This window comes from Methylobacterium sp. A49B (genome assembly GCF_053346215.1).
The window spans coordinates 111712-284199 of record NZ_JBKFBO010000008.1 but is presented as its reverse complement, the minus strand read 5'-3'; the positions used below and the strand labels follow the sequence as shown (position 1 = coordinate 284199).

The window sequence follows — 172488 nt, the reverse complement described above, 5'->3', positions numbered from 1 at the left end:
CTCTCCCGCTACCGGCGAGCTACACCACCTCCAGGGACACGACCGTCCGCGGCGGCTGGCCCACGTTCGAGACCAGTGGGCGAAGGAGATCCTGCCGTGACCGATGCCATCATCAGAGGCGTTCACGGACGCCGCGTCTGGGACTCCCGCGGTCGCCCGACCGTCGAGGTCGAGGTCACCCTGCACGAGGGGATCGTCGGTCGTGCGATCGCGCCGGCAGGAGCATCCACCGGCTCGGGCGAGGCAGTCGATTTGCGAGACGCCGGCGCGGCTTTCGGCGGTCTCGACGTCCGCCGCGCGATCGGCAACGTGAACGGTCCCATCGCCCAAACTCTGGTCGGGATGGACGCAGGCGATCTCGCGGCGGTCGACGCCGCGATGATCGCGCTCGACGGCACCCCCGACAAGTCGCGGCTTGGCGGCAATGCCCTCGTCGCGGCCTCGATGGCTGCGCTGCAAGCCCATGCACGCGCCGCCGGCCTTCCCGTCTGGAAGCTTCTGGCCGGGTCGCAACGGGTGCGCATCCCCCTCCCTGAGATCCAGATCTTCGGGGGCGGAGCCCATGCCGAGCGACGCGTCGACGTTCAGGATTTCATGGTGATGTGCCCCGGCGCTGGCTCCTTCGCCGAGGCCCTCGACTGGACGGCCGAGATCTATCGCGCGGCCGGCGGCCTGATGCGCAAGGCCGGCAAGCTCCAGGGCGTGGCGGACGAGGGCGGGTACTGGCCCGTCTTCGCCTCCAATGAGGAGGCGCTGGACACGCTCGTGCTGGCGATCGAGGCCGCAGGCTTCAAGCCCGGCGTTGACGTGGCCATCTCTCTGGATGTCGCGGCCTCTGAGTTCGGGGAAGCCGGCATCTACGCCCTGGCGCTTGACGGACGGAGGCTCGATACGGGCCAGCTGATCGACATGCTCGCAGGCTGGCTCCGGACGTATCCCATCGTGTCGGTCGAAGATCCCGTGGCCGAAGACGACACCGACGGTTTCCGGGCCTTCGTGGCGCGCTTCGGCCCGCGGTGCCAGATCATCGGGGATGATTTTCTGGTGACGAACGCGGCGCGGGTGAAGCGGGCCGCCCGTGACCGTTCAGCCAATGCGGTGTTGATCAAGCCGAACCAGGCCGGCACGGTTACGGAGACATATGCGGCCCTGCGCGCCGGTCGCGAAGCCGGCTTTGGCACCATCGTGTCGGCGCGCTCAGGCGAGACGGAGGACACCACCATCGTGGATCTAGCGGTCGGCTGGGATGCCGGGCAGTTCAAGGTTGGATCTTTTTCCCGCTCGGAGCGCATGGCCAAGTGGAACGCGATGTTGCGCATCGAGGAGAGCATGGGCAGCGATGCGGTGTTCGCGGGCTGGTCGGCCCTGCCGTTCAGGAGGAGTGGCCCGCATCCTGAAGGCGACATGCCGTTGTCGAACTGACGGTTGGCGGTGGCCACGCGGGGAGCCAGATTCGGGCGCGAACCGACAGGGCGGACCTTGTCCAAGGCCACTGGACCGCTCCGGGATGTGTGTACCGCGAGACCAGACGCAGCCGTTCGCGCTGCGCGACAAGCGCCGATCATCCGTTCGACAAAAGCATCACGCTGCCTGAGCAGTGGGGCGTCTAACTCACGGGCCGCACGGCTAAGGTCGACAACAGGGCGCAGAACGTCTCGACAGCCTTCGGCATCGTCCGGCCCGCCTTTTTGATCAGGCAGATCGGACGCTCGAATTGCGGATCGTCGATCGGGCGCGATCGCAGACCGGGCTCAGCCTGGATCTCGCGCGCCGAACCCGGAAGTATCGTCAAACCAAGCCCGGCCCGAACCATGCCGATCGCCGTCATCATGTAGGTCGCCTCGCAGGCTATCATCGGCAGACGTCCCGCGCCGATGAAGGCGAGATCGACCACGGCCCGCACGCTCGTGGCGGGATCCATCAAGACCAGAGGAAATTCAGCCAGCGTGTCGATCGTGACTTTCGGGAGCGTGCCGACCGGGTGGCCTTGGGGATAGACGACGTGCAGGGCGTCGCTCGTCCGATGGAGGACGGTGAGGTCCGGATCGCGGACGTCGCCGCCGACGATGCCCACATCGACGTCCTCGGCGCGCACGAGATCGAGGACGCGCTGCGCGATCACGTCCTTGATGACAAATGTCACTCCCGGATGGTCCTGGCGATAGAGCGCGATCGCCTCGGCCAGCGCGGCCGCCGCGAAGGACGGCAGGGTCGCGACGCGCACGACGCCGTGACGGTGGGCTGCGAGGTCGCGGGCATCGAGCACCACCTTGTCGAGATCGCGCAGAACCCGCTGAAAAACCGGCAGGAGATCGCGTCCGAGGCGGGTCGGCGCCACGGTGCGACTCGTGCGGTCGAGGAGTCGCGCGTCGAGACTCTCTTCCAGACGCTGGATCTGCACGGTGAGCGCCGGCTGCGACAGGTTCAGCAGGGCAGCGGCGCGGGTGAAGCTGCCCGCCTGAACGACGGAAACGAAAGCGCGTACCTGCTGCAATTTGAGATCCATAATCTCCGGCTATCGCTGCAATCCAACCTTTTCAATTGTCTTATGTAGCCATTCGCGGTTTCCTTTCGGCTGAGAGCGCGAAACAAGGCGCCTCGTCTCACCGGGAGGATTGCATGCTGGCTCTGCTCGGCCTGTGCACGATCGTGCTGCTGCTCGCCGTCATCCTGACCAAGCGCATGTCCCCGCTGGTGGCGCTGATCGTGATCCCGGTAGCGGCCGCGCTGGTGGGTGGCTTCGGCCTCGACACCGGCAAGTTCGTCCTCACGGGCCTGCAGAGCCTGGCCGGCGTCGTCGGCATGTTCGTGTTCGCGATCCTGTTCTTCGGCATCGTCAGCGATGCCGGGATGCTCGATCCGATCATCGACCGAATCCTCGCCACGGTCGGCACCCGTCCAACCCGGATCGTGCCCGGTACGACGCTGCTGGCGCTGCTGATCCACCTCGACGGGTCAGGCGCGGTGACGTTCCTGATCACGATCCCCGCGATGCTGCCCCTCTACGACCGTGTCGGCATCGACCGGCGCGTCCTGGCCTGCGCGGCCTCGATGGCGGCGGGCGTGAATTTCCTGCCCTGGACCGGGCCGATGATCCGCGCCTCCGCCGCGCTCAAGCTGCCGATCCCGGAGATCTTCTCGCCGCTCGTTCCGGTGCAGGCGGTCGGTCTCGTGTTCATCTTCGCCGTCTCGTACTGGCTCGGCCTCCGGGAGGAGCGGCGTCTCGCACGCATGCCGCAACCCGCCACCGCCGGAACGGACGCAGCGCCGATCATGGCCACGCGCAGATTGAGCGACGCGGAGCAAGCCCTGCGACGGCCGGACCGGTTCTGGATCAACATCGGCCTCACGGCCCTCGTGCTCGGAACGATGGTGTTCATGGCCGAGAAGGTGCCCCCGGCGCTGATGTTCATGCTTGGGACGTCCCTGGCGTTGCTTATCAACTACCCGCAGGTGGACGCCCAGCGTCAGCGCATCGACGCCCACGCCAAAGCGGCGATCCTGATGGCCTCGATCCTCCTGGCGGCCGGCGTGTTCACCGGGATCATGCAGGGCACCGGGATGCTCAAGGCCATGGCACAGGCCGCCGTGACCTTCGTGCCGCCGGAGATGGGACGACACATTCCCTTCGCGCTCGGCCTCGTCTCGATGCCTCTGTCAATGCTGTTCGACCCGGACTCGTTCTACTTCGGCGTCCTGCCCGTCGTGTCCGAGGTCGCCCACCAACTCGGCGTACCGCCGGTACAGATCGCCCAGGGCGCGCTGCTCGGCCAGATGACCACGGGCTTTCCGGTAAGCCCGCTGACACCCGCGACGTTCCTGGTGTGTGGGCTGACCGGCATCGATCTGGCTGACCACCAGAAGTTCACCTTCCCGTTCCTGCTGGCAGCCTCGGTGGTGATGACCTTCGCCTGCGTCGCCCTCGGCCTGTTCCCCCTTTGAGAGTCTTTCTGACAGCCTCTCTGACAGCGGAGATCGATCCATGAGAACCGTCCGCTTGGGCGCCGGTGCAGGCTACGCTGGCGATCGCATCGAGCCCGCTGTCGAACTCGCCGAGAAAGGTGAGATCGACTACCTCGTCTTCGAGTGTCTCGCCGAGCGCACCATTGCCCTCGCGCAGCAGGCTAAGCTGCAGGACCCTCAAGGCGGCTACGATCCGCTCCTCGAGGCGCGCATGCGTGCGGTCCTCGCGCATTGCCGGGCCCGCGGCATCCGCATCGTGACCAACATGGGCGCGGCCAATCCGCGTGCCGCGGCACAGAAGATCGGAGGCTTGGCGCGGGAACTCGGTCTCGCCGGTCTGAGGATCGCTGCGGTCACCGGTGACGACGTGCTCGACGCGGTGCGCGGCGGCGATTTCACCCTGGAAGAGAGCGGCGAGCCGGTGGCCAGTCTCGGCAACCGCATCATCTCGGCCAATGCCTATCTCGGCGCGGCACCGATCGTTGCCGCGCTCGCGGATGGCGCCGACGTGGTCATCACCGGCCGCGTCGGCGATCCGGCCCTGTTCCTCGCCCCGCTGGTTCACGAGTTCGGCTGGGCGATGGACGATTGGGAACGGCTTGGCCGAGGCACCCTGGTCGGACACCTGCTCGAATGCGCCGGTCAGATCACCGGGGGCTACTTCGCCGATCCGGGCTGCAAGGACGTGCCGCATCTCGCGCGTCTCGGTTTTCCCATCGGTATCGTGTCGGAGGACGGCACGGTCGAGATCACGAAGGTCGAGGGCTCGGGCGGCCGCATCAGCCTCGCCACCTGCAAGGAGCAGATGCTCTACGAGGTGCACGATCCGGCCCGGTACCTTCAGCCGGACCTGGTCGGCGACTTCTCCAGCGTGGAGATGGAGCAGGTTGGTCCCGATCGTGTCCGGGCAACCGGCGCGACGGGTTCGCCGGCGACGGGCCTGCTCAAGGTCTCGGTCGGGTATCTGGATTCCTACATCGGCGAGGGGCAGATCTCCTACGCCGGACCGAGCGCCCTGGCTCGCGGCCGTCTGGCCCGGGACGTGGTGCTTGAGCGCCTTGCGCTCATCGGTGTGGCGACCAGCGAGCTGCGTTGTGACCTCATCGGCCTCGATGCACTCCACGGGGAGGCCCTCTCAGGTGGACGGGAGCCCTATGAAGTCCGGCTCCGCATCGCAGGTCGGACAGAGACCCATGCTGAGGCTGTCCGGATCGGAAACGAGGTGGAGACGCTCTACACCAACGGGCCCGCGGGCGGTGGCGGTGCCTGGAAGTCAGCGCGCGAGGTGGTGGCGGTGCAGTCGGTCCTCGTTCCGGCCGCGCTCGCTCAGCCGCGCGTACAGTTCGTGGAAGCCTGAGAACTGGGAATCGGACCATGAAGCTGCGCGCGCTCGCCCACTCCCGCACCGGCGACAAGGGCAACACGTCGAACATCTCGCTGATTGCCTATGACGTGGCGGACTATGATCATTTGGCGACGCACGTCACGGCGGAGCGGGTGAAACAGCATTTTCAGGGGATCGTGACTGGGGAGGTCGTCCGCTATGCGTTGCCGAAGATCGGGGCGCTCAATTTCGTCCTGAAGGGTGCTCTCGGCGGCGGCGTGACCCGCTCGCTGGCACTCGACGCGCACGGGAAGGGACTGGGCTCAGCCCTCCTCGATCTCGACATTCCGGAGCGAACCTGAACCGACATCGCGCGTGCCGGGTGAAATCAGCGGCCCATCCAGTCCGAGCCATTTGGCGAGGGGGCACGGTGGCGCGGAGGATAAGAAGCAACCACGTCGCTTCCGCGTCGGACGCAGGCCCAAGCGATCGATCCGGGCGCGACGCGACCGCCCGGCCTTGGCAGAAGTCGGCTGATTTCCTTGGACGGCGAATGCCGGAATAGTCGAGCGACTTCGATCGCGTGTCGGTTCATTCTGGAGCCGTACGGGACGGTTCCATCGCTGGCTCAACACAGCAGCATGGGATCCAAAGTTCGGCGGGTCGACGGAGAAAGTCCGCACACCGGATCGAAGTCAATCGGCTTTTGAAATTGTAATGGCCGTGCGACTCCGATCCGGCAAAACACCTTCTCAACAGCTTGGTTCGGCACTTGTGAACGTTGTGCGAGCGTGAAGAAATCCATTGGACTGACGGAGTACGATCTGCGCCGGAATGGCTGAAGACGGGATCGCTGATCCTGGTCGCTTCTGGTGTCGGCTCGCCGTGGCGACGGCGCTCGGCACGGCTGGAGACGTCTGCAAGCAGTCGATCGTCGTCGTGCTGCGCGCGGTTCGCGGATCGTATTGGGGATCGTTCCCCCGCTTATCCTTGGCGTCGTCTGTCTGGCCCTCGGCTCTGGGCTCAGCGCGTTTCGACCAGTCTCTGGCAGCTCGCCATCGTGCGCGGTCTGCTCGTCGGAGCGCTCGACAGCTCGGTCGCTGCCGGACCCCTCACGGCCGATGTCTTCCCCTGGTTCTGGCGCCGCTGCGGCTTGGCCGTCGCGCTGTGCGCATCCGGCAACCATCTGGCGGGCACACTCTGGCCGCCGGTGGTCGAGCATGGGGTTCACGCGTACGGCTGGCGCGCGACGCAGGCCGGCATGGGCCTGTTCCGCCTCGTCGCCATGCTGCGACTCGCGCTGCCGATGCGCGGCCGGCCCGCAAGCTGTGACGACGCGCTCGCCCGGATTCCTCCGAAGTCTCCTCGCCGTGGCCGGCATCGCGTCTGGCGTGGCGATGGCGATGCGGCAGTCACGCGTCTCGCGGATCCAAGGGTTACGATCGCGGATGCTGTCCCGTGCCCGTTCGGCAACCCCAGACCTTCGCGGTCGCGTTCATTGAGGAGCACCCTTGCCGAAGGATGACGCTCCGGTTCATGCGTCGCAGCGATACTGGGTTCGAGGAAGAGCGGCATGCTGTTGTGGGCTTGGTTCGACTCCCTGTCGCTGTTTGATCAGATCGTCATCGTGGCATGCATCGCCGCGGTCCTGTCCGGCATCTACAAGGCCGGCTACAAGCACGGGTTCGCGGCCGGTGCGGCCTCCACCAGGGCCCGATGGAAAATCCCGTGGCCCTGATGCACTGTCGTGTCGTTGGTGTGCCGGGCGTGTCTGACGGTGAAGCGAAGCCGTCTCGAAGGCCGGCGAGAGAGCGGTCTCGCCCTTCTTCTATCGAGCACGAGTGGTGTTGTGAGATGCTCTCAAGGCGGCGAGCCGCCTTGCCGTCAGCGAAGGAAGTTCGGGGGCACAGGCGGGCTCGCATTGAGCAGGGTGATCGTCACCCGTCGGTTCGGCGCGATGTAGGGATTGTCTGGGAAGACTGGCTCCGTGTCGGCGCGTCCAACAACGGAAGCGAAATTGTCGTTGGGAACCCCGGCGCCCGCCAGGATCTCTCGTACGGCGAGCGCACGGCCGGCGGTGAGATTCCACGGTTCGCCCGCCCGCGCCGAGCCCGGGCGCGCGGCCGCCGTGTAGCCGGTGATGGACAGGCGATTGGGCAGCCGGCGCAGAGCGGGCGCGATCGCCTCCAGCACGCGGCGGGTGCGCTCGTAGGGATCGACAGATCCCTCGCGGAACATGGACCGACCGTCCTGGTCCACGAGGGACACGTTGACCCCCTCCTTCGTTTGCTCGATCACGATGTTGCGCGACAGTTCGGCGATGTCAGGCATGTCCTGGAGCGCCTGCCGGAGGCTGGCTATGGCACTGTAGTCAGCCTGCACGGTGGAGGGCGGCTTGCTGGCGTCGAGCTCGTTGGCGCGACCGGGACCGGTCACGCGCGCCCCATCCGCCTGCTGCGCGGAGCCCCGCGCCGCGTCGCGGGGGGTGGACGCCTTGTTGCCTGTCGTGTCCAGGGCGGTGCCGTACATCATTCCGCCCGCGCCGCTGGTTGCAGGGCTCAAGGCCCCCGGCGCGAAATACTCCGCCAAACCGATCTTCTGCTCCTGCGTCGTCATGCTGATCAGCCACATCAGCAGGAAGAACGCCATCATGGCAGTCACGAAGTCCGCGTAGGCGATCTTCCAGGCCCCGCCGTGGTGGGCATGGGCGGCCTTCTTGACCTTCTTGATGATGATCGGCTGGATGGGCGTGGTCATCGTGTCCCTGCCGGAGATCAGGTCAGCTCTGGGCGGGCAGAGCGGCGGTTGCCGCTTCCACTTCGCTGAAGGTCGGACGGACGTCGCTCATCAGGGACTTGCGGGCGAATTCGATCGCCATCACCGGCGGCTGACCGCCGATGTGCGCGAGAAGCCCCGTCTTGAGGGAAAGATAGTATTTGGACTCGGCCTCGAAGAGACTCTTCAGCGACTGCGCCATGGGCCCGAAGAACCCATAGGCGATGAAGACGCCGAAGAAGGTGCCGACCAGCGCACCGCCGATCAGATGTCCCAGCACCTCCGGCGGCTCCTTGATCGCCCCCATCGTCTTGATCACGCCGAGCACGGCGGCGACGATGCCGAGCGCGGGTGTTCCGTCGGCAAGCGACTGCATGGCCGAAACGATGCGCTCCTGCTCCTGGTGGTGCGTCTCCAGTTCCTCATCCATGAGCGCGTCGATCTCGTGGACATTATTGGCGCCGAGCGTCACCATACGCATGTAATCGCAGACGAACTCGACCGCGTGATGATTCGCTGCGAAAGACGGGAAGGCGTTGAAAAGCGCAGAATCTTCCGGGTTCTCGATGTGAGGCTCGATCGCCATCGCACCCTTGGATTTCGCGAGCTTGAACAACGAGTACTGCATCCCCAGCAATTCTACGTAGCTTTGCTGCGTGTATTTGGGGCCCTTCACCAGGGTGCCCAGCATGGCCGGCACGGCCTTGAGCACCGGTCCGGTGTTACCGATGATGAAGGCACCGATCGCCGCACCGAGGATGATCACGAACTCGAACGGCTGCCACAGGACGACCAGATGGCCACCCATCGCCGCGTAGCTGCCGAAGACGCAGGCGAAGACGATCATCGTGCCGACGATCAGCCGCATAATATGCCATCCTTGCGCGGCGCTAGGTTGAGCCCGCGCGAAACCCCCGATGATCTGGCACATCACCGATTATGATTAACGGCGCGTTAGGGCCGCGGTCGGAGCATGTGGAAAGCGCCCCTCCACCGGCCTGAGGCGCGCTGCAACCGCTTCGCGGCACGGGTAGGGACGTATGCAAGCGGACGGCTGGGCGAACCAGGGGCCTGCGGGACGGCCGATCGCGCCGCTGAAGACCTGAACGGTGAATCGGGTCGATGTGCGGAGGGCGCTGAGAGAAAGAGCGCGGCGCTGAACTACCCCGGCTGTCTTGATCGCTCGGTCCCGAAAAACGTTGTCAGAGCCGGGTTCGGCTTCGCGAGTACCGCCGGCGACCAACTATCCCGGATGCGACATAGACGGCTGACCGGTGCAGGAAGCCGTGCGGTAGCCGTCCTGCACCTCTATCGTTCTTCCGAGTCGCGCTCAGCTTGCGTCGGCCGTCCCGTCTCAATCGGTCTTTGTTGATCGACGAAGCATCTGGCCGTTCAGGACGTGCGACGCCTTCGCCCGACGCTGAAGGACAACTGCCCGATCCGTGCGATAGCTCCGGACCGAACGCGAAGGGTGATGCGATCCAAATTCAATCGTTCAAGATGCCCATCGACGGACGAGGACACACGACAGTATCCCGTCAGGCAGCGCTCAGGCGAATCCAACCTGCTACCGCAACCCGAAGTGACCGTATCAGCAAGCCTCGAAGGAGCGCTCCTTCCAGGCCTGCGCCGAGTCTGACTTTTCGGATTGTGGTACGAGAGCGGATCCACTTTGCTTTGAGCAAGACGGGACAGTTTCTGGCGGACAAACCGGTTGGTCAGTCAGCGCTCAGGCCGCAGCCTGCCACTGATCCGCCCGTTGGCGCCGAATCGGTCCGCAGCGCCCCAGGTCGATTCGCTGCGCCGACGCGAAGCTCATCGACGATCAGATGCCCTTCTCTGAGATCTGGTGATCGCGGCATCTGGCACGGCGCGCCTTGCTGCGCGCCTCACCGAGCCTGAGCCTCGCGAAGCACCGCCCGGACCTGCCCCGCCGCTAAGGCCAGTGCCGAATCCTCGACGCGACCATCGTCGTGGTCCGCGGCGAGAGAACCCAGCCTATAGGCGATCCGGTGTTCGACGGCTTGCAACAACTCGCGGGCGGGGTCCGCATCGATCCGCAGCAGCGTCTGCGCGAGATCAAGATACGCACTCCGCAGGAGGCTGAATGCAAAGCGTGTCGCGGCTTCATCCGCGATCGGCGTCATATCGGTCATTGCGTGTTCCTCACTCAAAACACGCTCCCCAGACCGCGGGGCTTATATCGGGTTCCGCGAAGATTGTAAAACCTTTATTTTCTGACACCTGAGGCCAGTTTTTAGCCCAGAAATGCCGGGGAGATTTAACATAAGGCAAGGACCTGGCACCGATCCACTTCGGCACAGCTGAGGGCGTTCGCGCCAGGGCCCGGGTGGCGGCTTCAGCTCCCGCGAGCCCGACCGTCAGACTCAGGGTCGCGCCCTCGATGCGCCGAGAAGCGCGCGCTTGACCAGCGACAGGCGCAATTTTTTCTGACCGTGCATCGAAGAGTTTTTCAGGAGCAGAGTAGTCCGAAGTTGGAGTAGTGTGACACGTCAGGCATGTGCATTCGTGCAATGCCGCAGATATTGGTGCGGTGCAATAAGAACTGCATTCAGATTTACGCCATTCCTGAGCCCCCCTGCTCCGGACGGCGCGTGGACGGCGAACGAGAGTGCGGAAGACGGCGGCTGTGCGGTTCGTCGACGTTCAGGACCTCGGAGAGGATCACGATTTCCATGAGGAAGAACAAGGTCATCTCGGCAGACGAGGCCATCGCGCTGATCCGAGAGAACGACGTCGTGACCACTACGGGCTTCGTCCAGAGCTGCATCCCGGAGTCGCTGCACGCGGCGCTGGAGAAGCGTTTCGTCGACACGGGCTCGCCGCGCGGTCTCACGCTGATCATGACCGCGGGCGCGGGCGACAGCAAAGGCCTCGGGACGGGACGCCTGCACCATGACGGCCTGCTCTCGCGCGTGATAGCCGCCAATTTCGGCCGCATGCCGAAGGTCGCGAAGGCCGCGCAGGAGAACTTGATTCGCGGCTACAACCTGCCCCAGGGCGTCATTTCGCAGCTGTACCGCGCCTGTGCGGCGGGCCAGCCGGGCCTGTTCTCCAAGGTCGGCCTGCAGACCTACGTCGATCCCCGCCACGGCGGCGGCAAGGTCAACGAGCTGACGAGCGAGGATATCGTCAAGCTCGTGGAGGTCGATGGTGAGGAGTGGCTGTTCTACACGGCCACCAAGATCGACGTCGCCTTCATCCGCGCGACCTCGGCGGACCCATCGGGCAACCTGTCCTACGAGAAGGAGGCGCTGACCCTCGACTGCCTCGCCCAGGCGATGGCGGCGCGCAACAATGGCGGGATCGTCATCGCCCAGGTCGAGCGCATCGTGGACGACGGTTACCTGCTGCCGAAGGACGTGCGGGTGCCGGGCATTCTGGTGGATTGCGTGGTTGTCGCCGAGCCCGAGATGCACCGGATGAACTACGGCGTGATGCATGATGCGGCGCTGGCGGGCGAGATCCGCGTGCCGGTCACCGGCATCAAGCGGATGGCCTTGAACGAGCGCAAGATCATCGCCCGGCGCGCCGCCTTCGAGCTGCCGCCGAACGGCGTGGTCAATCTCGGCGTCGGGGCGCCCGAGGGCATCTCGTCGGTGGCCAACGAGGAGAAGATCACCCCCTACATCACGCTCACCACCGAGGCCGGGGCTGTCGGCGGCGTGCTGGCGTCGGGTTCGAGCTTCGGCGCGGCCACCAACGCCGACTGCATCATCGACCAGAACCAGATGTTCGACTTCTACGACGGCGGCGGCCTCGACATGACCTGCCTGGGCATGGCCGAGTGCGACCGGGCGGGGAACGTCAACACGTCGAAATTCGGCGGCAAGCTGAACGGCTGCGGCGGCTTCATCAACATCTCGCAGAACGCCCGCACGGTGGTCTTCGCCGGCACCTTCACGGCCGGCGGCCTGGAGATCGCGGTGCATGACGGTCAGGTCCGCATCGTCAGCGAGGGCAAGGCGCGCAAGTTCGTGACCCAGGTGCAGCAGAACACCTTCTCGGGTCCCTACGCGGTCGAGCGTTCCCAACCGGTCCTCTACGTGACCGAACGCTGCGTGTTCCAGCTCACGGCCGAGGGGCTGGAACTGATCGAGGTCGCGCCCGGCATCGACATCGAGCGCGACATCCTCGCCCACATGGATTTCGCGCCCGTGGTGCGCAACCCGGTGCCGATGGATCCGCGCATTTTCCGCGAAGAGCCGATGGAGCTGATCTCCGACCTGCTCAACCTCGATCTGAAGTCGCGCGTCAGCTACGACGGGGAGCGCAACATCCTCTTCATCAACCTGGAAGGCTGGTACTGCCGGGTGAAGGGCGACATGGATGAGCTGCGCATGACCATCGTGGAGGCCTGCCGCAAGGCCGGCCAGCGGGTCAACGCGGTGATCAACCACGATGGATTCCGGCTCAACGAGAACCTGTTCGATGATTACGCCGGGATGATCCAGTATCTTCAGGCGAACTACTACGCCACGACCACCCGCTACGCGACGAGCGCCTTCCTGCGCCTCAAAATGGAGGAAGCGCTGAACAAGCGCGGCGTCGCGCCCCACGTCTTCGAGCGGAAGGAGGATGCGCACGCCTTCGTCAGCAGCACGGAGGACCGGAAGGCGCGCAAGCGGATCTCCCCTGCCGTGGCATCGGCGGCCTGACCAGGGGTCGGATGCGCGGATCGCGTCGGGCAGATCCTCTGATATAGGCGGTTGACGCCGTCCTCGTCCGAGGCCCCGCCGACGTGCGTCGCGAGGAGCCCCAACCCTGGACCTGCATCCGAGCCCAGAACCGTCGCGCGTTGATCGGCCAGGTGTCCCCCACGTCGACAGGCCCGAGTGGATTGCGCATCACGCGCACGACGCGTTGATCGCCGAGCTGGAGACCTGGCCGAAGCCTGGGCTCGTGAGCCCGGTGGATTCCGGTAGCCACGACGACATGGACGCCGCAACTCTGCGGGCTAGTGCGGCGGCGATCCGCCCGTTCTTCGCGGACCTCGTCGTGGCCGGGGCGCGCGGCGCCGCCATGCCGGAACTCCGGGCGATCGGCCTGCGCGCCGAGGCGGCCATGATGGCCGCGACCGGGGGCGTCAATGCCCACCGCGGCGCCATCTTCTCGCTGGGCTTGGTCTGTGCTGCGGCCGGCGCGAACAGCGGAGGCGTCCGGTCGGCCGAGGCGTACGCGCTCGCCGTCGGCCAACTCTGGGGCGACGCCATTGCCCGTGCGCCGGCCTCGCCGACAAGCCACGGCGGCCGCGCGGCGCGCCGCTACGGGGTGGGCGGCGCCAGCGCGGAGGCGGCGGCCGGATTTCCCACGATCCGCGCCACCGGTCTGCCGGCCCTGCGCCTCGGCCGCGCCCGCGCACCTGCCGATCCGACGGCGGCCCGGGTCGACTGCTTCTTCGCGCTTCTGGCCGTCGTCGATGACACCAACCTCCTGCATCGCGGCGGGGCCGACGGGCTGAGCGCAGCGCGCGCGGCCGCCGCGGCCTTCGTGACGGCGGGAGGGATTGCGGCCGCCGGCTGGCGTGACCGCGCGCTCGACGTTCACCGCGCCTTCGTGGCGGCCCGACTCAGTCCGGGCGGCTGCGCCGATCTCCTGGCGACGACACTATTCCTCGACACCTTTGAGACCGGATCCTGAGCACTGGCCGGATCCCTCAACCTGTCCGGCGGGCCGTTCCGCCGCATGGTTCCGAGCGTCACCGCTCCCCACATGCGCCCTGCCCCTCCCCGATCCCGGTTGCCCAGTGACCTTCGTCAGGATCGCGCTCCTCGCGCTCGCTGCCCTCTTCCTCGTGCCTATCGCCATCTCCGCCACGCTCTACTGGCTGAGGGCCAGCGGAGACTGGCGGCTCGCCGACCGATCGAGCGCGGGCCTGCTCCCACAGGCCCGGGCGAATCCGGAGGCCGTGGTGCGGATCCTGTCGGCCCGCACGGTCAGCTGGCGCGGGATCGTCGCGACACACAGCTGGATCGTCATCAAGGATCGCGACGCGCCGGCCTATCAGCGCTTCGACTACACCGCGTGGGGGCAGCCGATCTGGATCGATCGCTTCGTGCCCGATGGCCGCTGGTTCGGGAATGCCCCCACCGTGATCTTCGCCGCGGACGGGCCGGGCGCTGAGGCGATGCTCCCGCGGATCCGCAAGGCGGTGGCTGAGTACCGCTATGCTCAACCGGGCGACTACGTGGTCTGGCCGGGACCGAATTCGAACACTTTCGTGGCGGCCATCATGGCGGCGGTGCCGGAGATCCGCGCCAGCTTGCCGACGACCGCGATAGGCAAGGATTTTCCCTATGACGGCCGCTGGTTCGGCTCGACCCCGTCGGGCACCGGCATCCGGATCAATCTGGGCGGCTATGCCGGCCTCACGGTCGGCTGGGTTGAGGGGCTCGAACTGAACCTGCTCGGCGGCGTCGCCGGCATCGACCTGCGGCGGCCGGGGATCAAGTTGCCCGCGCTCGGACGGTTCGGGATGTAAGACGGTTTCGCCGACGCCTTCGCCCCGCGCCTCAGTGAACGGCACCGCCTTGCAGCAGCTCGATCGGGGACCCTACCCGTCCTTGTTCTTCCGCGATGACCGCCTAGGGGTTCTCGAAGGCGGAACAGGAGTTATCGGTGCCGCTGCTTGAGGTCTTCACCGAGGCCTCGACGACGGTCCGACACCACAGATGACGGGGTTCGGGTTTGAGCACCGCCTCCTGCCGTTCCGGTTGCGGGTCGGGCGATCCATAAGGCTGGGCACGGACATGTGCGACTGGGCATGATCGGCGGTCGGATTGTGTTTGACGCCGACGTCAGTGACCGGTTGATTCGACTGAGCGGAGCGCCGGGGTCGTGCTGAAGGCCAGCTCAACCGGTGACGAGCGAGATGGCGCGCCGCATCCAGCGCATCTGGGCCTCGACCAAGGAGGGGCTGCGATGCTTGAGGATTGCAGATTTGAGGAGGCTCTTAGGCACCTCCCAGAGCTGAACCGATCCTACCGGGAAATGCGCCACGTCCCCGGCTTTCAGATGATGACGTGTCCCGTCCTGCTCGGTGATGTGCACGTCGCCCTCGAGCACCGTGATGATCTCGTCAGACTGATGGGTCCAGCGGAAGGTGCTCGCCGTCGTGCGCCAGAGATAGACGTCCGCGTCGCCGTCATGGGTTCCGGAGACTGTGGCGATCTCGGTGACGGGATCGCCCGAAACGACCCATTCGGCCGGAATCGGAGACGGAATGAAGGCGGCGGCGCCAGGCCGAATCGCGGTGCTTGCGACGGGCCGGCCGTCTTCGTGCAGCCGGATCTCCACATAGGCGCCCGCGGCGGCCAGTAGCAGGGCGGCACCGACGAGAAACTTCTTCAAAGCCAGCTCCGAAACTCAAGACACAGGGCTCGCCTGGAACAGGAGAACAACGCCTGTTCGCCACCTGCTGAGCTCTAACAGTCTCGCTTGCCATATTCCAGTGGTCTTCACGATCCCGCGAGCTTTTTCCTTAACGGAGCTGTGATCCATCCCGGCTTGAACTTTGTGTTCAAAATTCGAGCTGAGTTTCGACATCAGGCTGGGCGTCCTGGCATCGATGCCATCTGCCACGAACGGCCACGGGGAAGCATCCGTGCTGCCGGAATTGGCGAAGACACGTGCCCGTCGCGACGACCGCGGCGTGTCGATCCTTTTTCTAACCGATGACCGTTCCTGCCGCGCCGTTTCACGTGCGGCCTGTCCCAGGTCGCATGCCACGACGCCTGGCATTGACCCGGACGCCAGATCGATGATTCGGAACGATTAGCCTGGAGGGAAAATCAGTTTTTGAAAGAAACCGACAACGATCAAGCGCATCAAAGCAACGAAATTCTAGAATAGTGTTCCAGTAAAAATAGGATCAGACGGCATCGTTGCAAGCACTCAATCATCTGCTAAGTCGTGCTGTCTCTGACGAACTTTCCGGCCGTACCGATGCGTGTCTCCATCAAAGCTCGGTTGATGCTGCTGCTCGCCATGATGGGGCTGCTCCTCCTCGGCTCCGCGGCGTTGGGAAATTTCGCACTGCACAGCAGCAGAAGCAGTCTACGCACCATCTTTGCAGATCGTGTCCTCTGCCTAAGCCAGATCAGCGAGATCAGAGATTCCTATGAAGCCATCCTCAGGGCCATGCGCCGGGTGATCGGCCGGGAAATCGAGCCGCAGGAGGCCGCCAAAGTCTTCGTCCGGGACCTGTCACGGTCGAAGCAGCTCTGGAACGCCTACAACGCCTCTTACATGACACCTGAGGAGAAGACCGTCGCGTCCGATGTCGATGCCCGTCTCAAGCGCGATGCCGTGATCGTCGAGGATATACTCCGGCGTCTTGAGACGCGGGAAGCGGTCGACTTCGCGGCGGAGCGGATCAAACTGCTCGGCGAGATGGGAGCGACCAGCGTCGGCCTGGCCAAGCTGACGGAGATCCAGGTTCGGGAAGCGAGTGCGGAATATGGCCGCGCGGATGTCCTGGCGGGATGGCTACGGGGCTTCCTCCTCGCGGCACTCGGGCTCGCGACGATCGCCGTCGGGTACGGGCTCTTCATCATCATGGCGAAGGTGACGAGGCCCCTCAAGACAATGACCGCGACCATGTCACGTCTGGCGGCGGGCGACCTCGACGCGCCCGTGGCCGGCACACATCGGCACGATGAGATCGGCGCGATGAGCCGGGCCGTCGAAGTGTTCAAAGGCGCGCTCATCGCCAAGCGCGAGGCCGAGCGCGCGGCCGCCGCCGAGCGGACGGTGAAGGCGCGCCGGGCAGACACGCTGGACCATGCCACGGAGGCGTTCCGCGAGCAGGTCAAGCGCATGATGCAGACCCTGTCGGGCGCCGCGAACGAGATGGAAGCGGCAGCCCGCCTCATGAGCCGCAACGCCGACCAGACCGCCGATCAATCCTCCAACGTGTCGTCTGCGGCCGAGCAGACTTCGGCGAACGTGCAGACCGTCGCCGCGGCGAGCGAGGAGCTGGCGACCTCGATCGGGGCCATCAACGCCCAGATCGCCCATTCCTCGGAGATGGCCGAACGGGCCGCCGCCGACGCCTCCGAGACGAACACCCTCGTCATGGGCCTCGCCGACGGCGCGGAGCGAATCGGGACCGTGGTCAGCCTTATCTCCGGCATCGCTGAGCAGACCAACTTGCTGGCGCTGAACGCCACCATCGAGGCGGCGCGGGCCGGCGAGGCGGGCCGCGGCTTCGCCGTGGTGGCCGCCGAGGTGAAGGACTTGGCATCCCAGACTGCGAAAGCCACGGAGACGATCTCCAGTCAGGTCGCCCACATCCAGGGCCAGACCCAGCAGGCGGTGGACGCCATCCAGGCGATCGCGGCCACCGTCCTGGATCTGCGCTCCATCGCGGTGGGCGTGGCGAGCTCTATGGAGCAGCAGGGTGCTGTGACGCAGGAGATCGTCAGGAACGTCACCGAGGCGGCCGGCGGCACGGAGGCCGTCACGGTCAACATCACCGCCGTCACCCAGGCGGCCAGCGAGACCGGCACCGCCGCCGGTCAGGTGCTCGAAGCCGCGACGGCGCTGTCGCGCCAATCCGACGACCTGCGCGGCGCGGTGACCGCGTTCCTGGCGGCCGTGAAGGCGGCCTGAGCGTTCACGCCGGAGGCCGGTCGGAGGTCGGCGGCGCAGGCTCCGGCAGACGCATCAAGGCCTCTCCCATGCGCAGCCGCGTGCCCTCTCTTAGGGCCGGGCACAGCTCGAAGCCGGCAGGCGCCAGAACCACGATGGTCGAGCCGTGCTCGAACCAGCCCATCTCGGCGCCCTTGGCGAGGCGCGCGGTGCTCGGCAAGGTAGCTCCCCCCGTGGCGCGCAGGCTCAGTCCGTCAGGCAGGAAGCCCAGGCGCAGGCCAGCCACGAGAATGGCCGCGACCGGTACCAGCGTGACGGCGTGCCCGACCTCCGCGACGGCCAGGCGGATGACCGCGCGCTCGTTGCGACAGAACAGGGCCTCGACGCGCTTCAGCGCGATGGGATTCACGTTCCAAGTATCCCCCCAGATGTGCCGGACGGATTGGACCTGCAGATCGTGGGGCGCGTGGAACCGGTGATACATGCCGGCGGTCAGCCGCAGGGTGGCATAGCTGCCGCCCTCGTGGGCGCGCGCCAGAGCCTCGTCGTTGCCGAGGAGTTCGGCCAGCCGGTAGGCCAAGCCCTTGACCTGGAACAGGCGCCCGGCCTCGATCCGGCCATGCGCGCCCAGGATCGCGTCGCAGGGACTCACGAGGATCGCGGGATCTGCCTCCACCGGCCGGGTACCCGGGCGAAGGGCCCGCACGAAGGCGGCATGCAGGCTCGGGAAGCGCGCCTCCCGGGCATCGCTGAGATCGACGTCGCAGAACAGGCGCCAGGTCGCGATCGAGATGTCTCGCACCAGCGGTTGCTCGATGCGGCTGAACCAGCCCATGAAGCGGGTGGCGAGGCGGCGCGGCAAGCGGTTGGTCAGCAGGAAGTTGAGATCCTCCTGGGCGCCGACCCGCGCCAGCATCGTTCGCAGCCGGAATGAAGTGACCGTCATCATGCCGTGAACCGCGTCCGATACGGCGCGGAGTCATGTCCGCGCTCCTTGCCGCCCTGTCCGCCACCGCCGCCGCGCTTGCCCTGCCGCGGGCCGCAGAGCGCCTGCAGCTCTCCCGCGCGAAGCATCCTTCGCTCACCGGACACGCGCGGATGGCCCGGCGCGTCGCCGGCCTGATCCCGCGCTACGCCTATTCGCAGCGCGCCTTCTTCCGATCCGACGATCCGGATGAGACCGTGGCGCTGCGACGGGAGGCCGGCTTCGCGCGGCTCTCGGACCTCTACCGGACCCGCTTCGCCCGGACCCGGGCCGAGACCGAGGCCGTCCGCGACGGCCTGTCGGACCTGCAATTCACCGGCCTCTACCGGGTGCCGTTCCAGTACGCCGAGCACGTGCGCGCGCATCTGTCGGCCGGCGCCTTCGCCGCCTCGTCCGAGGGCGTGACGGTGACGGATCTCGACGGCAACGTGTTCTACGATCTTGCCGGATCCTACGGCGTGAATCTCTTCGGCGTGGATTTCTACCGCGCCTGCCTGACCGAGGGCGCGGCGCGGGTCGCGGCCCTCGGCCCGGTGCTCGGTCCGCTCCACCCGGTGGTGACCGCCAACGTGGCGCGCCTGAAGGCGATTTCCGGTCTCGACGAAGTCTCGTTCCACATGTCGGGGACCGAGGCGGTGATGCAGGCGGTGCGGCTCGCCCGTTATCACACGGGGCGGCGCCGGATCGTGCGCCTCTGCGGCGCCTATCACGGATGGTGGGGCGAGGTGCAGCCCGGCATCGGCAATCCCGTCCCGACCCGCGACACGCTCACGCTGGCGGATCTGTCCGCGCGCACGCTGCAGGTCCTGGGGACCCGCCGCGACGTCGCCTGCGTCCTGGTCAACCCGCTCCAGGCCATGCACCCCAACGCGGGCGCGCCGGCCGATTCCGCACTGGTCGACAGCGGGCGCAAATCGGCCTTCGACCGCGCCGCCTACACGGCCTGGCTGCAAGATCTGCGCGCCGTCTGCAGCGCGCGGGGCATCGTGCTGATCCTCGACGAGGTGTTCCTCGGTTTTCGCCTCGCCCGCGGCGGCGCCCAGGCGTATTTCGGCATCCAGGCGGACATGGTCACCTACGGCAAGACGCTCGGCGGCGGATTGCCGGTGGGGGTCCTGTGCGGGCGGGCCGACCTGATGCGGCGCTACCGGGACGACCGGCCCGTCGACATCTGCTTCGCGCGGGGAACCTTCAACGCTCACCCTTACGTCATGGGCGCCATGGCCGCGTTCCTCGACCGGCTCGACACGCCCGAAGTCGCAAAATTGTACCGGGATCTCGACGCGACCTGGGACGGACGCGCCGCGAGTCTCAACGGCCTCCTGGCCGAATCCGGGCTGCCCGTGCGGGTGGCCACCATGTCCACGGTCTGGACGGTCCTCTACACCAAGCCGTCGCGCTACAATTGGATGCTGCAATTCTACCTGCGTGCAGAAGGGCTGGCCCTGTCCTGGGTCGGCACCGGCCGCCTGATCTTCAGCCTCGCCTACGACGACGCGGCCTTCGAAACTGTCGCGTCGCGATTCGTGGCGGCGGCGCAGGCCATGCGGGCGGATGGCTGGTGGGACGGGGGAGCGGCCAGCGACAAGGTGATCCGCCGGTCGATCCTCCGGGAGATCGCGGCGATCCGCCTGGGCCGGCACGGCGCCCGCTTCGGATTGCGGGCGCCGGACCAGGGTTGAACCCGTTCGTTCCCAGTCGCCGCCTCAGTCCTCGCCTCAGACGCCGCGTTCGTGCGGTTCCCGTTCCTCGACGAGCTTGCCGTGCATGAGCGCCATCGGCGCCTTGTGATAGAGCTTGATGTCGTGGAACGGGTCGGTGAGGATCTTCGCCACCCAGACGAGACCAGTCTGCACGTCGCGCTGGAGGAAGAGCTGCACCATCCGGAATAGCAGGCCTGCCAGCGCCAGCCATAGCCAGATCCAGCCGACGTTTCGGATCAGCTCCGCGGTGCCCTGATGCGGAGAGATCAATCCGAACAGGCTGGGATCGAAGTAGAGTGGCAGCGGCGACAGCGCCCAGATCGCGAGCAGCACAACCTTACGCTGCAGATTGTACCCGACCTTGATCTCCTCCTTGTGCTCGTGCGTCGCCTCGTTGATGTGGTCGTAGCCCTTCGGCTCGAAGAACAGGTGGCCGGCCTGCCGGGAGGTCATCGCCACCAGCCAGCCGATCAGCGCCGCCGTCGCCGGATCCTTGAACGCGAGGGCGTAGGCCACCAGGAAGCTGACCGCACTCAGGACGTGCAAGCTCTGGTTGATTCGGTTGTGGTGATAGTAGCGGTGATCGTCCCAGCGCTGCTCGCGCAGCGCTTCCATGAAGCTCGCCATGTTGTGCGTCCCCGATCGGGTGGTTGTGGGCTGTCTTGCCGGCTCGCTCGCCCTCACGCGTCGCGCTTGCGCAGCCGGACGAGGGAGAAGTGGCCGAGCGGCGGCAGCGCCCGGCGTTCAACGAGCTCGACCGGCGCGTCGGATGCCCAGGCGGCGTAGCGGTCCCAGGCGAATTCGGTCCGCCATCCGAGGCGGCTCGTGACCGGGGCCAGCGCGTGCTCGACAGCCCGGCGCAGCCCGCCTTCCGCACCGATCCGCGTCGTGATGACGATCTCGCCGCCGGGCCGGAGAACCCGGGCGAACTCGTCGAGAGCGGCCTCCGGGTTCGGCACGGCCGTCACCACGTACTGCGCGACGACCACGTCGAAGGCTGCGTCAGGATAGTCGAGGTGCTCCGCGTCCATCACGGCCAGCCGCTCGACGTTGCGCAGACCGAGCCGCGCGACGCGGCGGCGCGCCTTCTCCAGCATGGGCGCCGAGATGTCGATGCCGACGATGCTGCGGGCGCGCCGGTAGGCCGGCAGCGAGAGCCCTGTCCCCACGCCGACCTCCAGGATACGTCCGCCGACCCGCTCCGCCGCCGCCGCCGCGAGCGTGCGCCCCTGCGCGAAGACCGGCCCGAAGACGAGATCGTAGACCGGCGCCCACCGCCCGTAGGCTTTGGCCACACCGTCACGGTCCAGACTAGGGCCGAGCGAGACCGCGCGTGACGAGCCGGTGCCGTGCATTCCGAGGGCCATGCGTTCCATCTCACTGTGTGCCGGGGCGAGTCCGCTGCGGCCGGCGTTGATCGCTGGGTGCAGGGTTGAGGGTGATTTTCGGACCGAACGCCACCCGCACGACGCGGGTCGTCGTCCGAACGATCGCGGCACGGCCGACCATGACAGCGCGGGCCTGGAAGAATGCCGAGGGCTGCTCAGGAGAGACGGGGTGGCGGGCGAAATCGCGCCGCTCTGCATCTCGTGAACCGCACGGCATGCCTCCGCTCAAATCTTTCCGCCGGCAAAGCTATGACTGTCGTTTGACAGGGTTGTGACAGTAAAAGCGAAGCATTTTCAGCGCGTATGCTTCGTTGGCAAAGCATACGCGCAAGATGGATGGCTGAATGGAACAGCGTCAACCGCTCCGCCCTGCCGGGGCCGGCGATGGCGGCGAGGGATTATCGCGGCGTCGGGGGCCACCCTGCGGGCACCCACTGTTCACGACGTTCGAACCAACTTGGTCGTATATCCTCGCCGCGACGCCGCGAATGCGCGATGTTTTGATAACCGGATGTCCGGAGGCCGCGTCTTCGACATCATCTCGCCCTGATATCGACGAGATGTGACCCGGTATCGCCATTCAGCACGGGGCGCGTCGGCGCGCCGGAGGAGCATTGCGCGTGAACGACTTCAAGCGGCGTCAAATCTTCGCGGTGGCGGCTATCGCCGGGCTCGCCTTCAGCGCCGGGCAGGTGCAGGCCGCGCAGTGCGGCAACACCGCTGCGGGCTTCGAGACCTGGAAGCGGCAGTTTGCCGAGGAGGCGCGCGGACGCGCCAGCGCGGCGAGTCTGGCCGCGCTCCAGAACACCAGTTACTCCACCGCCACCATCTCGGCGGATCGTGGCCAGCACAGCTTCAAGCTGTCGCTCGAGCAGTTCCTGGCCAAGCGCGGAGGTCCGGCGATCGTCTCGCGTGGGCGGGCGCTCAAACGGCAGAACGCTGCGCTCTTCGACTCGATCGAGCAGCGCTACGGCGTGCCGCCGGGCCCGCTCCTAGCGATCTGGGGCATGGAGACCGGCTTCGGCGCCGTGCGTGGAAACGTGAACACCCTCTCGGCAGTGGCGACGCTCGCCTATGACTGCCGGCGCTCCGAATATTTCACGGACCAGCTCTACGCGGCACTGACCCTGGTCGATCGTGGCCTCCTGACGGCGAATACCCGTGGCGCAGCCCATGGCGAGGTCGGCCACACGCAGTTCCTGCCGAAGAACGTGCTCACGTACGGCACGGGCGATCTCAACAATGTCGGTGCCGCCCTCTCGTCGACCGCCAACTTCCTGAAGGCGCATGGGTGGCGCGCTGGCGCGGGTTACCAGCCCGGCGAGCCGAACTTCGCCGCCATTCAAGGCTGGAACGCGGCGCCGGTCTATGAGAAGGCGATCGCTCTGCTCGGACGCCAGATCGACAACGACTGAAGATCGCTCGCAGCGAATTGCGGCGAGAAAGATCGGGCACGACAGTAATACGCCCAAAAATGGTCTTGATCGATCCAGGATCGACCATCGCGCCGCCCCACAAATGCCTGCCCCGCCCAGCTGTTTAGGCCCGGGCGGGGCCTGTCCGTCCGTCGTGTCGTCTCTGCTTTGTCCGCGGAGATCGCGACGGTCGGGCGAGCGCCCGCTCTGCGACCAGGAGCGTGGGCACTCGCATGACCATCGATTCCGTGCCGCTGGACGGCCGTGGCACCCGGAGCGCGCGGCGCGCCTGCGTAGCACCTTTGGGAGTGCTGACTGGTGCCATCCTCTTGGCTGCCCTGGGAAGCAACCAGTGGCATTTCCATCAGGATACGCTCGTCTCACTGGAGCGGGTGGAGGCCCGTAGTGCCGACGGCGCAGCGGAGACTGCTGGATCGCCCGCCGAGCGTGACGTTGCCACCGCCGGTCACGAGACGACTGCGCCCGACGTGCCGGCCGTCGACGCTTGGCGCGAGGCCACCGGCGGCCCCCTGTCACGATGGGCTTGGGCCCAGACGGTCTTGCCCGCACTCCCGCCTGACCACGCTGTCGAGGACGAAAGCCGAGCCGGGGTCCAGGAAGAGCCAGAAGCCGGTCGTGAGTTCGAAGCGCAACCAGCCGAGCCGCCGCTTTCCGCGATGATGGTCCCGCTACCGATCCCGCGGCCGCCCGAGTTCCGCGGTCCGGGCGCGGCGGCCACGGCCCGCCGAGCCGAGCGGCGGATGTCGCGGCGCGAGCTGCCGCCTGCCCAACCGACTGCGCCCGCGGTCGACGACCGCTCGTTCCTGGAGAAGTTCTTCGGTATCGAGCGCGCCCCCGCGCTCGCTTACACCGCCCTTGAAAGCAAGCCCATCGACGTTGCCCCGCAGCGCCGCATCACGCCGCCGCTTCCAATGGCCCGGGAGCCCGGCGCGACGGCCGGCATCGCCGTCTACAACATCGCCGCCCGAACCGTGACGCTCCCGAACGGCGAGCGTCTCGAAGCGCATTCCGGCCTCGGCGAAGGACTGGATGAGCCGCGCCTCGTCAATGTCCGGATGCGCGGCCCGACGCCGCCCGGGACCTACGATCTCACCGAACGAGAGGCGCTGTTCCACGGCGTTCGCGCCATCCGCCTCACACCGGTCGGCGGCTCTGAGGCCGTCTACGGCCGCGTCGGGCTTCTGGCGCATACCTACATGCTCGGCCCGCGGGGCGATTCGAATGGGTGCGTCTCATTCCGCGACTACAACCGCTTCCTCGAGGCCTTTCTCCGCGGCGAAGTCCAGCGCCTCGTCGTCGTGAGCGGCTCTCAGGATCCACTGCCGGCCCTTGCGGCTGGCACGGTCACGACCCGGATGGCTCGCAACGGTAGCTGAGGCTTCGCGGCCTCGGACCGTTGCCTGCGCAATATCGACCAGACCTCCAGGCGCGACACGGTCCGGAGCGCGAACGCCCCACCGCGACCGCTCCTGCCCGGAACCCGCCAACGTCGGGCAAGCATCTCCCGGTTGGCGCTGTCGTCCGCGCTACACGTCCAGATTCGCGACGCTGAGCGCGTTCTCCTGGATAAACTCCCGCCGCGGCTCGACGACGTCGCCCATCAGCTTGACGAAGAGATCGTCGGCGTCGGTGACGTCCTTGACCTTCACCTGCAGCAGCGAACGCACGTCCCGGTCGAGGGTGGTCTCCCACAACTGCTGGGCGGTCATCTCGCCGAGGCCCTTGTAACGCTGGAGCTGCAGGCCCTTGCGGCCGAAAGCCATGACCGCCTCGAACAGGGCGACCGGGCCGTGCAGCACCGTCTCGTCGGCCTTCCGCATCAGCGTCGCGGGCTCGCCGTAGATCTCCCGGAACGCGTCGGCCCGTTCGGCGAGGCGGCGGGCCTCTTGCGACGTGATGAGCCCGGCATCGAGCGTCGCCACCTGGCGCACGCCACGCAGTGTCCGGCTCAGGCGATAGCCGCCCTCGAAGGCCTCGCCTGACCAGCCCTGTTCGATCTCGTCCGCGATGGCATCGAGCCGGCGGGCTGTCATGTCGGCGAGAACCTCCGCCTCACCTGGGCGGGAGGCGGCTTCGGGATCGAACGCTCCGGCCAGGACCGCCTGCTCGACGACGGTGCGGTCGTAGCGGGTGTGCAGACCCTGCAGGATGCTCCGGAAGGTGCGAGCCTCCTCGACAAGGCTCTTGAGTTGCGGCCCGGTGAACTCGGCGCCCGTTGAGAGGCGCAGAACTGCGCCCTCCGTGCCCTGGTCGATGAGGTAATCCTCGAGGGCGCGCTCGTCCTTGAGGTAGATCGCCCGGCGGCCCCGCTCGGCCTTGTAGAGAGGCGGCTGCGCGATGAAGAGGTGGCCGCGCTCGATCAATTCCGGCATTTGGCGGAAGAAGAAGGTCAGCAGCAACGTCCGGATGTGCGACCCATCCACGTCCGCGTCGGTCATGATGATGATGCGGTGGTACCGCAGCTTCTCGGGATTGAAGCCTTCCCGGTCCGTCGACGAACGACCGATCCCGGCGCCCAGTGCCGTGATCAGCGTGCCGATCTCGGCCGAGGACAGCATCCGGTCTGCGCGCACACGTTCGACGTTGAGGATTTTGCCGCGCAGCGGCAGCACCGCCTGGAACGTCCGGTCGCGGCCCTGCTTGGCCGAGCCGCCGGCGGAATCACCCTCCACCAGAAGGATCTCGCACTTGGTCGGGTCGCGCTCCTGGCAGTCGGCGAGCTTGCCGGGCAGCGAGGCGATGTCGAGCGCGCCCTTGCGGGTCACGGTCTCGCGGGCCTTGCGGGCCGCCTCGCGGGCCGAAGCGGCGAGCACCACTTTGCCCATGACGGAACGGGCCTGCGAGGGATTCTCCTCAAGCCACGTGGAGAGACCCTCGTTCAGGACGTTCTCCACCGCCGGCCGCACCTCGGACGAGACGAGCTTGTCCTTGGTCTGCGAGGAGAATTTCGGGTCCGGCACCTGCACTGAAATCACCGCGGTCAGCCCCTCGCGACAATCCTCGCCCGTGAGCGACACCTTCTCTTTCTTGGAGATGCCCGAGGAGTCGGCGTAGCCGGTGATCTGCCGGGTCAGGGCGGCGCGGAAGCCCGCCATGTGCGTGCCGCCGTCGCGCTGCGGGATGTTGTTGGTGAACGGCAGGACCGTCTCGTTGAACGAATCGTTCCACCAGAAAGCCACCTCGACGCGAATGCCGTCGCGCTCCGACCGGACGACCACCGGGCTCACCATGCCGTCGATCGGCTTGCGCGAGCGATCGAGGTAGCGGACGAAGGCCTCGATCCCTCCCTCGTAGTAGAGTTCCTCGCGCTTCTTCTCGGCGTGGCGCGCGTCGGTCAGGACGATGCGCACACCCGAATTCAGGAAGGCGAGCTCGCGCAGGCGCTTCTCCAGCGTCGCGTAGTCGAACTCGATCATCGTGAAGGTGCCGGTGGAGGGCAGGAAGGTCACTTCCGTGCCGCGCCGGCCGCTGCCGGGCCCGACGATGGTGAGGGGCGCCACGGCGTCGCCGTGGCGGAACTCCATGGCGTGCTCCGTGTCATTGCGCCAGATGCGCAGGCGCAGCCACGACGACAAAGCGTTCACCACCGACACGCCGACGCCGTGGAGGCCGCCGGAGACCTTGTAGGAGTTCTGGTCGAATTTTCCGCCCGCGTGCAGCTGGGTCATGATGACCTCGGCCGCCGAGACGCCCTCCTCTTTGTGGATGTCCACCGGGATGCCGCGGCCGTTGTCGGTGACGGTGCAGGAGCCGTCGGTGTTGAGGGTCACCGTCACGAGATCGGCGTGGCCGGCCAGGGCCTCGTCGATGGCGTTGTCCACGACCTCGTACACCATGTGGTGGAGGCCGGAGCCGTCGTCCGTATCGCCGATATACATGCCGGGCCGCTTCCGGACGGCGTCGAGGCCCTTCAGTACGCGGATCGATTCCGCGCCGTAGTCGGCGTGCTCGCTCTGGGGGGTATCGGACATGAACTTCCTCGGGCAGACGGGTCTGTACGCGACGGAGGGACTCGCGCCGTCGGGCGCCCACGCCTGCGCTCTCGCTTGGTCCGCCTGATATAGGGGTTCCGCGTTGAGAATGCACGATTTTACGGGCTCGCGCCGGGCCCGAGCCTCGCTTTTCTGCAGCGGCCGGCTTAACGCCGCGTTAGTCCTGGATCCCGCCCGCGCTGGCCGCATCCAGCCGAGCGATCGCGTCCGCCGGGAGCATCAGCCGCGCCGCGCCGAGCAGCTCGTCGAGCTGGGCCACCGAGGTGGCGCTGGCGATGGGGGCGGTGATGCCCGGGCGGGCGATGATCCAGGCGAGCGCCACCTGCGCGGGGCTCGCGCCCGCGGCCGCGGCGACAGAATCCAGCACGTCGAGCAGCGCGAGGCCGCGCGGGGTGATGTATTTGGCGACGCGGTTCTCCCTGGGCCGGCCCGCAGCGTCCTGAGTCGACCGGTACTTGCCGGTCAGGAAGCCCGCGGCGAGCGAGAAGTAGCCGATCACGCCGAGCTCCTCGGCCCGGCACAGCGGCGCCAACTCGGTCTCGAAGCCGCGCTCAGCGAGGCTGTAGTCGGGCTGAAGACACGCGTAGCGCGGGAGACCGGCCGAGATTGATACCTCGAGCGCCTCAGCCAGCCGCGCCGCGCTGTAGTTCGACGCGCCGATGAACCGGACCTTCCCGGCAGCAATCAGCCGCTCGTGGGCCCGCAGGGTCTCTTCCAGCGGAACCTCGGGGTCGTCGAGGTGCGACTGGTACAGATCGATCCTGTCGGTCTGCAGCCTCCGCAGCGAAGCCTCGCAGGCCCGCTCGATATGCCGCGCCGACAGGCCCTTTCCAGCCTCGCCCAGGTCCATGCCGACCTTGGTGGCGAGCACGATCTTCTCGCGTGCGCCCGGCCTGGCCGCGAACCAGCGGCCGATGACCGCCTCGGACTCGCCTCCGGCGTGTCCCGGGGCCCAGCGCGAGTACGCGTCGGCGGTGTCAATAAAATCGAAGCCGCGCTCAATGAACCGGTCGAGGATCGCGAAGGAGGTGGCTTCGTCGGCGGTCCAGCCGAAGACGTTGCCGCCGAGGCAGAAGGGCGCGACCGTAAGATCGGAGCGGCCGACGCGGCGCTTGTCCATGGGGCAATCCTTTCGGGGCGTGTGGCGGAACGAAGGGTGCCATCCCCGTTCCGAAGACTTGGTCCTGGATCGCCCGACACGGGGTTCCGGGCTTCCAAGATGCGCGGCATTCCGTGCGTGCGGCACGCACGAGGGTCAGCCTGCGGGGCTCAATCCTGCAGGAAGGGGTTCGACACGCGCTCCTCGCCGAGCGTGCCGGTCGGGCCGTGGCCCGGGATGAAGGCGATGTCGTCGCCGAGCGGCAGGACCTTCTCCTTGATGGCCCGGATCAGCTGATCGTGGTTACCGCCCGGCAGGTCGGTGCGGCCGACCGAACCCTTGAACACCACGTCGCCCACCAGCGCGAACCGCGCGTCACGGCTCACGAAGACCACGCTGCCGGGCGAGTGCCCCGGGCAGTGGAGGATGTCGAAGCCGAGCCCCCCCACCGTTACGGCATCGCCCTCGTCGAGCCAGCGGTCGGGTGTCACCGGACGGGCTTCGCCGAGGCCGTAATTCGCCGCCGTCTCCGGAAGAGAGTCGAGGAGGAACTTGTCGGCCTGGTGCGGGCCCTCGATCGGCACGCCGAGGCGTTCCCGCAATTCGTCGGCGCCCGCGGCGTGGTCGACATGGCCGTGAGTCAGCAGGATCTTCTCCACCTGGACGCCCTGCTCGCGGATCGCGGCCTCGATCCGGTCGAGGTCTCCGCCCGGATCGACCACCGCGCCGACCTTGGTGGCATCGTCCCAGATCAGGGTGCAGTTCTGCTGGAAGGGCGTGACCGGGATGATCCCGGCGCGGGGCGTTCCTGGCATTGCTTACTCGGTGTGGCGGGCGCCCGGCAGGCGCGGATCCCCCTCGTTTAGCGCGATCGGCGGCACTGCACACCCGTGGCGGTGGCGTTCACGCGGGGCGGCGCTTCAGGAGCGCGTCCAGGCCGCCGATGCGGAACCAGTGGTAGCCGTAGCCCTCCACGAACAGGCAGTGTGTCCCGTCGTCCCCGGCCTCGCTGTGCGCGCCGGTGAGGAGATCGACCAGCATATCGCCCTCCGGCGCGGGAAGGCCCGTGTCGAGGGCGACCTCCACCGGCTCGGGCGCCAGGTTGTGAAGGCAAAGCACCGCGTTGCCGCGCCACTCGTAGCGCAGCGCCAGGACCGACGGCCGGCCCGTGTCCAACGCCACGACGTCGCCCCAGCCGATTTCCGGGGCCTCCTTCCGCTGCCGGATCATCCCCTGCATCCAGTTGAGCAGCGAACCCTGGTCGTGGCGCTGCTCGGCGACGTTGACGTGCGCGTAGCCGTAGGGACCGTGATCGATGAGCGGCAGGACGGTCTTGTTCGCCTTCGAGAAGCCGGCCTGGTGCTCGCTGGTCCACTGCATCGGCGTGCGGGCGCAATCGCGCTCCTTGAGCGTCAGGTCGTCGCCCATACCGATCTCGTCGCCGTAGCGCAGAACCGGCGTGCCCGGGAGGGTGAACATCAGCGAGTAGGCGAGCCGGATGCGGCGTGGATCGCCCGCGAGCATCGGGGCGAAGCGGCGCCGGATCCCGCGCTCGTAGAGCTGCATCCCCTTCTCTGGCCCGAACGCGGCGAAGACCGCCTGACGCTGCGTCTCGCTGAGGCGGCCGAGATCCAGTTCGTCGTGATTGCGCAGGAAGATGCCCCACTGGCACGAGAGCGGTCGCGGCTTCGTCCGCTCGATCGCCTTCACGAGGGGTCGGGCGTCGTGGGCCGCCAGCGCGTAGAACGTCGCCTGATTGACCTGGAAGTTGAACATCATGTGCATGCGGTCGGCGTCGTCGCCGAAATAGTCGAGATCCTGCTTGGGCAGGATGTTGGCTTCGGCCAGGATAATGCTGTCGCCCTGGCGCCATTGCAGGAACTCGCGCAGGTCGCGCAGCATCTCGAACTGTTCGCGCGGCTTTCCGCCGACGTCGGCGCCCTTCTCGGCGATCACGAAGGGCACGGCATCCATCCTGAAGCCCGACACACCGAGTTCGATCCAGAACCCCATGATCTTGAGGATCTCGGCGAGCACCTCCGGATTGGCCGTGTTAAGATCCGGCTGGAAGTTGAAGAATCGGTGGAAGTACCAGGCCTTGGCCTTCGTATCGTACGTCCAGGTCGTGTCCTGTACGCCGGGGAAGACCATGCCCTCGTCGGCGGTGGCCGGTCTCTCCTTCGACCAGACGTACCAGTCGCGATAGGGCGAATCCGGGCTGGACCGGGCCGACTGGAACCAGGGATGCTTGTCCGAGGTGTGGTTGACCACGAGGTCGATCAGCACCCGCAGGCCGCGCTGCTTGGCGGCGTGGGTGAAAGCCACGAAGTCGCCGAGCGAGCCGTAATCCGGGTCGACGCCGTAATAGTCGGCGATGTCGTAGCCGCCGTCCTTCTTGGGCGAGGGCTGGAATGGCATCAGCCAGACCGCGGTGGCGCCCAGGCCCTGGATGTAGTCGAGCCGACGCTCCAGTCCGGCGAAGTCGCCGATGCCGTCACCGTTGGCATCCATGTAGGTGCCGACGGACAGGCAGTAGATGATGGCGTTCTTGTACCACAGGTCGGTGATCATGCGGCCCCCCGGCGTCGTCGCGAAGCACGAACGCCGCGTCGGGCAAAAGCGTTGCCGTTGCCCGATGTCCTTAAAACAGCCGCGTTGTGCACGCCCTGTTCAGGCGCGCGCCCGGACTGTCCGCGGCCGCCCTGTCGCGTCCCGCAAATCCGGCCCGCATGAACGCCATCCTGATTAAGCTGTTCGCGACCGCCCTCACCCTGAGCCAGGTCACGACCCGGCCGGACGCGGTCCGCACGCGGTTCGATCCTGTCACGGATGGACCCGAGGTCGTGCGCCTGCTGCGCGACGGCTGCGCCCATATGCGAAAATCGTTCGACATCGAGGACATCAACCTCGACGAGCTGATCTCCACCGCCATGGAGGATCCGTCGAGCGTCGCCGGCCCCGCCGCGCCGAAGATCCTGCACGGGCTCGACATCAACGAATTGAACACGAGTTACAGGCAGTTCTGCAAGGGTGAGGACCCGCCGAACTCCCCCTTCGACGCGAAGGCGGTGATCGAGTTCTACGACAACGCCACCAAGGACCTGCCGAGCGCCGAGGCCCTGCGCGACAAGGCGCTGCCCGGCCTGACCCGCATCCTCGATGGCGCCGGGAAACCCTTCGCGGAGGCGGCCGAGCCGAACGGGCGGCGCATCACCGTGCCCATCACCGCGGTGCCGACGCTGGTGCAGAAGGCCTTCATCGCCGCCGAGGACAAGCGCTTCGAGAGCCATCACGGCATCGACGAGCGCGGTGTGATCCGCGCCTTCATCGGCAACCTCGCCGCGCCGGGCCGGCCCGCGGGCGGCTCGACCATCACGCAGCAGGTGGTGAAGAACCTCTCGGTCGGCGACGACGTCACCTACGAGCGCAAGATCCGCGAGATGATCGTGGCGTCGCGCCTCGAGCGGATCCTCACCAAGCCGCAGATCCTCGGCCTCTATCTGAACGGGATCTATCTCGGCCGCGGCGCCTACGGAATCGAGATGGCGGCGGAGAGCTATTTCGGGAAGCCTGTCGGTCAGCTCACCCTGCCGGAGGCGGCGCTGCTCGCCGGGATGCCGAAGGGGCCGAACTTCTACAGCCCGGACAAATATCCGGACCGGGCGCGGGAGCGCCGCGCCTACGTGCTGGCCCGCCTCAAGGAAGAGGGCACCATCACGGAGGCCGAGATGGCCGCCGCCATCAAGGCCGACCTCGGCCTGAAGCCGATCGAGACCACCCGCCGCGACTCCGGTTTCTACGTGGTGGATTTCCTGAACCGCGAGGCGCGCACCTTCGCGGGCGTGGAGTCGCTGACGTCCGGCTCGCTGACCGTGCGTTCCACGATCAACGCCGGGTTGCAGCGCGCCGTCGAAGAAGCCTTGCAGGATGGCCTTTCGAATTACGAGCGCGCGACGGGCCGGCAGACCTTCACCGGTGCGGAACTCAACCTCGCCGACAGCGTCCGCCGCATCCAGGCCGCGACACCGGCCCCGGAAGGATCCCCGCAGGCTGCGCCGGGCGTGACCGGCGCGCGCGCGGACGCGGTCAAGCCGGACGCAAAGACGCTCAAGGCTGAGAAGGCTGCCGCGGCGACGCCGACGCGGAAGCCGGCTTGGCTGCTCGCCCTGGAAAGCGCCCGTCCCGTTCTCTACGACGTCCGTTGGCCGATGGCCGTGGTGCTGGAGGCCGGCAGGGCCGGCACGAAGGTCGGACTTGCCGACGGCCGGACGGCCAGCCTCGATCCCGGCATCGCCCGGGGCAAGCTGCAGCCCTACGACGTGGTGCGGGTGAAACTCACCGGCGGCAAGGGCGGCCTGCGCGCGCAGATCCGGGTCAAGCCGACCGTCCAGGGCGCGGCGCTTGTGATGGAGAACCAGACCGGGCGCATCCTGGCGATGGCCGGTGGCTTCTCCTACCCGCTGAGCCAGCTCAACCGCGTCACCCAGACCGTGCGCCAGCCGGGCTCGACCCTGAAGCCCCTCACCTATCTCGCGGCGCTCAATGCCGGCCTCCAGCCGAACACCCTGGTGATGGACTCGCCCGTCACCCTTCCGCCGATCAACGGCACCGGTGATTCCTGGTCGCCGAAGAATTACGAGGGTGGCGGTTCCGGGCCGACGACCCTGCGGCGCGGGCTCGAATTCTCCAAGAACCTGGTCACCGCCCGCCTCCTGCAGGGCGGAATCGCCCCGAAGGCCCCCGCGAGCCTCAAGCGCGTCTGCGACATCGCGCTGGAGGCGCAGATCTACGCGGAGTGCGAGCCTTATTACCCCTTCGTCCTCGGCGCCCAGCCGGTTCGGATGCTCGACCTCGCGGGCTTCTACGCGGCGGTGGCCAACGAAGGAGCGCGGCCTGCGCCCTACGCCCTCGAATCGGTGGAGCGGGACGGCAAGCCGCTCTACACGCACGCCGCCCGGGAGCCGACCCGGATCGGATCGGCGGACCGGATCGCGTTTTACCAGCTCAAGACCATGCTGCAGGGGGTGACTCAGCATGGCACCGCGGCCGCCCTGTCAAAGTTCTCGACCTACGTGGCCGGCAAAACCGGAACTTCGGAGAACGAGAACGACGCGTGGTTCGCCGGTCTCACCAACGAGATCACCGTGGTGGTGTGGGTCGGCTACGACAACGCCGACGGCAGCCGGAAGACGCTCGGCCGCGGCCAGACCGGCGGACACGTCTCGGTCCCGATCGCGTCCGCCATCGTCCAGGCGGCCTGGGCGAACGGCGTGGCGAAGACGCCGCTCCGGGGCCCCTCGTCCGAGGCGCGGCCGTTCATCGCCGACCTCGCCATCGATCCGCGCAGCGGCGTGCGCGTTGCGGGCGGCGGCTTCCTCGAGCATTTCCGCACGAGCGGCGACGGGCGCATGGCCGACACGCAGTACCGCCTCGTCCCGCGGGAGACGCTCTACGCCATGCGGCCCGACGCGGAGGATGGCGACCTTGCCGGGACCGACGACGGAGCCAGCGTCGCAGGCGACTTCTACGGAAACATGACCGGCGAGCGTCCGCGGCCCGATCCGCTCGATCCGTTCGGCGAGCGTCCGGCCCCGCGCAGCCGCCGTGCGCAGGGGGACCTGGATCCGAGCGGCCAGGATCCCTACAGCCCCTGGCCGGGCCAAGCCGGCCGTTCGCCCTATGGGGACGACGGCGTGCGCCGGCCGCGGCGCCGCGATCCCGACTACCTGTTCGGCGAAGATCCCGGTTTCTGACCGCTTCACCGACCGCCCTCCCCCCGAAAGCGTGAGACGTCCGTTGCGACCGCAGATTCCTGCCGCCCTCGCCCTCGCCCTGACGGCTGCCAGCCCGCTCTGCGCCCAGACGCCGGCCGCCAACACGGCACCGCCGCCGGGACCGGATCGGATCAAGGAAGTGCCGTCGGTGTCGGCTGTCGATCCGGCGACGATCAAGCCCGGCCAGATCCTGTTCACGGACCACCGCGACAACCCGTCGGCGCCGGAGAACGGCCTGATCCCTTATCTCGACTGGCAGAAGGCGCGGCCCGCCGAGGCCGCGGTGCTGGCGCCCTATCCCGGCTACAAGGAGCCGGATTACACGGTCACGGTGAACGGCGTCACCAAGCCGCGTCACGAGACGCTGAAGATCTACGTGGCCGAGGGCCGCTTCGTGGTACCGCGGCCGGCGGACTCGATCGACCTCGCCTCCTACGCGAACCTCGCCTTCGTCCAGAAGATGGACCCGGCGATCAAGCACCGCGCCGTCTCCGCCGCCGACGTGACCCCCAACAAGGATCCTGCCGCCGCCTTCGCGAAGCGGCCCGACCGCCCCTGGTGCGAGGGCGCGGGCGCCTGCATCGAGTCCCGCTACGATCTCGAGGGGAAGCTCCCCCTGGGCGTGAAGCTCGCCAACAAGCTTGAGGAAGGCTCGGCGAAGAAGATCGCCGAATACGTGTCGTTCCAGAGCGAGCTGCGCATTCTCGGCCCCGACCAGGGCGCGCCGCTGAAGGCGTTGACGAAAATCGACACGCCGGTGACGGGCGGGCTGGAGCAGACGATCTTCTGGGTCAACCAGATCCTGCGCTTCGGCAAGTTCCTGGCGGTGTTCCAGCCGCTGCCGAACGACCCCGGCAAGACGGTCGTGACAACCTACATGGCGCTCGCGATCAAGGGCGACGTCCTCGACCGCAAGGCCGAGTATGCCCGCGTGCCGGTGCTCAAGAACCTGCTCCCCGCGCAGGTCCTGATGGGCAATTCGAGCTTCAACACCGGCAATTCGATCAGCGCCGGCCTGCCCGTCTACGCCCGGAACCGGATCACCACCTTCGCGGACGCGATCGCCAAGCGCTGATCCGGCTCGAACAGAGGCCCGTGAGAGCGGGTCTCACATCCCGCGGTTGCCGATCGTCGGCAGGGTCGGCTGCGTGTAGGCGCGGTTCACGTCGCGGCGGGTCTGCGTGCCGTTCGTGTTGCTGGACGCCCGGTAGTTGTCGAGGTTGAAGGTCTCGGCGAGGCCGCTGCGCGAGTCCGGGCCGTCGGTGGTGCAGGCGCACAGGCCGCCGGCCGCCAGCACGGACAGGGCGAGAAGGGTCACACGCATATCGGATCCTGACAGGTGTCGAATCGATCGGTGAATTGGTATCGACCGATCCGGTAACGGTTGGAGGGGCTCCCGCGGCATGGTCAGCGCCGAGGACGATCCGTCAAGGTCGACGGCAGGGCGTAAATCCGATCTGCCGCCTCCGATGCGCGGCGGCCACGGAAAATCCACCACACCCCCGCTTTGCTCAGGACACGGGCCGCCAATCGTGTTGAGTGAGGCCGCCGACCCCTGGCAAACGCGGGGTCTTTCAGGCGACACTCTCCTCCGATGACCAACGTCCTGCCTTTCCGTCCGCGCCCCACAGTTGCCCGCCTCGCCCGCTGCGAGGTCGTGACCGTGGCGGGCGACCTGCTCGCCCTCCTGGAGCAGCTCGAGGACGTGAGCGCCCGTGCCGCCGCGATGGGGCGCCCCGCCCTCGAAGTGGAGCGCACGGTTCAGCACCTCCTCGATGCCGTTGGCGCCGTGGAGCGGGCCCTGGACTGTATCGGCGAGGGTGAGCAGTCCGCGCCCGGCTGACCGAAGCAATCGCGATCGCTCCAGATCGCTTTTGCACAATCTATTGATCGACTGATTCGTCGAATACCCTCCATACCTTGCGTTGTTCTGAAGTTTGCGCAGCGATCGACCCTGCGCCGGAACCCGTACCCTCGACCTGCAGTTGAAGCATGGATGCTCGCGTCGGGCGTCGTTTCCGGAGGACGACATGAGGCTTCGCACGGGCGGCACGCTGGCGATCATCGCCGGCGCGCTTCTGGCCGGGACCGCGTTCCGCGCCGAGGCGGCGGAGTTGGGCTTCCTCGAGATGCTGTTCGGCGGCAGGCCGGCCCCGCAGCAGGCCGCCCCGGCGCCCACGGCCGCGCCCGACTTGTCATCCTACGCCTACGGTCGCCGCTCGACCCCGCGCCTCGGCGCCGGTCGCAGGCACTTCCAGACGCGTTATGCCGCGCTTCCGATCAAGATCCGCGTGAAGGAGCCGGAGATTAGCCAGCGGCAGGTGGCGATCGACATGAAGGGCGGTGCCGCGGCGGCGTTCATGAAGGACGAGACGCTGCGGCCGGGCGATATCGTCGTATTGAATTCGGGAGCCAAGGTTTTCGCGGGCGATCCCGACAGGCGGCACGCGATGCGCGACTTCGAGCCGGTTCAGAACTCGCGCTTGGTGAGCAAGGGGACGCGGAAGGTACTGGCCGGCTTGTTCACACCGGTCGGCGCGCTGCCGGCTCAGGAGGCTCGCCGCATGGTTGCGCGCGCGGCCAAAACGGAGGCGCCGATCGCCACGCCGATCCCGGAGCAGAAGACGGCGATGCGAGTCATCAATCCCTGGCAGAGCAACCAGTAGGGTGCGCCGCTCTCAGAAGAACCGCTCCTTGATGACGATCGTGTCGCCGGGCCGGACCGAGTAGGTCATCGGCACGATCCCGGATACCAGGGTGCCGCCGGTGTCACGGGTCAGGACGGCGTAGTCGCGCGCGGCCCGAGGGCCGAAGCCTGCGGCGATCGCAACGGCGGTCTCGACCGTCATGCCGTTGACGAACGGGTATTGGCCCGAGGTCGTAACTTCGCCCAGGATGTAGAACGGCCGGTAGGCGTCGACTTCGACCGTCACGTGCGGCTCGCGCACGAAGCCCGAGGCGAGCTTGGCCTCGACCGCCCGGGCCGCCTGCCCGGTGGTCTGGCCGCCCACCTGCACGGTGCCGATCAGCGGCATCGCGATCCGACCCGCCCCGTCGACCGCGTAGATGTTGGACAGGTTGTCCTGACCGAACACGATGACCCGAAGCTTGTCGCCGGCCGCGAGTGTGTACCGCGCGGCGATCGAGCCGGTGCCGGTGGCGTCGAGCTCGCCGGTGCGGAATGTCGGGCGCAGACACCCGCCGAGCGCCAGGGTCGAGCCGAGGGAGAGGAGGAGAGCGCGCCGGTTCATCACCATCGCCGTCATGGATGCGGTTGCGGCGGGTTTAGGCTGTTAAGGTTAACGAAACTTGATCACGCGCCGGGCCGAAGGCGGCTTTGTCGGTCGAGGCCCCCTTTAACTCTTAAGCAACCTTAACATCCACTAATGGCCGCCGGGCGGCACCGTGCGCTGCCCGGTCTGCCTCCGCCGCCAGAGCGTCCGAATGTCCCGAATCCGTCAACGCTCGACCTACGCCGAACCGGGGCTACAGCCGCAGGCGGAAGGTCTCGGCCTCGCTCAAGTCCCGCGTGTGCTCCGTCGCTCGATCGGCTGGATCGTCGGCCCGACACTTGTGGTCGCCCTCGGGGCGAGCGTCTTCGTCAACGTGGTTAGCCCCCGCTACACGGGTGAGTCGAAGCTGATCCTCGAGAGTCGCGACGCCGCCTTCGCGCGCAACGCCCAGGAGCGTGCCGACCAGCAGGTGCCGATCGACGAGCAGGCCGTGGCGAGCCAGGTGCAGGTCGTCATGTCGCGCGACCTCGCCCGGGAGGCGATCCGCCGGCTCAAGCTCGTCGGCAACGCGGAGTTCGATCCCGGCGCCGGCAGCATTGGTCCGGTGCAGCGCGTGCTGATGATGCTCGGCATCGGCGCCAATCCCCTCGATCGCCCGGCCGAGGACCGGGTGCTCGACGCCTATTTCGACCATCTGCTGGTCTATCCCGCAGGCAAGTCCCGCATCCTGACCATCGAGTTCCGCTCGAAGGACGCGAAGCTCGCCGCCGAGGGCGCGAACACCATCGCGCAGCTCTACATCTCGTCGCTCGAAGCCGACAAGGTCGATACGGCGCGCTACGCCTCCACCTGGCTCGGCGGCAACATCGACGGCCTGCGCAAGCGCGTGGCCGAAGCGGAGGCGAAAGTCGAGGCGTTCCGCGCCAAGAACGGACTCGTCGGCAGCGCCGGCGCCGCAGGCCGGCCGCTCACGGCCCAGCAGCTCGGCGAGTTGTCGAGCCAGCTCTCAGCCACCCGGATCCTCAAGGCGGATCTGACCGGTAAGGTGAAGGCCATCAACGACCTGATCAAGGACGGGCGCGCCTTCGAGATCCCGGACGTCGCCAACAACGAGGTGATCCGCCGCATCGTGGAGAACCGGATCGCCGTCCGCGCACAGCTCGCCCTCGAGTCGCGCACGCTGCTGCCGGCCCATCCGCGGATCAAGGAGCTGAACGCGCAGCTTCAGGACCTCGACGCGCAGATCAAGGCCTCGGCCGAGCGCGTCGTGCGGACGATGGAGAACGACGCCAAGATCGCGGGCGCCCGGGTGGAAAGCTTGCAGGCCGCCGTCGACGGCCAGCAGGACGTGGTCGTCAAGGGCAACGCCAGCGAGGTCCAGCTCCGGGCGCTGGAGCGCGAAGCCAAGGTTCAGCGCGAGCAGCTCGAATCCTATCTGTCCCGCTACCGCGAGGCGGCTGCGCGCGACGGCGAGGCCGCGACCCCGGCGGATGCCCGCGTCGTCTCCCGCGCGGTCACGCCGGAGGTACCGTCCTTCCCGAAAAAGCTGCCGATCGTCGGCTTCGCGACGCTGCTCACGCTGATGCTCTCCGCTGGCGCCGTGATCGCCCGTGCCCTCCTGGCCGAAGGCGCCCGGATCGGGGCCGTTCGCGGCGGCCACTTCGATCCGGCGGAGGATCGTGAGCGCCGCGAGCCGGTCCTGGAGCGTCCGGTCTTCGCCTTCCCGGAGGCGATGCCGCCGGCACGATGGTCCGAGTCTGACGAGCCCGCAGAAGCGGCCGCCGTCGACGCGCATCCGGCACCGGCAGCGGACGGCGCGGCGGCGTTCGACCTTGGCCCACTGGTCGAACGGATCACCTCCGCGCCGCGCGGCGAGGCAGCGCGGACCGGACGCTGCGTCCTGATCGTGGAGACCGAGGCTGCGCAGGGCACGCCGTCGCTTTTCGAGGCCCTATCGGGCGCCTTGAGCGGCCGGGGCTCCCTCGTGGCCGTGGAGCTCAACGCGCCTTCCGGGCAGGCCTCAAGCCTCGGCTTCACCGATCTTGTCGCCGGCGAAGCCGCGTTCCTCGATGCGATCCAGGCCGACCGCGACAGCAAACTGCACCGCATCGCCGCCGGAGAACTCGACGAGACGGTCCTGTTCGAAGAGCCGGATGCTCTGGTGCTGACCTTCGAGGCGATGGCGGAGGCCTACGATTGGGTCGTGTGCCGGATCCACGCCGTTCCGGGCGCGGTGGACGTGCTGGATCTCGTCGCCGGCCACATGGACAGCGTCGTGATCGCCTCCAACGCCCCGGCCGAGGATCCGGCGTTGGCCGATCTCTACGCCATCGCGGAGGATGCGGGTGCCGGCCAGATCCTCGTCGCTCAGGACCGCGCCGTCACGGACGCGGACATCAAGGCAGCCGACGGTACCGCGACCGACTTGCGTCTAAACGCCGCGTGATGGCGTTCAGCCCCGGCGCAGCGTCCGCAGCCGCTGGAGGGCGACGTACAAGCGTGGGTCGCGCTTGATCCGCCGCTTCGTGCGCGTGAGGCCCCGCCGCAGGAATCCGTAGGCGCGGCCCTTCGCGGTGACCGGCACGAGGGTCTCCACGAGGCCGATGGTCTCGTCGCAGATGCTGGCCTTGTAACGCGCCTCGCCGACCCCGAGGTCGAAACCCTGACGGCCCCGCGCAGTCTGATCGTGGATGAGGTGCTGCAGCAGGAGATCGCCGGGGCTGAACTTGGCGACTTCCGGATCGGCATCGAAGGCAGTCATCATTCCGCTGAATCGACGATCGCTGACGGCCCCCCCGAAGGTGGCGAGCACGCGCCCGCTCTCGGCGAGGCAGAGGGCGTACAGCTCCACCGCCGGGGCCGGACCTGACGCGGCAGTCTCCAGGAATGCGCGGATCGCCGGGTCGGCATACGGATCGGCGATGCCCATTCCCGCAAAGCGGGCGGCCTTCTGTGTGTAGAAGGCGCCGAGGAAACGCGTGACCTCCTCGGGCGTCTCGGCGCGGCGATAGGTGACGGCCCCCTTCGCCTCAATGAGGCGCTTCTCCTTCGAGCGCAGCTTCTTGCGGGCATCGGCGCTGAAGACGCGCCGCACCGTGGTCTCGGGATCCGGTCCCAGCATCAGGCCGTAGGCGTCGCTGGGCTCAGGCTCGCCAGTCGAGGCCAGAGGATTCGCCGCACCCTCCCACATCAGCGGCTGGTGCTGCAGCGCGTAGAGGTCGATGCCGGCCGATTGCCCGGCCCGGACCAGGGCGGCCCGAATTTCGGCAGCGGGGATCGCGGCCGCATCGCGCGTCGCGAAGAGCGGCATGTGATAGTTCGCGTGCGTGTCGCCCACGGCCCGGGCGATGCAGAGCCCGTACTCACGTCGCACCGTCAGCGGCAGGATCAGACGCACGCGCCCCTCGCCGTCCCGCACGAGCGCGACCCGCGCATCGTCCAGGCTCCCGGTCGACCGGAGATAGGCCATCGACCAGTCGAAACGCTGGTAGGGCGTCTGCAGGCTGGCTGGATCCGCCTCGATCCGACGCCAGCATCCCTCGGCTGCCGCCAAGCCGGACACGATCTCGGCGACCAGCGCACCGTCAGCCCGCGTGCCGACCATGCCCGTTCCCGTGATGTGGACACCGACCGCCATGGCCCCGAACTCCCCCGAACCGCATATGATCCATCAGCCGACCCACAACCTGCGCGGCATCAACTGAACAGCCCATCACTCGAGGTGGAAACCAACCGCCGGCACTGCAGCAATTCCCCGGCAAAGCTCCGTCTTGGCTAATAGACCGTTCGCGAATGACTGGTCTTGCCAGGGGTCTTTCGGTTTTTTTTACCGCGCGATGCGCACGCTGCGCGGATCCGGGCCGTGCGGCTCGATCGGTTCAGGGCCATGCTGTCGTCGCGCACCAAGCACCGGATCTTCGCATCCGGTTTCCGCGCCATCCAGGCGGTCGGCGCGGATCGATGGCTTGCGCCGGCCGCGCGCGGCCTCGGTGTGATCCTCACCTTCCACCATGTCAGCCCCGACCCCGTGCCGGCCTTCGCGCCGAACCGGCTGCTGTCCATCACGCCCGATTTCCTCGACCTGACCCTGCGCGAGCTTGACGCCCGCGGCTTCGAGGTGATCGGGCTCGATGAGGTACCGAGGCGCCTCGCCGCCCCGAATTACGGCCCACCCTTCGCGGCCCTGACCTTCGATGACGGCTATCGCGACAACGTCGTGCACGCGCGGCCCGTCTTGGCCCGCCATGGCGTTCCCTGGACGCTGTTCGTCACCAGCGCCTTCGCAGATCAGCGGGGGCGGCTCTGGTGGCTCGAGCTCGAGCGCGCGATCGTGCGGCTCGACCGAGTGCGGATCACCATCGGGTCGCGCAGCCTCGACCTGCCGGCCCGCAGTCCGCAGGAGAAGGCGATCGCCTTCGATGTCATCTACCGTGATCTGCGCGGCGGCGACGAGGAACTTCTCCTCGCGCGGATCGCGGACCTCTGCCGGCAGGCGGGCTTCACGCCAGGCGCGCTGGCCGCCGACCTGTGCCTGTCCTGGGATGAGATGCGCGCGCTGGCCCGCGACCCCGCGGTGACCTTCGGCGCCCACACGGTCAGCCATCCGATGCTCGCCAAGCACGAAGCCGCTGTGGCGGCCCGCGAGATCGCCGAGGGACGCGACCGGATCGAGGCGGAACTCGGACGTCCGGTCCGCCACCTGTCCTACCCGGTCGGAGATCCCGGTTCGGCGGGACCGCGGGAATTCGCCTTGGCCAGCGCCATGGGCTTCGACACGGCGGTGACCACACGGCCTGGTCATCTCTTCGCCGACCACGCCGGCCACCTCCACGCGTTGCCGCGGGTTTCGGTGAACGGTTGCCACCAGTCGCGCGCGGCGCTGGCGGGCCTGCTCTCGGGGGTGCCGTTCCTGGCCTGGAACCGCGGCCGCCGCCTCAACGTCGCCTGACCCGAGCCCTCGGCCTCAGTGACGCCGCCGGTGGCGATAGCCGGTGGAGAAGGAGGCATATTGCCGGCCGCGGCTCGCGCGGTAGCGGCGCCGGCGGCTCGTGGTGGCTTCGGCAGTCTCCTCGACCTGCGGGATCGGCTCCGCCATGGCCGCCGCCGGTGTCGAGGCGATGTCGGCCGAGGCGTAGCCGCCGGCCACGTTCTTGGCCGCCGGGCCGAACATCGCCAGGCACTGATTGTAGGCGAGATCGTTCTTGAGCCGCTCGCACTCGCCGATGGAGCGCGGCGTCCCCTGCGCCAGAGCCGGCAGCGGGGCCAGCAGCACGACAAGGGCGGCCAGGGGCGTCAAGCGCAGGAAGGAAGAGGACACGGAGGCTTGATCTCAGCGGCGGACGCGAACGCTTGTGGCGCCCGAGTGCGGCGAAATCGAGGGTCCGCGTCAGCGATCCGGGCGCTCCATCCACCGGATCAGCGGCATGAGCGGGAAGATCCAGGCGATCCCGAGGATCGAGTAGAGCACGGCCTGGACCGCCGCGGGCGTTTCGGAGATCCGGCTGTCGGCCAGCGCCATGGCGAGGGGCCCGTAGACGCACACGAAGGCGAGGATCGCCAGGGTACCGATCAGGGTGCGTGTGCGGCGGCGCATGGTGGATTCCGAAGCTCTGCGACCGGCGCGGCGGCGCTGACGGCGACCGCTACCGACCGGCGCCGCGCTTGGCAACGCGCGCAAGGCCGCGGGCAAGGTTGCGGGCCACGCAGCAGGCCAGGCCGCCGGCTGCGGCGCCGCCGACGTTGCTGGCGCGGCCCGCTTCGCCTAACCCGGGCGCCGCGGCCGAGACGTTGCGGCCGGCGCGGAAGGGGTACGGATGGTCATGGACGGCACGGACGACCGGCGATCGGGGGTGCGGGCGTGGCTGTACGTGGTCGCGGCTCTGGTCGTGGCCATGGTGGCGGTCGGTGGCGCGACCCGGCTCACCGGATCGGGCCTGTCGATCACCGAGTGGCGACCGGTCACCGGTGCCCTGCCGCCGCTCTCCGAGGCCGACTGGGCCGCCGAGTTCGCCAAGTACAAGGACACGCCGCAATACAACATCCTGAACCAGGGCATGGGCCTGTCCGCGTTCAAGGTCCTGTACGGTTGGGAATGGGGGCACCGCCTCCTCGGGCGGATCATCGGTCTCGCCTTCTTCCTGCCGCTCATCGTGTTCTGGTGGCAGGGGCGGATCAGCCGCCGCCTCGGGCTCGGGCTGCTCGCCCTGGGCGTGCTCGGCGGCCTGCAGGGCGCCATCGGCTGGATCATGGTCGCGTCCGGGCTTCAACCCGGCATGACCGCGGTGGCGCCAATCAAGCTCGCCCTGCATCTCACCACGGCCAGTCTGATTTTGGCCGGCCTCGTCTGGCTCGCGGCCGGTGAGCGGAGCGGCGTCTCGGCGCCTGCGCCGACGCGCCTGCGCGTCACCGCCACTCTTCTGCCGGCCCTCGTGCTCGTGCAGATCTTCCTCGGCGGCCTGGTCGCCGGATCGCACGCCGGTCTCGTCTACAACACGTGGCCGACCATGGACGGTCACCTCGTGCCGCCGGCGGACACGCTGTTCGCGATCCGCCCGTGGATCGAGAATTTCGTCGACAACCACGCCCTGGTCCAGTTCGACCATCGCGTCACGGCCTACCTGGTGGTGGCGGTGGCAATCCTGCACGCCGCCGACGCGCATCTCCAGGGCCACGCCGGCGCGACCGCACGGGCCCGCGGCGTCGCGGTGCTGGTGCTCCTCCAGGTCGCGCTCGGTATCGCCACCCTCGTTCTCGGCGTGCCGCTCTGGGCCGCGCTGGCGCATCAGATCCTGGCAATGGCCGTGCTGACGATGGCGACCGTCCACGCGCGCCTGAGCCGCGGTACCGGTCGGGTACGGGCCGCCGCCGAGATGCTGCCTCTAGGGTTCGAAGGCTTGGCGGGCCGCGGCGCATAGCTTTTCGGCGCCGCACCAAGGTTGCGGCAGCGCACGGGAGCTATACCAAGCCGTCAGAAACTTTGGGATAACTCCGCTCAGCATTCTTCACATGGAACGACAAAGACTTCCCAAGCTTTAAGCTGCACGCATTGCAGGAGGCTTGAAGATGTCTCTCGCGGAGGATGGTCGTCCTCTCTCCCTGTCCTGGCACTACACGCCGCGGGAGATCATGGCTGACGGCGTGGTTCACGGCCTCGGCGTCGTGCTGGGGTTCGTCGGCGCGCTGGCGCTCGTGGTGACGGCGGTCACGGCCCATCTCGGCTTCGGCGAGCGGGCGGCGGTCGTAGTCTATGCCACCGCGCTGGTCCTGATGCTCGGCGTCTCAGCCCTTTACAACATGCACCCGGTCAGCCCGCGGAAATGGCTGCTGCGGCGAGCCGACCACGCGCTGATCTACCTGATGATCGCCGGGACCTACACGCCGCTCGTCGCTCTCGTCGGCTCCGGCGGCCGGGCCTACGGCCTCCTCACGGTGATCTGGGTGGTGGCCCTCATCGGCATTGCCGTGAAGCTGTTCCTCCCGGGACGCTTCGACCGTCTCTCCATCGTGCTGTATCTGATGCTCGGCTGGAGCGGGCTCTTCGCCTACGAGTCGGTCATCGCGACACTTCAGCCCACGGCCCTCTGGCTGCTGGCCATCGGCGGCGCGCTGTACTCGATCGGGGTGGTGTTCCACATCTGGCGGACGCTGCCGTTCCAGAATGCGATCTGGCACGGCTTCGTCCTGGTAGCCACCGCCTGCCACTACGGCACCATCTGGGCTAGCCTTAACGGATTGACGACGGCGTAGGTCGAATCCGCGCCAGTAGAATTCCGGTTACCCTCTTGACCAAAAGGCCCGATCCGTCCGGCTGTCTTTAAATTCGTTGCGACCACTGGTGCATCAGAACTTCCGGGACTGATCTTCCCGGAGCGATACCGTGATCGCCAAGACGAACGACACACGAAGCGTTCAGCGTTACAGGATCCTGCACGTCTTTCGCGCTCCGGTCGGCGGCCTGTTCCGCCACGTAATGGATCTGGCGCGCCTTCAGGCCGCGGCCGGACATGCGGTTGGCATTGTCTGCGATTCCACGACCGGCGGCGAGCGCGGGGAGCGAGCCCTCGCGGAACTGTTGCCCAGCCTCGAACTCGGCCTCATTCGCGTTCCGATGAAACGCAATCCGCATGTGTCGGACTGGTCATGTCTGCGCACCGTGAGCCGGCGGGCCGCCACGGTGGGTGCCGATGTCCTTCATGGGCACGGGGCAAAGGGTGGGGTCTACGCGCGTCTCGCGGCGGCCGGACCGGCTATCCGGGCCTACACGCCGCACGGTGGCAGCTACAACTATCGTCCCGGCAGCCCGCTCCACCGCCTCTACATGGGCGCGGAAGCCGTGCTCGCCCGCCGGACCAACGCCTTCCTGTTCGAGAGTGAGTATGTCGCCGGCCGGCATCGGTCCTTCGTGGGCGGACCCGAGCGGGTGACGCGGATCGTCCACAACGGCATCGCGGAGGCGGAATTCGCCCCGGTGCAGCGGAGCGAGGACCCGTTCGACCTCCTCTACGTCGGCGAGTTGCGGGAGGCGAAAGGCCTGCCCTACCTGCTCGAAGCCCTGGTCCAGCTTCGCGCCGAGGGCCGGGCGCTGCGGCTCCTGATGGTCGGATCGGGGCCGGACGCCGAGATCCTGCGCCAGACCGTCGAGCGGCTCGGGCTCGCCGATGCGGTGGCCTTCGAGCCGCCGCAGGCGATCCGGTCGGTTCTGGCCCGTGGCCGGATCCTCGTGGTCCCCTCTTTGGCGGAGTCGTTGCCCTACGTGGTTCTGGAGGCGGCGGCCGCCGCCCAGCCTCTGGTTGCAACGCGCGTCGGTGGCATTCCCGAGATCTTCGGTCCGGCCGCGGGCGACCTCGTCCCGGCCCGGGAGCCCGAGGCGCTGGCCTCCGGGATCCGGCGGATCCTGGACGATACGCCAGAGGTGCTCGCCGCCCGGGTGCGCGCCCTCAGCGAATCCATCCGCCAGCGCTTTTCCCTGGACCGCATGGGGAGCGAGGTCATCGCCGGCTACACGGCCGCCTTCCAGGCTCGCGAACTGCCGCGCGCCGTCGAGGCGCCCGGCGTCGCCGGTTCCAGGACGGCGTGAGCGCCGCCACGGGAATGTGAAGGGTAAGCACCCGACGCGGCGGCGCAGATCGCCGCGGCCGGCGTGTCCTTAAGTCTTCCGACAATGCCGCGTGCCACTCTGCGGTCGTTCAGCCGCTAGGTGCCGCGGGAGGGGCCGACCGATGAGCGCGTTCGATATCCGCGATCTCCTGGAAGCGACCGGGCCCTCCGAAGGCCAGCCGGTTGCTGTCCGTCCGGAGCCGGTGCCCCTTGCAGAAACCACGGTCGCGCGGCCGGGTGCGATCTCCCCGGTGGTGGTGGCCGGCTTGGTCCGGGCGCTTGAGGGCGTCTTGATCTTCGGTCTCGGATCGCTCCTTCACCTGCTGATGCTGCACGGTCGGGTTCCGTTCGGCCTCACCTATGTCGGCGCGATCGGAGTCATCACGCTCACGACGATCGCACTGATCCAGGTCTCCGGGGGATACCGGATCGGTGCCTTCCGTGCCTTCTTCAAGACCGCGATCCGGCTGATCGCCGCATGGTCGATGACCTTCCTGATGATCGCCACAGGCCTGGTCCTCGCCAAGGTCGCCGATCATTACTCACGCCTCTGGCTCGGCGTGTTCTTCGCCACGGGTCTCGCAGCGCTCATGGCGGGACGCTTTGTGCTCTACCGGATCATCGACGCGCAGACCCGCGCCGGCCGTTTCGACCGGCGCACGGCGATCGTCGGCGGCGGGAAGCCGGCGGAAGACCTCATCGCGGCGCTGGAGACGCAGAGCGAGAGCGGCATCCGCATCGTCGGCGTGTTCGATGACCGCAACACCGACCGGTCGTCGGACGTCGTGGCCGGCCATCCCAAGCTCGGCAACGTCGACGACCTCGTGGCCTATGCCCGGCATGCGCGCCTCGACCTGATCGTCTTCACCATCCCCATCACCGCCGAGGGACGCATCCTCCAGATGCTCGCCAAGCTCTGGGTGCTGCCGATCGACATCCGCCTGTCGGCCCATGCTGCCAAGCTCCGGCTGCGGCCGCGCAGCTACTCGTATCTCGGTTCGGTGCCGGTCCTCGACGTGTTCGACAAGCCGATCGCCGACTGGGACGTCGTGGTGAAGGCGCTCTTCGACCGCTGCGCCGGGCTGGTGATGCTGGTCGCCCTGTCGCCGGTGATGCTGGCCATCGCCCTGGCGGTGCGGTTCACCTCGCGAGGGCCGATCCTGTTCCGGCAGAAGCGCCACGGCTTCAACAACGAGCTGATCGAGGTCTACAAGTTCCGCTCGATGTACGTCGATCAGTGCGACGCCGGTGCGGCGAAGATGGTCACACGCGGCGATCCGCGCGTCACGCCGGTAGGCCGCTTCATTCGCAAGACCTCGCTCGACGAGCTGCCGCAATTGTTGAACGTCCTGAAGGGAGACCTCTCGCTGGTCGGCCCGCGTCCCCATGCGCTCCAGGCGAAAGCCGCCAACACGCTGTACGATCAGGTGGTGGACGGATACTTCGCCCGCCACAAGGTCAAGCCCGGCATCACCGGCTGGGCGCAGGTGAACGGCTGGCGCGGGGAGACCGACACATCCGAAAAGCTGCAGCGGCGCGTCGAGCACGATCTCTATTACATCGAGAACTGGTCGGTGCTTCTCGACCTGCAGATCTTGCTGACCACGCCCTTCGCACTGCTGAAGACTGAAAACGCGTACTGAGCATCCTTCAAAGCGCGGCCGGCCCATGGCCGGCCGCTGGATGACGGCGATCTACGGCAGCGCGCCGGCCTTCTCCTTGGCCTTCATGATCGTGTCCCGGCAGCCCTGAGCGTCACCGGACTTGTCCTGCTGACGGGCTTGAGCGACCAGCTTCTTCGCCTCTTCGACACCCGAGGCCGTCGGCTTCACGTCGGCGTCCGACTTGGTCAGCGCCGGCGGCTTGTCGAGGGCCTTCGGGGAGTTCGACGAGGTCGGACCGTTGGCGGGGGTTGAGCCCGTGACCGAGGCTGCACCGGCGCTATCGAGACGCCGCTGCAGCGTGTCCACCTCGTCTGAGCACGGGGTCGCCAGTGCTGGCGTCGCTGCGGCGAGGGCCAGGGCTGCGATGGCGAATCGGAACATCATCAAGGGATATCTCCAGGGGGTCCGGTCGCGCGGTCGGCATCTCGGTGAGCCGGATCGCGCGGCTCGAAGCAGAGCGACTACGGTGGAGACGCCGGGCGCTCGGTGCCGTTCCCGAGACAGGAGGCCGCACCGCCGCGGCCTGCAAACGCGACGGGCGCCCGCCACGGTCCGAAGACCGCGGGGGGCGCCCGCATTTCGAGCCTGCCTGGATCAGTACTTCCGGATGATCGGTTCCGGCGCCATCGGCACCGGATCGGCGCCGAAGGCGTAGCGGACGCCGGCGTAGATCGAGAAGGGCTGCGCCAGGGTCGTGGTCCGCGGGTCGCTGATCCGCAAGTTGCCGGCGACCGGACCTGGTTCGGCGAAGGTGCCGAATGTCGCGTAGCGATTGTTGGTCAAGTTCGTGATGAGACCGAAGATTTCGAGGTTCTTCGTCACCTGATACTTCGTCTGCAGGTTCAGCGTGTAGTAGGCTGGCAGTTTGCGGTTCAGGTTCGACTCGTCGCCGCGGAAGTAGGACGATGAGAAGGCCTGGAGATAGAGGCCGAGCTGCCAAGCGGGGGTGATGAAGTAGTCGAAGCCGGCCTTGATCTGGTGCGCCGGCACCAGAGGCACGATGTTGCCCTTGCGGACCTGGATCGCGCCGTCATCGGCGAGCGGGTTGTTGGGCGACGACAAGGTTCCGTTGAACTGGAAGGTCGCGTCGACCAGCGCGTAGTTGGCATAGACCCGCAGATAATCGGCCGCGTACTCGCCGCCGACCTCGATGCCCTGCCGTTGCGTCGACGGCACGTTCACGAAGTAGGCGCGGGCGGTGTTGCCGGGGGTGGCGAGCGACAGGATGTCGTTGGCGAGATCGGTGCGGAAGGCGCCGATCTTGTAGGTGATGATGCCGCCGTCATAGGTGTTCGGCAGTTGGCCGCGGAAGCCGACCTCGTAGGTCCGCCCGGTCACCTGCTTCAGCGGCGGGTCGGCCACAAGGGAGTTCGGCAGCAGGCACGGACGGTCCGGATTGGCACAGGCCAGCTCCAGAGGAGTCGGCGCCCGGTTCGACTCCGAGTAGCTGCCGTAAAGGTTCAGCGCGTCGAAGAAGCGATAGGTCAGGCCCGCCACCGGGTTGATCTTGTTGTAGTAGTGCGTGCCGGTCACGTCCGGCGAGAAGCCGGTGAGATCCGCGCTCTCGATGCGCGCGAAATTCAGTCGCGCGCCGGCCGTCAGCGACAGCCGGTCGGTCACGTCCAGCGTGTCGAGGGTGTAGAGGCCCATATAGAGGTTGGAGCCGTTGACCGAGCTCGGCGCGATGCCCAGTGCTCCGGCGGTTCGCAATTGCGGGGTGCCGAGACCGGGAATGTTCCCGTAGTAGAAATTGTTCGGATTGGTGGTGATCGACAGGTCGGGGTTGATCACGCCGAGGGTGCTGGACGATTTGAACGAGTAGTTCGCCGTGTCGATGCTACCGCCGACCACGAAGGTGTTGGGCAAGCCGAACACGCGGTCGCGGTTCGAGGCCTGCAGCGAGCCGCCGAAGCCTGTCGCCTCGGTCCGCGTCGTATCCAGTGTGCCGTACGGGATACCGGCGCGGAACGGGACGCGCTGGTTCTGCTGGCCGAGGATCAGGAACTGGTTGCGGAAGGCGAGTTGTGACTGGCCCGGAGCGCGGGTGAATCCGTCATCCTCGAAGCAGAGATTGCCGCGGAAACTCGACTGCGTGCTGCAATTCTCGAAGTTGCCGTCGTTGCCGTCGACATAGGTCTGGCTGAAGCGGCGGAAATAGGCGTTGCCGGCGAGATCCCAGGTCGGCGAGATGTCCACCCGGCCGGTGAGCTGCAGCGTGCCCACTTCGGTGGTGGTGGTTTGCGGGAAGGTGAAGATCGCCCGCGGATCGCGATGGGTGAAGTCCACCGGGGTAGCGGCGGCCGCGCCGTAGAAGCTGCGGGCGGCAAGCCCGATCAGGTGGAACTCCGAATCCTGCGAACGGTAGCCGATGTCGCCGTAGAGGCGTCCGATCGTGCTTGGGCTTTCGTATCGCCAGCCGCGGTCGTTCAGCCCGTCGCCTGTGAAGTACACGCTCCAGGGGCCGGAGACCTTGCCGTATTCGAGGTAGCCGGCGGTGCGCGCGTCCGAGCCGCCCCAGGCGGCGATCTCGGTGCCCTGCCAGGTGAAGCCGTTCTTCATCTGGATGTTGACCGCGCCGCCGAGCGCGTTGAGGCCGAAGACCGGATTGCCGGTGACCACGTCGATCCGCTGGATCGCCTGCGGCGGGATCAGGTCGAAGTTGACGATGTCGCCGAAGGCCTCGTTGATGCGCACGCCGTTCTGATAGACGGCCAGGCCCTGCGGCACGCCCTGCACCGGCGAGGCGGTGAAGCCGCGGTAGGTCACGTCGACCCGGTTGTTGTTGCCCTGCGAGTCCGAGATGTTGATGCCGGGCGTGCGCCGCGCCAGCGTCGTGACGAGGTTGTTGCTCGCCTGATCGATGGTGAGGTCGCTCGCCGTGACGGATTCGACCGTGCTGGGAATCTTGTAGAGGGGCTGCTCGCTGCCGCGCAGGCGGGTTAACCCGGTCGGGCCGACCGAGCCGATCGGCGGAACAGGGCCGGGACCGTTGAAGGTCTGAGCTTGGCTCGAGTTGCCGCCGCCTGAACCCACCGGCGTCGTCGAGACCACGCTGATCTCGCCCAGCGTCACCGATTGTTGGGCCTGCGCGGCGCCCGGCAGGACGGTCCCGGCGAGGATCGATGAAGACGCGACCAAAGTGCTCCGCAACGCGCGAAGTGACATTCCTGCCCCCGTACCGTGAGACCCATGCCCGTTAATGACGGGCTTGTGATCACTCTTGGCCGGTGGCGACGGGGCACACAATTGTTCGTGAACCACGTACGCGCTGTTTCCGCCGCATTTCGGGCATCGCGAGCCTCATCGAGGCGCGACGTGACGAAACGGCAACAGTTTTTCCAACGCGTTCAAAGACTTAGGGAGAGTTAGGCAAACGAGCCGGGGAATTTCGGCAATCGTGGCGCCTCTCCTTCGAAGGCCCGCTCAGAGGCGGGCCTGGATCAGCCGTGCGATGTCGCCGAGTCGCTGCTCCAGCAGTTGCGGCACCTCGCAGACATAGGTCAGCGATTGGCTGCGCTCCTGGAAGATCCGCCGGTCCCAGGCGAACTTCGTCTCAAGCTCGGACTGATCCTTGGGCAGCTCGGTGGCGTCAGAGGCGCTGGGTGCATCCTTCACCTGACTGATCTTGTCGGCCTCGTCGCGGATGCGCTCCGCCATCCGGCGCTGTCCCTGCGCGTAGCGGCCGATGCCGGACATCACCTTGTCGCGCTCGCCGTTGAGCACCTCGAAGACGCCCGCGTAGACGCGGGTCAGCGCCTTGTCCTTGGCGTCCTTGTCCGTTCCGAACTTGCCGGCGAAGTCGTCGAGCATGGGGCCGACCTGCGTCAGCTCCGTGCGCCGGGACGCGATCTTTTGTGCGACAACCGCGGCGTCATTGTCGCTGCCCCAATCACCCGCGGCGGCGATGTCGGGCCCCGTCCAGAACTGGCCCGGGCTCAAGGATGCGACCTTGCGCTGGACGCAGGGCCAGTCCGGATCCTGCCGGGGCTGCGCCAGCGCCGGGCCGGCCAAGCCGGTGAGCCCGAACGCCAGGCCGAGGATGCAGTGAGCGGAACGGTTCATCGGACGGACTCCATCAGGTGGTCTCGCCGGCCGGGCCGCCCCGGCGGGCCATGATGCCGCGGCCGGGATCGTAGGCGACCACCGCCATGCCGAAGAAGGCGAGCGTCACGCCCACCACCACGGCACAGGCGACCGGCTCGAACTGGACGTAGAGGGCGTAGCGGACGAGCTGAACCGCGTGGCTGAACGGGTTGAGCTCGCAGATCCAGTACAATGTCTCGGAGGATTCCCGGATCCGCCACAGCGGGTAGAGCGCCGAGGAGGCGAAGAACATCGGGAAGATCACGAAGTTCATCACGCTGGCGAAATTCTCGAGCTGACGCACCAGCGACGAGAGGAACAGGCCGATCGCGCCGAGCATCAGCCCCGTGGCCAAAAAGGCCGGAAGCGCCGTTAGGTAGCCCAGCGGGGGGATATCGGTTTCCCAGAAATAGGCCACAGCCAGGAAGGCGTAGGCCTGGACGACGGAGACCGCGACGCCAGCGATCAGCTTGGCGAGCAGCAGCAGCCAGCGCGGATAGGGCGAGGTCAGCAGCACCTTCATCGAGCCGACCTCGCGGTCGTAGACCATCGACAGGGACGACTGCATGCCGTTGAACAGCTGGATCATCACGGCGAGGCCGGGGACCACGTAGACCTCGTACAGCACGTAGGTCTGGTAGGGCGGCTCGATGGAGACGCCCAGCGTGTTGCGGAAGCCCGCGGCGAAGATGAAAAGCCAGACCAGGGGCCGGACCAGGGCCGAGAAGAACCGCTCCTTCTGATTGAAGAAGCGCAACAGTTCACGGCGTACGATTCCGCCGAGGCATATCAGGTAACCGACGGCATCGAGGCGGCCGATGCGGCCGTGCGGAACTGAACCGGCCCTCATGCCGCCGCCCTCCCCGGCTCGGCCACGATTCGGCGGAACGCCTCCGCCAAGCCTTCTCCGGGCGCGCCGATGTCGCCTGCCCGGCCGCGGGCGACGATCCGGCCGCGGTGGAGCACGACCGCGTCGTCCTCGGGCGCGATCTCCTCGAAGATGTGGGTCGCCCACAGGACCGACAGGCCTTCCTCGCGCACCAGCGCACGCACGATCGCCACGATGTCGGCCCGCGATTCCAGATCGAGACCGACGGTCGGCTCGTCGAGCAGCAGAAGGTCCGGCCGGTGGATCAGCGAGCGGGCGATCTCGATCCGGCGTGACTGGCCGCCGGAGAGCGTCCGCACCTTGTCGTGGCGCCGGTCCGCGAGGCCGACCCGGTCGAGCAGCACGCCGACGCGGGCCTTCCCGGCGCCGCGGGCGATCCCGTGGAGGCTCGCGTGATACAGGAGATTCTGCTCGACGGTGAGGTCGGTGTCGAGCGTCCGGGCCTGGAACACCACGCCGAGGCGTGCGAGCGCGCGGGAGGGTTCGCGGTCCAGGGCGTGCCCGAAGATCGACACCCGCCCGGTCTGGTTGTTGTAGAGGCGGGTGATCACCGAGAACAGCGTTGTCTTGCCCGCGCCGTTCGGCCCGAGAAGCGCCGCGAAGCGCCCGCGCTCAACAGTGAGCGACACGTCGTCGAGGGCGGCGCGGCTGCCGAAGCGGTGGCCGACGTGATCGACTTTGAGCGCCGCCGCGTCCTCGCCGCTCATCGGCCCAGGACCTTCCGGGCATCGGCGACGGCGTCGAGGCACTCGTCGAACTCGCCCTCCTTCTGCTCGCGCTCGGCCACGCGCAGGGCCTTCTTAAGCTTCGGGATCGCGGCCTCGGGCGGGTTCAGAGCCAGAGCGTCACGGATCATCGTGATGCCCTCGGCGCAGGAAGAGGCATCGTCGGCGGCCAGGGCCGGGGTCGCGAGGACGAGGCACGCGGCCAGCAAGATCACGCGCATCACTTCACCGTCAGCGTGCCGGTCATGCCCTTCGCCTCCAAGCCGCGCGCCTCCCACGTGTAGGTGCCGGGCTTGATGGCGACGAACTCGATGGCGATCTCGCCCGGATCATCGAACTCGAGGTGATCGGGCGGTCCGCCGCCGTGAATTTCCTTGTGCTCGATCACGATCTGATTGAACCAGATGTACCGGAAGAACTCCGGCGCGTAGAATTTGTATTCCTGGCGCCCCTTCGCGACGATGCGCAGGCGATAGGCCTTGCCGGACTCGAGCGTGATGTCCTTGTTCTCCACCACGAAATCGTTGCCCTGATCGTCGCCCAGCACGAGATCCGGCAGGTTCTCCCGCTTCTTGGTCAGGTCGAGGGCGCTCGCCGCCCCGGCCGCGAACAGCCCCGCCAGAGCCAGGGCCGCCGTCTGAAACATACGCGTCATGTCGTTCCCTAACCTTCGGTCGCGGCTTCCGCGGCCTGTCCGTTGCGGCGTCCGTGTCAGCCGGGATCAATTCGGCGAGATCGCCACGCCCCAGGGCAGCAGGCCGACCGGGATACTCTTGACCACCTTCTCGGCGGCCACGTCGATCACCGAGACGTCGTTGGAGGTGCCGTTCGTGGTGAACAGCATCTTCTGGTCCGGCGTGAAGGCGAGCTGCCAGACGCGCTGGCCCACCGGCAGGTACTTCTCGACCTCATAGGACTTGGCGTCGATCACCGCGACCCGGTTGGCTGGACCGAGCGCCACGAAGGCCTTGGTTCCGTCCTTGGTGATCCGGATGCCGACCGGCTGGATCGCCTCGTCGTTCACGCTCGGGATCTTGAAGGTGATCTTCTTGACGACCCGGCGCTGGGCCACGTCGATCACGCTCACTGTGCCGCCCACCTCGGCGGACACCCAGAGGAACTTTCCGTCCGCGGTGAACTCGGCGAAGCGCGGCCTGGCATCCACCAGCACGTTGTCGATGACCTGGAAGGTCTTCGTGTCGATGAAGTGGGCCATGTTGGTCGTCTCGGAGGTGTTGACGAGGATCTTCCCGTCCGGCGACAGGCCCATCCCCTCCGGCTCGACGCCCACCGGCACCTCGGCCAGCACCTTGTTCTTCTCGATGTCGATGATGGTGACCTGGCTGTCGTCCTCGTTGGCCACGTAGAGGGGATTGCCCGAGGCATCGAGGATGAACTGCTCCGGATCCGGCCCGGAGCGCAGCGAGCGCACGACCTTGCCGGAACTCGTGTCGAGCACGTCGATACGGTCGTCGTCGCTGGCGCAGACGAACAGCTCCTTACCGTCCTTCGACACGGTCACCCCGCGCGGGCGGCGGCCCACCTTCCAGGTCGCGGTCACGGCCATCGTATTGGTGTCGATGACGCTGACGGAATTGCCCTTCTCGTTGGTGATGTAGGCCGTGTAGGCGGCGGCCGGCCCGCAGAGGGCGAACCACGCACCGAGGGCGAACACGCTCAGACCTGCCTCGACGCGGCGGCTCATGCCATTCCCTTCCCTTGCGACTTCCCGACGTCCTCGCGGGACGTTCTCGTCAGCCAATTGTAGTGCGATTTCCGCGCGTTGCGAGGGTCGGTGCCGCTCGACATCGCCGCAGGCGGGGGTGTCATTTGAATTTGCAGGTCGTCTCCGGGAGGTCCACGCCCAGCGTGTCGAGGGGCGTGCGCTGGTGCAGGAAGCCCTGCTCCGGCGCCACCGAGACCAGCGCTTTCGGCTGCACCACGATGATCGCTTGGCGCAGCTGGTGGTCCCAGGGGCGGAAGCTCAGCGGCACGCCCTTGTAGGCCGGCAGCGTGAAGTCCGGCTCGACGAGGTAGGGCCCGATGACCGCCGGGTCGTTGGTCTTCTTGGCGGTGACGGCCTCGCCGACCGTGCGCACCGCCGCCCAGACCTGATAGTCGAGCGGCCGCATCAGCCGACCGGCGAGCCGGCGGAAGCGATTCTGGGCCTGCGCGGCGCCCCAGGTTTCCAGCACGGGCGACCACGTGGTCGGCGTCAGCGCCTGCGTGCCGCCCACCGGCCGGGGATCGACCGTGCGGTAAGGGACGTAATCGCCCCAGTCGCCCTCTTCATCGGCGACGATCGCCATGTCGTAGTCGAGGCCGCGAGTGAAGACCATGGCCTCCGCGCGGGTGGGCGTGTCGCCCCGCGCCTTGGCCAGGGGACCGAAGGTCCAGGGCTTCTCGGCGGTGATCTTCAGCGCGAATTTCCGCGCCGAATTGCGCACCGCGTCGGCATAGGCCTTGTCGGCCTCCGTCGGACCGACGATCAGGAAAAGCTTCCGCCAGCGCATGACGGTGAGGTACTGCGCCAGGGCGTCGGTCAGCATGGCCCGCGACGGCAGGATGTGGAACACGTTGGCCCGGCAATCGGCCCCGCGCAGGCGGTCGTCGGGCGCGCCGGCATTGAGCACCACGGCGCCCGAATCCTTCACCGCGTCCGCGACGGCCAGGACGGCGTCGGCGGGCAGCGCCAGAACGAGGTAGCGCACGCCCTTGGCAACGAGATCCTTGGCGGCCGCCACCGGATCGGCCTTGTCGTCGGTCAATGCCACGTCGTCGAGGGCGTAGGTCTGCTTGGTGAATCGGCCGGTGGTGTTGTTGTCGTTGATGCCCATCTTGGCGCCGGCGAGCCCCTCGTCCTCCGGCGCCGCCTCGGCATCGTAGGAGGATGGTGCGGGCTGCGGCCGGTAGATCAGGCCGACATGGGTATCGATCGGCTGGGGTGCGGGCTGCTGCGCCCAGGCGGGGATCGGCGCCAGCGCGAGCACGGCGAGCGCTGCGCGCCGCCATGTCGGACGCCGGACGGTGGTCTCGAGTGCAGGATCGTGCATAGGCGCGGCCTCTATCAGCTTCCGCTTCGGCCGCTCAACCGCGGCCGGTGGTCCCCACGTTCACGTTCCCGTCCTGGGTCAGCGAAGGCCCGAAGTACATTGCCAAATTGTCCCTTCGCCCGACCTATGCCGGAATTGATGCCGCCGAACCGGGTGGCAGGACTGTCGAGAGGAAGGCACCGCCCATGCGTCTCCTGACCATGCGTCACCTGACCGTCCGGGTGGCGGCCGCGTGCGGGCTCGTCGCGCTCGGAGCCGCGCTGCCCGGCGCCGCGCAGGCGGCCGACAAGGCGGCCGTCTTCCCCGTGGAGCTCTTCGATCCCGGCGCCTCCTATGGCGCCCGGGCGCGACCGGCCGACACCAAGAAGCTCGCGCTCGTCACCGACGAGCTGCGCAAGGCTCTCCACGATCAGGCCGGCCTGGAGATCGTCGACACGGCGCCCAAGGCCGATGTCGTGGCCAAAGAAGGACCGCTCTACAAGTGCAACGGCTGCGCGACGGATATCGGCAAGAGCCTGGGTGCGGACCTCGTCGTGACGGGTTATGTGGAGAAGGGGTCCGGTCAGATCTTCAACCTGAACGTCTCCATCGCCGAGGCCGGCACCGGCAAGGTGGTGCGGGGCGGACAGGTGACGATCAGGGCCGACACCGACGATACCTGGGCTCACGCCATGCGCTGGGTGGTGAAGAACCGCCTTCTCGCCGAGCCGCTGCCCGGAAGATCGTGAGGCGTTCCGTCACAAGTTGAGTCCACCGTGCCCGCGTCCCCCGTCAAAGTTGATTCCCACCCGCGCCTCCTGGTCAGCGTCCGCGATCCGGCCGAGGCCGAGGTCGCGCGGCTCGCTGGCGCCGACCTGATCGACGCCAAGGATCCCGAACGGGGGGCCCTTGGCGCCCTCGACCCGAAGATCGTCCGCGAGATCGTCGGCCGGGTCGCCGGCGCGAGCGAGACGAGCGCCGTGGCCGACCCGACGCCGCCGGCCGTCGCCGCCATGGCGGCGACCGGGGTCGACTGGGTGAAGGCTGGCCTCGATGCGCCCCGCCGACGGGACAAGTCGGCGTTCGCCGGTTTGGCCGCTGCGGCGCCGGGACGGCTCATTGCCGTGCTCTTCGCGGAGGACGGACCCGCCGCCACGCTGGTGCCCGCCCTGGCGGAAGCGGGCTTCGCGGGTGCCATGATCGACACGGCCGGCAAGGGCGGCGTCCGTCTGCCCGACCTGACCGCGCCGGAGGATCTGGCGGCCTTCACCGCCGCCTGCCGTCGCCACCACTTGATGAGCGGTCTCGCGGGCTCGCTGCGGGCTATCGATATTCCGATCCTGGCGGGTCACGGATCGGACTACCTCGGATTCCGCGGCGGCCTGTGCCGCGATTTCGACCGGCGCAACGGCATCGATCCCCTACGGATCGCCGAGGCTCTGCGTGCCCTGCGGCCCAGCCGGCGGGACGCCGCGTGACGGTGATCGTCAAGGTCGGCGGGAGCCTGGAAGCGGATCCCCACCGCCGGCGCGCGCTGCTGGCTCGGCTCGCGGACGGCACGCATGGGCGCTGCATCATCGTGCCGGGGGGCGGCACATTCGCGGGTGCCGTGCGGGCCGCGCAGATGCGGGAGGGTTTCAGCGACGCCGAAGCCCACCGCCGGGCGCTGGACGCGATGAGTGACGCGGCCGGCATCTTCCGCGGGATCGAGCCGCGACTCGTCCAGACCTTCGAGCCCTGGGCCGAGGCCGGATCGGCCACCGCGCGCGTGTGGAACCCGCGCCGGCTGCGGGCCGGCCATCCCGATATCCCCGAGACCTGGGACGTGACCTCCGACAGCCTCGCGCTCTGGCTCGCGGGCCGGATCGACGCGGAAAGCTGCGTGCTGGTGAAGTCCCGCGACGCGGCACCGGCGCAGGATGCCGCCGCCCTCGCTCAGGATGGGCTGGTGGACGCCGCCTTCCCGAGTTTCGCGGCGCGTTATGCAGGGCGGATCGAGATCTGGGGACCTAGCGGCCCGGTTCCGGTCACCGCGAGGGCCGCGGCGTGAGCGCTTCCGAGCACATCGTCTTCGTCACGGGCCGCCTCGCCCGCGCGCGCCTGGAGAAAGTGGCGGCCGGCCTGCCGGACCGGTTCCGCTGGAGCATCGCGGATGCCGGCGTGAAGGTCGCGGCGCTGATGACCGAGGAGATCATCCGCCGCCGCGTCGCGCTGCCGGAAGGGGCCACCCGGGTCATCCTGCCCGGACGCTGCCGGGCCAACCCGGAGCATCTCGCCGCGCATTTCGGCGTGCCGGTGGAGCGGGGCCCCGACGAGGTGGTCGACCTCCCGGCCTGGCTCGGGCTCACCGCCCGCAAGGTCGACCTCTCCCGCCACGATCTGCGGATCTTCTCCGAGATCGTCGATGCCTCGAAGATGAGCGTCGCGGAGATCCTGGCGAAGGGGCTCGACCTCGCCCGGCGCGGCGCGGACGTCATCGATCTCGGCGGCCTGCCCGACACGCCGTTCCCGCACCTCGAGGAATCCGTCCGTGCACTGAAGAAAGCCGGCCTCAAGGTCAGCGTGGATTCCTTCTCGCGGGACGAACTCGCCCGCGGTGCGGGCGCCGGGGCCGACTATCTGCTGAGCCTGAACGAGGAGACCCTGGATCTCGCCTTCGAGACCGATGCGGTGCCGATCCTCGTTCCCACGCGGCCGGACGACCTTCCCTCCCTCGATCGCGCCATCGCGCGGATGCTGGAGGCCGGTCGGCCGTTCCTGGCGGATCCGATCCTCGAGCCGATCCATCACGGCTTCGTCGATTCCATCGCCCGCTACCGCGAGACTCGCGCCCGCTGGCCCGACATCGCCATGATGATGGGCACCGGCAATCTCACCGAGCTGACCGAGGCGGATTCGCTTGGCGTGACCGCGCTGCTCGTCGGCATGTGCTCGGAGTTGTCGATCGGCAACGTGCTGATCGTCCAGGTCTCCAACCACACCCGCCGCACCATCGAGGAGCACGATGCGGCCCGGCGGGTGATGTACGCGGCGAAGGCGGACTCGGCGCTGCCCAAGGGTTACGGGCGGGCGCTTCTCGCCGTGCACGACAAGCGCCCCTTCGTGCAAACTGCGGAAGAGGTCGTTCAAGCCGCTGCGGAGGTGCGCGACCCGAATTACCGGATCGCGGTCGCGAAAGACGGGATCCACGTCTACAACCGCGACATCCATAGGGTCGGCACCGACGCGATGGCTTTCTTCCCCGATCTCGATGTGGCCAGCGACGGCGCCCATGCATTCTATCTCGGCGCGGAACTCGCCAAGGCCGAGACAGCCTGGCGGCTGGGCAAGCGCTACGTGCAGGACGAGCCCCTCGACTGGGGTTGCGCCGCCGACGCCGAGGTCGAGGATGCCACCGCCTTCAAGAAGGCCGGACACACCCGGCATTCCGGGCCGGACGCGCCGCCGCCCGGGACTCGGGATGCCCGGCTCGTGAAGCCCGAGGCCGACGCCCGGCCGCCCGAGACCGTGACGGAGATCCAAGCGCGCGACGAGACCGGCCCGGATGGTTCCCAGGACCGGCCCGCGAAGCTGGTCTGCGGGCGGCTTGTGCCGGCGGACAGGGCATGAGCCGATGCCGCTGATCTTAGAGACTATCGTCACGACGCTCTCGCCTTCGGGCGAACTGCACCTCGTTCCCTTCGGACTGATCGGTGAGGCGGACGGCTACGTGCTGGCGCCGTTCCGGCCGTCACCGACCATCACCAATCTTGAGGCGAATCCGTGCTTCGCCGCCTCCAGCCCGCGCGACATCCGGGTCATTGCCGGCGCGGTCACCGGGCGACGCGAGTGGCCGACGGAGGCCTGTGACGCCATCCCGGGCCGCCGCGTCGCCGACAGCTTCGGCCACGCCGAGTTCGAGGTTGCGACCGTGGAGGAGCACGAGACCCGGCCGCGCTTCCGCGGACGCATGGTCCACAGCGCCGCGCATGCGCCGTTCATCGGCTATAACCGGGCTCAGGCCGCCGTCCTGGAGGCCGCCATACTTTCGACCCGGCTCCACATGCTGGAGCCCGGGAAGGTGTTGACGGAGATGGCCTATCTCGCCATCGCCATCGGCAAGACCGCGGGACCCCGCGAGCGCGAGGCCTGGGGTTGGATCGAGGACAAGGTCGCGGCGGCGCTCGGCCCCGAGGCGCGCATCCTCGGTCGCGACGACCGCTGAAGGCGGGAGGAGAAGGACAAGATGAAGAAAATTACCCTGGCCCTGGCGGCCACGGCGGCGCTGGTGGCGGCGACCGCGCAGGCCCACGGCCCGACCCGGCGCAAGATCACCGAGTCCATCGAGATCAACGCTCCGGCCGACAAGGTCTGGGCGGTCGTCGGCGACGTGAAGAACGCCGATTGGGTCCAGAACGTCACCAAGACCGAGCTGAATGGCGACCCGGCGGGCAAGTTCAAGCGGACTCTGACGCTCAAGAACGGCGACCAGATCTCGGAGACGAGCAACAAGTACAAGCCGGACGAAAAGATGTACTCTTACTACATCGACAAGGTCGATGTGAAGGACTTGCCGGCCAACGACTACTCGGCCACGATCACGGTCGAGCCGGCCGGCGACGCCAAGTCCAAGGTCGAGTGGAAGGCCGCCTTCTACCGCGGCTACATGAACAACGATCCGCCGCCCGAGCTGAACGACGAGGCCTCCGAGAAGGGCGTCGGCGACTGGATCAAGGCAAGCCTCGCCAACCTGAAGGCGAAGGTCGAGAAGGGCTCGTGAGGCGCGGCCCGGGCCGCGCGGCGCTCGCCGCCGGCCTCGCGCTGATCGCGTCGGGCGCCCTCGCGGCGCCGGCGCGGGAGGCGGTCGTCACGGCCCAGCTCGGCGGCGCGGTCGAGATCGTCGACCTCGTCGCCGGCACGGTGGTGCGTCGGATTCCCGTCGACGGAGCGCCCGCTGGGATCGCGCTGTCGGCGGATCGCAAGCGGGCCTATGTCACGCGGCCCGAAGGCCACGGGGTCGCGGTGGTCGACCTCGACGCGGGTCGCGTCCTCGCGGAGGTTCCGTTGCCGGGCGGTCCCCTGGGCATCGCGGCCGATCCGCGCGGCGGCCGGGTCTACGTGGCCGACTGGTACGGGCACCGCCTGTTCGTCATGGCCGAGCGGGACGGCACTCTGGTTCCGGACGGCGAGATCACCGTGGGCGCCTCGCCCTCGGGAATCGCCGTCACGCCGGACGGCTCGAAGCTCTACGTGGCGAACCGCGAGGCCGACACGGTGTCGGTGGTGGACGTGGCGACGCGCCGCGAGGCGACGGTCATCCCGGTGGGGCAGCATCCGTTCGGCATCACCCTCGATGCCGCCGCGGGGCGTGCCTACACGGCGAACGTCACGGGCGACGACGTTTCGGTGATCGACGTCGCCGCGGGCCGCGAGGTCGGCCGGATCCCAACCGGGCGTCGCCCCTACGTCATCGCCCTCGTCGGCGGACGCGGCTTCGTCACCGATCAGTATGCCGGCAGCGTCACGGCGTTCGACCTCGCGACGCTCAAGCCGATCACCGACATCGACGTGGGCGACCATCCGGAAGGGATCGAAGCCGACGAAACCGGACGGGTCTACATCGCCAACTGGGGTGATAATACCCTCAGCGTTCTCGACGCCCAGACGCTGAAGGTGGTCAGGACCATCCCGACTGGGAACGGGCCTCGATCCTTCGGGACCTTCCTGCGCTGAGAGCCCCCTCGGTCGCTTGCGTCGTCATCGCGAGCGCAGCGCAGCGACCCATGGCTGCGCCACTTCGGCAGGCAAAACGCTGCTTGGCCACATCGCTCCGCTCGCGGCGATAGCGGAGCGGAAGGCATCAACCGAAAGCGGGATTGATGTATCAAGTCGTGGGCGCGTCGTCAGAACGTCCGCCGATGCGGCGCTTGGCGATAGGCCACGCGGGCCATCAACAAGGCGCCACCGATCTGCAGAAAGCCGCTCTCGCCGAGAACGGTCGGGGCGAGGTGCGCCTGGATGAGCAGGCGGGTCAGAGTGTTGAGGGCGAGCAGCGTCAGGCAGAAGGCCGCTGCGGCGAGCAGGCTGGCGACGAACTCGGGCATGGTTGGACCCCGTTTCGGACGGGATCAGCTTAGCAAGCCCTGCGCCAAGACCAAGCTTGAAAAGGCCAAGCTCGAAGCTGTGGCCGATCAGCGCTTGCGGGCTGCCGGTGCCGGCGTTCCGGCCTGTGCGGCCGGCGTGGGTCGCGGTGTCTCGACGGCGAGCCGCTTCACCGGCCAGCCGTCGCTCCAGCGCTCCATGTCGGCGAGCCTCGGATTGTTCTTGAGGACGGTGGCATCTGAGCCGCCGAAGGCCGCCGCCGCCGATAGATCGAAGGTCTTCCAGAAGCCGAGATAATCCAGGGCGTCCACCCGCGCGAGATTGATCTGCGCGACCAAGGTCTGCTGCTCGCCCGTGAGCGCCATGTCGGCGGACCACCGAAAGGGCGGCGGCTTCGGCGCATCCTTGCCGGCGTCTTTGGGCTCCGGACCAGGCTTGATGGCGGCGCCATCGTAGGCCGTGTCGACGCCCGCCGGAGCCGCCAGCGTCGCCGTAAGGGCGGGAAAGCCGTGATCGTCCGAGAGAGCGCGCACGAAGAGCTTGCGCTCCAGAGGCACCGCGGTCGCCTCGCGGAGAAGGCGCTTGGCGGCGAGATCGGCCGCCCGCGTGTCCTTGTCGCCAACCATCGTGACGATGAGCGTTCCTGGATCGATCGTTGAGAGATCGCCGAGGGCAATCCCTCTTGATTTCGGTCCGCTGGCGATCCCGCCGGGCGTCACCGCGAAGATCAGCTTCGGGCTCGGCAGGCCCCGCGTCTTGGCGTCGGCGGCCAGATCCATGGCCAGCGGCGCACCGGCGAGATGGCCAATCATCGCCACCCGGCCGAGATCGGGCTTGGCCGCGCTGTCCGATGCCAGATCGGCGAGTGCCGCCTTGACGAGATTCTCCGCGATCCCGGGCGCATCGGCCGGTCGCGTCCGGTTCACCTCCTGGAACCGCGGGACCAGCACGAGCCAGCCCTGACGCGCGAGGTGGTCGATCCAGCCCCCATAGCTCTGCGGGTTCACCACGCCCCAGCCGTGCAGCAGGATCGCCACCGGCCGGCCCGCCTCAGGGGCATCCCCGGACGCGTAGAATGCGAAGGTCGTCGCGTTGCCGCGGCCCAGCAAGCGCTTCGTCACCGTCGCCTTGCGGTCGCCGGCGCCGCCCGGTCCCTCGGCCGGCTGAGGCGGCGGCGCGGCGGCCTGGGCTGCCGTAAGGCCGGCGAGGGTCAGGATCGCGACCGCGGCGAGCGGTCCGCGAAGGGTTGGGAGACGCATAGAGGGCTCGACTGAGAGACGCGACGCGTCGGCAGATCAGAAACCGGTCAATAGCAGATTCTCAGGTCTTGGCGACCCGTTGCTCCGCCTCTCGCCGCAAGGGCAGACGGTCGAGCTTAGGCGGACACACCTCGGCTCGTCTCAGAACAGTCGATCCGCTGCGCCAGGACGGTCAGTTCCGTTGGCAGGTCGTGATCCGCCTCGCCATAGAACCCTCGCAACTCCTCTCGTACCGTATCCAGCACGGCGATTTCGGGGGTCTCGGGGGTGCCGGGGCGGCGCAAAGTATCTGCGAAATTGGAAGCGACGATTTTCATGACGGCAAGCGGGTTCGACTGTTTTGCAGAGGCGCGGGGACGCTGCGTCCCGGGAGTGGCGTACAACTTCGTCCGCGCGTCAGGTTTCCAGTCCAGGGGTGATTATTTTTCCGCCCGGTCCGATGACGGACGGACCGGCCGCCCCCGAAGGCCGGCCGGCCGCATGCTCCACCCAGGCGAGGATGTCCTCTGCGCGCCAGGGCTTCGGGATGAACGTCGCCGATACGCGCAGGTCGCTCGGCTGATCACCCGCGTCGCCCGAAGTGAGAAGCACCCGCACGCGCGGCCACGTCACGCCGATGATCCGCGCCAGCTCGAAGCCGCCGATGGGACCGGGGGTCCGCACGTCCGAGAAGACGACGCTGACCTCGTCCGCACGATCGTTGAGGATTGCCAGCGCCCGATCGGCGGTCTCGGCCTCGATCACGGTGAAGCCGGTATCTTCCAGTAACGTGGCCGCGAGAAAACGCTCGTCGGGTTGGTCTTCCACGACGAGGATCACAGGCTTCTGGCCGGGCTGTACCGAATCGCTCATGGGCCAGGACACTCTACAGGGGCTGAACGGCGGCCGCCGCGAACGGTTCAACGAACTCATCGCGGCGGAGTGCCGGACCCGCGCAGGCACAGATCCTCCTTGGATCCTTGCATAATCGAGAAGTTGTGGCCGTGTCCCAAGTAACACAGGCCGTCAGGAACGCTCTGGCGATGTCCGAAGCGGACCGATTCAGCCGACGCCGTGAGCCTTAAGAAATGCGAGCGCGCGTTTCCACCCGTCCTCGGCGGCTTCTCGACGGTAGCTGGGTCTGTAATCGGCGTGGAATCCGTGGGGAGCTTCAGGATAGACGACCAGTTCGACGCTCTTGCCTGCGGCCTTCGCCCGATCGCGAGCTTCCTCGACGGCGGCGACCGGAATGCCGGTATCGGCACCGCCATAGAGGCCGAGGAGCGGTGGGTTGATCTCTGCGGCCACGTCGCCGGCCGTGCGTGGCTGGATGTCGGTGCGTTCCCCGCCGACCGGCCCGTACCACGCCACCGCCGCCTTCAGGTCGCGGCGATGCGCCGCGTAGAGCCACGCGTCGCGACCGCCTCGGCACCAGCCCATGACGCCGAGCCGGTTCAGATCGCCCTTCGAGGCTGACGCGGCCCAGGCGGTCGCGGCGTCGAGATCACCGATCCACTGCGCGTCCGGTGTCTTCGAGATGACGTCGCGGATGATCACCTTGGCGTCGGTCATGGTCGAGAGGTCGCCCTGCCGGGCGTAGAGTTCCGGCGCCACGGCGCAGTAGCCGGCCTTCGCCAATCGGCGGCAGATGTCCTTGATGTAATCGTGGACGCCGAAGATCTCCTCGATCACCAGGACGATCGGGAACGGACCTGCGCCCTCCGGCGCGGCCCGATAGGCCGGCATCGGCCCGTCGGCCGCCGGAATCTTCACCTCGCCCGCCTCGATGCCGGCGGCGTCGGTGTGGATCACCTGTGCCTCGACCCGAGTGGTCGCCAGGGTCAGACCGCTCATCAGGCTGGTCATCACGAAGCCTCGGCGCGAGAGCGGTGGCGTGATCAGTCCTTCGAGCCCTGCATGATCGCGATCGGCCATATGATCCCTCTCTGACTTCGACACGGAGGGCTATCCGGCCGCACCCGGCTTGGTCAAATCAGCGGAACGATACCGGTCGATCTCTCGTCACGCCCCGGCGGCGATCAGCGCGCGCGCCGGCTGTCTGGCCGCTGCCCGGACCGCGTCGCGATCCTCGCGAAGCTGCAGCACGTCGCCGAGGGTGACGAACGCCTCCGATGCCGGAGACACCACAGCGCGGATCCCGTAGCCAAGCGCGAAGGAACGGAGCAGATCCGCATCGCGCCCGATCCCGAAGCGATCCAAGGCGGCGAGAAACGCTTCACGGAACAGGCTCGGACGGCACCAGCGCTTTTCAGCCATCTGCAACGGCCAGTCCCACAGGCCCTCGGCGCGCCTAGCCGACAGAACTTCGCGGGCGATGAAGTACCCGGTGCCGCGGTGCTCGATCCCGTCCGCCTGCACGGACCAGTCGTCGTTACCGAACAGTTCGACCTCGGCCGCGTTGCTCATCGGGATCTCCGCCCTGCGCCGGCATTCCGGCGCACCGGAACATTGCCGGAACACTGACGCGGATACCGTGGGTGGTCAAGGCAATTGTTCCCGCTGCGTTCACCGATCGTGCCGCTTCCGTTACCGCACTTTGAACATAGGATGCTCGATCCGGTCACCAGCCTGAATTCCCAGCTTGGCCGCCGTACCGGCGTTGAGTTCCAGGACCGCCAGGACCGGGCTGCCCGACGGGATGATCGCCGTCGAGAGCGGCTCCGTATCGGCAGCGATCCGGCTGATCGTGCCGTCGGACCGGATGAAGACCATGTCGAGCGGCAGGTATGTGTTCTTCATCCACATCGTGACCGGCTCGTCCCGCTCGAAGTCGAACAGCATCCCGTGGTCGGGCGCCATGGTCCTGCGGAACATTAGCCCCCGGGACCGCCCGGCATCGTCGCGCATCACCTCGACTTCGAAGCGCTTCGGACCGGATTTTGTGACGATGGTCAGGGGTTCGCCCTTTACGCTCGCCGCACGCGCGGCTGCCTGGGCGTGAACGCTCGCTACCGGGGCGAGGACGACAAGGCAGGCCAGACCGGCCGCTATCATGACGCGGGACAGGACTCTCACAGGCTCGGGCCTCTCGTGGGACGGTGCCTCGGCTCACCGGCCGGAGGCACAGACATAGACCAGGATACGAACCAGGGAAATGCGGGCCGAGAAAAGGTCAGGCGCAGCAAGGCCTTGGGCAACAGCGCGAAGCTGTAGGGGCCTAATGGGAGGCCGGGAGCGCCCCGTCGATCAGCCGTACCTCGGCCGCCATGACGCCCTTCGAGCCGTCGCCGTATCGCACCAGGACGGCCTCACCGGGTTTCAGCTCGGCGATGCCGTAGCGGCGCAGGGTTTCCATATGGACGAAGATGTCGGGCGTCCCGTCGCCGCGGGTCAGGAAGCCGAAGCCGCGCAGCCGGTTGAACCATTTCACCACGGCGGTCTCAAGCCCGCTGGTCGGCGTCACCGTGACGTGGGTGCGCGGCATCGGCATCTCGGAGGGATGCAGCGCCGTCGCCTGATCGAGGGAGATCACACGAAAGGCCTGCCAGCCCCTCGGCCGTTCCACAGCCTCGACAACGATACGCGCGCCCTCGCTGGCCGCCTGGAAGCCGTCGCGCCGTAGGCAGGTGACGTGGAGCAGGATGTCCGGGGCGCCGTCGTCTGGAACGATGAAGCCGAAGCCCTTGGAGACGTCGAACCATTTGATACGGCCCGCCACCTCGACGAGGTCGAGCGCCTCCTCCTCGTGCGGGCTCGTCTCGCTGGTCCGGAGACCACCGGTCCGGTCTGGGTTTCCGGCCCCGGTTCCCTGTTCGTCAGACATGGCCGAGCAACCTACACCGAATCACGCCGCGCGCTCTCCAGGCAAGATTAACGAAGTCCTGATGGCCGGGAAGCCCATTTGGCCGGCACAACAGCCCGGCCAAGACGCAATCTCGGACCTGGGAGGCGGCGCAGCAACAGTCGATCGTTTGCAGCCTCCGCCGAAAACGGCGGTCAAGCGGCCGGCCTCGTGAGCGGATTTGCCCGTCAGCCCCACGCCGCCCCTCTGCCGCTTTGTGGCTGCACCGGTCTTCACGTTTTCGAGAGCGGCTCTGGTCCGGCCACGCTTGTCGGACTGTCGATCCCGGAGCGCTGGCGTCCTGTGCGTCATCATGCTTGGGATCGCCCCATGTCCACCGACGCCGCTCTCGATCACGCCACTGCCGCGCGGGCGACCGCCGTGCAGGGCCGTCGCCTGCCGATCATCGATGCGGCCCGCGCCGCCGCGCTTGTCGCGATGGCCGCCTATCACACGCTCTGGGATCTCGGACACCTCCGGCTGACTGAGGAGAACTATGCCGGGACGCCTGCGGGTCGGTCGGCAGCCGAGGTGATCGCCGGCAGCTTCCTCATTCTCGTCGGCGTCGGGCTCGTGCTGATGAATGGCCGTGGCGTCCGGATGCGACCCACGCTTCTGCGGCTGGCGCGGATCGGCGCAGCCGCGCTCGCGGTGACCGTCGGTACCTGGTTCACGTTCCCAGACGCTTTCGTGTTCTTCGGTGTCCTGCACTGCATCGCGCTATCGAGCGTGCTCGGCCTGCCGTTCCTGTACCTGCCGATCCCCGTCACCGCCCTGGCGGCGACGGCCGTCCTCGCGGCACCGCATTTCGCGCAGGCCCCGATCTTCGACGCCCCGCCGCTCCTCTTCCTGGGGCTCGGGACTGTGACTCCTCGGACGAACGACTATGTGCCGCTCTTTCCATGGTTCGGGCTCGTGCTCGTCGGGCTCGTGCTCGGTCGGGCGGCGCTGCCGGCCCTAGCCGGCTCGCGGCTCGGCGCTTGGTTGCCGCGTTCGGGCATCGGCCGCGCCGCGACCTTCGCGGGACGTCACAGCCTCGCGATCTATCTCATTCACCAGCCGGTGCTGCTGGCACTGCTCACCGGTTTGGTCACGGTGACGGGTCCCAACCCGCGGGCTGGGCTCCGCGCCTTCCGGGCCGATTACGCGGCGATCTGCACACGCACCGGCGGTGAGCCCCCTCTGTGCCGGATCGCCGCCCGCTGCACGTCCGAGGCGCTGCAGAAGGAGGATCTGTTCCGCGAGGATGGCCGCCCGTTCACCGGCTCTGAGCGCCTGCGGGCTCAGGCGCTCTCGCAGGGCTGCTACGCGGCCGTTGAGAGCGCCGGCCATGGGAAGCCCTGATCGGGCGCTGCAGCATTCGGCGACGGCCCAGAAGCTGGCCTATCAGGGCGCATCACCGGCCTGCCGGCGATCCAGTCGTCAGGAAACAGCGCGCCGACGCGCCCTCAATCCTTCGCGCGCTCCACGTACGAGCCGTCCGCCGTCATGACGACGACGCGGGTGCCGGCGGCGATGTGGGGCGGCACCGTCGTGCGCACACCGTTCGAGAGCGTGGCGGGCTTGTATGAGGACGAGGCCGTCTGGCCCTTCAGGACCGGCTCGGTCTCGGCGACCTCCAGCGTCACGCGCTGCGGCAGTTCGATGGTCAGCGGGACGCCGTTATGGCTCGAGAGCATCACCGCCATGCCCTCCTGAAGATACGGTGCCGAGTCGCCGACCACGTCCTCCGGCACGGCGACCTGCTCGTAGTTCTCGGGGTTCATGAAGTGGAACCCCTCGCCGTCATTGTACAGGAAGGTGTGCTCGCGATCCTCCACGAAGGCGCGCTCGACCTGCTCGGTGGTCCGGTAGCGTTCCGACACCTTCACGCCGTCCGTGATGCGGCGCATGTCGAGCTGGGTGACCGGGGTGCCCTTGCCGGGGTGGATGTTCTCGGCGAACAGGATCACGTAGAGCTTGCCGTCCTTCTCGACGACGTTGCCCTTACGGAGCGTTGAAGCGATCACCTTCACGGAATGGCGTCCTGCATTGACATGGGGGGCGGCACGCGCCAAGCGCGGGCTCTGCATCTCGGACCCCGCCACTATCGCATCTGCGGCCCGGTTGCCAGCGTGCGGGTGCGAAGCTGAGGGCGCGTCGACTTCTGCGATGAGGCCGGCAGCGTCGGCCGACGAGCGGGGCCAAGGATTGAGCGTGCAGTGAGCGCCCCTGGGAACCAGCGATCTGCACGAGGCCGGTCCGGCCCGCGCGGTTATGCATGGGCGGTGCCCGGATCAGGGGACCGGCGATGAATGCGCCGGCTGCGCCTTGGTGGGCGCCAGATCGCCACGCCGACCGGCGCCCGGCGCTGCTCCTGCGCAATCGGATCCTGGCCGCATTCCGAGCCTGGTTCGAGGCCCGCGACTTCGTCGAGGCCGAGGCCGCCTGCCTGCAGGTCTCGCCGGGCAACGAGGCCCACCTCGCGGCGTTCGCGACCGAGGCCCTGGGCGCGAGCGGCGCGCGGACGCCGCTCTACCTGCACACGTCGCCGGAATTCGCCTGCAAGAAGCTGCTGGCGGCGGGCGAGCCGCGGCTGTTCAGCGTGGCGCGGGTATTCCGCAACCGGGAACGCGGGCCGCTGCATCATCCCGAATTCACCATGCTGGAATGGTACAGGTCCGGTGCGCCCTACACGGAGTTGATGGCGGATTGCGCCGCGCTGCTGGGGCTCGCCGCCGAGATCGCCGGCATCCACCGGTTCGTTTTCCGCGGACGCGAGGCGGATCCGCGCGCTGAGCCGGAACGGCTGACCGTGGCGGAGGCCTTCGACCGCCTCGCCGGCATCGACCTGCTGGCGACCGTCGCGGCGACCGGTGAGACGGATCGCGATGCCCTGGCCGCGGCCGTCGCCGGCGCGGATCTGCGGGTCGCGCCCGATGACACATGGGCGGACCTGTTCTCGCGGGTGCTGGTCGCGCGGGTCGAGCCGTGTCTCGGGATCGGCCGCCCGACGATCCTGTGCGAGTATCCGGTGAGCGAGGCAGCCCTGGCGCGGCCGGCAGCGCATGACCCTCGCGTGGCCGAGCGCTTCGAGCTCTACGCCTGCGGGGTGGAACTGGCCAACGCCTTCGGCGAGCTGACCGATGCCGACGAGCAGCGCCGCCGCTTCGAGGCCGAGATGGCGGAGAAATTCCGGGTCTACGGCGAACGATACCCGATTGACGAGGAATTTCTCCAGGCTTTGGCCCGGATGCCCGAGGCCTCGGGGATTGCCCTCGGCTTCGACCGGCTCGCCATGCTGGCCTGCGGCGCCGGCCGCATCGAGGACGTGATCTGGACGCCGGTCGTGGGGACCGCACCGTGAACCGTATCCTGCGCAGCGCCGACGATCTGCTCGCGGCCGGGCTCGTCTCCGACGCGGAGGCCGAGGCCCTCCAGGCGGTGCTCACCCGCTACGCCGTCTCGGTCACGCCCGACATGGCCGAGCTGATCGATCCCGAGGCTCCCGACGACCCGATTGCCCGCCAGTTCCTGCCGAGTCCGCAGGAATGCGTCACGGAACCGGAGGAGCGGGCCGACCCGATCGGCGACGGTGCCCATTCGCCGGTCACCGGGATCGTCCATCGCTATCCCGACCGCGTGCTCCTCAAGCCCCTTCACGTCTGCCCGGTCTATTGCCGTTTCTGCTTCCGCCGGGAAATGGTCGGCCCGAACGGCCTCGGAACATTGAGCGACGCCGACCTCGAGGAGGCCCTGGCCTACATCGCCCGGGATGCGCGGATCTGGGAGGTGGTGCTCACCGGCGGCGATCCGTTCGCCCTCTCCAGCCGGCGGCTTGGCAGCATTGCGGCGCGCCTGGCTTCTATCGAGCATGTTCGGGTGATGCGGATCCACACCCGCGTGCCCGTGGTGAAGCCCGACCTCGTCGGCGCCGACCTCGTGGAGGCGCTGAGACGTTTTCGCGGCGCGGTCTTCGTGGCGCTCCACGCCAACCATCCCCGCGAGTTCACGCCGGACGCCCGGGCGGCCTGCGCCCGACTGGTCGATGCCGGGATCCCCCTCGTCAGCCAATCGGTGCTGCTGCGCGGGATCAACGACGACCCGGCGACCCTCGAGGCGCTGATGCGCGCCTTCGTCGAGAACCGGATCAAGCCCTATTACCTGCACCAGGGCGACCTCGCGCCGGGGACCGGACACCTGCGCACGAGCGTCGCGGACGGGCAGGCGCTGATGCGGTCGCTGCGCGGCCGGCTCTCAGGCCTCGCGCAGCCAACCTACGTGCTCGACATCCCCGGCGGCCATGGCAAGGTCCCGATCGGACCCGGCTACTTGCACGAGGTCGAGGACGGCTTGCGGGTGACCGATCCGAACGGATGCGAGCATCGCTATCCGCCGAAGCGTGACGGAGATCGTTGAGGCCATGCGCAGGCTCTGGGGACGGCTCACCTCGGTGAACGTGCAGAAGGCGGTCTGGGGCCTGGACGAGGCCGGTCTCGCCTACGAGCGGATCGAGGCGGGCGGCGCGCACGGCGTCGTCAACGATCCGGCCTACCGCGCCCTCAACCCGAACGGCCTTGTCCCGACCCTTGAGGAGGACGGCTTCGTACTCTGGGAATCGAACGCGATCCTGCGCCATCTTGCGGCAAACAGCCCGGCCCTGGCGCTGCCCCAGGACCCGCACCGGCGGGCCCATGTCGAGCAATGGGTCGATTGGCAGGCGACGAGCTTCACGCCGGCGATGCGCGACGCCTTCTGGCAGCTCTTCCGGTCGGCGGATCCGGATCGAAACCTGATCGCGGCCTCGCTCACGAAGAGCGAGGCCATGGCGGCGATCCTCGACCGGCATCTCACCGACCGGGACTACGTCGTGGGCGATTGCTTCGGCATCGCCGATATCGCCCTCGGCTGCGCGGCGCATCGCTGGCTCAACCTGCCAGCGGAGCGTGTGGAACGCTCGGCCCTGCGATGCTGGTACGATCGCATCGCCGCCCGCCCCGGCGCCGCGCAGGCCTTGGGCGAGCCGGTCGGCTGAGACCGCCCACGGGCTTGCCTCCGGCCCGACGCGATACACCTTGGCAAGGCGCGCCGCCCCTGCGGACGCCCTTACGGAGCCCCTGATGGCGATCGACCCGACGCTGCGCGACGCGCTCTCCGCCGTGACGCCGGCAAGTCTCACCCGTGCCCTGATGCGGGCCGGCGTGCGCGCGTTCAGTCCGCGCGGGCTCTCCGGTCGGGGCGGCAGCGCGATCGGCGTGGCCTACACGCTGCGGATGATCCCGGCCCGCGACGATGGGGCGGGCGACGTTGCCGCCGCGATCGATGGCGTCCCGGAGGGCGCGATCGTGGTCATCGACGCCGCCGGCTCAGGTCTCCCCCTGCCCTTCGGATCGATCCTGGCGGCGCGGCTTGCGCAGGGCGGCGTCGTCGGGCTCGTCACCGATGCCGCTCTGCCGGACGAAGTCGGCCTGCCGGTCTGGTCCGCACCGGAAGCCACCAGCGGCGCCTTGGCGCTCGTCGCCACGCAGGAACCCGTGACGTGCGGCGGCGCAGCGTTCCATCCGGGCGATATCGTGGTCTGCGCGGAAGGCGGCATCGTCACCCTGCCTGTCAGTCTTGCCGAACGGATCGCGCTGGAGGCGGTGGAGCAGCAGCGGCTCGATCTCTGGATCCAGCGCGAGGTCGAGAAGGGTGAGACGCTCGCGAGCCTTCTGCCGCCGGATGCGGCGGCCCTCGCCCGTTTCGAGGCCGAGACCAAACCGGCCTGACGCCGTGTTCTTCCCGCTCTCGAAGGGGATCTACTTCCTCATCACACCATCGAACTTCCTGATCTTCGCGAGCCTCGCCGGGCTGTCTCTCGCCGCGGTGACACGGCTGCGGCGAATCGGGATCGGACTCGCGTTCCTGGGCGCGCTCGGCCTCGGGCTGGGCGGGCTATCACCGCTGTCGGAGATGGTGCTGCTGCCGCTGGAGCAGCGCTTTCCGCCCTACCCGGCGGACGGGCCTGCGCCGACCGGGATCATCGTGCTCGGCGGCGGGATCGAGGCAGGCCTGTCGGAGGCGCGGGCTCAGGTCGTCGTCAACGATGCCGGCGAACGTCCGATCTATCTTGCCGATCTGGCCCGGCGCTTTCCCGGAACGCGCCTCGTCTTCTCGGGCGGCAGCGGCTTCATTGGCGGCGGTATCGCCGAGGCCGACATCGTGAGCCGTCAGGCGGACGTCATTGGCGTTCCGCGCACGCGCCTCATCCTGGAGAACCGGTCGCGCAACACGCATGAGAACGCCGCGTTCTCGGCCGCCCTGGTCCAGCCGAAGCCGGAGGAACGCTGGCTGCTCGTGACCTCGGCCTGGCACATGCCCCGAGCCGTCGGCTGTTTTCGGCAGGCCGGCTTCACGGTCGACGCCTTTCCGGTGGATTACCGGACCCGTGGGTGGGGGGATATCACCCGCTTCAACGGCTTCGCCTCGGACGGATTGCTCCAGCTCGACCTCGCCGTGAAGGAATGGATCGGCCTCCTGGCCTATCGCTGGTCGGGCTACACGCCGGACTGGCTTCCCGGCCCGGAGGCGCCGGCCGGCCAGCCGAGCCGGTAGATCCCGCGGAAATCGTCCGGGTCGACCCGCTTCCCCTTCCGCAGGATCGCGATCCGACCCGCATGGGCGAGGCGCACGGCCACCCGGCGGACGGGCTGCATCAGCGGACCCCAGCCGTCCGGATGCGGCCCGCCGAGGGCCCGCGCCACCTCGGAGGGGCACACGGTCTTGTCGGCGCCGCGTTCGGCCACCAAGCCGAGCATCGCAGCCTCGATCGCCGCATCGTCCGGCCTGCCGTCGGTCATGACCAAGTCTCCTCCGCCGCCACGGGAAGCGGTCCCTCGTGAGGACCCTCGCCCGCCTCCAGCAGCGCCTTCCGGATCTCGGAAGCGAATTGCCGCCGCCACATGATGATCACCACCGCGGTCGTCGAAACGAAGAGCACGTAGGGGCTCACGAACCAGCCCAGATAGGCCAACGCGAAGAAGAAGGCCCGCTGTCCCCGGGCGAAATGCCGGCCTGCGCTCACGTTCATCGCCGCGAGTCGGCGCACCGCCCGCAGCATTTCGGTCTCGCTCGCCCCAGAACCCTTCGACGGCACGGCTCCGAGCAGGATCGCCGCGTAGTTGAAGAGGCGATAGGCCCAGGCGAACTTGAAGAAGGCGTAGACGAAGACCACAGCCAGCCCGGCGACTTTCAGCTCCCAGGTCAGGCGATTGGCGACCGTGCCGAAGGGCAGTGTCGCGAACAGGTTCAGGACATCGTCGCCGGAGCGCGACAGGGTCAGCACCGATCCGAGGGCGATGAGGGAGGTCGAGGCGAAGAACGCGGTGCCGTTCTGCAGGGAGGCGTTGATCTGGGTATCGACCACCCGGTTCTCGCGACCAATGATCTGCCGCGCCCAGTTGTAGCGATGGCCATTCATGACCTGGCTGAGCGACACCATGCGCCCGCGAAGCCGGCCCACGGAGAGCCCGTACGCCATCCAGGCGAGGATGAAGTAGAGTAGTGCCCCGAGGTCCAGGGGCGAGAAGGCAGTGCTGCCGACGGACAGGTCGTTCATGATCTCCGGACGGCGGTTTCGCGAGGGGCCGCAGTGCCATATCAGCCTGCAGGCCGGTTCAGAACCCGTCCGGCGCGCGCCTCCTGGGACTCAGCCGCGCAGGATCTCAAAGCCCTCCGGCGGTGTGACGTCGCTGCGCTCACGGATCTCGACGTCGGAGACACGCGCCCCGGGCGGGCCGGACCGGCAGAGGTCTTCCATCTGCGCGACGGCGTCTGGGGATCCGCTGAACTGCGCCTCGACCGAACCGTCGTCGCGGTTGCGCACGAAGCCGCGGAGCCCGCGGGCCAGGGCCTCGGACTGGGTCCAGACGCGGTAGGACACGCCCTGAACGCGGCCCCTGATGATGACCGAGACGGTCCGCGTGTCGCTCATCCGGAGCCCCTCCCCTTTCGCATCTGGCCTGCGACGACGGTCGCCCGCGATAGGGGGTTTCGATGCTCTCTCCAACCCGCATCATCGCGAAGGCTTGGCGCGGGAGCGACAGTGCTCAATGGACAGGCCGGAGATCGGCGTGCAGGCGCGCAGCGCGTGTACGCTCGTGAACGCCTACGCCTGGGGTCCGGGCGCGCTTGCCGCGTCCAGCGATGACAACATGGGTAGCACGGAGATGTCGGCGCCGCGCGGTGAGCGGCCCGCGCGGCGCGCGGGCCTTCTCGGAGCTTACTCGGCCGCCATCGGATGGCGCAGGCCCGACGACACCGCCGCCGGACGGCTGGCGCCGGTCCGCACGTGCGTCGAGTAGAGCATCAGCCCGGTGAAGGCGAGGCCGCCGACGATGTTGCCGAGCAGGGTCGGTATCTCGTTCCAGAGCAGGTAGTCCATGACGGTGAGGTGGCCGCCCATGAGGATCGCCGACGGGAACAGGAACATGTTCACGACGGAGTGCTCGAAGGTCATGAAGAAGAACACCGTGATGGGCATCCACATGGCAATCACCTTGCCGGGCACCGAGGTCGACAGCATGGCGCCGATGACGCCGGTGGAGACCATCCAATTGCACATCATGGCACGGACGAAGAGCGTCAGCATGCCGGAGGCGCCGTACTTCTCGTAGCCGAGCGTCCGGGCCTCGCCGATCCCGGCGATCAGCTTGCCGACGGCGTTCGGCTCCGTGGCGAAGCCGAACGTGAAGACGATCGACATCATCACGGCCGTGGTCAGCGCGCCCGCGAAGTTGCCGAAGAACACCAACGTCCAGTTGCGGGCGATGCCGGCCACCGTGACGCCCGGGCGCTTGTCGATCAGCGCGAGGGGCGTCAGCACGCAGACGCCCGTGAAGAGGTCGTAGCCCAGCAGGTACAGCATCGAGAAGCCGACCGGGAACAGCAGGGCGGCGACGAGCGGCTGACCGGTGGTCTGGTTGATGGTGACCGCGAAAGCGGCGGCGAGCGCCAGGATCGCGCCGGCCATGTAGGCCCGGATGAAGGTGTCCTTGGTCGCCATGAAAACCTTCGCCTCACCGGAGTCGACGGCCTTCTTCACGAAATCGGCGGGCGCCAGATACGACATGCACAATGCTCCCTCGCAGGCGCAGGCCGGTCGCCATTGACCGACGGGCGCGCCGCGCATCACGGATCGCTGGGCGGGCGCGGCGCTGCCGCTCGTCCTCCAGCCGATCTGGAGAAGCATGTCGCGTACCAGTTCTCCGCAGCTCAGCCCGGCAGACCCCGCGCCCAACTGCTGAGTTCGCGGATGTAGGCCGGCGGCAGCTGCGCCGCGCGTGCCGCGGCGACGACCGCTTCGAGGTAGCCCGGCCGCGGACGGCCCGGTGCGGTGGAGCAACCCAGATAGATCAGCGCCCGCCTGACGCCGTCGGGCGTCCGGATCGGCAGCGCGGCCTTCGTGTAGAGGCCGCCCGCGACGCCCTCGTAGCGGTCGAGAGCCGGGATGTCCGCGCTGGCGAGTTCCCACAGAACGCCCCAGACGGTGCGCCGGGGATCGCGAACCACCGAGGCGTAGCCCTCCCGCATGATGATGAAGCGATAGCCCGGCCGATGCGCGCCGCCGATCAGCCGCGAAACCGGGCAGCGCAGGGCCATCGCGGCGGCATCCATGTTGGCGCCGTAAGCGAAGTAAAGGGGCATGCGGCCCGGGCTCGGGTTGCTTACTCGCCCGCGGGAGGATCGAGGTGTCTGGCGACGCGATCCTTCCCACGCGCAGCCGGATCGGCGAGCGCCGGAGTGACCGCCGGAATGCCGAACGTGACGAACAGCCAACCGTAGGTCACGGCTTTACACTCCGGCGGGCAGGCCTCAGGCAAATTCCAGGATCACCGCGTCGACCGCGAGGCTGTCGCCCTCCTTGGCGTGGATTTTCTCCACCTTCGCGTCGCGTTCGGCCCGGAGGACGTTCTCCATCTTCATAGCCTCGACGACGGCGATCGGCTCGCCATTCTTCACTTCCTGGCCCTCGGCGACCAGAATCTGCTTGACGAGGCCCGGCATCGGACAGAGCACCTGCTTGCCGGAGCCCGCCTGCTCCTTCACCGGCATGAGCGCGGCCAGCTCGGCCTCACGGCGGGTGTAGACACGCGCTTCGGCGGCGGCGCCCGCATGCTGCAGGAACACGCCGTTCAACAGGGCGCGCACCTGGATGGCGACGCGCTCGGAGCCGATCGTGCCGATCCAGACGGGCTCGCCCGGCCGCCAGGCGCTCGCCACCGTCAGCGCCGTGCCGTCGTCGCGGGTGACCAGGAGATCCTCGCCCTCGGGCTCGACGGTGACCGGATAGGACTGACCGGCCAGGATCACCACCCGATCGCGCTCGAAGGCGAACAGGCCCGGCGCGCGCATCTGCCCGGAGATGCCGCGCTTGCGCTGATTGAGCTTGTGGTCGATCGCCGCCGCCGCAGCCATCATGCGGACGGCGATCTCGCCGGCCGGCTCGGGCGCCGAGAACCCCTCGGGAAATTCCTCGGCGATAAAGCCGGTGGAGAGGCGGCCTTCCTGCCATCGCGGATGCGCCATCAGCGCCGACAGGAACGGGATGTTGTGGCGGATGCCATCGATCGCGAAAGCATCCAGCGCCTCGGCCTGGGCGGCGATCGCCTCGCCGCGCGTCGGCGCCCAGGTGACAAGCTTGGCGATCATCGGATCGTAGTGGATGGCGATCTCGCCGCCCTCCTCCACGCCGGTATCGTTGCGGACGACCGCCTTGCCCTGCTGCCCCTCCTCCGGCGGCCGGTAGGTCGTCAGCCGGCCGATAGACGGCAGGAAGTTGCGGGTCGGATCCTCGGCGTAGACGCGGCTCTCCACCGCCCAGCCATTGAGCTTCACGTCGTCCTGGGTGATCGGCAGCTTCTCGCCGGCCGCGACCCGGATCATCAGCTCGACGAGGTCGAGCCCGGTGATCATCTCGGTCACCGGATGCTCCACCTGCAGCCGGGTGTTCATCTCCAGGAAGTAGAACGACTTGTCCTGGCCGGCGACGAACTCGACGGTACCGGCGGAATCGTAGTTCACCGCCTTCGCCAGCGCGACGGCCTGCTCGCCCATCTTCCGGCGGGTCTTCTTGTCGAGGAGCGGCGACGGCGCCTCCTCGATCACTTTCTGGTTACGGCGCTGAATCGAGCACTCGCGCTCGCCGAGGTACACGACGTTCCCGTGCTTATCGCCGATCAGCTGGATCTCGATGTGGCGCGGGTCGGTGATGAACTTCTCGATGAAGACGCGGTCGTCGCCGAACGACGATGCCGCCTCCGACTTGGCGCGGGCGAAGCCCTCCGCCACCTCGTCGCCCGAGAAGGCGATGCGCATGCCCTTGCCGCCGCCCCCCGCGGAGGCCTTGATCATCACCGGGTAGCCGATCTCGTCGGCGATCGTCTTGGCGTGCTCGGGCGATTCGATCACCCCGAGGAATCCCGGCACGGTCGACACCTCGGCCGAGGCGGCGGCCTTCTTCGACTCGATCTTGTCGCCCATGGCGGCGATGGCGCCGGGATTGGGACCAATGAACACGATGCCGGCGGCCTCAAGCGCCTTCGGGAAGGCTTCGCGCTCGGAGAGGAAGCCGTAGCCAGGATGCACGGCCTGGGCGCCGGTCTTCTTGCAGGCCTCGACGATCTTATCGATCACGAGGTACGATTCGGAGGCTGCGGCCGGTCCGATATGAACCGCCTCGTCGGCCATCGCGACGTGCACCGCGTCGCGGTCGGCATCCGAGTAGACCGCTACGGTCCTGATGCCCATCTTCCGGGCCGTCTTGATCACCCGGCAGGCGATCTCGCCCCGGTTGGCAATCAGGATCTTGTCGAACATCGCTGGCGCACTGCTTTCGAGATCGCCGGATTGCGACCGGCTTGACTGTCCCGATAGATCAGTTGCGCGGCAGACGGAAGCTGCGCCTTTGTCGAAGGCTCAAGCCGCGAGGGCGAAGGCGATGCGCGCGGGCTGGGTCGTATCGCGGACCCAACGATTCGCCTCCATGGCAAACGCGACCAGTGATTCGGCGCTGCCCTGCGCCTCGCGGACGATCTCCATCGCAATGCGGGCGCCGACCGGGCTCGGGCCGTCGCGGCCGGAGAGCGAGGCGGCGAGCCAAGCGGCGACGTCGCGGTCGATGTAGCCGGTCGGACGGGTGCCCCACACGGCGAAATCGACCACCGCGGCCACCAGGTAATCGGCGAAGGCATCGGTGCCGATGACTGCCCGTTCCAGGGCGATCAGCAGGTCGGCGTCTTCGCGGGTCAGGAGGCCGTCCGGCAGCACCTCACGCTTCAGGACCAGCAGGTCCTCGTCGCTGATCGTGCCGGTCGAGACCGCATGGTTGCAGAATTGTTGCACGGAAATCATGGTCATGGTCGCCTGCTCCTCCGGCTATTCTGCGGCCGGTGCTTGTCCCTGTGTGTTTTCAACTTACGGGGCAGCTTCCCTTCCAGAGGTTAATGGCGAGATCTGAACGGAAGTTCAGGTAAACACGCCCCGATCAAGCAGGCTTATTGGGACGTTGATCGGTTGCGTTACCGGACGATGACCGTGGCTCCGACCGGCACCCGGTTGTAGAGATCCACGACGTCGATGTTGCGCATGCGGATGCAGCCCGACGAGACCGCCTGTCCGATCTTCTCCGGCTCATTGGTGCCGTGGATCCGGTAGAGCGTGTCCTTGCCGTGATCCGAGAGATACAGGGCGCGGGCGCCGAGCGGATTCATCGGGCCGCCCTGCATGGCGTGGACGTGTGGCCAGCGCTTGATCATCTCGGCCGGCGGGTTCCAGGCCGGCCATTCGGCCTTCCGGTCGACCTTTGCGGTGCCAGTCCAGCCATAGGCCTCGTCACCGACCGAGACGCCGTAACGGATCGCCTTGCCGTCCGCCTGGACGAGGTAGAGCTGCCGCTCCCGGGTCTCCACCACGATGGTGCCGGGCGGCTCGTGGGTCGGGTCGCTCACCTGATAGCGGGCGAAGTGCGGGTCGAACTCCGCCTCCGGGACCAGAGCCATGAACTCCGCGTCGCGCGCCGACAGAGCGGGGTCGGGGACACCTTTGAAGCTGCAGCCTGCCAGAAGCAGGATGCTGGCGAGCGCCGACACGATGCGCATGATCCCGCCCCCGGAGACCGTTTCAAAGTCCGACCGGCCCGAAATCGCGAGCCCGTCCCACGAAAGAATCGGCTGAGCATAGGGGCGACGGGCACCCGCCCGTAGTCCGCGCGTTGCGCCCGTGTCACATTGGCGGCTCCTGTTGCAGGTGCGCGACAGGATCGCATCCGGGAGCGACCGTCTTGACCACCCTGTACGTGAGCCATCCCGCCAGCTTCGACCACGATGTTCCGGAGGGTCACCCCGAACGGCCGGCCCGGATGCGCGCCGTCGAGCGCGCCCTGGAAGACGAGCGCTTCGCCGGTCTGGTCCGGGCTTCGGCGCCGCGCGCGGACTTAGATACGGCTGCCCTCGCCCATCCCCGGTCGTACGTCGACGCGCTCGCCGCCGCGGTGCCGGAACACGGCATGGTGTCGATCGACTCCGACACCATCCTGTCCCCCGGCAGCCTCGAGGCCACCCTGCGCGCCATCGGCGGGGCCAATCATGCCGTGGATGCCGTCATCGCCGGCGAGTGCCGCAACGCCTTCGTGGCCATGCGCCCGCCGGGCCATCACGCCGAGCGGACCCGCTCGATGGGTTTCTGCCTGTTCAATCACGCCGCCGTCGCCGCGCGGTATGCCCAGAAGCGGCACGGCGCCGAGCGCGTCGCCCTGGTCGACTGGGACGTCCATCACGGCAATGGCAGCCAGGACATCTTCTGGGACGATGCGTCGGTGCTCTACTGCTCGACGCATCAGATGCCGCTCTACCCGGGCACCGGGTCGCCGTCCGAGCGGGGCGAGAAGGACACGATCGTCAACGTGCCGCTTCGGCCGAACGACGACGGCGCGGTGTTTCGCGAGGCCTTCGAGGCCGGCATCCTGACACGCCTGGACGCATTCCGGCCCGATGTCGTCGTGATCTCGGCGGGGTTCGACGCCCATCGGCTCGATCCCTTGGCCAATCTCCGCCTGGAGGCCGAGGACTTCGCCTGGGCGACGCGCAGATTGATGGATCTGGCGGACCGCTGCGCCGGCGGGCGGATCGTTTCGGTCCTCGAGGGCGGCTACAGCCTTGAAGGCCTAGCCAAGTCGGCCGCGGCGCATGTGGACGCATTGATGGGGCGCTAAAGCGTCCCGCTCAGCCGTCGAGCGGCTCGTCGCCCAGGTGCTCGATGCCGAAGCCCGACAGTCCGACATAGGCCCGTGACGTCGTCGCAAGGTTGCGAAACGAGACCACGCCGAGGTCACGCAGGATCTGCGCCCCGAGGCCGACCTCGCGCCACTGCCGGGCGCGAAGGGCTTCCGTGCCCTCATCGGTGACGGCCTGCACCGGCACGCCGGCTGCACCGTCGCGCAGGTAGACCAGCACGCCGCGTCCGGCTGCCGCGAAGCGCTTCAAGACGTCATCGATCTGCTTGCCGCCGCCGATGACGTCCGCCGCGACGTTGGAGCGGTGGAGACGCACCAGAACGTCGCGGCCATCGCCGATCTCGCCCATCACGAAGGCAAATTGCTGGATCGACTCGAACGGCGTCGAGAACACGTAGGCATTCATGTCGCCGTGATTCGACCGGACAGGAAAGTGCCCGATCCGCTCCACAAGCCGGTCGCGCGCCTGCCGGTAGGCGATAAGATCGGCCACCGAGACCTGCTTGAGCCCATGCTTCTCGGCGAAGGCCTCGATCTGCGGTCCCTTCATGACGGTGCCGTCGTCATTGGCGAGTTCGCAGATCACACCGACGGGCGGCAACTCGGCGAGACGGCAGAGATCGACCGCGGCCTCGGTGTGGCCTGAGCGCATGAGCACGCCGCCGTCCCGGGCGATCAGCGGGAAAACGTGGCCGGGTCGCACGAAGTCGCCCGCGCCCATGTTGCCGTTGGCCAGCGCCCGCACCGTGTTGCAGCGCTGCTCGGCCGAGATGCCGGTCGTCAGGCCGTGCTTCACGTCGACCGTGACGGTGAAGGCCGTGCCAAGCGGCGCGTCGTTCGAAGCCACCATCGGCGCGAGATGCAGGCGCCGGGCCTCGTTCTGCGTGATCGGCGCGCAGACGATGCCACAGGTGTTGCGGATGATGAACGCCATCTTCTCCGGCGTGCAGAGCGAGGCCGCGACGACGAGGTCGCCCTCGTTCTCGCGATCGTCGTCGTCTGTCACGACCACGATCTCGCCCTTGGCGAAGGCCGCGATGGCCTCGGTGACGGTGCAGTGGGGCACGGGCAATCTCGAAACGGTTAAGACCGGGGCCGGGATCAGGGCTGTTGCCCGACCTGCCCGCGGTGACGCAGATAGTGATCGGCGAGCACGCAGGCCATCATGGCTTCGGCCACCGGAACGGCGCGGATTCCGACGCAGGGATCGTGGCGGCCCTTGGTGACGAGGTCGACCTCGTCACCGTCGCGGGTCACCGAGCGGCGCGGTGTCAATATCGAGGAGGTGGGCTTCACGGCGAAGCGGACCACGACCGGCTCGCCATTGGAGATCCCGCCGAGGATCCCGCCGGCGTGGTTGGCGAGGAAGCGCGGCCGGCCGCCGTTGCCGGCGCGCATCTCGTCGGCATTGTCCTCGCCGCGCAGGGCGGCCGCCGCGAAGCCGTCCCCGATTTCGACGCCCTTAACGGCGTTGATCGACATCATCGCGGCGGCGAGATCGGCGTCGAGTTTGCCGTAGACCGGGGCGCCGAGGCCGGGCGGCACGCCCTCGGCCACCACCTCGATGACCGCGCCCACCGAGGAGCCATCCTTCCGGATCTCGTCGAGATAGGTCTCGTAGAAGGCCGCCGTCTCGGCGTCGGGACAAAAGAAAGGATTGTTGCCAACCGCCGCCCAGTCCCACCGCGACCGGTCGATCGCGTGGGGTCCCATCTGCACGAGGGCCGCCCGAATGGTCACGCCCGGCAGGACCTTGCGCGCCACTGCCCCGGCCGCGACACGCGCGGCGGTCTCGCGGGCGGAAGAGCGGCCACCGCCGCGATAGTCGCGGATCCCGTACTTCGCGTCGTACGTGTAGTCGGCGTGCCCGGGTCGGTAGCTGTCGCGGATCTCGGAATAATCCTTCGAGCGCTGATCGGTGTTCTCGATCATCAGCGCGATCGGCGTGCCCGTAGTGAGCTGGCGCCCGCCGGTGCGATCGTCCGAGAATACGCCGGACAGGATCCGAACCTGATCCGGCTCCCGGCGCTGCGTCGTGAAGCGCGACTGGCCGGGTTTACGGCGGTCGAGTTCGGCCTGGATCTCCTCGGCCTCGAGGGCGAGTCCGGGCGGACATCCGTCGACCACGCAGCCGAGCGCGACCCCGTGGCTCTCGCCGAAGGTCGTGACGCGGAACAGGTGGCCGAACGTGTTGTGCGACATGGCGCGGCTGCCTTAGCGCGGGAGCGCCGGGGGCACAAACGCGGACCTCACAGAAGGGCCGGGCTTCTGGGGTCGACCGCTGGCCAAGACCGGGCGCAGCGACCGTCAAATTCTACGCGCGAAGACCGTTACCTGGAAGATCGAGGCCGCCCCGTGCCTTCAGCGCCCGGTAGGCCGCCACTGCGATGGCGAGGTCTCGAAGGAGCCAGCGCTCGTTGCCGAGGTCGGCGAGGTCGTAGGTTCGTCCGAGGATGTGCGCGGCTTCATAGCCTTCCGGCAATTCGCCTGCGGTGCCGAGGGAGATCGTCGTGTTCGGCAGCGCGCCGACGAAGTCGGCCAACCGTTCCCGGAGCGATGCGCCGCTCGTGCGCAGATGGTGGCCGGCCGCCGGGCCATGGTTCCGGAGCGCCGCGATGGTGCCCTGCGCCAGCGACAGGTGGACCTCCTCGCGATGCGACGGAAAGAGGTAGACCAAGTAGTAGCCCCTCGTGGCGCTGGTCGTAACGGCCGGGTCGAAGACTGCGAGCCATGGCACGGCCGCCCACTTGCTGCCGCGCCCCGGGCTGCCCTTGACGAGGAACGGCCCGTCAATGCCGACGAGGGCGGCCCGAAGCTCGTCCGGCGCAGATTTCCGAATGACCGCCGCGAGCGGGTGCCCCGCCGGCGGGTCGAGCCGGGCCAGTGGGTATTCCTCGATGATGCGGCGCAGGGCGTAGCCGAGGCTCAAGGTCGGGCGAGGATGCCGCCGGTCATCGACTCGCGAACGCCGGTGGTCGAGGGAAAGGTGATCGGCAGCCCCTGGAGCGAGCGCACGGCGAGGAAAGCGAAAGCTTGCGCCTCCAGATAGGCGGAGGACCAGCCGATCGCGTCGGCGGTCGTGATCTCGGCACGGAGATGATAGTTCAGCAGCCGAACCAACTCGCCGTTGCGCGCGCCGCCCCCGGCTACGATCCAGCGGGTCGGGATCTCGGGGGCGTGATCGAGCGCCCGTGCCACCGCCCGCGCCGTGAACGCGGTGAGGGTCGCCGCGCCGTCTTCGGTCGAGAGCTGTCCCGCGAGCTTGTGCGAGAACCAGTTCCGATCCAGCGACTTCGGCGGCCTCCGAAAGAAGAAGGGGTGCGTCAGCAACCAAGCGAGGAGCTGTTCGTCCGGTCGGCCGCGGGCGGCGGTGCGGCCGCCATCGTCGAGGTTCTTGCCCTCCCGCTCCTGCATCCACTCGTCAATCAGGGCGTTGCCGGGTCCCGTATCGAAGGCGATGACGCCGCCTTTGGAATCGATCAGTGTCGCGTTGGCAACGCCACCGATGTTCAGGATTCCGAAGGGTCCGTCGAAGCCGGACGCCTCGGCCAGCGCCTTGTGGAACACCGGCACGAGCGGCGCGCCCTGCCCGCCTGCTTCGATGTCCGCCCGACGCAGATCGGACACTACCGGTATGCCGAGCCGGGTCGCGAGGGCCTGACCGTCACCGATCTGGATCGAGATGCGCTGGTCGGGCCGGTGGATCACGGTCTGACCGTGGAAGCCGATCACGTCGATCGCATCCGCGGCGAGGCCGTTCTCCTCGAGAAAGCGCTCCACAGCCTGCGCGTGCGCCTGCGTGACGAACGCCTCCGCCTCGGGCAGCCGCCCAGGCCTGTCGGCCGGGTGCTGGACCGCCTCGGCATCCTTGGTGGCGGCGCGCAGCAGCGCCTTCTCGTCATCCGCATAGCCGCGATAGCCGGTGGGGCCGAGCGGCTCCAGGAAGTTGTTGTGGCCCTTGACCACGTGGACATGTTCGCCGTCGGTCTCGATCAGGGCGATGTCGACGCCGTCCAGCGAGGTGCCGCTCATCAACCCGATCGCGCGCATCATCGCCATGCCGCCCTGCCCCGTGCCTTTCGGCCAACGCCCTGCTAAGAGCCCGCCGTATCCTGAACCCAGCGCGAGCTAGCACGCGAGGCCTTGGCCTGTCGCGCGACGCAAGCGGCCCGAGATCGTAATCATGACTGCCGAGAGCTTTGCGCCGAAATCCGACTTCCTGCGGATCCTGACCGAGCGCGGCTATATTCACCAGACCTCCGACCTCGCGGGGATCGATACGGCGGCCGTGGAGGGCCGTCTGACCACCTACGTCGGCTACGACTGCACGGCCCCCTCGCTCCACGTCGGGCATTTGCTGTCGATCATGATGCTGCACTGGCTGCAGGCCACCGGCGGCAAGCCGATCGCCCTGATGGGCGGGGGCACCACCCGCGTCGGCGACCCGTCCGGCCGCGACGAGACCCGCAAGATCCTTACCGTCGAGCAGATCGACGCCAACAAGGCCGAGATCCGCAAGACCTTCGACCGGTTCCTGCGCTTCGGCGCGGGTGCCGGCGATGCCGTGATGGTCGACAACGCCGAGTGGCTGACCAAGCTCAACTACATCGAGATGCTGCGCGACGTGGGTCGCCATTTCTCCGTAAACCGCATGCTGTCGATGGACAGCGTGCGCCTGCGCTTGGAGCGCGACCAGGAACTCTCGTTCCTGGAATTCAACTACATGATCCTCCAATCCTACGACTTCGTGGAGCTGAATCGCCGCTACGGCTGCGTGATGCAGATGGGCGGGTCCGACCAGTGGGGAAACATCGTCAACGGCATCGATCTGGGCCGGCGCATGGGCACGCCACAGCTCTACGCCCTGACCTGCCCGCTCCTGACCACGTCGTCGGGGGCCAAGATGGGTAAGACGGCCGCAGGGGCCGTCTGGCTCAACCCAGACATGCTGAAGCCCTACGATTACTGGCAGTTCTGGCGGAACACCGAGGATGCGGATGTCGCCCGCTTCCTGAAGCTGTTCACGCTGCTGCCCATCGAGGAAGTCGCGCGGCTCTCGGCTCTCGCGGGGTCCGAGATCAACGCCGCCAAAACGGTATTGGCGACCGAAGCCACAGCTCTGATGCACGGCCGCGAGGCTGCTGAGGCGGCCGCAGAGACCGCGCGCAAAACCTTCGTGGAGGGGACACTCGCCGCAGACCTGCCGAGTGTGACCGTCCCGCTGGCGACGTTGGAAGCCGGGCTCGGTGTCCTCACGGCTTTCGGTCCGGAGATTGCCAAGCTCGTGCCCTCGACGAGCGAGGCGCGCCGGCAGATCAAGGGCGGCGGCCTGCGGGTCAACGACGTCCCGGTCGCGGACGAGAAGGCGCTGCTCGGCACGAGTGATCTCACGCAGGACGGCGTGATCAAGCTGTCCTTCGGCAAGAAGCGGCACGTCCTGCTGCGGACGGAATGATCGATCGCACCGGAGCTGACCGAGGGATTGCCGCGTGAGCGCCGCTGCCCGCATTCTGGTCATCGACGACGAGCCGCCGATCCGCCGACTGCTGCGGACCGGCCTCGGCACACAGGCCTACGGCGTCGTCGAGGCGGCCGACGGGTCGGCGGCCCTGGCCGCCCTCGGGGCCGGTGGGGTCGACCTCGTGATCCTCGACCTTGGCCTGCCCGACATGCCGGGCCATGCCCTGCTCGCCCAGATCCGCGAGGGCTGGCCGAACCTGCCGGTGGTGGTCCTCTCCAGCCGGGACGACGAGCGCGGCAAGGTCGAGGCCCTGGATCTCGGGGCCGACGATTACGTCACCAAACCGTTCGGCATGAATGAACTGCTCGCCCGCATCCGCGCTGCCCTTCGACACCGGCTGGCGATGCAGGGCGAGCGTCCGGTGTTCCGGATCGATGACCTGTCGGTCGATCTCGTCCGCCGCGTCGTGCGGGTAGGCGAGCGGGAGGTGAAGCTGTCGCCGCGGGAGTACGATTTCCTGCGGGTGCTGGTTCAGCATGCCGGAAAGGTGCTGACGCACGCGCAGCTCATGCGCCACGCGCCGTCTTCATCGGATCCGCAATACCTGCGCGTCTACATGCGACAGCTTCGCCAGAAGCTGGAGCCGGACCCGGAGCGTCCGCGCTACCTGCTCACCGAGACCGGCGTGGGCTACCGTCTCCGCGCACCGGACTGATCACGGATCCAGCCCGTCCTCGACCCGCCGCGCCGCGCGCAGCTTCTCGACCCGCGCCACCGAAAACACCGAGGCCTCGTAGAGGAGCAGCATCGGCAGGGCCAGGGAGAGCTGTGAGATCACGTCGGGCGGCGTGAGCACGGCGGCGGCGACGAAGACCAGCACGATCGCGTAGCGCCGCTTCTCCCGCAGAAACTTCGCATCGATGATTCCGACCTGACCCAGCAGCGTCAGGATCACCGGGAGCTGGAACGCGATGCCGAAGGCGAAGATCAGCGTCATGATCAGCGAGAGATACTCGTCGACCTTGGGCAGAAGCTTGATCGTCGGCTCTCCGGCCACGCCCACCTGCTGGAGTGAAACCGAGAACTTGATTAACAGCGGCATCGCCAGGAAGAACACCACCAGCGCGCCGAGCACGAAGAAGATCGGCGTCGCCACGAGGTAGGGCAGAAACGCCCTCCGCTCGTTGCGGTAGAGACCTGGCGCCACGAAGGCGTAGATCTGCGTGGCGATCACCGGAAAGGCGAGGAAGGCCGCTCCGAAGACGCTGAGCTTGATGTTGGTGAAGACTTGCTCAAGGAAGTGGGTCGCAATCAGCTCGGCGTTCTGGGTGCCAACCACCGACGTGTAGGGATAAACGAGAATATTGTAGATATCGCGCGAGAAGAAGAAGCACGCGAAGAACATCACCACGAACGCGATGAGCGATTTGATCAACCGCGCGCGCAGCTCGATCAAATGCTCGAGCAACGGCGCTCGGGAGGCCTCGATCTCGGCCTCGTCTGCCTCGGTGATCATCGGACAGCGGCGCCGTTCTTCGGGTCCTCGGGGAGCTGGTGCGTCGCGGAGGGTTCGGGCGGCGGCCCGAAAGGATCATCAACGGATCCGGGAACCGGCAGCGGCACCTCGGGTGCCGCCTGGGGTATCGGATGTGCCGGCTCGGCGGCCGGTTGTTCCGTCGCCTGCACAGGTGCCGCGGCCTCCTGTTCAGCCTTCAGCTGCGCAGTCGCGTCGGCGAGGGACCGAGCCTCCGGCGCGGGCATCTCGGGACCGAGCTTTTCGGGCCCGATCTTGGTCCGCCCCTCCACCGCCCCCTTTAGCTCGTCGCGGATCGTCTGAACGGGATTGAAGGTCGAGCCCGCCGTCCGGACGGTATTGCGAATCCCGTCGACCTCGCGCCGCACCTCGTCGAGCTCTGCCTCGCGGATCGCCTCATTGAATTGCATCTGGAACTCGCCGGCCATGCGGCGCAGCTTCGACGTGATCTGGCCGACGGTGCGGAGCGCCTTCGGCAGATCCTTCGGCCCGATGACGATGAGGGCGACGCCGCCGATCAGCATCACCTCGCCCCAACTCATGTCCAGCATGTCGTCGACGGTCCTGCTGCCTTTCGGTCCGAACCCCCGCTCGGACCCCGTCAGGCTCTACACGAGCACGCGTCCCCTGACAGTCCCCGAGCCCGGGATTAGACCCGTCCGCTGTCAGACCGGCTTGCGCTCGCCGCCAGGGAGATGGCTGGCCGGGATAGCCGTGCCCGGGCTGGTCTCGGTGGCGTGCGGGATCGTGCGCACGGGCTCGCTGGGCGGAGCCACGGTCTGGCTGGCCTGCGGGGTCTCGTCCTCGGCCATACCCTTCTTGAACGCCTTGATGCCCTTGGCCACGTCGCCCATCAGGTCCGAAACCTTGCCGCGTCCGAAGAGCAGCATCACGATGACCGCGACGACGACCCAGTGCCAGATACTCATGCTGCCCATGGCAACCTCCTGCGTGCGCCCCCGGGAAGCGAGAGCGTGACGCCACGTCCGGTTGAGGAATTCCGGGCGAACCTAGGGATCGTGCCGCTCGAACACAAGCAGAGGCGACGCCGGGGGCGGTGGAAGGCCGCGGATTGAACGGTCGATCAGGCGGCCGCGAGAGCGGCCGCGAAGCGCGCCCGGGCCTCCGGAACGTCCAGCGTCTCACCGGCGGGATCGAGGCGACCCAGCGCTGCCGCGGCCCGCTCAGCGGAACGGCCCTCCAGAGCGGGAGCGGCCTCCGCGACGCCCCGCATCTCCTCCATCGAGCCGTTGCAGTGGAGGCCGACGTCGATGCCGGCCGCGAAGGCCCGCTGCGTCCGCTCGCGAAACGTGCCGGTGAGCGCGTGCATCGACAGGTCGTCGGTCATCAGCAGCCCGTCGAACCCGATCGCCGTCCGGATCACGTCCTGGATGACGGTGGCCGACTGGGTCGCGGGTCGGTCGGGGTCGAGCTCCGTGAAAACAACATGGGCGCTCATCGCCATCGGCAGATCGGCCAGCGCGCGGAACGGGCCAAAATCCTGAGCCGCGAGGGCGTCACGTGGGACATCGACGACAGGCAGGCCGTGGTGGCTGTCGCAGGCGGCGCGGCCGTGCCCTGGGATGTGCTTCATCACCGGCAGGACGCCGCCAGCCATGAGGCCCTCTGCGATGGCTCGGCCGATCTCCGCGACGGCCGCCGGGTTGGTCCCGTAAGCTCTGTCACCGATGATGTCGTGCGAGCCGGGTGCGGGGACGTCGAGGACTGGGGCACAATCGACATTGATGCCGACCTCCGCGAGATCGTGCGCCATGAGGCGTGCACCGAGTCGGGCGATCGTGGCGGCGCTGCCGTTCAGGCGACCGTAGCGGCCACCGGCCGGATAGGCCGGCCAGTGCGGCGGACCCATGCGCTGCACCCGGCCGCCCTCCTGATCGATCAGGATCGGCGCCTTGTCGGAGCCGACGCACGCACGAAGCGCGTCGGTCAGGGCCCGCACCTCCGCGGGCGTCCCGATGTTGCGCTTGAAGAGGATGAAACCCCAGGGCCGCACGTCGCGGAAGAAAGCCGCTTCCTCGGCGGAGAGCGACTTGCCGGCGCAGCCGAGGATCAGGGCACGGGATGTCATCGGCACGTCTCGGAAACTCGTCGGGAGCGGCACAGAGTGGAAGCGAATATGCCGGGCGGACCGAATCGGTGACGGTAGAGTCGGGCGGGAACGCGGACGCGACAAGACGAAAGCGCGATTCCGGCATCGTGACCGGTCCGACGGTCGATTCCTGTTGCTCGAGAGACGCGCCTCCTGTCGGAGGCGCATCCCGGCCCTGCCCCGCGCGGGGCACAAGCCCGCAGTGGGACTCGGCCGCCGCGCTCGATTCAGAGCGCGAAGCGCCTCAGTTCTTGGCCACGAAGCACTGCCCGCCGGCACCCTGCAGGGCGCTGCACAGGCTGGACGCCTCGGCCTTGTCGAGTGGCCCGACGCGGACGCGGAAGATGGTCTTGCCGTTCACGTCCGCCTGCCGGATCAGCTCGGGCTTTCCGGCCAGCTGCGCGAACTTGCTTTGCATCTGCCGGAAGGCGGCCTTGGCCTCGGCGGCGGAGTTGCGCACGCCGAGCTGCACCGAGAAGCCACTCACCGGGCCGGAATGGACGGCCGCGTCGTCGGAGGTCGCGGTGCTCGACGTGGTGTCGGGCGCGGCCGCCGAGGCCGGAGCCACGGTCGCGACCCGCTGCGCCGCCTTCGGCGGGGGCTTCACCGCGACGGGCTTCGGTGCGGGCGGCTCAGTCTGGGCCGACGCCGGCGGCGGCGCGACCGAAGCGGGCGTTGCCGTCGCCAGACCCGCCGCAGCCTGCCGGGTCGGCGCCCTAGACGGCGCCGGCTGGGCCGGCTCATCGCCCGGCAGCACCATGGTGGGGATCGGCGCAGGTCCCGCATCCGCCTGGGCCTCGCGGGCCGGCGCCGGGGGCGGAGCATCGGGCTTCACGGCCACGGTGCGTACCCGGCGGGGCTCGCCGAACGCCTCGAAGGGCCCATTGCCCGGGGTCGTGCCGCCCTGCGCGCTGCCGGCGGGCGACGGACCCTGGGCGGCGCGCGCGGCCTCGGCCACGTCGAGGGGCTGCTCCTCGCGGTTGACGATCTTGATCTGACCGTCCTTCTTGCCCTTCGGGTCGTAGATCTGCCGGTTCTGGTCCGGGATCTCGACGCCGTCGGCGACCTTCGGGGCCACCTTGAGCGGTGTGGAATCGGCCTGCACCACGGGCACGCCGCCGTGGCTCGAACCGCTGAGCCCTTTGTAGGTCAGCGCGCCTGTGACCGCGACGGCCACCACGGCGATGCCCGCCCCGACCGAGACGAGCCGGCGGCGCGGATCGACGCGCCGAAGCGGCCGGTCGGCTTCGTAGTCGCCTGCCGGCGGAGCCGGCTCCGCCGCGGGCTCACCGCCATAGGCCACGCTTTCCTGATGCGTGTCGCGCTCCACCGAAGCGAGGTACTGATCGAAGGCGTCGGCCGGGGTCGGCTTGACGGCCTCTTGGGCGAAGCTCGGCTCGACACGCCCCGACCAGCCGGCCTGAGGGGACGCTTCGGAGGCGGCGCGCATCTCGTCGCGGGCCGCCAGAAGGGCGCGGAACGGGTCGTCCTGGCCGACGATGCGGGCGAGTTCCGCCAGGGGATCGGCCTTGGATCCGGATTGCGGCGCGCGGGATCCTTCCGGACGCAGATCGCGCGCGAGGGCGTCGAGATCGACCTGAGCGCGCGAAGCGTTCGTCATGCCTGCATCCTCACATCAGCGCCGGACACCAGCCCGATGCATACGGGCCCTATCGCATCTCGTCCGGCGCGGTCACACCGAGCACCGCGAGGCCAGCGGCGAGCGTGCTCCGAAGAGCTTCGACGAGCGCCAGCCGGGCCCACGTCGACTTTCGATCGGTTGCATTAACAAACCGTAATTGCGGCAAGTCTTTGCCCTTGTTCCAGAAACTATGAAGCGCCGAGGCCAGCTCGTACAGATGGAAGGCGATCCGATGCGGTTCGTGTGCCACGGCGGCTGATTCGAGAACCCGCGGATACTGGGCGATGAGGCGCATCATCTCGATCTCTCCCGCATCCGTCAGGAGCCCGAGATCGGCCTCGCGCAGGAGGGCCGCGGGGGACAGATCCGTATCGGGAAATGCCTCGCGCGCCTGCCGCTGCACCGAACGCACCCGGGCGTGCGCGTACTGGACGTAGAAGACCGGGTTGTCCTTCGACTGCTCGACCACTTTGGCGAGGTCGAAATCCAGGGTCGCGTCGTTCTTGCGATACAGCATCATGAAGCGGATCGCGTCGCGCCCGACCTCGTCGATCACGTCGCGCAAGGTCACGAACTCGCCGGACCGTTTCGACATCTTCACCGGCTCGCCTGCGCGCAACAGCCGCACCAGCTGGCAGAGCTTGACGTCGAGCGTCGCCTTGCCGTCGCTCACAGCCTTCACGGCCGCCTGCATGCGCTTCACGTAGCCGCCGTGGTCGGCACCGAGGACGTCGATCAGCTCGGTGGCGCCCGCCAGGTACTTCGCCCGGTGATACGCGATGTCGGAGGCGAAATACGTGTAGGACCCGTCAGACTTCAAAAGCGGCCGATCGCTATCGTCGCCGAACTCCCGGGTGCGGAACAGCGTCTGCTCGCGATCCTCCCAATCTTCGGGGAGCTGCCCCTTGGGCGGCGGCAGGCGGCCCTCGTAGACGAGCCCCCGCTGGCGCAGTTCTTCGAGCAGCGTCTTCACGGCCCCGCTGTCCTGCAGCGTCCGCTCAGAGAAGAACACGTCGTGCCGGATCCCGATCGCGGCCAGGTCGGCACGGATCATGTCCATCATCATGGCGAGGGCAGTCTCGCGGACCACCGGCAGCCACTCCGCCTCGGACCTGTCGAGAAGCGCCCGTCCGTGCGTCTCCGCCAGCCGGCCACCGACGGGCTTGAGGTAATCCCCCGGATAGAGCCCTTCGGCGATGGCAAAGGGCTCGCCCAAAGCCTCGCGGTATCGCTGGAAGGCGGAGCGGGCGAGCACGTCGACCTGAACGCCCGCATCGTTGATGTAGTACTCGCGCGTCACCTGCCGCCCCGCCGCGACCAGCAGGTTGCACAGGGCGTCGCCGAACACGGCCCCGCGGCCGTGGCCCACATGCATGGGACCGGTCGGATTGGCCGAGACATACTCGACGTTGATCGGTCCGCCGGAAAGGCGCGCGCGTCCGAACGCCTCGGGTTCGGCGAGAGCGCTGCGCAGCACGTCGTGGAGAATCTTCGGGTCGAGCCGGAGGTTGATGAAGCCGGGTCCTGCGACACGCGCCTCGGCGATGCGCGGATCGGTGCCCAGCTCCGCCGCCAGGGCCTCGCCGAGGGCCTTCGGGTTCGTCCGCGCCTCCTTGGCGAGAACGAGGGCCGCGTTGGTGGCGAGGTCGCCGTGCGAGGGGTCGCGCGGCGGCTCGACGACGACGCGGCCGAGGTCGAGGCCCCCGGGCAACTGGCCGGCGCGCGTCAGGGCCTCCACGGCCTCGCGCACACGCGCCTCGAACAGGGCGAAGATGTTCATCGGTCTCGGTCTCGCTCGCGCGGGGGTCTCGTCGCCTGGCCTGTCCGACCTGCGCCCGCCCGGGCCGTCTAGCAAGGCGCCGAAGGGGTGTCACGACGCCGGTGGGACGGCTTCGTCTCCGGACTGGGCGGATCGCGCGCGCCCCGTCATCCAGGGCGGCGAATACCGATTCGGCAGAGCGCGCCTTGCCTCCCGACGGTCAAGACGATGTCCTCGCCCAAGATCGCGGCATTCCCGATCGTGGAGGAGACCGATGAGAGCTTTGACGATGGCCGGCACGGCGCTCTGTGCCCTGATGATCGCGGCTCCGACCGCGGAGGCCCGCGGCTTCCGCGGCGGCGGGTTCCACGGCGGCGGCTTCCACGGCGGCGGCTTCCACGGCGGTTTCCGTGGCGGCGGCTTCGGCTATCGGGGCGGATATTACGGCCGCGGTTTCGGCTACCGTTACGGCTACGGGCGGGGCTTCGGCTATGGACTCGCGGGAGCGGGGATCGGGCTGGGCCTCGGCCTGGCGGCGAGCAGCCTCTACGGCGGATACGGCTACGGCGGCTATGGGTATGGTGGCTACGGCGGCTACGGGTATGGCTACGGCTACCCGGCGGCATACGGCTCCTACGGATACGGCTATCCCGCCTACTACGGTGGCTACACCTACGGCTGCGGCTGCTGATCGCCGCGTCCCCTCGCCGATCCGACATGTGCGGCGAGGGGCTACGGGCAGACGGCACCTCCGTGCTTACGGCTCCGTAAGCGGCAGGCCGCGGCTGGGCAGCTCCCAGTGCAGGTCCGGCGTCGCCGCGTACAGCTTGCGGTGCGCCAGGACCGCGTAGGTGTCGGTCATGCCGGCGATATAGTCGGCGACCCTGCGGGCCAATCGTGCCTGCGAGGCGTCGTCGAGGCCGGCGCTCCACTCCTCCGGCATCCGCGTCGGGTCGGCGGTGAAGGCGGCGAACAGGTCGTTGACGATCGACTCGGCCTTCTTGCGCACGGCCACCACGCCCGGATGCCGGTACATCCGCTTCCACAGGAAGCCCATGATCTCCGCGTCGGCGGCCGCGATGGCCGGCGAGAATGCGATGACCGGCGCCTCCGCGTGGCGAATGTCCTCGACGTTCGCAGGATCGAGAGCCGCGATCCGGCGGCTGCCCTCGCGAATGACGTCCTCGACGAAGCGCGTGATCACACGCCGCGCCAGCTCGTGAACCACGCGGGACGCTTCGAGGCCCGGGTGGAGCCGGTCGATCTCGTCCAGGAGTTCGGCCAAAAACGGCACGGCGCGCAACTCGGGGATGTCGAACAGGCCGGCCCGAAGGCCATCGTCCAGGTCGTGCGCGGCGTACGCGATGTCGTCGGCGAGAGAGGCCGCCTGAGCTTCGGGGCCGGCTTGGCTCCAGAGGTCCAGCGGGTTGAGCGCGTCGTACTCGAGGATCGCGGCCGGGATGCCGCGGGCGGCGTAGCGCGGCGTCGGCTGCCCGCCGGACGTCAGCAGCGGTCCGTTGTGCTTGACCAGCCCTTCCAAGGTCTCCCAGGCGAGATTCAATCCGTCGAAGCCGGCGTAACGCCGCTCCAGACGTGTCACGATCCGCAGGGCCTGCGCGTTGTGGTCGAAGCCGCCGTGGCCCGCCATGCAGGCGTCCAGCGCGTCCTCGCCGGTATGGCCGAAGCAGGTGTGTCCGAGGTCGTGGCTGAGGGCCAGCGCCTCGGCGAGATCCTCATCGAGGCCCAGAGCCCGGGCCAGCGCCCGGCCGATCTGACTGACTTCGAGGGTGTGGGTGAGGCGGGTGCGGTAGTGATCGCCCTCGTGATGCACGAAGACCTGGGTCTTGTGCTTCAGCCTCCGGAACGCCGTCGAGTGGATGATGCGGTCCCGGTCGCGCTGGAAGTCGCTGCGCGTCGGCGAGCCCGCCTCGGCGATCAGCCGCCCGCGAGTGCGGCCCGGATCCGTGGCGTAGGGTGCGCGCCAGCGCTCGCCGTTAGGCCGCACGAGGTCCGACCGTCATCGCCTGCACCCCGTACATGAGTCCTCCTCGCCCGGCGCGTTGCAGCGCGGGCTCGCGCCCCATATCTTGTGGGCCGTAGCGCCCGGGACAACGGCCGGGCTGCGCCGTCCACCGAACACTGCGTGGCCAGAGACCCATGGCTGACATCACCCTCACCGACCGCGCGGCCAAGCGCATCAACGAGATCATGGTGTCCGAGCCGCCGGGCTCGTCCCTGCGCATCAGCGTTAACGGCGGCGGCTGCTCCGGCTTCTCATACGCGTTCGACATCACCCGCAGCCGGGAGGCTCAGGACATCGCGATCGAACGCGACGGCGCGACGGTGATCGTCGATCCCGTCTCGCTGGAATACATGAGCGGCTCGACCATCGATTTCGTGAACGACCTGATCGGGCAGTCCTTCAAGATTGAGAACCCGCTGGCCACGGCCTCCTGCGGCTGCGGCACCTCCTTCTCGCTCTGACGGAAGCGACGGCGCCGGATTCCGGCGCGGCGCCGTTGCCCCCGTACGACACACGATCCCGCTCGGAGGCTCAACCCTCCGCGCGCGATTGCCTCTCCGATGAAAACGCGGCACGCCTACCGGGTTTCCTCGAGAGCCCTGGTCCGGACCCCGCCATGATCCATCCGAAGGCCCGCTTCCGCCTCCGGCCGGCCCTGGCGGCGACGGGTTTGCTCGCGTTGCTCGGCCTCGCCGCGGCCCCGCCCCCCCTCGCCGCGCAGGAGGGCGCCGCCGCCGTCCAGGACGTCACGGTGACGGATGTGGTCGTGCCGCTCGGTGGCACGCTGCTCAAGGCGCCGAAGCTGACCGCGAGCGGCACCCGCCTCTCCAAGGACGATCTCGCCGCGATCCTCCGCCCCGACTCCCCCGTGCCGTGGGAAGCGCGCCTGGCACGGCTCGACGCTGGGAGCCTGACGATCCCGGTCCTCACCTCCGAGAATGTCGGATCCGGCGACAATCGCCAGATCGTCACCTACCGCGACGTGGTCGCCCGCGATGTCCGGGCCGGACGCGTGGGCGAACTCACGGCGGCGGGCGCGACCGTCAGTGCCGTCGCGGGACCGAACCGCGGCTCCGGGACGTACGGTCAGGTGCGGGCGACCGATCTCGACCTCGCGGCGCTGAGCCGCCTCTACACGGTCCCGGGCGACGGGAAGGGCCCGGTCCAGCGGGTCTACGGGACGATCCAGGTCTCGGATGTCACCTACGCGGACGCGCGGGGAACCACCGTGAAGATCGCGCGGCTGAACGGCCGTGACCTCGGCGGCCGTCAGGTGCCCGATGGCTGGAACGGCGCCTTCGAGATCGTCGCCGCAGGCTTCCAGGACGGGACGGACCGGCGGCCCTTCGCCGCGGCCGCCGCCGACCTGATCGAGGCGACCTCGTTGGGAAGCCTGGAGATGCAGGGCTTCAGCGTGAGCGATTCCGATCCGAAGGGCCCCGTGCTGTTCGAGATCGGCCGCGCCGCCTACACGTCGTCGGGATCGGAGGCTGGCACGACGCTGGACGACCTATCGCTGTCGCGCGGAAGTCTGCGCGCCCATATCGGGCGGCTGGCGCTGGTCGGGACGTCGCTGGCTCCTACGGTCGCGGGTTTGCAGGCCATCGCCAGTGAGCCCACTCCGGGTGCTGGCCTCTCCGACGTGGACATGCGCCGGCTCGCGCCGAAGCTCGGCAATTTCACCCTCAGCGACCTGTCGGTCGAGCTACCGCCGGACTCGGAGCCGGCAGCATCCGCGCCCCGGGAGGGACGGACCCCGATCCGCGCTCCGGGGCTGGAAGGAAGCCGGCCCGGTGCGGGGAAGTCGACGGACGGGAAGCCGGCCGAGGTCAAGGCCGGCGATCCCCTCGCCGTCACGGTCGCGCCGCATCAGCCGCGCCGGATCGCCCTGCGCGAGGCCGCGCTCGCCTTCGGTCCGCTCACCGACGGCGTTCCGAGCACGAGCCATCTCAGCCTTTCCGGCCTTCGCATGCCCGCGGATCTGCTGGCCGGCGCACCGATCGTCGGCGCCCTGCCGGCCTACGGCTACAGGGATCTGGACTTCGATGTCGTGGCAGACGCCACGCTGGACGAGAAGGCGCGCGACCTGTCGCTGCGGGAGATCACCGTCACGGGACGTGATATCGGCACGGTCCGGCTGGCGGGCACCCTGGGCGGGATCGGCCCCGAGCTGTTCTCCGGCACGCTCCCGGCGGCGACGATGCTGATGTTCTCGGGCAGCGCCAAGACACTCGACCTGACCGTGGAGAATGCCGGCCTGTTCGAGCGCTTCCTCGCCGCGCAGGCGAAGGATCTCAGCCTCAAGCCGGACGAGCTGCGCAAGGAGTACGTCACCGCGAGCCTGCTCGGCGTTCCGATCATCCTCGGCAACAGCGCCGCCGCCAAGGGGATCGGGGCGGCGATGGGTCAGTTCGTGATGAAACCCGGCAAGCTGATGGTCCACGCCAAGGCCAAGGAGCCCGCCGGTATCGGATTCATCGATCTCGGCGCATCACGCTCGCCAGCCGCCGTGCTCGACCGGCTGGACGTGGAGGCCAAGGCGAACTGAGCGGCGGAACCTTGGGTGCGATGGGTTTGCGGTTTTCGCGGCAGCTCGCGGATGAATTCCAGCCTTCCGACCGGCACCCTCATCCCGGGGTGCCGGAGCGCAGCGCAGGCCTCGAAGGAGGCCTTCAGGGATCGCGCGGCTGGCTGGAGGCCTTCGAGGCCCGCTGACGCGGGCACCTTGGGATGAGGGGATTGGGCGGGATCACCCGATCAGCTCGCCGAGCGGAAATGTCGAATCCGTGTCAACGTTGGGCGCGCTTCGCCGCGCCGAGCTGGTGTCGGTCTCGACGACCCCCGTTTTGGATTGGAGTGCTGCTCCGGTGATCGTCACTCGCCTCTCCAAGATCGTCCTGATCGCCGCCCTGGCGCTGACCTGCACGCTGGTGGTGTTCGGAAACGTCGTCGATCCGGCGACCAATCTCAGCTTCGTGCGCCACGTCCTGTCGATGGACACCGTGCTTCCGGATTCCGGGATCACCGACCGCTCGATCACCAATCCCGAGCTCCAGCAGGCCGCATTTTACCTGATCGTCGCCGGGGAGGCGCTGACCGCCCTGCTCCTGTGGATCGGCGCGGCGCTGATGCTCGCGCGGCTCAAGGCGCCCGTTACGGGCTTCGCGCGGGCGAAGGGCTGGGCCATCGCCGGCCTCAGCGTCGGATTCCTCGTGTGGCAGGCGGGCTTCCTGGGCATCGGCGGCGAGTGGTTCGGCATGTGGATGTCGAAGACGTGGAACGGGCAGGAATCCGCCTTCCGCTTCGCCATGACGGTGCTGGGCGTCCTGATCTACGTCGCCCTGCCTGAGTCCGAGGCGCCTCGCCCGAGATCCGGCCCCTAGGAAGCCGGCTTGCGCTCGTCCGCTCGACTGCACCGCTACAGCGCGATGATCTCGGGATGGCGCGCTGCCAGCATCGTCCGGGTGGCCTCCGCCCAGGCGCGGTCGCGCGCCTTCCGATCCCGCTCCAGGGGCACGTCCGCGACGAGGCGGGCCGGCCGGCGCGAGAGCAGCAGAAGCCTGTCAGCGATCCCGATGGCTTCCGCAACGTTGTGCGTCACCATCAGGACGCTCATGCCGGCCTGATCCACGATGTCGACCACGAGGCCGCGCAATTCGGCGGCGGCAGCGTCGTCGAGGGACACGAACGGCTCGTCGAGGACCAAGACCCGTGGCCCATCGGCGAGCGCCCGCGCCAAAGCGACCCGGCGCTGCATCCCAAGGGACAGCACCTTCGGATAGCTGGTCCGCCACGCCGTCAGCCCGAGGCGCTCGAACAGCTCGTCGAGGTCGCGCCCGCGCCGCGCCCGCGGCAGCCCGAGGCGGACGTTGTGCTCGACGCTGCGCCATGGCAGCAGCCTGGGCTCCTGGAACACCATGCCGGCCTGCTCCGCACCGGACACCCGGCCCTCGAAATCGGGGTCCAGGCCGAGCAATGTCCGCAACGTCGTGGTCTTCCCGGCGCCCGAGGGACCGATCAGGCAGACGATCTCGCCCGCCCCGACCGTGAAGGCGAGGTCGCTGACTGCCTCCACGGGCTCGGCACCGCGGGGGCGATACCATTTCGAGTCGATGGCGACTCGGAGGACGGGCTCAGCGCCAGCGGCGGACATGGGCCTCGAGCCGTTGCAGGAGAAGGACGTCGATGCCGATCATCACGGCCATGAAGACGAGGCTGTAGCCGATGATCGCGGCCACGTCGGTGCTCTGGACGAAGTAGTAGTTGATCGCGAACCCCACGCCGTCGGGGCGGCCGAGCAGCTCCACCACCAGCACGATCTTCCAGGCGAGGGACAGGCCGGAACGCGCGGCCGTCACCACATAGGGCTGGAGCTGCGGGATCAGGACATCGCGAATCCAGGTGCGGCGGTCGAGCCGATAAGCGCGCGCCATCTCGTCGAGCTGCGGATCGAGGTTGCGGGCACCCTCGCGGACGATCACCGCGACGTTGGGAAGCTTGTTGAGCACGACCGCGAGGATCGCCGCCGTCTCTGTGAGGCCGACCCAGACATAGGCCAGCACGGTGATCACCAGGGCCGGCGTGTTGAGGAGGACCAGGAGCGGCGTGTCGAGGGCGAGATCCGCGGCCTTCGAGCGCCCCAATGCGACACCGAGCGCCACGCCCAGCGCCATCGCGATCGCGAAGGAGACGGCCACCCGGAGCAGCGTCACGCCGACATTGTGGGCGAGGTCGCCGCGCTCGGCCTCCTGCGCGATAAAGCGCAGCACCGCCAGGGGCGGCGGCAGCAGGCGCGAGCCGGCCTCCAGCGCGGCAGCCTGCCACGCGGCGATCAGGACCACCAGCGACGCGATGCGGGTCAGCGCGCCCATGCGGTCCGGGCGTTCCACATCACCGTCGCGCCGGGCTGCCGGGCGGCCGCCTCAACCATTGCGGTCGCTGTCATAGTAAAGGTCGGGTGGCAGCCCGTTCCCTTTCCCGACGAGCCGCGTCCCGCCGAGCCGCGCCATCACGGCGTAGAGTTTCTCCGCGTCGGCCCGCTCCTCGGCCACCGGACGGCGCGGAATACCCGCCAGGAAGTCGCGCTTCAGCGCCTCGAAGGTGGCGTCGTCCTCGGCCGCCATCAGGGGGCGCACGATCTGCCAGGTTGTCGGATCCTGCGCCAGCATGTCCTTGGCGGCGCGCGAGGCCCGGGCGAAACCCGCCACCGCGGCCGGCTTCTCTTTCACGGTGGTGTCCTGGAACAGGTAGCCGATCAGTGCGACGTCGCCGGTGACGCCCAGCGCGTGCATGATATCCTCGGCCCCGACGAGGCGGCGGTACTTCTTGGCTTCCAGGCGCGCGCAGTAGGTCCAGTAGGTCAGCGCCGCGTCAAGGGCGCCCTGTTCCAGCTTCAGCGTGATGAGCGGGGGCGCGCCGTAGGCGATCTCGGCGGCGTGCTCGAGATCGATTCCAGCGGCATCCTTGGCCTGGGCTTTGAGGAGCAGCCAGTTCTTGTCGAGGGGGCCCCCGGCCACGCCGAGGCGCTTGCCGTCGAGATCCTTCAGGGACTTCACCGGGCTGTCGGCCGGCACCATCACGGCGCCCTCCGAGGTCGAGTAGGGGATTAACCGCACCGCCTGCCCGTCATTGCCGAGCCGGGCCGCCCAAAGCAGGTCACCCACGATCGTGTCGACCTGATTGCCGATGAAGCTGATCCGCGCGGCATCGTTGCCGGCAAGCTTGACGGCGTCGAGCTGAAACCCGTTGGCCGTATCGAGCCCACGGGCCTTGATGACCGCAGCCTCCCAGGTCGAGGTGCCGAAGGGCAGGCTTCCGAGCCGCACGGTCGGGACGTCGGCGCGCGCCGCCCGCAGCCCGAGGCCGCCGATCACACTTCCGGCGAGCATCGCGCGCCGTGACAGCATCACGCCTTCTCCCATCGTATTGCGCAGTCTTTGAGGACGACAGACTGGGGTTCGAGTCTGTTCCAGCGCCATTGGAAAATGGTCATAGGGCCCGCACCGGCCTCCGTCCATCGTGCGGAACACGCTTGCGCGCAACCTGCGTCAGCGGCACCCTCCACCGGACGCATTTTGACTGAGGCAGGACCATGAGTGAGCGACGCGAGGGCGTTCTGGACGACGCGACCGTGGAGGCGCGGCTCAAAGCCGAGCTGCCCGCGTGGCGCTTGGAGGACGGGTGGATCCGCCGGACCTACAAGACCGCCGGCTGGAAAAGCACACTGATGGTGATCAACACCGTGGGCCACCTCGCCGAGGCAGCGTGGCATCATCCCGACATCAGCGCGTCCTACGCCTGGGTCGAGGTCCGGCTGATGAACCACGCCGCGAAGGGCATCACCGACAAGGATTTCGCCCTCGCCCGGAAGATCGAGGAGGTCGTGTCCTGGCAGCCGGGCCAGGAGGGACAGGGGCTCGAGGGCACGCCGACCGATCCGCGCTTCGCCTACATCAAGTACGACAAGTAGCCCGCGGCATCCGGGCTGGGGCCGTCATTGCGGCGCCTTCACCCGGCGGCATTCGGTCTTGAGGTAGGCGGTCTTGCCGATCTCGTCGCGCCGCTCGGTCCGCGCGATGATCTCTTGCCAGCCGGTGGCGCAGCCGAGCTCGTTGGCGACCCTTACCTTGCGCACTTCCAGGGCCTGATCGTCCGTGCAGGCGTCCTGCGCGAGACCGTTGGCGCAGACCAGCACGACGGCAATGAAGGCGTTCATGGGAGGCGTTCCTCGTTCCAGCCCTGCCTTACGCGCCAGAACGCTCGAGGTTTCCGGAGGCGCATCGCGGCCAGTGCGGAGGATGTCCACGGTCGGCCCGTCCCGAGGGGGGAAAGGACGGGCCGACCGCTTCTCGCGGCGTCCGGGGACGCCGCGATCGCGAAAGCGTGACGCTCACACGCTGTGGGTTGCCGCAACGCCACTGCCCGGCCGGATCCGGTAGCAGCCGACATAGAGGGCGGGCAGGAAAAGCAGCGTCAGGACGGTGGCGGCGAGGATGCCGCCGATCATCGCGAAGGCCATCGGCCCCCAGAACACCTCCCGGGCAATCGGGATCAGACCCAGGCTCGCCGCAGCGGCCGTCAGAAGGATGGGGCGCATCCGATGGTGCGTCGCCTCGAACACGGCGTCCCAGGGTTTCATGCCCTCCGCCCGGAACTCCTCGATCTGGCTCACGAGGATTACCGCGTTGCGGATGATGATCCCGACCAGCGCCAAGATGCCCAGGATCGCGACGAAGCCCATCGGCTTGTCGAACAGGAGCAGGGTCGGCACGACGCCGATCAGGCCGAGCGGAGCGACCGTGAAGACCAGCAGCATCCGCCCGAAGCTCTGGAGCTGCATCATCAGCAGGACCGCCATGGCCAGCAGCATCACCGGGACGACCGCCGCGATCGGGCCCTGACCCTTGGCGGATTCCTCCACGGCCCCGCCGGTCTGCAGGGTATAGCCCTCGGGCAGCGCCTTGACGAAGGCGTCTATGCCGGGCTGCAGGGCCGTCACGATGGTGGCCGGCTGGGTCGCGTCGCGGATCGTCGCCCGTACCGTCACGGTCGGCAGCCGGTCGCGGCGCCAGACGATCGGCTGCTCGAGGTCGTAGCCGATCCGCGCGAAGGCCAGGAGCGGCACCACGGAGCCGTTGGCGAGCCCGACCTGGAGCGACTGGAGCGTGTCCAGCGAGGACCGTTCGGCCGCCCGCGCCCGGCCGACGACGTTCACGAGGTAGATCGAATCGCGCACCTGGGTGATCGCCTGGCCGCCCTCGATCCCGTTGAGGATGCCGGCCACGTCCTGGCTGGTGACGCCGAGCTGGCGAGCCTTGTCCTGCAGGATCTCGACCCTCAGCACCTTGCCGGGCTCGTTCCAGTCGAAGGTCGGGACGTCGAGGCGCTTATCCGCGGCGACCACGTTGGCGAGGTCGAGGGCGAGGCGTCGCACCGTCTCCATGCGGGGTCCGCTGAGCCGGTACTGCACCGGTCGGCCGACGGGCGGACCGAGGCTGAGCGGCTGGACCAGCACATCGGTCCCGACGAACTCGCGCAGGCCGACATGCTGGAGCCGCGCGATCACCCGGTCGCGCACCTCCAGGGACTTGGTGACGATGACGATCTGCCCGAAGAAAGCGTTGGCGAGTTGCTGGTCGAGCGGCAGGTAGAACCGCACCGCCCCCTGGCCGACATAGGACGACCAGCTCGAGACGTCCGGATCATCCTTCAGCCTGGCCTCGAACCGATCCATCTGCGCCCGGGTCTCGGCGATGGTGGCGTTCTGCGGCAGGGTCAGATCGACCAGCACCTCGGACCGGTCCGAGGACGGGAAGAACTGCTGCTGCACGTGGCCCATGCCGATGATCGCCACGCCCATCGCGCCCAGGCACAATGCCACGGTCGTCCACCGCCAGCGCATCGCCACCCGGAGCGCGGCGAGGAACAGGCGCGTGAAGATCCCGCGCTTCTCCGTGTGATGCCTCATGGTCTTCGGGAGCAGCGTCACGCCGATCAGCGGTGCGAACAGGACCGCGACGATCCAGGACACCAGCAGGGCGGCGGCGATCACCACGAACAGCGAGTAGGTATACTCGCCCGCGCCGGACCCGTTGAAGCCGATAGGCAGGAAACCCGCCACGGTCACGAGGGTCCCCGTGAGCATCGGGAAGGCGGTGGACGTGTAGGCGTAGGTCGCGGCCTTCCGCAGCGTGTCGCCGCGTTCCAGCCGCGCGACCATCATCTCGACCGTGATCATGGCATCGTCGACCAGGAGGCCGAGCGCGATGATCAGAGCGCCGAGCGAGATGCGCTGCAGCGTCACGTCCATGACCTGCATGATCACGAAGACGATCGCCAGCACCAGCGGGATCGACACCGAGACCACGAGCCCGGCGCGGACGCCGAGGCTGACGAAGCTGACGGCCAGCACGATGATCACCGCCTCGACCAGCGCCTCAGTGAAGCCGCCGACCGCGTGCTCCACCTGTTTCGGCTGGTCCGACACGAGGTGCACGCCGACGCCCACCGGCAGCGTGGCTTCGATCCGCCGCATGCGCGCCTTCAGGGCCTCCCCGAAATGCAGCAGGTTGGCACCGGGCCGCATCGCGATGGCGAGCCCGATGGCGGGCTTGCCGTCGACCCGGAACAGCGGCGCCGGCGGATCCTCGTAGCCGCGGCTGATCTCGGCGATGTCGGCGAGGCGGAAGAAGCGGTCGTTGACGCGCAGGTTGAAGTCCTGAAGCGAGGCCTCCGACGCGAAGGAGCCGCTGACCCGGAGCGAGACGCGCTCCGGCCCCGCCTGGACGACGCCGGAGGCCGAGACGGCATTCTGCGACTGGAGGGCTTTGATCAGCGCTTGGAAATCGATGCCGTATCCCGCGAGCTTGCGGGTGGAGAAATCCAGGTAGATCGCCTCCGCCTGCGTGCCGATCAGCTGCGTCTTGCCGATGTCCGGCACGCGCAGGACCTCGGTGCGGATCGACTCCACGTAATCGCGCAGCTGCCGGTGCGTGAGGCCGTCCGCCGTGAAGGCGTAGATGTTACCGTAGACGTCACCGAACTCGTCGTTGAAGAACGGACCCTGCACGCCCTCGGGGAACTGCCCCTTGATGTCGCCGAGGCGCTTGCGGACCTGATAGAAGGCCGGTTGCACCTCCGCCTTCTTCAGCGTGTCGCGGAACTGCACGAAGACCGTCGATGATCCCGGCGTGGTGTAGCTGCGGACGTAGTCGAGGCCGTTGAGCTGCTGGAGTTCCTTCTCGACGCGGTCGGTGACCTGATCGAGGGTGTCCTTGATGGTCGCGCCCGGCCACGTCGTCTGCACGACCATGGTCTTGATGGTGAAGGGCGGATCCTCCTCGCGGCCAAGCCGCGTGTAGGCCATCACGCCCGCGACCAGCGAGACGAGCATCAGGAACCAGACGAATGAGCGGTGCTCGAGCGCCCAGTCGGAAAGGTTGAAATCCTTCACGGGAGAACCTCGTCCGGCTGGCTCAGACGGCGTCGTCGGTCAGGCGCACGGCTTGGCCCTCGGTGAGGGCGTGGACGCCGGCGATCACGACCCTGTCGCCGGGTCGAAGCCCGGCCGTGACGGCGATGCGCTCACCCTCGTCGCTTCGGACCGCCGCGAGGGACACGTCGCGGCGCGTCACCGACCGGCCATCGGGGGAGACCACCCAGACCGAGCGGCGCTCACCGTCCTCGAGGAGCGCCGAGGCCGGCAGAAGGATCTGCGCCGGCACCGTCCGGGTCAGCGACACGTTGATGGTCGCACCGAGGCGAAAGGCCGGGTTTGGATCCGCGAGCGTGAGCCGGATCCGCTTCGAGCGCGTTCCGGATTCGGCGAGCGGCGCCACCTCGCGGATTCGGCCGCGCGCCGTCACGTCGGGCGCGCTCTGGAGGGCGACGGTGAAGATCCCGTCCGCCGGCATGGCGCCGACATGGGCTTCGGGGATGTCCACCACGGCCTCGCGGACGTCCGGCCGGGCGACGGTCACGACGCCCTGGCCCGCGCTCAGGACCTGTCCGACTTCGGCGAGGCGCTGCGTCACCACGCCGTCGAACTCGGCCTTCAGCTCGGTGTAACCCATCTGGTCACGGGCCTTCTGCAGGCTGGCGAGGGCCTGATCGACCCGCGCCCGGGCGGTCTCGCGCTTGGCCACGGCCTGGTCGAGGGTCGCCTGGGCGACGCTGTTCCCCGTCATCAATCGTCGCGTTCGCGCCTCGGCGGCCTCCGCGTTCTCGGCCTGGGCACGCGCATCGGCGAGGTCGGCCTCGGCCCGGGTCAGGTCGAAACGGGTGACGATGACGTCGAGGGCGGCGAGGCGCTGGCCCTTCTTGACGATGTCCCCGACCGTCACGTCGCGCGCGATCATCCGGCCGGGGATCTGGAAGCCGAGCTGCGCCTGGTAGCGCGGTTCGACGGTTCCGGCGAACGGGCCGAAGGTGATCGTATCGGTAGCCTCGGCCACGCGGGTGAGGACCGGGCGCACGACGCCGGCGTCCGATTGTTCGGTCTCGTCGCTCCGCTCGTGACAGCCGCCCAGGATCGAGACGAGGACGCCGGCCGTGATTAGGGACCGCACACTCATGGACGGTCTCCCAACTCGGTTGCCGCCACGATCTGCCCGGGCCGGAGGAACTGGATGCCCGCGACGACCACGCGCTCGCCCGGCTCCACGCCCTGCCTGATCGCGATGATGTCGGGGCCGAAGCGATCGATCTCGACGGCGCGGACCGACACGGTCCGCCGCGCCGGATCGTAGATCCAGACCGACGGGCGGCCGTCATAGCGGTACAGGGCGGACCAGGGCAGCTCGACGGCACTGTGAGGTGCGAAACGGCCGCGTCCCACGACGACGGCGCCGAGCCCCATGGCGGCCGGCGTCGAACGGAGGCCGATCTTCACCCGCACCGTACCGCTCGATGCGTCCACCGTCGGCGAGATCTCGCGCACCGTGCCGGTAGTGGCGACCGACGGATCGGCCTGCAGCGCGACCGCGACCGCATCGCCGTCCGGCGGCTGCGTCGTCAGGGATTCGTAGACGTTGAAGACGGCATCCCGCGGTCCGTCCTGGGCCACCACCAGAACCGTCTGGCCGGACTGCACCACCTGGCCGACTTCGAAGCTGCGGCTCGTGACGATCCCCGCGACCCCGGCGCGCAATTCCGTGTAGGAGAATTGTTCCTGCGCCGTGCCGAGTGCGGCTTTGGCCGAGTCGACGGCGGCTTGTGTGGTGCGCAGTTCCTGCTCCGCATTGTCGTAGGTCGAGCGCGTGGTGAACCCGCCGGACAGGAGCTGCTTCTGGCGCTCGAACGACATCTTGGCCTGGGTCAGCAGCGCCTCGGCGGAATTCAGCGCCGCCTTAGCGTTGTCGAGGTTGGCCCGTTGCGTCAGGGGTTCAAGGCTGGCCAGCACCTGATCGGCCTCGACATGGTCGCCGACCTCGACCCAGCGTTCGGCAACCTTGCCGTTCGTCCGGAAAGACACGTTGACCTGAGCCTGAGCCTGGATGTCGCCGGTCAACACCACGTCGAGCGCCATCGGCGAGCGTCTGGCCTCCACCACCCTGACCTGGGCCACGGTCCGGTCGAGGGCCGCTGGCTCGCCACGGGCGCACCCAATGCTGCCGAAGGCCGTTAACGCCAGTGCATACGTTATGGGTCGGAAGGCAAAAATGCGGATCATCCGATCGACCTTTTTGGCCGGGCTCGTGCAGACTGCATGGCTTGGTCCTATCCGATCCTTTACATACCGTCCAGTCGGTATTTAAGGTCGGCCAACGCAGGACAGGCAGGCGATGCGCGCGAAACGACAGCGGCTGGCCGAGCGGCCCGAGATCATCCTCGAAGCGGCGGCCGCAGTCCTCCTGAAGAGCGGGGCGCGGGGACTCACCATCGACGCGGTCGCGGCCGAGGCTAGCCTCAGCAAGGGCGGCGTTCTGCACCACTACGCGTCGAAGGAGGCCCTTGTCATGGCCCTGGTTGCCCGGAAGCTCGCCCAGCTTCGCGAGGAAATCGCCGTCTGCGAGGCGGAGATCCCGCAAGGCCCGTCGCGGCTTCCTCGGGCCATGGTGGCGCATGTCCGCGGCCATTACTGCGACGACGACGAATCTTCGCAGGCGCTTCTCCTCGCCTCGCTGGAATCGCCGGAGGCGCAGAAGGATTACAGGGCCTTCGTGGCCGAGCAGCTCGGCCGCCTCGGCGCCATTGAGGGAGCCTGTCCGGGGGAAGGTTCGGTACTCTTCTTCGCGATCCTGGGCCTGTTCATGGGACGAACCCTGGGCTTCCATCAGCTCGGGGATGCGGAGCTCACGCCGATGCTCGACGCCCTGGAGCGGATCGCCCGCCGGTTCGAAGGCGACTCCACTTGAGACTGCCGTTCGGCCGGTCGAGAGTCTGTTCGGAACAATCGGGACGCTGACAGGGATGCGCCGCCGGTGCGGGCCATGACGATCCCGGTGGGCGGACACAGGCTCGACCAGGCCGCCATCCGGGCAAGGGGACGGCGCCATGAAAAATTTCCGGTTCGTCGCACCGGTTTGGTCTCTTCCAGGGTTCTCAGGCGTTGTAGGCTTCGCCGCTCATCCAGTGCCCGTGCCGGTTCATGAACGAGCCCTCCGCGACATCATCTCCGGATCATCCGCGCACGATCGTTGCGCGCGCTCTGTATGATTCCGATCAGGCCGGAGACACGGACTTGCCCGCGTGGGACGATCTGGCCGTGAATTCGGCGCATGCGGATCTGCGTGAGCGCTATTTACGACGCGCCGACGCCCTCGTGGCGGGGCCGCTGGCGCGCTACTTCACCGATGCGGCGGCGCGATCCGCCGTCGAGGAAGAGTTGCGGGTGCTGCGGCGCCAGAGGATGGCGCCCGAGCGCGAGCGTGAGCTCCTCGCGGCGAACAACCGGATGCTTGCGCGGGCGGAAGCGGCCGAGGCGGCGCAGGGGATCGCCGAGGACGCCCTGGCGACGATGCGGCGCGAGAGGGATGTCGCCCGCGAGGCGGAAGCCTTCTGGCAGCAATTCGCCTTCGACGCCGACGATCTGGCGACGGACCGGCTTCTGGAGCAGACCGAGGCCCGGGCGGCGGCCGAGCGCGTGGCGATTCAGGAGCGGTGCCGCCGGGAGCGGGCTGAGGGCGCGCTTCGCCTTTTCGCCGATCGAGCGGAGGTCATGCCGAAGGAGGGTTGGGCCTCGGAGCTGGCCAAGGCCAACCGCGACATCCCGCTCTGGTGGTTCCATGCGGCCCGCGCCGCTCTAGAGCCGCCGGACTCGTCCAGCAGTACCTAGGCTTGCCGACGGCGCGCGGATCGCTGCCGTCTCCCGCTAGGCGATAGGACTTGTTCGCTCCCGCCGACAGCGGTCACGCAGCCGCGGGCTGCTTGGCGGTCGCGGGCGGATCGCGGAAGAGCGCCGTGCAGCCGGAGCCGCGATGCATGCTGAGGATCGACGCACGGTCGATCTCCGGATGGGTCTTCAGGACCCTCTGCACGCAGGCGAGGACGCGCTCATACTGGGCGGCGTCGTAATTCGGCTCTAGCGGACTTACGGCAATGTAGGTCTCGACCACGAGAACGCGCTCGGCCCGGTCATGGCCGACATCGACCGCGATCCAGGACGACTTGATCAGGCTGGTGCTGGCGAGCATGGACGTTCCTCGTTCAGCGTTGCTTCGCTCGGTCGACCCCGCGGGGCGACCATTTTGACGAAATCATGGACCGCACGGGCCCGAAAGCCAAGGGCCGCCGCGGGTGGTCCCGCGACTGCGCCCAGGCACCGCTGTTGAGTAGACCGGATTGTCAGCCTACGGTCAGGCGTTGAATGAGAACGATGCCACCGCTGGCGGGTACTCGCGTCCGACGAATGGCATGTGGTATACAAACTTCGAGACTCGTAACATCGAGGCCGAATGACGGTGTCGCGACACGACGAGACCGCGCTGTGACAGGGAGTGCAGACATGATCCGTCGGAGGATGGACAGCGCGGACTGTCGCGGAGCGGACCGGCGGTCGCTGCCTGCCGAAGGTGCCCCGCCGTTTCTCAGGGCGGCCTGAGCCGCCCCCCACAATCCCGAACCCCGTCCTCCAACACCGAGACCGATCATGACCAAGGCCCTCGAAGGCGTCCGCATCCTGGACTTCACCCATGTCCAATCCGGCCCGACCTGCACCCAGCTCCTGGCTTGGTTCGGCGCGGACGTGATCAAGGTCGAGCGGCCGGGGGTCGGTGACGCCACGCGTCAGCAGCTTCAGGACATTCCGGAGGTGGACAGCCTCTATTTCACGATGCTGAATCACAACAAGCGCTCGATCACGCTCGATTCCAAGAATGCCAAGGGCAAGGAGGTGCTCTGGCGCCTCATCAAGGAATGCGACGTCCTGGTCGAGAACTTCGCCCCCGGAGCGCTGGCCCGCATGGGTCTGACCTGGGAGAAGATCCACGAGGCCAACCCGCGGATGATCCTGGCCTCCGTGAAGGGCTTCGGTCCCGGCCGCTACGAGGATTGCAAGGTCTACGAGAACGTCGCCCAGTGCGCTGGCGGTTCGGCCTCGACCACCGGCTTCCGGGACGGCATCCCGATGGTGACCGGCGCGCAGATCGGCGATTCCGGAACCGGCCTGCACCTCGCCCTCGGCATCGTCACCGCCCTCTACCACCGCACGCAGTCCGGCCTCGGCCAGAGGGTGGACTGCGCCATGCAGGACGGCGTGCTCAACCTGTGCCGCGTCAAGCTGCGCGACCAGCAGCGCCTCGAGCACGGTCCGCTGAAGGAGTACAGCCAGTTCGGCGAGGGCATCCCGTTCGGTGAGGCAACGCCGCGCGCGGGCAACGATTCCGGCGGCGGCCAGCCGGGGCGCATCCTGCGCTGCAAGGGCTGGGAGCAGGATCCCAACGCCTACATTTACGTCATCACCCAGGCGGCGGTCTGGGAGCCGATCTGCGACATCATCGGCGAGCCCGACTGGAAGAACGACCCGAACTACGCGACTCCGAAGGCCCGCCTGCCGCATCTCAATGAGATCTTCACGCGCATCGAAGCCTGGACGATGAAGGTGTCCAAGTTCGAGGTGATGGACACCCTCAACAAGCACGACATCCCGTGCGGCCCGATCCTGTCGATGAAGGAGATCGCCGAGGACGAGGCCCTGCGGAAGACCGGCACTATCGTCGAGGTCGATCATCCGACCCGCGGCAAGTACCTGACGGTGGGCAACCCCATCAAGCTCTCGGCCAGCCCGAGCGACGTCAAGCGCTCGCCGCTTCTGGGTGAGCACACGGACGAGATCCTCCGCCAGGTCCTGGGTTACTCCGAGGCGGAAGTCGGCGAGATCGCGGAATCCGGCGCCATCGGGGTGGTGCAGAAGATCGCCGCCGAGTGATCTGAACGGACGGGCGCGGTGGGGTCAGCGGACCTCGCCGCGCCTTGACCGCCTTCGGGCGGCCGTCGAAGCATAGAGCCGCCCTCGTTCCGCGGCGACGCGACCGGATTCTCCGAGCGCGCCGCTCCGATCATCGCCGGCATCGCGTCGGCCCACGCCCAGGAGATTGCATGCGCATCGCCTTCATCGGACAGCAGGATTTCGGCAAGGCGGTCCTGGAGGCGTTCCTGAAGCGCGGCGACGAGGTCGCGGGCGTCTTCTGCGCCCCGGAGAAGCCGGGAGCCAAGCCGGACGTCCTTAAGACGGCTGCCGAGGAGAAGGGCCTGCAGGTCTTCCAGTTTCCGAGCCTCAAGAGCCCGGAAGCGGAGAGCGCGATGCGCGGCCTCGAAGCCGATATCGGCATCATGGCCTACGTTCTGCAATTCGCGCCGCAGAGCTTCGTCAACATCCCGAAGCACGGGACGATCCAGTACCACCCGAGCCTGCTGCCGCGCTATCGGGGTCCGTCCTCGATCAACTGGCCCATCGCCAAGGGTGAGTTGCAGACGGGCCTCACGATCTTCCGTCCGACCGACGGCCTGGATGAGGGTCCGGTCATCCTTCAGAAGACCTGCCCGATCGGCGCCGACGCGACGCTCGGCGACATTTATTTCGAGAATCTCTTCCCGATGGGCGTCGACGCGATGCTGGAGGCAGCCGACCTCGTCGTCGCTGGCCAGCATGTCGAGATCGATCAGGATGAGGACGCCGCGACCTACGAGGGCTGGTTCCGCGCGGCCGAAGCCGAGATCCGCTGGTCGGCGCATGCCGAGCAGATCTACAATCTGATCCGCGCCGCCAACCCGGCCCCCGGCGCCTGGACGACGGTGGACGGAAAGAAGCTGCAGATCTTCGACTCCAGCCTGAATCCGGTGCGCCGCCTGTCCGACGTGAAGGGCAAGCCCGGCGAGGTGATCGCGGTCGATGAGGACGGCTTCAGCGTCTGCGCCCAGGGCGGCCAAGTCCTGATCCGAAAGGTCAAGCCGGAGGGCGGCAAGAAGGTATCGGCGGCCGATTATGCGCGCGAGAGCGGCCTCTCGGTCGGTCAGGTGCTCGGTCGTTAGGACGCCGCGTTCAGCCCATATCCGCGGAAGCGCTCCACCGTGGCGGCGATCTCGTGATCGGACAGGACGGTGGGCGCCCCCACTTGGAGCGCCACGGCATATTGCTGACACAGGGTCTCGAGCTCGACGGCGAGCCAGAGAGCCTTCTCCAGGGTGACGCCGGCCGCGATCATCCCGTGGTTGCCCAAGAGGCAAACGTTGCGGTCGGCAAGGGCCGCGAGGGCGACTTCAGATAGCTCGGCTGTCCCGTAGGGCGCGTAGGGCGCGCAGCGCACGGTCGGGCCGCCGAAGGCCGCGATCATGTAGTGCACCGCCGGGATACTCCGTCCGCACATCGCGAAAGCGGTGCAGTAGACCGGGTGCGCATGGACCACGGCGCCGATCTCGGGCCGGTGGGCCAGGATATCACGGTGGAAACGCCATTCCGATGACGGCTTCTGGCCGGGCGGATGCGAGCCGTCGAACCCGAGCGGAACCACATCGGTCGTTTGCATGCGCTGCGTGGGCAAGCCCGACGGCGTGATCAGAAGCCCATCGCGGAAGCGCTGCGAGACGTTACCCGAGGTGCCTCGGTTCAGCCCCTGCGCGTCCAACTCCCGCGCCGCCGCCACGACGCTCTCCCGTGCGCTGCGCTCGTCCGTGTCCATGCCCGCCTCCGGAAGTCAGGGTCCGGGGTTATGCACGAAGCCCGGCGCCGTAAAGGCGGCGCCGGGCTGATCCGCGTCACGCTGCGGCTGTTACTGGGCGAGGGCCGGCGCGAGGCTCACCTCGGGCTTCTTGGTGTAGGCCGCCCGCATCGGCTTCAGCACGAAGAGTGCCAGGAGCGCCGCCACGATGTTGAGGGCGGCGGCCGCCAGGAACACCGCGTGCCAGCTTCCGGTCATCGTGGTGAGCACGCTGGTGTAGGGCACGATCAGCGCAGCCGTTCCTTTGGCCGTGTAGAGCAGGCCGGCATTCGTGGCGGCGTATTTCGACCCGAAGGTATCACCGCAGGTCGCCGGGAACAGCGAGTAGATCTCGCCCCAGGCGAAGAACACGAGGCCTGTCAGCAGCACGAAGGCGATCGGGTTGTCGCCGAACTGGCTGAGCGCGTAGATGCCTACGCCTTCGATCGCGAAGGAGAGGAACATCGTGTTCTCCCGGCCGATATGGTCGGAGACCCAGCCGAAGAACGGACGCGTCACGCCGTTGAGCACCCGGTCGAGCGTCGCCGCGAAGGTCAGCGCCGGCAGGGTGATGCCCAGGAGCGAGACCGGCACGTCGGCGATCTTGAAGTCCTTGGCGATCGGGCCGAGCTGCGCGGTGGCCATCAGACCGCCGGCCGCCATCATCACGAACATGGCGTACATCACCCAGAAGATCGGCGTGCGCACCATTTCACCGGGCTTGTAGTCGCGCTTCGACTGGCTGACGCGGGCGACCTGCGGGACCTGGCCCTTGGCCGGCGCACGCAGGAACAGGGCGAGCAGCATCACGATGACGCCCTGGCCGATGCCGAAGTAGAAGAAGGCCGCCTCGTAGCCCTGCGACTTGATCATCGCCTGGATCGGCACGACCGTCAGCGCCGAGCCGGCGCCGAAGCCCATGGCGGTGATGCCGGCGGCCAGGCCGCGGCGGTCCGGGAACCATTTCAGCGAATTGCCGACACAGGTGCCGTAGACGGCGCCCGCACCCGTGCCGCCGATCGCGGCCGCGATGTACAGGACCGTGAGCGAGTCGGCGTAGGAGTTGATCACCCAGGCGATGGCGCAGAGCAGGCCGCCGAACAGGGTGACGATGCGCGGGCCGTATTTGTCGACGAACCAGCCCTCGATCGGCACCAGCCAGGTTTCGGTGACGACAAAGAGCGTGAACGCCACTTGGATCGCCGCGCGATCCCAGCCGTGCCGCTCCTGCATCGGGTTCACGAAGAAGGTCCAGCCGTACTGCATGTTGGCAATCATGCACATGCAGACGACGCCGAAGGCGAGTTGCAGCCAACGGCCGCGCCCCACCGGTTTGAGGATCTCGGACATACGCTTCCCTCCTAGGACGTGTTCTTTTCGGATCTTGTATTCAGTTACCCTATGCCCTGCCGGGGGCCTTAATGGCAGGACGAACTGGGAGCCGTTCTTGAAAAAATTCTTGGCCGCTAGACAAATTTCGTCTGCAACATTGCGGCATCCGTGAACCGAAGCAGCGTCGGATATTTGATGGTCGACGGTATGCCAGCAGAATGGTGCTGATGCCCGGGTCGGGTGTCAATGGAACCTGCAGAAAAATACATGACCGGCGGTGGGGATTAAGCCCAGTCGCCGTACGTGCCACCTTGCGCCCCCTTTCCGGACGTGCCGTCCGCCGACCTTTTGCGGGATAAGGCCCGGCTCTTGTCACAGGTCTGTGGGGTCCGCCCGCGATTGACTAGGATCTGGCTAAGGTTTGGGTTAGTTCGCTTGAGAGCGCACGACAGAGAATGCGTGCGGGAAATCATACGTGTGAGCCGACTGGACGAGGGATGTCGAACTCCGAACCGTTGAGCGTGAAGCCGATCGTCGCCAGCTCCAGTCTCCGGACATTGGCCTACGAGGCGCTCAAGACGGCCATCACCAACATGGACATCTACGGGCGTCCGGAGGAGGTGCGGCTCGACGAGCGTAAGCTGTCCCAGGATCTGGGCGTCAGCCGCACCCCGGTGCGCGAGGCGCTGACGGTCCTTGAGCAGGAGGGCTTTGTCCGGTCGGAGGCGCGGCGCGGCGTCTTCGTCATCAAGAAAAACAAGCGCGAGATCGTCAGCATGATCCACGCCTGGACGGCGCTGGAAAGCATGGCGGCCCGCCTTGCCTGCACACGCGCCACAGACGGGCAGCTCCGATCCCTGCGCGAGTCATTCCCGGAGTTCTACGAAGGTCAGCCGTCCGAACACATGGACGAGTACTCGGACGCGAACATCCGCTTTCATCAACGGATCATCGCCCTCGGCCACTGCGAGGCGATCGCCGACCTGACCAGCAACCTGCTGATGCATGTCCGCGGGATCCGCAGCACGGCGCTCCGGCAGGGGGACCGGGCGGAGCGGTCGATCCGAGAGCACGTCGCCATCATCGCGGCGCTGGAAGCGCGCGACGCCGACTTGGCGGAACGGCTGGTGCGCGAGCACGGCCTGGGCCTGGCCCGCCACGTCGATACCTACGGGGATTATCTCGACTGATTCCGGAGCGGATCCGGTCATGCCCGAGACCACGCGTGCAGTCGGTCGACACAGACCGTTACGACTCGGATGCGATCTCCCAGTCGACTGAGGGCTGCGTCATGTCCCGCAACTGACGGATCTTACCTCAGGCGCGGACAGGCTGGGTCGGCAGATCCTACTCCGCGCGAGTTCGATGCGCGCGCACTTAAACCGATGTCTTGGCGAGGCCGTTGGCGTCTCTGCTCGTAGGGCATTGACCACTTCGCGGGTCGGCCGGACTGACCGAGGTCCCGGGGCATTATCACGGTTAGCCGGATCTGACGCTGGCCGACCCGAAAAGCCGCTGGCGCTCTCCGATCGCTTACCTCGGACGCTTGCACTGCAATATTACGCAGGCGTCGCGCGAGCGTGCACGATATGTCGTGTAGCGCATGAGAACAGCGCCTTCCCGGTCCCTAACGATCCAGATGTGACGTCACATGCATAGCTCGCATGATCGGTATTCGATATCTGGCATACCAGTTTGCGAAGCAACATGGCATCTGTCGCATCGCAACATACAGAGGCAGCGCGCCTCTCACGGAGTGCCACCGATGTTCGCCAGCTTCCTCGTGATTTTCGTCGCTTTCGCCGTCTGCCAAGCGCTCCTGACGGTCAAGTATGCGGACTTCCTGAGCCCGGCCTCCGACGTCGGCGCGACCACGGTGCAGGCCGCGCGCGGAGTCAGCACCGCCAAGCTCGCTTGATGCGGCTACGCTGCACGGTCACGGCGCGGAATGCGTAGGGTTAACGCTTTCCTCAAAATTCCTGGCTATGGTCAACGTATCGTTGACCATGCGGGCCAGGAGCGACCGTGTTGGCTCTCGGCGCTACATCGCGCTTTTCCGACGGCCCCTACGTTCTGCTGATCTCGGATCGGCCGTCTGAACGCGCGGCCCTTGAACGCGCCATCGCGCTGGTGATGAACTGCCGGGGTCTTGCCGCTGACGGATCTGTACCCAAGGAGCGCCCGCACCTCGTCATCCTGGACCTGCCGCCAACCCAGGCCGCGAAGCTGGAGCCGGTTCTGAGCCAGCGGGGGCCGCCCGTGCCGCGGCTCGTGCTGGTTCGCGGAGAACCTGCACCGGCCGCGCCGCACCTGCGTCAGCTTCCAGCCGCCGCGCCCCGACAGGTCGTTCTGGCGAATGTCTTCGCCATGATCGAGGAGGCGACGCGCTCGGTCGAGCTGCGGCAGCGCCGGCTCGTGGAGCGTGTCACCGGCGCGACCGCCATCGTCGCGGAGCTATTCGACAGCGCGGCCCTCGGTGGCGGCCTCCAGCAGGCCGACGTGGAACGCGGCACCGAGCTCGTGCTCTCCGCTGTGTCGGAGGTCGGCATTCTGACATGGCTCGCGGAAGTCTGGCGCCATGACATCGGCGTGTATCAGCACACCCTTGGCGTCGCCGGCCACGCCGCAACCTTCGGGGCTCAGATCGGCCTGAGCCGCAACGACCTCCGGCTGCTCGTCCGCGCCGCCCTCCTGCACGATATCGGCAAGTCGCGCATCCCCGTCGAGATCCTGAACAAGCCAGGCCCCCTCACCCCCGAGGAGTTCCGGCTGATGCAGCGCCATCCCGAGATCGGCGCCGACCTGCTGCGCGGCCAGGGCGACTTCGAGGATGCGGTGGTCGACGTGGTGCGGCACCACCATGAACGGCTCGACGGCAAGGGCTACCCGGACCGCCTCGCTGGATCAGCGATCAAGGATCTCGTCCGGATCGTGTCGATCTGCGACGTATTCTCGGCGCTGACGGAGCGCCGGACGTACCGGCAACCCGCCACCGCGGCGGAAGCGCTCGCGATCATGACCGACAGCACCGGCCACCTCGACTCCGACCTGCTACGCGTCTTCGCGCCGGCGATGCTCCGGGGCGAAGCTCTGGCGGCCTGACCGCGGGGTGGCGTTGCGGACGCGCCACGCCCTCGCCGGATCGTTCGCGCCGCCTGGGGCTGCCGCGCTTTCGCCACAGCCGGCCCCGACGCAAACCCGCAAGCCCACAGCGCCCAAGCCGGACCGTGCCGAAACTTCAGCTCACCCTCGCCGCCACCCTGACGCTCGCTCTCGCCGGCTGCGGCGGGCTCTCCTTCGGCCCCGAGCCGACGGCAGAGACCGTCACCCACGCCGCGGTCCTCGACGAAGTCGCGGCGGCGGCGGCAATCTCCGCTTACCGCGTCCAGAACGGTCTGAGCCCGGTCGTCGTCGACCCCACCCTGGTCAAGGCAGCCGCCTTCCAGGCTGGAAACAACGCCCGTCAGGGTCAGCTCAGCCACGAGATCGGCGGAAGCTTTACGTCGCGCATGAACGCCATCGGACTGGCGCGATCCTACGCGGCCGAGAACCTCAGTGCCGGCTCCGAAACCCTGGAGCAGGTGCTCGCCCGCTGGAAGGCCAGCCCCGAGCACAACAAGAATATGCTGCTCCCCCAGATCCGGCGGATCGGCATCGCTCGCGTGGACGCGCCGGGCACTCGCTACAAGCGCTTCTGGGCGCTGGTGATGGCCGGGGCCTGACCGGCCTGTCGATCAGCTGTCCGCCGGGGCGACATCCACGATCCGCACCTGCGCGCGCTCGGCCCCCCGCCATCGGTCGCAGGACAGCGTTCCGGCCACATGCATCTCGCGGCCGATGCCGTTGAGCAGGGCTAGACCGAGCGGCCTCGCGGCTGCCCGGAAGCAGATCGCGCCGACCGCCTGACCATCGCGGCTGCGCAGGCGTGCCCGGACGTGCCCTGATCCGACGAGCCCGGCATCCACGAGGCGGTGGCGCCCGAGGGCGAAGATCGGCTCCGGGGCGCCCTGTCCAAACGGACCGGCGCGCCCGAGCAGCCGAACGGTCTCCGCGGTGGCGCCGCCGGCGCTGAGGCTGCCGTCGATGAGCAGGGCGTCGGCCGCCCGCGCGACGGCGACGCTCGCGCCCAGAAGTGTCGACAGGTGAGCCTCGAAGCGTGGGATGTCGTCGGCGCGCACGGTCACGCCGGCCGCCATGGCGTGCCCTCCCCCCTTGCTGGCGAGCCCGGCCTCCACGCAGGCGCGCACGGCCAGACCGAGATCAGCGCCCGGGATCGAGCGTCCGGACCCGGTCGCGGTGCCGTCCGGCCGGATCGCGAAGGCGAAGGCGGGGCGATTGAAGCGCTCTTTCAGCCGAGACGCGATCAGGCCCACGACGCCGGGATGCCATGCGTCGCTCCCGGTCACCAGCACCGACCGGGCGGGATCGCCGGTCAGCGCGCGGTCCATCTCCGCCTCGGCCTCCATCACCGCCTGTGCCTCGATCGCCTGCCGTTCCCGGTTCAGCCGGTCGAGCTCGGCGGCGATCCGCGCCGCTTCGAAAGGATCGGCGGTGGTCAGGAGGCGGGCTCCGAGAGCCGAATCGCCAATGCGCCCTCCCGCGTTGATCCGTGGGCCGAGGACGAAGCCGAGGTGCCACGCCTCGGGCGGCTCACTGAGCGAGGCGGCATCGAGGAGGGCCGCGAGCCCGGTGCGGCCGCGATGGCGCATCACCGTCAGACCCTGTGCGACGAAGGCCCGGTTCAGACCGGACAGCGGCACCACGTCGGCAATGGTCGCCAGCGCAACGAGGTCGAGGGCATTGGTGAGCGCCGGCTCCGGCCGGTCCGGACCGAAAAAGCCCCCGATGCGCAGGGCGCGGTTGAGGGCGACCAGCGTCAGAAACACCACCCCGGCGGCGCAGAGATGGCCGAGGCCCGAGAGGTCGTCGAGCCGATTCGGATTCACGATCGCGCGGGCCGGCGGCAGCACCTCGGTGGCGGCGTGGTGATCGAGGACGATGACCTCGAGGCCAGACCTCTTGGCCTCTTCCAGCGGGGCGTGACCGCTCGTGCCGCAATCGACGCAGACCAGCAGGGTCGCCCCATCGGCCGCCAGCGTGTTGATGGCGGCGCTGTTGGGACCGTAGCCTTCGGTGATCCGATCCGGGATGTGAATGGGCGCTTTGAGGCCCAGGCCGCGGAGGTAGTCCGCCAGCATCGCGGCGCTGGCGGCCCCGTCGACGTCGTAGTCTCCGAACACCGCCACGGTCTCGCCGCGCCGGACCGCGCGCACGAGCCGGTCAACCGCGGCCTCCATGTCGAGGAGGACGAGCGGGTCCGGCATCAGGTCGCGCAGGCGCGGTGCCAGGAATCGATCGACCGCGTCCGGCGCGATACCGCGGCCCGCCAGCACCCGCGCCAGCAATTCAGGCAGCCCGTAAGCCTGTACCATCTTGGCGATGTGGGTCTGGACGAGGCCGCCGACACAGCGCTCCTGCCAGCGCCGCCCCGTTACAGAGGCGGCGACACCCAGATAGGCCGCGGGTTCGGCAAGGGACGGAGCACAGGACACGGACGCCATCCTACACCGGCTCGGTCGCCAAATCCCGCGCAGACCCGCAACAGCGCGCGCTCGACACGTTGGGGCCGAAACGACAAAGGGCGGGCATCGCTGCCCGCCCCGTCAAAGCGCCGGAGACCGGTGTCTCAGAGCGACTTGAGCACGCTGTCGACGACCTTCTTGGCATCCCCGAACAGCATCATGGTGTTGTCGCGGAAGAACACCTCGTTCTCGACGCCCGCGTAGCCGGAACCCATGCCGCGCTTGATGAACAGCACGGTCTTGGCCTTCTCCACGTCGAGGATCGGCATGCCGTAGATCGGCGAGGCCTTGTCGGTCTTGGCCGCCGGGTTGGTAACGTCGTTGGCGCCGATCACGAAGGCCACGTCCGCCTGCGGGAACTCGCCGTTGATGTCCTCCAGCTCGAACACCTCGTCGTAAGGCACATTGGCCTCGGCCAGCAGCACGTTCATGTGACCCGGCATGCGGCCCGCCACCGGGTGGATGGCGTACTTCACGTCGACGCCCTCCTTCTTCAGCATGTCGGCCATCTCGCGGAGCGAGTGCTGCGCCTGGGCGACCGCCATGCCGTAGCCGGGGACGATGATGACCCGCTCGGCGTTCTTCATGATGTAGGCCGCATCGTCCGCCGAGCCCTGCTTCACCGGCCGCGTCTCGACCTGGCCGGAGCCGGCCGCGGCGGTGTCGCCGCCGAAGCCGCCCAGGATGACCGAGATGAACGAGCGGTTCATCGCGTGACACATGATGTAGGACAGGATCGCGCCCGAGGATCCGACCAGCGAGCCGGTGATGATCAGCGCGAGGTTGCCCAGGGTGAAGCCGATGCCGGCCGCCGCCCAGCCCGAGTAGGAATTGAGCATCGACACGACCACCGGCATGTCGGCGCCGCCGATCGGGATGATGATCAGGCCGCCCAGCACCAGCGAGGCGAGGACGATCAGCCAGAACAGCGCCTTCGATTCGGTGCCGATGAACAGGGCGATCAGCAGCACGAGGCCGGCAGCCAGCAGACCGTTGATGAGATGGCGCTGCGGCAGCATGATCGGCTTGCCGGACATCCGTCCGTCGAGCTTGGCGAAGGCGATCACCGAGCCGGTGAAGGTGATGGCGCCGATAGCGACGCCGAGACCCATCTCGAACAGCGACTGCTTGTGGAAGTGGCCGTTCTCGATGATGCCGAAGGCCTGCGGCGCGTAGAGCGCGCCCGCCGCCACGAAGACCGCCGCGAGACCCACCAGCGAGTGGAACGCCGCCACGAGCTGCGGCATGGCTGTCATCGGCACGCGCTTGGCGATCACCGCGCCGGCGCCGCCGCCGATGCCGAGACCGAGCAGCACCAGGATCCAGGCGCCAAAGCCGGCCGGCGGGTGGCCGACCAGCGTTGTCAGGATGGCCAGACCCATACCAACCATGCCGTACAGGTTGCCCTGCCGGGATGTGGTGGGGTGCGAGAGCCCCCGCAGCGCCATGATGAACAGGACGCCGGCGACGATATAGAGAAGGGAGGAGACGTTCTCTGACACCGGCTCAGCCCTTCTTCTTGTACATGCCGAGCATGCGCTGCGTGACGAGGAAGCCCCCGAAGATGTTCACGCTGGCGAGCACGATCCCGATGAAGCCGAAGAACCGGGCAAGCCCGGTGCCCTTCTCGATGAGCGGCACGCCGACGGCGAGGATCGCGCCGACGATGATCACGGACGAGATCGCGTTCGTGACCGACATGAGCGGCGTGTGGAGCGCCGGGGTCACCGACCAGACCACGTAATAGCCGACGAAGATCGCCAGCACGAAGATCGCCAGCCGGAACACTGTCGGATCCACGGCGCCGCCGGTGGCGGCGCTGAGCCCGTGGCCCATGCCGTCGGCGAGAGCCTGGGCCTGGTCGGCGGCGTTGCGCGCCACCGCGGCCGCGGCGCGGGCGGCGTCGGCGAGCACGCGGGCCTGATCGGCCGCCTGATCGGGAGGGACGATGACGTTTGCCATTCTGCTACTCCTCTCGGCCGGGCTTCACTGCGCGCCCGCCGGGGCGGCCGTGCCGGACGCCTTGTTGGCCTCCGACTTGGCAAGCCCCACGGACGCGGCTTCCGAGGCGGCGCCATCGGTCTTGGGCTGGAAGGACGCGTGGACGACCGAACCGTCGCGGGTGAGGTTCGTGGCCTTCACCAGCTCGTCGTCCCAGTTGATGGCCAGCGCCTTCGACTCCTTGTCGATCAGGGTCTCGACGAAGGCGTACAGATTGCGGGCGTAGAGGCTCGAGGCGGTGGCGGCGAGCCGACCCGGGACGTTGACGTGGCCGACGATCTTCACGCCGCGATCCGTGGTGACGATCTCGCCGGGCTTGGCGCCGGCGACGTTGCCGCCGCGCTCCACCGCGAGGTCCACCAGCACCGAGCCGGGCTTCATCGAGGCCACCATCTCCTCGGAGACAAGCTTCGGGGCCGGCCGGCCGGGGATGAGCGCAGTGGTGATGACGATGTCCTGCTTGGCGATGTGGCCCTTCACGAGCTCCGCCTGCTTCTTCTGGTACTCGGCCGACATCTCCTTGGCGTAGCCGCCCGCGGTCTCGGCCTGCTTGAACTCGTCGTCCTCGACGGCGACGAACTTCGCGCCGAGCGATTCGACCTGCTCCTTGGTGGCGGGGCGCACGTCGGTGGCCGTGACGACCGCGCCCAGGCGCCGGGCCGTGGCGATGGCCTGGAGGCCGGCGACGCCGACGCCCATGACGAAGACGCGGGCGGCCGGAACCGTGCCGGCGGCCGTCATCATCATCGGCATGGCCCGGCCGTACTCGGCGGCGCCGTCGACCACCGCGCGGTAGCCGGCGAGGTTCGCCTGCGACGACAGAACGTCCATCACCTGAGCGCGCGTGATGCGCGGCATCAGCTCCATGGCGAAGCCGGCCACGCCCGCCTCGGCCATGGCCTTCAGTGCCGCCTCGTTGCCGTAGGGATCCATGATCGCCACAACCGTGGCACCGCGCTTCAACTGCGGCAGCTCTTCGGCGCCGGGGCGACGAACCTTGAGCACGAGGTCCGCGTCACCCGCGGCATCGGCGGCGCTGCCGGCGATGGTTGCGCCTGCGGCCTCGTACTCCTCGTCGAGGATGCCGGCCTTCTGACCCGCGCCGGACTGCACCACCACGTCGGCGCCCAGCGCCTTGAACTTCTTGACGGTCTCGGGGACCGCGGCCACGCGCGGTTCCGCGGAGTCCGTCTCGGACAGCACAGCAATGCGCATGCGAGGCTTCCCCTGGATAAGCTCGGCCTCTCGAATGCGCGAACCGACACCGCTTTTCGAGAGGCGGACCTAAATTATGTTGGTGGAACCGGGCCGAATGTAACTTGTGCCCAATCGAATTGATCTCAAAACATTATCAACCCCGCTCGGCGTCCGGCCGGCAGGTTCGACAAACGAAGCGGGCGGCTGAAGAGCCGCCCGGATCGGGTCACGCGAAGAACAGGTAGAGGATCAGCAGCACACCGACCACGAGCGGTCCGCGCCAGCCGACCGCAGGGGCCAGCGCGCCGAGTGCGCCGGCGGCGCCCGACACGATCACGCCCAGGATGGCCAGGAGCCACGCCTCGCGAATGCCGCCGATCGCGAGGGCGAGGACCCAGCAGATCACAACGCCGGTGGCGATCTCGACGAAGCGGACAAAGCCGCGATAGGTCTGCTCGTGGGTCTTCGCGTCCATCGCCGGGCTGTAGGCGTGCCCGGCCACCGTGTCACTCTCAGCCATCGTGCGCTCGTATCCCTAAGACGCGACTTCTTGCGGTCACGGTGGGATGTAGCTCAAGCGTTTACCTGCCGCAATCGGACGCACGCAAGTTGATCGCTCTCGCGGTGGATCCGACACCGGTATCAGGCGGGCTTCGGTAGTCCCGCCTCGGCAAGCGCCTTGCCCTGTCGCTCGGCCAGCGTGTCGAGCGAGAAATGCTCGATCTCGGCCTCGAACAACCGGTGGTAGTTAAGCTCCGACCGCAGGTGGAGGAATACCGCGCCGAGGCCGACGGCGGCCCGATCCATGAAGACGAATTCCTGCGGCACCGTCACGGGACCACGTTCCTTCAAGGCCTGATGCACCTCGAAGGCTTGGCGGCGGCCGTATTCGCCAGGCTTGACGCCGTCCGCGACCGTGCGGGTGCGGTCCTCCAAGAGCGGCCCGTAGATGAAGCGCGCCCAGATGTTCAGGATCTCGATCTTCTCGCGATCGAGATTCTTGAAGCCCCAGACCTCGTAGGCGTGGACGATGCGGGCCTCATCGTTCTCAAGCAGCCCACGGTAGAGATCGACGACGCCGCCGACGAATCGCGGATGGAAGATCCGCACGCAGCCATAGTCCAGCAGGTTGATGCCGGCCGCCTCTCCGCCCTCGGAGAAGACGGTGTAGTTCCCGAGATGCGGATCGCCGTGGATCACCGCGGCCCGGCTGAACGGGTGCCACCACGCCTTGAACATCGCCTGCGCGATGCGGTTGCGCACTTCGACCGGCTCCTCGGCAAAGCCCAGGATCTTGTCGCCGTCGAGCCAGCCTAGGGTCAGGAGGCGCTTGGTCGAGAGCTCGGGGTAGACCTCTGGCACGCGCACCGCCGCGATGTCCCGCAACACCGCGCCGTACAGGGCGGCGTGCTTGGCCTCGCGTTCGTAGTCGAGTTCCTCGCGCACGCGCGCCCCGATCTCCTTGGCGATCTCGCGGGTATCGAGCCAAGAGTTCATGCGCCGGTGCAGAGCGAAGGCGAGTTCCAGCTGCTTGAGATCGGCCTCGACGGCGGACTGCATGTCCGGATATTGCAGCTTGCAGGCAAGACGCTCGCCCTCTTTCGAGGTGGCGCGGTGGACCTGGCCCAGCGAGGCCGCGGCCGCCGGCTTCAGGTCGAAGCTGCCGAAGCGGCCCTGCCAGCCGGCGCCCAATTCGGACTGCATCCGCCGCCGGACGAAGGCGGCGCCCATCGGCGGCGCATCCGCCTGAAGCTTCTGGAGTTCGGCCGCGTATTCGGGCGGCAGCAGGTCCGGCACGGTGGCGAGGAGCTGCGCCACCTTCATGATCGGCCCCTTCAGGCCGCCGAGCGCCTGCGCCAGAGCGGCGGCATTCGTGGTGCCCTCCTTGCCGAAGAGCCGCGCCATCGCCATCCGGGCGGCCACGCCGCCCACATTAGCGCCCACGCTGGCGTAACGCCCGGCGCGGGCTGAGAAGCGGTTCGCTTCGCGATCGGTCTCGGCCATCTCTCGATCTGCTTGTGAGGTGTCGCTCTGGACATAAGCCGCGCCCGGCGGCGCACCAGAGGCGTGGGTCTCTCCGCCGCGGGCTCAGGTCGGCCAGTTGTCCCGGATCCAGCGGGTAAGGCCGGCCCCGTCGATCTCGCCGGCCGCGAGGCCGAGGATGGCGACAGTCGCCTGGGCTTGATCCGGGGCGAAGCGCACGTTGTTGAGCCGGAGGAACAGCATCATCGCCACGAAGGCGATCCGCTTGTTTCCGTCCACAAAGGCGTGGTTTCGAGCGAGACCGAAGGCTGCGGCGAGCGAGGCCAAGTCGGCCTCCTCGTAGCGCCACCGGTTGATCGGCAGGGCAAGCGCGGACTCGAGGGCGTTCTCGTCGTGCAGGCCAGCAGGGCCGCCGAAGCGAACCAGCTGACGCTCGTGGGCGACACGGACCTCTGAGGTCAGCCAGCGGGGCTCGCTCATTTGGCAAGCGTCCGAAGCGTGTCGCGGTATTCGTCCATGATCTCATCGACCACGATCATCGCGGCGTGAAAATCCGGATCGTACGGGCTCAGCCGCACCCCGCCATCCGGCAACTCGGACACATGGAGCCATTGTCCCTGCTGGAGGTTCAGGCGATTGACCAATGCCTTCGGCAGGATGAGCCGGTCGAGTTGCCGACGCGTTTGACTTCGAGCTTCATGGATCAAGTCCAGGACGTTATACAGAAAGTATAACATCCTGGCCGGCCCGACGGAAACGGTCCTCAGACCTGCTCCTCCATCCCCTCAAGCTCCACGATCATGCCCTCGATCATGCCGAGGCCGATCTGCCAGAAGCCAGGGTCCCTCGCGTCGAGGCCGAACGGCGCGAGCAACTCACCGTAGGGTTTAGACCCGCCCGCCGACAGCAGCGCGAAATAGCGCTCGACGAATCCCGCCTCCGCCCGGGCATAAACCCCGTAGAGCGAGTTCACGAGACAGTCGCCGAACGCGTAGGCATAGACGTAGAACGGCGAGTGGATGAAGTGCGGGATGTACGCCCAGAACGGCTCGTAGCCCGCATCCAGCGTGATCGCCGGCCCGAGGGATTCCGCCTGCACGGACAGCCACAGCGCGTTGATCTGGTCGGTCGTCAGCTCGCCCTTGGCCCGGGCCAGATGCACCTTCCGCTCGAAGGAGTAGAAGGCGATCTGGCGCACCACCGTGTTGATCATGTCCTCGACCTTGGCGGCGAGCATCGCCCGGCGCTGGGTCGTGTCGGTGGTTGCGGCGAGGAGCTTGCGGAAGGTCAGCATCTCGCCGAACACACTCGCGGTCTCCGCCAGCGTCAGCGGCGTCGGCGCCATCAGGGCGCCGTTCGGGCCGGCGAGCACCTGATGGACGCCATGGCCCAGCTCATGGGCCAGGGTCATCACGTCCCGCGGCTTGCCCTGGTAATTCACCAGCACATAGGGGTGGACGGACGGTACGGTCGGATGCGCAAACGCGCCGGGCGCCTTGCCCGGACGGGTCGGCGCGTCGATCCACCGATCGTCGAAGAAGCGCTTCGCGATCCCCGCCATCTCCGGTGAGAACGCGTCGTAGGCCGACAGCACCGTGTCGCGGGCCTCCGTCCAGGGGATCGTGCGCTGCTCAACCTTGGGCAGGGGCGCGTTGCGGTCCCAGTACGGCAGCGAGTCCTGGCCGAACCACTTGGCTTTCAGCCTGTAATACCGGTGCGACAGGCGAGGATAGGCGGCGCGCACGGCGTCGACGAGGGCCTCGACAACTTCGGGCTCGACCCGGTTGGCGAGGTGGCGCGCCTCGGCCACATCCTTGAAACCCCGCCAGCGGTCGGAGATCTCCTTGTCCTTCGCCAGCGTGTTGGTGATCAGCGTGAACACCCGAAGGTTCGCGCGCAGCACCGTGCTGATCGCCCCGGCGGCCTCCTTGCGGACGGCGCCGTCGGGATCCTGGAGCTTGTTGAGGGTCGGCTCCAGCGGCATCTCCTCGCCCTGGACCGAGAAGCGCAAAGACGCGATCGTCTCGTTGAACAGCCGGTCCCAGGCGGCGTTCGCGGTGACCGACTTCTCCAAGAACAGCTTCTCGGTCCGGTCGTCGAGCTGGTGCGGCTTCTCGCGGCGCAGGTCTTCGATCCAGGGCGCGTAATGGGCCAGCGGCCCGTCGGCCATCGCGGCGTTCATCACCGCATCGTCGACCCGGTTCAGCTCCAGGCCGAAGAACAGGAGGTCGGCCGAGGCATTGGTCAGCCGCTCGCGCGTATCGCCGTAGAACTTGGCGCGCGCCTCGTCGGTGGTGTCCCCCGAATAGACCAGGCCGGCGAAGGACATGAGCTTGCCGAGCAGATCCTCGATCCCCTCGTAGGCGCGCACCGCCTCCGCAAGCTGCCGGGACGCGTCGGGACCGGCCGCGATCTCCGCGATGCGGCCGGCATAGGTCTCGGAAAACCGGCGGCACTCCTCCTCGGCGCGGGTCAGGTCACCGGAGAACTCGGGCGCGTCCAGTCCGGAATACAGATCCGAGAGGTCCCATTCCGGGAGATGGCCGAGGTCGGCGGCCTTCGCGGCGGCGCGCGCGGCGCTCACGCCCTCCGGCAGACGGACGTGCACCGGCGAGGCGGCGTGGCTCGGCATCATGTCGGGCGTTCCTCTCAAAGTTTCGTCAGGCCGTCGGCCAGGGTCTCGGGGCCGTACCCTGATATCGAATGTGGCGACCCGCGTTCAACGTGACGGGCCGACCCGAACGCAATCGGCGCCTGACGAAGCGCCGCAAACGTCGTTAAGCGGCACTTTACGTCTGTCGGTCACCCTACGGCTCGAAACGAAACACGCGCCGAATCGGCGTCTGCGGCCGGGATAACGCCCATGTCGCGCGCCGGGTCCACGTGCGCCGTGCAGGGAGCCCTCATGTCCACCACCGTGCTGATCGTGGACGACGATCCGGTCCAGCGCCGCCTCGCCGAGGCGGCGGTCCGCCGGTTCGGCTTCGAGCCGCGGGTCGCCGAGTCCGGGATGGACGCGCTGACCCTGCTGAGATCCGAGGGGGCCGACGTCGTGCTGCTCGACCTCGTGATGCCGGGGCTCGACGGGCTCGGTGTGCTGGCCGAGATGCGCAAGAGCGGCCTCGCCACGCCGGTCATCGTTCAGACCTCCAACGGCTCCATCGATACCGTGGTCACGGCCATGCGGGCCGGCGCCGTGGACTTCGTTGTCAAGCCCGCCGGGGCCGAGCGCCTGCAGGTCTCGATCAAGAACGCCCTGCGGGTGGACACCCTGGAGGAGGAGGTGCGGCGGATGCGACGCCGGGCGTCCGGCGCGCTGACCTTCAAGGACCTGACCTCCAAGAGCCCGGACATGGAGCGGGTTATCCGCCTCGCCGAGCGGGCGGCGAAGTCCAGTATCCCGGTCCTCATCGAGGGCGAGTCCGGCGTCGGCAAGGAGGTGCTGGCGCGGGCGATCCAGGGGTCCGGCGACCGGCGGGGCAAGCCGTTCGTCACGGTGAATTGCGGGGCGATCCCCGATAACCTCGTCGAATCGACCCTGTTCGGCCACGAGAAGGGCGCCTTCACGGGCGCCACCGAGAAGCACGCCGGCAAGTTCGTGGAAGCCTCGGGCGGCACGCTGTTCCTGGACGAGATCGGCGAACTGCCTCTGGACGCGCAGGTCAAGCTGCTGCGCGCGCTGCAGGAGGGCGAGGTCGATCCGGTGGGCGGCAAGCGCCCGGTGCGGATCGACATCCGGCTGGTGTCGGCGACCAACCGCTCGCTGCTTGACTTGGTCAAGCAGGGCAAGTTCCGCGAGGACCTGTACTATCGCCTCAACGTCTTCCCTATGACCCTGCCGCCGCTGCGGGCGCGCCGCGAGGACATCCCGGACCTCGTGCGCTCGTTCTGCGCCCGCTTCTCCGCCGAGGAGGGCAAACGGGTGCGCGCGATCTCCCCGGAAGCGATGGCCCTCCTGACGCGCTATCCCTGGCCGGGCAACGTCCGGCAGCTCGAGAACGCCGTGTTCCGGGCCGTGGTGCTGGCGGACGGCGACGAGCTGACGGTCGCCGAGTTCCCGCAGATCGCCGCGCAGGTCGAAGGTTTCGACGTCCGCATCCCGGCCGCACCCCAGCAGCAGGTGCTGCCGGCCTACGCTCCGGAGCCGGTGCGCGAGATCGTGCGCGTCGAGGTGCGCGATCCCCACGCCATGTCGCTCGTCGCCGAGGAGACCGGCGAGATGAAGCCGATGGAGGTGCTGGAGGCGGAGATCATCCGGTACGCGCTGCAATTCTACCGGCAGCGGATGTCGGAGGTCTCGCGGCGCCTCGGAATCGGCCGATCGACCCTTTACCGTAAGCTGAAGGACCTCGGCCTCGAAGGCGACGAGAAGTCCGAGGACGCGGCCTGAACGACCATCGCGTGCGGTAGCGCACGGGACGGATCTGACCGACGCGGTCGCGCAGGACATCCGGGGCGGCAGCCACGGACACTCGACGACTTCCATGATCGTAGAATGTGAAGCATTCGCCGTATAGCAACCGACGATGGGCCAATATTCCGCCCACGAAGACTATGGTTGCTGAAAGCCACGCTTGCGCGGATAATCACAATCTGCGCGTGCGGTCCCGCCGCCGCAGCCTGGGAGATCACGATGCGCGTCCCGCGCTCCAGCCTGATGGCGCTGGCCGCCCTGTTGACCGGTACGCTGGCCTCGGCCGGCGCGCTCGGTGCCGAGACGGCCGCGCTCGCCGTCACGCCGGCCGAAGCGCCCGCCGCCGCTCCGGCCGGGCCACAGATATCCCAGCCGGCGCCGCAGCCGCCATCCGAGCCGGCCGCACAGAATGCCTCACAGCCGGCATCGACCGACCCGATCGCGACGACGCTTCCCGATTACAAGCCGGAAGCGCCCGCTGCGGAGCCGGCTCCGGCCGCAGCGGCAGCCCCCGTCGTCCCGGCCGATCCCGTCGGCGCCGCCGTGCTCGCGCGGCTCGGCGACCCTGCACCGCTGCTGCTGCGCCTGACAACGAAGGACCGCGACGCGATCCGGAGCTTCTACGAGGCTCGGGCCTACAAGCCCCTCTGGGTCGCCGACGGCGCGTGGACGGAGGCCGCGAAATCCGTCTCCACACGGCTGGCAGCCGCGGGCGAGGACGGACTCGACGCCCGCGCCTACACGGTCCCGACCCTCGCGGAGAAGCCGGACGAGAAGGCGGTGGCCGATGCCGATCTCCGTCTGTCCGCCGCGGCTGTCCTCTACGCCCGGGACGCCCGGGGTGGACGGGTCAACCTAGCGTCGATCTCGCGGCTGATCACGCCGAAGCTCGATCTCCCGGCCGGCAATGACGTGCTCGCCAGATTGTTCGATACCGGTGCGAAGGCCGGCGACGCCCTCCAGAGCTACAACCCGGCCACACCGGGATATCGGGCGCTGAAGGCGCGCTTGGCCGCTCTGCGCGGGCCCGCACCCGCGGCCGTGAAGCCGCTGCGTCTGCCGTCCGGTCCGGCCCTGCGGGTGGGCATGCGCGATAGCCGGGTGCCGCTGCTGCGCGCGCATTTCGGCCTCGACGCCCGTCCGGCCGGCACGCTCGATCACGGCCCCGGGGAGCCCGAGGCCTACGACGACGCCGTCGCCGAGGCGGTGACGAAATTCCAGCGCGGCCGCGGCCTTCCGGCAAACGGCGTTCTGAACGTCCAGACCGTCCTGGCGCTCGCCGATGCCGGACGGACCGGCCGGCCGTCGGGCGGCGAGGCCGAGCTGATCGTCAACATGGAGCGCTGGCGCTGGCTGCCGGGTGATCTCGGATCGGACTACATCCTGGTCAACGTCCCCGAATATCGCCTCCGGGCCTATCGCGGCGGGAAGCTGCGCGACGAGGCCCGCGTCATCGTGGGCAAGCCGGAATCGCGCACGCCGCTCTTTTCGGGCCTGATGGAATACGCGGTCGTCAATCCGTCCTGGTACGTGCCGCCCTCGATCCTGAAGACCATGGCGCCCAAGCTCGCCGGCTACGGCGGGAAAACCTGGGGCGGCTACGAGGTGGTCCGGCGCGGCGGCCACATCTCGCTGCGCCAGCCTCCGGGCGAGCGCAATGCGCTCGGCTTCATCAAGTTCATGTTCCCGAATCAGCACGCGGTCTACCTGCACGACACGCCGAACCGGTCGCTGTTCTCCGCTTCCAAGCGCGACTTCAGCCACGGCTGCGTCCGCGTGGACGACCCGTTCCGCCTCGCCGACGTGGTCCTTCCGGACTGGTCAGAGGAGCGGTTGAAGAAGCTGATCGGCAAGGGCGAGCGCACCATCCGGCTTCCCGAGAAGCTGCCGGTGCACCTCGCCTACTTCACCGCCTACGTCGACGATGGCGGTGCCTACCGCACGCTGCCGGACCTGTACGGCTATGACGCGCCGATGCGGGCCGCCCTGGGCCTTCCGGGCGGCGGGGGACCCGCCATCGCTCGGCTGCCGGACGAGGCGCCGCGCCGCAAGGCGGAGCGCGCTCCCACGCCCGCGAAGCCGCGGGTTGCGCAGCGGCGCGCGCCGCACAGCCGCGTCGCAGACGATTGGGCGGCCAATCGCTACGAGGACGTGGACGCCCCGCACCGAACCGTGCGCCGCGCCGCCCGCGCCGACAGCGCTCCGGAATATGGCGAGCCGGGTCTCTGGACACCGGCGCCGCAGCAGCCGGTCTCCCGCGGCTGGTGGTGAGCCCCGCAGGCATCGACAACTTTCACGTGCGCGACCGCACAGCCGGGCACGATTTCGCCACGGTCCAGCCTTAGCCGTTTCGTCCGGAACCCAGGCCGTACAGTGCCAGGTGCGGTCACCGGGAGAGGAACAGGACCATCGTGCCGTATCTCCCGCGCACCGTTCGCCGTATCGCCCTCGCGCTGACCGGGATGGCGGTCGGCCTGATCGCCGGGACGGCGGAGACCGAGGACGCGGTCGCCAACGGCGACACCCGCTCCCTGACGATCCTCCACACACACACCCAGGAGAGCGCGACCATCACGTTCAAGCGCGACGGCCGCTACGATCGCGCGGCCCTCGATCAGCTGAACTGGCTCTTGCGCGACTGGCGCATCAACGAGCCGACCAAGATGGATCCGCGCCTGTTCGACACGGTGTGGGAAGCTTACCGGCAGGTCGGTTCGAATCAGGCGATTCACATCGTGTCGGCCTACCGGTCGCCGGGCACAAACGCGATGCTCCGCCGACGCTCCAAGATGGTGGCCGAGTTCAGCCAGCACATGCTCGGCAAGGCGATGGACTTCTATCTGCCGGACGTGCCGATCGACCGGATCCGCGAGGTCGGACTGCAGATGCAGAGGGGCGGCGTCGGCTGGTATCCGCACGCGGGCACGCCCTTCATGCATCTCGACGTCGGCTCGGTGCGGATGTGGCCGCGCATGACGCACGAACAGCTCGCGCGCATCTTCCCCGACGGCAAGACCGTGCACCTCGCGAGCGACAACCGGCCGTTCCCGCGCTACGAGGAGGCCAAGGCGGAGATCCTCGCCCGCGGCGGCACCGTGGCGGGCATCACCACCCAGATGGCCAGCGGCGAGGACGAGGACGGTCCCGGCCTGTTCGGCTTCCTGGCGAGCCTCTTCGGTGGCGGTGCGTCAACGCCGCAGCCGGCGCCGGCGCCTCAGCCGACGACGGCCCAGAAGAAGTCGCGCCGCGCGCCGGTGGTCGCCGTCGCCAGCGCCGATCCGCAGGATCCCGTGGGCGCGCGCGTCGCCCTCGCCTACGCGGCGCCCGCGGCCGACAGCGCGCTGCGCGGCTCGCTCGCGGAGCGCGAGCAGGCAAAGGGCTCCGACCTCAAGCCGGTGGACGCCAAGACGCTGCTCACGGGCGCCGCCCCCGCCTCGGTGCCCGACGATGCCGTGCCCGCCGTTGAAGCACCGTTGCCGCCGCGGCGGCCGTCGGACCTCGCGGCCGTGGCGGCCGCCATCGCCATGCCGCTGCCACCGCCGAGACCGGTCCAATTCGCGTCCCTCGGCGGCGGCATGGCGAGCCTCGCGGCGACCGGCGAGAGCCGAGCCCTCACCAGGGCCGAACCGTCCCGAACGCGCGCTCCGATCGACGCGGAGGCCGACCCGAAGCTTCAACTCCGAGCGCTGTTCGAGGCGGTGTCGGCCGGTTCCGGGACGGCACCGGCCAGCCGGAGCGCACCGGTGCACGTCGCCGCCACGCGTGTCCGGGACGCCGCGCCCCAGGCGTTCGTGGCGGCGGCCCCGGACCGGGTGTCGACACGGTTCAGCCCGCGCAGCCCCGGCGACGAACTCACGGCAGCACGGTTTACGGGCTCATCGACGCGGGCGGTACCGGCCGCGCGCTGACCGCTCGGACGACTGACCACCGGGTCCGACCTTCACGCCGCACGACATCACTGCACATCGCGGACGCTGCGGACGGTTGAGGCCGGTCACCCGTACCGTAGGCCGTCGTGTTCAGCGCTGCGGCTTGGCGAGGTTGACCGCGAGGGCCGACACGAGCGTCGCCGCGTAGCTGTCGTCCTGTGTGGCGGTAATCCGCTCGGCCTCGGCGCCCGTATTGGCCGCCACCGACATCATCAGCATGCCAGCCGTGGTGAGGCCGCCGATGGCAGCCACGAGGGCGAGGTACGCGCGCAGCGCGGCGCGTGGCGCAACCGCCTTGGTCTCATCGAGGCACAGCGAGGAGGGACCGGGAGGCATCATGGCGGGCGAGACCGGCGGGCGAGCCTGGACCAGAGACGGACCGAACAGGCACATGCCCGGTCCGCATTTTCAACTGATCAACGTGCCGCGAAGAGCCGAGTTCTTCGGCCGGATGACCTTTTTCAACCCCTCATGACGGGATTGGTTGACGAGCGGTGAGAGCGCTCCGCAGGGAACGCTCCCGACCGGGCTCAGCCCTCCTTGCCCGACACCTTGCCGAGGGCAGCCTGTGCGGCAGCGAGGCGCGCAATCGGCACGCGGTAGGGCGAGCACGAGACGTAATCGAGGCCCACCTCCTGACAGAAGCCGACCGAGGCCGGGTCGCCGCCGTGCTCGCCGCAGATGCCGAGCTTGATGTCCGGTCGGGTCTTGCGGCCGCGCTCGACGCCGATGCGCACCAGCTCGCCGACCCCCTCCTGATCGATGGTAATGAACGGGTCGGCCGGCAGGATCCCCTTCTGCGTGTAGGGGCCCAGGAAGGTCGCCGCGTCGTCGCGGGAGATGCCCAGCGCCGTCTGGGTCAGGTCGTTGGTGCCGAAGGAGAAGAACTCGGCCGTCTCGGCGATCTCACCCGCCTTCAGGGCAGCCCGTGGCAGCTCGATCATGGTGCCGACCTGATAGTCGAGGCTGGCGCCCTTCTCGTCGGCCACCGCCTTGGCCATGGCGTCGATGCGCGCCTTCACGATGTCGAACTCGGCGCGGGTGAAGACCAGCGGCACCATCACCTCCGGCGTCACCGCCTTGCCGGTATCGGCAGCGGCCTGCACGGCGGCTTCGAAGATGGCGCGCGCCTGCATCTCGGCGATCTCCGGGAAGGCGATCGCGAGGCGGCAGCCGCGGAAGCCGAGCATCGGGTTGTGCTCGGAGAGTTCGCGGGTGCGGTGCCGGATCTTCTCCTCAGAGACGCCGGTCGCCTTCACCACCTCGGCCACTTCGGCGTCCGTGTGCGGCAGGAATTCGTGGAGTGGCGGATCCAGCAGACGGATCGTCACCGGCAGCCCGGACATAATGGTGAACAGCTCCAGGAAGTCCTGCCGCTGGTAGGGCAGAATTTTCGCCAGAGCCGCGCGCCGGCCCTCCGCGTCGTCCGCCAGGATCATCTCGCGCACCGCGATGATGCGGTCGCCCTCGAAGAACATGTGCTCGGTGCGGCAGAGGCCGATGCCCTCAGCGCCGAAATTGCGCGCCGTGCGGGCATCGGTCGGCGTGTCGGCGTTGGCGCGGACCTTCATGCCGCGGATCCCGTCGGCCCACTCCATCAGGGTGGCGAAATCGCCCGACAGCTCGGGCTCCAGCATCTTCACCTCGCCCTGGATCACCTGCCCGGTGGACCCGTCGATGGTAATCCTGTCGCCGGCCTTCAGGGTGATGCCGCCGACCGTCAGGGTCTGCGCCTTGTAGTCGATCCGGATGGATCCGACGCCGGAGACGCAGGGCTTGCCCATGCCGCGGGCGACCACGGCCGCGTGGCTGGTCATGCCGCCGCGGGTGGTGAGGATGCCCTCGGCGGCGTGCATGCCGTGAATGTCCTCCGGCGACGTCTCGATGCGCACCAGGATGCATTTGCGCTCCGCCTTTCGGTGCGCCTCCGCATCCTCGGAATTGAACACGATCTCGCCGGTCGCCGCGCCCGGCGAGGCCGGCAGGCCCGACGCGATGACCTTCCGGTCGGCTTTCGGATCGATGGTCGGGTGAAGGAGCTGGTCGAGCGCTCCGGGCTCCACCCGGCCGATCGCCTCCTCCTTCGAGATCAACCCCTCGCCCGCCAGATCAACGGCGATGCGCAGGGCGGCCTTGGCCGTGCGCTTGCCGTTGCGGGTCTGGAGCATCCAGAGCTTCCCCTTCTCGATGGTGAACTCCATGTCCTGCATGTCGCGGTAATGCGATTCCAGGATCCCGTAGATCCGGGTCAGCTCCGCGAAGCTCTCGGGCATGGCCTTCTCCATGGAAGGCTTGTCGCTCCCGGCCTCGTCCCGGGCCTTCTCGGTGATGTTCTGCGGCGTCCGGATGCCCGCGACCACGTCCTCGCCCTGAGCGTTGATCAGGAACTCGCCGTAGAGCGCCTTCTCGCCGGTGGAGGGATTGCGGGTGAAGGCGACGCCCGTGGCCGAGGTGTCGCCCATGTTGCCGAACACCATCGCCTGCACGTTGACCGCCGTGCCCCAGCTCTCGGGAATATTGTTCAATTCCCGGTACTTCTTGGCGCGCGGGATCATCCATGAATCGAAGACGGCGCCGATCGCACCCCACAGCTGGTCGTCGGCGCCCTGCGGGAAGTCGGAGCCGTGCTCGTCGCGCACGATCTTCTTGTAGGTCTGGATCAGCGTCTTCCAGTCCGCGGCGCCGAGCTCGGTATCGAGGTCGAAGCCTTTGCTCTCCTTGTACTGCTCCAGCGCCTCCTCGAAGGCGTGGTGCTCCACGCCCAGCACCACGTTCGAGTACATGGTGATGAAGCGGCGGTAGGAATCGTAGGCGAAGCGCTCGTCGTCGGCCTCCTTGGCGAGCGCCAGGACGGTCTCGTCGTTGAGGCCGAGGTTGAGCACCGTGTCCATCATGCCCGGCATCGAGGCGCGCGCGCCCGAGCGGACGGAGACGAGGAGCGGGTTCTTGGCGTCGCCGAACTGGCGGCCGGTGAGCGCACCGACCTGGGCGAGTGCCGCCGCGACCTGATCCTTCAGCTCCGGCGGGTAGGACTTGCCGTGGTCGTAATAGTAGGTGCAGACTTCGGTGGTGATGGTGAAGCCGGGCGGGACCGGAAGGCCGAGATTCGACATCTCGGCGAGGTTGGCGCCCTTGCCGCCGAGCAGGTCGCGCATCTGCGACTTGCCCTCCGCCTTGCCGTCGCCGAAAGCGTAGACCCACTTCGCGCTGCCGGTCGCCATGTCGATCCCGTCCGTATCTGGTGCCCGGCGGCGGCCGAGCTGATGGGCGGGGTTGGACCATCCCGCACCGCAACGCAAGATGAACACGCGATGGCGCTGTGTGCACGCGAATGACGGCGGTGGCGGTCTGTCAGCAACCTCCCCACGGAGACCCGACCGCAGAGCTCCGCGGATGGGCATTCCCACCCGCGCCCTCATCCTGAGGTGCCCGCGTCAGCAAGCCTCGAAGGAGCCCACCAGAGATCGCGCGGCTGGCTGGAGGGCTCCTGCGAGGCGGCTCCGCCGCATCTCAGGATGGGGGCAGAGGCGGGATGCCCGTGTCCGACAAATCCTCAGCGCAGAATACCCAGCCCGATCACGCCGACGGCGATCAGGTAGATCGCCACGATGTAGTTGAGCAGTCGCGGCATCACCAGGATCAGGATCCCGGCGAGGATCGCTATGAGCGGCTGAAGGTTCGAGATTGTGATGGTCACGGGCGCCTCCTCTGGCCAAGCCCAGCCGTGGGTCGCCGTCGTCCCTAGGCGTTGGAGGTTCCCTGAAGCTGACCAGGCGTGGGGCGGCCGGCGATGACCGGCCGCCCCACGCCTCTGGATTGGTCAGGGCTTCGTCGGCTTCGGTGTCGGCGTCTGCGTTCCCGGGATCGGATCCTTCGCCTCGCCGACGGGCAGGCTCGCGGAGATGGTCGGGTGCGCCAGCTCCGGATAGGGCTCGATCACGTTGGTGCCGTTGAGCGGCTTGTTGGCGCCGTTGTGACAGGTGGCGCAGTTGATCTTCGGTGCGTCCCCGAGGGCGCCGAGGCGGTTCCGCGGGAAGGTCGAGGTCAGCGGCGTCATGTAGTCCTGGTTGAGTTCGCGCACCATGCGGATGCCGTACCAGGCATGGACGCGGTTCGGCGTGCTGGTATCCCACTGCGCCACCGATCGGGTGTTGTGGCAGAAGGTGCAGTTCACACCCAGCGACTGGGACATGCTGATCATGATCGCGAAGGTCTTCTCCGCGTCCTGGATCGGCTTGCCTTTGGTCTCGGGCAGCGCCGTGGTCGCGTTGACCCGCACCGCGTCCTCCGATGTGTCCTTGTACTGGTAGAAGGCTTGGTAGACGTCGTAGGGCAGCGAGGTATTGCCGACCTCCGCCGAGGCGATGTTCTGGCTGTTGTTGCGCGGGATGAACTTCCCGGCACTCTGGACCGGATGGTCGAACCAGATGTTGGCCGGAACCGGATTGCCGCGGTGGCAGGTATAGCAGGTCACGCCGGCCTGGTGGACGTGGTTCTCCTTCCAGGACGAGTTGATGTACTGGGTCATCTGGAGCATGCGCCGCGCGACGCGCTTCTGGTACAACTCGTCGGAGGCCATGTTCTCGGTGCTGTGGCAATACGTGCAGCCCTGCTGCGGCGCGACCCACTCGGTGATCGATACCATCAGTCGGTTGAACTGCTCGGCCGACAGATCGCCGAGAACCTGCACGTTCTCGTAGACGGCGGAGGCCTTGTCGCCCCCGGCGTCGGCGGGGTCGGCCGGGGCCGGTGCCCGGTTGGCCTCCGCCAGCGCCTCGTTGCCGGCCCGGTTCCGGATCAGATCCATTCCGGTACCGCGGAAGCCGGTCTGCTTGGCCGCCATGGGCGGATGGGTCCAGCCCGCGCCGCCGAACATCGCGATGGTGAGGAACAGCGCCAGCGCCCCGCCGACGACCGCCAGAACTGTCTTCATGACGGCCTCCTTACGGCTTCATGCCAGGTGCGAGATGGGCGGGATCCACGATCGGGCCGTAGACCTGCGGATAGGCGGGGGCCACGTGGTGCTTGACCGCCCAGAGGTACCAGTTGTCGACCACGGTGCCGGTGAGCAGGATGCCGATGCCGCCCGTGAGCGTCGTGAGGACCGCGAACCACCACGCCCAGCGGTGAACCGACTCCATCGTGGCGTTGAAGCCCATGGTCCAGCGCCAGAACAGCGCGGCCCGCTCGGTGGCCGTGCCGCGGTCGACGATCTGGTCGATCTCGCGCTCGGCGCCGTAGCGTGAGCAGGCCAGGATGGTCCCGCCGTGCATCGCGAACAGCAGCGTCGACCCGTAGAGGAACGTGATCGAGAGCATGTGGAAGGGGTTGTAGAACAGGTTGCCGTACCGGAGCGAGAACGCCGCCGTCCAATCGAGGTGCGGGAAGATCCCGAAGGGCACCGCCTCCGACCAGGAGCCCATCAGGACCGGGCGGATGAAGCCCAGGACGAGATAGAGCCAGATCGCCGACGCGAAGGCGTAGGGGACGTGGAGCCCGAGGCCCAGGGCCCGCGCCCGCCGGTAGAGGTGCACCCACCAGAGCAGGATCGAGGTGGTGAGGAAGAAGCCGGCGATCAGCCACCAGCCGCCCTCATTCAGCGGCGGCAGCACCTTCAGGCCGTATTTCGGCAGCGGCGGCTCCAGGGCGAGCCACGGCAATTGCCGCACGAACTGGACCGGATCCCAGTTCACCGAGGCCCACATGTTGAGCCCGATGATCTCGAAGGCGATCACCCCGCAGGTGATCGACAGGGCCGCGACGTAGCCGATGTAGATCGGCCCCACCTGGCTGTTGCCGAAGAGTCCGAACAGGTAACTGTTGAACGGCCGCCCGACCCGGTGCTCCGTCTGGACCGGCACGCCGTAATCCGGGTCCACCGGGCGGACCTGCGCCACCGTGAAGATGTTCTGGTAATAGGCCATGGCCTGCCCTCCCCCGGAGTGCCGCGCCCGCAGGCGGCGGCGACCCGTGTTATTGGTGCCCTCTCGTCCGTGATCCGCCCGTCACCGCCAGACCGGCAGGTTCAGCCACCAGCCCCACCATTGCGGCCAGCCCTGGGTCCAGAACGGTCCGCTGATCACGATGCAGACCGCGCTCCAGAACCCCGCCGACAGCGCCAGGAACAGACCGAGCCGGTGGATGCCGAGCGTACCGATCGAGTAGCCGATGGAGTCGCGGAAGAACGTGTCCTCGTGCTCCGGCGTCTTGACCGTCTCGCCCTTCTTCGGGTTCGTCGCCGAGAGGATGAGGCCGCCGTGCATGGCGAGCGCGAGCGTCGTCGTGAAGAAGAACGTCACGGCCAACATATGCGCCGGATTATAGTGGAAGTGGAGGTACTGATATCCGGTGTTCGACACCCAATCGAGGTGGCTGAGAATACCGTAGGGGAAGCCGTAGCCCCAGGCGCCCATCAGGAACGGCCGGATCACCACCAGAGTGAAGTAGGCGAAGATCGCCATGCCGAAGGCCGCCGGCACGTGGTAGCCGATGCCGAGCTTGCGGCAGATCTCGACCTCGCGCAGTGCCCAGGACACGAACGAGCCCAAGGCGCAGAACGTGATGATCTGCCAGAGCCCGCCCTCCTTGAGGGGCGCAAGCTTGAGCCCGTAGCTGATGTCGGGCGGTGCTATGTTGATCTGCCAGATGTTCCAGGTCGGCCCGATCGCCGCGCCATAGATCACCAGTGCGGTGCCCAGCACCGTGAAGAACATCCCGACGACGCCGAAGAAGCCGACGAAGAACGGCCCGACCCAGAAGTCGAACAGGTCGCCGCCCAGCAGCGTACCGCCGCGGATCCTGTATTTGCGCTCGAAGCTCAGCATCGCCATAGCGGCGGCTCCTCACTCAGGCCGGAGAAGGAAAGGGTGACCGCGGCCCTCGCGCGCCGCGGTCCGGGCCGGCGGTCAGGCCGGCAACTGTGGCAGGGCGAGCGTGATGGCGTTCGCTGCCTTGTTGGTCTTCGGACCTTCCAGCCAGTTGAACCGGTCGGTCGAGAGCAGGATGAAATGGATCAGCAGCGCCAGGATGAAGAGGAAGGTGAACAGAGCCACCAGCGTGCGCCGCGGATCGAACAGCAACCAAACCTTGTGCATCCGATCCTCCTCAGCCGATCATCGTGACGAGGGCGCGGGCCGCATCGGTCACGCCATCAAGCGAAGCGTAGCCCTGCGGTCCGGGAAGCCAGGGGCGCCACAGCCAGACAAGGATGTGAGCGACCACGGCAATCGCCGTGAAGATGAGGAAGCTGGTCAAGAAGATCGCGTGGAACTCCTTGGCTTCCGGTTCCGTCAGCCCGGATAGGCTGCTCGGTCTTTCTGTACTGACGGGTCCACTCGCCATCGTTCAGACCTCCGTGTGTTGGCCGCGCCTCTCGCGAAGCGCGACGGGTTCAGCCGTGATGCCTCGCGGCGCTCACGACCCGACTTCCCCCGCGTCACCGGACGGAAGTGTCTCGTTCAGGGGCGTCAGCCCATGAAGGCGAAGGGGATCGCCTGAACCGCCATCGCGCGCGCCTCGCCGAAGACCGATCGGCGCGCCGGTGCGAGGCCCGGCCGGGCCATCTCACGGGCGGGCTTGAAGCGGTTCAGCGTCGCGGCGGCGAGGAAAAACGGGTAGGTCGCCGTCAGGATCAGCCGGAACTGGAACGCTTCCTGATGCTGGCGGCCGGTCGGGACCATCGTTCGCATCGTCAGGTCTCCTCTGGGTGAAACGGGAAGACGGGTCATGCCGGGATCCCCCCGGCGAGATCGGCCCGGGCCCGCGCCACGTGGGCGGGTGCGACGGCAGCGGATTCGGCATCGCGGGCGGCGCGCTCGGCGGCGTCGCGCAGGCGCTTGGCGGCGGAGATGCGAGCGAGGACCGGCTGCGCCTCGACAAGGGCGTCGAGCGCTTGCCGCGCGGCCTCGTCCCAGGGCAACTCGGCGTGACGCCGCGCTGGGGTTGCCTCGACCTTGTCCATGTCGCGGGCGAGCGGAAGGATATGGAAGAGGGTGTCGAACAGGGCGTTGCAGACCTCCTGCACCAGGTAGGTCGCACCCGCGTAGCCCATGAACGGCGTGCCGGTGTGCCGCCGGATGATCGCGCCGGGGAACGAGGCCGGCACGTAGGTCGCCCGGGCCCCGCATTCGGCGAGGTACATCCGCTCGTTGAACGAGCCGAAGAGCACCAGCGGCGGCTTGGCGGCGATGGCCGCGCGGATCGCCGCGTTGTCGGGCTTCACGCCGGCCGAGCGCCCGAAGGCGAAGTGGCAGGGCAGCCCCATCTCGTCTTCGAGGAAGTGGCGCACGCCCCGCGCGTAGGTCTCGGTGGCGGCGATGCCGAAGCTCGCGGTCCCGAAAAAATCCTGCGTCACCGACCGCCAGAGATCCCAGACCGGCTTGATCGTGGTGTGGCGCTCGCGCTCGATGAACGGCTCGGGATCGAGCCCGAGGATCTCGCCGAGCGAGCGCAGGAACTTGGTGGTAGAGAGGATGCCGATCGGCGCCTGCAGGTAGGGCCGCTCCAGATCCTCGCAGAGCAGGCGGCCGAACTCGCGGTAGAGGCAGATATTGGCGTCGGCGTTGACGAGTTTGGGCACGTCGGCGAGGTGCGAGCCCAGCGGGAAGGTGAGGTTCACCTCGGCGCCGATCCCCTCGACCAGCCGGCGGATTTCGGCGAGATCGGAGGGCATGTTGAAGGTGCCGTAGGCCGGGCCGATCAGGTTCACCCGCGGCTTCTCGCCGGGCTTCTTCTCCGGCCGGGCCGGGATGCCCTTCTTGGCGAATTTCTTGGCGCCGTATTCCTGCCAGAGCCAGCGCATGGCCCGGTCGGCCGCCTGCCACTGGTCCTCGTCGATGGTCCGCGGCAGGAAGCGCTGGAGGCCCGTGCCCTCGGGGGTCACGCCGCCGCCGATCATCTCGGCGATCGAGCCGGTGACCACGACGCTGGGTTGGCCCGGATCGAGGGTGGCGTGGGCGCGCTTCATGGCACCCTCGGTGCCGTGGCGGCCGAGTTCTTCTTCCGCCAGACCCGTGACGACGATCGGCAGTTCGTGCGGCGGCAGCGCGTCGGTGTAGTGCAGGACCGAGGTCACCGGCAGGTTCTCGCAGCCGACGGGACCGTCGATGACGACCTGCAGGCCCTTGATCGCCGTGAAGACGTAGACCGCGCCCCAGTACCCGCCGGCCCTGTCGTGATCGAGGATCAGCATCACGCCATCTCCCCGATCGGCTTCTTGGGACCCTCGATCTTCGGGCCTTGGCGGCGCTGCGGCAGCTCCTGCCAGACGCCCGCGGCATGGCCAGTGCCGACCCCCTCGAAGAAGTCGCGCATGGCGTCGAACCGCGCCCTGTTGCCGAGCGCGGCGTTGATCACCGTGGCGAGCGATCCGGCGCCGGCCGCGCCCATCAGCGGGCGCGCCGAGATCAGGTTGGTGAAGTAGAGCGCCGGGGTGCCGCGCTCCTTGGCCCGCTGCACCACCGGCGTCGTGCCGATGGCGAGGTCGGGCTTGAGCGACTCGAAGGCGTAGAGGTCGTCCTCGAGGGAGGCCCGATAGCGCACCGCGGTACCGCGCGCCTCGAGCCAATCGCGATCGGCCTCAGACCAGGGCGTGCGTGGGCAGGCGGTACCGACATACGGCACCTCGGCGCCGCTCTCGACGAGGAGGCGCGCCACCAGCAGCTCCGATCCCTCGTAGCCCGACAGCGTGATCCGGCCCTTGATCGGCATCGCGCCGAGGGCCCCGCGGATGCCGGGCAGGATCTTGTTCTTGGCCGCCTCGACGGTGGCGCGCGCCACTCCGCAGGCCTCGCCGATCCGGTCGAGCCAGTCGGCAGTGCCGTCGACGCCCACGGGCGCCGAGCCGACGATCGGCCGGCCCGCCGCCTCGAACTCGCGGATCGAGGCCGTGTAGAACGGGTGGATCGCCGCAACGGCCGCGCAGTCGAGGGCGGCGTAGAGCTCGCGCCACTCCCGGGTCGGCACGACCGGACCGGCGGATAGCCCGAGCGGCTCCAGGAGCGACCCGATCACTACGGGATCGGCCGGGAATACCTCGCCCAGGAGGGCCACGCTCGGGCGCTCCGAACGGCCGCCGCGGGGCGCCGCGACCGGACCCTGCTCGGCTTCCGCGCGGGCGACCTTCAGCATCGCGCCGGCCAGCACGTCCTTGGCCTCGGCGTGGGTCGGCACGCCGAACCCCGGCACGTCGATGCCGATCACCCGCACGCCGTCGATTTCTCTTGGCAGGAGGCGGAGCGGGACGCCGGAGGCAGTCGGGACGCACAGGTTGATGACGACGACAGCGTCATAATCCTCTGGCTTCGCGGTGGCGTGGACCGCCTCGCGGATGTCCTCGAACAGCTTGCCGGTGACGAGCGTTTCCGAATTGAACGGCACGTAGCCGACGCTGCGCTTCGCCCCGTAGAAGTGCGACGTGAAGGTGAGCCCGTAGACGCAGCAGGCCGATCCGGAGAGGATTGTCGCGGTCCGGCGCATGCGCAGGCCGACCCGGAGCGAGCCGAAGGCCGGGCACATGCTCTGCGGCTGGTCGTGCGGACCCTGCGGATAATCTTCGCGCAGCTGCGCGAGGGTCTCCGACATCCCGGCAGCTTCCGCGGCCGCCACCATCGCGTCCTTGCCGGCGTGGCAGCCGAGCCCGTCCGCCTGCGCGGCAGCGAGATCGACGTTGGCCGGCGCCTTGCGGGCCCGCAGAGCGGCGATGTCGAGGAAGGCGGCCATGCGCGTCAGACCTCGTCGTAGACGACTTCGAGGGACGGCTTGGCCACGTGGGCGACGCCACACATGTCCTCGTGGGTCGCCGGGACCAGCACCACGTCGCGGCCCGTGGTCTCGCTGGAGAACAGGCCGAGCAGCCCGTCCTGCGAGAGCGGCGTCGGGCGGTGCGGCGCGGCCTCAGCGACGTTGGCGGCGAGTTCCGAGAACAGGGCACCCCAGCGCCCGTCCGGCTTGCCGATGATCTCGTAGTTGGCGCTCTTGCGGCGGATGTCCTCGTCGGCCGGGATCGAGGCCAGGACCGGGATGCCGGCTGCCTCCGCGAAGGCCTGGGCCTCGCCGGTGCCGTCGTCCTTGTTGATCACGAGGCCGCCGACGCCGACGTTGCCGCCGAGCTTGCGGAAATACTCGACCGCCGAGCAGACGTTGTTGGCGACGTAGAGCGACTGCAAGTCGTTCGAGCCGACGACGATGACCTTCTGGCACATGTCCCGGGCGATCGGCAGGCCGAAGCCGCCGCAGACGACGTCGCCGAGGAAGTCGAGCAGGACGAAGTCGAAGCCCCACTCGTGGAAGCCGAGTTTTTCCAAAAGCTCGAAGCCGTGGATGATGCCGCGACCGCCGCAGCCGCGCCCGACCTCGGGGCCGCCGAGTTCCATGGCGTAGACGCCGTCGCGCTTGAAGCAGACGTCGCCGATGGCGACCGCCTCGCCGGCGAGCTTCTTCTTGGTCGAGGTCTCGATGATGGTCGGGCAGGCCTTGCCGCCGAACAGGAGCGAAGTGGTGTCGCTCTTCGGGTCGCAGCCGATCAGCAGGACCTTCTTGCCCTGCTGGGCCATCATGTAGCTGAGGTTTGCCAGCGTGAACGACTTGCCGATGCCGCCCTTGCCGTAGATCGCGATGATCTGCGTCTCCTTCTTCGCCGGCGCGGTGGCGACGGCGTCCGGCTCGATCGCGGCCTCGGCGCGGAGCTGGGCGGCCTGGGACAGGGCGGCTTTGTTCAGCTGAACGTTCACGCGGCGTCCCTCCAGTCGAGGATCATCTTCAGACAGGCGGGATCGGCGAAGGCGGTACGGTACGCGTCCTCCGCTTCCGTCGCCGGCGCCCGGTGCGTGATCAGCCCGTCGAGGGAGAGCCGCCCGCCATCGATCAGCATCGTCACGGCGGCGAGGTCCTCCGGCCGGAACTCGGCGGAGATCCGGATCCGCGCCTCGCGCATGAAAGCGGGCGGGAACGCGAAGCTGAGTGGCGCTTCGTAGAAGCCCGCGAGGACGATCTCGCCGCCCGGTGCCAGACGGGCGATAAGATCGTCCAGGCCCGCGCCGTTCCCGCTCACGTCGGTGATCGTCAGGTAGTCGCGCCGGGAATCATCCTGCGGCGCCAGGACCGCGTATCCGTGATCGCCCGTCGTCCGCGCCGGGTCGGTCTCCCAGACCGTGGGCTGCGCGCCGGCCGCCTGCGTGAGCCGGGCGAGCAATCGACCGAGCACGCCGTGCCCGACGATCAGCGGCGTTGCGCCGGGCCGGAGGCCGCCCAGGGCACGATAGGCCGTCGCCGCCAGCGCGAGGAGGCAGGCTTGGTCGCCGAGGGCCGCATCGACCGGGACGAGCCGGGCAGCCGGTGCGATGAGGTGCGAGGCGGCTCCGCCGAACAGGCCACGGACGGGACCGAAACAGCGCGCGCCCGGGACGAACACGGCCTGCCCTTCCCGGACAGTGCCGGCGGCATCCGCCTGGATGACCGTCCCGACCGACTCATAGCCGGGTACCAGCGGGTAGCCCATGCCGGGAAACGGCGGCATCCGGCCCGACCAGAGCAGCCGCTCCGTCCCGGTGCTGATCCCGCTCCAGGAGACGGCCACGACCGCGTCGGTCTCCGCAGCCGGCGACAGAGCCAAGCGCTGGAGCGCGAGGTGCCTGGGGCTGTCCAAAATGACGGCGAGAGCATCCATGGCTGGAACCATCCGCCTTCCAATGAGCGACTCTCCGTCTCTTGAGCCGCTGAGTGTCATCCTAGATAGACACATGTCAGCGTCAAGATACACTTACATCAAAGAGCCCGTTTTTTGGGCGTGAAGCACGCGCGTGAGCAGAGGACGACGGGTCCGAAGCTCCTTGACCCACGCGAAACCGGCGGTCCTGAGCATGCCTTGAAGCTCCTCCGAACGGCGCGGGCGTCCGGACCCCATCGCCAGAAGGTAGAAGCCGAAATAAGCGTCCCCGACCGGCTCGGCGCCGGGCGTGCCCGCCATGGGCTCGGCGAGGAGTAGCGATCCGCCGGGCGGAAGCGCCGCGTGGGCGGCTTGAAGAAGCGTCAGGGCCGGCTCGTCATCGTGGTCGTGAACGATTCGGACCAAGGAGATTGCGTCGGCGCCGGTCGGCAGTCCGCCATGGAAATCACCGCCGTGGCAGGCGATCCGACCCGCGAGACCGGCTCTTGCGAGACGGGCCTCGGCACGTTCGGCGACCGCGGGGAGATCAAACAGGGTCATGCCCAGGCGAGGGTGGCGGTGCGCGACCGCCTGCAGGAAGGCACCCTCCCCGCCGCCCACATCCATCACGTGGCGGAACCGCGCGAGATCGCAGGCGTCGAGCACATCCTCGGCGATGAGCGCCTGAGAGGCTCCCATCAGACCGCTGTAGGGCGCGACCGTTCGGGCGTCACCGGTCTGTCCGGCGGCGTAGGGCCAGTAGGCGGCGAGCCGGGTAGGCTGGGCGTGACCTCGCAGAAGCGCCACCGGGTCGGCCAGATCGGCGTAGAGCAGCGCGTGGTGCTCCACCATCGCGGCGATGCCGGGATTGCCGACCAGCGCGGCGCCGAGATCGGCGAGACCGAACCGGTCGCCGGAAACCATCCGCAGCAGCCCCAGCGATTCGGCTGCCCGCAGCAGGCGGCGCGCATTCTCGGGAGGCAGATCGAGGCGTCGCGCCAGCGCGTCGACCGAGAGCGGGCCTTCGGCCAGGACCGCGAACAGGTCCAGGCGGATGCAGGCCGTCAGTACCTGCGCGTAGACGAAGCCCGCGCAGAGGTCGAACAGTGCCCGCGTGTTGCGGCGGGCGATCCGGCGGGTCAGCGGGAAGCCGGCCGCCCAACGCTGGAAGCGCGGGCTGGCCACGAGCCGGTTGCGCCACGCGAGCCAGCGATCCGACCAAGCGGACGGTGCCGGCGGGACCGTGCCGGCTTCGGGAAGCGAGCCGGCGCTCAGGCCACCACCGCCCGCAGGCTCGCGGGCAGGAAGAGCCGCGCCTGCGCCTCGATCTCGGCGGTCAGCTCGGCGGCGCCGGGACAGTCCGGGATCGCCGAGACAGCCTCGCGCGTCAGGCGCGAGAGGCGGTCCAGCGCGCCGCCCGTGCCGAGCAGAGCGGCGGCGTTGGGCCGGCCCAGGGTGGCGTCGCGCCCCGCGGGCTTGCCGATCTCTTCCTGGCGGCAGGCCACGTCGCGCAGGTCGTCGGCCACCTGATAGGCCTCGCCGAGGCACTCGCCCAGCCTGCGCCAGGGCTCCGGCTCCGCGCCCGCCGCGGCGGCGCCCGCGACCGTCGCGGCGGCGAACAGCGCCCCCGTCTTGGCCTGCTGGTAATCGCTCAGGCTGATATGCTCTTCCGATTCCCAGGCCTGCCCCGCAGCAATGCCGGCGGGGGAACCGGCCGCCCGCCCAAGCAGGCCCACCAGCCGGATCAGCCGCCCAGGATGGAGGCCGGCCGCGCGGGCCACGGTCTCGAAGGCGAGAACGATGAGGGCGTCGCCCGCTAGGACGGCGATCGGCTGGCCGAAGGCGACGTGAACCGAGGGCTTCTGTCGGCGCATCGCGGCGTCGTCGAAGCACGGTAGGTCGTCATGGACCAGGGACGCGCAGTGCAGGAGCTCGATCGCCGCCGCGGCGGCCTCGGATCCGGCGGGATCGTCGTCGCCGCAGGCGCGGGCCACCGACAGGCAGAGGCGCGGACGGATGCGATGGCCGCCGGGAAACACCGCGTATCGCAGCGCCTCCGCCAGAATGGGCGGCGCACCCGGTGCCTCCGCGTGGGCGACAGCGCGGTCCAGCGCCATCTCGATTCGTCGGCCCGACTCCATCGCGCTGCTCCCCGTGTTGTTTGCGGTTGTCAGCAACAAGTGTCATTTCTTATTGACACTTCTGCGTTCGGAGATCAATCCGGTCCTTGGGTAGAGCGTGGGGCCGGCGTGGCGCAGGAGCGCGTCATCGTGATCGGAGCGGGGATCGGCGGCCTCGCCGCCGCGCTTCGGCTTGCCGATGCCGGACGCGACACGCTGGTCCTCGAACGGGCGCCGCATCCCGGCGGCAAGATGCGCAGCATCCCCGTCGGCGACTGCAGGATCGAAGCCGGGCCGACCGTCTTCACCATGCGCTGGGTCTTCGAGGCGCTGTTCGCCGATTGCGGAGAGCGATTCGCGGAGCACGTCGTCCTCGCGCCGACCCAGCTCCTCGCCCGGCATGCCTGGAGCCGGGACGAGCGACTCGACCTGTTCGCCGACATCGAAGCCTCGGCGGCGGCGATCGCGGAGTTCGCGGGGCCGCGGGAAGCCGACGGTTACCGGCGGTTCTGCGCGCGGTCGGCGGAGGTCTACCGGACGCTGGAGGGGCCGTTCATCCGTGAGGGGCGGACGAGCCCGGCGGGGCTCGCCCAGCGGGTCGGGCTGTCGGGCCTCGGCGATCTGTGGCGGATCCAGCCTTTCGCCACCCTGTGGTCGGCGCTCGGAAGCTTCTTCCGCGATCCGCGCCTGCAGCAACTGTTCGGCCGATACGCCACCTATTGCGGCGCCTCGCCCTTCACCGCACCGGCGACGCTCATGCTCGTCGCCCATGTGGAGCAGGCCGGTGTCTGGACGGTCGCGGGCGGCCTCAGCGCCCTGGCGCGGGCGGTGGCCGATCTTGCGGCAGAGCGGGGCGCCGTGTTCCGCTACGGCGCGCAGGTGGAGCGGATCCTCATCGAGCAGGGCCGCATCGCCGGCGTCCTGCTGTCTGACGGCGAGCGGATCGCGGCCGACCGCGTCGTCTGCAACGCCGACTGCGCCGCCCTGGGAGCGGGACTGCTCGGGCCGGACACGGCTGCCGCCGGCGAGCGGCTGACCCCTGGGGAGCGTTCCCTGTCTGCCGTGACCCTCTGCGCCGCGGCGACCGCGCGGGGCTTTCCCCTCGCCCACCACACCGTGTTCTTCTCGCGCGACTACCGAGCGGAGTTCGACGCCATCCTGCGGGCGCGCCGTCTGCCCGAGGATCCTACCGTCTATGTCTGTGCTCAGGATCGGAGCGAGGCGGCCTCTCCGCCCCAGGGACCGGAGCGCCTCCTGATGCTCGTCAATGCCCCGGCGGACGGCCGGGAACGCCCTCTCACGCCGCCGGAGATCGAGACATGCGCGAGGAACCTGTTTCGCCGGCTGGAGGCCTGCGGGCTAACCCTGGAACCAACCTCGCCGCCGGTGACGACGACGCCGCGGGATTTCGAGAGCCTCTTTCCAGGGACGGGGGGCGCCTTGTACGGCCGGGCGGCCCAGGGCTGGGCGGCGACCTTCAAGCGGGCCGGCGCGCGGACGGCGGTGCCGGGCCTGTACCTGGCGGGGGGCTCGGTGCATCCCGGCCCGGGCGTGCCGATGGCGGCGCAGTCGGGACGGCTGGCCGCAGCGGCGATCCTGGACGACCACGCTTCGACAGCCCGGTCGCGCAGGGCGGCTACGCGTGGTGGTACGTCGACGCGGTGAGCGACGATGGCCGGCAGGGCCTCACCATCATCGCGTTCATCGGCAGCGTGTTCTCGCCCTATTACGGGTGGAGCGCCACGAAGGACCCCTTCGCTCACTGCGCCATGAACGTGGTGCTCTACGGCGACCGCAGCCGCTTCGCCATGACCGAGCGCCGCGCCGCCAGCCTGTCGCGCAGCGCGGACCACATCGCCGTCGGCCCCAGCGTGATGCACTGGGACGGCACTGCGCTGACGGTGCGGATCGACGAGCGGGGCGCACCCCTCCCGCACCGGATCCGCGGCACCGTCCGGCTCGAACCGCGCGGCTTCACGGGCGGCCCGTTCCACCTCGACCGGGCCGGGCGCCATCGCTGGTGGCCGATGGCGCCGTCCTCGCGGGTCGAGGTGGCGTTCGATCAGCCGGGCCTGAGCTGGAGCGGCAGCGGCTATTTCGACACGAACGACGGCGACGAGCCGCTCGGTGCCGCCTTCGCCCGCTGGACGTGGTGCCGGGCCGACCTGCAGGACGGCGCCGCCATCCTGTACGACGTCCAGCATCGGGAGGGCGGCGGCCAGAACCTGTCGCTGCGGTTCTCCAGCGACGGCAGCCGCCGCGAGATCCGGCCCCCGACCGCCGCGTCCCTGCCGGCGACGTCGTTCTGGCGCATGGGCCGCGAGACCCGCAGCGACGACGGGCGCGCACGGGTGCTCGCCACCTACGAGGACACGCCGTTCTACGCCCGGTCGCTCCTCGCCTCGACGCTCTGCGGCGAGCCGGTCCGGGCGATGCACGAGAGCCTGTCGCTGGACCGGTTCCGCAACCCGCTGGTGCAGTTGATGCTCCCATTCCGCATGCCGCGTCCGCTGGCCTGACGCGGGCCGGGAGCGCCGGTTTCAAAGGGTTACAAGCTGGAGCGCCGACCGAGCCCGCCACCCCCATCCTCAAGCGCGGGAAGCCATCCAGAGTCGCCACGTTGTCCGATGTCGCGCGACTCCGAAACTCTTCGCTCCTCCCGCGAAGCCAGCGCGGGCTCTCTCAGCGGCCGGTTCGCGTCCGACAGACGGGCCCTCCAACGCTGACCCTCACCACTGGCCGCCGACGTCACGGCTCAGGTTTGCTGCAGAACACGGCTTGTGCGAGACGGCGGCGGCTGCGATCCTCGCGCCGTCAACCAAGGCGGTCATTACTCGATGCGCGTGGACGAGCCGGCATTCGCCTCCCGCGTCCTGATCTACAGTCACGACACCTTCGGGCTTGGCCACGTGCGCCGCTCGCGGGCGATCGCCAACGCCATCGTCTCAGGTGACCGCGGCGTGCGGGCGATGATCGTGTCCGGATCGCCGGTGATCGACCGGTACGCCTTCGCCCCCGGCGTGCGCACGGTCCGGCTGCCACCGGTGACCAAGATCCCGGACGGCAACTACGCCAGCCTCAATCCGGCCGTTCCGCTTGCCCGGACCGTGGAGCAGCGAACGGCGGCCATCACCCGTGCCTGCGATGCGTTCCGGCCCGACCTGATCCTCGTCGACAAGGAGCCCGCCGGCTTTCAGGGCGAGCTGATGCCCGTCCTAGACGGCGCCGCAGCGCGCGGGATCCGACTGGTTCTCGGCCTGCGCGACGTGCTCGACGATGCCGACCGGCTCGTCCCGGAGTGGGAGCGCAAGGGTGCGGTCGAGACCATGGCGCGCTTCTACGATGAGATCTGGGTGTATGGCCTGAGCCGCATCCACGCGCCGCTCGCGGCGCTGCCGATGGATCCCGAGATGGCCGCCCGGATCGACGCGCGCCTGATCTACACGGGCTACCTGCGCCGCGAACTGCCGGAACCCCGCGCCGGGCGCGAGGAGCCCGCCATGGCGGACGGGCCGTTCATCCTCGTGACCCCGGGCGGCGGCGGCGACGGGGCCGCGCTGATCGACTGGGTGATCGCCGCCTACGAGGCCGATCCGGGCATCCCCCTGCCCGCGCTGATCGCCTTCGGGCCCTTCCTCGACGCCGCAACCCGGGAGCGCTTCACCGGCCGCATCCGCGCGCTCGCCGGTCGGATCGCCGCCATCACCTTCGACAGCGAGATCGAGTTCCTGATGTGCAAGGCGGCCGGCGTCGTGGCGATGGGCGGCTACAACACCTTCTGCGAGATCCTGTCCTTCGACCGGCGCGCCGTCCTCGTCCCGCGGACCGAACCGCGCCGGGAACAGGCGATCCGCGCGCTGGCGGCCGAGCGGCTCGGCCTCGTGCGGGTCCTGATGGAGGCCGAAGGGCGGACGCCGGAGCGCATGGCCGCGGCGCTCCGTGCCCTGCCGGACCAGACCGAACCGTCCCGGGTTTTGGTCCCAGGCCTGCTCGACGGGCTCGATGCCGTGGCGAGGCGGGTGCGGGCGCCGACGGGCGTGGGCGCCAGCCAGCCGTCATTGCGGGCAATCTCGTGACGAACGGCCGGATCGCCGTCGTGCTCAAGGGTTATCCGCGCCTGTCGGAGACCTTTATCGCGCAGGAGATCCTGGCGCTGGAGCGGCTGGGCCTGCCGCTGGAGATCTGGTCCCTGCGTCGCCCGACCGACCGCGCCCGGCATCCCATGCACGGGCAGATCCGCGCGCCGGTCGCCTACCTGCCGGAATATCTCTACCAAGCGCCGCTGCGCGTGCTGCGCGGTCTGTTCGCAGCCCTTCGCCGCCCCCGGCTCCCGGCGCTGCTCGCGCTGTTCGCCCGCGATCTCCGGCGCGACCCCACGGCGTCGCGCCTGCGCCGGCTGGGACAGGCGCTGGTGCTCGCCCGGGAGCTACCCGCAGCCGTCAGCCACATCCACGTGCACTTCCTCCACACGCCCGCGAGCGTCGCCCGCTACGCTGCCCTGCTGACCGGTCGCGGCTGGAGCTTCTCGGCCCACGCCAAGGACATCTGGACGACGCCGGACTGGGAACTGGTCGAGAAGCTCGGCAACGCCGCCTGGGGGGTGACCTGCACGCGCGACGGCCTCGGCCGCCTGAACAGCTTAGCCCCCGGCCGGACGCATCTCGCCTATCACGGCCTCGACCTCGATCGCTTCCCGTCGCCGCCTGAGCGTCGAGACCCGCGCGACGGCAGTGATCCCGAGGCGCCGCTCCGGCTGATCTGCGTCGGACGACTTGTCGCCAAGAAGGGGCATGACGACCTGTTGAAGGCCCTCGCCGCCCTGCCTGCCGGGCTGCACTGGCGCCTCGAACTGATCGGCGGCGGGGAGCTTCGACGCAGCTTGGAGGCACGCGTGCGGGACACCGCCCTCGACCACCGCGTCGCCTTCCTCGGGGCGTTGCCGCAGCCCGAAGTGGTGGCGGCGATGCGCGCGGCGGACCTGTTCGTCCTGCCGACCAAACCCGCTCCGGGCGGCGATCGGGACGGGCTGCCGAACGTGCTGATGGAGGCCGCGAGCCAAGCCCTGCCGATCCTGGCAACCGCCTTCGCGGGCACGCCGGAATTCATCGCCGACGGCGTGCACGGCATCCTCGTTCCGCCCGGAGAGCCCGCGGCCCTGGCCGGCGCCCTGGTGCGCCTCGCGCGGGATCCGGCGCTGCGTCAGCGCCTGGGCGATGCGGCGCGGGCGCGACTCGTGCGCGACTTCTCGGCGGAGGCCGCCGTCGCGCTGATTGCGGCCCGGCTGCGGATCTCCGCGGGGCTGCCGGAACCGGCCGAAGCCGGCGAGACGGAGCTGACCGCGTGCGCGTCCTGATCGCGGTCACGCATCTCCTCGGTGCCGGGCACCTCACCCGGGCCTCAGCGCTCGCCCGGGCCTTCGCGGGCGCCGGCCACGACGTCGTGCTGGTGTCGGGTGGGGCGCCGGCCCCGATGGTGCGCCTCGACGGCGTCCGACTCGTGCAGCTACAGCCGGTGCGGATCGCCGGCACCGATTTCGCGACGCCGCTCGGCCCGGACGGTGCGCCGGCGCATCCGGATCTGCTGGCGCACCGCTGCGCGCAGCTGATCGAGGCGGATGCGGCCTTCTCGCCCGAAGCGATCATCACGGAGCTGTTTCCTTTCGGACGGAGGGCGCTCGCGGCCGAGTTTCTGGCGCTGGTTGAAGCGGCCCGTGCCCGCAGCCCCCGTCCGCTGGTGCTCGCCTCTGTGCGGGATATTCTCGTCGCCTCCGCGAAACCTGAACGCATCGCGCAGGCCCATGCCCGCCTGTCGGCGCTCTACGATGCCGTGCTGGTGCACGGCGACCCGGCGCTCGTGCCCCTCGACGCGTCCTGGCCCCTCGACGCCGCCGCTTCCGGCTTGATCCGCTACACCGGCTACGTGGACGAGGGCACGCGCCCGCTGCCGGCCGCCCGGCGCTCCGGCATCGTGGCGGCTGCCGGGTCCGGTCCGGCGGGGCTTGAACTCTTGCGCGCCGCCACCGAGGCGGCGCGGCGCCGGCCGGAACTCGGCTGGCGGATCCTGGCTGGACACGGCGTGCCCGAGCCGGCCCTGGCGGATCTGTCGCGGGATCTGCCGGACGGCCTCGTGACACGGGCGCGACCCGACTACAGGAGCCTGCTGGCCGGTGCCGCGCTCTCGGTGAGCCAGAGCGGCTACAACACCGCGACGGATCTCCTGGTCACCGGGACACCGGCCGTGCTCGTGCCCTTCGAAGCCGGGGGCGAGACCGAACAGAGGTTGCGGGCCGAGCGGCTCGCCGGCCGCGGCCTCGCACGGGTGCTGGCTGAAGCGGACCTGCACACCGAATCGCTCCTCGAGGCCGTCGATGCGCAGCGGACGGCGCGCTTGCCGGCGCCTCACGGAATCGATCTCGACGGAGCCGGTCGCTCGGTGCAGATCGTCGAGGACCTGCTGGCCGGGCGCAGATCCCTGGGACGACGGCCCGCTGCCGAACGGTTCGGCCTCGACGTCGTCCGCACTGCCCTCGACGCGGCTGCGTCACGGGGCCGGGCCGTCCCGTTCCTCTGGCGCGACGACGACGCGGTCACGGCCACGCTGGCCCTTGACCGGCTGATCGGCCTCGCTGACCGGCACGCCGTCCCGCTCCTCCTGGCCGCGATCCCGGCCGGGATCGAGCCCGCGCTCGGGCAACGGCTCGAAAGCGCGAGCCTCGTGAGCGTGGCGGTTCACGGCCTCGCGCACCGCAATCATGCGGCGCCCGGCGAGAAACCGGCGGAGTTCGGCGCCCACCGGTCCCTCGACGCGCTCCGGGCCGACGCCGCCGCCGGGCTGCGTATCGCCCGGGACCGGCTGCCGGAGGCGGCGCTCATGCCGATCTTCGTGCCGCCCTGGAATCGCCTCGCACCGGCGCTGACGGCCGTTCTGCCGGAACTCGGCTACGGTGGCCTCTCGGCGATCCCCGGGCCGCCGGTGTCCGGCCTGCGCCGGTTCGACGCCACCCTGGATCCGATCGACTGGCGCGGCACGCGCTCACTGCGGAACCCGGAGGTGCTGCTGCACGGTCTCGCCGAGACGATCGCAGCCGGGCGCCCCATCGGCTTGCTGACCCATCATCTGGTGCACGACGCGGCGATCTGGAGATTCGTGGACGAGCTGCTCACGGTCCTGCTCAAGCATCCGGCGGTACACGCGCTAAACTTTCGTCGCCTGTTCCGTCCTGTCCCGGTGGACACTGGTGCAGCACCGTCTAAGTCTCCGGGTTCCCAGATCGCGAGGACTGGTTGAGCGCCCTGCTGTCCATCCGCGACCTTGCCGTCGCCTTCCGCACGGAGACCGGACCGTTCGAGGCGCTGCATGGCCTGTCCCTCGACGTGCCGCGCGGGCGCACCCTTGCGCTCGTCGGCGAGTCCGGCTCCGGAAAGTCCGTGACCGCGCAGGCGATCCTGCGGATCCTGCCGCCCTCGGCCGCCATCACCCGCGGCCAGATCCTCTTCGCCGACGGCCAAGCCGAAACCGACATCGCCCGCCTTCCGGCGGAGGGACCGGCGATGCGTGCGATCCGCGGACAGCGCATCGCGATGATCTTCCAGGAGCCGATGACCTGCCTCTCGCCGCTCCACACGATCGGTGACCAGATCGGCGAGGCCCTGCGCATCCACACCGGTGCGGACCGGAAGGAGGCCGATGCGCGGACGCAGGAGGCGCTTGCCCGGGTCGGCTTCCCGGACCCGCACCGGGCGCTCCGGACCTACCCGTTCGAGCTGTCGGGGGGGCTGCGCCAGCGTGCCATGATCGCGATGGCGCTGATCCTGAAGCCCGCCCTGCTGGTCGCCGACGAGCCAACCACCGCGCTCGACGTCACCACCCAGGCGCAGATCCTCGCCCTGCTGGCCCGCCTGCAGGCGGAGACCGGCATGGCGATCCTGCTGATCACGCACGACCTCGGCGTCGTCGCCAACATCGCCCATGACGTGGCGGTGCTCTATCGCGGCCGCCTCGTAGAGTCGGGGCCTCGCGACACGGTGATGCGCGCACCGGGCCACGCCTATCTTCGGGCACTGCTGCACGCGGTCCCGCGGTTCGACATGGCGCCCGGTGAGCGGCTCACCCCGATCCGCCCGGCGCGGGCCGAGATCCCGCCCGCCCGGGCGCTCGCGCCCCTGGCCGGACCGCTCCTTCAGGTCGAGGGGGTGAGCAAAACCTTCACCTTGCGCGCAGGCCGACTGTGGCAGAAGCCCCGGCTCGTCCATGCCGTCTCGGACGTGTCGCTGAGCCTGAAGGCCGGCCAGACCCTCGGCCTGGTGGGTGAGTCCGGCTCGGGCAAGACCACCGTCTCGAAGATGATCATGCGGGCGCTGGAACCCGATTCGGGCCGGATCCTGTTCGACGACGGCTCCGGGCCCCAGGACGTTCACGCCCTGAGCGGTGATGCCCTCTTCGCCTTCCGGCGCACGGTTCAGTTCGTGTTCCAGGACCCTTACGCCTCCCTGGACCCGCGCATGACGGTGCGCCAGATCCTGTCCGAGCCGATGGAGATCCACGGTGTCCCGGCGGCGGAGCGGCGGGAGCGCTGCCGGGCCCTGATGGCGATGGTCGGCCTGGAGCCGGCCGGACTGGCCCGCTACCCCCACGCCTTCTCGGGCGGCCAGCGCCAGCGGATCGGCATCGCCCGGGCACTGGCCGCCAAGCCGCGCCTCCTCGTGCTCGACGAGCCGGTCTCGGCCCTCGACGTCTCAGTCCAGGCGCAGATCCTCAACCTGCTGAAGGATTTGCAGGCCGCGCTGGGCCTCTCCTACCTCATCGTGTCCCACAACTTGGCCGTGATCGACTACATGGCGGATACGATCAGCGTGATGTGCCGGGGCCGGATCGTCGAGGAGGCGCCCCGCGCCGCCCTGTTCCGCCGGCCGGTCCATCCCTACACGCGGGCGCTGCTGGCGGCCGTGCCGGATCCCAGCCTGGACCATCCCCTCGATTTCGCGGCGGTCACGGGCGATCAGAACGATCCGACCCGCTGGGCGCCGCCCTACCGGCTCGGGCCCGATGAGGCCGGGACCATGCGGGCGATCGAGTCCGGTCACCGGGTCCGCTTGGGCGGCGCGCAGGCCGCGGAGGCCGCCTGATGCAGCAGCGCCCGCCCGTGATGCTTGAGCGCCTGCGGCGCAAGGTGCTGTCGCCGCTGTTCGACCGGCTCGGCTACGACCTCGTGCCGGCCGCCTCCGACTGGAGCCACCGGCCGACCTCCCCGCGCGAAGTCGCGACTCTGCTGGAATCGGCGGCAGCGATCCTGACGCGCGACCTCGCCGCCGCCGGTCTGGAGCCGGACGGCGACGTGCTCGCGCAGGTTCGCGCCTTCTGGGACCTGATCCCCGACGCGCCGGTCCGGCAGCGCCGGGGCGGCAGCGGCTTCAACGGCGCGCTGCAGCTCTATGTGGCGTTGCGCGCGCTGCGGCCGGACACCGTCATCGAGTCGGGTGTCTTCCGCGGCCTGACCACCTGGGTGATCCGCCAGGCCCGCCCGCAGGCCCGAATCTTCTGTCACGACCCGGACCTGTCGGGACTTCAGTACCGAGATCCACAGGCCCGCTACAGCACGGCCGATTGGTCGACCGCCGACTGGTCAGGACTCGATCCCGCCGTCACGGTGGCGTTCTTCGACGATCATGTCGCCCAGGGCCGACGGGTCGTCGAGGCACAGGCCCGCGGCCTGACCCGGCTGCTGTTCGACGACGACGCGGCCGGCCACCGGATCCACGCCCATGGCGGCCCGGCCCATCCGACCATCGCGATGATCACCGGTCCGGAGCGCAGCCCGGAGCCGATCCGCTGGACCCGCAACGGCCGTCACTTCGAGCAGCCGGCCGACGACGCGCTGATGCGACGGGCCGCCGGTCTGATCGCGCGCTCGCACGCCTTCGACGATCTGCACCGGGCCACCGGATATTCGCCCGCGCGGCTCACCTCCGTCACGTTGCGGGGCGAGCCATGAATGGTTCGGACGAGCGCGCCGGTTTCTCCCTTCTTCGACGAGCCAGGCGGGACAGCGGCGTCTCCCGCCGCGCATTGCTCGGGGGCCTCGGCGTCGCTCTGCTCTGGCCCCGCCATGGCCGAGCGGACGCCGACGTTCCCGGGCCGCCCACCACCCCCTTCGTCGCCGACCTCGCGGCGCGGGGCCGGAAACTCGGCGCGGCGGGCGGAACCATCCGCACGCTGATCGCCAAGGCCCGCGACACCCGCTATCTCTCGGTCTACGGCTACACCCGCCTCGTCGGCTACGATTCCGACCTGAAGCTGCGGCCCGACGTGCTGGAGCGCGTCGATGTCGAGGGGGGTCGCTTCACCTTCACGTTGCGCGACGGCCACCGCTGGTCCGATGGACACCCGTTCACCACCGAGGATTTTCGCTACTTCTGGGAGGATGTGGCCAACGACAAGACCCTGAGCCCCGAGGGTCCGCCGGCCTTCCTCCTCGTGGACGGCAAGGCTCCGCAGGTCGAGTTCCTGGACGGGCGGACCGTCCGCTACACCTGGGAACGGCCGAACCCGATATTCCTGCCGGCGCTCGCCGCGCCGCGCGATCCGCTGATCTATCGGCCGTCGCACTACCTTAAGCCATATCACGCGCGCTACGTCGGCAAGGAGGCGGCCGACGCGAAGGCCAAGGCGCTGAAGCTGCGCAGCTGGGCAGCCTTGCACAACCGTCTCGACGACAATTACGAGCTGAACAACCCCGATTGCCCGACCCTTCAGGCCTGGGTGCCCCGCACGCGCTCGCCTGCCACGCGGTTCCGTTTCGAGCGCAACCGCAGCTACCACCGGGTCGACACGGCGGGCACGCAACTCCCTTACGTCGATTCCATCGTGATGGACGTGGCCTCTCAGGGCCTGCTGGTCGCCAAGACCAACGCGGGCGAGGCAGACCTCATGTTCCGCGGCCTGTCCATGCCCGACATCCCGAGCCTGAAGGAGGGCGAGAAGGCGCACCGCTACCGCACCAACCTGTGGCCGGTGGCACGGGGATCGGAGATCGCCCTCTACCCGAATCTCACCACGCAGGATCCCGTCCTGCGCGCCCTCAACCGCGACGTCCGGTTCCGCCACGCCCTGTCGCTCGCCCTCGACCGGCGAACGCTCAACAACACGCTGCTGTTCGGCCTCGGCACCGAGGGAAACGACACCATCGTGCCGGAGAGCCCGCTCTTCTCGCCGGAACTGCGCACACTCAACGCCAGCTACGACGCGGCCCAGGCCGCGCACCTGCTCGATGAGGCGGGGCTCGATCGCCGCGACGGGTCCGGCACCCGCCTGATGGCGGACGGGCGGCCGCTGGAGATCGTCGTGGAGAGCGACGGCGAGGCCGAGATGGTGCTCGACGCGCTCCTGCTCATCACCGAATTCTGGCGCGAGGTCGGGATCCGCCTCATCACCAAGCCGCAGGAACGCACCAATCTCCACCGGCGCTCGATCGCCGGCCTCACCGTCATGGTCGCCGCCCAGGGGCTCGACCTCGCGGTGCCGACCGCGATCATGCCGCCGACGGAACTCAGCCCGGCGCAACCCGAGCATTATTCCTGGCCGCTCTGGAGCCTGAACGTCGAGAGCCGCGGCAAGAGCGGCCAACCCTGCGACGTCCCGGAAGTCCGCCAGCTCCTCGACCTCGACCGCCAGTGGCGCGACACGAACGATGCCGAGACCCAGGCTTCGATCTGGCGCGCCATGCTGATGAACCACGCGCAGAACACCTGGGTGATCGGTACGGTCGCGGGAGCGCTCCAGCCGGTGGTCGGCGCGGATCGCCTGATCAACCTGCCCAAGCGCGCCCTCTATTCCTGGGAGCCTACCGCGATGATCGGCGTGCAGCGCCTCGACGAGATGTTCTGGGATAAGGGCGCCGACTCGCGCGCGGAGGCCCGGTGATCGGCCAGATTATCCGGCGCGTGGTCACCATGGCGCTGACCCTCGTCGTCATCTCGGCGCTGGTCTTCATCATCATCAAGCTGCCGCCGGGCGACTACCTAACCAACCGGATCATGGAGCTGCGCGCCACCGGGGACGCGAGTTCCGTCGCGAAGGCCGAGCTGCTGATCCGGCAATATGGCCTCGACCGGCCGGTCTGGCAGCAATACCTGATGTGGATCGGCGTCATGCCGGGCGCCGCCGGCTTTTCCGGCCTGCTGCAGGGGGATTGGGGCTGGTCGTTCGAGTACGACAAGCCGGTGGCCGAGGTGGTGGGCGACGCCCTGTGGCTGACACTCCTGATCAACCTGACCGCCGTGATCTTCGTCCACGTCGTGGCGATCCCGGCGGCGATCTACTCGGCGACGCATCGGCACACCGCCGGAGACGCCGTGGTGACCCTGCTGGGCTATGTCGGCCTCGCAGTCCCGGGCTTCCTCCTGGCGTTGATCCTGCTGTTCTACGCCAACCGCTGGTTCGGGCTCTCCATCGGCGGCCTTTACGATTCGGCGCTGACCAACCAGCCCTGGACCTGGGAGAAAATCCGGTCGCTCCTCGCGCACCTGATCGTGCCGACCCTCGTCATCGGCCTCGGTGGCACGGCGGCCATGATCCGGCGCATGCGCGCGAACCTGCTCGATGAACTTGCAAAACCCTACACGGTCACGGCCCGTGCCAAGGGCCTGCCGCCGACGCGGGCCCTGCTGAAATACCCGTTCCGGATGTCGCTGAACCCGTTCGTGGCGGATATCGGCAACCTGCTGCCACACCTCGTCTCGGGATCGGTACTGGTGTCCCTGGTGCTGAGCCTGCCCACGGTCGGGCCGCTGCTGCTGGAAGCCTTGCGCAGCCAGGACCAGTTCATGGCCGGCTTCATCCTGATGTTCGTCGCCGGGCTGACGCTCGTCGGCATGCTGATCTCGGATCTGACCCTGGTCTGGCTCGATCCGCGAATCCGCATGGGACTGCGATGATCGGACCCGCGATGACCGATGGGAGCCCCGTAGCCGGCCACTTCGTCGATCCGGCCCCCTTCGAGCCGGAGTCGCGGACCGAAAGCCCGGTGGGCTCGGCCTCGGCGTGGCGGCTGATCCTGCGCAAATTCCTGCGTCATCGCCTCGCCGTAGCCTCGGCGCTGATCCTGCTCGCGCTCTACGCGACGGTACCGTTCGTCGAGTTGCTCGCCCCGTACGGCCAGGCGCGGCGCAACGGCGACTTCCTCTATGCCCCGCCCCAGGGCGTCCACCTGTTCCATGAGGGGCAGTTCGTTGGCCCGTTCGTCTACCCGTACCGCGCCCATCTCGACCTCGACACCTTTCGCCGTAACTACGTGGTGGACGGTGCCAGCCCGCAGCCTCTGCGCTTCTTCTGCCGCGGCGACGGCTACGATTGGCTCGGGCTCGTCCACACGGACCTGCACATCGTCTGCCCGCCGGAGAACGGCACGCTTTTCCTGCTCGGCACCGACAAGCTCGGGCGCGACCTCTTCTCCCGCATGGTCTACGGGGCCCGGATCTCCCTCACCATCGGCCTCGTGGGCGTCGCGATCTCCTTCGTCCTCGGGCTCTTCTTCGGAGGAATCGCGGGCTATTTCGGCGGAATCACCGACACCGCCGTGCAGCGGCTGATCGAGGTGGTGCGCTCCTTGCCGGAACTGCCGCTCTGGTTGGCCCTGTCGGCGGCGCTGCCGCCGAACTGGAGTCCGCTGCTGATCTTCTTCGGCATCACGGTGATCCTCGGCCTGCTCGACTGGCCGGGCCTCGCTCGCGCGGTGCGCGGGAAGCTGCTCGCGCTGCGCGAGGAGGATTTCGTGCAGGCCGCCGAGCTGATGGGCGCCTCCCCGGCGCGGGTGATCGGACGCCACCTGATCCCGAACTTCATGAGCCATCTGATCGCCTCGGCGACGCTGTCGATCCCCACCATGATCCTCGGTGAGACCGCCCTGTCCTTCCTGGGCCTCGGCCTGCGGCCGCCGGTAACGAGCTGGGGCGTGCTGCTGAACGAGGCGCAGAATCTGGCGGCCGTGCAGCTCTACCCATGGTTGCTGCTGCCGGTGCTACCCGTGCTGGTGACGGTGCTGGCCTTCAACTTCATGGGCGACGGGATGCGGGATGCCGCGGATCCGTATCACTGATCGGAGCGGCCGGAATGATCCCCACGACAACCGGTGGATGAACTGAAGCTCACTCGGTAGACAAATTCGTCATTCCGGGACTGCGAAGCAGGGCCGGGAACCCAGGACCGCAGCCTGTTACGAGATCGGTGCCGTCGGCGGCTCTGGATTGCCCGCCTCCGGCGTACCCCTTCGGGTCCGGGCTCGCCTGTAGCGCCCCGGAATGACAGTGCGGACTCTGACCGCGTGTCTCCGCCGCCCGCTACCCCGCCAGTGGCAGCGGCGCGATCCGGGCGGGCGCCGCGACACCCTTCCGCTCCAGGAGGCCCGGGGCCGGCACCGGCGCGTTGATGGTGCAGACCACCCCGCTCGGCTCGTAGGAGAGACTGACGTCGCCGGCGAGCTCCCGGGCGAGGCTGCGCTCGATCAGGCGTGAACCGAACCCGGTGCGGGTGGGCTTCTTCACCGGGGGACCGCCGCTCTCGGCCCAACGGAGGTACAGCACCGTTTCCGCCTCGCGGCGCACCGTCCACGAGATCTCCACGCAGCCGCCCTCTTTGGAGAGCGCGCCGTATTTCACCGCGTTGGTGCCGAGTTCGTGCAGCGCCATGGCGATCGAGAGGGCGAGCCGCGGCGGCAGGCGCAGGGCCGGCCCCACCACCCGGAAGCGCGAGGCGCGTCCGTCGGTCGCCTCCAGCGGCCGAATGGCGTCCGCGACCACGGCCGACAGCTCCGCGCCCTCCCAGCTCTCCCGGGTCAGCACGTCATGGACGCGGGCGAGTGCCAGGAGACGCGCCTCGAAGGCGGCCCGGGCCGCGTCGGCCTCGGCGCCCTCCAGGCCGCGCAGGGATTGGGCGGCGATCGACTGCACCGTCGCGAGGGTGTTCTTCACCCGGTGATTCAGCTCGTGGATCAGGAGCAGCAGATGCTCCTCGGCGTTCTTCGCCTCCGAGATGTCGATGTTGCAGCCGGTATACCCGAGGAAGTTGTGGTCGTCGTCGAGCCGCGGCACGCCCTCGCACTGAAGCCAGCGCACCACGCCATCTTTGTCGATGACCCGGACCTCGAGGCGGAACGGGCTGCGGGCGTCGAACGCCTCGGCGAAGGCCGCGCGGAACGAGTCCAGATCGTCGGGATGGACGATCCGGTGCCAGCCGTCATCGGCGAATTCGGCGGCCGGCATCCCGAACAGGTGCTCGAAGTGGAGGTTCGCGAAGCTGACCGCGCCGGTCTCGTCGGTCATCCAGATCAGCGCCGGCGCCGAGTCAGCCATGTGGCGGAAGCGTGCCTCGCTCTCGCTCAGCGCCGTCAGGCCGCGCCGCGTGTCGGCGAGCGCCTGGTCGCGCTCCTCCTCCCGGGTGCGCAGCCGCAGCGAGGCGTCCGACAGCACCGTGCCGAGCCGCTCGATCTCGTGCACCGGCGATGACACTCGCGGGATGGCCTCGCCGCGCGCCAGCGCTGGTCCCGAGGCGGCCAGGAGGCGAAGCGGCCGGGAGACGCGGGACCAGAGGTTCACCGCCAGCACCGACGAGGTGGCGAGCACCAGCAGGCCAAAGCCCGCGAAGGCCCAGATCCAGCGCCGCACCCGCGCGTCGACGAGCGCCTGCGGGATGCTGGTGGCGACCATCCAGGCGGTGAGCCGCGAGCGCGCCTCGATGACCACGACGGGCTTGTGCTGGCGGTCCTGCCCCTCCCAGACGCCGGGCGTGGCCGACTGGACCTGCCGAAGACTGGCGAGGCGCGGGCGGCCGATCACGGCCTCCGGATCCGGCAGGCGGGCCAGCACGATGCCGTTGCGGTCGCTGATCCCGGTGGTCCAGCCCGGCACGACCTCCCGCGAGAGGATGCCCTGCAGGCGGGAGAGCGGCACGGTGAAACTGAGGATGTAGGCGGCCTCGCCGTCCATCATGACGGGCACGCCGACGGCATAGGTGGCCTCGGCGGGGGTCGGGCCCGGCACGTAACCGCTCACCATGGCGCGCTGGGCGCCCCGGGCCAATTCCTGATCGAACGGAAGCGCGACCACTGGCAGCGGGGCACCGCGTGGAACACCGGTATTGACCACCTCCTGTCCGTTCGGCCGGCGCAGCAGGACATCGAGGTCGATCGACTCGCGCACGAGCCGCGCCTGCGCGTCGAAGGCCTCGAAGTCGCCCTGGCGGATCCGCGGCGAGGTGGCCAGGGTCTGCAGGACAGAGACCAGGCCGGCCGTATCGCGATCCAGCGAGAGGCCGATGCCGCGCACGTTCTCGCGCGCGTCCTGCTCGAACCGCGCCCGCTCGGCCGAGGCGTAGCGCATCAGCAGGATGCTGGTGAACAGCAGGCCCGGGCCGATCAGCGCGATGACGAGCGCGATCAGGTAGACCTGCGTCGAGAAGCCGTTGCCCCGGAAGCGACGGAGCCGGCGCGACAGCCAGGATCCGCGCGCTGGGATGAGCGCGGGCACCCCGCCGCCCTCGGTCTGGTGATCCGGACTCAAGCGGGGCCCGTCCCCGGCCCGCGGCATCCCGCGGGCACCTGGCTGTTGCCGCGCCTCATGACCGGTCGATATGGCCGAGATCGCGCTCCGGGTCGAGGTGGTCGCGCACGCGCTGCTTGAGCGCCTTGACGTCGGGGAAGCCGCCATCGCGCACCCGTTCCCACAGCAGCGCCTCGCCGAGCTCGATGCGGAAGGCGCCGCCCGTTGCCGGGATCAGCGCCACCTCGCCCAGGTCGTCGCGGAAGGTGGAGAGCAGTTCCTGCGCCATCCAGGCTGAGCGGAGCAGCCAGTTGCACTGCGTGCAGTAGGTGATGGCCACGCGCGGCCGTCCGGACCGCGCTGCGCCCTCTGCCGAAACGTCGCTGCCGGGCGTCACGCTCGCTGGCCCCTCGTGCATGATGGCACAGCGCACCGGGCCGGCGGCGTTGTCAACCGTAGACAACGCGCGGTGCCGCGTCCGCCTGCAGGACAGTCGCGCGCCGCGCTTGACGTGCCGGCCCGCCGCGCCCTAGAAGGCCCGCCACCGGGTCGCCGCACTTTCGAGCGCGGGCGAGCGCAAGGCGTGTGCCGGTACGGACGGTTAGCACAGCGGTAGTGCGTTCCCTTCACACGGGAAAGGTCGCAGGTTCGATCCCTGCACCGTCCACCATCTGCCTCCCCCCAAAGTTCTGACAAAAGCGTCGGTTTGCCACCCGATTGGCCCGTGCTAAGGGCGCACGATCGGAGAATGCATAAGCTTGGACCCGGCCCCATCCGGGTCGACGGGCACCGGCAGGGGAAGGGCGGAAGCAGCGATGAAGGATATCCTCGACAAGCTCGAAGAACGCCGGGCGCAGGCCCGCCTCGGCGGCGGCGAGAAGCGCGTCGAGGCCCAGCACAAGCGCGGCAAGCTCACGGCGCGGGAGCGCATCGAACTCCTCCTCGACCACGGGTCGTTCGAGGAATTCGACATGTTCGTTCAGCATCGCTCAACCGATTTCGGCATGGAGCGGCAGAAGATCCCGGGCGACGGCGTCGTCACCGGCTGGGGCACCATCAACGGCCGCACCGTTTTCCTGTTCTCCAAGGACTTCACCGTCTTCGGCGGCTCCCTCTCCGAGGCGCACGCGCAGAAGATCGTGAAGGTGCAGGACATGGCGCTCAAGATGCGCGCCCCCATCATCGGCATCTTCGATGCCGGCGGCGCCCGGATCCAGGAAGGTGTCGCGGCGCTCGGCGGCTACGGCGAGGTGTTCCGCCGCAACGTCATGGCCTCGGGCGTGATCCCGCAGATCTCGGTGATCATGGGCCCCTGCGCGGGCGGCGACGTCTATTCGCCGGCCATGACAGACTTCATCTTCATGGTCCGCGACACGAGCTACATGTTCGTGACCGGCCCCGACGTGGTCAAGACCGTTACGAACGAAGTGGTCACGGCCGAGGAACTCGGCGGCGCCAAGGTTCACACCACCAAATCATCCATCGCCGACGGGTCTTTCGAGAACGACGTGGAGGCCATCCTCCAGATCCGCCGCCTCCTCGACTTCCTTCCGGCCAACAACATCGACGGCGTTCCCGAGTTGGAGAGCTTCGACGATGTCAACCGTCTCGATGCCTCCCTCGACACGCTAATCCCGGACAACCCGAACAAGCCCTACGACATGGGCGAGCTGATCCGTCGCGTCGTGGACGAGGGCGACTTCTTCGAGATCCAAGCGGCCTACGCGCGCAACATCATCACCGGGTTCGGCCGGATCGAGGGGCGCACGGTCGGCTTCGTGGCCAATCAGCCGCTGGTCCTGGCGGGCGTGCTCGACTCGGACGCCTCGCGCAAGGCGGCGCGCTTCGTGCGCTACTGCGACGCCTTCGAGATCCCGATCGTCACCTTCGTCGACGTCCCGGGCTTCCTGCCGGGCACGGCTCAGGAATACGGTGGTCTGATCAAGCACGGCGCGAAGCTGCTGTTTGCCTACTCGCAGGCGACCGTGCCGCTGGTGACGATCATCACCCGGAAGGCCTTCGGCGGAGCCTACGACGTCATGGCCTCGAAGCATGTCGGCGCCGACGTGAACTACGCGTGGCCGACAGCGCAGATCGCCGTCATGGGCGCCAAGGGCGCGGTGGAGATCATCTTCCGCAGCGAACTCGGCGACCCGGACAAGATCGCGGCGCGCACCGGCGAGTACGAGGACCGGTTCCTCTCACCCTTCGTGGCGGCCGAGCGCGGCTACATCGACGAGGTGATCATGCCGCACTCGACCCGTCGCCGGATCGCCCGGGCGCTGGGCATGCTCCGCACCAAGAAGATGGAGCAGCCCTGGAAGAAGCACGACAACATCCCGCTGTAGTGCGGGCCGCGCGGGGGTCGGCGGGCTGAGCCGTCGGCCTCAGCTCCGGTCGCTGTGCTCGATCACGGCGCACAGGGTCAGAGGCCCCTTGTCGGGCGAGACCATCGCCGAGCAGGTCACCCGCGCCCCGCCAAGGTCCACGTTGCTGTGGCGCAGCTTGGTCGCGACAGCCTGGGCGCGGTGCGCCGCCTCCGTGATCACCGCCGCATCGATGCCGGTCACCGCATGTCCGGCGTGGCCGAACAGATCGTAGTAGGTGTCAGGCGGACTCGCGCCGCGGAACTGGGCTCCGACCGAGGACAGGTCCGGGCTGCCGCAGGCGAGCGTCAGCGTCATGTCCGGACCGGCGGTGAAACTCGCGTAGTCGCTGCGGCGTTCGGCGATCTTTGCGGCGGTCTCCGCCGTCACCTTGTCGATGAGCGTGTCGCAGGACTGCGCAGCGGCGGATCCATGACCGGCCACGAGGGCCGCGACGGCGAGGATGGGGAGCAGGGCGCGCATCCGAGCGAGTTAGCGCGCCTCGATCCGGAAAACGACGGGCGCGGCGTTCCGGCGCGGCCGGCTCAGGCGGCGGGGGTGCGGTCCGTCTGCCCGAGGTCCAGCAGCACTATCTCAGGCGGCACGCCGAAGCGGACGCGGATTCGGCTCATCCCGAACCCACCGGACACGATCATGTGACGGCCGTCCTGCACCACGTGGCCGTAGGAGTAATCGTGCCCATGCACCTTGCGGATCGCGGGCGCACGGCCGAGGATTCGGACCTGTCCGCCATGCGTGTGCCCGGCCAGCGTGAGCGAGACGCGCTCGGGGATCTTCATGAAGATGTCGGGCTCGTGCGCCATCAAGATCACCGGCGCCGCGTCGGTGACGGCCTCCAGGGTGCGCGGCACGTCGGCAAAGCTCACCCATTCCCAGGTCTTCTGGAACGGTTGCTGGTCGGCGAGGCCGGCAATCCAGAACGGCCGTCCGTCCTTCACGAGGCGCACGGCCTGATTCTCAAGCACCGGGATGCCGCGCGCTTCAAGCAGCTTCTTCACCGCCGGGGTCCCGCGTCGGGCGCGCTGCACCGCGTGGTCGTCCCACCAATCGTGGTTGCCCAGGATCGCGTGCGTACCGAGCGGCGCCTTCAGGCCCTCGACGATCCGGGCGAAATCGGTGAGCGGCAGCTTGCGCCACGCGATCCGACCGGCCGGGTAGTCGCCGAGCATCAGGATGAGGTCCGGCTCCAGCGCGTTCGTGGCGTCCACGATCTCGGCTACCCGGTCGAAGGGCATGAACGGCTCGCAGACGTGGAAATCCGCCAGCACCGCGATCCGCAGGCGCAGGTCCGGATCCCAGCCCGGCAAGGTCGGCGCGTAGGGCGTGACGACCAGCCGGTGCAGCGGCTCGACATCGAAGGCGTAGACGCCCGTCGCGGCCACGAGGCCGGCCCCCGCCCCGAGACCCGTCAGGAACTGCCGTCGACTCGGCAGAATCAGCATGGCGTTGGTCCCGTGGCCCCTTGATCGTGTGGCTGCCCAACTCGACGGATAATTCGGCGAACCCGGGGCGGCCCCCTCCATTCTGACATGGGGATGGTTCAAGAAGTCTGAAATCCGGGCCGGACCATGGCTTGACGCCGCAGCCGGTCTATAAGGCATCTCCCGTCGAGCGAAGTGACCTCAGATCCAATGTTGAACCGCCCCCTGCGCATCGGCACCCGCGGCTCCCCGATGGCGCTCGCGCAGACCGGGATGGTGCGTGACCGGATCGTGGCGGCCAATCCCGGGCTCGAGACCGAACTCGTCGTCGTCACCACCGTGGCCGACAAGATCCTCGACCGCCCGCTCTCCGAGATCGGCGGCAAAGGTCTGTTCACCAAGGAGCTGGAACAGGCCCTGTTCGCCGACGACGTGGATGTCGCCGTGCATTCCATGAAGGACGTCGAGACCTGGCTCCCCGACGGGCTGACCGTCGCGTGCATCCTGGAACGCGACGACCCGCGGGACGCCTTCCTGTCACCGCACGCGGACGGTCTGGCGGGCCTGACCGAGGGCGCGCGCGTCGGCACCTCGTCGCTGCGCCGCGGGGCGCAGGTGCTGATGCGGCGGCCCGACCTGCGCGTCGTCCCACTCCGCGGCAACGCCAACACCCGGATGCGCAAGCTCGAGGCCGGCGAGTGCGATGCCACGCTGCTCGCGCTCGCCGGGCTGCAACGCCTGGGCCTGGAGAGCATGGCGCGCAGCGTTCTGCCCGTCGATGAGATGCTGCCGGCCGTCGCGCAGGGCGCTCTCGGCATCGAGTGCCGGACGGACGACGCCGCGATCCGCGAACTTCTAGCGCCCATCGCCTGCGCTCGCACCACGACGGCGATCACGGCCGAGCGGGCGCTCCTCGCCGAGCTCGACGGGTCCTGCCGCACGCCGATCGCCGCCCTCGCGCGGATCGAGGGCGAGAACCTGTCGCTTGATGGCCTGCTGTTCCTGCCGGATGGCAGCCGGCACTGGGCGGTCTCCCGCCAGGGCCTAGCCGCAGATGCCGAGCGCATCGGGCGCGATGCGGGGGCAGCCCTGAAGGCGGCAGCTGGCGATACCTACGCCCGTCACCTCCAGTGAGGGCAGCCTGATGTCCGCGGTGACCGTGGTCGACGTGTTCACCCACGAGGGGCGCGGCGGCAACCCGTGCCCGGTGGTCGCGGATGCTGTCGGCCTCGATGCCGAGGCCATGCGGGCGATCGCGGCGCGCTACGGCCACGAATCGGGCTTCGTGCTGCCGGCCGATGACGATTCGCATGACCTGCGCTTCCGCTTCTTCGTGCCCAACCACGAGATGGAGATGTGCGCCCACGCGACGATCGGGATGCTCTGGGTGCTTGCTCGCCAGGGTCGGCTGCCCGCTACGCCGGTGCGAATCGCCACCGCCAGCGGGTCGGTGACCGGGTTCGTCGCGCCGCGCGGGGCGGATCAATGGGCTGTCTCGATCACGCAGCCGGCCGGTCGCGTCCGGTCGCTCTCGCAGGAGGACGAGACGGCGGTGCTGGCGGCGCTCGGGATCGACCGGGCGACGCTGGCCAAGCGGCAGATCCGCAACGCCGTTACGTCCCGGGTAAAGACCCTGGTGCCGATGCGCGACGCGGCGGCGCTGAACGCACTGACGCCGGAGGCCGGCGCGATCGAGACCGCCTGCGCGCGCATCGGATCGACGGGGCTCTATCCCTACGCCGTCCTGGACGGCCCCGCCCGGCTCTTCGAAGCGCGGCAGTTCCCCCGTGCATCCGGCTACCTGGAGGACGCCGCCACCGGGATCGCCGCGGCAGCGCTGTCCTTCGGACTACTGGAGGATCGCCTCATCGCGGCCGACGATCGACCGATCCGCATCTTTCAGGGCCGGGCCATGGGCCGGCTGTCTGAGATCCGGGTCCGTCCCGGCTTCGCGGATGGCCGGCCCACCGGATGCCTGCTCGAAGGCGACGTACGCGCGGCAGCGCGCTGACGACTCGGCGTTTGGCGGAGCTTTACGACGGGGCCGAGCGGCCGAACGCCTCCCGCTCGCGCATCCGCTCGATCAGGTCGAGGACGTGCACGACCCGTCCACCCACGTCCCACCAGGGCCGCAGAGCGGCGCGCGGGCGCAGGCCGCCGTGCGGCTCAGACGTGACCGCCTCGATCAGAAATGCCGCCGCCGGGAGGGCCGGCGCCCCGAGATCGGATCCGACCCGATGCGGCCGGGTCGCGCGGGCGATCAGCGCAAGCTTCCTGCCTGCCGTGACCCGGGCACGGCCGGAGACCGAATCAAAGCCGTTCGCGGCGACGATCCGGCCGATCTCGGCATAGATCAGACTCGCGGCCCGGATCGCCGGCCGGCAGCGGGGCGGGAGGGCCTCGATGCCGGCATTTGCGCTGGCGTAGAGCCGGTCAGCCTCGGCGAGCAGCCGCGCCACGAGAGCCGCCAGGGCCGGGCTCGGTCGCGGATCGGCCAGGAACGTCTCGGGGTCGAGATCCGCCTCCGCCATCCAGTTGAGGGGTAGATAGAGACGGCCCATCCGGGCATCCTCGCCCACGTCGCGGGCGATGTTGGTGAGCTGCATGGCCGCCCCGAGGTCGCAGGCGCGAGCGAGGGCGTCGGCG

The 172488-nt window shown here is 68.6% G+C and carries 161 protein-coding genes and 1 tRNA gene (1 of these 162 only partly in view); 69 read left to right on the top strand and 93 right to left on the bottom strand.

Features of this window, described 5'->3' with window-relative positions; all coding sequences use genetic code 11:
* The first annotated feature begins 96 nt into the window (after window positions 1-96).
* On the top strand, window positions 97-1422 hold the full coding sequence (eno, locus tag ACLBX9_RS01790) for a phosphopyruvate hydratase (protein ID WP_447717685.1): 1326 nt from the start codon (window positions 97-99) through the stop codon (window positions 1420-1422).
* Window positions 1423-1606: 184 nt separating this feature from the next.
* Here eno and ACLBX9_RS01785 read toward each other — a convergent pair whose 3' ends face one another.
* Window positions 1607-2506 carry a LysR family transcriptional regulator gene (locus ACLBX9_RS01785; RefSeq protein ID WP_447717684.1) on the bottom strand — a complete coding sequence of 300 codons (900 nt, stop codon included), beginning with the start codon at window positions 2504-2506 and terminating at the stop codon, window positions 1607-1609.
* Between the two features lie 113 nt (window positions 2507-2619).
* On the opposite strand from ACLBX9_RS01785, the gene ACLBX9_RS01780 reads away from it, so the two are divergent.
* The 5 genes from ACLBX9_RS01780 to ACLBX9_RS01760 all read left to right on the top strand — a co-directional run bounded on the left by ACLBX9_RS01780 (window position 2620) and on the right by ACLBX9_RS01760 (window position 7025).
* A complete protein-coding gene (locus tag ACLBX9_RS01780) occupies window positions 2620-3942 on the top strand; it encodes a CitMHS family transporter (RefSeq protein ID WP_447717683.1) in 1323 nt (440 codons plus the stop codon).
* Window positions 3943-3982: 40 nt separating this feature from the next.
* Window positions 3983-5320 carry an acyclic terpene utilization AtuA family protein gene (locus tag ACLBX9_RS01775; protein WP_447717682.1) on the top strand — a complete coding sequence of 446 codons (1338 nt, stop codon included), beginning with the start codon at window positions 3983-3985 and terminating at the stop codon, window positions 5318-5320.
* 17 nt (window positions 5321-5337) lie between these two features.
* Window positions 5338-5649 (top strand): AtuA-related protein, encoded by a 312-nt coding sequence (locus ACLBX9_RS01770; protein WP_447717681.1) that lies wholly within the window; start codon window positions 5338-5340, stop codon window positions 5647-5649.
* Between the two features lie 698 nt (window positions 5650-6347).
* On the top strand, window positions 6348-6812 hold the full coding sequence (locus tag ACLBX9_RS01765) for a hypothetical protein (protein WP_447717680.1): 465 nt from the start codon (window positions 6348-6350) through the stop codon (window positions 6810-6812).
* A gap of 48 nt (window positions 6813-6860) precedes the next feature.
* On the top strand, window positions 6861-7025 hold the full coding sequence (locus ACLBX9_RS01760) for a hypothetical protein (protein WP_010682380.1): 165 nt from the start codon (window positions 6861-6863) through the stop codon (window positions 7023-7025).
* A gap of 146 nt (window positions 7026-7171) precedes the next feature.
* Here the strand turns inward: ACLBX9_RS01760 and ACLBX9_RS01755 are convergent, their stop codons facing one another.
* From ACLBX9_RS01755 to ACLBX9_RS01745, 3 genes are all read right to left on the bottom strand, one after another.
* The gene (locus ACLBX9_RS01755) at window positions 7172-8044 is read right to left on the bottom strand and encodes a flagellar motor protein MotB (RefSeq protein ID WP_010682381.1); all 873 of its coding nucleotides are present in this window, start codon (window positions 8042-8044) and stop codon (window positions 7172-7174) included.
* Window positions 8045-8066: 22 nt separating this feature from the next.
* Window positions 8067-8930, bottom strand: coding sequence for a flagellar motor stator protein MotA (gene motA, locus ACLBX9_RS01750; protein ID WP_010682382.1), 864 nt, complete (start codon window positions 8928-8930; stop codon window positions 8067-8069).
* 1021 nt (window positions 8931-9951) lie between these two features.
* Window positions 9952-10218 carry a hypothetical protein gene (locus tag ACLBX9_RS01745; protein ID WP_447717679.1) on the bottom strand — a complete coding sequence of 89 codons (267 nt, stop codon included), beginning with the start codon at window positions 10216-10218 and terminating at the stop codon, window positions 9952-9954.
* A gap of 540 nt (window positions 10219-10758) precedes the next feature.
* Here ACLBX9_RS01745 and ACLBX9_RS01740 point away from each other — a divergent pair.
* From ACLBX9_RS01740 to ACLBX9_RS01730, 3 genes are all read left to right on the top strand, one after another.
* Entirely contained in the window at window positions 10759-12741 is a 1983-nt protein-coding gene (locus tag ACLBX9_RS01740; protein ID WP_010682384.1) for an acyl CoA:acetate/3-ketoacid CoA transferase, read from the top strand.
* Window positions 12742-12853: 112 nt separating this feature from the next.
* Window positions 12854-13723: a triphosphoribosyl-dephospho-CoA synthase MdcB gene (gene mdcB / locus ACLBX9_RS01735; protein WP_447717691.1), complete on the top strand. Its 870-nt coding sequence runs from the start codon at window positions 12854-12856 to the stop codon at window positions 13721-13723.
* Window positions 13724-13829: 106 nt separating this feature from the next.
* The gene (locus ACLBX9_RS01730; RefSeq protein WP_447717678.1) at window positions 13830-14564 is read left to right on the top strand and encodes a DUF3750 domain-containing protein; all 735 of its coding nucleotides are present in this window, start codon (window positions 13830-13832) and stop codon (window positions 14562-14564) included.
* Between the two features lie 371 nt (window positions 14565-14935).
* On the opposite strand, the gene ACLBX9_RS01725 is transcribed toward ACLBX9_RS01730, so the two are convergent.
* The gene (locus tag ACLBX9_RS01725; RefSeq protein ID WP_010682387.1) at window positions 14936-15433 is read right to left on the bottom strand and encodes a cupin domain-containing protein; all 498 of its coding nucleotides are present in this window, start codon (window positions 15431-15433) and stop codon (window positions 14936-14938) included.
* A 594-nt stretch (window positions 15434-16027) separates the two neighbouring features.
* On the opposite strand from ACLBX9_RS01725, the gene ACLBX9_RS01720 reads away from it, so the two are divergent.
* Entirely contained in the window at window positions 16028-17695 is a 1668-nt protein-coding gene (locus ACLBX9_RS01720; protein WP_447717677.1) for a methyl-accepting chemotaxis protein, read from the top strand.
* A gap of 4 nt (window positions 17696-17699) precedes the next feature.
* On the opposite strand, the gene asd is transcribed toward ACLBX9_RS01720, so the two are convergent.
* On the bottom strand, window positions 17700-18623 hold the full coding sequence (gene asd, locus ACLBX9_RS01715) for an archaetidylserine decarboxylase (protein ID WP_447717676.1): 924 nt from the start codon (window positions 18621-18623) through the stop codon (window positions 17700-17702).
* 32 nt (window positions 18624-18655) lie between these two features.
* Here asd and ACLBX9_RS01710 point away from each other — a divergent pair, with 32 nt between their 5' ends.
* Window positions 18656-20341: an aminotransferase class III-fold pyridoxal phosphate-dependent enzyme gene (locus ACLBX9_RS01710; protein ID WP_447717675.1), complete on the top strand. Its 1686-nt coding sequence runs from the start codon at window positions 18656-18658 to the stop codon at window positions 20339-20341.
* Window positions 20342-20377: 36 nt separating this feature from the next.
* Here ACLBX9_RS01710 and ACLBX9_RS01705 read toward each other — a convergent pair whose 3' ends face one another.
* Together ACLBX9_RS01705 and ACLBX9_RS01700 are read right to left on the bottom strand one after the other, a co-directional pair.
* Window positions 20378-20989 (bottom strand): hypothetical protein, encoded by a 612-nt coding sequence (locus tag ACLBX9_RS01705; RefSeq protein ID WP_447717674.1) that lies wholly within the window; start codon window positions 20987-20989, stop codon window positions 20378-20380.
* Between the two features lie 53 nt (window positions 20990-21042).
* Window positions 21043-21729, bottom strand: coding sequence for a class I SAM-dependent methyltransferase (locus ACLBX9_RS01700; RefSeq protein WP_051072115.1), 687 nt, complete (start codon window positions 21727-21729; stop codon window positions 21043-21045).
* Window positions 21730-22370: 641 nt separating this feature from the next.
* Here ACLBX9_RS01700 and ACLBX9_RS01695 point away from each other — a divergent pair.
* Window positions 22371-23165, top strand: a complete 795-nt coding sequence (locus tag ACLBX9_RS01695) for a lytic murein transglycosylase (protein ID WP_010682393.1) — start codon at window positions 22371-22373, stop codon at window positions 23163-23165.
* Between the two features lie 233 nt (window positions 23166-23398).
* Window positions 23399-24562 carry a DUF2778 domain-containing protein gene (locus tag ACLBX9_RS01690; RefSeq protein ID WP_447717673.1) on the top strand — a complete coding sequence of 388 codons (1164 nt, stop codon included), beginning with the start codon at window positions 23399-23401 and terminating at the stop codon, window positions 24560-24562.
* A gap of 150 nt (window positions 24563-24712) precedes the next feature.
* Here ACLBX9_RS01690 and gyrB read toward each other — a convergent pair whose 3' ends face one another.
* From gyrB to ACLBX9_RS01670, 4 genes are all read right to left on the bottom strand, one after another.
* A complete protein-coding gene (gyrB, locus tag ACLBX9_RS01685) occupies window positions 24713-27157 on the bottom strand; it encodes a DNA topoisomerase (ATP-hydrolyzing) subunit B (RefSeq protein ID WP_447717672.1) in 2445 nt (814 codons plus the stop codon).
* Between the two features lie 178 nt (window positions 27158-27335).
* Window positions 27336-28298: an aldo/keto reductase gene (locus tag ACLBX9_RS01680; RefSeq protein ID WP_447717671.1), complete on the bottom strand. Its 963-nt coding sequence runs from the start codon at window positions 28296-28298 to the stop codon at window positions 27336-27338.
* Window positions 28299-28447: 149 nt separating this feature from the next.
* Window positions 28448-29092 (bottom strand): MBL fold metallo-hydrolase, encoded by a 645-nt coding sequence (locus ACLBX9_RS01675; RefSeq protein ID WP_447717670.1) that lies wholly within the window; start codon window positions 29090-29092, stop codon window positions 28448-28450.
* A gap of 88 nt (window positions 29093-29180) precedes the next feature.
* A complete protein-coding gene (locus ACLBX9_RS01670; RefSeq protein ID WP_447717669.1) occupies window positions 29181-30848 on the bottom strand; it encodes an alpha-amylase family protein in 1668 nt (555 codons plus the stop codon).
* Between the two features lie 158 nt (window positions 30849-31006).
* Here ACLBX9_RS01670 and ACLBX9_RS01665 point away from each other — a divergent pair, with 158 nt between their 5' ends.
* Together ACLBX9_RS01665 and ACLBX9_RS01660 are read left to right on the top strand one after the other, a co-directional pair.
* Entirely contained in the window at window positions 31007-34030 is a 3024-nt protein-coding gene (locus ACLBX9_RS01665) for a penicillin-binding protein 1A (RefSeq protein ID WP_447717668.1), read from the top strand.
* 43 nt (window positions 34031-34073) lie between these two features.
* Window positions 34074-35126: a hypothetical protein gene (locus tag ACLBX9_RS01660; protein ID WP_447717667.1), complete on the top strand. Its 1053-nt coding sequence runs from the start codon at window positions 34074-34076 to the stop codon at window positions 35124-35126.
* A 33-nt stretch (window positions 35127-35159) separates the two neighbouring features.
* Here the strand turns inward: ACLBX9_RS01660 and ACLBX9_RS01655 are convergent, their stop codons facing one another.
* On the bottom strand, window positions 35160-35375 hold the full coding sequence (locus ACLBX9_RS01655; protein ID WP_010682510.1) for a hypothetical protein: 216 nt from the start codon (window positions 35373-35375) through the stop codon (window positions 35160-35162).
* Window positions 35376-35645: 270 nt separating this feature from the next.
* On the opposite strand from ACLBX9_RS01655, the gene ACLBX9_RS01650 reads away from it, so the two are divergent.
* A complete protein-coding gene (locus ACLBX9_RS01650; protein ID WP_010682511.1) occupies window positions 35646-35894 on the top strand; it encodes a hypothetical protein in 249 nt (82 codons plus the stop codon).
* A gap of 187 nt (window positions 35895-36081) precedes the next feature.
* Entirely contained in the window at window positions 36082-36717 is a 636-nt protein-coding gene (locus ACLBX9_RS01645) for a hypothetical protein (RefSeq protein WP_010682512.1), read from the top strand.
* Window positions 36718-36729: 12 nt separating this feature from the next.
* Here the strand turns inward: ACLBX9_RS01645 and ACLBX9_RS01640 are convergent, their stop codons facing one another.
* The gene (locus ACLBX9_RS01640; RefSeq protein ID WP_039892574.1) at window positions 36730-37308 is read right to left on the bottom strand and encodes a polysaccharide biosynthesis/export family protein; all 579 of its coding nucleotides are present in this window, start codon (window positions 37306-37308) and stop codon (window positions 36730-36732) included.
* Window positions 37309-37495: 187 nt separating this feature from the next.
* Between ACLBX9_RS01640 and ACLBX9_RS01635 the strand changes: the two genes are divergently transcribed.
* On the top strand, window positions 37496-39730 hold the full coding sequence (locus ACLBX9_RS01635; RefSeq protein WP_447717666.1) for a GumC family protein: 2235 nt from the start codon (window positions 37496-37498) through the stop codon (window positions 39728-39730).
* Window positions 39731-39736: 6 nt separating this feature from the next.
* Here the strand turns inward: ACLBX9_RS01635 and ACLBX9_RS01630 are convergent, their stop codons facing one another.
* A complete protein-coding gene (locus ACLBX9_RS01630) occupies window positions 39737-40921 on the bottom strand; it encodes a GNAT family N-acetyltransferase (RefSeq protein WP_447717665.1) in 1185 nt (394 codons plus the stop codon).
* A 249-nt stretch (window positions 40922-41170) separates the two neighbouring features.
* On the opposite strand from ACLBX9_RS01630, the gene ACLBX9_RS01625 reads away from it, so the two are divergent.
* A complete protein-coding gene (locus tag ACLBX9_RS01625; protein WP_447717690.1) occupies window positions 41171-42232 on the top strand; it encodes a polysaccharide deacetylase family protein in 1062 nt (353 codons plus the stop codon).
* 15 nt (window positions 42233-42247) lie between these two features.
* Here ACLBX9_RS01625 and ACLBX9_RS01620 read toward each other — a convergent pair whose 3' ends face one another.
* Both ACLBX9_RS01620 and ACLBX9_RS01615 read right to left on the bottom strand, forming a co-directional pair.
* Window positions 42248-42601: a hypothetical protein gene (locus ACLBX9_RS01620; RefSeq protein WP_447717664.1), complete on the bottom strand. Its 354-nt coding sequence runs from the start codon at window positions 42599-42601 to the stop codon at window positions 42248-42250.
* A 69-nt stretch (window positions 42602-42670) separates the two neighbouring features.
* Window positions 42671-42877: a DUF2842 domain-containing protein gene (locus ACLBX9_RS01615; protein WP_010682518.1), complete on the bottom strand. Its 207-nt coding sequence runs from the start codon at window positions 42875-42877 to the stop codon at window positions 42671-42673.
* A 220-nt stretch (window positions 42878-43097) separates the two neighbouring features.
* On the opposite strand from ACLBX9_RS01615, the gene ACLBX9_RS01610 reads away from it, so the two are divergent.
* The 4 genes from ACLBX9_RS01610 (at window position 43098) to ACLBX9_RS01595 (ending at window position 48023) form a co-directional block, all read left to right on the top strand.
* Window positions 43098-44198, top strand: a complete 1101-nt coding sequence (locus tag ACLBX9_RS01610; protein ID WP_447717663.1) for a COX15/CtaA family protein — start codon at window positions 43098-43100, stop codon at window positions 44196-44198.
* Between the two features lie 148 nt (window positions 44199-44346).
* The gene (trhA, locus tag ACLBX9_RS01605; RefSeq protein WP_010682520.1) at window positions 44347-45030 is read left to right on the top strand and encodes a PAQR family membrane homeostasis protein TrhA; all 684 of its coding nucleotides are present in this window, start codon (window positions 44347-44349) and stop codon (window positions 45028-45030) included.
* Between the two features lie 130 nt (window positions 45031-45160).
* Window positions 45161-46360 carry a glycosyltransferase family 4 protein gene (locus ACLBX9_RS01600; RefSeq protein ID WP_447717662.1) on the top strand — a complete coding sequence of 400 codons (1200 nt, stop codon included), beginning with the start codon at window positions 45161-45163 and terminating at the stop codon, window positions 46358-46360.
* 142 nt (window positions 46361-46502) lie between these two features.
* Window positions 46503-48023, top strand: a complete 1521-nt coding sequence (locus tag ACLBX9_RS01595) for an undecaprenyl-phosphate glucose phosphotransferase (RefSeq protein WP_447717661.1) — start codon at window positions 46503-46505, stop codon at window positions 48021-48023.
* 51 nt (window positions 48024-48074) lie between these two features.
* Here the strand turns inward: ACLBX9_RS01595 and ACLBX9_RS01590 are convergent, their stop codons facing one another.
* From ACLBX9_RS01590 to ACLBX9_RS01550, 9 genes are all read right to left on the bottom strand, one after another.
* The gene (locus tag ACLBX9_RS01590) at window positions 48075-48428 is read right to left on the bottom strand and encodes a hypothetical protein (RefSeq protein ID WP_447717660.1); all 354 of its coding nucleotides are present in this window, start codon (window positions 48426-48428) and stop codon (window positions 48075-48077) included.
* Between the two features lie 210 nt (window positions 48429-48638).
* Window positions 48639-51209, bottom strand: coding sequence for a TonB-dependent receptor (locus ACLBX9_RS01585; RefSeq protein WP_447717659.1), 2571 nt, complete (start codon window positions 51207-51209; stop codon window positions 48639-48641).
* Window positions 51210-51467: 258 nt separating this feature from the next.
* Window positions 51468-52106, bottom strand: a complete 639-nt coding sequence (locus ACLBX9_RS01580) for a hypothetical protein (protein ID WP_447717658.1) — start codon at window positions 52104-52106, stop codon at window positions 51468-51470.
* Between the two features lie 13 nt (window positions 52107-52119).
* Window positions 52120-52977 carry an ABC transporter permease gene (locus ACLBX9_RS01575; RefSeq protein ID WP_010682526.1) on the bottom strand — a complete coding sequence of 286 codons (858 nt, stop codon included), beginning with the start codon at window positions 52975-52977 and terminating at the stop codon, window positions 52120-52122.
* Entirely contained in the window at window positions 52974-53723 is a 750-nt protein-coding gene (locus ACLBX9_RS01570; protein WP_447717657.1) for an ABC transporter ATP-binding protein, read from the bottom strand. Before ACLBX9_RS01570 ends, ACLBX9_RS01575 begins: the two co-directional genes overlap by 4 nt.
* Entirely contained in the window at window positions 53720-53962 is a 243-nt protein-coding gene (locus ACLBX9_RS01565) for a hypothetical protein (RefSeq protein ID WP_039892304.1), read from the bottom strand. Before ACLBX9_RS01565 ends, ACLBX9_RS01570 begins: the two co-directional genes overlap by 4 nt.
* Window positions 53962-54396 carry a hypothetical protein gene (locus tag ACLBX9_RS01560; RefSeq protein WP_447717656.1) on the bottom strand — a complete coding sequence of 145 codons (435 nt, stop codon included), beginning with the start codon at window positions 54394-54396 and terminating at the stop codon, window positions 53962-53964. Before ACLBX9_RS01560 ends, ACLBX9_RS01565 begins: the two co-directional genes overlap by 1 nt.
* 66 nt (window positions 54397-54462) lie before the next feature.
* Window positions 54463-55446 carry a YVTN family beta-propeller repeat protein gene (locus tag ACLBX9_RS01555; RefSeq protein WP_010682530.1) on the bottom strand — a complete coding sequence of 328 codons (984 nt, stop codon included), beginning with the start codon at window positions 55444-55446 and terminating at the stop codon, window positions 54463-54465.
* 121 nt (window positions 55447-55567) lie between these two features.
* A complete protein-coding gene (locus tag ACLBX9_RS01550; RefSeq protein ID WP_010682531.1) occupies window positions 55568-56794 on the bottom strand; it encodes an ABC transporter substrate-binding protein in 1227 nt (408 codons plus the stop codon).
* A gap of 185 nt (window positions 56795-56979) precedes the next feature.
* On the opposite strand from ACLBX9_RS01550, the gene ACLBX9_RS01545 reads away from it, so the two are divergent.
* Genes ACLBX9_RS01545 through ACLBX9_RS01515 form a run of 7 tightly spaced genes read left to right on the top strand, consistent with a single transcriptional unit; the run spans window position 56980 to window position 62485 of the window.
* Complete coding sequence (locus ACLBX9_RS01545; protein WP_447717655.1) at window positions 56980-57522, top strand: DUF3280 domain-containing protein; 543 nt, start codon at window positions 56980-56982, stop codon at window positions 57520-57522.
* A 27-nt stretch (window positions 57523-57549) separates the two neighbouring features.
* Window positions 57550-58251, top strand: coding sequence for a (5-formylfuran-3-yl)methyl phosphate synthase (locus tag ACLBX9_RS01540; protein WP_447717654.1), 702 nt, complete (start codon window positions 57550-57552; stop codon window positions 58249-58251).
* The gene (locus ACLBX9_RS01535) at window positions 58248-58823 is read left to right on the top strand and encodes an aspartate/glutamate/uridylate kinase (protein ID WP_010682534.1); all 576 of its coding nucleotides are present in this window, start codon (window positions 58248-58250) and stop codon (window positions 58821-58823) included. Before ACLBX9_RS01540 ends, ACLBX9_RS01535 begins: the two co-directional genes overlap by 4 nt.
* Window positions 58820-60382, top strand: coding sequence for a DUF6513 domain-containing protein (locus tag ACLBX9_RS01530; protein WP_010682535.1), 1563 nt, complete (start codon window positions 58820-58822; stop codon window positions 60380-60382). The genes ACLBX9_RS01535 and ACLBX9_RS01530 overlap by 4 nt, the downstream gene beginning before the upstream one ends.
* Window positions 60383-60386: 4 nt before the next feature.
* Window positions 60387-60977, top strand: coding sequence for a DUF447 domain-containing protein (locus ACLBX9_RS01525; protein WP_010682536.1), 591 nt, complete (start codon window positions 60387-60389; stop codon window positions 60975-60977).
* A gap of 21 nt (window positions 60978-60998) precedes the next feature.
* A complete protein-coding gene (locus tag ACLBX9_RS01520; protein ID WP_010682537.1) occupies window positions 60999-61532 on the top strand; it encodes an SRPBCC family protein in 534 nt (177 codons plus the stop codon).
* Window positions 61529-62485 carry a beta-propeller fold lactonase family protein gene (locus tag ACLBX9_RS01515; protein WP_447717653.1) on the top strand — a complete coding sequence of 319 codons (957 nt, stop codon included), beginning with the start codon at window positions 61529-61531 and terminating at the stop codon, window positions 62483-62485. Before ACLBX9_RS01520 ends, ACLBX9_RS01515 begins: the two co-directional genes overlap by 4 nt.
* A 170-nt stretch (window positions 62486-62655) precedes the next feature.
* Here ACLBX9_RS01515 and ACLBX9_RS01510 read toward each other — a convergent pair whose 3' ends face one another.
* The 8 genes from ACLBX9_RS01510 to ACLBX9_RS01475 all read right to left on the bottom strand — a co-directional run bounded on the left by ACLBX9_RS01510 (window position 62656) and on the right by ACLBX9_RS01475 (window position 67876).
* Entirely contained in the window at window positions 62656-62856 is a 201-nt protein-coding gene (locus ACLBX9_RS01510) for a hypothetical protein (RefSeq protein WP_010682539.1), read from the bottom strand.
* A gap of 87 nt (window positions 62857-62943) precedes the next feature.
* Entirely contained in the window at window positions 62944-64113 is a 1170-nt protein-coding gene (locus tag ACLBX9_RS01505; protein WP_447717652.1) for an alpha/beta hydrolase, read from the bottom strand.
* A 116-nt stretch (window positions 64114-64229) separates the two neighbouring features.
* Window positions 64230-64496 (bottom strand): hypothetical protein, encoded by a 267-nt coding sequence (locus ACLBX9_RS01500; RefSeq protein ID WP_244625662.1) that lies wholly within the window; start codon window positions 64494-64496, stop codon window positions 64230-64232.
* Window positions 64497-64509: 13 nt separating this feature from the next.
* Window positions 64510-64965, bottom strand: coding sequence for a response regulator (locus ACLBX9_RS01495; RefSeq protein WP_447717689.1), 456 nt, complete (start codon window positions 64963-64965; stop codon window positions 64510-64512).
* 189 nt (window positions 64966-65154) lie between these two features.
* Entirely contained in the window at window positions 65155-66027 is an 873-nt protein-coding gene (locus ACLBX9_RS01490) for a dienelactone hydrolase family protein (protein WP_447717651.1), read from the bottom strand.
* A gap of 87 nt (window positions 66028-66114) precedes the next feature.
* Window positions 66115-66519 carry a hypothetical protein gene (locus tag ACLBX9_RS01485; RefSeq protein ID WP_447717650.1) on the bottom strand — a complete coding sequence of 135 codons (405 nt, stop codon included), beginning with the start codon at window positions 66517-66519 and terminating at the stop codon, window positions 66115-66117.
* A 120-nt stretch (window positions 66520-66639) separates the two neighbouring features.
* On the bottom strand, window positions 66640-67107 hold the full coding sequence (locus tag ACLBX9_RS01480; RefSeq protein ID WP_051072119.1) for a DUF192 domain-containing protein: 468 nt from the start codon (window positions 67105-67107) through the stop codon (window positions 66640-66642).
* Between the two features lie 163 nt (window positions 67108-67270).
* Complete coding sequence (locus ACLBX9_RS01475) at window positions 67271-67876, bottom strand: cold-shock protein (protein WP_010682546.1); 606 nt, start codon at window positions 67874-67876, stop codon at window positions 67271-67273.
* A 348-nt stretch (window positions 67877-68224) separates the two neighbouring features.
* On the opposite strand from ACLBX9_RS01475, the gene ACLBX9_RS01470 reads away from it, so the two are divergent.
* Window positions 68225-69238 carry a DUF1624 domain-containing protein gene (locus tag ACLBX9_RS01470; RefSeq protein ID WP_447717649.1) on the top strand — a complete coding sequence of 338 codons (1014 nt, stop codon included), beginning with the start codon at window positions 68225-68227 and terminating at the stop codon, window positions 69236-69238.
* A 104-nt stretch (window positions 69239-69342) separates the two neighbouring features.
* Here the strand turns inward: ACLBX9_RS01470 and efp are convergent, their stop codons facing one another.
* Entirely contained in the window at window positions 69343-69966 is a 624-nt protein-coding gene (gene efp / locus ACLBX9_RS01465) for an elongation factor P (RefSeq protein WP_447717688.1), read from the bottom strand.
* Between the two features lie 218 nt (window positions 69967-70184).
* On the opposite strand from efp, the gene epmA reads away from it, so the two are divergent.
* The 5 genes from epmA to ACLBX9_RS01440 all read left to right on the top strand — a co-directional run bounded on the left by epmA (window position 70185) and on the right by ACLBX9_RS01440 (window position 74467).
* Window positions 70185-71240 (top strand): EF-P lysine aminoacylase EpmA, encoded by a 1056-nt coding sequence (epmA, locus tag ACLBX9_RS01460; protein WP_447717648.1) that lies wholly within the window; start codon window positions 70185-70187, stop codon window positions 71238-71240.
* Complete coding sequence (locus tag ACLBX9_RS01455; protein WP_447717647.1) at window positions 71237-72292, top strand: lysine-2,3-aminomutase-like protein; 1056 nt, start codon at window positions 71237-71239, stop codon at window positions 72290-72292. The genes epmA and ACLBX9_RS01455 overlap by 4 nt, the downstream gene beginning before the upstream one ends.
* Window positions 72293-72296: 4 nt before the next feature.
* Window positions 72297-72908: a glutathione S-transferase family protein gene (locus ACLBX9_RS01450; RefSeq protein WP_010682551.1), complete on the top strand. Its 612-nt coding sequence runs from the start codon at window positions 72297-72299 to the stop codon at window positions 72906-72908.
* A gap of 85 nt (window positions 72909-72993) precedes the next feature.
* Window positions 72994-73641, top strand: a complete 648-nt coding sequence (locus tag ACLBX9_RS01445; RefSeq protein WP_010682552.1) for an RraA family protein — start codon at window positions 72994-72996, stop codon at window positions 73639-73641.
* A gap of 4 nt (window positions 73642-73645) precedes the next feature.
* Window positions 73646-74467: a YdcF family protein gene (locus ACLBX9_RS01440; protein ID WP_010682553.1), complete on the top strand. Its 822-nt coding sequence runs from the start codon at window positions 73646-73648 to the stop codon at window positions 74465-74467.
* Here ACLBX9_RS01440 and ACLBX9_RS01435 read toward each other — a convergent pair.
* From ACLBX9_RS01435 to ACLBX9_RS01400, 8 genes are all read right to left on the bottom strand, one after another.
* Window positions 74410-74712 (bottom strand): DUF3253 domain-containing protein, encoded by a 303-nt coding sequence (locus tag ACLBX9_RS01435; protein WP_010682554.1) that lies wholly within the window; start codon window positions 74710-74712, stop codon window positions 74410-74412. The two genes, ACLBX9_RS01440 and ACLBX9_RS01435, sit on opposite strands and share 58 nt — an antisense overlap.
* Window positions 74709-75470, bottom strand: coding sequence for a DUF599 domain-containing protein (locus ACLBX9_RS01430; RefSeq protein WP_010682555.1), 762 nt, complete (start codon window positions 75468-75470; stop codon window positions 74709-74711). Before ACLBX9_RS01430 ends, ACLBX9_RS01435 begins: the two co-directional genes overlap by 4 nt.
* A gap of 90 nt (window positions 75471-75560) precedes the next feature.
* On the bottom strand, window positions 75561-75845 hold the full coding sequence (locus ACLBX9_RS01425) for an acylphosphatase (protein ID WP_010682556.1): 285 nt from the start codon (window positions 75843-75845) through the stop codon (window positions 75561-75563).
* A 288-nt stretch (window positions 75846-76133) separates the two neighbouring features.
* Window positions 76134-76982: a formate/nitrite transporter family protein gene (locus ACLBX9_RS01420; RefSeq protein ID WP_010682557.1), complete on the bottom strand. Its 849-nt coding sequence runs from the start codon at window positions 76980-76982 to the stop codon at window positions 76134-76136.
* Window positions 76983-77125: 143 nt separating this feature from the next.
* The gene (locus ACLBX9_RS01415) at window positions 77126-77557 is read right to left on the bottom strand and encodes a gamma-glutamylcyclotransferase family protein (RefSeq protein ID WP_010682558.1); all 432 of its coding nucleotides are present in this window, start codon (window positions 77555-77557) and stop codon (window positions 77126-77128) included.
* A gap of 168 nt (window positions 77558-77725) precedes the next feature.
* The gene (locus ACLBX9_RS01410) at window positions 77726-79729 is read right to left on the bottom strand and encodes an acetyl-CoA carboxylase biotin carboxylase subunit (RefSeq protein ID WP_010682560.1); all 2004 of its coding nucleotides are present in this window, start codon (window positions 79727-79729) and stop codon (window positions 77726-77728) included.
* Between the two features lie 99 nt (window positions 79730-79828).
* Window positions 79829-80269, bottom strand: coding sequence for a hypothetical protein (locus tag ACLBX9_RS01405; RefSeq protein ID WP_010682561.1), 441 nt, complete (start codon window positions 80267-80269; stop codon window positions 79829-79831).
* A 161-nt stretch (window positions 80270-80430) separates the two neighbouring features.
* Window positions 80431-81009, bottom strand: coding sequence for a L,D-transpeptidase (locus tag ACLBX9_RS01400; RefSeq protein ID WP_447717646.1), 579 nt, complete (start codon window positions 81007-81009; stop codon window positions 80431-80433).
* A gap of 182 nt (window positions 81010-81191) precedes the next feature.
* On the opposite strand from ACLBX9_RS01400, the gene ACLBX9_RS01395 reads away from it, so the two are divergent.
* Window positions 81192-82121, top strand: coding sequence for a histone deacetylase family protein (locus tag ACLBX9_RS01395; RefSeq protein WP_447717645.1), 930 nt, complete (start codon window positions 81192-81194; stop codon window positions 82119-82121).
* Window positions 82122-82131: 10 nt separating this feature from the next.
* Here the strand turns inward: ACLBX9_RS01395 and ribB are convergent, their stop codons facing one another.
* The 4 genes from ribB to ACLBX9_RS01375 form a co-directional block, all read right to left on the bottom strand.
* Complete coding sequence (ribB, locus tag ACLBX9_RS01390; RefSeq protein WP_447717644.1) at window positions 82132-83208, bottom strand: 3,4-dihydroxy-2-butanone-4-phosphate synthase; 1077 nt, start codon at window positions 83206-83208, stop codon at window positions 82132-82134.
* A gap of 35 nt (window positions 83209-83243) precedes the next feature.
* Window positions 83244-84344: a chorismate synthase gene (gene aroC, locus ACLBX9_RS01385; RefSeq protein ID WP_447717643.1), complete on the bottom strand. Its 1101-nt coding sequence runs from the start codon at window positions 84342-84344 to the stop codon at window positions 83244-83246.
* A gap of 112 nt (window positions 84345-84456) precedes the next feature.
* Entirely contained in the window at window positions 84457-85071 is a 615-nt protein-coding gene (locus ACLBX9_RS01380; protein ID WP_447717642.1) for a DUF3578 domain-containing protein, read from the bottom strand.
* A complete protein-coding gene (locus ACLBX9_RS01375; protein WP_447717641.1) occupies window positions 85068-86201 on the bottom strand; it encodes an anhydro-N-acetylmuramic acid kinase in 1134 nt (377 codons plus the stop codon). Before ACLBX9_RS01375 ends, ACLBX9_RS01380 begins: the two co-directional genes overlap by 4 nt.
* Window positions 86202-86325: 124 nt before the next feature.
* Between ACLBX9_RS01375 and tyrS the strand changes: the two genes are divergently transcribed.
* Both tyrS and ACLBX9_RS01365 read left to right on the top strand, forming a co-directional pair.
* Complete coding sequence (gene tyrS / locus ACLBX9_RS01370) at window positions 86326-87597, top strand: tyrosine--tRNA ligase (RefSeq protein ID WP_447717640.1); 1272 nt, start codon at window positions 86326-86328, stop codon at window positions 87595-87597.
* Window positions 87598-87631: 34 nt separating this feature from the next.
* Window positions 87632-88318, top strand: a complete 687-nt coding sequence (locus ACLBX9_RS01365) for a response regulator (protein WP_447717639.1) — start codon at window positions 87632-87634, stop codon at window positions 88316-88318.
* Here ACLBX9_RS01365 and tatC read toward each other — a convergent pair whose 3' ends face one another.
* The 6 genes from tatC to argS form a co-directional block, all read right to left on the bottom strand.
* The gene (gene tatC / locus ACLBX9_RS01360) at window positions 88319-89119 is read right to left on the bottom strand and encodes a twin-arginine translocase subunit TatC (protein WP_447717638.1); all 801 of its coding nucleotides are present in this window, start codon (window positions 89117-89119) and stop codon (window positions 88319-88321) included.
* A complete protein-coding gene (gene tatB, locus ACLBX9_RS01355) occupies window positions 89116-89688 on the bottom strand; it encodes a Sec-independent protein translocase protein TatB (RefSeq protein WP_447717637.1) in 573 nt (190 codons plus the stop codon). Before tatB ends, tatC begins: the two co-directional genes overlap by 4 nt.
* 114 nt (window positions 89689-89802) lie before the next feature.
* Window positions 89803-90075 (bottom strand): twin-arginine translocase TatA/TatE family subunit, encoded by a 273-nt coding sequence (locus ACLBX9_RS01350; RefSeq protein ID WP_010682572.1) that lies wholly within the window; start codon window positions 90073-90075, stop codon window positions 89803-89805.
* A gap of 146 nt (window positions 90076-90221) precedes the next feature.
* Window positions 90222-91226 carry a beta-N-acetylhexosaminidase gene (gene nagZ, locus ACLBX9_RS01345; protein ID WP_447717636.1) on the bottom strand — a complete coding sequence of 335 codons (1005 nt, stop codon included), beginning with the start codon at window positions 91224-91226 and terminating at the stop codon, window positions 90222-90224.
* 265 nt (window positions 91227-91491) lie between these two features.
* Window positions 91492-92868 carry an SPOR domain-containing protein gene (locus ACLBX9_RS01340; protein WP_447717635.1) on the bottom strand — a complete coding sequence of 459 codons (1377 nt, stop codon included), beginning with the start codon at window positions 92866-92868 and terminating at the stop codon, window positions 91492-91494.
* Between the two features lie 49 nt (window positions 92869-92917).
* Entirely contained in the window at window positions 92918-94669 is a 1752-nt protein-coding gene (gene argS / locus ACLBX9_RS01335) for an arginine--tRNA ligase (protein ID WP_447717634.1), read from the bottom strand.
* 253 nt (window positions 94670-94922) lie between these two features.
* On the opposite strand from argS, the gene ACLBX9_RS01330 reads away from it, so the two are divergent.
* Window positions 94923-95339, top strand: coding sequence for a hypothetical protein (locus ACLBX9_RS01330; RefSeq protein WP_447717633.1), 417 nt, complete (start codon window positions 94923-94925; stop codon window positions 95337-95339).
* 66 nt (window positions 95340-95405) lie between these two features.
* On the opposite strand, the gene ACLBX9_RS01325 is transcribed toward ACLBX9_RS01330, so the two are convergent.
* Window positions 95406-96653 carry a deoxyguanosinetriphosphate triphosphohydrolase gene (locus ACLBX9_RS01325; protein ID WP_010682577.1) on the bottom strand — a complete coding sequence of 416 codons (1248 nt, stop codon included), beginning with the start codon at window positions 96651-96653 and terminating at the stop codon, window positions 95406-95408.
* A 152-nt stretch (window positions 96654-96805) separates the two neighbouring features.
* On the opposite strand from ACLBX9_RS01325, the gene ACLBX9_RS01320 reads away from it, so the two are divergent.
* The 3 genes from ACLBX9_RS01320 (at window position 96806) to ACLBX9_RS01310 (ending at window position 100054) form a co-directional block, all read left to right on the top strand.
* Complete coding sequence (locus ACLBX9_RS01320; RefSeq protein ID WP_447717632.1) at window positions 96806-97132, top strand: HesB/IscA family protein; 327 nt, start codon at window positions 96806-96808, stop codon at window positions 97130-97132.
* 155 nt (window positions 97133-97287) lie between these two features.
* Window positions 97288-99219 (top strand): hypothetical protein, encoded by a 1932-nt coding sequence (locus ACLBX9_RS01315; RefSeq protein WP_447717631.1) that lies wholly within the window; start codon window positions 97288-97290, stop codon window positions 99217-99219.
* A gap of 319 nt (window positions 99220-99538) precedes the next feature.
* Entirely contained in the window at window positions 99539-100054 is a 516-nt protein-coding gene (locus ACLBX9_RS01310) for a DUF2165 family protein (protein WP_447717630.1), read from the top strand.
* Between the two features lie 35 nt (window positions 100055-100089).
* Here ACLBX9_RS01310 and ACLBX9_RS01305 read toward each other — a convergent pair whose 3' ends face one another.
* The 3 genes from ACLBX9_RS01305 to ACLBX9_RS01295 are packed head-to-tail and all read right to left on the bottom strand — an operon-like array spanning window position 100090 to window position 102577.
* Entirely contained in the window at window positions 100090-100824 is a 735-nt protein-coding gene (locus ACLBX9_RS01305; protein ID WP_447717629.1) for an ABC transporter ATP-binding protein, read from the bottom strand.
* Window positions 100805-101542, bottom strand: a complete 738-nt coding sequence (locus ACLBX9_RS01300; RefSeq protein WP_447717628.1) for an ABC transporter permease — start codon at window positions 101540-101542, stop codon at window positions 100805-100807. The genes ACLBX9_RS01305 and ACLBX9_RS01300 overlap by 20 nt, the downstream gene beginning before the upstream one ends.
* A gap of 51 nt (window positions 101543-101593) precedes the next feature.
* Window positions 101594-102577 (bottom strand): ABC transporter substrate-binding protein, encoded by a 984-nt coding sequence (locus ACLBX9_RS01295; protein WP_447717627.1) that lies wholly within the window; start codon window positions 102575-102577, stop codon window positions 101594-101596.
* Between the two features lie 185 nt (window positions 102578-102762).
* On the opposite strand from ACLBX9_RS01295, the gene ACLBX9_RS01290 reads away from it, so the two are divergent.
* Window positions 102763-103140 carry a 4a-hydroxytetrahydrobiopterin dehydratase gene (locus ACLBX9_RS01290; RefSeq protein WP_447717626.1) on the top strand — a complete coding sequence of 126 codons (378 nt, stop codon included), beginning with the start codon at window positions 102763-102765 and terminating at the stop codon, window positions 103138-103140.
* Window positions 103141-103164: 24 nt separating this feature from the next.
* On the opposite strand, the gene ACLBX9_RS01285 is transcribed toward ACLBX9_RS01290, so the two are convergent.
* The 4 genes from ACLBX9_RS01285 to ACLBX9_RS01270 form a co-directional block, all read right to left on the bottom strand.
* Window positions 103165-103386 (bottom strand): hypothetical protein, encoded by a 222-nt coding sequence (locus ACLBX9_RS01285; protein ID WP_447717625.1) that lies wholly within the window; start codon window positions 103384-103386, stop codon window positions 103165-103167.
* 174 nt (window positions 103387-103560) lie between these two features.
* Window positions 103561-106623, bottom strand: a complete 3063-nt coding sequence (locus ACLBX9_RS01280) for an efflux RND transporter permease subunit (protein WP_447717624.1) — start codon at window positions 106621-106623, stop codon at window positions 103561-103563.
* A gap of 22 nt (window positions 106624-106645) precedes the next feature.
* Window positions 106646-107743: an efflux RND transporter periplasmic adaptor subunit gene (locus ACLBX9_RS01275; protein WP_447717623.1), complete on the bottom strand. Its 1098-nt coding sequence runs from the start codon at window positions 107741-107743 to the stop codon at window positions 106646-106648.
* Window positions 107740-108840 carry an efflux RND transporter periplasmic adaptor subunit gene (locus tag ACLBX9_RS01270; protein WP_447717622.1) on the bottom strand — a complete coding sequence of 367 codons (1101 nt, stop codon included), beginning with the start codon at window positions 108838-108840 and terminating at the stop codon, window positions 107740-107742. Before ACLBX9_RS01270 ends, ACLBX9_RS01275 begins: the two co-directional genes overlap by 4 nt.
* 112 nt (window positions 108841-108952) lie before the next feature.
* On the opposite strand from ACLBX9_RS01270, the gene ACLBX9_RS01265 reads away from it, so the two are divergent.
* Both ACLBX9_RS01265 and ACLBX9_RS01260 read left to right on the top strand, forming a co-directional pair.
* Window positions 108953-109525 (top strand): TetR/AcrR family transcriptional regulator, encoded by a 573-nt coding sequence (locus ACLBX9_RS01265; RefSeq protein WP_447717621.1) that lies wholly within the window; start codon window positions 108953-108955, stop codon window positions 109523-109525.
* A 326-nt stretch (window positions 109526-109851) separates the two neighbouring features.
* A complete protein-coding gene (locus ACLBX9_RS01260) occupies window positions 109852-110445 on the top strand; it encodes a hypothetical protein (RefSeq protein WP_244625660.1) in 594 nt (197 codons plus the stop codon).
* A 73-nt stretch (window positions 110446-110518) separates the two neighbouring features.
* On the opposite strand, the gene ACLBX9_RS01255 is transcribed toward ACLBX9_RS01260, so the two are convergent.
* A complete protein-coding gene (locus tag ACLBX9_RS01255; protein WP_010682592.1) occupies window positions 110519-110803 on the bottom strand; it encodes a hypothetical protein in 285 nt (94 codons plus the stop codon).
* A gap of 455 nt (window positions 110804-111258) precedes the next feature.
* On the opposite strand from ACLBX9_RS01255, the gene frc reads away from it, so the two are divergent.
* Both frc and ACLBX9_RS01245 read left to right on the top strand, forming a co-directional pair.
* Window positions 111259-112536 (top strand): formyl-CoA transferase, encoded by a 1278-nt coding sequence (gene frc, locus ACLBX9_RS01250; protein ID WP_010682593.1) that lies wholly within the window; start codon window positions 111259-111261, stop codon window positions 112534-112536.
* Between the two features lie 170 nt (window positions 112537-112706).
* On the top strand, window positions 112707-113639 hold the full coding sequence (locus ACLBX9_RS01245) for a methionyl-tRNA formyltransferase (RefSeq protein ID WP_447717620.1): 933 nt from the start codon (window positions 112707-112709) through the stop codon (window positions 113637-113639).
* Here the strand turns inward: ACLBX9_RS01245 and ACLBX9_RS01240 are convergent.
* Window positions 113636-114286 carry a class II aldolase/adducin family protein gene (locus tag ACLBX9_RS01240; protein ID WP_447717619.1) on the bottom strand — a complete coding sequence of 217 codons (651 nt, stop codon included), beginning with the start codon at window positions 114284-114286 and terminating at the stop codon, window positions 113636-113638. The genes ACLBX9_RS01245 and ACLBX9_RS01240 overlap by 4 nt on opposite strands.
* Window positions 114287-114376: 90 nt before the next feature.
* The gene (gene oxlT / locus ACLBX9_RS01235; protein ID WP_010682596.1) at window positions 114377-115654 is read right to left on the bottom strand and encodes an oxalate/formate MFS antiporter; all 1278 of its coding nucleotides are present in this window, start codon (window positions 115652-115654) and stop codon (window positions 114377-114379) included.
* 479 nt (window positions 115655-116133) lie between these two features.
* Between oxlT and ACLBX9_RS01230 the strand changes: the two genes are divergently transcribed.
* The 4 genes from ACLBX9_RS01230 (at window position 116134) to ACLBX9_RS01215 (ending at window position 119358) form a co-directional block, all read left to right on the top strand.
* On the top strand, window positions 116134-116826 hold the full coding sequence (locus ACLBX9_RS01230) for a GntR family transcriptional regulator (RefSeq protein WP_039892329.1): 693 nt from the start codon (window positions 116134-116136) through the stop codon (window positions 116824-116826).
* A gap of 575 nt (window positions 116827-117401) precedes the next feature.
* Window positions 117402-117554 (top strand): hypothetical protein, encoded by a 153-nt coding sequence (locus ACLBX9_RS01225; RefSeq protein ID WP_010682598.1) that lies wholly within the window; start codon window positions 117402-117404, stop codon window positions 117552-117554.
* Window positions 117555-117664: 110 nt separating this feature from the next.
* Window positions 117665-118738, top strand: coding sequence for an HD-GYP domain-containing protein (locus tag ACLBX9_RS01220; protein ID WP_010682599.1), 1074 nt, complete (start codon window positions 117665-117667; stop codon window positions 118736-118738).
* A 125-nt stretch (window positions 118739-118863) separates the two neighbouring features.
* Window positions 118864-119358, top strand: a complete 495-nt coding sequence (locus ACLBX9_RS01215; RefSeq protein WP_010682600.1) for a CAP domain-containing protein — start codon at window positions 118864-118866, stop codon at window positions 119356-119358.
* 12 nt (window positions 119359-119370) lie between these two features.
* On the opposite strand, the gene recJ is transcribed toward ACLBX9_RS01215, so the two are convergent.
* The 9 genes from recJ to ACLBX9_RS01170 form a co-directional block, all read right to left on the bottom strand.
* Window positions 119371-121197: a single-stranded-DNA-specific exonuclease RecJ gene (gene recJ / locus ACLBX9_RS01210; protein ID WP_447717618.1), complete on the bottom strand. Its 1827-nt coding sequence runs from the start codon at window positions 121195-121197 to the stop codon at window positions 119371-119373.
* Window positions 121198-121322: 125 nt separating this feature from the next.
* Complete coding sequence (locus ACLBX9_RS01205; RefSeq protein ID WP_010682602.1) at window positions 121323-122720, bottom strand: NAD(P)(+) transhydrogenase (Re/Si-specific) subunit beta; 1398 nt, start codon at window positions 122718-122720, stop codon at window positions 121323-121325.
* Between the two features lie 4 nt (window positions 122721-122724).
* Window positions 122725-123180, bottom strand: a complete 456-nt coding sequence (locus ACLBX9_RS01200) for a proton-translocating transhydrogenase family protein (protein WP_010682603.1) — start codon at window positions 123178-123180, stop codon at window positions 122725-122727.
* 24 nt (window positions 123181-123204) lie between these two features.
* Window positions 123205-124434 carry a Re/Si-specific NAD(P)(+) transhydrogenase subunit alpha gene (locus tag ACLBX9_RS01195; protein ID WP_010682604.1) on the bottom strand — a complete coding sequence of 410 codons (1230 nt, stop codon included), beginning with the start codon at window positions 124432-124434 and terminating at the stop codon, window positions 123205-123207.
* A 208-nt stretch (window positions 124435-124642) separates the two neighbouring features.
* Entirely contained in the window at window positions 124643-124936 is a 294-nt protein-coding gene (locus ACLBX9_RS01190) for an aa3-type cytochrome c oxidase subunit IV (protein ID WP_010682605.1), read from the bottom strand.
* Window positions 124937-125058: 122 nt separating this feature from the next.
* Window positions 125059-126420 (bottom strand): ABC1 kinase family protein, encoded by a 1362-nt coding sequence (locus ACLBX9_RS01185; protein WP_447717617.1) that lies wholly within the window; start codon window positions 126418-126420, stop codon window positions 125059-125061.
* A gap of 84 nt (window positions 126421-126504) precedes the next feature.
* Window positions 126505-126879, bottom strand: a complete 375-nt coding sequence (locus tag ACLBX9_RS01180) for a type II toxin-antitoxin system death-on-curing family toxin (protein WP_447717616.1) — start codon at window positions 126877-126879, stop codon at window positions 126505-126507.
* On the bottom strand, window positions 126876-127106 hold the full coding sequence (locus ACLBX9_RS01175; protein ID WP_447717615.1) for an AbrB family transcriptional regulator: 231 nt from the start codon (window positions 127104-127106) through the stop codon (window positions 126876-126878). Before ACLBX9_RS01175 ends, ACLBX9_RS01180 begins: the two co-directional genes overlap by 4 nt.
* Before the next feature lie 56 nt (window positions 127107-127162).
* Complete coding sequence (locus ACLBX9_RS01170) at window positions 127163-129034, bottom strand: M3 family oligoendopeptidase (RefSeq protein ID WP_447717614.1); 1872 nt, start codon at window positions 129032-129034, stop codon at window positions 127163-127165.
* 270 nt (window positions 129035-129304) lie between these two features.
* Between ACLBX9_RS01170 and ACLBX9_RS01165 the strand changes: the two genes are divergently transcribed.
* The 3 genes from ACLBX9_RS01165 (at window position 129305) to ACLBX9_RS01155 (ending at window position 134721) form a co-directional block, all read left to right on the top strand.
* Window positions 129305-130789, top strand: coding sequence for a sigma-54-dependent transcriptional regulator (locus ACLBX9_RS01165; RefSeq protein ID WP_010682609.1), 1485 nt, complete (start codon window positions 129305-129307; stop codon window positions 130787-130789).
* 243 nt (window positions 130790-131032) lie between these two features.
* Window positions 131033-133084: a L,D-transpeptidase family protein gene (locus ACLBX9_RS01160; RefSeq protein ID WP_010682610.1), complete on the top strand. Its 2052-nt coding sequence runs from the start codon at window positions 131033-131035 to the stop codon at window positions 133082-133084.
* Window positions 133085-133224: 140 nt separating this feature from the next.
* Window positions 133225-134721, top strand: coding sequence for a DUF882 domain-containing protein (locus tag ACLBX9_RS01155; protein WP_447717613.1), 1497 nt, complete (start codon window positions 133225-133227; stop codon window positions 134719-134721).
* 111 nt (window positions 134722-134832) lie between these two features.
* Here the strand turns inward: ACLBX9_RS01155 and ACLBX9_RS01150 are convergent, their stop codons facing one another.
* The 15 genes from ACLBX9_RS01150 to ACLBX9_RS01080 form a co-directional block, all read right to left on the bottom strand.
* On the bottom strand, window positions 134833-135135 hold the full coding sequence (locus tag ACLBX9_RS01150; RefSeq protein WP_447717612.1) for a hypothetical protein: 303 nt from the start codon (window positions 135133-135135) through the stop codon (window positions 134833-134835).
* A 137-nt stretch (window positions 135136-135272) separates the two neighbouring features.
* Window positions 135273-137963, bottom strand: coding sequence for a pyruvate, phosphate dikinase (gene ppdK / locus ACLBX9_RS01145; protein WP_447717611.1), 2691 nt, complete (start codon window positions 137961-137963; stop codon window positions 135273-135275).
* Window positions 137964-138295: 332 nt separating this feature from the next.
* Window positions 138296-138439 (bottom strand): DUF3096 domain-containing protein, encoded by a 144-nt coding sequence (locus ACLBX9_RS01140; RefSeq protein WP_010682614.1) that lies wholly within the window; start codon window positions 138437-138439, stop codon window positions 138296-138298.
* A gap of 123 nt (window positions 138440-138562) precedes the next feature.
* Window positions 138563-139675 carry a photosynthetic reaction center cytochrome PufC gene (gene pufC / locus ACLBX9_RS01135; RefSeq protein ID WP_447717610.1) on the bottom strand — a complete coding sequence of 371 codons (1113 nt, stop codon included), beginning with the start codon at window positions 139673-139675 and terminating at the stop codon, window positions 138563-138565.
* 10 nt (window positions 139676-139685) lie between these two features.
* The gene (gene pufM, locus ACLBX9_RS01130; protein ID WP_010682616.1) at window positions 139686-140666 is read right to left on the bottom strand and encodes a photosynthetic reaction center subunit M; all 981 of its coding nucleotides are present in this window, start codon (window positions 140664-140666) and stop codon (window positions 139686-139688) included.
* An 81-nt stretch (window positions 140667-140747) separates the two neighbouring features.
* Window positions 140748-141572: a photosynthetic reaction center subunit L gene (pufL, locus tag ACLBX9_RS01125; protein ID WP_447717609.1), complete on the bottom strand. Its 825-nt coding sequence runs from the start codon at window positions 141570-141572 to the stop codon at window positions 140748-140750.
* Window positions 141573-141647: 75 nt separating this feature from the next.
* Entirely contained in the window at window positions 141648-141836 is a 189-nt protein-coding gene (gene pufA / locus ACLBX9_RS01120) for a light-harvesting antenna LH1, alpha subunit (protein ID WP_010682618.1), read from the bottom strand.
* Between the two features lie 10 nt (window positions 141837-141846).
* Entirely contained in the window at window positions 141847-142083 is a 237-nt protein-coding gene (pufB, locus tag ACLBX9_RS01115) for a light-harvesting antenna LH1, beta subunit (RefSeq protein ID WP_010682619.1), read from the bottom strand.
* Between the two features lie 125 nt (window positions 142084-142208).
* Window positions 142209-142430 (bottom strand): hypothetical protein, encoded by a 222-nt coding sequence (locus tag ACLBX9_RS01110; RefSeq protein WP_447717608.1) that lies wholly within the window; start codon window positions 142428-142430, stop codon window positions 142209-142211.
* Window positions 142431-142465: 35 nt separating this feature from the next.
* Entirely contained in the window at window positions 142466-143932 is a 1467-nt protein-coding gene (gene bchZ / locus ACLBX9_RS01105) for a chlorophyllide a reductase subunit Z (protein ID WP_447717607.1), read from the bottom strand.
* Complete coding sequence (gene bchY, locus ACLBX9_RS01100; RefSeq protein ID WP_447717606.1) at window positions 143932-145461, bottom strand: chlorophyllide a reductase subunit Y; 1530 nt, start codon at window positions 145459-145461, stop codon at window positions 143932-143934. Before bchY ends, bchZ begins: the two co-directional genes overlap by 1 nt.
* 5 nt (window positions 145462-145466) lie before the next feature.
* Complete coding sequence (locus tag ACLBX9_RS01095; RefSeq protein ID WP_447717605.1) at window positions 145467-146471, bottom strand: chlorophyllide a reductase iron protein subunit X; 1005 nt, start codon at window positions 146469-146471, stop codon at window positions 145467-145469.
* Window positions 146468-147406: a chlorophyll synthesis pathway protein BchC gene (gene bchC / locus ACLBX9_RS01090; RefSeq protein ID WP_447717604.1), complete on the bottom strand. Its 939-nt coding sequence runs from the start codon at window positions 147404-147406 to the stop codon at window positions 146468-146470. Before bchC ends, ACLBX9_RS01095 begins: the two co-directional genes overlap by 4 nt.
* A gap of 93 nt (window positions 147407-147499) precedes the next feature.
* On the bottom strand, window positions 147500-148660 hold the full coding sequence (locus ACLBX9_RS01085; RefSeq protein ID WP_447717687.1) for a methyltransferase: 1161 nt from the start codon (window positions 148658-148660) through the stop codon (window positions 147500-147502).
* Window positions 148657-149526, bottom strand: coding sequence for a polyprenyl synthetase family protein (locus tag ACLBX9_RS01080; RefSeq protein ID WP_010682626.1), 870 nt, complete (start codon window positions 149524-149526; stop codon window positions 148657-148659). Before ACLBX9_RS01080 ends, ACLBX9_RS01085 begins: the two co-directional genes overlap by 4 nt.
* A 108-nt stretch (window positions 149527-149634) precedes the next feature.
* On the opposite strand from ACLBX9_RS01080, the gene crtD reads away from it, so the two are divergent.
* From crtD to ACLBX9_RS01030, 10 genes are all read left to right on the top strand, one after another.
* Window positions 149635-151170 (top strand): 1-hydroxycarotenoid 3,4-desaturase CrtD, encoded by a 1536-nt coding sequence (gene crtD / locus ACLBX9_RS01075; RefSeq protein ID WP_447717603.1) that lies wholly within the window; start codon window positions 149635-149637, stop codon window positions 151168-151170.
* On the top strand, window positions 151167-152024 hold the full coding sequence (locus ACLBX9_RS01070) for a carotenoid 1,2-hydratase (RefSeq protein WP_010682628.1): 858 nt from the start codon (window positions 151167-151169) through the stop codon (window positions 152022-152024). The genes crtD and ACLBX9_RS01070 overlap by 4 nt, the downstream gene beginning before the upstream one ends.
* A gap of 318 nt (window positions 152025-152342) precedes the next feature.
* On the top strand, window positions 152343-153581 hold the full coding sequence (locus ACLBX9_RS01065; protein ID WP_447717602.1) for a glycosyltransferase family protein: 1239 nt from the start codon (window positions 152343-152345) through the stop codon (window positions 153579-153581).
* Entirely contained in the window at window positions 153578-154858 is a 1281-nt protein-coding gene (locus tag ACLBX9_RS01060) for a glycosyltransferase family 4 protein (protein WP_447717601.1), read from the top strand. Before ACLBX9_RS01065 ends, ACLBX9_RS01060 begins: the two co-directional genes overlap by 4 nt.
* A complete protein-coding gene (locus ACLBX9_RS01055; RefSeq protein WP_447717600.1) occupies window positions 154846-156792 on the top strand; it encodes a glycosyltransferase in 1947 nt (648 codons plus the stop codon). The genes ACLBX9_RS01060 and ACLBX9_RS01055 overlap by 13 nt, the downstream gene beginning before the upstream one ends.
* Window positions 156789-158630 carry an ABC transporter ATP-binding protein gene (locus ACLBX9_RS01050; RefSeq protein ID WP_447717599.1) on the top strand — a complete coding sequence of 614 codons (1842 nt, stop codon included), beginning with the start codon at window positions 156789-156791 and terminating at the stop codon, window positions 158628-158630. Before ACLBX9_RS01055 ends, ACLBX9_RS01050 begins: the two co-directional genes overlap by 4 nt.
* Window positions 158630-159496: a hypothetical protein gene (locus tag ACLBX9_RS01045; RefSeq protein WP_010682633.1), complete on the top strand. Its 867-nt coding sequence runs from the start codon at window positions 158630-158632 to the stop codon at window positions 159494-159496. The genes ACLBX9_RS01050 and ACLBX9_RS01045 overlap by 1 nt, the downstream gene beginning before the upstream one ends.
* Window positions 159493-161424: an ABC transporter substrate-binding protein gene (locus ACLBX9_RS01040; RefSeq protein WP_447717598.1), complete on the top strand. Its 1932-nt coding sequence runs from the start codon at window positions 159493-159495 to the stop codon at window positions 161422-161424. The genes ACLBX9_RS01045 and ACLBX9_RS01040 overlap by 4 nt, the downstream gene beginning before the upstream one ends.
* Complete coding sequence (locus tag ACLBX9_RS01035) at window positions 161421-162437, top strand: ABC transporter permease (RefSeq protein ID WP_010682635.1); 1017 nt, start codon at window positions 161421-161423, stop codon at window positions 162435-162437. Before ACLBX9_RS01040 ends, ACLBX9_RS01035 begins: the two co-directional genes overlap by 4 nt.
* A complete protein-coding gene (locus ACLBX9_RS01030; protein ID WP_432419896.1) occupies window positions 162434-163597 on the top strand; it encodes an ABC transporter permease in 1164 nt (387 codons plus the stop codon). Before ACLBX9_RS01035 ends, ACLBX9_RS01030 begins: the two co-directional genes overlap by 4 nt.
* Window positions 163598-163838: 241 nt before the next feature.
* On the opposite strand, the gene ACLBX9_RS01025 is transcribed toward ACLBX9_RS01030, so the two are convergent.
* Both ACLBX9_RS01025 and ACLBX9_RS01020 read right to left on the bottom strand, forming a co-directional pair.
* Window positions 163839-166055 carry a sensor histidine kinase gene (locus ACLBX9_RS01025; protein WP_447717597.1) on the bottom strand — a complete coding sequence of 739 codons (2217 nt, stop codon included), beginning with the start codon at window positions 166053-166055 and terminating at the stop codon, window positions 163839-163841.
* Window positions 166056-166110: 55 nt separating this feature from the next.
* On the bottom strand, window positions 166111-166452 hold the full coding sequence (locus ACLBX9_RS01020; RefSeq protein ID WP_051072121.1) for a SelT/SelW/SelH family protein: 342 nt from the start codon (window positions 166450-166452) through the stop codon (window positions 166111-166113).
* A gap of 177 nt (window positions 166453-166629) precedes the next feature.
* Here ACLBX9_RS01020 and ACLBX9_RS01015 point away from each other — a divergent pair.
* Window positions 166630-166704: transfer RNA gene (locus ACLBX9_RS01015), tRNA-Val, on the top strand.
* 145 nt (window positions 166705-166849) lie between these two features.
* Window positions 166850-168382 carry an acyl-CoA carboxylase subunit beta gene (locus ACLBX9_RS01010; RefSeq protein ID WP_010682639.1) on the top strand — a complete coding sequence of 511 codons (1533 nt, stop codon included), beginning with the start codon at window positions 166850-166852 and terminating at the stop codon, window positions 168380-168382.
* 39 nt (window positions 168383-168421) lie between these two features.
* Here the strand turns inward: ACLBX9_RS01010 and ACLBX9_RS01005 are convergent, their stop codons facing one another.
* Together ACLBX9_RS01005 and ACLBX9_RS01000 are read right to left on the bottom strand one after the other, a co-directional pair.
* Window positions 168422-168883, bottom strand: coding sequence for an ABC transporter ATPase (locus tag ACLBX9_RS01005; RefSeq protein ID WP_447717596.1), 462 nt, complete (start codon window positions 168881-168883; stop codon window positions 168422-168424).
* A 62-nt stretch (window positions 168884-168945) separates the two neighbouring features.
* Window positions 168946-169863, bottom strand: coding sequence for a metallophosphoesterase (locus tag ACLBX9_RS01000; RefSeq protein ID WP_447717595.1), 918 nt, complete (start codon window positions 169861-169863; stop codon window positions 168946-168948).
* Window positions 169864-170052: 189 nt separating this feature from the next.
* Between ACLBX9_RS01000 and hemC the strand changes: the two genes are divergently transcribed.
* Window positions 170053-170976, top strand: coding sequence for a hydroxymethylbilane synthase (hemC, locus tag ACLBX9_RS00995; RefSeq protein WP_447717594.1), 924 nt, complete (start codon window positions 170053-170055; stop codon window positions 170974-170976).
* Window positions 170977-170986: 10 nt separating this feature from the next.
* On the top strand, window positions 170987-171853 hold the full coding sequence (locus tag ACLBX9_RS00990) for a PhzF family phenazine biosynthesis protein (RefSeq protein WP_447717593.1): 867 nt from the start codon (window positions 170987-170989) through the stop codon (window positions 171851-171853).
* Window positions 171854-171875: 22 nt separating this feature from the next.
* Here ACLBX9_RS00990 and ACLBX9_RS00985 read toward each other — a convergent pair whose 3' ends face one another.
* On the bottom strand, window positions 171876-172488 hold the 3' portion of the coding sequence (locus ACLBX9_RS00985) for a phytoene/squalene synthase family protein (RefSeq protein ID WP_447717592.1). It continues 458 nt past the right edge of the window; 613 of the gene's 1071 nt are visible here — the last part of the coding sequence; its start codon lies off the right edge, out of view; it ends in the stop codon at window positions 171876-171878.

Coding starts and splice junctions, on each gene's coding strand:
- ACLBX9_RS01590 (WP_447717660.1), bottom strand. CDS start 48,428: ATGATGTTCCGATTCGCCATCGCAGCCCTGGCCCTCGCCGCAGCGACG.
- tyrS (WP_447717640.1), top strand. CDS start 86,326: ATGACTGCCGAGAGCTTTGCGCCGAAATCCGACTTCCTGCGGATCCTG.
- ACLBX9_RS01700 (WP_051072115.1), bottom strand. CDS start 21,729: ATGGCCCTCGGAATGCACGGCACCGGCTCGTCACGCGCGGTCTCGCTC.
- ACLBX9_RS01240 (WP_447717619.1), bottom strand. CDS start 114,286: ATGGACACGGACGAGCGCAGCGCACGGGAGAGCGTCGTGGCGGCGGCG.
- pufM (WP_010682616.1), bottom strand. CDS start 140,666: ATGGCCTATTACCAGAACATCTTCACGGTGGCGCAGGTCCGCCCGGTG.
- ACLBX9_RS01710 (WP_447717675.1), top strand. CDS start 18,656: ATGTCCGCGCTCCTTGCCGCCCTGTCCGCCACCGCCGCCGCGCTTGCC.
- ACLBX9_RS01305 (WP_447717629.1), bottom strand. CDS start 100,824: ATGTCCGCCGCTGGCGCTGAGCCCGTCCTCCGAGTCGCCATCGACTCG.
- ACLBX9_RS01760 (WP_010682380.1), top strand. CDS start 6,861: ATGCTGTTGTGGGCTTGGTTCGACTCCCTGTCGCTGTTTGATCAGATC.
- ACLBX9_RS01425 (WP_010682556.1), bottom strand. CDS start 75,845: ATGAGCGACACGCGGACCGTCTCGGTCATCATCAGGGGCCGCGTTCAG.
- ACLBX9_RS00990 (WP_447717593.1), top strand. CDS start 170,987: ATGTCCGCGGTGACCGTGGTCGACGTGTTCACCCACGAGGGGCGCGGC.
- ACLBX9_RS01350 (WP_010682572.1), bottom strand. CDS start 90,075: ATGGGCAGCATGAGTATCTGGCACTGGGTCGTCGTCGCGGTCATCGTG.
- pufA (WP_010682618.1), bottom strand. CDS start 141,836: ATGCACAAGGTTTGGTTGCTGTTCGATCCGCGGCGCACGCTGGTGGCT.
- trhA (WP_010682520.1), top strand. CDS start 44,347: ATGTCTCTCGCGGAGGATGGTCGTCCTCTCTCCCTGTCCTGGCACTAC.
- bchY (WP_447717606.1), bottom strand. CDS start 145,461: ATGGCCGCCTTCCTCGACATCGCCGCTCTGCGGGCCCGCAAGGCGCCG.
- ACLBX9_RS01435 (WP_010682554.1), bottom strand. CDS start 74,712: ATGACCGACGGCAGGCCGGACGATGCGGCGATCGAGGCTGCGATGCTC.
- ACLBX9_RS01630 (WP_447717665.1), bottom strand. CDS start 40,921: ATGGCGGTCGGTGTCCACATCACGGGAACGGGCATGGTCGGCACGCGG.
- ACLBX9_RS01170 (WP_447717614.1), bottom strand. CDS start 129,034: ATGATGCCGAGCCACGCCGCCTCGCCGGTGCACGTCCGTCTGCCGGAG.
- ACLBX9_RS01185 (WP_447717617.1), bottom strand. CDS start 126,420: ATGGCCGAGACCGATCGCGAAGCGAACCGCTTCTCAGCCCGCGCCGGG.
- ACLBX9_RS01165 (WP_010682609.1), top strand. CDS start 129,305: ATGTCCACCACCGTGCTGATCGTGGACGACGATCCGGTCCAGCGCCGC.
- ACLBX9_RS01330 (WP_447717633.1), top strand. CDS start 94,923: ATGAGAGCTTTGACGATGGCCGGCACGGCGCTCTGTGCCCTGATGATC.
- ACLBX9_RS01080 (WP_010682626.1), bottom strand. CDS start 149,526: ATGGAGTCGGGCCGACGAATCGAGATGGCGCTGGACCGCGCTGTCGCC.
- ACLBX9_RS01480 (WP_051072119.1), bottom strand. CDS start 67,107: ATGATAGCGGCCGGTCTGGCCTGCCTTGTCGTCCTCGCCCCGGTAGCG.
- ACLBX9_RS01005 (WP_447717596.1), bottom strand. CDS start 168,883: ATGCGCGCCCTGCTCCCCATCCTCGCCGTCGCGGCCCTCGTGGCCGGT.
- ACLBX9_RS01785 (WP_447717684.1), bottom strand. CDS start 2,506: ATGGATCTCAAATTGCAGCAGGTACGCGCTTTCGTTTCCGTCGTTCAG.
- ACLBX9_RS01495 (WP_447717689.1), bottom strand. CDS start 64,965: ATGAGCGATTCGGTACAGCCCGGCCAGAAGCCTGTGATCCTCGTCGTG.
- ACLBX9_RS01490 (WP_447717651.1), bottom strand. CDS start 66,027: ATGGCCGATCGCGATCATGCAGGGCTCGAAGGACTGATCACGCCACCG.
- ACLBX9_RS01640 (WP_039892574.1), bottom strand. CDS start 37,308: ATGGTGATGAACCGGCGCGCTCTCCTCCTCTCCCTCGGCTCGACCCTG.
- ACLBX9_RS01690 (WP_447717673.1), top strand. CDS start 23,399: ATGACCATCGATTCCGTGCCGCTGGACGGCCGTGGCACCCGGAGCGCG.
- ACLBX9_RS01575 (WP_010682526.1), bottom strand. CDS start 52,977: ATGAGGGCCGGTTCAGTTCCGCACGGCCGCATCGGCCGCCTCGATGCC.
- ACLBX9_RS01585 (WP_447717659.1), bottom strand. CDS start 51,209: ATGTCACTTCGCGCGTTGCGGAGCACTTTGGTCGCGTCTTCATCGATC.
- ACLBX9_RS01520 (WP_010682537.1), top strand. CDS start 60,999: ATGAAGAAAATTACCCTGGCCCTGGCGGCCACGGCGGCGCTGGTGGCG.
- ACLBX9_RS01420 (WP_010682557.1), bottom strand. CDS start 76,982: ATGTCGTATCTGGCGCCCGCCGATTTCGTGAAGAAGGCCGTCGACTCC.
- ACLBX9_RS01160 (WP_010682610.1), top strand. CDS start 131,033: ATGCGCGTCCCGCGCTCCAGCCTGATGGCGCTGGCCGCCCTGTTGACC.
- ACLBX9_RS01245 (WP_447717620.1), top strand. CDS start 112,707: ATGCGCATCGCCTTCATCGGACAGCAGGATTTCGGCAAGGCGGTCCTG.
- ACLBX9_RS01780 (WP_447717683.1), top strand. CDS start 2,620: ATGCTGGCTCTGCTCGGCCTGTGCACGATCGTGCTGCTGCTCGCCGTC.
- ACLBX9_RS01595 (WP_447717661.1), top strand. CDS start 46,503: ATGAGCGCGTTCGATATCCGCGATCTCCTGGAAGCGACCGGGCCCTCC.
- ACLBX9_RS01405 (WP_010682561.1), bottom strand. CDS start 80,269: ATGACCATGATTTCCGTGCAACAATTCTGCAACCATGCGGTCTCGACC.
- ACLBX9_RS01110 (WP_447717608.1), bottom strand. CDS start 142,430: ATGCGAACGATGGTCCCGACCGGCCGCCAGCATCAGGAAGCGTTCCAG.
- ACLBX9_RS01415 (WP_010682558.1), bottom strand. CDS start 77,557: ATGCCCCTTTACTTCGCTTACGGCGCCAACATGGATGCCGCCGCGATG.
- ACLBX9_RS01010 (WP_010682639.1), top strand. CDS start 166,850: ATGAAGGATATCCTCGACAAGCTCGAAGAACGCCGGGCGCAGGCCCGC.
- pufB (WP_010682619.1), bottom strand. CDS start 142,083: ATGGCGAGTGGACCCGTCAGTACAGAAAGACCGAGCAGCCTATCCGGG.
- ACLBX9_RS01445 (WP_010682552.1), top strand. CDS start 72,994: ATGGCGATCGACCCGACGCTGCGCGACGCGCTCTCCGCCGTGACGCCG.
- ACLBX9_RS01450 (WP_010682551.1), top strand. CDS start 72,297: ATGCGCAGGCTCTGGGGACGGCTCACCTCGGTGAACGTGCAGAAGGCG.
- ACLBX9_RS01670 (WP_447717669.1), bottom strand. CDS start 30,848: ATGATCACCGACCTGTGGTACAAGAACGCCATCATCTACTGCCTGTCC.
- ACLBX9_RS01180 (WP_447717616.1), bottom strand. CDS start 126,879: ATGAGCGAGCCCCGCTGGCTGACCTCAGAGGTCCGTGTCGCCCACGAG.
- ACLBX9_RS01020 (WP_051072121.1), bottom strand. CDS start 166,452: ATGCACGAGGGGCCAGCGAGCGTGACGCCCGGCAGCGACGTTTCGGCA.
- ACLBX9_RS01150 (WP_447717612.1), bottom strand. CDS start 135,135: ATGTGCCTGTTCGGTCCGTCTCTGGTCCAGGCTCGCCCGCCGGTCTCG.
- ACLBX9_RS01550 (WP_010682531.1), bottom strand. CDS start 56,794: ATGCACGATCCTGCACTCGAGACCACCGTCCGGCGTCCGACATGGCGG.
- epmA (WP_447717648.1), top strand. CDS start 70,185: ATGAATGCGCCGGCTGCGCCTTGGTGGGCGCCAGATCGCCACGCCGAC.
- ACLBX9_RS01610 (WP_447717663.1), top strand. CDS start 43,098: ATGGTCATGGACGGCACGGACGACCGGCGATCGGGGGTGCGGGCGTGG.
- ACLBX9_RS01225 (WP_010682598.1), top strand. CDS start 117,402: ATGTTCGCCAGCTTCCTCGTGATTTTCGTCGCTTTCGCCGTCTGCCAA.
- ACLBX9_RS01430 (WP_010682555.1), bottom strand. CDS start 75,470: ATGAACGACCTGTCCGTCGGCAGCACTGCCTTCTCGCCCCTGGACCTC.
- ACLBX9_RS01000 (WP_447717595.1), bottom strand. CDS start 169,863: ATGCTGATTCTGCCGAGTCGACGGCAGTTCCTGACGGGTCTCGGGGCG.
- ACLBX9_RS01555 (WP_010682530.1), bottom strand. CDS start 55,446: ATGAGCCGCCGCGTCGAGGCAGGTCTGAGCGTGTTCGCCCTCGGTGCG.
- nagZ (WP_447717636.1), bottom strand. CDS start 91,226: ATGACATCCCGTGCCCTGATCCTCGGCTGCGCCGGCAAGTCGCTCTCC.
- ACLBX9_RS01485 (WP_447717650.1), bottom strand. CDS start 66,519: ATGAGCAACGCGGCCGAGGTCGAACTGTTCGGTAACGACGACTGGTCC.
- argS (WP_447717634.1), bottom strand. CDS start 94,669: ATGAACATCTTCGCCCTGTTCGAGGCGCGTGTGCGCGAGGCCGTGGAG.
- ACLBX9_RS01320 (WP_447717632.1), top strand. CDS start 96,806: ATGGCTGACATCACCCTCACCGACCGCGCGGCCAAGCGCATCAACGAG.
- ACLBX9_RS01570 (WP_447717657.1), bottom strand. CDS start 53,723: ATGAGCGGCGAGGACGCGGCGGCGCTCAAAGTCGATCACGTCGGCCAC.
- ACLBX9_RS01625 (WP_447717690.1), top strand. CDS start 41,171: ATGCTGTCGTCGCGCACCAAGCACCGGATCTTCGCATCCGGTTTCCGC.
- ACLBX9_RS01065 (WP_447717602.1), top strand. CDS start 152,343: ATGCGCGTGGACGAGCCGGCATTCGCCTCCCGCGTCCTGATCTACAGT.
- oxlT (WP_010682596.1), bottom strand. CDS start 115,654: ATGTCCGAGATCCTCAAACCGGTGGGGCGCGGCCGTTGGCTGCAACTC.
- ACLBX9_RS01255 (WP_010682592.1), bottom strand. CDS start 110,803: ATGCTCGCCAGCACCAGCCTGATCAAGTCGTCCTGGATCGCGGTCGAT.
- pufC (WP_447717610.1), bottom strand. CDS start 139,675: ATGAAGACAGTTCTGGCGGTCGTCGGCGGGGCGCTGGCGCTGTTCCTC.
- ACLBX9_RS01470 (WP_447717649.1), top strand. CDS start 68,225: ATGTCCACCGACGCCGCTCTCGATCACGCCACTGCCGCGCGGGCGACC.
- ACLBX9_RS01545 (WP_447717655.1), top strand. CDS start 56,980: ATGCGTCTCCTGACCATGCGTCACCTGACCGTCCGGGTGGCGGCCGCG.
- ACLBX9_RS01775 (WP_447717682.1), top strand. CDS start 3,983: ATGAGAACCGTCCGCTTGGGCGCCGGTGCAGGCTACGCTGGCGATCGC.
- frc (WP_010682593.1), top strand. CDS start 111,259: ATGACCAAGGCCCTCGAAGGCGTCCGCATCCTGGACTTCACCCATGTC.
- ACLBX9_RS01525 (WP_010682536.1), top strand. CDS start 60,387: ATGCCGCTGATCTTAGAGACTATCGTCACGACGCTCTCGCCTTCGGGC.
- ACLBX9_RS01720 (WP_447717677.1), top strand. CDS start 16,028: ATGCGTGTCTCCATCAAAGCTCGGTTGATGCTGCTGCTCGCCATGATG.
- ACLBX9_RS01400 (WP_447717646.1), bottom strand. CDS start 81,009: ATGCGCATCGTGTCGGCGCTCGCCAGCATCCTGCTTCTGGCAGGCTGC.
- ACLBX9_RS01285 (WP_447717625.1), bottom strand. CDS start 103,386: ATGAACGCCTTCATTGCCGTCGTGCTGGTCTGCGCCAACGGTCTCGCG.
- ACLBX9_RS01745 (WP_447717679.1), bottom strand. CDS start 10,218: ATGACCGATATGACGCCGATCGCGGATGAAGCCGCGACACGCTTTGCA.
- recJ (WP_447717618.1), bottom strand. CDS start 121,197: ATGGCGTCCGTGTCCTGTGCTCCGTCCCTTGCCGAACCCGCGGCCTAT.
- ACLBX9_RS01665 (WP_447717668.1), top strand. CDS start 31,007: ATGAACGCCATCCTGATTAAGCTGTTCGCGACCGCCCTCACCCTGAGC.
- ACLBX9_RS01475 (WP_010682546.1), bottom strand. CDS start 67,876: ATGTCTGACGAACAGGGAACCGGGGCCGGAAACCCAGACCGGACCGGT.
- ACLBX9_RS01270 (WP_447717622.1), bottom strand. CDS start 108,840: ATGATCCGCATTTTTGCCTTCCGACCCATAACGTATGCACTGGCGTTA.
- ACLBX9_RS01340 (WP_447717635.1), bottom strand. CDS start 92,868: ATGACGAACGCTTCGCGCGCTCAGGTCGATCTCGACGCCCTCGCGCGC.
- ACLBX9_RS01290 (WP_447717626.1), top strand. CDS start 102,763: ATGAGTGAGCGACGCGAGGGCGTTCTGGACGACGCGACCGTGGAGGCG.
- ACLBX9_RS01680 (WP_447717671.1), bottom strand. CDS start 28,298: ATGGACAAGCGCCGCGTCGGCCGCTCCGATCTTACGGTCGCGCCCTTC.
- ACLBX9_RS01565 (WP_039892304.1), bottom strand. CDS start 53,962: ATGCGCGTGATCTTGCTGGCCGCGTGCCTCGTCCTCGCGACCCCGGCC.
- ACLBX9_RS01040 (WP_447717598.1), top strand. CDS start 159,493: ATGAATGGTTCGGACGAGCGCGCCGGTTTCTCCCTTCTTCGACGAGCC.
- ppdK (WP_447717611.1), bottom strand. CDS start 137,963: ATGGCGACCGGCAGCGCGAAGTGGGTCTACGCTTTCGGCGACGGCAAG.
- ACLBX9_RS01505 (WP_447717652.1), bottom strand. CDS start 64,113: ATGCGTCTCCCAACCCTTCGCGGACCGCTCGCCGCGGTCGCGATCCTG.
- ACLBX9_RS01635 (WP_447717666.1), top strand. CDS start 37,496: ATGTCCCGAATCCGTCAACGCTCGACCTACGCCGAACCGGGGCTACAG.
- ACLBX9_RS01655 (WP_010682510.1), bottom strand. CDS start 35,375: ATGCGTGTGACCCTTCTCGCCCTGTCCGTGCTGGCGGCCGGCGGCCTG.
- ACLBX9_RS01275 (WP_447717623.1), bottom strand. CDS start 107,743: ATGAGTGTGCGGTCCCTAATCACGGCCGGCGTCCTCGTCTCGATCCTG.
- efp (WP_447717688.1), bottom strand. CDS start 69,966: ATGCAGAGCCCGCGCTTGGCGCGTGCCGCCCCCCATGTCAATGCAGGA.
- bchC (WP_447717604.1), bottom strand. CDS start 147,406: ATGGATGCTCTCGCCGTCATTTTGGACAGCCCCAGGCACCTCGCGCTC.
- ACLBX9_RS01315 (WP_447717631.1), top strand. CDS start 97,288: ATGATCCATCCGAAGGCCCGCTTCCGCCTCCGGCCGGCCCTGGCGGCG.
- ACLBX9_RS01770 (WP_447717681.1), top strand. CDS start 5,338: ATGAAGCTGCGCGCGCTCGCCCACTCCCGCACCGGCGACAAGGGCAAC.
- ACLBX9_RS01190 (WP_010682605.1), bottom strand. CDS start 124,936: ATGGCTGAGAGTGACACGGTGGCCGGGCACGCCTACAGCCCGGCGATG.
- ACLBX9_RS01740 (WP_010682384.1), top strand. CDS start 10,759: ATGAGGAAGAACAAGGTCATCTCGGCAGACGAGGCCATCGCGCTGATC.
- ACLBX9_RS01560 (WP_447717656.1), bottom strand. CDS start 54,396: ATGACGCGTATGTTTCAGACGGCGGCCCTGGCTCTGGCGGGGCTGTTC.
- ACLBX9_RS01230 (WP_039892329.1), top strand. CDS start 116,134: ATGTCGAACTCCGAACCGTTGAGCGTGAAGCCGATCGTCGCCAGCTCC.
- ACLBX9_RS01265 (WP_447717621.1), top strand. CDS start 108,953: ATGCGCGCGAAACGACAGCGGCTGGCCGAGCGGCCCGAGATCATCCTC.
- tatC (WP_447717638.1), bottom strand. CDS start 89,119: ATGATCACCGAGGCAGACGAGGCCGAGATCGAGGCCTCCCGAGCGCCG.
- ACLBX9_RS01045 (WP_010682633.1), top strand. CDS start 158,630: ATGCAGCAGCGCCCGCCCGTGATGCTTGAGCGCCTGCGGCGCAAGGTG.
- hemC (WP_447717594.1), top strand. CDS start 170,053: ATGTTGAACCGCCCCCTGCGCATCGGCACCCGCGGCTCCCCGATGGCG.
- gyrB (WP_447717672.1), bottom strand. CDS start 27,157: ATGTCCGATACCCCCCAGAGCGAGCACGCCGACTACGGCGCGGAATCG.
- pufL (WP_447717609.1), bottom strand. CDS start 141,572: ATGGCGATGCTGAGCTTCGAGCGCAAATACAGGATCCGCGGCGGTACG.
- ACLBX9_RS01705 (WP_447717674.1), bottom strand. CDS start 20,989: ATGGCGAGCTTCATGGAAGCGCTGCGCGAGCAGCGCTGGGACGATCAC.
- ACLBX9_RS01295 (WP_447717627.1), bottom strand. CDS start 102,577: ATGCTGTCACGGCGCGCGATGCTCGCCGGAAGTGTGATCGGCGGCCTC.
- aroC (WP_447717643.1), bottom strand. CDS start 84,344: ATGTCGCACAACACGTTCGGCCACCTGTTCCGCGTCACGACCTTCGGC.
- tatB (WP_447717637.1), bottom strand. CDS start 89,688: ATGCTGGACATGAGTTGGGGCGAGGTGATGCTGATCGGCGGCGTCGCC.
- ACLBX9_RS01645 (WP_010682512.1), top strand. CDS start 36,082: ATGAGGCTTCGCACGGGCGGCACGCTGGCGATCATCGCCGGCGCGCTT.
- ACLBX9_RS01580 (WP_447717658.1), bottom strand. CDS start 52,106: ATGAACCGTTCCGCTCACTGCATCCTCGGCCTGGCGTTCGGGCTCACC.
- ACLBX9_RS01615 (WP_010682518.1), bottom strand. CDS start 42,877: ATGCGCCGCCGCACACGCACCCTGATCGGTACCCTGGCGATCCTCGCC.
- ACLBX9_RS01300 (WP_447717628.1), bottom strand. CDS start 101,542: ATGGGCGCGCTGACCCGCATCGCGTCGCTGGTGGTCCTGATCGCCGCG.
- asd (WP_447717676.1), bottom strand. CDS start 18,623: ATGATGACGGTCACTTCATTCCGGCTGCGAACGATGCTGGCGCGGGTC.
- ACLBX9_RS01755 (WP_010682381.1), bottom strand. CDS start 8,044: ATGACCACGCCCATCCAGCCGATCATCATCAAGAAGGTCAAGAAGGCC.
- motA (WP_010682382.1), bottom strand. CDS start 8,930: ATGCGGCTGATCGTCGGCACGATGATCGTCTTCGCCTGCGTCTTCGGC.
- ACLBX9_RS01375 (WP_447717641.1), bottom strand. CDS start 86,201: ATGGCGATGATGCGCGCGATCGGGTTGATGAGCGGCACCTCGCTGGAC.
- ACLBX9_RS01510 (WP_010682539.1), bottom strand. CDS start 62,856: ATGCCCGAGTTCGTCGCCAGCCTGCTCGCCGCAGCGGCCTTCTGCCTG.
- ACLBX9_RS01675 (WP_447717670.1), bottom strand. CDS start 29,092: ATGCCAGGAACGCCCCGCGCCGGGATCATCCCGGTCACGCCCTTCCAG.
- ACLBX9_RS01195 (WP_010682604.1), bottom strand. CDS start 124,434: ATGCGCATTGCTGTGCTGTCCGAGACGGACTCCGCGGAACCGCGCGTG.
- bchZ (WP_447717607.1), bottom strand. CDS start 143,932: ATGCTGATCCTCGATCACGACAGGGCCGGCGGGTACTGGGGCGCGGTC.
- ACLBX9_RS01030 (WP_432419896.1), top strand. CDS start 162,434: ATGATCGGACCCGCGATGACCGATGGGAGCCCCGTAGCCGGCCACTTC.
- ACLBX9_RS01410 (WP_010682560.1), bottom strand. CDS start 79,729: ATGTTCGACAAGATCCTGATTGCCAACCGGGGCGAGATCGCCTGCCGG.
- ACLBX9_RS01200 (WP_010682603.1), bottom strand. CDS start 123,180: ATGGCAAACGTCATCGTCCCTCCCGATCAGGCGGCCGATCAGGCCCGC.
- ACLBX9_RS01650 (WP_010682511.1), top strand. CDS start 35,646: ATGACCAACGTCCTGCCTTTCCGTCCGCGCCCCACAGTTGCCCGCCTC.